Genomic DNA, 230,686 nt, shown 5'->3' on the forward strand with positions numbered 1-230,686 from the left:
CTGGCCGTCCGGCGGGCCGGACGGGGTCAGCGCGGCGGCGACGAGCAGACGGACACCGTAGACCACGACGAGGGCGAGCAGACCGACGGCGGCGGCGGTGCCCACGTCGGTGCTGGCGACGTACCCGGTGGCGAAGCCGACCGCGCCGAGGAGGAACGCGAGGGACATCCCCCACGGGTCGGCCCACTGTCGACGCAGCCGCCGGCCGAAGCCGTCCCGGGCCGCTGCTGTCGGGGTGGCCGGCCGGTCCGTGGCGGCGGACGGGGTGGGAGCCGCCGGGGCGGACCAGGCCGTCGCCGGTGGGGCGGTCGGCGTCGGCGGCGTGGGGTGGGCGGTCGACGTGGTGGGCCACGGCGTCGGCACCGGGTCGTCGGTCGGCTGCGGGGCGGCCGGGATGCCCGGCGGGGCCTGCGCCACCCCGGCGGTCGGCCAGGGGTCCGCCGCCGCCGTCGTCGGCCACGGGTCGGCTGCCGCGACGACCGGTGCGGCCGGCGGGGTGGCGGCCACGGTACGCGGAACGTGCTGGGTGGCCGCGGCGTCGGTGCCGGCCCGCAGCACGCTCTGCAACGGCACCTCGCCGCTCGGGTGGGCGTCGCGCCCGAGCAGCCGCAGCAGCACCTCCTGGGCGGTGGGCCGGACCCGGTGGTCCTTGTCCAGGCACTGCCCGATCAGGGTGGCGAGCGGACCGGTGAGCCCGGTCAGGTCCGGCGGCTCGTGCAGGACCCGGTGCATCACCGCGACGACCGGGCCGGTACCGAACGGCGGCTGACCACCCGCCGCGAAGGCGATCGTCCCGGCCCAGGCGAAAACGTCGCTGGCGGGGCCGACCTCGTCGTCGCGGAACCGTTCGGGGGCCATGTAGGTGGCGGTGCCCATGATCCGGCTGGTCATCGTCTCGGTGACGTCCAGCGCGCGGGCGATGCCGAAGTCGATCACCCGGGGGCCGTCCGCCGCGAGGATCACGTTGTCCGGCTTCAGGTCGCAGTGCACCACGTCGGACTGGTGGATCGCGGCGAGCGCGGTGGCGGTGCCGACGGCCAGCCGGTGCAGTGCGTTGCCGGCGACCGGCCCCTGCTCGCGGACGTGCCGTTGCAGGGTGACGCCCTCGATGAACTCGCTGACCACGTAGGGCAGCTCACCGTCCACGTCGGCGAAGAGGATCTGGGCGGTGCAGAACGGCGCTACCCGGCGGGCGGCGGCGATCTCCTTGACGAACTGGGCCTTCGCCCGGGGATGCTGGTGCAGGTCCACGTTGATGACTTTGACCGCGACCCACTTGCCCTGCTCGTCGCGGCCCAGGTAGACCACACCCTGACCGCCCGCGCCGAGCCGACCGATCAGCTCGTACGGCCCGGCCTGGCGCGGGTCCCGCGGGTTCAGCGGCGTCACGTCCGGCATCGCTGTCGCTGCCCCTATCGGCCTGTGCTCCGGTGCGCTGGTGTCCGCCACCGGCGACCCTGCCGGCGACACGGGTATGGTGCCATGCCCACGCCACCGGGACAGCCCACCCTGGCCGTTCGGTGGAGGGTGGCGGTCCGGCCGGCGGGGCCGGCGACTAACCTTGCGGCCATGCGCCTCTCCGCCCGGGTCGACTACGCACTGCGTGCGGCGGCCGAACTCGCGTCGGTCGCCGATGGCGCGGACTCCGGCCGGTCCCGGCCGGTCACCGCCGAGCAGATCGCCCGGTCGCAGGACATCCCGCCGAAGTTCCTGGAGAGCATCCTGCTCCAGCTGCGCCGGGGTGGCATCGTGCACGCCCAGCGGGGCCCGGAGGGCGGCTACTGGCTGGCCCGGCCGGCGGCGGAGATCTCCCTCGCCGAGGTGATCCGGGTGATCGACGGTCCGCTGGCCCACGTGCGGGGGCAGCGTCCCGAGCAGCTCGGCTACCACGGCGCGGCCCGCGCGTTGCAGGAGGTCTGGATCGCGCTGCGGGCCAGCGAACGGGAGATCCTGGAGCAGGTCACCATCGCCGACGTGGCGGCCGGGGTGCTGCCGGGCCGGATCACCGAGCTGGCTGCCGACCCGCGCGCCTGGAGCTGACGCCCCCGGGCCGTACCCGGCCCGCCGTACCTGCCTGCCGCACCGGGCCCGCCGGACCTGCCCACCGCACCCGGTCTGCCGGCGTCTGACCTGGTCTGCGGGGTTCAGTCCGGGGCGTCCCGCTGCGCCGGGCCCGTCCCACCCACCGATCTGGGGGTTGACCGGGGAGCGTCCCGTGCCGCATTCTCGACCAAGTCGATAGGAGATGCCGAAAAGTTCGGAGGGCTCGTGCGCAAGCTTCTGATCCTCGCTCTGGTCGGGTTGGCCGCGCAGCTCGTCGACGGCGCGCTCGGCATGGCGTACGGGCTGACCTCGTCGACCCTGCTGCTCTTCGTCGGGGTCGCCCCGGCCGCCGCCTCGGCGTCGGTGCACCTCGCCGAGATCGGCACCACGCTCGCCGCCGGTGTCGCCCACTGGCGGTTCGGCAACGTCGACTGGCGGGTGGTGACCCGGATCGCCCTGCCCGGCGCGGTCGGCGCGTTCGTCGGGGCCACCTTCCTCAGCTCCATCTCCACCGAGAACGCCGCCCCGTGGATGGCCGGCATCCTGTTCACCCTCGGCGCGTACCTGCTGGTGCGCTTCTCCCGGCCGCTGCGCCAGCGTTCCGGCGCCGGGCGGCTGCGCGGCCGGTTCCTCGGCCCACTGGGCCTGGTCGCCGGGTTCGTCGACGCCACCGGCGGCGGGGGATGGGGCCCGGTGGCCACCCCGGCACTGCTGGTCTCCGGCCGGATGGAGCCCCGCAAGGTGATCGGTTCGGTGGACACCGCCGAGTTTGTGGTGGCCGGGGCGGCCAGCATCGGCTTCCTGATCGGCCTGGGCAGCGAGGGCTTCCTGCTGCCGACCGTCGCGGCGCTGCTGATCGGCGGCCTGATCGCCGCGCCGGTGGCCGCCTGGCTGGTGCGGATCGTCCCCGCCCAACTGCTGGGCGCGACCATCGGCGGGGTGATCGTGCTGACCAACGCCCGCATCCTGCTCAAGGCCGGTGACGCCGGCTCGACCGTCCGCCCGGTGGTCTACGTGCTGCTCGCCGTGGGCTGGGTGGTCGCCCTGACGTTCGCCGTCCGGGCGCTGCGCCGCACCCGCCGCGCCCGCGCCATCGTCGACGCCGCCACCGCCGCCACCACCACTGCCGTCGCCACCGCCGACACGCCCGCCGTCGGTGCGACGCCGTCGCCGGACACCGCGGCTGCCGTCGTCGGGGCCGCAGCCGTCGCCGGGTCCGCGCCGGCCGGGGCCGACGACGACCGGCTGGCCGTCGTCGAGCGCTGAACCCCGACAGGGGTACGCCGCCCGTCGCGCACCGCCGGTGACCCGGCACGGGGCGGCGACGGTCACCCGGGAAGCGTGCCGCCCGGGGCGGGGCCGGCCGGGGTCGGGTGCCCGGCGAGCAGGTCGGTCGCCGCCGCCGACAGCAGCGCCCAGGCCCGGTCCACGTGCTCCGGCCCGGTCAACGGCGAGCCGACGGCCAGGCGCAGGGTGTACCGCCCGTTGACCCGGGTGTGGGTCAGGTAGACCTGCCCGCTGTCGTTGACCCGGGCCAGCAGCGCCGCGCCGGCCTCGTCACCGGCCCGCAGCCGGAACGTGACCAGGGAGAACGGGTGCGGGGCGGCGAGGGCGAACCGGTCGTCGGCGCGGACCAGGGCGGCGAACCGGTCGGCCAGGGCGATCCCTGCGCGCAGGTGCGCACGCAGCCCCTCGACGCCGTACCAGCGCAGGACGAACCAGAGTTTCAGCGCCCGGAACCGGCGGCCCAGTGGCACCTGCCAGTCCCGGTAGTCGATCACCGCGCCGGATTCGCTCGCCGCGTTGCGCAGGAACTCCGGCATGACGGTCAGCGCCTCGATCAGCTCGCCCCGGTCGGCCACCCAGAAGGCGTCGCAGTCGAATCCGGTGAGCAGCCACTTGTGCGGGTCGAAGCAGTACGAGTCGGCGTGCTCCACCCCGGCGTGCGTCCAGCGCAGCTCGGGGCAGACCGCCGCCGCCCCGGCGTAGGCTGCGTCGACGTGCAGCCACACGCCGTACCGGGCGCAGATCGCGCCGATCTCCGGCAGCGGGTCGACGGCGGTGGTGGAGGTGGTCCCGATGGTCGCCACCACGATGGCGGGCACCACGCCTTCGGTCAGGTCCGCCTCGATCGCCGCGCGTAGCGCCGCCGGCCGCATCGCCTGGGTCGTCGGGTCCACCGCGACGGTCCGGACGCCCGCCTCGCCGAGACCGGCGATGCGGGCCGCCTTCTCGATCGAGGAGTGCCCGTGCGTCGAGGTGTACGCCCGGTAGCGGCGGTCGACGCCGACGTCGCGCCAGCGTCCGCCGCTGGCCCGGTGCAGGGCGGCCAGGGTGGCGACCAGGGTCGCCGAGGAGGCGGAGTCCTGGATGACGCCGCCGCCGGTGCCGGTGGAGCGGAACCTCGCGGGCAGGTCCATCAGGTCGGCCAGCCAGTCCAGCACGACCGTCTCCAGTTCGGTGCCGGCCGGGTTGGTGGCCCAGAGCATGCCCTGGCTGCCCAGGCCCGAGCTGACCAGGTCGGCCAGCACGCTGGGGCCGCTGGTGTTGGCCGGGAAGTAGCCGAAGAAGCCGGGGTGCTGCCAGTGGGTGACCTGGGGCGCGATGATCGCGTCCAGGTCGGCCAGCATCGCCGCGACCGGCTCGCCGTGCGCGGGCGGGCCGGCCGGCAGGGCGGCGGTGACCGTGCCGGGCGGGTCCTGCGGGGTGACCGGGCGTCGGTCCAGCGTCCGCCAGTAGTCGGCGACCCAGTCGACCACCGCGTACCCGGCGCGGCGGAACTCCTCGGGGTCCATGTGCTCAGCCATCCGCCGAGTCGATCAGGTGGGCCGGCCGGGGGCAAGAGCGGGTACGGCTTGTGCGGGCGGAAAGCGTTGTCCTACGATCCGACTGCGCGGAGTCGAACTATGGACGTCGATGCAAAGGCGTCCGTCACCACCGTCAGCGCGGCGTCATCCCGCCGGCCCGGGCAGGCCGGCTTCGCCACCGTGCGCTGACCTCCGCGAAAGGCGTTTTCCGTGCACCTGAGCCCCACCCGTCGTCGCGCCGCGCTGCTCGCCGCCGCCGCGGCCACCACCCTCGCCGCCGGCACCCTCACCGCCGTGACGGCCTCGGCCGCCGCCGCCGGCTGCCGGGTCGACTACAAGATCAGTAGCCAGTGGGGCGGCGGCTTCGGCGCCGACGTCCTCGTCACCAACCTCGGTGACCCGATCAACGGCTGGACGTTGACCTGGTCCTACACCGCAGGCCAGCAGGTCACCCAGGCGTGGAACGCCACGGTCACCCAGTCCGGGGCGCAGGTCAGCGCCAAGGACGCCGGTTACAACGCGGCGCTGGGCACCAACGGCACCGCGAACTTCGGCTTCAACGCGTCGTGGAACAACGCCAGCAACCCGACGCCTGACAGCTTCGCCCTCAACGGCACGACCTGCACCGGCGGCACCGCGCCCGGAACGACCGCGCCGCCGACCACGCCCCCACCCACCACGCCGCCACCGACCACACCACCCCCGACGACACCGCCGCCGACCACGCCCCCGCCGACCGACCCGCCGGCCGGGGCCAAGCAGCTGGAGGATCTCGACCGGGGGCTGATCAGCGTCCGCTCCGGCAACGGGAACCTGGTCTCGTGGCGGCTGCTGGGCACCGAGACCGCCGGGGTGTCGTTCAACCTCTACCGGGGCTCCACCAGGGTCAACGCCGCACCGATCACCGGCGCCACCAACTACCTGGACAGCGGGGCGGCGGCCGGCTCGGCGTACACCGTGCGGGCCGTGGTGGGCGGTGCCGAGCAGGCGGCGTCCGCGCCCGCCCTCCAGTTCGCCAACGGCTACCTGGACGTGCCGATCCAGCCGCCGGCCGGCGGCACCACCCCGGCCGGGGAGGCGTACAGCTACTCGGCCAACGACGCCAGCGTCGGTGACCTCGACGGCGACGGCGACTACGAGATCGTGCTCAAGTGGGACCCGTCCAACGCCAAGGACAACAGCCAGTCCGGCTACACCGGCAACGTCTACGTCGACGCGTACACCCTCACCGGCAGCCGGTTGTGGCGCATCGACCTGGGCCGCAACATCCGTGCCGGGGCCCACTACACCCAGTTCCAGGTGTACGACTACGACGGCGACGGCAAGGCCGAGGTGGCCATGAAGACCGCCGACGGCACCCGCTCCGGCACCGGTCAGCTGATCGGCTCGTCGTCGGCGGACTACCGCAACTCCAGCGGCTACGTGCTGTCCGGCCCCGAGTACCTGACCATGTTCAACGGGCAGACCGGCGCGATCGCCTCCACCGTCAACTACGACCCGCCGCGCGGCACCGTCTCCTCCTGGGGCGACTCGTACGGCAACCGGGTCGACCGGTTCCTCGCCGGCACCGCCTACCTGGACGGTCAGCGGCCGTCCCTGATCATGGCGCGCGGCTACTACACCCGCGCGGTGATCGCCGCCTGGGACTTCCGCAACGGCACGCTGACCAAGCGGTGGACGTTCGACTCCAACGCCTCCGGCAACTCCGCCGCCGCCGGCCAGGGCAACCACCAGCTCTCGGTGGCCGACGTCGACGCCGACGGCCGGCAGGAGATCGTGTACGGCGCGGCCACCATCGACGACAACGGCCGGTTGCTCTACTCGACCGGCAACGGTCACGGCGACGCCCTGCACGTCGGTGACCTGGACCCGAGCCGTTCCGGCCTGGAGGTCTTCAAGGTCGACGAGGACGCCAGCAAGCCCAGCTCCTGGTTCGCCGACGCGCGTACCGGCCAGATCATCTGGAAGACCGCGGCCAACGGCGACAACGGCCGGGGCGTCTCGGCGGACATCTGGGCCGGCAGCCCCGGTGCCGAGTCGTGGTCGTCGGCGGTCGACGGGCTGGCCAACACCCGGGGGCAGAACATCGGCCGCAAGCCGTCGTCGGCGAACTTCCTCGCCTGGTGGGACGGTGACCCGGTACGCGAACTCCTCGACGCCACCAAGATCGACAAGTACGGCACCGGCGGCGAGACCCGGCTGCTCACCGGCAGCGACGTGGCCTCCAACAACGGCACCAAGTCGACCCCGGCGCTGTCCGGCGACATCCTCGGCGACTGGCGCGAGGAGGTGATCTGGCGCACCGGCGACAGCCGGGCGCTGCGGATCTACAGCACGCCCACGCCGACCAGCACCCGGATCTACACGCTGATGCACGACGCCCAGTACCGCGCGGCGATCGCCTGGCAGAACACCGCCTACAACCAGCCGCCGCACCCGGGCTTCTTCATCGGTGACGGCATGTCCACCCCGCCCACGCCCAACATCTACCTGCGTTGACGGTGCGGGCCCGGCGCTGGCCGGGCCCCACAAAGCAGGCACCGGGTCGCCAGCCGCGGAATCCGCTCAGCTGGCGACCCGGTGCACCACACCGCAGCACCCCCGACCCGTCCCGACCGGGAGTGCCGTACCACCACCGGTAATAAAGTTAGAGGTCGTCCGCAACGGTGGGGTGACGTCGCTATGAAGAGCGTGTTTCAGACGCCCCGGGAGAGCCCGCCGACCACCTTCTCGGCCACCAGCTCGAACGAGCGCACCCGGTCGGCCACGTCGTACACCATGGTGGTGAGCATCAGCTCGTTCGCGCCGGTGCGGGCCAGCAGCTCGGTGAGCTGCCGACGGACCGTCTCCGGCGAGCCCATCGCCTGCCCGTCGCGGCGCTGCCGGACGAACTCCCGCTCGATCTCGGTGTACGGATACCCGGCGGCGTCGTCGGGGCTGGCCAGCGGCTCCGGCCGCCCCGAGCGCAGCTTGAGGAACGACAGCCCGGCCGGCCCGGACAGCCACTCGGCCCGCTCGTCGGTGTCGGCGCAGACCACGTTCACCGCCACCATCGCGTACGGCTCGGTCAGCCAGCGCGACGGCCGGAAACTCTGCCGGTAGAGCTGGAGCGCGGGCAGCGTGTGCTGGGAGCTGAAGTGGTGCGCGAACGAGAACGGCAATCCGAGCAGCCCGGCGAGCTGGGCGCTGAACCCGCTGGAGCCGAGCAGCCAGACGGCGGGGGACTGGCCCAGCCCCGGGCTGGCGGTGATCGCGCCCGGGTCGTCGCCGCTGAAGTAGTTCATCAGGTCGGCCAGCTCCCGGGGGAAGCCCTCCGCCGACAGCCCCTCCATGGTCCGCCGCAGCGCCAGCGCGGTGCGCTGGTCGGTGCCCGGGGCCCGGCCGATGCCCAGGTCGATCCGCCCCGGGTGCAGAGCCTCCAGGGTGCCGAACTGTTCGGCGACCACCAGCGGCGCGTGGTTGGGCAGCATCACCCCGCCCGAGCCCAGCCGGATCGTGGTGGTGTGCGCCGCCAGGTGGGCGAGCAGCACCGCCGGCGCGGAGCTGGCGATCGCCGGCATGTTGTGGTGCTCGGCCACCCAGAACCGGCGGTAGCCCAGTTCCTCGGTCCGCCGGGCCAGCTCGGTGGTGTGCCCGAGCGCCTCGGAGGCGGTGGCCCCGGCGGCGACCGGAGCAAGATCAAGAACAGACAACGGTACGTCGATCACGCCTGTTCCCAACCCGCCCCGGCCCGGACTTGTTCCCTGGTCGGGCCCGGTCCGTGGTTCCGCGGGCCTCGCCCGGGTCCGGGCCCGGGTCCGGGGGCCGTGCCCGGCCCGGGGTCGGGGGAGGCGGACACCGCAACATCAGCCATGTCGCGGCATCAGGCGCTGCGGATACCGCAACATCGCTGCCATTGAGTCGATCTCGGCGGGCGGGCGAGCGGGCGGACGAGCGGACGAGCGGCCGGACCGTGGCCGGCCGGCAGGCGGTGGCCGGGGGCCGGGGTCAGCCCCGGCCACGGGCCTGCTCGAAGATCAGGCTGGTCTGGGTGTGCTGCACCGCCGGGTCCACCGCCAACTGGTCCAGGACGAAGTCGCGCAGCGCGTCACCCGACGCCGCCCGGACGTGCAGCACGTAGTCCTCCGCGCCCGCCACGTGGAACACCGACACCACCCCGGGCAGCCGTACCGAACGGGCCCGGAAGGCGTCCACCGCGGCCCGCTCGTGCGCGGTCAGCCGGACCGACACCAGCGCCTGCAACGGCAACCCCACCGCCGCCGGGTCCACCTCGGCGTGGAAGCCCCGGATCGCCCCGCAGTCCCGCAGCGCCCGGGTCCGGGTCAGGCAGGTCGACGGGGCCACCCCCACCCGTTCAGCGAGGGCGTTGTTCGGCAGCCGGCCGTCGGCGGCCAGTTCGGCCAGGATCGCGCGGTCGACGTCGTCCAGGGTGGCGAAGGGTCGTACATCGTTCGGTGCGGAGGGCATCCCCGCATCCTTCCGCGAATCCGTGCACAGGAAAAGTTGCCTCGCCAGAATATCGTTCGAAGGTCTTGCCTGTCGTCATGCTGATGTTCGAGGCTTCCGACATGACGGCGGCTACGGCATGAACCCCACCACCAGCGTCGGAACGACCCTCGACGACACGTCCGTGGACACCCGGGCCGTGCACGCCGGCCGGGAGGAACTCGCCGCCCTCGGGGTGCACGTACCGCCGATCGACCTGTCCACCACCAACCCGCTGCCGTCGGTCGAGGCCGGCGGCGCGGCCTACGAACTGCTCGCCACCGGCGGCACCCTCCCGCCCGGCGACAGCGCCGTCTACCAGCGGCTGTGGAATCCCACCGTGGCCCGCTTCGAGACCGCGCTGGCCGCCCTCGAAGGCACCCCGGCGGCGGTCGCCTTCGCCAGCGGCATGGCCGCGCTCACCGCGGCCCTGCTCGCGGCCACCCGGGACGGTCGCCGGCACGTCGTCGCCGTCCGTCCCCTCTACGGGGGCACCGACCACGTGCTCGCCACCGGCCTGCTCGGCACCGAGGTCAGCTGGGCCCGTCCCGACGAGGTCGCCGACGCCGTACGGGCCGACACCGGCCTGGTCGTCGTGGAGACCCCGGCCAACCCCACCCTCGACCTCGTCGACATCGCCGCCCTGGCCGCAGCCGTGGGCGACGTCCCGCTGCTGGTCGACAACACCGTCGCCACCCCCGTGCTCCAACAGCCGGCCCGGCACGGCGCCGCGCTCGTCCTGCACAGCGCCACCAAGAGCATCGGCGGGCACGGCGACGTACTCGCCGGGGTGGTGGCCTGCGACGCCGGCTGGGCCGCCCGGTTGCGCCAGGTGCGCGCGGTCACCGGCGCGGTGCTGCACCCGCTCGGCGCGTACCTGCTGCACCGGGGCCTGCAGACGTTGCCGTTGCGGGTCCGCGCACAGCAGGCCGGCGCGGAGAAGCTGGCCCTGCGGCTCGCCGGGCATCCCGCCGTCGCGCGGGTCCACCACCCCTCGGTGCACGACCCGGCCGGGCTGGTCGGCCGGCAGCTCGCCGGCACCGGAAGCCTGCTCGCCTTCGAGGTACGCGGTGGCGCGGCGGCCGCCGCCCGGGTCGCCGGGGCCTGCCGGCTGATCACCCACGCGGTGTCGCTGGGCGGGGTGGACACCCTGATCCAGCATCCCGCCTCGCTGACCCACCGGCCGGTGGCCGGGAAGGCGAAGCCGGGCGACGGGCTGCTGCGGATCTCGGTCGGCCTGGAGGACCCCGAGGACCTGTGGACCGACCTGGCCCGAGCGCTCGCGGCGGGGTGAGCGTCCGTTACGGCGGCCGGCCCCGCTGGCGAGTCAGTGCTTGGGGCCGACGTGGCCGTCCAGGGTGGCGACCGCCGTCCGCCGTGCCACCGACAGGCAGTTGCGGCGGTTCATCGTCCAGGCGACACCGAGCAGGTCGAGCGCCCACCGGCAGAGGCCCATGATGTGGGTGGACTCGTTGCTGAAGTGGTAGCGCGGGTAGACGTACGGTCGACCCCGCACGGTCACCCGGTTGTCCACCCGGCAGCCGGCGGAGTGGAACAGACCCCGCAGGAAGTCGCCCGGCCGGCGCTGGACGATCTCGCGTTGCCAGTCGGCCAGGCCGATCCGGCGTTCGTGCTTGCGGCCGGGCCCGTGCTGGGGAAACAGGCACGGCCAGTGCCGGCCGTAGCTCTGCACGCCCACGCAGCCCTGTTTGCGCACCCGCTGCACCGTCGTGGCGAGCACGGCCCGCATGGCCAGGTCGCACGCGTCGACCAGCCCCGGCCAGGCGGCGGCACAGTAGATCCGCAGCACGGGCACCCGGGCCGTCGTCACCAGGTGGCCGTCGCCGAGGTACAGGCCGAGGAGATAGGCGTACGCCGCCGGGTCGGCGGGACCGTCGAGCCCGTCCCGGCACCGGAAGCACCGCAGCTCGGTGCCCTGCTGGCGCGCCTCGGGACGGTCGTTGCACCAGTGCCAGACGGTGCGGTAGGGAAGGCCGACGGCACGTGCCGCGTCGGCGACCGAACCGCCGGCGCGGTGCACCTGCCGGGCGCGGGCCCGGATCTCTGGTGGATGCACCGGGGCATCATCGAACAGGTGTGTGACAAGGTGCCGGGAGCGGGACTCGAACCCGCACGCCTGTTAAGGCAAATGCTTTTGAGGCATTCATGTCTGCCGATTCCATCATCCCGGCGTCACCCCGAGGGGCGCGTGGCTCACTGTACCCGACTAGGCTCATGCGGGAGCATGGGTGGTAGCCGGTGTGGGATCGATGGTGGGGGTAGGGCTGGTGGCCGAGACGCAGACGGATGCCGAGCGCAGGCGGGTGCTGATCGCCGAGGACGAGGCGCTCATCCGACTGGACCTGGCCGAGATGCTGGTCGAGGAGGGTTACGAGGTCGTCGGCGAGGCCGGTGACGGCGAGACCGCCGTCCGGTTGGCCGAGGAGCTCAAGCCTGACCTCGTCATCCTCGACATCAAGATGCCGATCATGGACGGCCTGGCCGCCGCCGAGCGGATCGCCGGCGCCCGGATCGCCCCGGTGATCATCCTGACCGCGTTCAGCCAGCGTGACCTGGTGGAACGGGCGCGGGCCGCCGGCGCGATGGCCTACCTGGTCAAGCCGTTCCAGAAGAGCGACCTGGTGCCGGCGGTGGAGATCGCGCTGTCCCGCTACTCCGAGATCGCCGCCCTGGAGTCCGAGGTGGCCGGCCTCACCGACCGGCTGGAGATCCGCAAGACCGTCGAACGCGCCAAGGGCGCGCTGATGACGACGTACGGGATGACCGAGCCGCAGGCGTTCAAATGGATCCAGCGCACCGCGATGGACCACCGGATGACCATGAAGGAGGTCGCCGAGCGGATCCTCGCCGAGACCGCCGGTGGCGAGATCGCCGAGCAGCCCACCTCCTGACCCGTCGGCGCACCGGTCGCCGATCGGTCCGTCTTTCCTCCCCGCCCGGCGGCCTACCCTGTCCGGTCGACGCGGCGGCCCGCTCCGAACCGGCGGACGAATCCGCCCCGACGGTCGTCCGGTTCCGTCCTGACGTCGACCGGTGAAGGCGCGGTCCGTCACACGCCGGTGACCACCGGGAGCGACAGGGCGCACCACGGCGTACCGGTCGGCCGGTGGCCGCCGCCCCCGATCGCCCGGCTCCCGTCTCCGGACCGGTCGGGCCGGCCGCCGGTCGGGCGGCCCGACCCGCCCCCCACGGCGGGGCTCCGCTGCCTAGCATCGATGCATGTCTGCCCGGCGCGTGCTCGTGGTGTGCGCTCTGTTGGTCCTGCTGGTCGCCGGCTGCGACCGGCCCGGAACCGGAAACGACGAGGCTGGCCCGGGTGGCGGCCGGTCGGCGCCGGTCGAGCCGGCCTGGCGGGAGGCGACCCTGCCGGTGCCGCCCGGTCCGGCCGGCCGGCTGGTGCTGCGCGACGCGGTCTCCTGCGCCGGGGTCTGGTTCCTGGTCGGCGGGGTCGTCGACGCCGCCGGTGGGAGCCGCCCGGCTGCCTGGTCCAGCGCGGACGGTGCCAGCTGGGTGCCGGTGCCGGTCGCGGCCAGCACGTTCTACGGCCGGCAGCACGTGCTCTACGCGGCGGCCTGCGCCGGAGACCGGGTGGCGGCGCTGGGCGCCAAGAACGGTGGGGTGCACGGCAACCCGCGTACCGGGACCTGGGTCCGCGACGGTGCCGACCCGTTGCGGGAGGTGCCGGCGGCGTTCGAGCTGTTCGGCGGCCCCCGCGCGGTCAGCGTGGCCCGGCTGGCGGCCGGTGCCGGGGGCTGGTTGATCGCGGGTGCCCGGGCCGACGGCGCGGCGGTCTGGACGTCGCCGGACGCGGGCGGGTTCACCCTGGCCGAAGGGCTGCCGGAGCTGGCCGGCGACGCCCGGGGGCGGACGGCGGCGTACGACGCGGTGGCGCTGCCGGCGGGTTGGCTGGTGGTCGGCTCGCTGCTGCCGGCGGCTGGGTCGGCGCTGCGGCCGATCGCGTGGACCTCGGTCGACGGGCGCTCCTTTCGGCGGGCGGAGCTGCCGGTGCAGGACGGTCGGGGGCGGGCGGAGCGGGTGGTGCTGCGCGACGGCGTACCGGTGGTGGTGGGGGCGATTTCCGACGGTTTCGCCGTGTGGCGGGCCGACGACGGGGTGCGGTGGCGGCGGGTCGGCGGGTTCGGGGCGACCGGGCCGGGCGTGCTGTCGGTGGTGGGGCTGACCGTGGTGGGTGGCGCGCTAGTGGCGGTCACCGGTGACGGTGCCGGTCGCGCTGCGTGGGTGTCGACCGACGGTGGGGTGTCGTGGCGCTCCGTCCTGGTGCCGCTGACGGTGGTCGATGGCGGTGACACCGCCCTGACGGTGGCCGGCGGCGATGATCGACTGTTGCTGCTGGCCGACGACGGCAGGGGCTCCCATGCCTGGTGGGGGCGGGTTTGAGTGGCTATAGGCGGGGGTGGTTGCCGGCGGCGTCCCGCACCTTCGAATAGAAAGTGAAGATCTCTCGGAACTGACGGTTCTTACAGCGATCGTTTCGAATCCGCCACGGCGTGTAACGGTTCGATCAACCCCGCTTGCTGGGGCTTACGTCGCAGCTTCCTGGTGGGATAACGTCCCGGCCCAGACCGGCGACGACGGTCTGGTTCGTCCGCCCCCGCAAGGGCCAATAGGCAGCGGGTGGTTCGGACCATGCGACGGAGGAGGGTTCCGGCCTTGAGGCAGAAGCTCGCACGCGTGATCGGTGGAGTCGCCATGCTGGCGCTCGTCGCCGGCGGCACCGCTTGCTCCAGCGGCAGCGACGACGAGGCGTCCGGTGGAGACGGCTGCGGCAGCAAGATCGCGTTCTTCGGCGCGCTGACCGGCAGCTCGGCGGCGCTGGGCATCAACGAGAAGAACGGCGTCAAGCTCGCCGTCGAGAAATACAACAAGGAGAACGCCGACTGCAAGGTCGAGCTGTCCGAGCTCGACTCGCAGGGCAGCCCGGACCAGGCCCCCGGTCTGGCCCAGAAGGCCATCGACGACACCAAGCTCCTGGGCATCGTCGGCCCGGCCTACTCGGGTGAGTCCGAGGCCGCCGGCCCGCTGTTCAACGAGGCCGGCCTGGTCACCATCACCCCCTCCGCCACCCGTCCCAGCCTCGCCCAGCAGGGCTGGAAGACCTTCTTCCGCGCGGTCGGCAACGACCTGAGCCAGGGCCCGGCGGCCGGCACCTACATCAAGAACGTGATGAAGGCCGACAAGGTCTACGTCATCGACGACCAGTCCGCCTACGGCGCGGGCCTGGCCGACGAGGTCAAGAAGGTCCTCGGCAGCGCGGTCGTCGGCTCGGACAAGGTCCAGGGCGAGGGCAAGCAGACCGAGTTCTCCGGCGTGGTCACCAAGGTCAAGGCGGCCGGCGTCAAGGCCGTCTTCTTCGGCGGTTACTACCAGGAGGCCGGTCTGATCCGCAAGCAGCTCACCGCTGCCGGCGTCACCGCCCCGCTGGTCGTCGGTGACGGCTCCAACGACCCGGCGTACATCACCACCGCCGGTGCCGCCGCCGCCGAGGGCACCATCCTCACCTGCCCGTGCGCGCCGGCCGCCGAGGCCCGTGGCACGTTCGTCGAGGAGTTCAAGGCGCTCAACGGGGCCGACCCGGGCACCTACAGCGACACCGCCTACGACGCCGCGAACATCCTGCTCGCCGGCATCAAGGCCAAGAAGACCACCCGGGCCGACCTGCTGGAGTTCGTGAAGAGCTACAACGGCGAGGGTGTCGCGTCGAGCTACAAGTTCGTCGAGGGTGGCGAGCTGGACCCGGCGCAGGTCAAGGTGTGGGCATTCAAGGTGCAGGGCGGCAAGGTCGTCCCCGACCAGGAGATCCCGAAGTCCTGACCACGGTCGCCGAGAGCGATTGACGACAGATCGCGGGTGCGGCCGGGAGCTCGCTCCCGGCCGCACCTTCTCTTTCTCCACACCTGACGGAGCGGCCCTCCCGTGAACTTCGACGGACTGTTCTCCAACTTCGGGGAACTCACCACGACCGGCCTGACACAGGGTGCGATCTACGCCCTGGTCGCGCTCGGCTACACGCTGGTCTACGGCGTACTCAGACTCATCAACTTCGCCCACTCCGAGGTCTTCATCGCCGGCGCGTTCGCGGCCATCTGGACCTGGAACGGCTTCGGCCTCAACCAGGACTCCCAGGTCAGCGGGGTCGGCTCGATCCTGTTCTACCTGCTCGTCGCGATGATCGTCGCGGCCATCGCGTCGGCCGGCACGGCGACCGTGATCGAGCGGGTGGCGTACCGGCCGCTGCGCAAGCGCAACGCGCCGCCGTTGGCCTTCCTGATCACCGCGATCGGCGCGTCCATCGCGATCTCGGAGGCGTTCGGCATCTGGACCCGTCGGCGTCCCGAGGGGGCACCGATCCTGATCAGCCAGAAGCCGCTCTTCCACATCTTCGGGGTGCCGATCGACGGGGTGCAGTTGCTCACCCTCGGCGCCGCGCTGGTGATGATGGTCGCGCTGGACCAGTTCATCAACCGCAGCCGGGTCGGCCGGGGCATCCGGGCGGTCGCCCAGGACGCCAACACCGCCGCGCTGATGGGGGTGAACAAGGACCGGATCATCCTGATGGTCTTCATCGCCGGTGGCACCATGGCCGGCGTCGCCGGCCTGCTCTACGACGTGCGGATCCAGAGCCTGACCTACAGCGTCGGCTTCCTGCTCGGTCTCAAGGCGTTCACCGCCGCCGTACTCGGCGGCATCGGCAACCTGCGGGGCGCGCTGGTCGGCGGCCTGCTGCTGGGTGTGGTGGAGAACTACGCATCGGGGCTGTTCGGCAGCGAGTGGAAGGACTTCGCCGCCTTCGCCGTGCTGGTGGTGCTGCTGATGTTCCGGCCGACCGGTCTGCTGGGCGAATCGCTGGGAAGGGCACGGGCATGACGACGACGGTTAATCCGCCGACCCCCGAGCAGCAGCAGGGGATCGGGACACGGCTGCGGCACGGCCGCGAGGCCATCGGGCAGCGGTGGCACGACGCCCCGCGCTGGGTGCGCTGGGCGGCGCTGGTGGCGCTGATCGCGTTCTTCTACGCGCTGCCCAACAAGGAGTTCTACCAGTACCTGGGGCCGATCCCGACCACGGGCTCCAACTTCACCCAGGTGCTGTTCACCGTCTCGATCTACGTGTTGCTGGCGGTCGGGCTGAACATCGTGGTCGGCTTCGCCGGCCTGCTCGACCTCGGCTACTTCGGCTTCTTCGCCGTCGGCGCGTACACCGTGGCGGTGTTGACCTCGCCGAGCAGCAACCTCAAGACGCTCTGGCCGTGGCTGCTGGTGGTGCCGATCGCGATCGCCCTCACCATGGTCTCCGGCGTCATGCTCGGCACCCCGACGCTGCGGCTGCGCGGTGACTACCTGGCGCTGGTGACGCTCGGCTTCGCCGAGATGATCCGGATCGCGGCGGTCAGCTCCGACTTCCTCAAGGGCCAGCGGGGCTTCAACCAGATCCCGCACCCGCCCGGCAAGTACGCCGACGGCAAGCCGTTCTTCGGGGTGCTCGACGCCCGCCCGTACTACTGGCTGGTGCTCACGCTGATCATCCTGGTGGTGATCGGGGTGCGGAACCTGACCCACAGCCGGGTCGGCCGGGCCTGGATCTCGATCCGTGAGGACGAGGACGCCGCGCAGCTGATGGGCGTGCCGACGTTCAAGTTCAAGCTCTGGGCGTTCGCCTCGGGCGCGGCGATCGCCGGCCTGGCCGGTGCGCTCTTCGCCGGCAAGCAGAACTTCGTCAACTCGCAGAACTTCGAGCTGCTCAACTCGATCATCATCCTGGCCGCGGTCATCCTGGGCGGCTCGGGCAACATCGTCGGCGCGATCGTCGGCGGTGGCCTGGTGGCGTACATGATCGAGCGGTTCCGCGGCATCGAGCTGTTCGGCGTGGAGCTGTACGAGTACCGGTTCCTCTTCTTCGGCCTGGTGCTCGTGGTGATGATGATCTTCCGGCCGCAGGGCCTCATCCCGAACCGACGACGGGCGGCGGAGTTCAAGGACCGTCGCAAGGAGGTGATCGTCGGTGAGTGACACCGAACAGACCCCGGCCGTTCCGGCCCAGGCGGGCGCGCCCGCCGTCGAGACCATCCCCGGGCGGGAACCGCTGCTGGAGGTCGACCACGTCACGCTGCGCTTCGGCGGTGTGGTGGCGCTCAACGACGTCGACTTCACCCTCTACAAGGGGGAGATCCTCGGGCTGATCGGCCCGAACGGCGCCGGCAAGACCACCTGCTTCAACGCGATGACCGGTATCTACCAGCCCAGCGAGGGGCAGATCCGGTTCCGTGGCGAGAAGATCAGCGGCAAGAAGCGGCACCAGATCACCAAGATGGGCATGGCGCGGACGTTCCAGAACATCCGCCTCTTCCCGGAGATGACCGCGCTGGAGAACGTGCAGGTCGGTGCCGACGCGCACCACAAGACCAGCGTGGTCTCGGCGCTGCTGCGGCTGCCCCGGCACTGGCGCGAGGAGCGCGAGGGCCGGGAGAAGGCGGAGCGGCTGCTGGAGTTCGTCGGCATCCGGCCCCGGATGCACGAGTTCGCCCGCAACCTGTCCTACGGCGAGCAGCGCCGGCTGGAGATCGCCCGGGCCCTGGCCACCGACCCGGTGCTGCTCTGCCTGGACGAGCCGGCCGCCGGCTTCAACCCGGCGGAGAAGGAGGAGCTGCTCCAGCTCATCCGGCAGATCCGCGACACCGGCGTGACCGTGCTGCTGATCGAGCACGACATGCGCCTGGTCATGGGCGTCACCGACCGGATCGTGGTGCTGGAGTTCGGGAAGAAGATCGCCGAGGGGCTGCCCGCCGAGGTGCGGGACAACCCGAAGGTGGTCGCGGCGTACCTGGGGGTACCGGACGATGCTGCTTGAGATTGACGACGTCAGCCTGCTGTACGGGCGCATCCAGGCGCTGCACGGGATCAGCCTGACCGTGGGGGAGGGCGAGATCGTCGCCCTGATCGGCGCGAACGGCGCCGGTAAGTCCACCACCATGCGGGCGGTCTCCGGCATCCGGCCGATCGCCTCCGGAGCGATCCGCTTCGAGGGCGAGGACATCTCCAAGCTCCGGGCGGACCTGCGGGTCCGGCGGGGGCTGTGCCAGGCCCCCGAGGGTCGCGGCATCTTCCCCGGCATGACCGTGCTGGAGAACCTCGACATGGGCGCGTACACCCGGCGGGACCGGGCCGGCATCGCCCAGGACCTCAACCGGGTGCTGGAGCTGTTCCCCCGGCTGGCCGAGCGGCGCAAGCAGGCCGGCGGCACCCTCTCCGGCGGCGAGCAGCAGATGCTGGCCGTCGGCCGGGCGCTGATGAGCCGACCCAAGCTGCTGCTGCTCGACGAGCCCTCGATGGGTCTGGCCCCGATGCTGATCCAGCAGATCTTCTCCATCATCACCGAGATCAACGAGCAGGGCACCACGATCCTGCTGGTGGAGCAGAACGCGCAGCAGGCGCTCGCCCGGGCCCACCGGGCGTACGTGCTGGAGACCGGCCGCATCGTCAAGAGCGGCACCGGCGCGGAGCTGCTGCACGACCCGTCGGTCAAAGAGGCCTACCTCGGCGTGGCCTGACCGTCGCCCCCCTCGCAAAGGAGTACTGCCATGTTCCACCTCACCCCTGGTCGGCGGGCGGCGTTCGGCGTCGCCGGCGCGACCGCCCTGCTGCTCTCCCTCGCCGCCTGCGGCGAGGAGGAGAGCACCGAGCAGCCCGGCGGCGGCCCGTCGGTCAGCGCGTCGGCCGACACCTCGCTGGCCGACAAGGTCCCCGCGGCCGTCAAGGCCGACGGCAAGATCGTCGTGGGCACCGACTCGACGTACGCCCCGGCGGAGTTCCTCGACGCCGACGGCAAGACGGTGATCGGCTTCGACGTCGAGCTGTTCACCGCCGTGGCGGCCAAGCTCGGCCTCAAGGCGGAGTTCGTCTCCGCGCCGTTCGGCGACATCATCTCCGGCGTCGGCAGCGGCAAGTACGAGGTCGGCGTCTCGTCGTTCACCATCAACGACGAGCGCAAGCAGCAGGCCAACATGGTCAGCTACTTCCAGGTCGGCACCCAGTGGGTGACCAAGAAGGGCAACCCGGCCGGCGTCAAGATCGACGACGCCTGCGGCAAGAAGATCGCCGTGCAGAAGGACACCGTCCAGGTCGAGGACATCCAGAAGCGCTCCAAGACCTGCACCGACGCCGGCAAGCCGGCGATCACCGTCGAGCAGTTCCCCGGTCAGGACGCCGCGACCGCCGCGGTGGTCTCCGGCAAGGACGACGCGATGCTCGCCGACTACCCGGTCGGGGTGTACGCGGTGACCCAGTCCAACGACGCCCTCGAACTGCTCGACAAGCAGTACGAGGCGGCCCCGTACGGCTACGTGGTCGGCAAGGACCAGGCGGCGTTCGCCGAGGCGGTCCGGGACGCGACCAAGGCGCTGATCGCCGACGGGTCGTACAAGGCCGTGCTGGACAAGTGGAAGGTGGCGGACGGCGCGATCACGGACCCCGCGATCAACCCGTAACAGGTCATGGAATCCCACGACACTTCCACCGTACGGGCGCGGCCGGAGCCTCTCCGCGCCGTGCCCGTACGGCACCCGGGGCGCTGGGTCGCGGTCGCCGTGCTGGCCGTGCTGGTCGCCATGTTCGTCCACCTGCTGGTCACCAACGACGCCTTCAACTGGTCGTTCATGGTGGACAAGATGTTCCGTCCGCCGATCATCGAGGGGTTGCTGCGCGGCACGGTGCTGATGACGGTGAGCGCGATGCTCATCGGCGTCACGCTGGGCGTGGTGGTCGCGGTGATGCGGCTGTCGGACAATCCGATCCTGCGCGGGGTCGCCTGGCTCTACACCTGGTTCTTCCGGGCGGTGCCCCGGCTGGTGCTGTTGGCGGTCTTCGGCAACATCGGCATCCTGTGGAGCCGGATCGAGTTCGGGGTGCCGTTCGACACCCAGCTCGGTCAGCTCTTCGGCATCGACAACCTGCAACTGCGGCTGTTCGGTTTCTCCTCCCGGGACATCCTCACCGGCTTCATGGCCGGCCTGCTGGGGTTGGCGCTGTCCGAGGCGGCCTACATGGCCGAGATCGTCCGGGCCGGCATCCAGTCGGTCGACGAGGGGCAGACCGAGGCCGCCCAGGCGTTGGGCATGAGCCGGGGCCAACTGCTGCGCCGGGTGGTGCTGCCGCAGGCGATGCGGGTGATCATCCCGCCGACCGGCAACGAGACCATCGCGATGCTCAAGGACACCTCGCTACTGCTCTACGTGCCGGTGAGCGTGGAGCTGTTCTTCCAGCTCGACGCGGTCGGCAAGCGGACCTTCCAGATCTTCCCGATGTACGTGGCCGCCTGCCTGTGGTACCTCTTCCTGACCAGCATCCTGCTGGTCGGGCAGTACTTCCTGGAGCGGCACTTCGGCAAGGGTTACGGCCCGGCCGGCCGGGCGCGGCTGCGGTTGCGCGCGATGGCGGCGGAGACCGGTGGTGGCGGCAACTCGTCGGGGACGGTGGGTCAGGCATGAGCGAGCTGATTCCCGGCCAGCCGGGCGCGCCGGCCGCCGAGTCGCGGGCCGGTGCCCCGGCCGACGGGTCCGGGCTGATGGTCCGGGCCGAGCAGGTGCACAAGTCGTTCGGGTCGCTGGAGGTGCTCAAGGGCATCGACCTTCAGGTCCGGTCGGGCGAGGTGTGCTGCCTGCTGGGGCCGTCCGGTTCCGGCAAGTCGACCTTCCTGCGCTGCATCAACCACCTGGAGAAGATCAACGCCGGGTCGATCCGGGTGGACGGCGAGCTGATCGGCTACCGGGAACGCGGCGGCCGGCTGCACGAGATGCGGGAGAAGGAGGTGGCCGCGCAGCGCCGTTCGATAGGCATGGTGTTCCAGCGGTTCAACCTCTTCCCGCACATGACGGTGCTGGGCAACGTGACCGAGGCCCCGGTGCTGCTGGGCCGGGAGAAGAAGGCGGCGGCCCGGGAACGGGCCGCGCAGCTGCTGGAGCGGGTGGGGTTGGGCGACAAGCTCGGCGCGTACCCCGGTCAGCTCTCCGGCGGGCAGCAGCAGCGGGTGGCGATCGCCCGCGCGTTGGCGATGCGGCCGAAGCTGATGCTCTTCGACGAGCCGACCAGCGCGCTCGACCCGGAGCTGGTCGGCGAGGTCCTGGACGTGATGAAGGACCTGGCCCGGGACGGGATGACCATGATCGTGGTGACCCACGAGATCGGTTTCGCCCGGGAGGTCGGCGACACGCTGGTCTTCATGGACGGCGGCGTGGTCGTCGAGTCCGGCGACCCGCGCGAGGTGATCGCCAACCCGCGGCACGAGCGGACCAGGACGTTCCTCGCCAAGGTGCTCTGAGACCCGGGCCACCCCCGGCGTCGGCCGTGCCGCCGCCGGGGGTTGTCGGGGGCACGGACTAGAGTCGCTGCCGTGACAGCTACGACGCCGCGCCTGCTCCTCGTCGACGGACATTCCCTGGCATACCGGGCGTTCTTCGCCCTGCCGGTGGAGAACTTCTCCACCACGACCGGGCAGCCGACCAACGCGGTCTACGGCTTCACCTCGATGCTGATCAACGTGCTCCGCGACGAGCAGCCCACCCACATCGTGGTCGCCTTCGACGTCTCCCGCCGCTCCTTCCGCACCGAGAAGTACGCGGAGTACAAGGCCGGCCGCAGCGAGACCCCGGCCGACTTCAAGGGCCAGGTCAGCCTGGTCAAGGAGGTCCTCGACGCGCTGCGCATCCCGGTCGTCGAGCGGGAGGGCTACGAGGCCGACGACGTCATCGCCACCCTCGCCTGCCAGGCCCGCGACCAGGGCATGCAGGTGCTGATCAGCACCGGCGACCGGGACGCCTTCCAGCTCGTCGGCGAGGCCGTGACCGTGCTCTACCCGCGCAAGGGCGTCTCCGACCTGGCCCGGATGGACCCGGCGGCGATCGAGGCGAAGTACGGCGTCGGCCCGCAGCGCTACCGCGACCTGGCCGCCCTCGTCGGCGAGACCAGCGACAACCTGCCCGGCATCCCCGGCGTCGGCCCGAAGACGGCCGCCAAGTGGATCAACACCTACGGCGGGGTCGAGGGCGTGATCGCCCATGCCGACGAGATCAAGGGCAAGGCCGGCGACAGCCTGCGCGAGCGGCTCGCCGACGTGATCCGCAACTACGAGATCAACTGCCTGGTCTCCGACCTGGAGCTGCCGATCCGCCCCGAGGACGCCCGCTGGCAGGGCTGGGACCGGGAGGCCGTGCACCAGGTCTTCGACACCCTCCAGTTCCGGATCCTGCGCGACCGGCTGTACCAGTACCTGGAGGCGGTGGAGCCGGAGGCCGAGGCCGGCTTCGACCTGGCCGGCGAACGGCTCACCGAGTCCGGCGCGCTCGTCGACTGGCTGGCCGCGCACGTCTCCGCCGGCACCCAGGTCGGCGTCGCGGTGAAGACCCCGGCCAAGCCGAAGGACCCCCGCGAGCGCTACGAGCCGCAGCTCGAAGCGCTGGCCCTCGCGCTGGCCAGCGGTCCGGCCGCGTGGCTCGACCCGGCGTCGCTGGCCGAGGCCGACGAACGGGCCCTGGCCGACTGGCTGGCCGACCCCGGGCAGCCCAAGGTGCTGCACGACAGCAAGCACGCCCGGCTGGCGTTCGCCGCGCGGGGCTGGTCCCTGGCCGGCGTCGCCCGGGACACCGAGCTGGCCGCCTACCTGGCCCGTCCCGACCAGCGCTCCTACGACCTGACCGACCTGGCGCTGCGCTACCTGCACCGCGAGCTGCGGGTCGACGCGCCGGAGACCGGTCAGCTCACCTTCGACGGGCTCGGCGACGACGGCGAGGCCGAACAGAACCTGATGCTCCAGGCGCGGGCCACCCTCGACCTGGCCGACGCGATCGACGCCGAGCTGTCCCGCGACGGTGAGCAGTCCGCCCGGCTGATGGCCGAGGTGGAGCTGCCCCTGTCCGAGGTGCTGGCCGGGATGCAGCGTGTCGGCATCGGCGCCGACCTGGACTACCTCCAGGAGTTGGAGGCGCACTTCGCGGGCGAGGTGAAGTCCGCCGCCCAGGGCGCGTACGCCGCCGTGGGGCGGGAGTTCAACCTCGGCTCGCCCAAGCAGCTCCAGGAGCTGCTCTTCGGGGAGCTGGGGCTGCCCAAGACCAAGAAGATCAAGACCGGTTACACCACCGACGCCGACGCGCTCCAGTGGCTCTACGCCCAGAACCCGCACCCGGTGCTGGAGCACCTGCTGCGCCACCGGGACGTGGCGAAGCTCAAGACCACCGTCGACGGCCTGCTCAAGTCGGTCGCCGACGACGGGCGCATCCACACCACGTTCAAGCAGACCGTGGCGGCCACCGGTCGGCTCTCCTCCACCGACCCCAACCTCCAGAACATCCCGATCCGCACCGAGGAGGGCCGGCGCATCCGCCGGGCGTTCGTGGTGGGCGACGGCTACCAGACCCTACTCACCGCCGACTACAGCCAGATCGAGATGCGGATCATGGCGCACCTGTCGTTGGACGAGGCGCTGATCGAGGCGTTCAACTCCGGCCACGACTTCCACGCCGCGACCGCGTCGTCGGTCTTCGCCGTCGGGGTCGGCGAGGTCACCGCCGACCAGCGTCGCAAGATCAAGGCGATGAACTACGGCCTGGCGTACGGCCTGAGCGCCTTCGGCCTGTCCCAGCAGCTCGGCATCACCGCCGACGAGGCCCGGGGGCTGATGGAGAACTACTTCGCCGGCTTCGGCGGGGTGCGCGACTACCTGCACGAGGTGGTGGCCCGCGCCCGCCAGGACGGCTACACCTCCACCGTCCTGGGTCGCCGCCGCTACCTGCCCGACCTGGTCAGCGACAACCGGCAGCGCCGGGACATGGCCGAGCGGATGGCGCTCAACGCCCCCATCCAGGGCTCGGCGGCCGACATCATCAAGGTCGCCATGCTGCGCGTCGACACCGCGCTGCGCGACGCCGGGCTGCGGTCCCGGATGCTGCTCCAGGTGCACGACGAGCTGGTCTTCGAGGTCGCCCCCGACGAGCGGGAGGCGTTGGAGACGCTGGTCCGGCAGGAGATGGGGGCGGCGTACCCGCTGTCAGTGCCGCTGGAGGTCTCCGTCGGCGTCGGCCGGGACTGGAACAGCGCCGACCACTAGCCAGCCTCCGCACTCCACCGCACCGGCCCGACCAGGGGGAGCCATGAGCACACTCGCCGACCGACCGCACCCCGCACTACTCGTCGTCGACGTGCAGAACGGGGTCGTCGCCGGGGCGTACCGGCGTGACGACGTGGTCGCCAACGTGGCCGACCTGGTGCGGCGGGCCCGCCAGGAGGGGGTGCCCGTCGTCTGGGTGCAGCACTCCGACGCCCGCCTCGTCCGGGGCGGGGACGACTGGCGGATCGTCCCCGAGCTGGTCCCGGCCGACGCCGAACCGCTTGTCGAGAAGCTCTACGGCGACTCCTTCGAGGACACCGAGCTGGAGTCGGTGCTGGCCGGGCTGCGCGTCGGGCGGCTCCTGGTGGTCGGTGCGCAGACCGACGCCTGCGTCCGGTCGACCCTGCACGGCGCGTTCGTCCGGGGCTACGACACCACGCTGGTCAGCGACGCCCACACCACCCAGGACCGCACGCGGTGGGGCGCGCCGCCACCCGAGCAGGTCGTCGCGCACACCAACCTCTACTGGACGCACCAGGAGGCCCCGGGGCGCACGGCGGGCACGGTCGCGACGAAGGACGTCGACTTCGCCACCACGGCCTGACCCCACCCCGCACGTCAGCGCAGCGGGTCGTGACCCCAGTTCATCAGCGACCAGCGCCACTTCGTGTCCCGGACGTCGCCGGCCGGTCGCTGCGCCAGGTGCCGGTGCACGTAGCCGATCACCGTGCGCATGTGCCGGTAGTCGGCGGCGGACAACTCGGCCCGCTTACGGCGTAGCAGGTCGACGATCCGGCGGCCCGACGAGTGCCCCACCGACTCGCCGCCACCGGACCGGCCACCCTTGTGCCAGCCGACCTGTTTGGACTCGGGCGTCTGCAACCAGGACGACAGCTCCCCGGGTTTCATGTTCACCGCCTCGGTGAACTCCCGGTAGGTCTGCTGCGGGTCGTCAGCGCGGCTCACGGCGCAACACCTCCGGCCCGGGGAGCGCGACCGCTGTGACTGGCACGGGAGGCGTGGTCACCCTGTCGAAACCGCTGCTCGGCCATGGCCGCCGGGTACCCGGCGACGCTCCCCGGAAACGGGCGCTGCCCGGAAACACCGGCCCGACGGCCACCGGGCCGGGCTACGGGGTGATCTCGGCGATCGGCAGCTTGATGTCGAACGGTTCGGTCAGCTCGATCAGCTCGGCGCTGTCGGCGACCAACTCGTACTGCCGCTCCCCGCCGGGGCCGACCCGATCGCCGATCCGGTACGCGTAGAGGTGCACCGGGTCCTGCTCGACGCGCCAGTAGAACGGGATGCCGGCGGCAGCGTACTCACCGGGTTTGGCGAACCGGTCCACCCGTCGGGTGCCGGGCGAGACGATCTCCACCGCGAGCACGACGTCGGAAGGGCGCAGGCGGAACCGGTCGGCCGGCACCTCGGCCCGGTAGAGCAGCACGTCCGGCTGACGGCTGGTGTTGGGGCTCAACCCGACCCCGACCGCCTGGGCGACCCGCAGACGGTCGGGCACCCGGCTGTGCAGCCACAACCACAGCAGGCTGGAGATGTTCTGATGGCCCAGGGTGGGGGAGGGTGTCACCTGGATCACTCCGTCGACGAGTTCGACGCGGGGGGCGTCGTCCGGCAGGGCGAGCAGATCCTCCAGCGTGTAGTCGGCACGCTGCTGCCGCATCGGGTCCGGACACCAGGGGCCAGGTGATGTCGGGATGGGCTCGGCGCTCATGACGGCAGCTTACCGCCGGGAACGGGGCGTCAGGGCGCACCAGCGGTGCGACGGTGGCCGTTCGGTGCAGTGGAACGCCGGCCGGTCAGGTGCCTGTCTGGTCAGGTGGCGGCCGGTTTCTCGGTGACGAAGATGGCGGTGCCGGGGAAGAGCCGCCCGCGCAGCGGGCTCCACTGCCCCCAGGTCTCCCGGTGGCCGGCCGGCCACTCCGGCTCCACCAGGTCGACCAGGCGGAAGCCGGCACCGACCAGTTCGCGGATCCGGTCGCCGAGGGTCCGGTGCTGCTCCACGTAGCTGGCCACCCCCCGCTCGTCCTGCTCGACGTAGGGGGAGCGGTCGAAGTACGAGTGCACGGCGGTCAGCCCGCCCTCACCGGGGTCGTCGAGGAAGACCCAGCGCATCGGGTGGGTCACCGAGAACACCCAGCGTCCGCCGGGGCGCAGCACCCGGTGCACCTCGGCCATCAGGGCGGCCGAGTCGGCGACGAACGGGATCGCCCCGAACGCCGTGCAGGCGATGTCGAACGACGCCCCGGCGAACGGCAGGGCCAGCGCGTCGGCCTGCACCAGCGGCACGCGTACCCCGCTGGTGCCGGCGGCGCGGGCGGCGTGCCGCAGCATGCCGGCGGAGAGGTCGAAGGCGACCGGCTCGGCCCCCTGGGTGGCCAGCCAGCGGGCGCAGGACGCCGCGCCGCAGCCGACCTCCAGCACCCGCCGCCCGGCCAGCTCGCCGAGCAGCCGCGCCTCGGACTCGCGCAGCCCCTCCGGGCACCAGCGGAAGTCCACCTCGCCCAGGAATGCGCCGTGCTCGGCCTGGTAGTCGTCGGCATCGGCGTCCCACCAGCCGCGGTTGGCCCGTCGTGCCTCGGTGTCGCCCACCCGGCGTCGGATCACCCGCTCGTCGTCGTCCACCCGTTCACGCTAGGCCCTGCGGTGGTGCCGTCCGCCGGACCCCGCCGTGCGCGGCGCGGCGCGCGGCCGTACGCTGTCGGTCCCGTGGGGTGGATGTGACGGATGAGACACCGGAGGTGCTTTCCCACCGAAATCTCCGCTTTCGCAGCAGACGAGGTCGTGAGGACCCGGGAGGGCTTGCACGCTGTGGTAATGCAGCGGGTAGGCTAGACGATGCGCTCGTGGATCGTGTACCTCGGCAGGGAGCAGGTGCGCGGTCACCGGAGCACCGATGATCCTCTTCTGGCGATCGTCAGGTGGGGACGGTGGCGGATCCGCTGGCGCGAACGGGTCACTGCGACACCACGCCTGCTGTGACAACCCATCCGACCGGAGCAACCGCCCACATGACGAGCAGCATCGAGGCCCCCTCGAGCGCCACCCGGGTCACCCACGACGATCTCGGTTCCGAGGAGGCTTTCCTCGCCGCGATCGACGAGACCATCAAGTACTTCAACGACGGCGACATTGTCGAAGGCACCGTCGTCAAGGTCGATCGGGACGAGGTCCTGCTCGACATCGGCTACAAGACCGAGGGTGTCATCCCCTCGCGGGAGTTGTCGATCAAGCACGACGTGGACCCCGCCGAGGTCGTCTCGGTCGGTGACCACATCGAGGCCCTGGTCCTCCAGAAGGAGGACAAGGAGGGTCGGCTGATCCTCTCCAAGAAGCGGGCGCAGTACGAGCGGGCCTGGGGCACGATCGAGAAGATCAAGGACGAGGACGGTGTCGTCCGCGGCTCGGTCATCGAGGTCGTCAAGGGTGGTCTCATCCTCGACATCGGCCTGCGCGGCTTCCTGCCCGCGTCGCTGGTCGAGATGCGGCGGGTGCGTGACCTGCAGCCGTACGTCGGCCGTGAGCTCGAAGCCAAGATCATCGAGCTGGACAAGAACCGCAACAACGTGGTCCTGTCCCGCCGGGCCTGGCTGGAGCAGACGCAGTCCGAGGTGCGCACCGAGTTCCTCAACAAGCTCCAGAAGGGGCAGGTCCGCAAGGGCGTCGTCTCCTCGATCGTCAACTTCGGCGCGTTCGTCGACCTGGGCGGCGTGGACGGCCTGGTGCACGTCTCCGAGCTGTCCTGGAAGCACATCGACCACCCGTCCGAGGTCGTCGAGGTGGGCCAGGAGGTCGAGGTCGAGGTCCTGGACGTCGACCTGGACCGCGAGCGGGTCTCGCTGTCGCTGAAGGCGACCCAGGAGGACCCGTGGCGGCAGTTCGCCCGCACCCACGCGATCCAGCAGATCGTGCCGGGTAAGGTCACCAAGCTGGTCCCGTTCGGCGCGTTCGTCCGGGTCGACGACGGCATCGAGGGCCTGGTCCACATCTCCGAGCTGGCCGAGCGCCACGTGGAGATCCCGGAGCAGGTCGTCCAGGTGGGCTCCGAGGTCATGGTCAAGGTCATCGACATCGACCTGGAGCGTCGCCGGATCTCGCTGTCGCTCAAGCAGGCCAACGAGGGCTTCGTCGAGGGCGAGGAGCACTTCGACCCGACCCTCTACGGCATGGCTGCGACGTACGACAACGAGGGCAACTACATCTACCCGGAGGGCTTCGACCCGGAGACGGGCGAGTGGCTCGAGGGGTACGACAAGCAGCGCGAGACCTGGGAGAACCAGTACGCCGAGGCGCGTCAGCGCTGGGAGGCCCACACCAAGCAGGTGCAGACCTCCCGGGCCGCCGACGCCGAGGCCGCTGCGAACCCGGCCCCGCCGGTCGCCACCGGTGGCACCACCACCTCGACCAGCTCGTCGGCCCCGAGCCGGCAGGCCGAGGAGCCGGCCGGCACCCTGGCCACCGACGAGGCGCTCGCCGCGCTGCGGGAGAAGCTCGCCGGCGGCAAGTGAGCCGGAGGCTGGCTCCCACCGGGTACGACGTCTGACGTCGTACCCGGGCGCGGGTAGCCGCTGACACACCGGAGCCCCGTCCCCGATCCGCCACGCGGACCGGGGACGGGGCTCCGTGCTGTCCGGGTGTCTCCGCTCCCGTCCCGCGACGGGGATGATCGACTCAGGGGTGGCGATATTGCGGTCTCACCGGTGCCGGATACCGCTACCTGGCCGACTGTGCGCGACGACCCGGGCGGGCGAGCCGGGCGGGGCGGCCCCGGGCGGAACGACCCCGGGCGCACCGGGCCGGTTCGGCGTGGTGGTGTCGGGTGGGGCGGTGTGGTGGGGTGGGCGGCGATCCGGTTGACTGGGTCGGTGCTGAGGGTGGGGTTGACCGGTGGCATCGGGTCCGGCAAGAGCGCCGTGGCGGCCCGGCTGGCCGAGCGGGGCGCGGTGATCGTCGACTCCGACCGGATAGCCCGGGAGGTGGTGGCACCGGGCACCGAGGGGCTGGCCGCGATCGTCGCCGCCTTCTCCGACCGGGTGCTGACCGCCGACGGGGCACTGGACCGGGCGGCGCTGGGCGCGCTGGTCTTCGCCGACGTGACCGCCCGTCGCCGGCTTGAGGAGATCACCCACCCCCGGGTACGCGCCCGCTCCGCCGAGCTGTTCGCCGCGGCACCCGCCGACGCGGTGGTGGTCAACGACGTACCGCTGCTGGTGGAGGTGGGGCTCGCGCCGACGTACCACCTGGTGGTGGTGGTGCGGACGGCCGTGGCCACCCGGCTGGAGCGGTTGACGCGGACCCGGGGGATGAGCCGTGCGGAGGCCGAGCGGCGGATCGCCGCGCAGGCCGACGACGCCCGTCGTGGCGCGGCGGCCGACGTGGTGCTCGACAACGACGGCGGCCTCGACGAGCTGCACGCCGCCGTGGACGCCCTCTGGTCGGCACGCCTGGTGCCCTACGAACGCAACGTGCGGGAACAGCGGGTCGCCCCGGGCCGGCCGGCGGTGCCGACCGCGCCTGACCCGACCTGGCCGCAGCAGTACGCCCGGCTCGCCGCCCGGATCCGGCACGCGCTGGCCCCCGACGACCTGCGGATCGACCATGTCGGTCCCACCGCTGTCCCCGGGCTGGCCGGGCCGGACGTCATCGACGTGCAGGTGACCGTGCCGTCGATGGCCGAGGCGGACGGTCCGTTGGCGGGCCGGCTCGCCGACGCCGGCTTCCCGAGGGTGCCCGGCGTACGGGGGGACCGCCCCCGCTGGGTGGGTCGCGACGCCGGGACGGGTGGGGGCGGTGACGAGGGCTGGGAGCAGCGGCTGCACGGCAGCGCCGATCCGGGCCGCCCGGTCGCCGTGCACCTGCGGGTGGCGGGCTCGGCCGGCTGGCGGCACGCCCTGCTGATGCGTGACCACCTGCGTGCCGATCCCGATCGACGGGCGGCGTACCCGGCGGTGCAGCGGGAGCTGGCGGCGTCGGCACCGGACGGCGGAGGGTCCGGCACCGCCCACGACCCGTGGTTCGCCGAGGAACACCTGCGGGCGCAGGACTGGGCGGCGCGGAGCGGCTGGCGGCCCTGACCGTCCTGCCGGGTCAACCGCGCGGCGTGGGCGGGGACGGCTTCCGGTGCGCGGGGACGATCCCCGCCGGCAGGGGGCCGGGGGTCAGCTCCAGTTGTGCCCACACCCCGCCGGTGGTGCGCAGCTCCAACCGGTGCAGGAAGCCGGAACGGTCCAGCCAGTACCGCAGCCGCTGGCCCTGGCGGCGTACCTCGAACACGTCCACCGGGCGGCCGGCCCGTCGGTCGCTGCGGACGTGCACCGTGGTGGCGTCCGGGGCCGGTCCTGCGGCCCGCACCGCCGCGTCGAGCAGTGCGTCCAACTCGTCGACCGGCTGGCCCGCGAGCCGCCAGCCGGCCCCGGTCGGCAGCGGCAGCGGCGGCGTCGCCGACGGGCCGGCGGCCGCGGTGTGCGGTCCGACCGGTACGTCCGCCCGGGCGAAGCCGGCCCGGTCCCGATGTCGCAGCGTCCGGCGGCCGAGGGTGTCCAGTTCGGCGACGGACAGGTAGGCGACGCCGGCCGACCAGCTCAGCCAGCCGCCGCCGCGCAGGTTGGCGGCGCTGCCGAGGGGTGCGGACACGGTGACTGCCGCGCTCCCGGTCCCGGCGCGCAGCCGGGTGGCGAGCCGGCCCAGCCGGGCGGTCTCCTCGTCGGTGGCGGCGCGGGGCAGTCCGGGCCGACCGCCGAGCGCGTCGACGGGCCAGGGTGTCGGCCGGTCGACCCGGTCCAGGTCCACCGTGATCGGGGTGCCGTCGGTGAGCCGACCCGACCAGCGGCGCAGCCGCGCGTCGCGGTCCACCCACCAGCGGGGGTCGGCGTCGTCGGCCGGCCGCCCGTCCGGCGCGGTGGCGGCGGATGTGGTGGTGACGGGTGTGGTGGTGGATGCGGTGGCGGCGGATGCTGGGGGCGGCCACAGCGCCGCCTGGAGGATGTCGACCGGGTCGCCGCCGAGGGTCTCCCGGCCGAGCCACCGGCCGGCACCGGCACGTAGCGGTGCGGCGGGTGCGGGCCGGTCCGCGGCGAGCGCGAAGAGCACGGTGAGCGCCCCGGCGACCCCCCGCCCGGGTGGCGGGTTCCGCAGCCGCCAGCGGTCACCGGGCGGCACCAGGGGTGGCCGGGCCGGGGTCACGATCGCGGCGGGGTCGGGGCGCTGCACCACCGCCGACGGGGTGGCCTGCACCAGGCCCCGGTCCTGGCCGGCTCCCGGGCCGCCGACGTCGAGGTAGGCCAGCGGGCGGGACCAGTCGACCCAGCCGACCAGGTCGGTGCGGCCGGCCCCGGTGCCGACGGCCACCCGTACGCCGGCCCGGACGTCCCGGTAGGTGCCGACCCGGACGGCGGCGAGCCGCTCGGCCTCCTCGTCGGTGAGCGCCCGCGTCGTGGCGGTCGGGGCCTGTGTGCCGGCGAGCAGGCCGGCCACGAGGGTGGCGGCGGCGGTGACGGCGACCACGACCAGGGCGACCAGGGTGATCCGCCGCCGGCCCGCCGGGCCCTGGGCCGCGGCGTGGCGGTGGTGGCCGGCGCGGCGGCGGCCCGGACCGGCTCCCGGTGGGCGTGGTGGCTGGTCGGGCGAGGTGTCCACGTGTGGTTGAACGGGCCGGCCGGGGCGGAGTGACGCCGGCGGGGGTGCCGGGACGCGGCCCGGGGGTGCCGGCGGCCGGGGGAGACAGGTGCAGGGGCGCTCGCGGCGGCCGGTCTGCGCCAGGGGCGCGACCACGCGGGATGCGCACGCCGGTGATGTCCGGGTGCTGCGACCCCAGGTGCCGGGCGGTGGGAGCCTGTCGAGGGCCCGGCCACCGCCGCGGTCGGCCGCCGCGAGCGGCCTACGGTGTCCAGGCTAGCCGGCTGCGATGTGGGCCACAATGGCAATATCGAAGCTGATCACCGGCTGTCCGGCGATCGCGGGGAAGTGTCGGACCTGCGGCGTACCGTGGGGACCATGGCGCTCGACATTCCCCGGCTCGATGGTCGCTTCCAGGTCGTCAGTGAGTTCCAACCGGCCGGCGACCAACCGGCTGCCATCGATGATCTTGAGCGTCGGGTCCGGCGCGGCGATCGTAACACCGTGCTGCTCGGGGCCACCGGCACCGGCAAGAGCGCCACCACGGCGTGGCTGGTCGAGCGGCTGCAACGGCCGACCCTGGTGCTCGCCCCCAACAAGACCCTCGCCGCCCAGCTCGCCAAGGAGTTCAGCGAGCTGCTCCCGCACAACTCGGTCGAGTATTTCGTCTCCTACTACGACTACTACCAGCCCGAGGCGTACATCCCGCAGACCGACACCTACATCGAGAAGGACTCCTCGATCAACGAGGAGGTCGAGCGGCTGCGGCACAAGGCGACCATGTCGCTGCTCACCCGGCGGGACACGATCGTGGTGGCGACCGTCTCGGCCATCTACGGCCTGGGCACCCCGGAGGAGTACCTCGACCGGGCCGTGCGGGTCGTCGTCGGGCAGGAACTCGACCGCGACCAGTTGCTGCGCCGCCTGGTCGACATCCAGTACACCCGCAACGACATGGCCTTCCAGCGGGGCACGTTCCGGGTCCGGGGCGACACGCTGGAGATCATCCCGGCATACGAGGAGCTGGCCGTCCGGATCGAGCTGTTCGGTGACGAGGTGGAGAAGCTCTACTACCTCAACCCGCTCACCGGCGACGTGGTCAAGGAGGTCGACAATCTGTTGATCTTCCCGGCCACCCACTACGCGGCCGGCCCGCAGCGGATGGAGCGGGCCACCCGGGACATCGAGGCCGAGCTGGGGGAGCGGCTGGCCGAGCTGGAACGGCAGGGCAAGCTGCTGGAGGCGCAGCGGCTGCGGATGCGCACCACCTACGACCTGGAGATGATGCGGCAGGTCGGCTTCTGCTCCGGCATCGAGAACTACTCGATGCACATCGACGGCCGGCTGCCCGGCAGTCCGCCGCACTGCCTGCTCGACTACTTCCCCGACGACTTCCTCACCGTGGTCGACGAGTCGCACGTCACCATCCCGCAGATCGGCGGCATGTTCGAGGGCGACGCCTCGCGTAAGCGGATGCTCATCGACCACGGGTTCCGGCTGCCCAGCGCCGCCGACAACCGGCCGCTGCGCTTCGACGAGTTCCTGGAGCGGGTCGGCCAGATGGTCTTCCTCTCCGCCACCCCCGGCCCGTGGGAGCTGGAGCAGGCCCAGGGCGAGTTCGTCGAGCAGGTCATCCGCCCCACCGGTCTGATCGACCCGGAGGTCGTGATCAAACCGACCAAGGGGCAGATCGACGACCTGATGCACGAGATCAAGCTGCGCACCGAGCGCGACGAGCGGGTGCTGGTCACCACGCTGACCAAGAAGATGGCCGAGGACCTGTCCGACTACCTGCTGGAGAACGGCATCCGGGTGCGTTACCTGCACTCCGAGGTCGACACCCTGCGCCGGGTGGAGCTGCTGCGCGAGCTGCGCAAGGGCGACTACGACGTGCTGGTCGGCATCAACCTGCTGCGGGAGGGTCTCGACCTGCCCGAGGTCTCCCTGGTGGCGATCCTCGACGCCGACAAGGAGGGCTTCCTGCGCAGCGGCCGGTCGCTGATCCAGACCATCGGCCGGGCCGCCCGTAACGTCTCGGGTCAGGTCCACATGTACGCCGACAAGATCACCCCCTCGATGGCGTCGGCGATCGACGAGACCAACCGTCGCCGGGCCAAGCAGATCGCGCACAACGAGGCGCACGGGATCAGCCCCGAGCCGCTGCGCAAGAAGATCCACGACATCCTCGACGACATCTACCGGGAGGCGGAGGACACCGAGAGCGCCCGGGTCGGCGGGGCCGCCCGGCAACTGTCCCGGGGCAAGGCCCCGGTCAAGGAGACCCGCAGTCGCGGTCGGGCCACCGCCGGCACGCCGTCGCGGGAGGGGATGGCCCGGGCCGACCTGGCACAGCTCATCCAGGAGCTCAACGACCAGATGCTCGCCGCCGCCCGGGAGTTGCAGTTCGAGCTGGCCGCGCGGATCCGCGACGAGGTTGCCGACCTCAAGAAGGAACTGCGGGGGATGGACGCCGCCGGGGTGAAGTGACGGGCGGGCCGGTGCTGGACGAGGTGTGTGTCGGGGTCCCGGCGGCACGGCTGGGTCCCGTCGTGGGTCGGTACCTGGGCTACCGGGAGGGTGTTCCGGTCGGTGCGGCGTCCGGACGGGGCGCACCGCCGCCACTGGTCCGGCACGAGTCGGCCGGCGCGTTCGTGGTCCTCATCCTCGGCTGGGGCGCCCCGCTCGACGTGCTGAACCCGCGCTCGGCGGCACACAGCGCGTACCGGGTGGACTCGTTCGTGGCCGGGCCGTACGACGGCTACTGCACGACCTCGACGGCCGGGGCCGGTGCGGGGGTGCAGTTGATGCTCACCCCGCTGGCGGCCCGCCGGGTCCTCGGGGTGCCGCTGGGGGAGTTGGCCAACCGGGCGGTGGCGGTCGACGGGCTGCCCGACCCGTGGCTCGACCGGTTGCGGGCCCGGCTGGCCGGGGCACCGGACTGGCCCCACCGGTTCGCCCTGCTCGACGCGGCGCTCGACGCCCGGCTGGCGGACGCCGACCCGGTCGATCCGCACCTCGGCCGGGCCTGGGAGCTGCTCGCCGGCTCGGCCGGCCACATCGGCATCGGCGCGTTGGCCGGCGAACTCGGGTGGAGCCGCCGGCACCTGGCCGCGCGGTTCCGCCGGGAGCTGGGGCTGGGCCCGAAGACGACCGCCCGCCTGCTGCGTTTCCAGCGGGCGTACGCGACGCTGGGCCGGCAGGACGCAGTGTCCGCCCCGCCGGACCCCGCCGGGCCGGCGGACGACCGGACGAGGTCGGCGGACGACTGGACGGGGCCGGCGGACGGCTGGGCCGAGCTGGCGGCGCGTTGGGGGTACTACGACCAGTCGCACCTGATCCGGGAGTTCCGGGAGTTCACCGGGACGACCCCGGCGGCACTGGGTCAGCCGGGTTCCCATTCGTCCAATCCGGGTTGAGCGCCGGCCGGCACACTCGACGCATGACGAGCATCTACCCCACCTTCCGGTACCCCGACGCGCGGGCGGCGATCGACTGGCTCTGCGCCGCGTTCGGGTTCCGGGTCCATGCGGTGCACGACGGTCCGGACCAGACGGTGGCGCACGCCGAACTGGCGCTCGGCGACGGCATCGTCATGCTCGGCACCGGCCGGGGTCGACCGGACCGGCCGGCCGACGACGACTACGCCGTCTACGTGGCGGTCGACGACCTGGACGCCCACCACGACCGTGCGCGGGCGGCCGGGGCGGAGATCATCCGGGAGCCGTTCGACACCGACTACGGTTCCCGGGACTACGCGGCCCGGGACCTCGCCGGCAACGTCTGGTCGTTCGGCACCTACCGGCCCTGACCGGGCTGCCCCGAACGGCCGCCGTGGAGAGGGGGGGGCTGCCGTTCGGGGTCGCCCGGCGGCGGCGTCATCCGAGGGCGACTCAGATAAGCATTGCGGTGTGCAAGCAAACTGTTGCCCTGGGTGATGATCCTGCGTACCCTCCCTCGTGGGGAGGCCGGGATGCCATTGTCATCGAGTCCTGTCATTCGACGCGCGAGGCTCGGCGCCGAACTGCGCCAGTTGCGCAAGCGGGAGGTGCTGACCCTGGAACAGGTCTGCGCCCGGCTGGGCTGGGCCTCCACCTCCAAGCTGTCCCGCATCGAGCTGGGGCAGAGCCGGCCCGACCTCGCCGACGTGCTCGACCTGCTCGACATCTACGAGGTCCCGTCGCCGCAGCGGGAGGCGCTGATCGTCATCGCCCGCGACGCGGCGACCGGGCGCGGCTGGTGGAAGGCGCTCGGCGAGATGAGCGAGCGGCAGCGCACCTACGCCGAGTTGGAGGCGGGCGCGGCGACCATCGTGGAGTACCAGCCGGCGGTGCTGCCCGGCCTGCTCCAGGCACCCGGCTACGCCCGGCTGCGGATCGCGGCCGGCCGGCTGCTGCACCCGGACGTCGACGTCGAGGCCGACCTGCGGGCCCGGCTCACCCGGCAGGGGCTGCTGCGTCGCCCCGACCCGCCGCACTACACGGCCCTGCTCGACGAGCGGGTCTGCGACCCCGCCGGCCTGCCCGCCGACGTCTGGCACGAGCAGTTGGCGCACCTGCTGGCCCTGGCCGAGCTGCCGCACGTGACGATCCGGGTGGTGCCGGGGACGGCGGCCCCGCGCGGTGGGGCGTACCCGTTGACGGCGTTCTCGTGTTATTCGTTCCCCGACCCGGCCGACCCGCGCACGGTGATGCTGGAGGCGTTGACCACCGACGTGCGGCTGGCCTCCGAGGTCGACGTCGGGCGCTACGACCGGATGACCGGCTGGCTGTCCGCCGCCGCGCTCAGCGCGGTGGAGACGGCGGAGCTGCTCCGCCGCCGGGTCGCCGCCCTCACCACCGGTACGGCCGGTCCGGCGGCGGACGACGTGGCCGGGTGGGACGGTCGGGAGACCACCGGTACGCCGTCCCCCGCCCCGGAGGGCGCCGGTCGGGCGGACTCACCGGTAGCGGTTGAAACCACCCTCGGAGTCGATGACCTGGCCGGTGATCCAGTCCGCCTCCCGTGAGCAGAGGAAACGCACGAGCCGGGCGGCCTCCTGCGGGGTGCCCCAGCGGCCGGACGGGAAGAGTGCCGCCACCGCGGCGTGCGCCTCGGGTGGGGCGTAGCCGGTGTCGGTCGGCCCGGGGTTGAGGCAGTTGACGGTGATCCCGCGGGGCATCAGCAGCGGGGCGAGCTGCGCGGCGAGGTTCTCCACCCCGGCCTTGCTGGCCGCGTAGGCCAACTCGTCGGGCATCGGGCCGAGGCGCTGGCCGCTGGAGAAGAGCACCAGCCGGCCGCCCGACCCGGCGGTGAAGGCGGTGGCGAACGCGTCGGCGAAAAGCAGCGTGGCCCGGACGTTCACCACCAGGTGCCTGTCGATCTCGGTGGCGTCCAACCCGCCGAGGCTGGTGCGGGTGGAGTAGGCGTGGGTCGCCACCACACCGTCGAGCCGGCCGTGCCGGCGTACCGCCTCGGTGACCAGCGCGGCCGGGGCGGCCGGGTCGAGCAGGTCGGCGGCGGTGTGGGCGGCGGCCCCGCCCAGTTCGGCCAGCAGCGCCGGTATGCCCTGCGGGTCGCCGCCGTAGGGCTGTGCCTCGTCGTAGCCGGGCAGCCCGGTCAGCAGCAGCCGGTGCCCGTCGGCGGCGAGGGTGCGGGCGACCGCCGCGCCGATGCCGATCCGGCGGCTCACCCCGGTCACCAGGAACACCCGTGCGGTCATCCGGGCAGTCAACCGGACCGCCGTTGCGAACGCCACGGATTAACCCCGCACGACAACCACCGGTGGTGCGCCGACGGGCCGGCGACGGTGCGCCCAGGCCGCCCCGGTGGCGCCGAGGCCGCGGGTGGCGGCGGTGCGCCGAGGCCGCCGGTGGCGGCGGGGCCGGCCGGTCACCGGGGTCGGCCCGGCGGCCGGCGGCCACGACGGTTCACCGCGTGACCACCGGACCCGGCACCCCCGAACGTGTCGGGACCGGTCGCCGCGCGTGCGCCGCACGGTAACCCGGGGGTACGACAAAATCCGATCGACCGGAGTGAATTTTTTCGGGAAGTTGTCGGAGGCCGTCGGGACGCCGGTCGGATCGCGGCCCCGACCCGGCTCAGGCCGGTACGTCGACGAAGTGCTCGACCCGGGGCGGACCGGCGAAGTGCGGGCCGATCAGCGCCCGCCACTTGCCGAACGCCTCGGTGGCCCGGAAGTTCTCCTCGTGGGCCTGCACCGAGTCCCACTCGACCAGCAGCACGAACCGGGAGGGGGACTCGACGCCCCGGGTCATCCGGACCGAGCGGCATCCCTCGGCGGCGACGATGATGGCGTGCGCCTGCGCGTAGGCGGCGGCGAAATCGTCCTCGTGTCCGGGCAGTACGTCGATGAGCGCGACCTCAAGCACCATGCCGACAGCCTGCCACGCCGCGCCCCGCCCGTGGTGCGCCGGGGCGACTCCATCCCCCAACCCCGCAGAACGCCATCAATCACGCGTATACCGCTACACCTAGCCTCCTAGGATGGATAGGCGGGGTGACCGGGAGGACAGCGGACGGCCAGGTCGGTTGAGGTCGGAACGTGATGCTGCCGGCAATGCACGCCGCAGGAGATGCGCCCGCAGCCCTCGATGGTGAACAATGGCGGCCGAGGAGGGGAGTATTCCCCCGCGACGGAGTCGTCAGCACGGTCGAGCGTCACCCGACAGCTCGACCCGGCTCCGCCGGTCAGCGCCCCGCCCGCGGGTCGCTGGCGGAAGAGACCTCCGACAGTCACCAGTGTGTGCGTCGTCGCCCACCTCGCCGTCACGCGGCGTACGGTGTGCCCGACGCCGCGTGTCTGCCGGAGGAATGGATTGAACGTGTCCGGAATGGTGTGGGCGGGAACCCTCGTCGCACTGACGGCGGTGCTCCTCGCCGATCTCTTCATCATCGGCCGCCGGCCGCACGAGCCCAGCGTCCGTGAGTCGAGCCTCTGGGTCAGCTTCTACGTCGGCCTGGCGCTGCTGTTCGGGGCGGGGCTGTGGGTCACCGCCGGTGGCGACGTGGCCGGCCAGTTCTACACCGGGTGGCTCACCGAGTACAGCCTCTCGGTGGACAACCTCTTCGTCTTCGTGATCATCATGGCCCGGTTCCGGGTGCCCCGGAAATACCAGCAGAAGGTGCTGCTCATCGGCATCGTGCTGGCCCTGGTCATGCGCGGTGGTTTCATCGCCGCCGGTGCGGCGCTGATCTCCCAGTTCTCCTGGGTGTTCTACATCTTCGGCGCGTTCCTCATCTACACGGCCGTCAACCTGGCCCGACAGGGCGAGCCGGAGGAGGACGAGTTCAAGGAGAACCTCCTGATCCGGTGGAGCCGCAAGGCGCTGCCGCTGTCGCGGGACTACGACGGCGCGAAGCTCACCACGTACGAGGCGGGCCGGCGGCTGTTCACCCCGATGCTGGTGGTGATGATCGCGATCGGCACCACCGACCTGATCTTCGCGCTGGACTCGATCCCGGCGATCTTCGGGATCACCAAGGAGCCGTACCTGGTCTTCACCGCGAACGTCTTCGCGCTGATGGGCCTGCGACAGCTCTACTTCCTGGTCGGCGGGCTGCTCGACCGGCTGGTCTACCTCAGCTACGGCCTGGCGGTGGTGCTGGGCTTCATCGGCGTCAAGCTGGTGCTGGAGGCGCTGGCCGACAACAACCTGCCGTTCCTCAACGACGGTGAGCCGATCGGCTGGGCCCCGCACATCCCGATCTGGCTGTCGTTGTCGGTCATCATCGGCTGTCTCGCCGTGGCGACGGTGGCCAGCCTGGTCAAGTCGTCCCGGGATCGACGGCGCGAGCTGATCGAGGCGCGCCGCTGACCGTAGTGCCCCCGATGGGCGTCACCGCACTGCGGTGACGCCCATTTCCCGGTCAGACCCGGTGCGCGCCGACCAGGGTGGCGACCCGGTCCGGTGGCAGCGGCTCGGTCAGCACCCGCCGCTGCCGGTAGCAGGCGTGCAGCATCCGTGGCCCCCGGCCGGCGGTCACCAGGCCGACGTGGTGGATGCCCCGCCCCGGCCGGGCGAAGAAGTACAGGTCGCCGGGGCGTTCCTCACCGGCCGGCACGGGCGTGGTGGCCGCCGCCTGGTCGTCGGCGTCGCGGGGCAGCGTCACGCCGAGCCGTCGCCACACCAGGTGGACCAGGCCGGAACAGTCGATCCCGTGCCCGGAGAGCCCACCCCAGACGTACGCGACGTCGCGCAGCCGGGCGGCGACGGCGAGCACGTCGTCGGCCGTCGGCGGGGTGGCCGGTAGTTCGGTGACGTCGGCCTCGGGAACCCACAGTGGGTCGGGCCGTCCGGGCACCCGGACCGGCCGCCACCCGTCGACGGCGGGACCGGCCGGGTGCAGCCGGGTGCCCAGGACGACCCCGGGCAGGGCGACCGGGCCGGCGGGGGTGACCCGCAGCCCGGTGCTGACCGCGTCGACGACGAGCGGGTCGGCCGGGCCGCCGGCGGGGGTGGCCGGGGTGAGTTGGGCGGCGGGCAGCCAGCCGGGGTAGCCGCGCGCATCGAGCCGGGGTGCGGCCTGCTGAACGGCGACGACCCGGGCCCAGCCGTCGGGGTGCAACGCGGTCACCAGCACCCGTTCGCCGAGCAGTAGTTGACTGAGCACACAGTCACCGACCCGCTGGCTGGCGTCCATCCCGGTGATCCAGCCGCCGGTGTCCGAGGGCACCGCCAGGGCGGGCCGGTCGACCGGGCGGGTCGCGCCGGGGTCGGTCCAGAGGGTGGCGACGGCCACCCGGACGAGGGCCTCCCGGCCCGGCTCCAACTCCACGTCGACCTCCGGCTCACGTGTCGGTGCCCCATCCGGACCATAAGAAGAAAAGCTGCGATCATCAACCTCGGTGTTGAATCTTTGTTTCGGTCACGGCGGTGATGCCGAGTCCCGGCGCGTCCGGCAGCACCACGGTGGCGCCCTCGTAACGCAGCCCTCCGTGCACCGGCGACCAGGCCAGCCACCAGGCGGCGTCCAGGTCGGACACGGCGCTGGTCCGGTAGGCGGCGGCCAGGCTGGCCGCCGCGCCGACCCCGACCTGACTTTCCATCATGGACCCGACGAGGGTGCCCATGCCATGTTCCCGGGCCAGCTCCAGCAGGGTGCGCGCCGGGCGCAGACCACCGCACTTGGCGAGCTTGACGTTGACCAGGTCGGCCGCCCGCCGCCGGATCACCGCGACCAGGTCCCGCACCCCGAACACCGCCTCGTCGGCGAGGATCGGCACGTCCACCCGGTCGGCGACCCAGGCCATGCCGTCCAGGTCCCACCGGGCCACCGGCTGTTCGACCAGCTCCACGTAGAGCCCGGCGTCCTCGACACCCCGGATCACCCGGACCGCCTCCCGGGGCGTCCACCCCTGGTTGGCGTCCAGCCGCAGGCGCACCTGCGGGCCGACGGCCGCCCGGACCGCGCGGACCCGTTCCAGGTCGCCCGCCGCGTCGGTGCCGACCTTCAGCTTCAGCACGTCGAAGCCCTCGTCGCACCGCTGCCGGGCGGCCACGGCCAGGTCCGCGCCGGTCCCGGCGGCCAGCGTGACGTCCGTCGGCACCCGCAGCGCCGTCCCACCGAGCAACCGCACCAGGGGTACGCCGAGCCGCCGTGCCGCCAGGTCGTGCAGCGCCACGTCCAGCGCGGCCCGGGCCGCCTCGTTGCCGGCCACCGCCGCCGCGACCTCGGCGCAGCGGGCCAGCACGTCGTCGGCGTCCCGGCCGACCACCGCCGGGGCGAGCACGTCCCGGACGCAGGACTCCGCGCCGGCCACCGACGCCCCGGTGACCTGCCACACCTGCGGGGCCTCGCCGAAGCCGGACCGCCCGTCGGCGTCGGTCACCTCCACCACCAGGGTCTCCACGGTGGTGGTACGCCGCAGTGCGGTGACGAACGGGGTGTGCAGCGGCGCGGACAGCCGGTGGGTGCGTACCACGGCGATCGTCATGTGCGGCACCCTATACGCACGTCGTCCCCGAAGGAGCGCGCCGATGACCGTGGGAAGCTGGACGCTGACGGGTGCCCCGAACGCCCGTGACCTGGGCGGACTGCCCACCCGTGACGGCCGGCGGGTACGCCCCGGCCGGCTGATCCGCACCCCGGCGCTGGGCCGGTTGACCGAGGCCGACCTGACGGTGCTGGGTCGGCTCGCCCCGGCCTGCGTGGTGGACCTGCGGGACGACAGCGAGACGGCGTCCGCCCCGCCGAACCGGCTGGTCGGCGACCCCAGCCTGGTGCGGCTGCCGGTGCTCGACCCGGCGCACCCCGGGTTCGGCTACCTGTCGGCGGTGCTGCTCGGTCACGACCTCACCGGCCACGACGAGGCGGCCCGGCGGGGTGCGGCGGCGGCGATGGCGGAGCTGTACCGGTGGTTCGTCAGTGGTGCGGTGGCCCGGGAGGGGTTCGCCCGTGCGGTGCGGCTGGCGGCCGACCCGGTCAACCTGCCGCTGCTGTTCCACTGTTCGGCGGGCAAGGACCGCACCGGGTGGTTGGCGGTGGTGCTGCTCACCGCCCTCGGCGTCGACGAGGAGACGGTCCGGGCCGACTACCTGCGGCACAACGCGTTGACGGTGGAGCTGCGCGGGGAGGCGTCGGCGGCGATGCTGCGGCGGCGTCCGGAGCTGGACCCGGAGACGGTCCGGGCGGTGCTGGAGGTGCGCCCCGAGTACCTGGACGCCGGCTTCGACGAGGTGCGCCGCCGGCACGGGTCGTTCGACGCCTACCTGGCCGACGGGTTGGGGGTGACCCCGCAGCTCCGCGCCGCGCTGCGGACCCACCTGCTGGACTGATCTGCCGGTCAGCCGGTGAGGTCGTGCCGGGCGGCCCAGGCCGTCGCCGAGACCTCCGCCAGCAGCCGGCAGGCGTCGAGGTCGTCGGGCGCGGTGGCGGGGTCGGTGGTGGTGCAGACGGCGATCACGTACGCCGGGGCGTCGTCGGGCAGGACCACGCCGGCGCTGTGCCGTACGCCGCGTACCCAGCCGTTCTTGTGGGCGATCCGGGTGCCGGCGGGCAGCCCGGCGGCGAGATCGTCGCGGTGGCGCTGGTCCAGCAGCACGTCGATCATGGCGGTGCAGGCCGCCGGGGAGGCCAGCGGGCCGGGCCGGTGTGCGCCGACGGCCAGCCCGCCGAGCAGGGCCGCCAGATCGGCGGCGGTGACCAGGTTGGTGATGCCGGCCTCTCGGGCGGCGGCGTCCTCGATGCCCCGGCCGGTGACGCTGTGCCGGGCCCCGGCGAGCCGCCACGCCTCGGCGACGGCGGGCAGACCGACGCGTTCGATGATCAGGTTGGTGGCGAGGTTGCCGGAACGGGTGATCATCCGGTCGGCGAGCCAGCGCGGGGTGGCCCGCCCGCCGAGCCGCTGCCAGACGGCGTCGTCGTTGTCGTAGGGCCGGGCGCAGGTGAACCGGGGTGCGTCCGGCCGGGCCGAGGTGAAGTCGTTCACCACCGGCACCGGGGTGTCCAGGTCGAGGGTGCCGGCTTCGGCGGCCCGGTGCAGGGCCAGCAGCACCGCGACCTTCATGGTGCTGGCCGCGTAGTGGGTGGCGTCGGGGGTGCGGGTCCAGGTGGGTGGGGCGTCGGGCCGGCCCAGGTACGCCGAGACGGTGCCGGGCCGCCGGTCCAGCCGGGCGTCGAGGTCATCCCAGGTCATGCCCGTGACGCTAGCCGAATCCGGCCCGCCGGGACGGCCCGGCGGCATTCGGGGAGGGCGCCGGGGCGGCCCGGCGGGCACCCGGGGTGGGGTCGGCCGCGCCCGGGGTGGGGCACGGGCGGAGCCCCGGTCCGGGTGAGGCGGACCGGGGCTCCGGGTGAGGCGGGGTGTGGCGACGGGTGCGACCCGGGTGGGTCAGCCGGCGTGCTTGCGGCGGGCGGCCATTCGGCCGCGCTGGGTCTGGTCCAGCACCACCTTGCGGATGCGTACGGCCACCGGGGTCACCTCGACGCACTCGTCCTCGCGGCAGAACTCCAGCGCCTGCTCCAGGGAGAGCTTGCGCGGGGGGATCAGCTTCTCGGTCTCGTCGGAGGTCGAGGCCCGCATGTTGGTGAGCTTCTTCTCCTTGGTGATGTTGACGTCCATGTCGTCGGAGCGGGAGTTCTCCCCGACGATCATGCCCTCGTACACCTCGGTGGTCGGCTCGACGAAGAGCTGGCCGCGCTCCTGGAGGTTGATCATCGCGAACGGGGTGACCACGCCGGAGCGGTCGGCCACCAGCGACCCGTTGTTGCGGGTGCGCAGCTCACCGAACCACGGCTCGTAGGACTCGAAGACGTGGTGCAGGATGCCGGTGCCCCGGGTGTCGGTGAGGAACTCGGTACGGAAGCCGATCAGGCCCCGCGCCGGCACCAGCCACTCCATCCGGATCCAGCCGGTGCCGTGGTTGACCAGCTGCTCCATCCGGCCCTTGCGGGTGGCCAGGAGCTGGGTGATCGCGCCCAGGTACTCCTCGGGGGCGTCGATGGTCAGCCGCTCGACGGGCTCGCAGGTCTTGCCGTCGATCTCCTTGGTGACCACCTGCGGCTTGCCGACGGTCAGCTCGTAGGACTCGCGGCGCATCTGCTCGACCAGGATGGCCAGGGCCAGTTCGCCTCGGCCCTGCACCTCCCAGGCGTCCGGCCGCTCGGTGGGCAGCACCCGCAGCGACACGTTGCCGACCAGCTCCTTGTCGAGCCGGTCCTTGACCATCCGGGCGGTGACCTTGGCGCCCTTGACCCGGCCGACCAGCGGCGAGGTGTTGGTGCCGATGGTCATCGAGATGGCCGGCTCGTCCACGGTGATCAGCGGCAGCGGGACCGGGTTCTCCGCGTCGGCGAGGGTCTCGCCGATCATGATCTCGGGGATGCCGGCGACGGCGATGATGTCGCCCGGCCCGGCCGACTCGGCCGGCTTGCGCTCCAGGCCCTCGGTCATCAGCATCTCGGAGATGCGGACCCGCTGGGTGCTGCCGTCGGTGCGGCACCAGGCCACCGTCTGGCCCTTGCTGATGGTGCCCTGGCGTACCCGGCACAGCGCCAACCGGCCCAGGAACGGCGAGGCGTCCAGGTTGGTGACGTGCGCCTGCAACGGCGCGCCCTCGTCGTAGGAGGGCGGCGGGATGGTGTCGAGCAGGGTCCGGAACAGCGGCTCCAGGCTGGTGCTGTCGTCGGGCACCGAGCCGTCGGCGGGCTGGGTCAGCGAGGCGATGCCGTCGCGGGCACAGGCGTAGACGATCGGGAAGTCGATCTGCTCCTCGTCGGCGTCCAGGTCGAGGAAGAGTTCGTAGGTGTCGTCCACGACCTCCTTGATCCGGGCGTCCGGCCGGTCCACCTTGTTGATCACCAGGATGATCGGCATCCGCGCCTTGAGCGCCTTGCGGAGCACGAACCGGGTCTGCGGCAGCGGGCCCTCGCTGGCGTCGACCAGCAGCACCACCCCGTCGACCATGGTCAGGCCCCGCTCGACCTCGCCACCGAAGTCGGCGTGGCCGGGGGTGTCGATGATGTTGATGGTGACCGGGTCGGAACCGTCGGCCGGGAGGTAGCGCACGCCGGTGTTCTTGGCCAGGATGGTGATGCCCTTTTCCCGTTCGAGATCCATCGAGTCCATGACGCGCTCGGTGTTCTCACCACGGGCCCCGTAGGCGCCGGCCTGCCGCAACATGGCGTCGACCAGGGTCGTCTTGCCGTGGTCGACGTGGGCGATGATGGCGACATTGCGGAGGTCGGTGCGAAGCTGCATACCCTCCATACTCCTGTCTGCGGTTGCCGGGGCAGGTGTCGGGGTCGTCCCGTCACCGCCCGGATCTGTGCCGGAACTGCTGTTCCGGCCGTGCCAGCGGCGGGTCTGCCGAGCCCACCGGCGGGCCGGCCGGCCCACCGGCCGGCCGGGCACCTGGTCGTCGCGACGGTCACCGCGGACGAGGCCGCAGTGATCTTCGGTCTGTCGGTGCCGGGGGAGTCGACCCTGCTGGTCGGTCTCCTAGCGTACGCGGGCCCGTCCGGGCCCGTCCGGGCACTGCTCCCGGTGACCGGAGCGGCCGTGACGGGCGACACATCCACCGGGGTACGCCGACGGCCGGGGGTCCCCACTGGTGCAGGTGGGGACCCCCGACCGGGTCGGAGGGGCGGGTCAGTCCCGGGCGGCGACGGCCGGCGCGGGAGTGGCCGCCTCGGCGTCGTCGTCGGCGTCCCGGTCGATCCGGCCGGGCCACCAGAACCGGTCGCCGAGCAGGAACGCCAGCGCCGGCACCAGCACGGTGCGCACCAGCAGCGTGTCGAGCAGCACGCCGATGCACACGATGATGCCGATCTGGGTGAGCAGGATCAGCGGCAGCACGCCGAGGACGGCGAAGACCGCGGCGAGCAGGATGCCGGCGCTGGTGATCACCCCGCCGGTGACGCGCAGGGCGGAGAGCATGCCGTCGCGGGTGCCGGCGACGCGGGCGTCCTCGCGGGCCCGGGTGACCAGGAAGATGTTGTAGTCCACGCCGAGCGCGACGAGGAACACGAAGGCCAGCAGGAGCACCCCGCTGTCGAGCGCGGGGAAGCCCAGCACGTGGTCGAAGAGCAGCCACGCCGCGCCGAGGCTGGCGAAGAAGGACGCGATCACGGTGAGCACCAGCAGCAGCGGGGCGAGCAGGCCGCGCAGCAGCACCACCAGCACGGCGAAGACGAGCACCAGGATGATCGGCAGGATCAGCCGCAGGTCCCGGGTGTTGGCCTCGTCGGAGTCGTAGGTGGCTGCGACGGTGCCGCCGACCAGCGCCCCCTCGGCCGGTTCGGCACCGCCGACGGTCGGCGGCGCGGAACCGGGCACGGCGGCCACCGCGTCGCGCAGCGCCTCGACGGCGCGGTCGGAGGCGGGGCTGCCCGGTTCGTCGGTGAGCACCACGTCGACCTGGGCGACGGCGGTGCCGGCCACGCCGGGCCGGGCGGAGGCGACCCCGGGCACGGCGGCGGCGGTGCGGGTGACCTCGGCGGCGGCGGCCGGGTTGGTGAGCACCGCCACCGGCTGGGTGGTGCCGGCGGGGAAGGCGCGGGCCAGCGTCTCGGCTCCGGCGACCGCCTCGGGCTTGACCCGGAACTGTTCGGTCTCGGACAGCCCGGTGCGCAGGGTGAGCCCGCCGAGGGCGAGGCCGGCGAGCAGCAGGGTGGACAGCGCGGCGACCGGCAGCGGGCGGCGGACCACGGCGGCACCGAGCCGACCCCACAGCCTGCCCTCCCGGGCCGGGCCGCCGACCTTCGGCACGAACGGCCAGAACAGGCCCCGGCCGAAGATGACCAGCACGGCGGGCAGCACGAACAGCGCGGAGAGCATGGCGAACACGACGCCGGTGGCGCAGGCCACGGCGAGTGCCCGGTTGGTCTCCTGCTCGGACAGCAGCAGGGTGAGCACGCCGAGCACGACGGTGCCGCCGCTGGCGAGGATGGGTTCGGCGGTCCGGCGTACGGCGGCGCGCATGGCGGCGAACCGGTCCTCGTCGCGGCGCAGTTCCTCCCGGTAGCGGGCGATGAGCAGCAGGGCGTAGTCGGTGGCGGCGCCGAAGACCAGCACGCTGGCGATGCCGGTGACCGCGCCCTCCTGGAGGTTGATGCCGACGGCGGGGACGACGGTGTCGACGGCCCGTAGGGTGAGTTGTTCGGTGGCGGCGACGACGATCAGCGGCACGATCCACAGGAACGGGCTGCGGTAGGTCACCAGCAGCAGCAGGGCGACCACGCCGGCGGTGACGGCGAGCAGGGTGAGGTCGGCGCCCTCGAAGACCTTGGTCAGGTCGGCGGTGAACGCGGGTGCGCCGGTGACCGCGGCGGTGAGTCCGTCGGGCAGGCCGGTGAGGCTGTCGCGGACCTTCGCCACCTCGTCGGCGACGGCCTGCTGGCCGCCGGCGGTGTCCAGCGGGACGGCGAGCAGCGCGACGGTGCCGTCGGGGGAGACCTGCGGCGGGCTGACCTGGCCGCCGACGGCGAGCCGGCCCAGCGCGCCTGCGCGGTCGGTGACGGCGGCCCGGTCGGTGTCGGTCAGCGGGCTGCCGTCGTCCCGGCTGACCACGACGATCGCCGGTTGGACGTCGTTGTCGGGTAGCTGGTCCTGGAGGCGTTCCACCTGGGTCGACTGCCACTGCACGGACAGGCCGGTGGCCGAGACGGGGGCGGGGTTGTCGGGCTTGGGGAGCCCGAAGACGACCGCGCCGACGACGATCGCGGCGGCCACGGTGAGCCAGGCGGCGAGCCGGCTGCGGGCGACGCGGGTGAACAGAGACATCGGAGGCCCTCGTGGTCTGTCGGTGGGAACGCGGACGGCAAGATAGCCCGTCCTTCGAGTATCTTGATAGCCGAGATTATCGGCCGCTGTTCTATGCTGCAACCGGACACAGCGATAGGGGGCAACGGCGGGCGTGGCAACGCACGGGATGTATCGGCGGCGGGACGACCCGCGCGGGCGGATGGTGGCCGACATCACCAACGACCTGCGGCGCTACTCGGTCGACGCGCAGCACATCGGGCACGCGTTCGCCAACCTGCACGGGCTCAACCCGACCGACCTGCACGCCCTGATCGCCGTCATGGACGCCGAACTGCTCGGCGACCCGATCACCCCCGGCCGGCTCGGCGAACAGCTCAACCTCTCCTCCGGGTCGGTGACCGCGCTCGTCGACCGGCTGGAACGCGCCGGGCACATCCGCCGCGACCGCGACACCGCCGACCGGCGCAAGGTGTTCCTGCACTACGCCGACCAGGGGGCCGCCCTGGCGATGAGCTTCTTCGGCCCGCTCGGGCGGCGTACCGACGAGGTGATGGCCCGGTTCACCGACGACGAGCTGGCGGTCGTGCACCGGTTCCTGGCCACCATGGTCGACTCGATGCGGGAGCACCGCGACGCGATGCGGGCCGCCCGCGCCGAGCCGTCCCGCCGGCCGACGGACTGAGCGCCGTGCCGGACCTGTCGCTCGCCCGCCTCGCCGCCGCCGTGCTGCGGCTGCCGGCCGCGCCCACCCACCGGGTCGACGTCACCCGGGGCGTCACGGTCCGGGCCCGCGACGGGGCGCGGCTGCGCACCGACCACTACGCCCCCCGGCTGCCCGGCGCGCCGACCGTGCTGATCCGCACGCCGTACGGGCGGGGCGGGCCGATGCGGCTGCTCGGCCGGCTCGTCGCCGGTCGCGGCTTCCACCTGGTGATCCAGTCCTGCCGGGGCACCGACGGGTCCGACGGGCTGTTCGACCCGCTGGTGCACGAGCGTGACGACGGGCTCGACACCGTCGACTGGCTGCGCCGGCAACCCTGGTACACCGGCCGGTTCGGCATGTTCGGGGCCAGCTACCAGGGTTTCGTCCAGTGGGCGCTGGCCGCCGACGCGGGGGAGGAACTGGCCGCGATGGTCGCGGTGGTCACCGCCTCGGCCACCCGCGACTCGACGTACGCGGGGGAGTCCTTCGCCCTGGACACGGTGCTCACCTGGGCCGAGCTGCTCCAGGCGCAGACCGTGCCGTGGCTGGCCCGGCAGTGGGAACTCAAGCGCGGGCAGCCCCGGCTGGCCGCCGCCCTGGCCCACCTGCCGCTGGCCGAGGCCGACCGGGTGGCGACCGGGGTGACCGTGCCGTTCTTCCAGGAGTGGCTGCGCCACCACACCCCGGACGCCGACTACTGGCGGACCCGGGTCTTCGGGGCGAGGATCGCCGAGGTGCGCGCCCCGGTGACGATGGTCAGCGGCTGGCAGGACATCTTCCTCCCCGCCCAGCTCGCCGACCACGCCGCGCTGCGGGCGGCGGGCGTGCCCACCCGGCTCACCGTCGGCCCGTGGACGCACGGCAGCCCCGGCCTGCTGGCCGAGGCGCTGCGGGAGGGGTTGGGCTGGCTCGACGCCCACCTGCACGGCCGGCCGCCGTCGCCGCGCGCCCCGGTGCGGGTGCACGTCGGCGGGGACGGCGGTGGCTGGCGGGACCTGCCCGAGTGGCCGCCGCCGGCCACCGCGATTCCCTGGCACCTGCACGCCGGGGGCCGGCTCGACCCGCAGCCGCCGGCCGCGTCGCCCCCCGACACCATCCGGTACGACCCGGCCGACCCCACCCCGTCGCTGGGCGGCCCGCTGCTGGTGGCCCAGCGCGCCGGCCCGGTCGACAACCGTTCCGTGGAGGCGCGGCCGGACGTGCTGGTCTACACGGGCGCGGTGCTGACCGAGCCGGTCGAGGTGGTCGGCCCGGTGCACGCCGAGATCCACGTCCGCAGCGAACTGTCGTACCTGGACGTGTTCGTGCGGTTGTGCGACGTGGACCGACGCGGCCGGTCCTGGAACGTCTGCGACGGCCTGGTCCGGGTCGCCCCCGGCCGGTTCCCGGCCGACCCGGACGGGGTGACCCGGGTGCCGGTGCCGCTGTGGCCGGTGGCGCACCGGTTCGCCGCCGGTCACCGGCTGCGGGTGCAGGTCTCCGGCGGTGCCCACCCCCGCTACGCGCGCAACCCCGGCACCGGGGAACCGCTCGGCGCGGCGATCACGCTCCGCGCTGGGGTCCGGCAGATCCTGCATGATCCATCGCATCCGTCGCGGCTCGTGCTGCCGGTGGTCCCAGCCGGCTCCCAGCTTCCACCTATCTGAAGACAACCCCTCTGAGCTGGGGTTTTTTTGCAAACGGGACTATCGTCTGTCGCAACGCTCGATGACGTGCACCAGCGGTCGGGCCCCGCTCTCCCCGCAGACGTTACCTACGTGGAGTGACGACGGTTCCCGACCCTGGCCTGATGCCGAAGCAGCCGGCACCCGTTGGGCCGGCCGCGGAGAGGGGACGTCATGACGACGGCTCCGGCCAATCTGCTGGCGGTCCGCCGGCTCCTGCTCGACACCATCAAGGGGCTCGACCCCGCCGCGGTGGGGATCGTCGGTGATCCCGCCCACCGGGGCGGCTACCACTGTGGCTCCGACCGGGTGGTCACCAACGACTACTCCGTCGTGGAGTCGCCCCGGGACTCAGGCGGCCTCACCCTCTACGCCTCCGGGCTGGACGTGGGCACGTTCAGCGTCCGCTCCGGGGGTGCCACCCACAACCTCCAGACGTTCTCCACCTGGTGCGTCGCCCAGTGCCGGGCGAACACGCCGGACAGTCGCGACCTGCGGGAGATCATCTACTCGCCCGACGGCAAGGTCGTCCGGCGGTGGGACCGGCTGGGCAAGCGCAGCTCCGGCGACGACTCGCACCTGTGGCACACCCACTTCAGCTTCTTCCGCGACTCGACCAAGGCCGGACGGGACCAGACCCCGCTGTTCCGGCGCTACCTGACCGGCATCGGACTACTGGAGGACACCGACATGACACCCGAAGAGCACGCCTGGCTGGAGACCGTCCACAAGAACCTGACCGTCCTCGACGGCCGCAACCCGGTGGGTCAGATCTACACCCGGATGGCGATGGGGGAGGACCACACCAACCCGGACTTCGTCGTCCCGCACCCGAGCCTGAAGTCGCTCGGCGCGCAGCTGGCCTCGTTGCAGACCGCGCTGACCGTACTGGCCAACAAGGACTTCACCGACGAGCAGGCGATCGTGGCCGGCGTCCTGGCCGGGCTCACCCCGGAGAAGATCGCCGCTGCCATCCCGCCCACCATCGCCAAGCAGGTCGCCGACGAGTTGGCCAAGCGGCTGGTGGCCTGACCCGGACCCCGTGGCACCCCTTCCGCCCCGCCTCCTGCGGAAGGGGTGCCCACGGCTGCCGGCGGTCATCCCCGGGCGCGGGCCCAGGTGAGGAAGCGGTCGGTCAGCTCCGGGCGTCGCCCGGGGTGGAGCTGGCCGAGCTGATGATCGGCCTCGGTCATCAGGGCGGCGAGATAGACGAGCAGGGCGCTCCGGTCGTCCCGGTACTCGACCAGCAGCCCCAGCCGGGCCGGCTGGCAGGGCCACTCCGCGCCGCAGTTGCGGCAGCGCCACAGGGGACGCATGGCGACGTGCGGGACCACCCGGCGGGCCGACGTCGGGAGCGCGCCGCGACGCCGTGCGGTGTCGTCGTCGACGCCGGTCACCGGTGACCTCCGGTCGGCCGGCGGGTTCGGTGCCATCTGGTCCTGGCGGGCACGGCCTACCTCCTCGGGACTGGAGGGGCCGCCCCCAGGGCAGGGAGCGGCCCGGCGGAGTCGGCCCGAGCCCCTCCGGCGTCGGGCAGGTCCGCCACAGGTGACAGTCTGGTGAGGATGTCGTTACCGTCGGAAGGCATTCGCGCTGCACCGCAGCGGGCGTGCAGCACAGTCGTCCTTCACGTACAGGAGTTGTGCAGATGGAGCCTGCGCCCATGCTGGAGCTGTTCGCCGGGGAGTTGCGTCGGCTGCGGACGCGGGCGGGGCTGTCCCAGGAGGGGCTGGGCGAGCAGGTCAACTACTCGGCCTCGCTGGTCGCCGCCGTCGAGCAGTGCCGCCGGCCGCCGCGCAAGGAGTTCGCCGAGCGCTGCGACACCGTGCTGGCAAGCGACGGCCTGTTGGCCCGGATCAGGGACGCCCAGGTGCGCGAGAGCCTGATGCCCTGGTTCCGCGAGTGGGTCACCATCGAGCAGCAGGCGACCGCGCTGTGCTCGTTCCAGCCATTGGTGGTGCCCGGCCTGTTCCAGACCGAGGACTACGCCCGCGCGCTGCACGAGGGGGCGAGCCAGCTCATCGGTGACGAGATGGAGCAGCAGGTCGCGGCGCGACTTGCCCGGCAGGAGATCCTGCACCGGGCGTCCCCGCCGCTGTTCGTGGCGGTGCTCGACCACACCGTGCTGGAACGCCCGGTCGGCGGGCCGAAGGTGATGCGGGAGCAGTTGCTGCACCTGCGGGAGATCGGCGACCGGCCGCGGGTGCACCTGCACCTGGTGCCGAGGGACACCGGTGCCTACCCCGGGCTCAACGGCGCCTTCGTGATCGCCACGCCACCGGAGGGCGACGACGTCGCCTACCTCGACAACCAGCTCCAGGGAACACTCGTCGAACGGACGGCGGACGTACAATCGCTGCGGCGATGCTGGGAGTCGGTGCGCGCGGAGGCGCTGTCCCACGGGGCCACCGTCAAGCTGATCTCGGAGGCGGCAGACTCATGGACCTGACCGGCGCGATCTGGCACAAGAGCACCCGCAGCAGCGGCAACTCCGGCGACTGCGTGGAAGTGGCCGCCAACCTGCCCGGCGTCGTCGGCGTCCGCGACAGCAAGGACCCGTCGGGCCCGGTGCTCACCTTCGCGCCGGCCGCCTGGCGGTCGTTCCTGCGCCACGCCAAGCGGCCCTGACCGGGGCTTGACGCGCGCCCGTCGGCGACGCGGCACCGACGGGCACACGGTCGGCTGGCCGACGGGGTATAGCCCGGCCCGGGAACACCCGGCCGGGTTTCAGTGGACCCGGCAGCGGAGTCGACGGCTGCCGGAAGCGCTCGGTGGCGGCGGCCCCGGGCCGCCGCCACCGGCACGGAGACTTACAGCGGGCGGACGTTCTCCGCCTGCGGACCCTTCTGCCCCTGGGTCACATCGAACTCGACCTTCTGGGCCTCCTGCAGTTCCCGGTAGCCGCTGGTGGCGATCGCCGAGTAGTGAACGAAGACGTCGGGGCCCCCGCCGTCCTGCTCGATGAAGCCGAAGCCCTTTTCCGAGTTGAACCACTTGACCGTGCCGGTTGCCATGCATCTCTCCCTGTTTACAACGGGTGACCCCGCCGCTGCGGCGGATGATCGCCCTGTACTGCCCCGACAGTAGCCGGCCGAGGCGGTTTTTGCCGGCTGAAAAGCCGCAGGATGCGGACGGAAACTCGCAGGTCGCCGGAATGCCGCCCGGCGGGAGGCCCGTTGCGGCACACTCGACCGGTGAACCGACCGCGCGTCGACGCGTTGACCGAGCTGGAACGCGAGATCGACGCGCCGGGCGACGGGCTGGACCGGCTGCGGCTGGTGCCCACCCCCTTCGTGCCGGAGGTGCGGCTGCACCTCGCCGAGGACGCGATCGTGTGGTGGGCCCGGATGGAGGCCAGCGCCGGGCACACCCTGCCCCCGCCGTTCTGGGCGTCGGCCTGGGCCGGCGGCCAGGCCCTCGCCCGCCACCTGCTCGACCATCCCGACCTCGCCGCCGGCCGCCGGGTGCTCGACCTGGCCGCCGGCTCCGGACTCGTCGCCATCGCCGCCGCCCTGGCCGGTGCCCGTCAGGTCGTCGCCAACGACGTCGACCCCTACGCGGTGGCGGCGGTGACCGTCAACGCGCGGGCCAACCGGGTCCACGTGCAGGCCAGCCACCAGGACCTGCTCGACGACGACGGCACCCAGGCCGACCTGCTGGTCGCCGGGGACGTCCTCTACGACCGGGACCTCGCCGTACGGGTGCTGCCGTACCTGCGGCGGGCCGCCGACGGCGGGGCGCAGGTGCTGGTCGGCGACCCGGACCGGGGACACCTGCCGCCGGACGTGCTGGAGGTGGTGGCCAGCTACCCGGTGCCGACCACCGAACCCTCCGTCGACTCCCCGGTCCGCCGGGTCCAGGTGCTCCGCCCTCGCTGAACCACCCTGCCGGGAGGCCCCCGGGCCACGCCGTCGCGGGGCCCGGGGGAAGCCCGTAGGAAAAGTCGGGGAGTGATCAGGGTCGCGACCCGATGCGCCGGGAGGCCCGGTGGCCGTAGCGTCATCTCGTGCTCGACGAATTGGCCCAGCTCGGAGACCTACCGACCGCCCTGTTGATGGCGGCACTCGGGCTGGTGATGCTCGCCGACGCCGTACCGCTGCTCGGGGTGCTCGTCCCCGGCGACGTGGCGATCCTCGCGGCGGTGGGGGTGGGCCGGCCGGTCGCCGGGGTGGCGACCGTGGTCGCCGTGGTCGCCGGCTGCCTCACCGGCTGGTCGCTGAGCTTCCTCGCCGGGCGGATCTTCGGCGAGCGGCTGCGGCACAGCCGGGTCGGCGACTGGATCGGCGAGGGCCGCTGGTCGGCCGCCGAACAACTGCTGCGCTCCGGCGGCGGGCGGATGGTGCTCGTCGCACCCTTCCTGCCGGTGTTCAACACGCTGCTGCCGCTGGCGGCCGGGAGCCTGCGGATGTCGTACCGCCGGTTCGTCGTCTGCGCCGCGTTCGGCGCGGCGGCGTGGGCCGGCCTCTACCTGGCCCTGGGCGCGGCGTCGCGGGCCCTGGCCGGGCTGCTGCCCGGCAACCCGCTGCTGGTCACCATGGCCGTCGGCCTGCTGCTGGCCGGCCTGGTGCTGCTGGGCACCAGGCGTCGGCTGCGCGCGGTGACCGGCGTCGGCCAGCCGGGCTGACCGACGCCGGGCGGTCACCGCCGGCCCGTCAGCGGCTCACCAGCCGCGCGCCCGCCACTGCGGCAGCGACGCCCGTTCCGCGCCGAGCGTGCTGTCCGCGCCGTGCCCCGGGTAGAACCAGGTCTCGTCGGGCAGCCGGCCGAACAGCTTGTGCTCGACGTCGTCGATGAGCTGGCCGAACCGCTCCGGGTCCCGGTCGGTGTTACCCACCCCACCGGGGAACAGCGAATCGCCGGTGAACAGGTGCGGGGTGCCGGCCGGGTCGCGGTAGAGCAGCGCGATCGACCCCGGGGTGTGCCCCTTGATGTGGATCACCTCCAGCGTCTGGTCACCCACCGCGACGGTGTCGCCCTCGGCCAGGGTCTGTGCCGCGATCGGCAGCCCCTCGGCGTCGTCGGCGTGCACCAGGGCGGACGCGCCGGTCGAGGCCACGACCTCCTCCAGGGCGACCCAGTGGTCCATGTGCCGGTGGGTGGTGACCACCGAGGTCAGCCCGGCGTCGCCGATCAGGTCGAGTAGCCGGGGCGCCTCGTTCGCGGCGTCGACGAGCACCTGCGCGCCCGTGTCACGGCAGCGCAGCAGGTAGGCGTTGTTGTCCATCGGGCCGACCGACACCTTGGTGACGGTGAGCCGGTCCAGTTCCCGCACGGCGGGTGGGCCGCCGTGGGTGACGTCTCCGGTGTAGCTCATACGCGGTCTATATCCATTCCGGTGGGGTCGGCAGGGCACCGTCCGGGGTGACGGTCAGCCCGTCGCCGCTGCTGCGGCCGATCAACCAGGCGGCCAGCGCGGCGCAACTGCCGGCGACCTGCGGGGCGTCCTGCGCGTCACCCAGCACCAGTTCCGGCCGGTTGCCGTCGGTGGGCCGCAGCACCAGCGCGGGCGCGTCGGGCCGCTCGGCGAGCCCACCGGCCACCTCGTGCAGCAGGTGCGGGGCGAACGCGGCCGGCCAGTCCCCCGGCCGGTAGCCGGTGGCCAGGTCGACGTGGTGCACCTCCAACTCGCGCCACCGGCCCCAGAGCACCAGGGCGGCCGGCCACGGGCCGCGTCGGGTCTGCACGGTGGCGCTCCACGCCGACGCCGTCATCGCGGCCACCGCCTCGGCGAACCGGTCGGTGCTGCGGCGCAGGTCGGCCAGCAGTTCGGCGGGCGGCCGGCCGGCACCGGCGGCGATGTCGGCGTCGCGGGCCGCGGCGCTTGCGTACATCGGAATGTCCTGCCCGGTGCGGGCGGCGGTGAGCAGGTTGACGAACCCGTCGGCGTTGCGTGCCAGGTGGGTGAGCACGTGGCCCCGGGTCCAGCCGGGCAACAGGCTGGGGGCCGCGACGGCCGCCGTGTCCAGCACGGTGGCGGTGTCCAGCAGGCGGGCGGCCGAGTCGGCCACCTCACCGGTAAACATCAGTGGATCCGTCGTCACGCCACGACCCTAACGGTCCGGACAGCGTTGCGCCGCCGGGGAATTCGCTTTCGGCGCGTCGGTGCGACGCCTACCGTCGGCTACGACGCGGTACCGGGACGACGGACGGGGGTGGTGATCATGCCAGGTCGCAGGACGCGTGTTCGGCCACGACCAGTTCCGACCCCGGTGAGGATGACATGACCATCGATCTGACCGCCCTCGGCCTGGACGCCGAGCGGGCGGCGTACGCGCGGCGGCGTCCGGACCGCCGGCCCGGCCGGGTGGCCCGGGTCGACCGGGGGGTGTGCACCGTGCTCGCCGCGGACGGACCGGTCCGGGCCAGCCTGGGCCCGGCGGTGCTGGCCGCCGCCGCCCGTGACCTGACCGCCCTGCCGTGCGCCGGTGACTGGGTGCTGCTGGCCCGCTGGCCGGACGGCCCGGTGACCGTCGACGCGGTGCTGCCCCGGCGGACCGCGCTGGTCCGCCGCACCGCCGGCAAGGACGCCAGCGGCCAGGTGCTCGCCGCCAACCTCGACACCGCCGCGGTGATCGAGCCGGTGCACCCGGAGCCGGACGCCGCCCGGATCGAACGGCTGCTCGCGTTGGCCCACGAGTCCGGGGCCACCCCGCTGGTGGTGCTCACCAAGGCCGACCTGGCCGCCGATCCGCAGGCGGTGGCCCGGCAGCTCGCCGCCCTCGCCCCCGGGGTGCCGGTGCTGCCCGTCAGCGCCGAGCGGGGGACCGGCCTGACGCCGTTGCGTCCGCTGGTCGCGGCGGGGCGCACGCTGGCCCTGCTCGGCCCGTCCGGGGCGGGCAAGTCGAGCCTGGTCAACGCCCTGGTGGGGGCGGAGGTCATGCCCACCCAGGCGATCCGGCGGGTCGACGGCAAGGGGCGGCACACCACCACCTGGCGGGCACTGGTGCCGGTGCCCGGCGGCGGCGCGGTGCTGGACACCCCGGGGGTCCGGGCGGTGGGGCTGCTCGACGGGCACGCCGGGCTGGACCGGGCGTTCACCGACATCGCCGAACTGGCCACCGGCTGCCGGTACGCCGACTGCGGGCACACCGCCGAGCCGGCCTGTGCGGTGCGCGAGGCGGTGGAGACCGGGGAGTTGCCGGGCCGGCGCTTCGAGAGCTGGCGTCGGCTCCAGCGGGAGCTGGCGTACGAGAGCGGTCGCCGGCAGAGCCGGCTGGCGGCCGAGCGGCGGGGTGGCTGGCGGGGTGGTCGTCGGCGGCCGGCCCGGCCGGCGACGCCGCCCCTGCCCGGCGGGTTCTGACCGTCCCGGTCCGGCCGGTCGTGGCCGGCCGGACCGGGGCGCGGGACGCGCACACCGGGTCGGCCGGCCCCCGGCAGGCGGGTCGGCCGACCCGGTGTGAGCTGGGGGAATGTTGGCGTGCGGGAAGTTGTCGTACCCCGGGGCTAGAGTTGCGCAGGCGTTCCTTCTGCGCCGCGTAAAACCGCTCGGATCACCCTCGGAGCGGACAGATCCGCCTCATATTCTTCTTCCGGGAGCACCCGCACCGTGTCCGACCGTCTGATCATCCGTGGCGCGCGCGAGCACAACCTGCGTGACGTCAGTCTCGACCTGCCCCGGGACGCCCTCATCGTCTTCACCGGGCTCTCCGGCTCCGGCAAGTCGAGCCTGGCCTTCGACACCATCTTCGCCGAGGGGCAGCGCCGCTACGTCGAGTCGCTGTCGTCGTACGCGCGGCAGTTCCTCGGCCAGATGGACAAGCCCGACGTCGACTTCATCGAGGGCCTGAGCCCGGCCGTCTCCATCGACCAGAAGTCCACCTCGCGCAACCCGCGGTCCACCGTCGGCACCATCACCGAGGTCTACGACTACCTGCGGCTGCTCTTCGCCCGCATCGGTGAGCCGCACTGCCCGGTCTGCGGCGAGCGGATCTCCCGGCAGAGCCCGCAGCAGATCGTCGACCGGGTCCTCGCCATGGCCGAGGGCACCAGGTTCATGGTGCTCGCCCCGGTGGTCCGGGGCCGCAAGGGCGAGTACGTCGACCTCTTCGCCGAACTCCAGGCCAAGGGCTACGCCCGCGCCCGGGTCGACGGGGTGGTGCACCCGCTGACCGAGCCGCCGAAGCTCAAGAAGCAGGAGAAGCACACCATCGAGGTGGTGATCGACCGGCTCAGCGTCAAGCCGGGCGCCAAGCAGCGGCTGACCGACTCGGTCGAGGCCGCGCTCGGTCTCTCCGACGGTCTGGTGCTGCTCGACTTCGTCGACCTGCCCGAGAACGACCCGGCCCGGGAACGCCGCTACTCCGAGCACCTGGCCTGCCCCAACGACCACCCGTTGGCGATCGAGGACCTGGAACCCCGGGTGTTCTCGTTCAACGCGCCCTACGGGGCCTGCCCGGAGTGCACCGGCCTGGGCACCAAGAAGGAGGTCGACCCGGAGCTGGTCGTCCCCGACCCGGAGCGCACCCTGCGCGAGGGCGCGCTGCAACCCTGGGCCACCGGGCACAACCTGGAATACTTCCTGCGCCTGCTGGAGGCGCTGGGCGAGAGCCAGCACTTCGACGTCGACACCCCCTGGCGGGCGCTGCCGGCCCGGGCCCAGAAGATCATCCTGCACGGCTCCGACGACCAGGTGCACGTGCGCTACCGCAACAAGTACGGCCGTGAGCGCTCCTACTACACCGGCTTCGAGGGCGTGGTGCAGTGGATCGAGCGCCGGCACACCGACACCGAGAGCGACTGGTCGCGCGACAAGTACGAGGGCTACATGCGCGACGTGCCCTGCGCGGCCTGCGGCGGCACCCGGCTCAAGCCCGAGGTGCTGGCGGTCACCATCGCCGGCAAGAGCATCGCCGAGGTGTGCAACCTGTCGGTGGGCGAGGCGGCCGAGCTGCTCGCCGGCATCGCGCTGACCGACCGGCAGAAGATGATCGCCGAGCGGGTGCTCAAGGAGATCAACGCCCGGCTGCGGTTCCTGCTCGACGTCGGCCTGGACTACCTCTCCCTGGACCGGCCGGCGGGCACCCTGTCCGGTGGCGAGGCGCAGCGCATCCGGCTGGCCACCCAGATCGGCTCCGGCCTGGTCGGCGTGCTCTACGTGCTCGACGAGCCGTCGATCGGCCTGCACCAGCGGGACAACCACCGGCTGATCGAGACCCTGCTGCGGCTGCGCGGCCTGGGCAACACCCTGATCGTCGTCGAGCACGACGAGGACACCATCCGGGTCGCCGACTGGATCGTCGACATCGGTCCCGGCGCGGGCGAGCACGGCGGCCGGATCGTGCACAGCGGTTCGGTGCCGGCGCTGCTGGACAATCCGGAGTCGGTGACCGGGGCGTACCTGTCGGGCCGGCGGGAGATCCCCACGCCGAAGCAGCGTCGGGCGCAGACGCCGGAGCGGGAACTGGTGGTGCACGGGGCGCGCGAGCACAACCTGCGCAACCTGACCGTGCCGTTCCCGCTGGGTCAGCTCATCGCGGTCACCGGGGTCTCCGGCTCGGGCAAGTCGACGCTGGTCAACGACATCCTGTACGCGGTGCTGGCCAACCAGATCAACGGGGCGCGGCTGGTGCCGGGCCGGCATACCCGGGTCTCCGGGCTGGAGCACGTCGACAAGGTGGTCGGCGTCGACCAGTCGCCGATCGGCCGTACCCCGCGCTCCAACCCGGCCACCTACACCGGGGTCTGGGACCACGTCCGCAAGCTGTTCGCCGAGACCACCGAGGCCAAGGTCCGGGGGTACGGCCCCGGCCGGTTCTCGTTCAACGTCAAGGGCGGCCGCTGCGAGGCGTGCTCCGGCGACGGCACCATTAAGATCGAGATGAACTTCCTGCCGGACGTCTACGTCCCGTGCGAGGTGTGCAAGGGCGCCCGCTACAACCGGGAGACCCTGGAGGTGCACTACAAGGGCAAGACCGTCTCCGACGTGCTGGAGATGCCGATCGAGGAGGCGGCCGAGTTCTTCTCCGCCATCCCGGCCATCCACCGGCACCTGCGCACGCTCAACGACGTCGGCCTGGGTTACGTCCGGCTGGGTCAGCCCGCGCCGACGCTGTCCGGCGGTGAGGCGCAGCGGGTCAAGCTGGCGTCGGAGTTGCAGAAGCGCTCCACCGGCCGCACGGTCTACGTGCTCGACGAGCCCACCACCGGCCTGCACTTCGAGGACATCCGCAAGCTGCTGATGGTGCTGGAGGGCCTGGTCGACAAGGGCAACACGGTGATCACCATCGAGCACAACCTCGACGTGATCAAGTCGGCCGACTGGCTGATCGACATGGGCCCCGAGGGTGGTCACCGGGGCGGCACCGTGCTCGCCACCGGCACCCCGGAAGAGGTCGCCGAGGTCGCCGAGAGCCACACCGGGCAGTTCCTGCGTTCGGTGCTCAAGCTCGACGGCCAGGCCCGGGGCGCGAAGGCGGCGGTGACCCGGGCGGCCCGCGCCAACGGCACGACGCCGAAGGCGCGTACCCGCAAGGTGCCGGCCGGGGCCCGCTGACCCGGCGGGTCGGCCTGCTCCGCCCGGTGTTCCCGGGCGGCCGGGGTGAACCGTCGGGCACAGTGGTGCGTGTGCTCCAGTGAGCCGCGCGGGTCGACGACCGGCGGCAGCAGTCGAGAGAAAGGCCGGAGATGACAGACGACCAGGTGCCGACCGGGCCCGGTACGCAGACCCGACGTGCCCTGCTGGCCGGGGCCGGCGCGGTGGGGGCAGCGGTCCTCCTGACCGCCTGCGGCGACGACTCCGGTGACGAACCGGCCACCCCGGCCACCGGCGGCCCGGCCGCGACCTCCGGCGGGTCCGGCGCCGCCGCGATCGCCAGGACCGGTGACATCCCGGTCGGCGGCGGCCAGGTCTACGCGGCGCAGGGCGTGGTGATCACCCAGCCGACGGCGGGGCAGTTCAAGGGGTTCGACCCGATCTGCACCCACCAGGGTTGCCCGGTGTCGAACGTCGACGGCGGGACGATCAACTGCACCTGCCACAACAGCAAGTTCGCCATCGCCGACGGCGCGGTCAAGGAGGGGCCGGCCACCAAACCGCTGGCCGCCAAGGAACTCAAGATCGACGGTGACCAGATCTCGCTGGCCTGACCGGCACCGGCCGGCCCGGAGGACGTCCTCCGGGCCGGCCGGTCGGATTCACTGCGGGTAGACCGCCATCTCCCAGATCGAGTAGCCGTACGTGGTGGCCCGGGTCACCCCGTGCATCCGGACGTAGCGGGCGGTCGTGGTGGGGAAGGCCGCCACGTCGGTGCCGCCGTCGCCGGCCGTGGTCGACCACACCGTCCGCCACGTCGACCCGTCGGTCGACACCTCGATCCGGTACGACCGGGCGTACGCCGACTCCCAGGCCAGCGTCACCCGGCCCACCTGCCGGGCCGACCCGAGGTCCACGCCGAGCCACTGGTCGTCGGCCCAACTGCTCGCCCAGCGGGTGCCCAGGTCGGAGTCGACAGCCTTGGCCGCCCCGAAGAACAGCTCGCTGCCCGACGCGGTCGCCGTCCGGCCGGCGGCCAGGTTGGTCAGGTCGTCACCCCGTCGGGCCGGGAACGACACCACCTGCTGGAAGGTGGGCCGGTTCTGCCAGGCGATGGTGGCGTGCTTGATCCCGCCCAGCGGCGACTGGATGATCGCGTCCGCGCACCACTGGTCACCGGCGGCGCAGCTCGCGTCGCCGGGGTACACCTGGGCCGCCGGGGTGGCCGCCGCCGCACGCAACGTGTCCAGCAGCACCTGCCGGCAGCCGGCCAGGTTCCCGGCCCCGCAGTAGCCCCGGCCCAGCCCGCCGCGCACCGGGTCGCCGAGCACCGCGCGCAGGTCCTTGTCGACGTAGCCCCACCAGCCGTACTGGAAGGACGAGCCCTTGTGCGACTGGGCCTCGTTGGCCGAGGTCGGCAGGTTGGACTTGTCGCCCTGCTGGTACCCGGAGGGGGACTCGTTGATCTGGATCGCGTTGATCAGCGACTGGTAGAGGTCCGGGCCGAGCTGGTCGCGGAACATCCCCCGGACCAGCAGCGGCCACCAGGCGTCGAAGGTGCGGATCGCGTCGGCGTGCCGGTAGACCTTCGACCCCTTCGCCGTCTCCACCCGCAGCGCGCCGTCCTGCCGCCACGCCTTGAGCCGGCTGACCTCGGTGGCCAGCGTGGCGTCGGCGACGGGCTGGCTCTCCAGCACCCGGATCAGCTCGTCGAGCACCTCGGCCCCGCGCAGGTCGGTCACGCCGGCCTGCTCGACCAGCGCGGTCAGCGAGCCCCGGTCGAACTTCCGGCCGGCCTGAAGGCCCGCCTTGAGCGGGCGGTCCAGCAGGTCGGCCCGGTGCACCGCGCCGAAGCTGTAGTTGCCGTCCGCGCCGCCGAAGTCCTTGGCCTGCTTGTTGTTCCAGCTGACGTAGTAGTCCTGGTTGACCGACCGGGGGTGGGCGGCCAGCGGGGCGTAGTCGGCGGTGTTCGTCGCCGGGTCGAAGCCCTGCCACTCGTAGGCCGGCTCGGCCTTCATCGGCAGGTTCGGGTTGGACCCGGCGGCCCGCACCGGGTTCAGCCCGGAGTTGAAGTACGCCGACTCGGTGGAGTTGACGTAGAACCAGTTGAACGCGTACTCGACGTTGTTGGCCGAGGCGACGAAGGCGTCCGCCGAGCCCATCTGGGCCGGGTCGTTGAACATCTGGAAGCCGATCGCCGAGTCGGCCTCGTGCCGGTAGGTGGAGCGGAGCTGGGTGAACGCGTGCGGCTTGCCGCCCACCGTGGCCCGCCAGGAGACCAGGCCGAGCTTCGTGCGCCAGGCGACCAGCTTGTACGACCCCTTGGCGGTGCCGTCGGCGAGGGTCGGCGTCCACTTGTTGACGTGTGCGAGCTGCTCCATCGCCACGCACTGCCCCCGGTAGAGGTAGTGGTCGGCGGCGAGGGTGGGGGCGCTGCCGTCGGTGGTGCACAGCGGCACCGCGTAGGTGTCGGTGATGTCGTGGATCGACGAGGTGGCGCTCCACGCGTAGTCCTGCCCCCGGCCGAGCAGCACGTAGAGGTTGAGGCCGGCGAACGCCGCGCCCCGGGCGCTGATCCCCGGGCCCTGCAACTCCTGCACCATCAGCAGTTGCGGGGAGAAGTAGCCGGTCTGCGGGCCGAAGACCGCGACCGGGTGCCCGGTGGCCGAGTTCGCGGCCGAGACCACCGCCGCGTTGGACATGCCCCGGTGCGCCGGGCTGATGGTCAGCCCGGACAGCGCGGCGGCCAGCTCACCGGACGCGCTGTTGCCGGCGGTACGGGCCGGGGCGGCGGTGCTGCCGGCGGAGCCGGTCGGGTCGGTGAAGATCGGCTCGACGCGGGCCGAGCCGGCGTCGGGCAGCGCCACGCTCGCCGCGTCCGGGGAGGCGTCGCCGTACGGGAAGCTCTGCCCGTCGTGCAGGGTCAGCACGGTCTCCGGGTCGTTCTGGTTGCGGAACGCCGTCCACACCCGGTCGCCCTCGGTGGCCCCGTACTTGGCGCGGGCGGCGATGCGGACCAGCGCGGACTGCATCTCGGTGCCGCCCCCGCCGCCGAACAGCCCGCCCACCACGCCGGCGATGGCGATCAGGTCGGTGAGCTGGAACGGCTCCGGGCCACCGGCGTTGGTCACCGCGTCCAGGTGGCCGGTGAGCACGTACTCGCCGGGGCAGTTGCGGGCGCCCATGCAGACGCCGATGTAGGCGTTGATGCCGGCGATGTACTCCTGCACGTCGGCGTAGAGCTGCTGGCCGCGCGGACCCTTGGTGCGCAGCGCCTCGACCTGTGCCTGGAGGTCCGCCTCGGTGTACGGCGAGTTGCGCCAGACGCTCTGCTCCAGCGCCCGGTTGCCGGGGGCGCCCCCGGCGAACGAGGTGAGGGTGCCCCGGCCGACGTGCCGCAGCAGGTCCATGGTGAACAGTCGGTCCTCGGCCCCGGCGTACCCCGCGCCGTACATCGTGCCGCCCCGGGTGGTGCCGGTGACGTGCGGGACGCCTGTCGCCCTGTCCCGCAGGATGCGGACGTCGGGACGGGGCGAGTAGTCGCGTTCGACCTGCCCCTGCGGCACCCCGAAGGAGGCGTCGTTGAAGAACGAGCCGATCTGTTCCTCGCGTAGCCCGGCGTAGCCGTAGACCAGGTCGGCGTAGCGGCCGAGCTGGTCGGCGGAGTGCCGGGGCAGGGTGCCGAGGGTCTGGTTGCCCAGCACCTCGACGAGGGTGGCGTTGCCGTTCTGGCCGGGCGGCAGGATGTCGCCGCACTCGCCGAGGCAGTAGTCCTCGGGGGCGTAGGCGGTACGCGGCGCGGCGGCCCCGGCCGGTGTGGCGGGGGTCGCGGTGAGCAGGGCGGCGACGCTGATGCCGGCGGTCAGGCCGGCGAGCAGGCGGCGGACGGTGGGGGGACGGGGCATGCGATCCTCCGATGAGGATGGGGATCTTTACGTGAATAACATTCGGTTACCGGATGGTAATCTCCGTTCGTCGATATCGGAAGACGTCCATCGAGCCGCCGCCGGATCTTTACTCCGGAGTGTCGAGCCGGTCGGGGCGGGTGGATATCTTTCGATCCGGTACCGGGCCGACGCCCGCCGTCGACCCGCCCCCGACCGGTGCCCCCGCCGGTTCCGCCGCTCCAGATTGGATCGTCGATGAAGGTCGTCCGTCTGCTCGCGTCCGCGACGCTGCTCGCGGTCGCGCTCACCCCGCCCGGGGCGGCTGCCGCCTCGGCCGCCCCCGCCCCCGCCGGGACCGCCGCCGCCCCCACCTCGGGGGCGTTCTCCGTGCTCACCTACAACGTCGCCGGGCTGCCCGACATCATCTCCAGCGGCGACCCGGCGACGAACACCCGGCCGATCGGCGAACGGCTCGGCGGGTACGACATCGTGCACGTCCAGGAGGACTTCAACTACCACGCCGACCTGTACGCCACCGACCAGCACCCGTACCGGACGCCGACCAGCGGGGGCGTGCCGTTCGGCAGCGGCCTCAACACGCTGTCGAACTACCCGTACAGCGACTTCGCCCGGGTGAAGTGGAACTCCTGCAACGGCACCGACTGCCTCACCCCGAAGGGCTTCACCGCCAGCCGCATCCGGCTCGCCGAGGGCGTCTACGTCGACTTCTACAACGCCCACCCCAACGCCGGCACCACCGACGCCGACCTGGCCGCCCGCCGGTCCAACCTCAGCCAGCTCTCCGCGTACGTCGCCGCCAACTCGGCCGGCAACGCGGTGGTGCTGATGGGCGACCTGAACGTCCGTTACACCCGTACCGGTGACAACATCCGCGACCTGGTCGCGGCCAACGGGCTCACCGACGTCTGGGTGCAGCAGGAACGGGCCGGCCAGCCGCCGGCCGCCGGTGACCCGGCGCTGGTCTGCGACGAGGCCAACGTGACCGACTCCTGCGAGGTGGTCGACAAGATCCTCTACCGGGGCAACAAGCTGGTCCGGCTCGCCCTGAACCGCTACCACAACGAGCACGCCCGGTTCCTCACCCCGACCGGCGGGCCGCTGTCCGACCACTACCCGCACGCCGCCTGGTTCGACTGGACCCTCGACCCGACGCTGCGGGCCAGCGACACCTGGGGCGGCCCGCACGGCACCCCGTTCACCGACGCCGACCGGGTCGGCCCGGCGGTCACCCGGGTCACCCTGCGCGGCGGCTCCCGGCTCGACGCCGTCGGTGTCGACCTCGCCGACGGCGGCCAGCTGCGCCACGGCGGCACCGGCGGGACGGAGAGCGGCCTCACCCTCGCCCCCGGCGAGCGGATCACCCAGGTCACCCTCACCCAGGGGCAGAAGGACGGCCGGACCAGGATCTTCTCGGCCCGGCTCAGCACCGACCAGGGTCGCGTCCTGGCCGCCGGTACGCCCACCTCGGCGGCGGTCACCTTCACCGCACCCGAGGGGGGTCGGCTGGCCGGCTTCTTCGGCCGCAGCGGCACCGAGGTCGACCAGCTCGGCGTGATCTGGAGTGTCGGGGGCAACGGATAGTCTCGGTGCCGTGGCTGATCCCTCGACCTACCGCCCCGCGACCGGCACGATCCCCGAGTCCCCCGGGGTCTACCGGTTCCGCGACGGCACCGGCCGGGTGATCTACGTCGGCAAGGCCAAGAACCTGCGCGCCCGACTCAACTCCTACTTCGGCGATCTGCTGGGTCTGCACGAGCGGACCCGGCAGATGGTCACCACGGCCGAGTCGGTCGACTGGATGACCGTCGCCACCGAGGTCGACGCGCTCCAGCAGGAGTTCACCTGGATCAAGCAGTACGACCCCCGGTTCAACGTCCGGTACCGCGACGACAAGTCGTACCCGTACCTGGCGGTCACCCTCGACGAGGAATACCCGCGGCTGCAGGTCATGCGGGGCGCGAAGCGTAAGGGCGTGCGGTACTTCGGGCCGTACTCGCACGCCTGGGCGATCCGCGAGACGCTCGACCTGCTGCTGCGGGTCTTCCCCGCCCGCACCTGCTCCGCCGGGGTGTTCAAGCGGGCCGGGCAGGTGGGCCGGCCCTGCCTGCTCGGCTACATCGGCAAGTGCTCCGCGCCCTGCGTGGGCACCGTCTCCGCCGACGCGCACCGGGCCATCGTCGACAACTTCTGCGAGTTCATGGCCGGCCGCACCGACAGCATGGTGCGTCGCCTCGAACGCGAGATGACCGAGGCCAGCGAGCAGTTGGAGTTCGAGCGGGCGGCCCGGCTGCGCGACGACGTGGCCGCCCTGCGCCGGGCCATGGAGAAGCAGACCGTGGTGCTGGGCGACGGCACCGACGCCGACGTGGTCGCCTTCGCCGACGACCCCCTCGAAGCCGCCGTGCAGGTCTTCCACGTCCGCGACGGCCGGGTACGCGGCCAGCGCGGCTGGGTGGTGGAAAAGACCGAGGAGCTGACCACCGGCGACCTGGTGCACCACTTCTGCACCCAGGTCTACGGCGGCGAGCAGGGCGAGGCGGACGTCCCCCGGGAGTTGCTCGTCCCCGAGCTGCCCAGTGACGCCGACGCGCTCGCCGACTGGCTCAGCGCCCGCCGGGGCAGCCGGGTGTCGCTGCGGGTGCCCCAGCGGGGCGACAAGAAGACCCTGCTGGAGACGGTGGGCCGCAACGCGAAGGACGCGCTGGCCCGGCACAAGCTCAAGCGGGCCGGCGACCTGACCACCCGGGGCAAGGCGCTCGACGAGATCAGCGAGGCGCTCGGCATGCGTACCTCGCCGCTGCGCATCGAGTGCTTCGACGTCTCCCAGATCCAGGGCACCGACGTGGTGGCCAGCATGGTCGTCTTCGAGGACGGGTTGCCCCGCAAGAGCGAGTACCGCCGGTTCATCGTCCGGGGCGCCACCGACGACCTGTCGGCGATGTCCGAGGTGCTGCGTCGGCGCTTCGCCCGCTACCTCGACGCCCGCGCCGAGACCGGCGAGCTGGGCGAGGAGACCGCGTCCGACCCCGACCGCCCCGGCATCGACCCGACCACCGGCCGGCCGCGCAAGTTCGCGTACCCGCCGCAGCTCGTGATCGTCGACGGTGGCGCCCCGCAGGTGGCGGCGGCGGCCCAGGCGCTGGCCGAGCTGGGCATCGACGACGTGGCACTGTGCGGGCTGGCCAAGCGGCTGGAGGAGGTCTGGCTGCCCGACGACGACTACCCGGTCATCCTGCCGCGTACCTCCGAGGGGCTCTACCTGCTGCAACGCGCCCGCGACGAGGCGCACCGGTTCGCCATCACCTTCCACCGGCAGCGGCGCTCCAAGCGGATGACCGAATCGGCCCTGGACACCGTCCCCGGGCTGGGCGAGGTACGCCGCAAGGCGCTGCTGCAACACTTCGGCTCGCTCAAACGGCTCTCCGCCGCCACCGTGGAGGAGATCGTCGAGGTGCCCGGGGTGGGCCGCCGCACCGCCGAGGCGATCCTCGCCGCCCTCGACGGCGACTCGAAGACCACCGCCTCCACCCCGACCGACTGACCCCGTCGGGCCCTGGCCCGTCCCGGTCCCGGCGTCCGTCTCGGTGTCCGTCCCGGTCCGGGCGTCCGTCCCGGTCTCGGCGTCCGTCCAGGATCCCGTCCGGCCGAGCCTGACCGGGCCCGTTGAGCTTGGCGTGATCAACTCGACTGGGGCGAAGTTGCGGTTTTCGGGGGCGGGGATAGGGCAACATCGGCCCACGCGAGTGGATCAACGACGGTGGGGCCGCGAGTGGGTCGGTCAGGGGTCGGACGGGGGTGATGTTGCGGTTTTCGGGGGCGGGGATAGTGCAACATCGGCCCAGGTGAGTGGATCAATGGCGGTGGGGCCGCGAGCGGGCCGGTCAGGGGTGGGCCGGGGGCGAAGTTGCGGTATCCGAGGGCGGGGATAGTGCAACATCGGCCCACGCGAGTGGATCAACGGCGGTGGGGCCGCGAGTGGGTCGGTCAGGGGTCGGACGGGGGGGCGATGTTGCGGTATCCGACGGGCGGGATACCGCAACATCGGCCCACGGGGGTGGATCAAGGAGGGCCGGTCAGGGCTGGTCGGCGAGGACGGTGAGGATGGACTCGCCGTACTTGGCCAGCTTGTTCTCGCCGACGCCGCTGATCCTCGACAGCTCGGCCAGCGAGGTGGGGGCGTCGGTGGCGATCTGCCGCAGCGTCGCGTCGTGGAAGATCACGTACGCGGGCACGCCCTGTTCCTTGGCGGTGGCTCCCCGCCAGGCCCGCAGCCGCTCGAACAGCGACCCGGCCGCCGGGGACAGCTCGGCGACCACGGTGGCCGCGCCGCGTGGCTTCGCCGATCGGGCCGAGGCGACCTTCTCCGGCTCCCGGCGCATGGTCACCGTGCGGCGGCGGGCCAGCACCTCCGCGCTGGCCTCGGTGAGCGCCAGCGTGCCGTAGTCGCCCTCGACCGCCAACAGCCCCTCGGCGAGTAGTTGCCGGACCACCCCGCGCCACTCCGCCTCGCGCAGCTCGGTGCCGATGCCGAAGGTGCTCAGCGCGTCGTGGCCGTACTGGCTGATCTTGTCGTTCTGCTTGCCGAGCAGGATGTCGACGCAGTGTCCGGCCCCGAAGCGCTGGTTGCGTTCCCGGTCCAGCCGGTAGACGGTGGACAGCAGCTTCTGCGCGGCCACCGTGCCGTCCCAGGTCTCCGGCGGGGTCAGGCAGGTGTCGCAGTTGCCGCAGTCGGCCGTGCCGGACTGGCCGAAGTATTCGAGCAGCTGCACCCGGCGGCAGCGGACCGTCTCGCAGAGCGCCAGCATGGCGTCGAGGTGGGTGGCGAGGTTACGCCGGTGGGCCAGGTCGCCGTCCGACGTCTCGATCATCTTGCGCTGCTGCACCACGTCCTGGAGGCCGTAGGCGAGCCAGGCGGTCGACGGCAGCCCGTCCCGGCCGGCCCGCCCGGTCTCCTGGTAGTAGCCCTCCACCGACTTGGGCAGGTCGAGGTGGGCCACGAACCGGACGTCCGGCTTGTCGATGCCCATCCCGAAGGCGATCGTGGCGACCATGACCAGGCCGTCCTCACGCAGGAACCGCTGCTGGTTGGCGGCGCGGGTGCCCGCGTCCAGGCCGGCGTGGTAGGGAAGCGCGGCGACCCCGTTGGCGACCAGGAACTCGGCGGTCTTGTCCACCGAGGCCCGGGACAGGCAGTAGACGATGCCGGCGTCGCCCGGGTGCTCGTCGCGCAGCAGGGCCAGCAACTGCTTGCGGGGCTCCTTCTTGGGCACGATCCGGTACTGGATGTTGGGCCGGTCGAAGCTCGCCACGAAGTGCTTCGCCTCGGTGAGCTGGAGCCGGGTGGCGATCTCGGCCCGGGTGGCGCTGGTGGCGGTCGCGGTCAGCGCGATCCGGGGCACCGCCGGCCACCGCTCGTGCAGCATCGACAGGGCCAGGTAGTCGGGGCGGAAGTCGTGCCCCCACTGGGACACGCAGTGCGCCTCGTCGATGGCGAACAGGCCGATCCGGCCCCGGTCGAGCAGTTGCTGCACGCCCCGGGTGCCCAACGCCTCCGGGGCGAGGTAGAGCAGGTCCAGCTCACCGGCGACGAACGCCTGCTCGACCGCGCGCCGGGCCGCGTAGTCCTGGGTGGAGTTGAGGAAGCCGGCGCGGACGCCGACCGCCGTCAGCGCGTCCACCTGGTCCTGCATGAGGGCGATCAGCGGGGAGACGACCACCGCGACGCCGTCGCGGACCAGCGCCGGGACCTGGTAGCACAGCGACTTGCCGCCACCGGTGGGCATCAGCACCAGCGCGTCCCCGCCGGCCACGACGTGGTCGATGACCTCCTGCTGGAAGCCCCGGAAGGCGTCGTAGCCGAAGACCCGGCGGAGCACGTCGAGGGCGTCGGAGGCGCGCAGCTCGGTGGGGGAGACCATCCGGGGAGTCTACGGACCCGCACCGACACCGCCGGCCACGACGCCCCCGCGCTGTGCCCCCCCGCCGGGGCACCGCCCTGACGTCACCGGCGTCGGTCCGTTGCGGTTGGATGGCCCGATGGCGGTACGCATCGACATCGACGCACTCCGGGACGCGGCCGGGGCGGACGTCTGCGCAGCGGCGGACGAGCTGACGGTCGCCGGCCAGCCGGCGGAGATCAACCCGGCCGGCGGCGGGGTGACCGGGGTGATCCGTGCGGCGGGAAAGCCGCCGTACGAGGTCTGGGTGGGGGTCACGGCGGACGGCTTCACCACCGAGTGTGACTGCGCCGCCGACACCGATCTGTGTGCGCACGCGGTGGCCCTCACCGCCGCCGCGCTGGCCGACGGCTTCGCGTGGTCCTCGACGGCCACCCCCTGGTCGGATGCGGCGGTCGATCCCCGGGTCGCGGAGCTGACTGCGCTCGCGCAGGCTCTGCCCGCGCGTCGGCTGGCGACGTTGGTCGGCGAGTGGGCGGCCACGGACCCGGTGTGGGAGAGCGCGCTGCGGGCGCAGGCCGGCCACTCCGCCTCCCGCGCCGCGACCGAACACGACGACAGCTAGGCGACCGGGCCGCCACCGCCGGGGCAGGGAGGGCACACGGCGCTGGTCAGCTGCCGGGCCGGACCCATCGGGCAACCCGCCGTCGGGCGTGCCGGGATCGACGCCGCCCGCCGGGATAGAGTCGTCGACTGACCCTGTGCGGTACGGGGCCCGAGGGCCCGCCGCCACGAAGCGGGAGTGGTGGGATGGTCGAGGCGCGGACAACCGGCGGGTACGCCGAGGGCGGCACGGCGGAGTCGGACACCACGCTGGTGGTGGTCACCGGCCTGTCCGGCGGTGGCCGTAGCACCGTCGCCCGCGCCCTGGAGAACGTCGGCTACTACGTGGTGGACAACCTGCCGCAGGCGCTGATGCTGGACATGGCCGAGTTGGCGATGAAGGCCGGTGGGGCGGCCCGGCGTACCGCGATGGTGCTGGACGTCCGGTCGCGGGCCTTCTCCACCGACCTGGCCGGGGCGATCCGGGAGCTCAAGGAGCGCGGCTTCTCGCCCCGGGTGGTCTTCGTCGACGCCGACGACGAGGTGCTGATCCGACGGTTCGAGAGCGTCCGCCGCTCGCACCCGTTGCAGGGTGAGGGGCGGCTCGCCGACGGCATCGCCGTCGAGCGGGAGCTGCTGGAGGAGGCCCGGGACCAGGCCGATGTGATCATCGACACCAGCCACCTCAACGTCAACCAGCTCCGGCGCCGGGTCGAGGAGCTGTTCGGCGGGGAGGACGCCCGTCGGCTGCGGCTCACCGTGCTCTCCTTCGGCTTCAAGTACGGCTTGCCGCCGGACGCGGATTTCGTGCTCGACGCCCGGTTCCTCCCGAACCCGTACTGGGTGCCCGAGCTGCGGGAGCACACCGGGCGGGAGGCGGCGGTCAGCGCGTACGTGCTCGGCCAGGAGGGCGCGGACGCCTTCGTCGCCTCGTACGCCGAGCTGGTCAACGCCACCACCGCCGGGTTCGAACGCGAGGGCAAGCGGTACCTGACGGTCGCCGTCGGCTGCACCGGCGGCAAGCACCGCAGCGTGGCGATCGCCGAGGAGCTGGCCGAGCGGCTGCGCCAGTCGGGGCTGGCCGCCAACGCGCAGCACCGGGACCTGGGGCGGGAATGACGGCGATGTCGGTGGTCGCCTTCGGCGGGGGACACGGCCTGTCCGCCTCGCTGCGGGCGCTGCGACACTGCGCCGGGGAACTCGAACTGGACATCACCGCCGTGGTCACCGTCGGCGACGACGGCGGCTCCAGCGGTCGGCTGCGCGCCGAGCGTGGCGGCCTGCCCCCGGGTGACCTGCGGCAGGCCCTGGTGGCACTGGCCGGCGACCATCCGGCCACCCGCCGCAGCGCCGGGCTGTTCCAGCACCGGTTCGCCGGCGACCCCCGCGACGGGCTGGCCGGTCACGCGGTGGGCAACCTGGTGCTCTGCGGCCTGATGGAGCAGCTCGGCGACCCGGTGGCCGCGCTCGCGCACGCCGGGGCGATGCTCGGCGCGGTCGGCCGGGTGCTGCCGATGTCCGCCGAGCCGCTGGACATCGAGGCCCGGGTCCGCGGGGTGGACCCGACCCGCCCCGACGAGGTCCGCACGGTGCGCGGCCAGCGCCACGTGGCGGTGACCACCGGCACGGTGGAGGCGCTGCGGATCACCCCGCACGCGCCGGTGGCCTGTGCGGAGGCGGTGGCCGCGGTCGGCGGGGCGGACTGGCTGATCTTCGGGCCGGGGAGCTGGTACACCAGCGTCCTGCCGCACCTGCTGGTGCCGGGGTTGGCCGAGGCGATCGTGACCAGCCCGGCCCGCCGGCTGGTCACCCTCAACCTGGCCGCCGAGCAGGAGACCCTGGGGCTCTCGGTGGCCGACCACCTGGCCGCCCTGCGCTGGTACCTTCCGCAGCTCACCGTGGACTACGTGGTGGCCGACTCCAAGGCGGTGGGTGATCCCGAACCGGTCGGGCGTGCGGCAGAATCGCTTGGTGCCCGGTTGGTCCTCGCCCCGGTCGCCGTCGACGACGGCACACCCCGTCACGATCCGGCCGCCCTGGCTGCGGCACTGGTGCCTGTCCTGGGCGCCGATCGTTAAGCACGTACGTAATCACCGGCGACACGCCGGTACCGGTCCGTGAGGGGGCGCACAATGGCGATGACGGCTGCGGTCAAGGACGAGCTGAGCCGGGTCGACGTGCCCAAGCCCTGCTGCCGGCGGGCGGAGATGGCCGCGCTGCTGCGGTTCGCCGGTGGGCTGCACATCGTCTCCGGTCGGGTGGTGGTGGAGGCCGAGCTGGACACCGGGGCGGTGGCGCGTCGGCTGCGCCGGGAGATCGCCGAGGTCTACGGCTATCCCAGCGAGATCCACGTGCTCGCCTCCGGAGGGCTGCGCAAGGGCAGCCACTTCATCGTCCGGGTGGTCAAGGATGGCGAGGCGCTGGCCCGGCAGACCGGCCTGCTCGACGTCCGGGGCCGGCCGGTACGCGGGCTGCCGCCACACGTGGTGGCGGCGAACGTCTGCTGCGCGGTGTCGGCCTGGCGGGGCGCGTTCATGGCGCACGGCTCGCTGACCGAGCCGGGCCGCTCCAGCGCCCTGGAGATCACCTGCCCGGGTCCGGAGTCGGCGCTGGCCCTGGTCGGCGCGGCCCGCCGGATCGGCATCACCGCCAAGAACCGCGAGGTGCGCGGGGTGGACCGGGTGGTGGTCAAGGACGGTGACGCGATCGCCGCGCTGCTCACCCGGATCGGCGCCCACTCCAGCGTGCTGGCCTGGGAGGAGCGTCGGGTCCGCCGCGAGGTGCGGGCCACCGCCAACCGGCTGGCGAACTTCGACGACGCCAACCTGCGCCGCTCGGCGCGGGCCGCGGTGGCCGCCGCCGCCCGGGTCACCCGGGCGCTGGAGATCCTCGCCGACGACGCCCCGAACCACCTCACCTCGGCCGGTCAGCTCCGGCTGGAGCACCGGCAGGCGTCGCTGGAGGAGTTGGGCGCGTTGGCCGACCCGCCGTTGACCAAGGACGCGATCGCCGGGCGGATCCGCCGGCTGCTGGCGCTGGCCGACAAGCGGGCCCGTGACCTGGGCATCCCGGATACGGAAGCGGCAGTCACGCCGGACATGCTCGTGGTCTGATAGGACGGTGGGCCGCCATCCCGCGGGCGCGTGCGAGGCACGGGCCGGTGGGCGTGACGTGCCCCGGGTCGGGTGGGTGGGGCGTGCCGTGCCGTCGACCCGACGGGGTCACCACCCGCCGCATGGCGGCGGGGCACGCTCGGATAGGGTCGATGGGTACGGCAAGGGGGCCGGCACAGGCACTCCTCGCCGTGCACGCCGCCTCGGGCGGTCAGGTCCTCCCAGACCGTGGCGGGGTGGCCGAGACGAATCGTCAACGGCCGGCTCACCGGCCGGCGCACACACCTCCGCCGGCCCGTTCTGACGTCGGCGGACCAGAACGCGAGGAGATGGGACCTGTGACCATCCGGGTTGGCATCAACGGCTTCGGCCGCATCGGCCGTAACTTCTTCCGGGCCGTGCTGGCGTCCGGCGCCGACATCGAGGTCGTCGCCGTTAACGACCTGACCGACAACGCGACGCTCGCCCACCTGCTCAAGTACGACAGCATCCTCGGTCGCCTGCCGCACGAGGTCAAGGCCACCGCCGACGAGATCACCGTCGGTGGCAAGACCATCAAGGCGTTCGCCGAGAAGGACCCGGCGAAGCTGGCGTGGGGCGACGCCGGCGCGGACGTCGTCATCGAGTCCACCGGCTTCTTCACCGACGGCACCAAGGCCAAGGCGCACATCGACGGTGGGGCCAAGAAGGTCATCATCTCCGCCCCGGCGAAGAACGAGGACGTCACGGTCGTCATGGGCGTGAACCACGACCAGTACGACCCGGCCAAGCACACCATCATCTCCAACGCGTCGTGCACCACGAACTGCCTGGCCCCGATGGCGAAGGTCCTGCAGGACACCTTCGGCATCGAGAAGGGCCTGATGACCACGATCCACGCGTACACCCAGGACCAGAACCTCCAGGACGCGCCGCACAAGGACCTGCGTCGCGCCCGTGCCGCCGCGCTGAACATCGTCCCCACCTCGACCGGCGCCGCCAAGGCGATCGGGCTGGTGCTGCCGGTGCTCAAGGGTAAGCTGGACGGTTACGCGCTGCGGGTGCCGATCCCGACCGGCTCGGCCACCGACCTGACCGTCGAGGTCGGCCGGGAGACCAGCGTGGACGAGGTCAACGCCGCGATCAAGGCCGCCGCGGACGGCCCGCTCAAGGGCATCCTGGTCTACAACGAGGACCCGATCGTCTCCGCCGACATCGTCACCGACCCGGCGTCGTGCATCTTCGACGCGCCGCTGACCAAGGTCATCGGCAACCAGGTCAAGGTCGTCGGCTGGTACGACAACGAGTGGGGCTACTCCAACCGGCTCGTCGACCTGGTCAAGCTGGTGGGTTCCTCGCTGTGAGCATCCGCAACCTCGACGACCTGCTCGCCGAGGGGGTGTCGGGTCGGCGCGTGCTGGTGCGCGCCGACCTGAACGTCCCGCTCGACAAGCAGACCGGGGAGATCACCGACGACGGCCGGATCCGGGCCGTGCTGCCCACCCTGGGCGCGCTCGTGCAGGCCGGGGCGAAGGTCGTGGTCTGCTCGCACCTGGGTCGCCCGAAGGGTGCCCCGGACCCGCAGTACAGCCTCCGCCCGGTCGCCGGGCGGCTCGGTGAGCTGCTCGACGCGCCTGTGCACTTCGCCACCGACACCGTCGGCGAGTCCGCCCGCGCCACCGTGGACGCGCTGACCGACGGCCAGGTGGCCCTGCTGGAGAACCTCCGCTTCAACAAGGGGGAGACCAGCAAGGACGACACCGAGCGGGGGGCCTTCGCCGACCAGCTCGCCGCGTTCGGCGAGGCGTACGTGGACGACGCGTTCGGCGCGGTGCACCGCAAGCACGCCAGTGTCCACGACGTACCGGCCCGGCTGCCGCACGTGGCGGGCCGGCTGGTGCTGCGTGAGGTGGAGGTGCTGTCCCGGCTGACCGGCGAGCCGGAGCGCCCGTACGTGGTGGTGCTCGGCGGTTCCAAGGTCTCCGACAAGCTGGCGGTCATCGAGGCGCTGCTGCCGACCGTCGACCGGCTGCTCATCGGCGGCGGGATGTGCTTCACCTTCCTCAAGGCCCAGGGCCACGAGGTGGGCACCTCGCTGCTGGAGGAGGAGATGGTCGAGACCTGCGGCAACCTCCTGTCCCGCGCCGACGGCAAGATCCTGCTCCCGGTGGACGTGGTGGCGGCCGACGCCTTCGCCCCGGACGCCGCGCACGACACGGTGCCGGCCGACGGCATCCCCAGCCACCGGCTCGGCCTGGACATCGGCCCGGAGACGGTGGCCGGCTTCACCGCCGCGCTGTCCGGCGCGAAGACGGTCTTCTGGAACGGCCCGATGGGCGTGTTCGAGATGCCGGCGTTCGCGGGCGGCACCCGGGGGGTCGCCGAGGCGATCACCAAGACCGACGCGTTCACCGTGGTCGGTGGCGGTGACTCGGCGGCGGCGGTCCGGGCCCTCGGCTTGGACGAGTCGTCGTTCGGGCACATCTCCACGGGTGGCGGCGCCTCCCTGGAGTACCTGGAGGGCAAGACCCTCCCCGGCATCGCGGCCTTGGAGAACTGATGGCGAGCGTCACCCGCCGGCCGCTGATGGCCGGCAACTGGAAGATGAACCTCAACCACCTCGAGGCCAACCTGCTGGTGCAGAAGCTGGCCGCGAGCCTCACCGAGCAGCAGCTCACCGCCGTCGAGACGGTGGTCCTGCCGCCCTTCACCGACCTGCGCACCGTGCAGACCGCGGTGGACGGCGACAAGCTGCTCATCGGCTACGGCGGGCAGGACCTGTCGCCGTACCAGTCCGGCGCGTACACCGGGGACATCTCCGGGGCGATGCTGGCCAAGCTGGGCTGCACCTACGTGGCGGTCGGGCACTCGGAGCGGCGGCAGTACCACTACGAGGACGACGCGATCGTCAACGCGAAGGTGGCCGCCGCGCTGGCCAACGGGCTCACCCCGATCCTCTGCATCGGTGAGGGCCTGGAGATCCGCGAGCAGCTCCGGCACGTCCCGCACTGCTGCGACCAGCTCGACGGTGCCCTCAAGGGGCTCACCGCCGAGCAGGTCACCAAGGTCGTGGTCGCGTACGAGCCGGTCTGGGCGATCGGCACCGGCAAGACGGCCACCCCCGAGGACGCCCAGGAGGTCTGCGGGGAGGTCCGCAAGCGGCTGGTCGAGACCTACGACCAGGGCACCGCCGACCAGGTCCGGATCCTCTACGGCGGCTCGGTGAAGTCGTCCAACGTCGCATCGATCATGTCCCAGCCGGACGTGGACGGGGCGCTGGTGGGCGGGGCCAGCCTCGACGCCGAGGAGTTCGCGAAGATCTGCCGCTTCCCGGAGCACACGGTCGCCTGATCGCTCGCTATTCTTGACTCCGCCCGTCCACCGGTCGGTGCCGCCGTGCCCGATCTGTCCGGGCGAGGATCGTAACGAGAGGACTGACCCCAGCCATGCCGATCTGGTTCGCATACACGTTGATCGTGTTGCTGGTCATCACGAGCGTTCTGCTCACCATGCTCATCCTGCTGCACCGGGGTAAGGGCGGCGGGCTGTCGAGCATGTTCGGCGGCGGGGTCAGCTCCAGCCTGGCCGGCTCGTCGGTGGCCGAGAAGAACCTGGACCGCTACACCGTCCTGGTGAGCATCGTCTGGTTCGCCTGCATCGTCGGGCTCGGCCTCTGGCTCCGGCTCCAGCTCAACAGCGGGTCCTGAGCGACACGATCAGGTCGTACAATCTGCGCGCGGTCCGTCACGGACCGCGCGCAGTTGTTTTCTCCGCCACCGTCGCCCACCGCCAGCCTCAGGCGGTGGTCCCCTCCGACGACAGGAGCGAGTGTGCCCAGTGGCAACGTCATCCGCGGTTCCCGGATCGGTTCGGGGCCGGAACGCCCCACCGAACGGTACGAGCCGGCCCCCCGCCGCGCGGTCACCTACTGGTGCCGCAACGACCACGCCACCGAGATCCGGTTGGCGTTGGACGCCGAGCAGCCGGCCGTCTGGGACTGTCCGCGCTGCGGCCTGCCCGCCGGCCAGGACGCCCAGAACCCGCCCGGACGTACCCGTCCCGAGCCCTACAAGACCCATCTGGCGTACGTGAAGGAACGGCGTACCCCGGAGGAGGGGGAGGCGCTGCTGGCCGAGGCGTTGGCCGCGCTGCGCCGCCGACGCGGCCGGGAGTGACCGCCCCGGCGGCGTGAGCCGACCGGCGGGGGGACCGCCCGTGCTCAGCGCAGGCTGCGCAGCCGGGCCGGCACGTCGGCCGCCGCCGCCCGGTCGAGCAGCCACAGGGTCCGCGAGACCCCCTGCACCCCGGCCGCCGGGAGCTGCTTCGGGCCGGCACCGGCCAGCGCCATCCCCACCGCCCGCGCCTTGTCGGCCCCGCTGGCGACCAGCCAGACCTCCTCGGCGGTGTTGATCGCCGGCAGGGTGAGGGTGGTCCGCACCGGCGGCGGCTTCGGGCTGCCCCGCACCGCGCTGACCGGCCGGGTGTCGTGGTGCACCGGGTGCTCGGGGAAGACCGACGCCACGTGCCCGTCCTCACCGACACCCAGCATCAGCACGTCGAAGTGGGGCAGCGCGGCATGGCCGGGCCGGGCCGCGCGGGCCAGCTCCTCGGCGTACGCGGCGGCGCCGGCCTCCGGGTCGTCGCCGGTCGGGCCGTCGGTGGCCGGCATCGGGTGCACCCGGGCCGGGTCCAGCGGCATCGCGTCCAGCAGCGCGGCGCGGGCCTGCGTCTCGTTGCGCTCCGGGTCGCCCGCCGGCAGGAACCGCTCGTCGCCCCACCAGACGTCCACCCGGGACCAGTCGACCGCGTCGTGGGCGGGCAACGCGCCCACCGCCCGGTAGACCGCCGCGGCGATCCGCCCCCCGGTCAGCACGATCGACGCCGCGCCCCGCTCCGCCTGCGCGTCGAGCAGCTTCACCACCAGCCGGGCCGCCACCGCCTGCGCCAGCAGGTCGGCGTCGGCGTGCACGGCGACACTCGCCTCACTCATGTTGGCCTTTCCTGACCGCGCGACGCGGTCCTGCTCGTCGGGGCGGAACCGGTCGGCCCGCCGGGTGCCGGTGTCACCGGGGATCTCGTCGTGCCGGGTCGCCCGCCCGTGGGCGGGCGGGCACCGTACGCCGGTGGGCGGCCCCGCAGGACCGCCCACCTGCGTACGTCAGGACGCGCTGGTGCCGGCGTGTGTGCTGACGCCCGCCTCCGCCCGGCGCGCGGTGGCCGGGTCCTTCCAGACGTGCACCCGCTGCGCCGGGCGCTGCTCCAGGCCGGACAGGCCGGCCGCCGCGCCCAACGCCTCGGCGTACACCTGGTCGGTGTCGAGCCGGCGCAGCTCCTCGGCCAGCTCGTCGCCGAGCGGCCGGCGCACCAGCGGCAGCACCCGGTCGTCCTGGCCGGTACGCCGGAACGTCGCCAGGCTGTCGTCCCGGGTCAGCGTCAGCTCGTCACCGTTTTCGCAGCGTAGCTGCACCTGACGCATCCTCGGGTGGTCGTCGGTGTGCTGCCACTGCGGGTCGATGCCGAGCCGGGCCGCCAGCCAACCCCGCATCAGCGCCGCCGTCGGGTCGGTACGCGGGGCCACCACCGTCGCCTCGGTGACCCGCGCCTCGGTGGTGTCGAACGCCCCGGCGACCAGGGTGCGCCACGGGGTGATCCGGGTCCACGCCAGGTCGGTGTCCCCGGGGGCGTAGTCCCGCGCCCGCTCCCGCAGCGCCTCGATCGGGTCGACGGCCTGCGCGCAGTCGGTGATCCGCCGGTCGGCGACCACCCCGAGGAAGTCGGTGGCGATCTCCGCCGGTGGTTCGCCGTGCCACCAGGTGACCACCGGCACGTCCGGCACCAGCAGCGGCATCACCACCGACTCGGCGTGTAGGGCGAGCCGGCCGTACATCCGGGTCACCACCGCCTCGCACGGGCCCAGCCGGCCGCCGACGACGATCTCCGCGTCCAACCGGTTGCGTTCCCGCTCCACGTCGGCGCGGACGACGACGAGCAGCCGGCACGGGTGCGCGGCGGCGGCGATGGTGGCCGCCGCCTCCGCGTCCCGGACCCGCTTCTCGTCGACCACGACGATCAGGGTGAGCGCCATCCCGCTGGCCACCCCGCCCGCGCTGCGCCGCTCGGCGGCGAGCGCCTTGACCACCTCGTTGCCGGTGGTGTCCCACAGCCCGATCACTGGTGCCTCCCGGTCCGCCCGCTGTGCCTGCTACCTACCTGCCCGTTCACGCCCGCCGCCAGGCGCGGCCCTCGCGGGCCAGCATCTCGTCGGCGGCCCGGGGACCCCACTCGCCGGAACGGTACGGCTCCGGCTTGGTGCCCTCCCAGGCGTGCTCCAGCGGGTCCACCACCGCCCAGCTCTGCTCCACCTCGGCGGCGTCCGGGAAGAGCGTCCGGTCGCCGATCAGCACGTCCAGCACCAGCCGCTCGTACGCCTCGGGGCTGGACTCGGTGAACGCCTCGCCGTACTGGAAGTCCATCGCGATGTCGCGGACCTCCATCGTGGTGCCGGGCACCTTCGACCCGAACTTCAGCACCACGCCCTCGTCCGGCTGCACCCGGATGACGAGCTGGTTGTTGCCCAGCGACTCCATGTCGGCCGTGTTGAACGGCAGGTGCGGCGCCTTCTTGAACATGATGGCCACCTCGGTGACCCGGCGGGGCAACCGCTTGCCGGCCCGGATGTAGAACGGCACCCCGGCCCAGCGCCGGTTCTGGATGCCCAGCTCGACGGCCACGTACGTCTCGGTGGTCGAGTCGGCGGGGACGCCCTCCTCGTCGAGGTAGCCGACGGCCCGCTGGCCGCCCACCCAACCGGGCAGGTACTGGCCACGTACGGTGTCCCGGGCGACGTCCTTCGGCAGGGTGATCGCCTTGAGTACCTTCAGCTTCTCGGCCCGGATCTCGTCGGCGTCGAAGCTGGTGGGTTCCTCCATGGCGACCAGGGCGAGCAGTTGGAGCAGGTGGTTCTGGAGCACGTCGCGGGCGGTGCCGACCGAGTCGTAGAAGCCGGCCCGGGTGCCGATGCCGACGTCCTCGGCCATGGTGATCTGCACCGAGTCGACGTACTTGGAGTTCCACAGCGGCTCGAACAGGTTGTTGGCGAACCGCAGGGCGAGGATGTTCTGGACCGTCTCCTTGCCGAGGTAGTGGTCGATCCGGAAGACGTCCTGCCTGGTGAACACGTCGTCGACCAGGTCGTTGAGTTCCTTGGCCGAGGGCAGGTCGTTGCCGAACGGCTTCTCCACCACCACCCGCCGCCAGCCGCCGCACTTCTCGTTGTCGGCCATTCCGGTGCGGGCCAGTTGCTTGAGCACCACCGGGAAGGCCGTCGGGGGGATGGAGAAGTAGAACGCGGCGTTGCCGTGGATGCCGTGGCTGTCGCGCAGCTGGTTCAGCGTCGCGGCGAGCTTGTCGAAGGCGGCGTCGTCGTCGAACGAGCCACCGACGAACTTGATGTTGCCGGCCAGCCGGCCCCACACCTCCTCGCGCCACGGTGTCCGGGCGTGCTGCTTGGCCGACTCGTGGGCCAACGCCTCGAAGTCGCCGTCGCCCCAGTCGCGGCGGGCGAAGCCCAGCACCACGAAACCGGGGGGCAGCAGGCCCCGGTTGGCCAGGTCGTAAACCGCCGGCAGCAGCTTCTTGCGCGCCAGGTCACCGGTCACCCCGAAGATCACCAGGGCGCACGGCTCCGGGATCCGGGGGAGTCGTCGGTCCTGCGCGTCGCGCAGCGGATTCACGCCGCCTCCTCGCTCCGTGTGGTCCATGTCGTCCATCGTCACGCCCGCCATCGTCCGATCGCATCCAGCAGCCGGGCCGGCCCGGCCGGCCTGTCGGTCAGGTACGGCGGTGGCACCGGCCCGGGTCGGTCGGCCGGTGCCACCGGGCCGCCCCGCGTGCGCGGGGCGGCCCGTACGGCGGCGGGCGCGGTCGATGCGACCGCGTCCGCCCCGTGCACCGCGAGACCGGCGGCGGCATCGGCCGGGCCGGTCAACAGGTCAATCACCCGCGACACCCCGTCGGGGCGCCGGCGGCGTGGGGCGTCGCGGGGACCGGCCCCGCGACGCGTCCGACGCCGTTGGTCACGCGTTCCCGCCGGCCCGCTCGGCCGCCTCGGCGTTGCCCTTGGCGGCCTCGTTCGGGGCGCCGGCGCCCTGCGCCGCGGCGGCCAGCGACGTGCGGACGCCGTCGAGCAGCTCGCTCCAGCTCGCCTCGAACTTCTCCACGCCCTCCCGTTCCAGGGTGGCGATCACGTCGTCCACGTCGATGCCGACGGCGGCCAGGTCGGCGAAGACCTGCCGGGCCGCGTCGTACGCGCCGGTGATGGTGTCGCCCCGGGTCTCCCCGTGCTCGGCGTACGCCGTCACGACCGACTCCGGCATGGTGTTGACGGTGCCCGGCGCGATCAGCTCCTCCACGTAGATCACGTCGCGGTAGTCCGGGTTCTTGGTCGAGGTCGACGCCCACAGCGGGCGCTGCGGGTGCGCGCCGGCGTCGGCCAGGGCCTGCCACCGGTCGGAGGAGAAGACCTGGGTGTAGCGCTCGTAGGCGAGCTGGGCGTTGGCCACGGCAGCCTTGCCGCGCAGCGCCTTGGCCTCCTCGGAGCCGATCTTGTCCAGTCGCTTGTCGATCTCGGAGTCGACCCGGGAGACGAAGAACGAGGCCACCGAGCCGATGGTGGACAGGTCATGGCCGTTGGCCTTGGCCTGCTCCAGGCCGGCGAGGAACGCCTCCATCACCGCCGAGTAGCGGTCCAGCCCGAAGATCAGCGTCACGTTGACGCTGATCCCCTCGGCCAGGGTCGCGGTGATCGCCGCCAGCCCCTCCTCGGTCGCCGGGATCTTGATGTACAGGTTCGGCCGGTCCACCAGCCACCACAGCGCCTTGGCCTCGGCGACCGTCTTGTCGCTGTCGTGGGCGACCCGGGGGTCGACCTCGATGGAGACCCGGCCGTCGACACCGGCGCTGCCGTCGTACGACGGGCGCATCACGTCGCACGCCCAGCGCACGTCGTAGGTGGTGAGCATCCGGACGGCCTCTTCGACCTCGATGCCCCGGGTGGCGAGGTCCTTGAGCTGCCAGTTGTACTCGTCGGCGTCGCTGAGCGCCTTGGCGAAGATGGTCGGGTTGGTGGTCACCCCGGCCACGTGCTGCTCGCGGCGGAGCTTGTCCAGCCCGCCGGAGCTCAGTCGTACCCGGGAAAGGTCGTCGAGCCAGACCGCCACTCCGGCGGCGGTGAGGTCACCCAGTCTGTCCGTCATGTCGTCCACGCTCCCCTCAGTTGCCGGTCGTGAAACCGGTGATGTCGCCCACCCGGGTCAGCGCCGCGTGCGCGGCGGCGACGATCCGGTCGGGGGTGAAGCCGAACTGCTCGAACAGCACGGTGTGCGGGGCGCTGGCCCCGTAGTGCTCCAGGCTGACGCTCTCGCCCAGGTCACCGACGATGCCCCGCCAGGACATCCCGATCCCGGCCTCGACGCTCACCCGGGCCTGCACCCCGCGCGGCAGTACCGACTCGCGGTACGCCTCGTCCTGCTCGTAGAACCACTCCTGGCAGGGCATCGAGACGACCCGGGTGGGGGTGCCGTCGGCCTCCAGCCGCTCCCGGGCGGTGAGGCAGAGCTGCACCTCGGAACCGGTGCCCACGATGATCACCTGCGGCTTGCCGTTCGACGCCTCGGCCAGCACGTAGCCGCCCTTGGCGGTGCCCTCGGCGCCGGCGTACGTCTCCCGGTCCAGGGTCGGCAGCGGCTGCCGGCTCAGCGCCAGCGCGGTCGGCCGGTCGGTGTGCTCCAGGGCCTGCCGCCACGCCCAGGCGGTCTCGTTGGCGTCGGCGGGCCGGACCACGTCCAGGCCGGGGATGGCGCGCAGCGCGGTCAGGTGCTCCACCGGCTGGTGGGTCGGGCCGTCCTCGCCGAGGCCGATCGAGTCGTGCGTCCAGACGTACGTCACCGGCAGCTTCATCAGGGCGGCGAGCCGCACCGAGGGGCGCATGTAGTCGCTGAACACCAGGAAGGTGCCGCCGTACGGGCGGGTGCCGCCGTGCAGGGCGATGCCGTTGAGGATCGCGCCCATGGCGTGCTCACGGATGCCGAAGTGCAGCGTGCGGCCGTACTCGTGGCCGGGGAAGTCCTTGGTGGCGTGGGCGGCCGGGATGAACGACGGCTCGCCCTTCATGGTGGTGTTGTTGCTCTCGGCCAGGTCGGCCGAGCCGCCCCACAGCTCCGGCAGCACCGGGGCGAGGGCCTCCAGCACCTTGCCGGAGGCGGCCCGGGTGGCCACGCCCTTGGCGTCGGCGGGGAAGGTCGGCAGCGCGTCCGTCCAGCCCTGCGGCAGCACCCGGCCGGCGAGCCGGTCGTAGAGCGCCTTGCGCTCCGGGTTGGCCTGCGCCCAGCCGTCGAACTCGCCGGTCCACGCCTGCTCGTCCTCGCCGCCGCGGGTCAGCACCCCCCGGGCGTGCGCGAGCACCTCCTCGTCGACCTGGAAGCTCTGCTGCGGGTCGAAGCCGAGGATCTCCTTGGTGGCCTTCACCTCGTCGGCGCCGAGCGCCGAACCGTGGATCTTGCCGGTGTTCTTCTTGTTGGGCGCGGGCCAGCCGATGATGGTGCGCAGCGCGATGAACGAGGGGCGGCCGGTCTCGGCCTTCGCCGCCAGCAGCGCCTGGTACAGCGCCTCGACGTCCTCGTGGTAGTCGCCCTGGTCGGCGTCGCCGGCCCGCCAGTCGACGGTCTGCACGTGCCAGCCGTACGCCGCGTAGCGGGCCGCCACGTCCTCGCTCTTGGCGATGCGGGTGTCGTCCTCGATGGAGATCTCGTTGTCGTCGTAGATCAGCGTGAGGTTGCCGAGCTGCTGGTGCCCGGCCAGCGCGCTCGCCTCGTGGCTGATGCCCTCCTCGATGTCGCCGTCGGAGGCGATGCACCAGATCTGGTGGTCGAAGACGGACTGCCCCGGCTCGCTCTCCGGGTCGAACAGGCCACGCTCGCGGCGGGCCGCCATCGCCATCCCGACCGCGTTGCCCAGGCCCTGCCCGAGCGGGCCGGTGGTGGTCTCGACACCGGGGGTGTGGCCGTGCTCCGGGTGACCCGGGGTGAGCGAGCCCCACTGCCGCAGCGACTTCAGGTCGTCCAGGCTCAGCGGGTAGCCGGCGAGGAAGAGCTGGATGTAGAGCGTGAGGCTGGAGTGCCCGGCGGACAGCACGAACCGGTCCCGGCCGGGCCAGTTCGGGTCGGCCGGATTGTGCCGCATCACCCGGTTGAACAGCAGGTACGCCGCGGGCGCGAGGCTCATCGCGGTGCCGGGGTGGCCGTTGCCGGATTTCTCCACGGCATCCATGGCCAGGACGCGGACGGTGTCGACGGCCCGGCGGTCGAGGTCGGTCCAGTTGAGTGCGGGTCGGTTGGCAGCCACTATGGTTGTGCTCCTCGGCAGATGGGCGGAACCCTCACTGGTGACCCTATCGAGCGGGTCTAAACGTCCGCCCGGGGATCTCAGCAGGCAGTTACGTACGGGCGGGCCGGATCGTTCGGTCACCCGTCAGGTGTGACGGCCCGCACCGTTGTCGGGTCGCCCGGGCAGCGAAAACGACGACGCGTAGTGTGTGGTGCGGTGTGTGGACCCCGACGGGGTCCCGCCGAACCGACTTCCCCTGCCGACGCCGGAAGGTGGCAATCCGTGAGCATGATCACCGAGCGCCCCGTCAGCAACTCTGCCGGGCAGCCGCCGGTGCGCACGGTGGGCGGGCGGCCGACGGCCCGTCGGCGGGACGTCCGGGCGGTGGTGTCGGCGTACGTGACGCTCACCAAGCCGCGCATCGTGGAGCTGCTGCTGGTGACCACGGTGCCGGCGATGATGCTCGCCGACGGCGGCCTGCCGTCGCTGTGGCTGATGGCCGTGGTGCTGGTCGGCGGCTCGCTGGCCGCGGGTGCGGCGAGCGTGATCAACTGCTACATCGACCGGGACATCGACCAGTTGATGCGGCGCACCAAGCGGCGTCCGCTGCCGACGCACACCGTGTCGCCGCGCAGCGCACTGGTCTTCGGGCTGGTGCTGGCGGCGGTGTCGCTCGCGCTGATGGCGACGTTCACCAACCTGCTGGCCACCGCGCTGACGCTGGCCGCGATCGTCTACTACGACCTGGTCTACACGCTCTGGCTCAAGCGCACCACGACGGCGAACACCTTCTGGGGTGGGGCCTGCGGGGCGGCGCCGGTGCTGATCGGCTGGGCGGCGGTGACCGGGTCGCTGGCCCCGGCTGCCTGGGTGCTGTTCGCGGTGGTCTTCTTCTGGCAGATGCCGCACTTCTACCCGTTGGCGATGAAATACAAGGACGACTATGCCCGCGCCGGCATCCCGATGCTGCCGGTGGTGGCCTCGCCCCGGCGGGTCAACGCCGAGATCCTGATCTTCGCCTGGCTGACGGTGGTGACCTCGCTGGCGCTGTGGCCGCTGGGCATGAGCGCGGTCTACGGGGTGCCGACCGCCGTGGTGGGCGCCGTCTTCCTGGTCGAGGCGCACAGACTCTGCCGGCGGGTGACCCGGGGTGAGCCGGTCAGGCCGATGCGGCTGTTCCACTGGTCGACGACCTACCTGACCATCGTGTTCGTCGCGGTGGCCCTCGACGCCCTGATCTGACCCGGCGTCCCGGTCGCCGCCCGCCGCGTCGACCGGCGCGGCCCGTCGGGCCGGGTGTGGTCGTCGCGCGGGGAAGCGTCGTGGGCGGTCCGGACGATCCGACCCGCCGGACGGGTCCGGAATCCTGCCCGGATGGTGGGATTTTCGGTGGGTGCGGCAAGCCGCCGCAAGCTGGACACATCGGGGCAATGTCGCTGGCGCTTTTTGCCCGCACTTATCCGACACGGTCGGACAATCCGCCCGCGCTTTCCGATAAACCCTCGGGTAATTGGTATCACAAATAGTTCATGATTCTCGCGCGTCGGGGTGGAAGTCTGCTTAGGCTTCGCGTCATGGCAGAAGGTTCCGATACGACGCTGACGGCCGAGCAGACCGCCGGGGCGGCCCCCACCGGGCTGGTCGCGGGCATCAGGTCCTTCGCCGCCGCCCACGGCGGCGCGAAGGCGGTCATCGAGTACGTCGGCAAGCGTGGTGCCCGGATCGTCCTGGTCGGCACCGACGGTGCGTGGGGCGACCAGTTCGCCGAGGACACCGTCACCGCCCGGGAGGCGTGCTCCCAGGCGGGAGTCGCCGTCGAGAACGCCTGGGAGCGCGAGCTGATGGACCAGATGCGGCCGAGCAACGACCTGTGGCGGTCGATGGCCCGGCGCACCATGTCCCGTTGATCCACGACCCGACCCACCACCAGTCGACCCGGGGGGAACCCCGGGTCGCTCTCGTCACCTGCTCCCGTTTCGCCGACCTCTACTCCGACGACCGGCTCGTGCTCGCCCCGCTTTCGGCCCGGGGCGTCACCGTCGAGGCGGCCGTCTGGGACGACCCCCGGGTCGACTGGGCCGGCTACGACCTGGTGGTGCTCCGCTCGCCCTGGGACTACGCCCCGCGCCGCGACGAGTTCGTCGCCTGGGCCGGCACGGTGCCCACCCTGGTCAACCCCGTCGACGTGGTGCGGTGGAACACCGACAAGCGCTACCTCGGCGAGCTCGCCGCCGCCGGGGTGCCCACCGTGCCGACCTCCTGGGTCGCGCCGGGCGACGACTGGGTCCCGCCGTCGGCCCCCGGCTGGTACGTGGTGAAACCGACGGTCAGCGCCGGCAGCCTCGACACCGGCCGGTACGACCCCACCGACCCGACCCACCGGGACCTGGCCGTGGCGCACGTGCGCCGGCTGACGGCCGCCGGCCGGACCGCCATGGTCCAGCCGTACCTGGACGCGGTGGACACCGCCGGGGAGACCGCCCTGCTCTTCGTGGCCGGCCCGGACGGCCTGACGTTCAGCCACGCCATCCGCAAGGGTGCCATGCTCGACGGCCCCGACCTGGGCGTCGAGGGCCTGTACCGGCCGGAGCGGATCGACCCGCGCACCCCCACCGGGGAGCAGTTGGCCGTCGCCGACCGGGTGCTGGCCGAGGTCCCCGGCGGGTCGCAGCGGCTGCTCTACGCCCGGGTGGACCTGATCCCCGGGCCGGACGGCGCACCCGTGCTGATCGAGCTGGAGCTGACCGAGCCGTCGCTGTTCCTCGGCCACGCCGACGGCGCCGCCGAGCGGCTCGCCGACGCGGTGCTGGTCCACCTCGCCCGCCGCTGACCCGGCCCGGCCGCGCCGCCTCGGGGCCGGCGCGCGGCCGAGTCCGGTGACGCTCAGACGGTCGCCGGCACCCGCTGCTGCTCGGCCGGCGGCGTCGCCGGGTCGGCGACGACCGGCCGGCGCTCCCGGGTCGACCAGAGCACCGCCAGGGTGGCCAGCAGCACCAGGCAGGAGCCGAGCATGTGCGCGGCGACCAGCACGCCCGGCAGGTGGGTGAAGTACTGCACGAAACCGATCAGGCCCTGCCCCAGCTCCACCGCCACCAGCACGAGCGCGGCGCGGGCCGGGCCGGTCGCGCCGACCGCCCGAAACGCCAGGACCAGCGCGACGGAGAGGCCGATCAGCAGGAACACCCCGTCGGCGTGCACCTGGGAGATCGTCTCCGGGTCCAGCCCGTTGCGGGCGGCCCCGTGGTCGCCGGCGTGCGGGCCGCTGCCCGTCACCCAGGTCCCGACCACCAGCACCGAGACGCTGACGGCGGTGGTGAGCCGGGCGAGGGTACGCAGCGGCCCGGGCACCACCGGCACCACCGGCCCGTCCGGGTCGACGATCCGCCGCCAGAGGGCGTACGCGGCGGCGATGACCGCCATCGAGGCGAGGAAGTGCAGCCCGACCACCCACGGGTTCAGGTTGGTCAGCACGGTGATCCCGCCGATCACGGCCTGCGCGGGGATGCCGAGGAACACCGCCACCGAAAGCCCCGTCAGCCCGGCGCGTCGGGGCCGGTGGGCCAGTACGGCCAGCAGGGTGGCCAGCGCGATCGCCCCGACGGCGAAGGTGAGCAGCCGGTTGCCGAACTCGATCACCCCGTGCACGCCCATCTCGGCGGTGGTGGTGTACGACGCGTCGGTGCACCGGGGCCAGGTCGGGCAGCCGAGCCCCGACGCGGTGAGCCGGACCGCCCCGCCGGTCACCACGATGGCCACGTTGGCGACGATCGAGGCGTACGCGAGGCGGCGCAGCAGGGTGGTCGAGACCGGGAACCGGACGGATCGCTTCACGGAGCGAATCCTACGCACCGTAGTTGATCCCGATCGGGTGACTCCGCCGGCCCGGTGGGCCGGATCACCGGGGTCGGGTTTGCGACCCCCCGGCGAATTACGTAACGTTGGCGTTGTGAAAAACGCGGCGGCGCTCTCCGGGCACCCGCCGACGGCCGCCCCGGCCGTCGGCGTCGGCGCGCGGTCCCGCCGTGCCGTACGGCGCGGACCCGACGCACCGCACCGCAGCGCGCCGGACCCGACGCCGGCCGCCGCCGACCTGTCCACCCGTGACCGGGTGACCCGGCTCCTGCTGGAGCAGGGGGCGGCCACCGCCGGCCAGCTCGGCTCGGCACTCGGTCTCAGCCCGGCCGCGATCCGCCGGCACCTCGACGCGATGCTCGCCGACGGCGACGTGGTCGCCCGGGAGCAGACCGTGCGGGGCAGCCGGGGGCGCGGCCGACCGGCGAGGGTCTTCCTGCTCACCGACGCGGCCCGGGGGCGCTGCGGCACCCACCACTACGACAACATGGCCACCGCCGCGCTGCGCTGGATCGCCCGCAACGGCGGCCCGGACGCGGTCGAGGCGTTCGCCGCCGACCAGGTCGCCGCGCTGGAGGCCCGCTGCCGGGCCGCCATGGAGGACGCCGGCGACGATCCGTTGGCCCGGTCCGAGGCACTTGCCGGTGCGCTCACCGCCGAGGGCTACGCTGCCAACGCGTCCACGATCGCCTCGGGCGGGCAGCTCTGCCAGCACCACTGCCCGGTGGCGCACGTGGCCGCCGAGTTCCCCCAGCTGTGCGAGGCCGAGACGGCGGTCATCTCCCGTCTGGTCGGCACCCACGTGCAGCGTCTGGCCACCATCGCGCATGGCGACGGGGTGTGCACCACGCACATTCCGACCCAGCCGCGCGCCCAGTCCGGTAACACCGTCACCACTGTGAGGACAGATAGATGACCGAGCAGATCGTCCAGCCCCTGACCCAGGAAGAGCAGCTCGCCGCCCTCGGTCGCTACGAGTACGGCTGGGCCGACCCCGACGTCGCCGGGGCCGCCGCCCAGCGCGGTCTCAACGAGGCGGTGGTGCGGGACATCTCGGCGAAGAAGAACGAGCCGGCCTGGATGCTCGACCTGCGGCTCAAGGGTCTGCGGCTGTTCGGCCGCAAGCCGATGCCGTCCTGGGGCGCCGACCTCACCGGGATCGACTTCGACAACATCAAGTACTTCGTGCGCTCCACCGAGAAGCAGGCCACCAGCTGGGAGGACCTGCCGGAGGACATCAAGAACACCTACGACCGGCTGGGCATCCCGGAGGCCGAGAAGCAGCGGCTGGTCGCCGGGGTCGCGGCGCAGTACGAGTCCGAGGTGGTCTACCACAAGATCCGCGAGGACCTGGAGGAGCAGGGTGTCCTCTTCCTGGACACCGACACCGCCCTCAAGGAGCACGAGGACGTCTTCAAGGAGTACTTCGGCACGGTGATCCCGGTCGGCGACAACAAGTTCGCCGCGCTGAACACCTCCGTGTGGTCCGGCGGCTCGTTCATCTACGTGCCGAAGGGCGTGCACGTGGAGATCCCGCTCCAGGCGTACTTCCGGATCAACACCGAGAACATGGGCCAGTTCGAGCGGACGCTGATCATCGTCGACGAGGGCGCGTACGTGCACTACGTCGAGGGCTGCACCGCGCCGCTCTACTCCTCCGACTCGCTGCACAGCGCGGTCGTCGAGATCATCGTCAAGAAGAACGCGCGCTGCCGCTACACGACCATCCAGAACTGGTCGAACAACGTCTACAACCTGGTCACCAAGCGGGCCGTCTGCCACGAGGGCGCGACCATGGAGTGGGTCGACGGCAACATCGGCTCCAAGGTGACCATGAAGTACCCGGCGGTCTACATGACCGGCGAGCACGCCAAGGGCGAGGTGCTCTCGGTGGCGATGGCCGGTGAGGGCCAGCACCAGGACGCCGGGGCCAAGATGGTGCACGCCGCGCCGCACACCAGCAGCACCATCGTGTCGAAGTCGATCGCCCGTGGTGGCGGCCGTACCTCGTACCGGGGGCTGGTGCAGGTGCTGGAGGGTTCGCACCACAGCCGCAGCACGGTCAAGTGCGACGCGCTGCTGGTCGACACGATCTCCCGCTCGGACACCTACCCGTACGTCGACATCCGCGAGGACGACGTGTCGATGGGGCACGAGGCGACCGTCTCCAAGATCAGCGACGACCAGCTCTTCTACCTGATGAGCCGGGGGCTGAGCGAGGACGAGGCGATGGCGATGATCGTGCGCGGCTTCATCGAGCCGATCGCCAAGGAACTCCCGATGGAGTACGCCCTGGAGCTCAACCGCCTGATCGAACTCCAGATGGAGGGCGCGGTCGGCTGACGCAGCCCCGCCGCCCCACGACACCGTCGTCCCGGACAGACAGACCAAGGAAGAGATGACTACCCAGGCTTCCGCGCCGCCCAGCACCAAGTCGCAGGCGCTCCGCTCGTACGACGTCGCCGACTTCCCGGCCCTGACCGGCCTGGAGGAGGAGTGGCGCTTCACCCCGCTCAAGCGGCTCCGCGGGCTGACCGACGGGGCGCAGGCCGCCACCGGCACGGTCCGCCACGAGTACGCCGACCTGCCGGCCGGCGTCACCGTCGGGCGGATCGGCCGGGACGACCCCCGGGTGGGCAGCGTGCTCACCCCGGTCGACCGGGTCAGCGCGCTGGCCTACGGCGGCGCCGGTGAGGCGCTGCTGGTCGAGGTCGCGGCCGAGGCCGTGGTCGACGCGCCGGTGAGCCTGCGGGTGGTCGGGGACGACGCCGCCGGGCTGGCCTTCGGGCACACGTTCGTCGACGTGGGCCGGTTCGCCGAGGTGGTGCTGGTGCTGGAGCACGTCGGCGCGGCGACGCTCGCCGACAACGTCGAGGTGGCGGTGGCCGACGGGGCGAAGCTGACCCTGGTCACGGTCGCCGACTGGGCCGCCGACGCGGTGCAGGCCCAGCACCTGAAGGTCCGCCTCGGCCGCGACGCCAAGGTGTCGCACATCCAGGTCAGCCTGGGTGGCGACCTGGTCCGCCAGTACACCACGGTCGAGTACACCGGCCGGGGCGGCGAGGCCGAGCTGTACGGCGTCTACTTCGCCGACGGCGGCCAGCATCTGGAGCACCGCCAGCTCGTCGACCACAACGTGCCCGACTGCCGCAGTCACGTCGGCTACCGGGGCGCGTTGCAGGGCGAGCAGGCGCACACCGTCTGGGTGGGCGACGTGCTGATCCGGGCCGAGGCGACCGGCACCGACACGTACGAGATCAACCGGAACCTGCTGCTCTCCGACGGCGCGCGGGCGGACTCCGTACCCAATCTGGAGATCGAGACCGGCGAGATCGCCGGGGCCGGCCACGCCAGCGCGACCGGCCGGTTCGACGACGAGCAGCTGTTCTACCTGATGGCCCGGGGCATCCCGGCGGACGAGGCCCGTCGCCTGGTGGTGCGGGGCTTCTTCGCCGAGGTGATCAACAAGATCCCGGTCGAGTCGCTGCGTGAGCGGCTGGGGGACGCGATCGAGGCCCGGCTCTCGAAGGCCGGGGCCTGACATGATCCGGATCTGCGCGACGGAGGACGTGCCGAAGGGCACCGTGATCAGCGCCGACGTGGACGGCCTCCAGGTCGCCGTGGTGCACGGCACCGACGGCGAGTTCTACGCCGTGCACGACGAGTGCTCGCACGCCTCGGTGGCCCTGTCCGAGGGCGAGGTCGAGGGCTGCACGCTGGAGTGCTGGCTGCACGGTTCCCGGTTCGACCTGCGCACGGGTGAGCCCACCGGGCTGCCCGCCACCGAACCCGTTCCCGTCTACGCCGTCGAGGTCCGCGACGGCGACATCTACCTTCCCGTGGGCGCCGACGGCCGCCCGACGCCGAGCAATGGAGTGACCCGATAATGAGCACCCTGGAGATCCGCGACCTGAAGGTGTCGGTCAAGCTGCCCGAGGGTGAGCTCAAGCCGATCCTGTCCGGCGTCGACCTGACCGTCCGGTCGGGGGAGACCCACGCGATCATGGGCCCGAACGGCTCCGGCAAGTCGACCCTGGCCTACTCGGTCGCCGGTCACCCCAAGTACGAGATCACCGGCGGCTCGGTGACCCTCGACGGGGTCGACGTGCTGGAGATGACCGTCGACGAGCGGGCCCGCGCCGGCCTCTTCCTGGCCATGCAGTACCCGGTCGAGGTGCCCGGCGTCTCGGTGGCGAACTTCCTGCGTACCGCCAAGACCGCCATCGACGGCGCGGCCCCGAAGCTGCGTACCTGGGGCGGCGAGCTGCGCGGCGCGATGGAGAAGCTCCAGATGGACCCGGCGTTCGCCCAGCGCAACGTCAACGAGGGCTTCTCCGGCGGCGAGAAGAAGCGGCACGAGATCGTGCAGCTCGAACTGCTCAAGCCCAAGATCGCCATCCTCGACGAGACCGACTCCGGCCTCGACGTGGACGCGCTGCGGGTGGTCAGCGAGGGGGTCAACCGGGTCCGCGACACCGGCGACACCGGCCTGCTGCTGATCACCCACTACACCCGCATCCTGCGCTACATCAAGCCCGACTTCGTGCACGTCTTCGTGGCCGGCCGGATCGTCGAGCAGGGCGGCCCGGAGCTGGCCGACAAGCTCGAGGACGAGGGTTACGAGCGGTACGTCGCCGGAGCCGGCGCGGCGCGGGCCTGACACACGGACGGGGACCGCTGAGATGACCACCATCGCCATCCCGGACGGGATGCCGCAGTACGACGACGTGCCGCGCTTCGACGTGGCCGCGGTGCGGGCCGACTTCCCGATCCTCGACCGGGAGGTCAACGGGCACCGGCTGGTCTACCTCGACAGCGCCAACACCTCGCACAAACCCCGCCAGGTGCTCGACGTGCTCGCCGGGCACTACGCGATGCACAACGCCAACGTGTCGCGCTCGGTGCACACCCTGGGCACCGAGGCGACCGAGGCGTACGAGGGGGCGCGGACGAAGATCGCCGCGTTCGTCAACGCGCCGAGCGTCGACGAGGTGGTGTTCACCAAGAACTCCACCGAGGCGATCAACATCGTGGCGTACGCCTTCTCCAACGCCTCGCTGCGCGCCGACGCCGACGAGCGGTTCCGGCTCGGCCCCGGCGACGAGATCGTGATCTCCGAGATGGAGCACCACTCGAACATCGTCCCGTGGCAGTTGCTGGCCGAGCGGACCGGCGCGACGCTGCGCTGGTTCCCGGTCACCGACACCGGCCGGCTGGACGAGTCGGGGCTGGCGGACCTGGTCACCGAGCGGACGAAGATCGTCGCGCTGGTGCACACCTCCAACATCCTCGGCACGGTCAACGCCACCGCCCGGATCACCGAACGGGTCCGCCAGGTGGGCGCGCTGCTGCTGCTCGACTGCTCGCAGTCGGTGCCGCACCAGCCGATCGACGTGGTCGACCTGGACGCCGACTTCATCGTGTTCACCGGGCATAAGATGTGCGGGCCGACCGGCATCGGCGTGCTGTGGGGGCGGGGCGAGCTGCTCGCCGCGATGCCCCCGGTCATGGGCGGCGGCTCGATGATCGAGACGGTGTCGATGGCCCGGTCCACGTTCGCCGCGCCGCCGGCCCGGTTCGAGGCGGGCACCCCGCCGATCGCCGAGGCCGTCGCGCTCGGCGCGGCGGTCGACTACCTCACCGGCGTCGGGATGCGGGCGATCCAGTGGCACGAGAAGGAGCTGACCGCGTACGCGCTGGACGCGCTCGCGACCGTGCCGGGCCTGCGGATCTTCGGCCCGACGGTGCCGGTGGGCCGGGGCGGCACCATCTCGTTCGCGCTCGGCGACGTGCACCCGCACGACGTCGGGCAGGTCCTCGACTCGCTCGGCGTGCAGGTGCGGGTGGGCCACCACTGCGCCAAGCCGGTCTGCACCCGGTTCGGGGTGCCGGCGATGACCCGGGCGTCGTTCTACCTGTACACCACCACGGAGGAGATCGACGCCCTGGTGGCGGGTCTCGAACAGGTGCGGAGGATCTTCGACTGATGCAGCTGGACCAGCTCTACCAGGAGATCATCCTGGACCACTACAAGCGCCCGCAGGGGCGTGGGCTGCGCGACGCCGACCGCCCCGACGCCGAGGTGGGCGAGGCGCACCACGTCAACCCGACCTGCGGCGACGAGGTCACCGTACGGGTGGCCGCCGTCGGCGACATCGTGGTGGACATCTCGTACGACGGTGCGGGCTGTTCGATCAGTCAGGCGTCGGCGAGCGTGCTGTACGACCGGCTCTCCGGCCGGTGCGCGGGGGAGATCGCCGCCGTGCACGCGGGGTTCGTGGCGTTGATGTCCGGCCGTGGCCAGGTCACGCCGGACGAGGAACTACTCGGTGACGGGGTGGCTTTCGCGGGTGTCGCCCGCTACCCGGCCCGGGTCAAGTGCGCGCTGCTGCCGTGGATGGCGTTCAAGGACGCCGCGGCACGCGCGGGGGTGGGCATGAGCCCGACGGAGGTGGAGGCATGAGCGAGAACACCGCTACCGCGGCGACGCCGGAGACCGGTGACGCCAGCACGACGACCGACGCGGTGACGCCGCCGGCCACCAACGGTGCCGCCGGCCCGGCGGACGCCGCCGCGACCCCGGCGACCGACGGTGTCGCCGGCACCACGGCTGCCGACGGCGTCGCCGGGTCCCCGGCCGCCGACGGCCCGGCCGAGGCCGCGTCGAGCGGCAGCCGGGCGGCCCTCGCCGACATCGAGGAGGCGATGAAGGACGTCGTCGACCCCGAACTCGGCATCAACGTGGTCGACCTCGGCCTGGTGTACGGCGTGCACGTGGACGACCAGAACGTCGCCACCCTGGACATGACGCTGACCTCGGCGGCCTGCCCGCTCACCGACGTGATCGAGGACCAGGCCCGGCAGGCGTTGACCACCGGCCCCGGTGGGGGACTGGTCGACGACATCCGGATCAACTGGGTCTGGCTGCCGCCGTGGGGGCCGGACAAGATCACTGACGAGGGGCGGGACCAGCTCCGCTCCCTCGGCTTCAACGTCTGACCTGCGGTCCGACCTCACGGGCGCGGCACCCACACCGGGTGCCGCGCCCGCCGTCGTCCACCCGCCCTGCCCCACCCGCCCTGCCGTGCCCCGGCCCGGGTCCGGGCGGGGTGATCGACTCAACGGGGCCGATGTAGGGGTGTCCGGGCCGGCCGATACCGCTGGTTCGCCCCCGTTGAGTCGATCACTCCCGGTGGACGGCAGACAATCCGGTGGCGGGGCGTCGCTCCCGCGCCCGATGATGGGCCCGTGATCGAGACATGCCCGGTGCAGGAGCCTGTCCGCGCGAGCACCACCGCGCGCCGACAGCAGGCCCGTCCGGGGCGCGGCTCGGCCCGCCACCGCTCGTCGTGACCGCCGCCTTCCTGGCCGGGCTGGTGGCCGGCTACGCGGTCGCCGTCCCGGTCGGTGCGATCGCGGTGCTCATCCTCGGGCTCAGCGCCCGTACCTCGTTGCGGGTCGGTGCGGCTGCCGCGTTCGGCGTCGCCACCGCAGACGGGCTCTACGCCGCCGTGGCGGTACTCGGCGGCGCGGCGGTGGCCGCCGTGGTCGCCCCGGTCGCCGGGCCGCTGCGGGTGGCGGCGGCGGTGGTGCTGCTGGTGCTCGCCGTCCACGGCGGCTGGCGGACCTGGCGCTCCCGACCGCCGTCGGGTGGGTCGGGGTCGGCTGGACCGGAGCCGCGCGGTACGGGATCGGGTGGGTTCAAGCCGGGTGGGCTGGAGTCGGGCGGGTCGCAGCCGGGGCAGTCGGGTCGGGGCGGTCCCGGGCCGGCGCCGGGCGGGTCGGAGCCGGTTCGGGGGATGAACACGCCGGGGCGCGCGTTCGTCGGGGTGTTGGCGCTGACTCTGCTCAACCCGGCCACGGTGGTCTACTTCACGGCGCTGGTCCTCGGCCGTGCCGACGCGGCGCGGGCGGCACCGGCAGCCGCCGCGCTTTTCGTCCTCGGGGTCTTCGTCGCCTCGGCGAGCTGGCAGTTGCTGATCGCCGGGAGCGGCACCCTGGTCGGCCGGGTGCTGGCCGGCCCGCGTGGTCGACTGGTGACCGGCCTGCTGTCCAGCCTGATCATCGCCGCCCTCGCCGTCGCCATGCTGGTCGTGCGGTGAACGGCCCCCACACCGGCCGCGTCGTTTCCGCCCGCCCCGACGGCGTCCGCGTCGTTCCCGCCGGCCCCGACGGCGTCCGCCCGCCGGGCTGCCGTCGCGCGGTGGGTCGCCCGCCGGGCCGCCGTCCGCCGTGCCGTACGGTCGGGTGATGAGCAGCCGACCCGCGGCCGGCGGCGGCCGGTGGATCGAGGTCGATCCGACCCGCGTCGCCCGCTGGGTGGCGGGTTTCGCCGACCGGCACGGCCCGCCCGTCGCCTCCCCGCAGGGGTACGGCCTGCTGCTCACCGCCGGCGACGGGGCGACCGCCGAGCTGCACCTCCCGCCGGGCGGCGGCACCGGGGCGGCGGCCGGGCAGGTCGACGACGTGCCGGGGTTCGTCGACGAGGCTGTCGCGCCCCGCCGGCTCGGGCTGCTGCTGGCCCGCAAGGGCGCGGTGGCGGTCGGCGTGGCGCTCGGCACCGAGCTGCTGGTCTCCAAGGTGGACACCCGGTACGTGCAGGGCCGCACCGCCGCCGGGGGCTGGTCGCAGCAGCGGTTCGCCCGGCGGCGGGACAACCAGGCCAGGGCGGCCCTGGGCGACGCGGCGGAACTGGCCGTACGGCTGCTGCTGCCGGAGGCGGCGACGCTGGCGGCGGTGGTCTGCGGCGGTGACCGGCGGGCCGTCGACACGGTCCTGGCTGACCGGCGGTTGGCCCCGCTCGCCGGGCTGCGGGCCGAACGGCTGCTCGACGTGCCCGAGCCACGGCACGCGGTGCTGGTCGGCGCGATCACCGCTGCCCGCGCGGTTCACATCCTGGTTCGCGACCCCGGCCCCGAACGTCCCTGAGCCCCGTCGCCCACCGTCTGCCCCCGGCTAAGAATCACCCGATCCGTCAGCAGACACGGTTAGGTCCGATAAAATGCGAAATACCTCGCTAGTCTCCAGGATGGAGCGGGACATGACCGACCCGGCGAAAATCGACTGCCCGACGGATCACCAGGATCCCAAGGGGGCGGCCGGCCCGTACGACTGCCAGTCCTTCAAGTGGGATCCGCGCACGGTGGAGCTTCAGGCCGGCAAGATCAACAGTAAGTTGTACGCCTGGGCGCGGGTGACCAACGCGCAGCCGGGTGACAAGTTCTGGATCGAGATGAAGAACAACACCGGTGAGACGGGGCCCTGCTACCCGGTGGAATTCAAGTCCGGCCGGAACTGCACCGATGCGATCCCGTGGGAATCCGGTGCGCATTACCGGGCTGGGTGCACCGTCAAGGGCACGACGAAATACACGGCCTGGAATACCTGCCAGAAGAAGTAGTGGCTCTCGGCGGTGTGCGCGGCGGCCGGGGGCGTGCGCCCCGCCGACCGCCGCGACCTGCCGACCGGTGTCGGTCAGAGGCTGCCGCCGAAGGTGTCGCAGGACTTCGGGTCACCGGTGGTGTAGCCCTTGGTGAACCACTGCTTGCGCTGCTCGGAGGAGCCGTGGGTGAACTCCTCCGGGTTGACCGGGCGGTTGGCCCGCTTGGAGATGGCGTCGTCGCCGATCTTCTCGGCGGTGTCGATCGCCTGCGCGATGTCCTGCTCGGTGATGCTCTTGAAGATCTTCTGGCCCTGCTCGTCGGCGGTGCCGGTGGCGTTCTTGGCCCACGCGCCGGCGTAGCAGTCGGCCTGGAGTTCCAGCTTGACCGAGAGCGCGTTGGCGCTGCCCGGGTCCCGCTGCTGCTGGCGGCGCATCTGCGCCTCGGTGCCGAGCAGGTCCTGCACGTGGTGGCCGTACTCGTGGGCCAGCACGTACGGCTGGGCGAACTCACCCTCCGCGCCGAGCTGGTTGGCGAGGGTCTGGTAGAAGGTCAGGTCGATGTAGACCAGGTCGTCGGCGGGGCAGTAGAACGGCCCGACGCCGGAGTCGGCCTGGCCGCAGCCGGTGTTGACGCCCTGGCTGAAGAAGACCGTCTTGGACGGCTGGTACTGCTGGCCGAACCGCTCGGGCAGGGCGGTGCGCCAGTACGCCTGGATCGAGTTGACGTAGAGGGTGTTGCGGCAGTCCAGTTGCTTGAGCGCGTCGTCGGCGGAGCACTTCTGGGTGAGTTCCGTGTTGTCGCCGGTCTCGGACCCGCCGCCGGTCATGGCGTTCAGCCCGAAACCGCCGCCCACCAGGGCCACCAGCACGGCGATGATCAGCCCGACGATGCCGCCGCGTCCGCCGCCGCCCGGGATCGGGATCGGGATGCCCCCGCCACCCCCACCGGACCCTCGCCGGTCGTCCACCTGGCCGGTGTCGATCCGCGCGTTCTCGTTCAGCTCCATTTTGACCCCGATCACCGATTCGTCACGTCTGAGGGTTGCGGTACCGGACCGGGTCCGGACGGCGTTTCCGGTACCCGATGATCTTGTACGGTAATCCGGGCGGTGCGCGTCGGGCCGCCCGGTACACTTGTCGGGTGCTGCGCTGCGAAGGCTGAACCGCCCCGCGCCGACGGGAACCACTGACCCGCCGGCGCTTTCGCGTGCCCTGAGTCAGCCCTTCCAGACCCCCCCGAGAGCGAGTACCGGAAATGATCAGTGTCACCGGCCTGGAACTGCGCGCCGGCTCCCGGATCCTCCTGTCCGACACCACCCTGCGGGTGCAGCCCGGTGACCGGATCGGACTGGTCGGTCGCAACGGCGCCGGTAAGACCACGACCCTCAAGGTACTGGCCGGCGAGGGGCAGCCGTACGCCGGGCAGATCGACAGGCGTAGCGCCATCGGCTACCTGCCGCAGGACCCGCGTACCGGCGACCTGGAGGTCACCGGCCGGGACCGGGTGCTCTCCGCCCGGGGGCTGGACGTGCTGATGGCCCAGATGAAGGAGATCGAGCAGCAACTCGCCGACGGCGTCGACGACAAGCTCGTCCGCCGCTACGGCGCGCTGGAGGACCAGTTCGCCTCGCTGGGCGGGTACGCCGCCGAGGCCGAGGCCGCCCGGATCTGCGCCAACCTGGGGCTGCCCGACCGGGCCCTCGCGCAGACCATCGGCACCCTTTCCGGCGGTCAGCGACGCCGCATCGAACTGGCCCGCATCCTGTTCCGCGACGCGGGGGAGAACGGCGGCGGCATCCTGCTGCTCGACGAGCCCACCAACCACCTCGACGCCGACTCGATCACCTGGCTGCGCGGCTTCCTCGCCAACCACAAGGGTGGGCTGATCGTGATCTCCCACGACGGTTCGCTGCTGGAGTCGGTGGTCAACAAGGTCTGGTTCCTCGACGCCACCCGCTCCGTGGTCGACGTCTACAACCTGGGCTGGAAGGCGTACCTGGCGGCGCGGGAGACCGACGAGCGGCGGCGACGCCGGGAACGGGCCAACGCCGAGAAGAAGGCCGGCGCGCTGATGGCGCAGGCGGACAAGATGCGGGCCAAGGCCACCAAGACCGTCGCCGCGCAGAACATGGCCCGCCGGGCCGAGAAGCTGATCTCCGGCCTGGAGGAGGTCCGGGTCTCCGACAAGGTGGCGAAGGTCCGGTTCCCCAACCCCGCGCCGTGCGGCAAGACCCCACTGACCGCGACCGGCCTGTCCAAGTCGTACGGCTCGCTGGAGATCTTCACCGACGTGAACGTCGCGGTGGACCGCGGCTCCCGGGTGGCGATCCTCGGGCTCAACGGTGCCGGCAAGACCACGCTGCTGCGGATGCTCGGCGGCCTGCTCCCGCCGGACACCGGCGAGGTGCACGCCGGGCACGGTCTGCGGCTGGGCTACTACGCCCAGGAGCACGAGACGCTGGACGTGGAACGCACGGTGCTGGAGAACATGCGGGCGGCGGCGATCGAGCAGTCCGACACCGACCTCCGCAAGATCCTCGGTGCCTTCCTGTTCTCCGGCGAGGACGTGAACAAGCCCGCCGGGGTGCTCTCCGGTGGCGAGAAGACCCGGCTCGCCCTGTCGACCCTGGTCTGCTCCGGCGCGAACGTGCTGTTGCTGGACGAGCCGACGAACAACCTCGACCCGGTCAGCCGTGAGCAGGTGCTCGACGCCATCGCCAACTACCCCGGCGCGATCGTGCTGGTCACCCACGACCCGGGCGCGGTGCTCGCGCTCAAGCCCGACCGGGCCATCCTGCTCCCCGACGGCGACGAGGACGCCTGGAGCGACGACCTCCTGGAACTGGTCGAGCTGGCCTGATCCGGCCCCGACCCCGCCCGCGACGGCCGGCGGGGTCGGCTGCCCGGCCATCGGCCCGTGGTCGGTCCGGCCGGTGGTCAGCGGGCGAGGTCGGCCAGCCGGCCGAGGACGCCCGAGCCGACCAGGATCACCAGGCCGATGGCGACGAAGACGACCGGGACCAGCCAGTGCCCGGCCCGGCCGACCAGGTGGACCACCCGGGGGTGCCCGCCGAGCAGCGCGGCGGCACCGCACCAGACGGCGACCAGGAGCGCGAAGACCAGCAGGTAGACCAGTCCGGTGGCCGGGTCGAGGGCGCGGAACACCGGGACGTAGACGGCGATGTTGTCGGCGCCGTTGGCGACCGTCACCCCGGCGACCCCGAGCAGTCCGCCGACCACGGCCGGCGGCGAGTCGTCGTCGGTGCGGGCCAGCAGCGCCCGGACCCCGAGTGCGACCGGCAGCAGCCCGAGCAGGCCGGTCCACGGATCGGGCACCACCAGCAGGCCGGCGGCGACCACCAGGGCGGCCGCGACGAGGGTGGCGATGCCCAGGTACTGACCGGTGACGATCTGCCACGGGCGGGGTCGTCCCGTACCGCGGGCGGCCACGAAGAGTACGGTCAGCACCACGATGTCGTCGAGGTTGGTGGCGGCGAAGACGGCCGCCGCGCCGCTCACGTCGCCCAGCAGGTCGGTCACGACCGGCAGGCTACGGGCCGCCGACCAGGGTCGCCAGGGCGCGCTAGCAGCCGTCGGCCGAGTGCAGGGTCACTCTATCGGGTTGACGACACTGCATAGCGTGTCGGTTGGCGAAGAGTTGATATCTGGCGCATGATCGTTCGAGACGGTCTAATAGGTGGGACCGTATCGAACCGCACAGTCTGGGACGTGAGGAATCAGCATGGCAGCCACTGGCACAGCCACCAGCACTGAGAAGGGTCGCCGGATCGTCGGAGCCGAGCGTCAGACGCTCGCCAAGGACCTGGTAAAGCGGTACACCGGCGGGGAGAGCATCCGCGCGCTCGCCGCCTCGACCGGGCGATCCTACGGGTTCATCCACCGTGTGCTCACCGAGTCCGGTGTGCAGCTGCGGCAGCGCGGCGGCGCCCGGCGTCGCAAGAAGGCGTGACCCGCCCACCAGCGTCGTCCGTCAGCACGCCCCGGGCGGTCCGGTGACCGCCGAGACGACCGGGGTGCTACTGCACTGCGACGGGCCGGTCGCGACGGTCACGTTGTGCCGGCCCGACGTGCTCAACGCCCAGACTCCGGCGATGTGGCGCGCGATGAGCGACTTCTCCCGGGACCTGCCGGGCGACGTGCGCGTCGTGGTGGTACGCGGCGAGGGGCGGTCGTTCTCCGCCGGCCTCGACCTGTCGGTGGCCGGTGCCCAGGGGCCGGGTTCCTTCGCCGAGCTGTCCACCTTGCCCGAGCAGGAGTGCGCCGACCGGATCGCCGGTTACCAGCAGGGTTTCACCTGGCTGCACCGCCCCGACGTGATCTCGGTGGCCGCCGTGCAGGGTCATGCCATCGGCGCGGGCTTCCAGCTCGCGCTCGCCTGCGACCTGCGGGTCCTCGCCGAGGACGCCAAGCTGTCGATGGCCGAGGTCACCCTCGGTCTGGTCCCCGACCTGGCCGGCACGAAGCGGCTGGTCGAGCTGGTCGGCTACGCCCGCGCCCTGGAGCTGTGCGCCACCGGCCGGCGGATGGACGCCGCGGAGGCCGACCGGATCGGCCTGGCCAACCTGGTGGTGCCGAACGCCGAGCTGGACGCGGCGGTCGGTGACCTCACCGCCGGCCTGCTCGCCGGCAACCGGGACGCGGTGGTGGAGATCAAGGCGCTGCTCGCCGGCGCCGCCGGCCGCTCCCACACCGAGCAGCAGCGGGCCGAGCGTGAGGCGCAGACCCGCCGGCTGCGTGACCTGGCCGGCCGGGGCGAGTAGCCGGCCGGCGGTCGGTAAGGACTGCCCGGGAAGAGCCGGGTTACCGCCGAGGTTGTCGTAGGCGTGGGGAGAATCGACCCCGACGGTGCGTGCCGCCACGACACGGAGGTGACCGATGTCCAACCCGATGACGGGCGGCAACATGGCCGGCTGGAGCATGCTCCGGTCGATCCGCCACGGCGACGAGGTCTCCGCCCACCGCCTCAAGCGCGGCACCGCCAAGCGGATCATGGCGTTCGCCCACCCCTACCGGCGGGACATCGTCATCTTCCTGGTGACCGTGGTGATCGCCGCCGTGATCGGGGTGGCCACCCCGGTGCTCGCCGGGCACGTGATCAACGCGATCAGCCGCGGCGGGCCGGAGGCCGGTGCCACGGTCGTGCGGTTCGCCCTGGTCATCGGCGGGCTGGCCGTCGCCGACGCGATCTTCTCCCTGGTCCAACGCTGGTACTCGGCCCGTATCGGCGAGGGCATCATCCTCGACCTGCGCACCAGGGTCTACGACCACGTGCAGCGGATGCCGTTGCAGTTCTTCACCCGCACCCAGACCGGGGCCCTGGTCAGCCGGCTCAACAACGACGTGATGGGTGCCCAGCGGGCGTTCACCTCCACCCTGTCCGGGGTGGTGAGCAACGTCATCCAGCTGGTGCTCACCGCCGGGGTGATGTTCACCCTCTCCTGGCAGATCACCACGCTCTCGCTGATCCTGCTGCCGATCTTCGTGATCCCCGCCCGGCGGGTGGGCCGGCGGCTGGCCGAGATCACCCGGGAGTCGTACAACCTCGACGCCAAGATGAACGCCACCATGACCGAGCGGTTCGGGGTGGCCGGGGCGCTGCTGGTCAAGCTGTTCGGTTCGCCCGGCGTGGAGGCGGGTCGGTTCGCCGCGCGGGCCGAGCGGGTCCGCGACATCGGAATCCAGTCGGCGATGTACTCACGCACCTTCTTCGTGGCGATGCTGCTGGTCGCCTCGCTGGCCCAGGCGCTCACCTACGGGCTCGGCGGCTGGCTGGCGGTCACCGGCGCGGTCAGCGCCGGCACCGTGGTCACGCTCGCCCTGCTGCTCACCCGCCTCTACGGTCCGCTGACCGCGCTGTCCAACGTCCGGGTCGACGTGATGAGCGCGCTGGTCTCGTTCGACCGGGTCTTCGAGGTGCTCGACCTGCGCCCCGGCATCGAGGAGAAGCCCGACGCGGTGCCGGTGCCCGCCGGTGCCGGGCGGGTCGAGTTCCGCGACGTCCGGTTCCGCTACCCGGCTGCCGCCGACGTCTCGCTGGCGTCGCTGGAGGAGGTCGCCACCCTCGACCGGACGGCCGGCGAGCCGGTGCTCAAGGGGGTGTCCTTCCGGGTCGAGCCGGGGCAGATGGTGGCCCTGGTCGGGCCGTCGGGGGCGGGCAAGTCGACCCTGTCCATGCTGATCTCCCGGATCTACGACGTCACCGACGGCGAGGTGCGGGTCGGTGGGGTCGACGTCCGGGACGCCACCCTCGCCTCGCTGCGCGACGAGATCGGCGTGGTCACCCAGGACTCCCACCTGTTCCACGAGACGATCGCCGAGAACCTGCGGTACGCCAAGCCGGACGCCACCGACGACGAGATCTGGGCGGCGCTGGCCGGCGCCCAGGTGGCCGATCTGGTGCGCGCCCTGCCCGACGGGTTGGACACGACCGTCGGTGAGCGCGGCTACCGCTTCTCCGGTGGGGAGAAACAACGCATCGCCATCGCCCGACTGCTGCTCAAGGCCCCGTCGATCGTGATCCTCGACGAGGCCACCGCCCACCTCGACTCGGAGAGCGAGGCGGCCGTGCAGCGGGCGCTGGCCGTGGCGCTGACCGGGCGGACGGCGCTGGTGATCGCGCACCGGCTCTCCACGGTCCGCGACGCCGACCAGATCCTCGTCCTCGACGACGGCCGGATCGTCGAGCGGGGCCGGCACGACGAACTGGTCGCGGTCGGTGGGCTCTACGCCGAGCTGTACCGCACCCAGTTCGCGGTCGCCGAGTCGCCCACGCCATACCCGGATGCCGCTGAGCCGGCCGAGCCGATCGTCACCACCGTGCCCATGGGCACCTACGTCGCCCAGGAGGCGCGGCCCCCCGCAGTGGCCAACTGACGACCCGCGCAGGGGCGACCGGCGGTGTCCGCGTGGGCCGCCGGGTGGTGGGTGCACCCGGTCGACAACGTGCGGAGGCCGGTCCGTTCGGGGGCGGGCGGCGCTGTCGACGGCGATCCGAGGCCAGGCCAGGGGGAGCGGGCCCCGACCTGGTCTCCGTTGCGACGGCGATCCCCACGCCGGGCACCGGGTACACGACTCATCGGCCGGTTGAGCCGGCGGTCGTCAATGCGGTGCCTGTTCCGTCATACGGTGCGGTGCGACTCAGAAGTACACCGTGCGGGACTTCGTGTACGTCGTGTACTGGCTGCCCGGGTAGAAGGTGGAACCGGATACCGTGACCTCGATGTTGGTAAATCCGTAGCTGGAGACGAGATCGCCGGTGAAGGTCTCGCAGTTCTGGTAGTAGACGGTGTGGTAAGCGCTGGCGCTGCCGCCCTTGATGGTCACCTGGGAACTCGGGTAGGTGCTCTGTCCGCACAGCGTCACCGAGTAGCTCGCCTGGTTGCTGCCCGTCGTCCCGGAAACGGTTCCGGTGGCGGTGCCGAGGGACAGGGTGTTGTTGTAGCCACCCTTGACCGAGACGGTGAACGATGAGGTGCCCGCCTGGGCGCTGACCGCGGGCAACACGGCCACCGCGGCGGCCCCGGCGGCGCCCGCAGCCAACAGGCGGACGAAGCGGGAAGAACGGACTTGTGGCATAACTGCTCCCGACGTGATGGGAAATGCGTTAACGGCGTGTAGCCGATTGCGGTTCCAATGTTAGACCAACGTGAACTCGAAAGCACGCCCGAAATAAATCTACGTCAATTGCAGTGGGACCCGTCGTTCGCAATTTATTGCCTTGATGTCGGCATTTACACGACACATCGTGAACGCGTGACGCGGCCTACCGTGAGTGCGGGGACGGTGGTGGTCAGCCGGCGGGGGAGGGCGGCTGGCCGGTCACCGCGGCGCGCAGCTCGCCGAAGGCGTTCCCCAGGGCCTGCGGGGTGAAGTGGGCGTTCAGGCCGCTCGGGTTGGGCAGCACCCACAGCCGCGCGCCGGCCAGCGGTTCCGGCTGCGGGCCGAAGCCGGCCCGGGGCCGGGCGAACCCGATCCGGTAGGCGGTCACCCCGACCACGGCCACCCAGGTCGGCCGGTAGCGGGTCACCTTGTCGGTCAGCGTCCGCGCGCCCGCCAGCAGTTCCGCCGGGGTCAGCTCGTCGGCCCGGGCGCTGGCCCGCGCCACCATGTTGGTGATGCCCAGGCCGAACCCGGGCAGCATGTCCTGCTCGCTCGGGTGCAGTTGGCGCGGGGTGAAGCCGCCCCGGTGCAGGGCCGGCCAGAAGCGGTTGCCCGGCCGGGCGAAGTGCCAACCGGTGGCCGCCGACCACAGGCCCGGGTTGATCCCGACGAAGAGCACCGTCAGCCCGGGGCCGATCACGTCCGGGATGGTGCGGTCCGCCGCCGCGGCCAGTTCCGCCCGGTCCGGCCGCCGCACCGGTCCGGAGGTGGCGCGGGCCGGTGCGGGGGTGGCGGCAGGGCCGGCCGAGCGGCGTCGCGGGGTCACAGGCTGCGCAGTGCGCCGCCGTCGACCGGCACGCTGACCCCGGTGACGTAGCCGGCGGCGGGGGAGAGCAGGAACGCGGCGACCCGCCCGAACTCGGCCGGATCGCCGATGCGGCGCAGCGGGATGCCGGCCTCCGCGGCGGCGCGGGCCGTCTCGTCGTCGCCGAGCAGTTCCCGGTTGCGGTCGGTCAGGAAGCGTCCGGGCAGCAGGCCCAGTACCCGTACGCCGCGCGGGCCGTGCTCGTCGGCCAGGTCCTTGGCCACCCCGGCGAGGCCGGGCCGCAGCCCGTTGGAGATGCCGAGGCCGGTGATCGGGGTACGGGCCGAGGTGGACAGCACCAGCCCGATCGCGCCCCCCTCGGTGAGCGCGGCGGCCACCGTCCGGGCCGTCCGCACGGTGCCCAGGAAGACCGTCTCGAAGGACTCCCGCCACTGCGCGTCGCTGACCTGGGCGGCGGTGCCGGCAGGCGGCCCACCCACCGAGACGAGCGCCCCGTCGAGCCGGCCGAAGTGTTCCCGCGCGGCGATCACCAGCCGCTCGGGCAGGCTCGGGTCGGCCAGGTCGGCGACGAGGCCGATGGCGTGCTCGGGCCCACCCAGCAGGTCGACCGCGCCGGCGACCCGCTCCGGCGTCCGGGCCGACAGGACCACCCGCGCCCCGTCGGCGACCAGGCACCGTGCGGTCGCGAAGCCGAGCCCCCGGGACGCGCCGGTCAACACGTACACCCGATCGGTGAGTCCGAGATCCATGCCGCCGATCCTGCCGTATCCGGCGGTGGCCGGCGCGGCGGCCCGGTGGTCAGCGGCGGGTGGAGCGCAGCAGGCGTACCCGGCCGGCGAGCTGGAGGGCGACGGCGTCGCCGCTGCGGACCAGGGCCGGCAACCGGCGGCGGCGGGGCGGATGCCGGCCGTCGTAGCGGTGGGTGGCCTCGCGGGCGGCCAGCTCCTGTGCGCCGAGCGGGGGGAGGGCGCCCTGGTCGCGCAGCGTGCGGGCGAGGTCCCAGCCGTCGCGCAGCGATCCGGCGGTGGGCCGGCCGGCCGCCCAGCCGGCGAAGGTGGCCGGCCAGGTGTCGCCGAGCCCGGCGGCGAGCAGCGGCCAGTGGCGGGCGACCTCCCCGGCCCGCTTGCGCAGCAGTGCCCGCCTGGCGGCGTCGACCCGGTCGGTGGCGAAGCCGGCGGGCAGCGGAGCCCCGGCGACCAGGGCGGCGACCAGCGCGGCCTGTCGGGCGGCCAGCCCTTCCGGTCCGGTGGCGTCGGGCAACGGGGCCGACCCGAGGGGGTGCGTCGGGCTCATGTGACGACCGGGTGGCCGGCGGCGGTGGCGAGGGCGTCCAGCTCGGCCCGCAGCGCGTCGGCGGGTGGGTAGTGGCCGTCGCGTTCCAGCAGCAGGGGCGGCGGCCGGCGGCCGGCGCAGAGCGCGCCGACCAGCTCCAGCACCTCGGTGGGCACCGGATCGGTGTGCGTGTCGTGGTAGAGCCCGCCGTGCTCGGCCCCGCCGGCCACGTGCACGTAGGCGATCCGTTCCAGCGGCAGCCGGTCCAGCAGGGCCTGCGGGTCCTGGCCCCGGTTGCGGGCGTTGGCATAGACGTTGGCCACGTCGAGCAGCAGCTCCGCGTCGGTGGCGTCGAGGATCTCGGTGAGGAAGTCCGCCTCGTCCAGCTCGTCGTCGGGCCAGTCGAACAGCGCCGCGATCGGCTCCAACGCCAGCGGCACCGGCAGCTCCGCCCGGGCCCGCGCGACGTTCGCCGTCACCGCCGCCACCGCCTCCCGGGTCCGGGGCAGCGGCAGCAGGTGCCCGGCCTCCAGCCCGCCGGCCCGGACGAACGCGATGTGCTCGCTGACCAGTGGCGCGCCGACCAGCTCGGCCACCCGGGCCAGGTGCGTCACCCGGGCCGGGTCGACCGGCTCCGCGCCGCCGAGGGAGAGGCGCACCCCGTGCGGTACGACGGTGACGTCGCGCTCCCGCAGCGCGGCCAGCCCCGGTGGGAGGGGGCCGTCGGGGGCGAGCGACTCCGCCACCACCTCGACGAAACGCAGGCCGGGCAGCTCGGCGACGAAACCGGCGATCTCCGGCCGCCAGCCGATGCCCACCCCCTGCGGCCGGGTCATCCGCCGCACCCGCCACCGCCGCCGCATCCTCCGCCGCCGCCGCAGGAGCTGCCGCCACCGCACGACGAGCCGCTGTCGCCCGACGAGGTGCTGCCGCCGCACGTGACACCCGTGGAACCGGTGTAGCCGCTGCCGCTGCCGGCGTTCAACGCCTGCCGCTGGATCTCCGCCTGTGCGGCGAAGCCGGGGTCGAGCGCGTAGAGGGAGACGGTGCCGAACAGGGCCACCCCCATCGCCGCGCCGGCCGGACCGTAGGTCGCGTAGGCCGGGGCCGAGTCGGGGGCGAGGTGGTGGTTGCTGCTGCGCAGGCGGCTCATCATCACGTTCGCCGTCCTGGTCCGCCGGGGCGTGCGGGCCACCAGGGCGAACGCCACCCCGAGCCCGGCCAGGGCGAGCAGCAGCCAGCCGACCGGCCGGCCGTTGACCAGCCCGGAGACCAGCCGCACCACACCCAGGGCCAGCAGCACCAGCAGCAGGTTCCGTCCGCGCCGCAGGGCCCGTACCCCGTCGGCGTCGATCAGCAGGCCGCGCTGCTCCAACCCCTGCCGCAGCTCCTGCAGGGCGCGGGTTACCCCGGCGTCGCGGCGCAGCTCGCGGGCGGCGACCGACCGGCGGGCGGCGTGCCGGATCGCGTGGTCGAGCGGGGTGAGCCCGTGGGGTGCCGACTCGGTGGCGGTCAACCGGCCGTTCGCCTTGACGTCGATCGCGCCGGCGCCGCGCAGCCCACCCAGCGCCGCCCAGATGGCGAGCTGGTCGCCGCCGTTGAGGTAGGCGACCTGCTGCGGACCGAGCTGTTCGGCGCCGACCGCGTCGGGTCCGGCGGCCGTGCGCCGCCGGTGCACCAGCACGCCGATCACGGCGACGACGGCCACCAGGAGGTAGAGCTTCAGGAAGAGCGGGCCGGGGATGCCCCAGGTGTCGCCCGCTGCGGCAAGGGTGTTCATGGGCTGCTCCTGTCGCGCGAGGGGGATCGCGGCCCCATTGTGGGACAGCCCCGCCACGCGGGCACGGCGGCGGTGGGCGAGTTACCGAGCCGAGACCTGCCCGCTTCCACGGCTGCCGCCCGGGGGTGGGGTCAGCGGCGGCGGACGGCCTCCTCGACCAGGTCCAGCACCGGCCCGAGATCGCCGGCGGGCCGGCCCATCGCCAGGTGCAGCACCAGCCCGTCGTACGCCAGTTCCAGGAACTGGGCCAGCACGTCGATGTCGATGTCCTCGCGGAGCACCCCGGCCTCGCGTTGCCGCGCGAGCCGGTCCCGGGTCGCCTCGGCGATGGCGGCCGACCGTTGCGCCCACCGGCTGGCGAACGCCGGGTCGGTACGCAGCCGGCGGGACACCTCCAGCTGGCTGCCCAGCCAGCCGGTGGTGTCCGGGGAGACCGCGCGGGCGAGCAGGTCCCGCATCACCTGGACGAGGCCGTTGCGGGCCACCGTGGCGACCATCGCGGCGGCGTCGTCCTCGGCGACGGCGAGGAAGAGCGAGTCCTTGTCGCGGAAGTGGTGGAAGATGGCGCCCCGGGACAGCCCGGTGGCCTCCTCCAGCCGGCGCACGGTGGCTCCCTCGTAGCCGTGCCGGGCGAAACAGGCCCGGGCCGCGCCGAGGATCTCCTGGCGGCGCGCGTCGAGCTGGTCCTGACTTACTCTGGGCACGGGTCGATCGTCGCAGGTGACCGTGCGCAAGGCAAACCGTACGTACGGCTTGCTATTGGCCGTCACCTCGGCCTGCCGGACGCGCGTCCGGTTAGGATCGGCCGGTGGCGACAGCCCTGGTCACCTCCCCCCACCCGTGCCCCGCACCCGCCCGACCCCGGCCGCCCGACGGTCGACGACGGGTGGTTCGACCCTGTCGGCGGCGGTCCCCTCTCCCGTAAGGTGCCTCAGTGCCGTTGCTCCTGCTCGACCTGGACAACACCCTGCTCGACCGGGCCGGGCCGTTCCGCGCCTGGGCCGAGGGTTTCCTGGCCGAGATCGGCGCGCCGGCCACCGACATCGACTGGCTGCTGTCCATCGACGCCGACGGCCTGACCGACCGGTGGGACATCGCCGACGCCATCCGGGACCGGTACGCGCTGCGCATCCCCTCCATCGACCTGGTCGAGGAACTGCACGACGGGGTGGTCGGCTACACCCGGCTGGATCCGCTGGTGGCCTGCGCGCTGCGGATCGCCGACGACGCGGGGTGGCTACCGGTGGTGGTCACCAACGGATCGGTCCGGCTGGAGGACGCCAAGATCCGGCAGACCGGCCTGGACCGTTACGTCGCCGACTGGGTGATCTCCGAGGAGGCCGGTGTCAGCAAGCCCAACCCCCGGATCTTCGCGCTGGCCGCCCAGCGGGCCCGGCTGCCGCTGCGCGGCGCGTGGGTGGTGGGCGACAGCCCGGAGGCGGACATCGGCGGGGCCGCCGCGGTCGGCCTGCCCAGCGTCTGGCTGCACCGGGGTCGGAGCTGGACCGACACCCGCTTCGCCCCCACCCGTACCGTCGACTCGTTGATCGCGGCCGTCTCGGTGGTGCTCGCCGGCGGGTAAATCGGTTGTGTCCCGCGCGGGGCGTCGGCCAGCATGGGCCGGCGCGCACGCGCAGCCGGGCGGGGCCCGGTCGAGGAAGGGGGGTCGGTCATGGCCGTCTTCGCAGGGTCGTACCACCTGCCTCCATCAGCCTCGATCAAGGGATCACCAGCACCGTGCGCGAACACGACATCCCGGCGCCGCAGCGCCGTGGCCGCGGCAAGAGCCGCTTCGACGACGACGAGACACCCCTTCTGACGTACGGCCGGCAGCCGGCCGGCACCGCACCCGAGGACGAACCCGACCCCGAGCCGGAGGACCACTGGTCCTCCTGGGACCAGGCCGTGCACGGGCCCGAACCGCACCCGCGGTGGCTGGTCACCGAGCTGGCCGCCCGGGACACCGATCTCGGCGTGCTCAAGACCGGCAAGGAGGCGGACGTCCACCTCGTCCGCCGGGCGGTGCCCGACACCGACCGGTCCTGCCTGCTGGCGGTCAAGCGCTACCGCGACGCCCAGCACCGGCTCTTCCACCGTGACGCCGGCTACCTGGAGGGGCGCCGGGTCCGCCGGTCCCGGGAGAACCGGGCGATGGCCGGCCGGACGGCGTTCGGCCGGCAGATGATCGCCGGTCAGTGGGCGGCGGCCGAGTTCGCCGCGCTGTCCCGGCTCTGGGAGGTCGGGGCGGAGTCCGGGCGGATTGCCGTGCCGTACCCGGTGCAACTGCTCGGCACCGAGCTGATGCTGGAGTTCGTCGGCGACCCCGACGAGGGGACCGCCGCACCCCGGCTGGCCCAGGTACGCCCCGACCCGGACGAGCTGCGCTCTCTCTGGGAGCAACTGGTGGACGCCCTGATGGTGCTGGCCCGGGCCGGCTACGCCCACGGCGACCTGTCGCCGTACAACCTGCTGGTGCACGCGGGGCGGCTCGTCATGATCGACCTGCCGCAGGTGGTCGACGTGGTGGCCAACCCGCAGGGGCCGGAGTTCCTGGCCCGCGACGTGCGGGTGGTGGCGACCTGGTTCACCGCCCGGGGCCTGCCCGCCGCCGACACCGATCCGGCCGCCCTCACCGCGCTGCTGCTGCGGGAGGCGGGGATGCGCTGACGCGGCGACGCCCCGGACGGCCGACGGCCGTCCGGGGCGTCGGGGGCGTCACTGGAGGTAACGCTCGACCTCCGACACCGGCCGGGCCCCCTGTGCCTCCGGGTCGCCGTGCGCCTCCCGGGCCGCCCGGCGGCGGCGCAGCAGGTCCCAGCACTGGTCCAGGGACTCCTCCAGCGCGCGCAGTTGTTCCTTGGCCTCGTCGTCGGTGCCGGATTCGTGGGCCTGGGCCGCCGACCGGAGCCGGTGCTCCTCGTCGACCAGTTCCGAGATCCGGTGCAGGATGCTCTTGTCGTCCATGCCCCTGAGCCTGGCACAGCGGGGTCGGCCGCGCCCGCGATCGGGGTCGGTCGTCCCGGCGACGGTCCCGTCCGACCCGCCGCCGGCCCGGCACCGCCGTCGGGCCGCTACCATCCATGGTGGTCACCATCGCCTCCGACCTGCGGCACCGGCCCCGCCTCCATGATCAGCATGGCTTGAGCGATGGTGCTGCCGACTGCTAGCGTGCGCCGGGTTCAGGTGTGTCGTGACGCGTCGGGCGTCCGGCGGCCACGGTCCGGCCCGGGGGCGGTGTGATGGGTTCCGGCAGCACACGTCTGCGTACCAAAATCGTCGCCCTGCTCACCTCGCTCGTCGCGCTCTGGTCCTTCGCGGCCTGGGTGACCGTCCAGGACGGCTTCACCCTGCTGTTCGTGCAGACGCTCAACAGCCGGGTGGCCGACCCGGGCCAGGCGCTGCTCACCGCGTTGCAGGACGAGCGCCGGCTCGCCAACGCCTACCTGGGCGAACGCGGCCAGCCGCAACTCGACGCCCTGACCGCCCAGTGGCAGCGCACCGACCTGGTGTCGGACGACTTCGGCACGTCGGTGGGCAGTTGGCAGGCCGAGCTGGCCACCGGGGAGGACACCCGCCGCCGGGTGGACGAGGTGCTGACCGGGCTCAGTGGTCTCACCGGCGTCCGGGAGTCGGTGCGTGACGCCGGGGTGAACCGGGCCGAGGCGTCGGCCGCGTACACCGCCATCCTGGCCGCGGTGCTGCGGATGTACGGCTCGCTCGGCCAGCTCGACGATCCGCGGATCGCCGCCGAGAGCGAGACCCTGGTCGACCTCTACCAGGTGCGGGAACTGATCTCCCAGCAGGACGCCCTGATCACCGGGGTGCTCGCGGCGGGCCGGATGACCGGCGACGAGTACGCCCGCTTCGCCCAGCTGGTCGGCGCCCAGCGCTACCAGACCGCGGAGGCGGCCGGCGAGCTGTCCCCGGCCGACCGGGTCCGCTACGACCAGCTCGCCGGCTCCGACGCGGTGGCCCGGTTCCGGGTGCTGGAGGACCGGGTGATCCAGCAGGCCCGGTCGGGGGCCACCCTGCCGTTGACCGCGCAGGAGTGGCAGTCGACCGTCGGGCCGGCGATGCAGGCCCAGGTGGACTTCGGGGTGACCATCGGCGACGCGCTGATCGACCGGGCCACCCCGGTCGCGGTGGGCGTCATCGTCCGGCTGGTGCTCGCCGCCGGCCTCGGCCTGATCGCCGTCGTCGCGTCCATCGTGGTGTCGATCAGCACCGCCCGGCACCTGGTCCGCCAGGTGGCCCGGCTGCGGGACGCCGCGCTGCGGCTGGCCCACGAGCGGCTGCCCGGGGTGGTGGACCGGCTCGGCCGGGGCGAGGACGTCGACGTGGCCCGCGAGGCCCCGCCCCTGGACTTCGGCGACGACGAGATCGGCCAGCTCGGGCGGGCGTTCAACGCCGTGCAGGAGACCGCCGTGCGGACGGCGGTGGAGCAGGCCGAGCTGCGTCGCAACGTCCGGGGGGTGTTCCTCAGCCTGGCCCGGCGGACCCAGGCGCTGGTGCACCGCCAGCTCACCCTGCTCGACGCGATGGAACGGCGCGAACACGACGCCGAGGAACTGGAGGACCTGTTCCGGGTGGACCACCTGGCCACCCGGATGCGGCGCAACGCGGAGAACCTGATCGTGCTCTCCGGCGCCACCCCGGGCCGGGCCTGGCGGCGCAACGTGCCCATGGTGGACGTGGTGCGCGGCGCGGTCGCCGAGGTCGAGGACTACACCCGGGTGGACGTGCTGCCGCTCGGGCCGGTCGCGCTCGCCGGCCGGGCGGTCGGTGACGTGATCCACCTGCTCGCCGAGCTGATCGAGAACGGGCTGTCCTTCTCGCCGCCGAACACCACGGTGGAGGTGCGGGGTCGACTGGTGACCGCCGGGTACGCCATCGAGATCGAGGACCGTGGCCTGGGGCTGACCGGGGAGGAACTGGTCGCGGCGAACCGCCGGATCGTCGACCGTTCCGAGTTGAACCTGGCCGACGCCGCCCGCCTCGGCCTGTACGTGGTGAGCCGGCTGACCGAGCGGCACGGGGTGAAGGTGCAGCTCAAGGAGTCCGCCTACGGGGGCACGACCGCCGTGGTGCTGATCCCGTCGGAGCTGGTGGTGCCCGGTGACCCGAGCCCGTCCGGCGCCCAGCCGGTCCTCGCCGCCGGCCCGGCCACCGCCGCCGCGCCGCCGACCCTCGCGGCCCCGCCACCGGCCACCACGCCGCCGGTCCCGGCCACCGCGCCGCCGACCGCCGCGACAGCGCCGCCGGCCACCCCGTCGCCGGCCGGTACGACCACGTCGGCGGCCCCGTGGGCTGTCCCGCCGTCGGGCGCGGTGACCCCGGCCGGGCTGCCCGCCCGCTCCCGCAAGCGGCCCCCGCGCCCGCCGGACCCGGCCGCCGCCCCGCCACCGGTCAGTGACGCGCTGCACGGGCCGACCGTCCCGACCGGCCTGCCGATCACCGGTCTCCGACCGTCCACCCCCGAGCCTGCGGCCACCGACGCACCCCCACCCGGCGGGCGGTGGTCGGCCACGTCGGCCGATCCCGGACCCGCCCCGGCGACCGCCGGCCCGGTGGACGCGGGCCTGGTCGACACGGGTCCGGTGGACGCGGGTCCGGTCGACACCGGCACGGTCGACGACGCCGGACCGGTCGACACCGACCCGGCCACGGGCCGGTCGGGCGGCTCCGACCCGGCCGACCGGGCGACCGGGGACGGGCGGACGGCGGACGACGGTCTCGACCCGCCGTCGCCTACTGTGGAAGGGCCGGTGACCGACGCGGGACTGCCGGTGCGGGTGCGACAGGCGAACCTGGCACCCGGGCTGCGGGCCTCGCCGAGCGCCGGGGAGACCGCGGCCGCAGGCACCCCGCGGCGTGCTCCCGAGCAGATACGCCAACTGATGAGCGCCTACCAGTCGGGCACCCGACGCGGTCGCAGCGACGCGGCCCGGCTGCTGGAGGGCACCCGCGCCGGCGACCGGCCGGACGCCGCGGACAACCCGGCGGGCTGACGGCGTCGCGACGGATGCGACGCCGCCGACGGGACGGCAACGAGCACGGCGTACGCGCCGGGGAAGAGGACGACGAGTGGGGCAGACGACGGCATCCGGTGCCGACCTGACGTGGTTGCTCGACGATCTGGTCAGCCGGGTCAAGCAGGCTGAGCACGCCGTCGCGCTCTCCACGGACGGCCTGCTGATGGCCGCGTCCGGGGGGATGGGACGGGACGACGGCGAACACCTCGCCGCGATGGCCGCCGGCATCCAGAGCCTGGCCCGGGGCGCCGGCAAGCGTTTCGGCGGCGGGCAGGTCCAGCAGACCATCATCGAGATGGAGTCCTCGTTCCTGTTCGTCACCGCGGCCGGGCCGAACGCCTGCCTGGCGGTGCTGGCCGGCACGGACGCCGACGTCGGCCTGATCGCGTACGAGATGGCGATGCTCGTCGCCCGGGTGGGCAAGTACGTGGCGTCCCCGGCCCGGGGCGTCGATCAGCCGTCCGGCGGGAACTGACCGCGATGGCCGGTGACGGCGACCCCGCGGACGAACAGTGGGTCGACGAGCACGCGGGCCCGGTGGTCCGTCCGTACGCGGTCACCCGGGGCCGGGCCCGCCCGGTCACCGGCTCGTTCGACCTGATCTCGCTGGTCACGGCGACCCGGACGAACGCGGTCGAGGAGGCCGGGCTGGGGCCGGAGCACGTGGCGATCGTGGCGCTGACCCAACGCATGCAGTCGGTGGCCGAGATCGCCGCCCGACTGGACCTGCCGGTGGGCACCGTACGGGTGCTCCTCGGTGACCTGGTGGCGCGGGACCTGGTCCGGGTACAGGAACCCCGGGAGCCGGCCGGTGTCAACGACGAGAGCATCTACGAGGCGGTGATCAATGGACTACGGGCACTCTGAACGTCCGGCGGGGGCGCGGGTGCTGCCCACCGCGCTCAAGGTTCTGGTGGCGGGCGGTTTCGGGGCCGGCAAGACGACCCTGGTCGGGGCGGTCAGCGAGAGCCGTCCACTGCGGACCGAGGAGGTGCTGACCGAGACCGGCATCGGCGTCGACGACCTGTCCGGTGTGGAACGCAAGAGCACCACCACGGTGGCGATGGACTTCGGCCGGATCACCATCAGCAACGACCTGGTGCTCTACGTCTTCGGCACCCCCGGGCAGGACCGGTTCTGGTTCCTGTGGGACGAGTTGGCGGTGGGGGCGCTCGGCGCGGTGGTGCTGGCCGACACCCGACGGTTGGCCGACTGCTTTCCCTCGATCGACTACTTCGAGGGGCGGGGCACCCCGTTCGTGGTGGCGGTGAACTGCTTCGAGGGCGCCCGCCGGTTCGGCGTCGACGAGATCCGCGCGGCGCTGGACCTGGACCCGGAGGTGCCGTTGCTGCTCTGCGACGCCCGGCAGCGGGAGTCCGGCCGCAACGTGCTGATCACGCTGCTGGAGCACGCCATGAAGACCCGCGAGGCCCGCCGCCGGGCTGCCGGCGGCTGAGCACGACCGCACCGCGCGCCGACGCGACGGGCCCCCTCCGCCGGCGGAGGGGGCCCGTTCCGTGCGCGGGGTACGTCAGCTCGCGATCATGCGGCGCAGCACGTACTGGAGGATGCCGCCGTGGCGGTAGTAGTCCGCCTCGCCCGGGGTGTCGATCCGGACCACCGCGTCGAACTCCACACCGGTGTCGGTGCTGACCCGCACCGTACGCGGGGTGTCGCCGTCGTTGAGCGCGGTCACCCCGGTGATGGAGAAGGTCTCCGTGCCGGTGAGGCCGAGCGACTCGGCGGTGGTGTCCACCGGGAACTGCAACGGCAGCACACCCATGCCGATCAGGTTGGACCGGTGGATGCGCTCGTAGGACTCGGCGATGACCGCCCGGACGCCGAGCAGCATGGTCCCCTTGGCCGCCCAGTCCCGCGACGAGCCGGAGCCGTACTCCTTGCCGGCCAGGATGACCAGCGGCACGCCGGCCTCCTGGTAGGCGGTGGAGGCGTCGTAGATGGAGGTCTGCTCGCCGGTCAGGTGGTTGACGGTGAAGCCACCCTCCACGCCGGGGACGAGCTGGTTACGCAGCCGGATGTTGGCGAAGGTGCCCCGGATCATCACCTCGTGGTTGCCCCGGCGGGAGCCGTACGAGTTGAACTCGTGGCGCGGCACGCCGTGCTCGGCGAGGTACCGGCCGGCGGGGGAGTCGGCCTTGATCGCGCCGGCCGGGGAGATGTGGTCGGTGGTGACCGAGTCGCCCAGCTTGGCCAGCACCCGGGCGTCGGCGATGTCGACGACCGGGCTCGGCTCCTGCTGCATCCCCTCGAAGTACGGGGGCTTGCGGACGTAGGTGGAGTCGTCGGCCCAGGCGAAGGTGTCGCCGGTCGGGGTGGGCAGCGACTGCCAGCGCTCGTCACCGGCGAACACGTCGGCGTAGGCGGCGCTGAACCCGGTCGCGCCGATCGCGGCGGCGATGACGTCCTGGATCTCGGCGGTGTTGGGCCAGATGTCGCGCAGGAACACCGGGTTGCCCTCGGTGTCCTCGCCGAGCGGCTCGTTGGCCAGGTCGATGTCCATCGTGCCGGCCAGCGCGTACGCCACCACCAGCGGCGGGGAGGCCAGGTAGTTCATCTTGACGTCCGGGTTGATCCGGCCCTCGAAGTTCCGGTTGCCGGACAGCACCGACACGACGGCCAGGTCGCCGGAGTTGACGGCGGCGGAGACCTCCTCCGGCAGCGGGCCGGAGTTGCCGATGCAGGTGGTGCAGCCGTAGCCGACCAGGTTGAAGCCGAGCTTGTCCAGGTAGGGCGTGAGACCGGCCCGCTCGTAGTAGTCCATGACGACCTTGGAGCCGGGCGCCAGCGTGGTCTTGACCCACGGCTTGCGGCTCAGGCCCTTGTCGACGGCGTTGCGGGCCAGCAGCGCGGCACCGATCATCACCTGCGGGTTGGACGTGTTGGTGCAGGAGGTGATCGCGGCGATCACGACCGCGCCGTGGTCCAGCTCGTACTCCACGCCGTCACTGCCGGTGACCCGGACCGGGTTGCTGGCCCGGCCCCCGGCGCCGACGGCGGCGGTCTCCAGGTCGCGCGGCTCGTCGGCGGGGTCGCTGAAGTCGTTGGCGGGCGGGTCGCTGGCCGGGAACGACTCGGCGCTGGCCTCGTCGGCCGGGCCGTTCGCGCCCCGGGGCAGCTGCTCGCGGGCCACGCCGGGCTTGAGGTCGCGCTCACCGGCGGAGTCGTCGGCGACGTAGTCGGTCAGCGCCGAGCGGAACAGCGTCTTGGCGACCCCGAGCGGCACCCGGTCCTGCGGGCGCTTCGGCCCGGCCAGGGACGGCTCGATGGTGCCCAGGTCCAGCTCCAGGCGCTCGGAGTACGCCGGCTCACGCTCCGGGTCGTGCCAGAGCCCCTGCTCCTTGGCGTACGCCTCGACGAGCGCCACCTGGGAGGCGTCCCGGCCGGTCAGCTCCAGGTAGCGAACGGTCTCGGCGTCGATCGGGAAGATCGCGACGGTGGAGCCGTACTCGGGGGACATGTTGCCGATGGTGGCCCGGTTGGCCAGCGGCACGGCGCTGACGCCGGGGCCGTAGAACTCGACGAACTTGCCGACGACGCCGTGCTTGCGCAGCATCTCGGTGATGGTGAGCACCAGGTCGGTGGCGGTGGTGCCGGCCGGCATCTCGCCTGCGAGCTTGAAGCCGACGACCCGGGGGATGAGCATGCTGACCGGCTGGCCGAGCATCGCGGCCTCGGCCTCGATGCCGCCGACGCCCCAGCCCAGCACGCCCAGGCCGTTGACCATGGTGGTGTGCGAGTCGGTGCCGACGACGGTGTCCGGGTACGCCTGGCCGTTCCGCTCCATGATCGTCCGGGCCAGGTACTCGATGTTGACCTGATGCACGATGCCGGTGCCGGGCGGGACGACCTTGAACTCGTTGAACGCGGTCTGGCCCCAGCGCAGGAACTGGTAGCGCTCCCTGTTGCGCTCGTACTCCAGCTCGACGTTGCGGGCGAAGGCGTCCTCGCGGCCGAACAGGTCGGCGATGACCGAGTGGTCGATGACCAGCTCGGCCGGTGCGAGGGGGTTGACCTTGGTGGCGTCGCCGCCGAGGTCGCGGACCGCCTCGCGCATGGTGGCCAGGTCGACCACGCAGGGTACGCCGGTGAAGTCCTGCATCAGCACCCGCGCCGGGGTGAACTGGATCTCCACGCTCGGGTCGGCGGTGGGGTCCCACGCGCCGAGCTGGGAGATGTGGTCGGCGGTGATGTTCGCGCCGTCCTCGGTCCGCAGCAGGTTCTCCAGCAGGATCTTCAAGCTGTAGGGCAGTCTGTCGTGCCCCGGCACCTGGCTGATCCTGAAAATCTCGTAGCTCGCGTCTCCGACGCGTAGCTGGGTCTTCGCACCGAAGGTGTCGAGGCTCGCCACGTCGTACTCCTTCACACCAGCGACCGTGAGTAGTCCTGAGCAGTCTGTCGCACCGGGCGGAACGTCGCCCAGGTTAGGTAACACTTACTGCCGATTCGTCGTCTTCCAACAAAACCGTACGTCCGTCTTGCTATCCACGCAACCTCGTGCCAGGGTTCGGGACGAGGAGGTGCCACCATGATCCACCATGTGCTGCTCGCCTGCCCGCCCGGTGCCGAGGACTCGTCCCGGGCCTTCTACGTGGGCATCCTCGGCCTGACCGAGAAACCCAAACCCCCGGCCCTCGCCGCCCGTGGCGGCTGCTGGTTCACCGGGTACGACGCCGAACTGCACCTCGGCGTCGAGGCCGACTTCCGGCCCGCCCGCAAGGCGCACCCCGCCCTGCTGCGCCCCGACCTCGACGCCCTCGCCGACCGGCTGGCCCGCGCCGGCCACCCGGTCACCTGGGGTGACGACGACGAGCTGCCCGGGATGCGCCGCTTCCACACCGCCGACCCGCACGGCAACCGGCTGGAGTTCGTCGCCCCGCTGCCCGACCGGACGGCACGGCCGCCGGCCCCCGGTCGCTGAGCGCCACCGTGTCTGACCTCGCCGCTACGGTGGGCCGATGACGTCGGTCAAGCAGGTCCAGATCACCTTCGACTGCGCGGAGCCCGAACGGGTCGCCCGCTTCTGGTGTGCGGTGCTCGGTTACGTCGTGCCGCCACCGCCGCCGGGGTTCGCCGACTGGGGCGCGTTCGACAGAGCCCTGCCGCCCGAGCGGCAGGGCTCCGCGTTCGCCTGCGTCGACCCCACCGGCGCGGGCCCGCGACTGTTCTTCCAGCGCGTGCCCGAGGGCAAGGTGGTCAAGAACCGGCTGCACCTCGACGTGCGGATCGGCCCCGGCCTGGTCGGCGAGGAGCGGTTGGCCGCGCTGGAGGCGGAGTGCGCCCGGCTGGTCGCCCTCGGCGCGACCCGGGTACGCCTGCTGACCGCCGACGGGTACGACGAGTCGTGCCTGGTGATGCAGGACGTCGAGGGCAACGAGTTCTGCCTCGACTGAGCCACCGCCGTCGGCCCGCACTATCGTTTCCGCGTGCACATCCGTTTCGACGTCCCCGCCGACCCCGCCTACCCGGGCCGGGTGGCCGCCGCGCTCAGCAGCGTCCGGTTGCGTCGGTTCACCCTGATCGGCGCGGCGCTGGCGGCGGCCGGGGCGGCCGGTCTGCTCGTCTCCTGGGGCGGCCGGCTCTCGTCGCTGTGGCTGGTGCTGCTCGTGGGCGGGCTGCTATCGATGCTCTACGCGCCCTGGGTGCGCTGGCGGGCCCGACGCCGCTCCGACGACTACGCGGTCGAGGGCGGTTACGACATCACCGACGACAACATCATGATGCGCAGCGGCTCGGAGTCCGGCGGCATCGCCTGGGACGGGGTGGCCCAGGTACGGGAGGCCGGCGACTTCTGGATCGTGTACGTCGGTCGGATGCCGGCGACGGTGATCCCCCGCTGGTTGATGTCCCCCGGGGACGCCGAGACGTTGCGTGCCTTCATGGCCGCGCGCGGTCTGCTCCAGCCCCGGTGAACGGCCCCGCCGGACAGGTCGTCGCTCCCCGGCCGACCGGGGAGCCGAGGTGACGGGTAGCCGGCCGCTGCTGCCGACCTTCGTCGAGGGCCTGGCCGCGCACCTGGCCGGGTACGGGTTCACCCGCGAGGGCGGTACCCGGATCTTCCGCCGCTACGCTCCGACCGGGGACGCTCTGATCATGGAGGTGCAGTCCTCGGACCACTCCACCAGGACGACGAAAGCCTTCTACCTCAACGTGGCATTCGTGCTGGCCCCGCAATGGGAGAGCTGGCGTCGCCGGACCGGGCTGCCGGATTCCGCGCTGCCGAGCAGCGTCGACGGGATCTGGCGGCACCGGATCGGGCACCCGGTGCTGTCCGGGGGCGACCAGTGGCGCATCCACAGCACGACGGCCGCGACGGTGGCGCGGGAGGTGCGGCGACGTGTCGACGAAACGGTGCCGCAGCTCCTGCCGATGCTGGAGCGCGACCAGCTCTTCGTCGACGCTGCCCGGATCTTCGCTGCCCGCTCCTGGCAGGTGCGCGCCTGGCTTTTGGCGGTGCACGGGCCCTCGGAGGAACTCGACCGGATGTTGGCCCGGTGTCCACCGAATGCGGCCAGGATGATCCGCGACCACCTGGCCGGCTCCGGAGACGGATCGTCCGGGAAGCCACCGCTTGGCCGGCCATGGCCGACCCCCGGTCGGGACGACCACGCCCGGCCCGCCGCCGATGCGGCACCGGCCGTGCGGGGTTGGACCGCCGAGGAGGACCTCGTCCCCCTGCTGCGACGGATCAGCGGATACATCGCCTACCCGTACGACGACCTTGACGAGGCGGCGCTCACCGGCGCGCTGGACGACCAGCCGGCCGACGGCGGGTTCTGCTACCCGCTCATGGGCATCCCCCCACTGACGGTGCGGTTGGCCCGCCCGCCCGGCGGCACCCGGATCAGCGTCGAGGTGGACGGGCCCCTCGATCCGGTCCTGACCGACCGGCTCGGCACCCTGCTGACGGAGCGGTAGCGCGACCCCACCGCGTGGGGGTGGCCCGCAGCCGGAGTCCGCCCGGAGGCCCGGACGGCCGGGCCCCCGAGTGCCCCACCCGACCGTGCGGCGCGGGTAGGGTTCGAGGTCGGGTCGGAAGGGGTGCCGCAGTGGTCGACGTTCAGCACTGGCTCGTAGCACTTCCCCCGGGGCTGGTCTACCTGATCGTCGCCGGGGTGATCGGCGTCGAGAGCATGGGTGTCCCGTTGCCGGGCGAGATCGTGCTGGTCAGCTCCGCCCTGCTGGCCGCGACCGGGGTGGTCGAGCCGCACTGGGTCGCCACCGCCGCGGCGTTCGGCGCGATCGTCGGCGACTCCGTCGGCTACGCGGTGGGTCGCCGGGGCGGCCGTCCGCTGCTGGCCCGGCTGGGCCGGCGCTTCCCGAAACACCTGGGGCCCGCACAGCTCGCCCGCGCCGAGCAGAGCTTCGCCCGGCACGGCGTCTGGGCGGTGTTCTTCGGCCGGTTCGTCGCCCTGCTGCGCATCCTGGCCGGGCCGCTGGCCGGCGCGCTGCACGTGCCGTACCGGCGGTTCCTGGTGGCCAACGCGGCCGGCGGCCTGGTCTGGGCCTTCGGCACGACCTACCTGCTCTACACCCTGGGCCGGGCGGCCGAGCACTGGCTCAAGGACATCTCCTGGGCCGGCCTGGTCCTGGCCGTGCTCGGCGGGGTGGCCAGCACCTGGTGGCTGCGCCGCCGGGCCCGCCGGCTGGAGTCGACGACGACCACCGACGAGGCCGAGCCGGTGGCGGCCGGCACCGACCGCTGAGCCGCCACCGCTGCGGCCCCCGGGCACGGGAGCGAGCCGGCCGTACCGACGACGATCGGGCCGCCCCCGGGTGGGGGCGGCCCGATCGGTGTCCGGGGTCAGGACGGGCAGCGGGTCAGGACGAGTAGCCGCGGGTGGCGATCCAGTCGGCGAGGTTGTCCACACTCATCCGGTAGGACGCGGTGTTCGGGTTGGCCGAGTCACCGATGGTCACGGTCTTCCCACCGTCGCGGTAGCCGATGACGCTGATGTAGTGGCCACCCTCGAAGGAGTGGGCGTTGCCGTCGGTGTCCACGGCGGTGCCGGCGATGTTGGCCACCACGGCCCGACCGTCGTCGACGGCACGCACGATGTCGGCGCGCAGCTCGTCGGTCTGCTTGTCGTCGGCCTTGGCGCTGCGGATCTCGGTGCTCTCGTACGCCTTGCGGCCGGTCTCCTTGTTCAGCACGGGGGTGATGTCGTTGATGCTGTCGGTGCCGGCCTCGGTGGTGCGCATCTCCTTGGCCATGGCGTCGACGTCGATCTTCTTGCCCTGGACGGACAGGGCGTTGCGGGTCGCGGCGGGGCCGCAGTAGTAGAAGTTCGGCTGCGCCTGGTAGTCCATCGTCAGCTCACGCTCGCCGGCGGGCCGGCGCTCGGCCTGCACGGAGGCGGGTGCGCCGGTGCGGGCCTCGGCGGCGTAGGCGGCGGTCAGCGGGCCGGCGATGGCACCGGTGGTGAAGGCGAGGCCGGCAGCGGTCAGGGCGGTCTTGCGGATCAGATCGGTACGCATGGTCGCGTGCTCCTCTGCATCGGGGGTGTGGCGTACGCCCACAGGGGGGTGGGGCGTGGCCGGAAGTTCGGGGGGATCGCCCGGCGATCGGGGGACCTGCTCGGGCGTCCGGGGATTGTCAACCGACCCGGTGGCGACCGCATTCCGCGATCGGGGTTCCGGGGCCGTCCCCCTCGGGCGGGGGAGTGGCGGTGGTATGCCAGGTACAACGCCCCGCCCCCGGCGGCGATTCCGCCGTGCGGGTGGCCCCGGCCACGGGACGATCGGGCACGAACGGGTCTGTCCGGTGCGGGACCTCGCGCCCCGAACCGGACATCCGGCCCGTCACCGGACCCCGCGCGGTGGGCGGACGACCCGGCTCAGTCGGCCCGGATCAGGTCGACCACCGCGTCCCGGGCCGCCCGGACGGCCTCGCGGGACTGCTCGGTGTGGTCCAGGATGTCGAAGGCGTGCTGACCGTCCGGCACCTCCACCAGACGCACCGGTCGCCCGACCTGGGCGGCGGCGTCGAGGAACGCCGCGATGCCGGCCAGCAGCCCGGGGAGCTTGTCCTGCCCGGCCCGGGTCAGCACCACAGGCGTCGTCGAGCCGGCACCGAGGGCGTCGAGGGGCAGGAACCGTGCCGGCACCTCCCAGCCGGGCAGCGGGACGAGCAGCGGATAGGTCAACGCGATCCCCCGCACCCAGTCCGGTGCGGCGCGCAGCCAGTCGGCCGACAGCAGGCTCCCGCCGGAGAAGAACCAGAGCACCACCCGCTGCGGGTCGACCCGGGGGTCGGCCCGGACGGACTCGACCAGGCCGGCGATCTCGTCGGCGGTGGTGGGCAGCCCGGCCAGGTCGGTCACCCGGTAGCTGATGACGGCGGCGACCAGGCCCTGCTCGGCGAGGAGCGCCCCGTAGCCCCGGTAGAGCAGCCAGTCCCGGGGGTCCGGCGCGCCCGGCGGAAGCGGGGCACCGTGCACCACGACCACCACGGGGTGCGGGCCGGGGCCGGCCGGCAGGTGCAGGTCGACCTGGCCGTGCCGCTCCACCGGCGCGGCGGGCGGCGCCAACACGAAGGGTTGCTGCTCGACCGCATCGTCCATGCCGGGGAGCCTAGCCCTCCACGGCCCGTCGGACCGTCCCGTCGGGACCACCGTGGACACCGCCCGTGGCCGAGCGGCCAGGGGCGGCCGTGGGAACGGTCAGGCCGGATCGTCGCCGGACGTCGCGGCCTGGGCGTGCCGCTCCCGCAGCCGGTCCCGGATCTCCTCCGGGGTGTACGCGCGACGCCGCCGCTCGGCGCGGGCGACGACCACCCCGGTCGCGGCGACCCCCGCGAGACCCGCCAACCCGAGGACCTTCCACCACTGCATCCGTTGCCGCATCGGCCTAGGGTAGACGCCCATGAGCATCAGCCTGGACGAGGCCGTCGACCTGACCCGTACCGGTGACGTCTGGGTGTTCCGGGGGCGCAGCGTGCCGGACCGGGCCATCCAGTTCACCACCAACAGTCCCGTCAACCACGTCGGCATGGCGGTGGTGCTGGACGACATGCCCCCGCTGATGTGGCACGCCGAGCTGGGCCGGTCGCTGCGGGACATGTGGACCGGCACCCACCAGCGGGGTGTGCAGCTGCACGACCTGCGCGACGCGGTCTGCGTCTGGGCCAACCGGTACGGCCAGCGGGCCTGGCTGCGTCAGCTCGAACCGTCGGCCGATCCGACGATGGAGCAGGCGGTGCTGCGGACGGTGGCCCGGCTCGACGGCACCCCGTTCCCGTCCACCGCCCAGTTGGCCTGGCGGTGGGCCCGGGGGCGGGTGCCGCAGCTGCGCCTGCCGCTGCCGGGCCGGCGGGACCGGGACGACGAGCCGGCCGACCGGGCGGCGGGTGACAGCGCCCTGGAGACCGCGTACTGCGCCGAGGTGGTGGCGGTGACCTACGAGGCGATGGGGCTGTTGCCGCCCGGCCGGCGGCCCAACTGGTACGACCCGGGCCGGTTCTGGAGCGGCGACGACCTGGACCTGGCCGGCGGCGCGCGGCTCGGCGCGGAGATCGAGGTGCGTATCCCGCCCCGGTGAGGTTTGCCGGCGGCCGGGGGCGGCAATTGGTGACGCCGTGAGAGCTTCCACCGACCTCGACACGTTGAGCGACTTCTTCGACAGGTACGGGGTGGCGCTCACCACCGGCGACGTGCCCACCATCGCCGGCTGCTACGCCCTGCCGGGGCTGGTGGTCGCCGACACCTACAGCTTCTCGTTCAGCACGATGGCGGCGGTCGCGCTCTCCTTCGTCGGTGCCGCGCCCGACTACCGGGAACGGGAACTGGTCGCGGCGCACGCGCTGATCGAGGAGGTGGAGCCGGTCTCCGCCCTGCTGACCATGGTGTCGGTGCGCTGGGAGTTCCTGGACAGCCAGGGCCGGGCGGTGCCCGGGGAACGCTACCGTTACCTGCTGCGCGGCACCGAGGACGGCCCGGCGATCTGCACCGTCATCCGGACCGGCTGACCGTTCGGTCGCCCCTGCCACGCCCCCGGTGATCATCCCTACCGGACGGTCGCTAATCTCTGCGTACAGGGTCGACCGAGGAGGGCCATGCCGGGCACCCGTGGGACGCGGTGGACGTCCCGACTGCCCCAGGCGGTCGCCGCGACGCCCTGGCTGCTCGCCTCGGTCGGGGTGATCGTGCTGCTCCTGCTGCTGGTCAAGGCGCTGGTGGCGGTGCTGGGTCACGATCGTTACGCCGAGCACGGCGCCGGGTCACGCAGCGAGGCCGTGATGGTGCCCGGGGTGCCGGTGACGACCGCGCCGGCGTCGGCGACGCCGACGCCGGCGCCCACCCGCACCCGACGGACCAACGGCGGCGGGACCGGCGTGGTCCCACCGGCGGCCGGTCGGACGCCTGTCGCGTCCCGGTCGGCCAGTCCGTCGGCGTCGGTGTCGCCGACGACCGTGGCCCTGACGCCGCCGCCGGTCACGCTGCTCAACGACGACGCCCCGGGCATCACCTACCGGGGGCGGTGGGCGGTCTCCCGGAACCGGCCGTACGGCGACCACCGCGACGACGTGCACTACACCATCCACGACGGGGACTCGTTCAGCTTCACCTTCACCGGCACCGGCCTGGACTACATCACCTCGCGGGACCCCGAGTACGGTGACGCCGACGTGTGGGTCGTCGACGCCGGTGGGCGACCGGTGAAGCAGCAACGGGTGAGCGCGCGGGCGCACCGTTACCAGCCGCAGCAGACCGTGTTCAGCGTGCAGGGGCTGCCGGTCGGGCAGTACACCATCTGGGCGGTCAAACGCGGCGGGGTCTACTTCCAGGTGGACGCGCTGCGGGTGCGCGGCTGACGGGACGAATCAAACTGTCCGGTTAGGACAAAGTCCGGACGTTGGGTACTTTCCGACAATCGCCTGAATCGTTACTCTTCTCGGACGGGGCCGACCAGGGAGGGTCATGTCCGGCATGCGTCGCGCGCAACCGCGGGCACACGGAGCGGGTGCGTTGGCGTCGTCGCCATGGGTCGTGGTCGCCACCGGGGTACTGGTGATGGTGGTGCTCCTGATCGTCGCGTTGGCGTCGTACCGCAGCCGGGGGCCGGCGTTCGAGGCCCGGCCGGCCGATCCGCTGCCGACGTACTCGCTGCCGGGCTCGGGGGCGACCAACCCGGCCCGGGTGGCGGCGAACCTCCCCGAACCGGTGGTCCCCGGGTTGACGCCCCGCCGCACCGACACGCCTCCGGTCGAGGTGCCCGTCGTGGTCGTACCGGGCGAGCCGTCGGGCGGGGACGACCTGTCCGACCCGCCGGCCGGTGGGGTCGAGTCACCGCCCGACGACCCGGGCGGTGAGCAGCCCCGGCCGACCACCCCCGCACCACCGCCACCGCCCGCCGCGCCGCCGTCGTCGCCGGTCACCGGCCGGTTCAGCGTGCGGGACAGTTGGAACAACGAGGCGTTCATCGGTGAGGTGCTGCTCTACAACCGCGACCGGGTGTCCCGGCCATGGACGGTCCGGTTGGTGCCGCCACCGGGCAGCCGGCTGGTCACCTCGTGGGTCGAGGGCGCCCCGCAGGGCACTCCCCGGATGTCCGGCGGGGTGTTCACGTACACCAGCGGGGTGAACGTCGGGCCCGGTGCCTCGGTGCCGTTGCGGTTCCACTTCGAGAACACCGGCGGCAGCATCCGGCCGTCGCGGTGCACGGTCGACGGGGTGCCCTGCTCCGGCCTCTGACCCACCGGCTGCCGGTCCGCCGCGCCGACCACGCCGCCGTCCGACCGTGGGCGCTGCCGCCGTCCGACCGTGGGTGCTGCCAACCACGGTCCGGTCGTGGGCGCTGCCGCCGCCGGTGATCCCGGGTTCTGCAAGGTTACTGCCGTATTGCCGCAGTGTTTGCAAGGTATTGCAGATTTTTTCGGCAAGGGCTAGCGTGCGGGCGAATCAGCGACCATAGGAAGGCCGTCGATGACACCCCCGCTGCTGCGCAAGGCGCTGCTCGCTCTGGTCTCCACCCTCACCCTCGCTCTCGTCGGCGTCCCGGTCGCCGTCCGGCAACTCGGTGCCGACGCCACCGACCGGCCGTCCACCATCGACGCCCTCGCCGCGGCCGGCGCCGCCCAGTGGGGCGCCGAACCCTCCACCGACGCGCTGCTCGCCGCCGGCACCGGTAAGGGACGTAACGAACAGTTCTACTTTGTCCTGCCGGACCGCTTCGCCAACGGCGACCGCCGCAACGACACCGGCGGCCTGACCGGGGACCGGCTGCGTACCGGCCTCGACCCGACCGACAAGGGCTTCTACCACGGCGGCGACCTCAAGGGCGTCATCGACAAGCTCGACTACATCCAGGGGCTCGGCACCACCGCCATCTGGCTCGCGCCGGTGTTCAAGAACCGGCCCGTGCAGGGCAGCGGCGCGGACGTCTCCGCCGGCTACCACGGCTACTGGATCACCGACTTCACCCAGGTCGACCCGCACTTCGGCACCAACGAGGAGATGAAGCGGCTGGTGAAGCTGGCCCACCAGCGGGGCATCAGGGTCTACCTCGACGTCATCGTCAACCACACCGCCGACGTCATCAAATATGCCGAGGACAGGTACGCCTACGTCGACAAGAAGACGTCGCCGTACACCGACGCGCAGGGACGCGAGTTCGAGGACCGCAACTACGCCGACGGCACCCGGGCCTTCCCGAAGGTGAACCGGGACTCCGGGGCGTACACGCCGACCTTCGCCAGCCCCGCCGACGCGAAGGTCAAGGTCCCGGCCTGGCTGAACGACCCGACGATGTACCACAACCGGGGCGACTCCACCTTCGCCGGTGAGAACAGCGAGTACGGCGACTTCTACGGCCTCGACGACCTGTGGACCGAGCGGCCCGAGGTGGTCAAAGGCCTGACCAAGGCGTACGGCGACTGGATCGCCAGCACCGACGTCGACGGGTTCCGGCTGGACACCGTCAAGCACGTCAACCTCGACTTCTGGCCGCAGTTCAGCCAGGGCATCAAGCGCGCCGCCGACTCCGCCGGTAAGAAGGACTTCTTCATGTTCGGCGAGGTCTACAGCGCCGACCAGGAGGTCACCTCCACCTACGTGCGGCGTGGCGGGCTGCCGGCCACCCTCGACTTCTCCTTCCAGGAGGCGGCGCGCGGTTACGTCACCGCCGACGGATCGGCGAAGGCGCTGGCCGACGTCTACGCCAAGGACCCGCTGTACGCCGCCCGGGACACCGACGCCGGCCGGCTGACCACCTTCCTCGGCAACCACGACATGGGCCGGATCGGCTCGTTCATCGCCGCCGCCGGCGGTGACGACGCCCGTCAGCTCGGCCGGGACCGCCTCGCCCACCAGCTGATGTTCCTCACCCGGGGGCAGCCGGTCGTCTACTCCGGCGACGAGCAGGGCTTCACCGGGCCGGGCGGGGACAAGGACGCCCGGCAGGACATGTTCGCCACCCGCACGGCGGACTACCTCGACGACGACCTGATCGGCACCACCCGCACCCACGCCAGCGACCAGTTCGACACCACCCACCCGCTGTACCGCACCATCGCCGAGCTGGGCCGGCTGCGGGCCGCGCACCCCGGCCTGCGCGACGGCGTGCAGGTCACCCGGTACGCCGCCGACGGGCCCGGTGTCTTCGCCTTCTCCCGGATCTCCCCGGCCGACCGCACCGAGTACCTCGCCGCGGTGAACAACGCCGGCACCCCGCAGACTGTCACCGTGCAGACCTGGTCACCCGGCACCACCTTCACCGGCATCTACGGCGGCACGGCCACCCCGACCGCCGGCACCGACGGAAAGCTGAACCTGACCGTGCCCGCCGGGGCGGCCGTGGTGCTCCGGGCCGGTCGGCCCGTGCCGCAGGCCACCACGAAGCCGACCGTCACCCTCACCGAGCCGGGCACCGACCCGGTCGCCACCCGGGCCGCCGTCACCGCGCAGGTGACAGGTGACCCGCTGGCCACCGTCACCGTCGCCGCCCGGGTCGCGGGTGGAAAGTGGACGCTGCTGGGCAGCGCGCACACCGCGCCGTACACCGTGCACCACGACCTGACCGGGCTCGCCGGGGGCACCCGGGTCGAATACAAGGCGGTGGTCCGCGACGGGAAGGGGCGGACGACCGCCACCCGGTCGACCGGGGTGGTCGGCACCCCCGCGCAGGGCGCGTCCCGGGACTGGGTGGTGGTGCACTACCAGCGCCCCGCCGGGGACTACGCCGACTGGGGGCTCTACGCCTGGGGTGACCTCGACCCGGCGTACGTCACGCAGTGGCCCGCCGGGCAGCCGTTCGCCGGGGAGGACCCGTACGGCCGGTTCGCCTGGGTGAAGCTCAAGCCCGGCGCGACGTCCGTCGGATTCCTCGTGGTCGACAAGGCCGGCACCAAGGACGTCGCCAACGACCGCACCATCGACGTGACCGCCACCGGCGAGGTCTGGGTCAAGCAGGGCGACCCGGCGCTCTATCCCACCCGGCAGGCCGCCACCGGCGAACCCGACCCACCCGTCGACACGGGCACCGCGATCATCCACTGGCGCAAGGCCGACAACGACTACGCCGGCTGGGGCCTGCACCTGTGGGACGGGGCGGCCAACCCGACCGACTGGGCCAGCCCGCTGCCGCCCGAGAAGGTCGACGCGTTCGGCGCGCTGTTCCGGGTGCCGCTGGCGGCCGGCGCGACCGGGCTCAACTACATCATCCACCGGGGCGACACCAAGGATCAGCCCGACGACCAGCGACTCGACCTGACCGGGGTCGGCCACGAGGTCTGGCTGCTGGGCGGGGTGCCCGGCCGGCTGCTCCCCGCCACCGCCACCGGCACGACGAAGGACCTCGACATCACGAAACAGCAGGCGCAGTGGATCGACAGGTCCACGGTCACCTGGGCCGTCGGCCCGACCGACGGCAGGGCGTACGCCCTGGTGGCGGCACCGGCGGGTGGGCTGGGTGTGGTCGACGGCGAGCTGTCCGGGACGTACACCTCGCTGCCGTTGCGGGCGCAGCGCAACGGGCTCACCGAGGCCCAGCGGGCGGCCTTCCCGCACCTGTGGGCCCACCAGGCGTTCCACCTCGACCGGGCCGACCTGGCGAAGGTGCCGGCGGCGCTGCGCGGGCAGCTCGTGGTGACCGAGCGGGACGCCCGGGGCGCGCTGCTGCGCGCGACCGGGGTGCAGATCCCCGGAGTGCTCGACGACGTCTACCGCGCCGCCACCGACGCGACGCTCGGGGTGACCTTCAGTGGCAAGGTGCCCACCCTCGCGGTCTGGGCGCCCACCGCCCGTACGGTCACCCTCGAACTGTCCGACACGCCGTCGGCGTCGCCCCGCACGGTGGCGATGCGTCGCGACGACCGCACCGGCGTCTGGTCGGTACGCGGCAGCCGCGACTGGACCGGCCGCTACTACCGCTACCGGGTGCAAGCCTGGCAGCCGGCCGCCCAGAAGATCGTCACCGCGTCGGTCACCGACCCCTACTCGGTGGCGCTCGCGGCGGACTCCACGCACAGCCAGATCGTCGACCTGACCGACCCGGCGCTCGCCCCGCCCGGCTGGTCCGGGCTGCGTAAGCCGGCCGCGCCGCCCGCGTCGCAGGCGCAGATCTCCGAGCTGTCGGTACGCGACTTCTCGATCGCCGACACCACCGTGCCGGCCGACCGGCGGGGCACCTACCTGGCCTTCACCGACCCGGGCACGGCCGGCATGAAACACCTGAAGGCGCTCGGCGACGCCGGGGTCAACTACCTGCACCTGCTGCCGGTGTTCGACTTCGCCACCATCCCCGAGAAGCGGGCCGACCAGCGGCAGCCCGACTGCGACCTGGCGGCGCTGCCCCCGGACTCCGACCGGCAGCAGGCGTGCGTCGCGGCGGTCGCCGACACCGACGGCTACAACTGGGGGTACGACCCGCTGCACTACACCGTCCCCGAGGGCGGCTACGCCGTCGACCCGGACGGGGCGCGGCGGACCGCCGAGTTCCGCCGGATGGTCGCCGGGGTCAACGGCGCCGGCCTGCGGGTGGTGCTGGACGTGGTCTACAACCACACCTCCGCCGCCGGCACCGACGAGAAGTCGGTGCTGGACCAGGTGGTGCCCGGCTACTACCACCGGCTGCTCGACGACGGCACCGTCGCCAACTCGACCTGCTGCGCCAACACCGCCCCCGAGCACGCCATGATGGGCAAGCTGGTGGTCGACTCGCTGGTCACCTGGGCGAAGCAGTACAAGGTGGACGGCTTCCGGTTCGACCTGATGGGCCACCACCCGAAGGCGAACATCCTGGCCGTCCGGGCCGCGCTGGACAAGCTGACCCTCGCCCGCGACGGCGTCGACGGGAAGAAGATCCTGCTCTACGGCGAGGGATGGAACTTCGGCGAGGTCGCCGACGACGCCCGGTTCGTGCAGGCCACCCAGGCCAACATGGCCGGCACCGGGATCGGCACCTTCAACGACCGGCTCCGCGACGCGGTCCGCGGTGGCGGCCCGTTCGACGGCAACCCGCGCGTGCAGGGCTTCGCCTCCGGCCTGTACACCGACCCCAACGGCGACGACGTCAACGGCACCGCCGCGGAGCAGAAGGCCCGGCTGCTGCGCCACCAGGACCTGATCAAGGTCGGGTTGACCGGCAACCTGCGCGACTACCGGTTCACCGACTCCGCCGGCCGGCAGGTCACCGGGGCGCAGGTCGACTACAACGGCTCCCCGGCCGGCTACACCGCCGCCCCCGGCGAGGCGGTCACCTACGTCGACGCGCACGACAACGAGATCCTGTACGACGCGCTGGCGTACAAGCTGCCGACCGGCACCTCGGCGACGGACCGGGCCCGGATGCAGGTGCTGGCCCTGGCCACCACCGCGCTCGGGCAGGGCACCGGGTTCGTGGCGGCCGGGTCCGAGCGGCTGCGCTCGAAGTCGCTGGACCGCAACTCCTACAACTCCGGTGACTGGTTCAACCAGATCCGGTGGGACTGCGCCCGGGGCAACGGGTTCGGTGCCGGGCTGCCCCCGGCGGCCGACAACCAGGACAAGTGGCCGTACGCCAAACCGTTGCTGGCCGACCCGGCCCTGGTGCCCGGCTGCGCCGCGATCGACCTGGCCGACGCCCGGTACGCGGAGCTGCTGGAGATCCGGCGGTCGTCGCCGGTGTTCGGGCTGACCACCGCCGCGCAGGTGCAGCAGCGGGTCGCGTTCCCGCTCTCCGGGGCGAAGGAGACCCCGGGGGTGCTCACCATGACGCTTGACGCCCGAGGGCTCGGTGGCCGGTGGAAGACCGTGACCGTGGTCTTCAACGCCACCCCGGCGACGGCGAAGCAGACGGTGGCCGGGCTACGGGGCACCGACACCGCCCTGCACCCGGTGCTGGCCGGCTCGGCCGACCCGGCGCTGCGGACCGCGTCGTTCGACCGGTCGGCGGGCACCTTCACCGTGCCGGCACGCAGCGTGGCGGTCTTCGTCCAACGCTGACGCGGACGACGACCGGCCCCCCTCCGCGTGTCGCGGAGGGGGGCCGGTGCGTGTCCTGCCCGGTGTGCCGCCGTCACCGGCCGCACGTCACCCGAGGGTGGCTCAGCCGAAGCAGTTCGGAATGGTGTCGCCCGGGATGGCCAGGCAGTTGGTCGGACGGTTCGCGACGATCGCGGACTTGTCGTCCACGTTCACCACGCCCTCGAAGGTGAACACACCGCCGGGGGCGAGGGTGGCGAAGTTGTTGGCGACCTTCGTCCGGCTGAGGTTGACCTCGCCGAAGATGTTGAAGATGCCGCCGCCGACGCCGATCGGACCGAGGGCCCGGTTGGCGACGACCTCGGACTCGCGCACCGTGGTGACGCTGTCCGCGTTGAACAGCCCGCCGCCGAAGAAGCCGGCGGTGTTCTCCTTGAGGTGGCTCTTCTCGATGGTGACCGCGCTGTCGAACGCGACGGCCACGCCACCGCCGACACCGGCGGTGCTGTTCTTGGCCACCGTCGAGTGGTCGACGTTGACCTGGGCGTCCGCCACCGCGAGACCGCCACCGGCGAGCACCGCGGTGTTCGACAGCAGTTCGGAGTAGCGCACGGTGGTGTTGCCGCCGATGTCGAGCACGCCACCGCCGAAGCCGAGCGTCTCGTTGTCGGTGACCTTGGACTTCTCGATCAGGACGGTGCCGCCGTCGACGTCCTCGGTGAAGATCTCCGCGGCGCCGTTGGAGACACCGCCACCGCCAATGATGGCGGTGTTGTCGGTGATCGTGGACTCGTCGACCGTGAGCAGGCCGGCGTTGAAGATGCCCCCGCCGAAGAAGAAGGCGGTGTTGTGGGCGACCTCGGTGTGCCGCAGCGACGTGGTGCCGAAGTTGGCCAGCCCGCCGCCGTTGCCGCCGGACTGGTTCAGCACGACCGAGGTGTCGAACAGGTTGGCGGTGCCGCCCGGCTGCACCAGGATCCCGGCGCCGTCGTTGACGCCCGGCTCCTCGATCAGCGTGGTGACCTTCCCCGGCTTGGCCTTCGGCGCGGCCTTCACCGCGGCCTTGCGGGCGGCCTTCGGCGCGGCCTTCAGGCCGGCCTTCGGGTTCGCCTTACGGGCGGCGAGCGCCTGGGCCAGCGGGGTGCCGGCCTTGACCTGGGCGGCGATCGCCTGGGAGTCCGAGTAGGCCCCCCACACCGCTGCCGGGGAGACCGGCTGCAACGCCTCGATGGTCTGCCCACCCTTGATGGTCAGCCCCTTGAGGTTCAGGTGACCGCCCGGACCCACGTTGAGGATCCGGAAGTAGTCGGCGGTGGCGTCCCGGGTGATCGTGGTGTGCTCACCCCGCAGGGTGATGTCCTGGGTGATCACCGGCAGGCCGTTGCCGTCCTGGTTGCGGGTCAGGTTGTAGGTGCAGCCCTTGGCCAGGTCCAGCACACCGCCGTCGCGGCTGTTGGCGAAGACGATCGCCTGGATGAGCCGGTCGGTGTCGCAGGGCACCTCCTTCCCACGTTCGTGGTCCTTGCCGTCGCGGTCGTCCTTGCCGCCACGGTCCGGACCCTCCTCGCCGCGGCCCTCGTCGCCGCGACCCTGGTCGCCGTCCTTGGTGACCTGCTGAGTGGTGTTCCACTTCAGTCCGCTCACCCCGACCGCCCCGGCGCTGCCGGCGACGCCCACCGCGGCGAGACTGACCACACCTGTCAACCCGGCGACGCCACTGGCGAGCCAGAGCTTGCGACGGCTCCTGCTCCCCGTCGCCCGCGCGGAGGCTTCGTTGTTCGTTAGGTAGTTGGACATCGGAGCTCTCTGCCCTCTCCTCGTACCAGACAGGGTCGCCGCGCCTGAGCGGACGTCCCCTGCTACAAATCGGTTGTAGCTCCCGAAACCCACGGTATGAGAAGGTTCCTCGCTATGAGGTCAAACCCGAGGAAAGCCCGCCTTATTTACACGTTCCGGCGGTCGGTGACCCTGGGGACGAGCAGGCCCTCCGTGGTGTGATCCGCGCGGGAGCGCCGGTGCGGTGGGCAGCAACGACGACGGCCCCGCCGCCGGAGGCGTCCGCCCAGCGGCGGGACGCGTCCGACGGCGGGGCCGTCGCGGTGGGTGCGGGGGTCAGCCGGGCAGGCGGGGACCCGCCTCACGCTGCTCGGCCAGCCAGGTCTCCACCTCGTCCGAGCGGCGGGGCAGACCCGCCGACAGGTTCACCGAGCCGGTCGCCGTGACCAGGATGTCGTCCTCGATCCGGACGCCGATGCCGCGCAGCTCCTCGGGGACCAGCTCGTCCTCCGGCTGGAAGTACAGCCCCGGCTCGACGGTGAGCACGTAGCCCTCACCCAGCGCTCCGTCGCGGTACTTCTCCTTGCGGGCGTTCGAGCAGTCGTGCACGTCGATGCCGAGCATGTGGCTGGTGCCGTGCAGGGTCCACCGCCGGTAGACCGTGGAGGCCGGGTCCATCGCCTCGTCGACGCTCACCGGGAGCAGACCGAGATCCTTCAACGCCTCGGCGAGCACCCGCATCGAGGTCAGGTGCACGTCACGGAAGCCGACCCCCGGGCGGATCGCGTCGATGCCGGCCTGCTGTGCCGCGTACACCGCGTCGTAGACCTGGCGTTGCAGCGGGGTGAACCGGCCGTCCACCGGCAGCACCCGGGTCACGTCGGCGGTGTAGAGGTTGCGGTTCTCCACACCCATGTCCATCAGCAGCAGCTCACCCGGGCGGGTCGCGCCGTGGTTGTGCACCCAGTGCAGGATCGTCGCGTGCTCGCCCGCGCCGACGATCGAGCCGTAGCCGACGTCGTTGCCGTCGTGCCGGGCCCGCAGCGCGAAGATCCCCTCCAGCAGCCGCTCGGAGACACCCCGGTCGGCCGGCAGCGCGCGGGCCACGTCCTCGAAGCCGCGTACGGTGGCGTCGACCGCCTCCTGGAGCTGGGCGACCTCCCACTCGTCCTTGACCAGCTTCAGCTCGGCGATCGCGACCGCCAGCTCCCGGTCCCGGCCCGGCTGCCCCTCCTCGCGGGGGCCGTCCCACGGGCGTACCGCCTCGTCGACCCGCCGGTCGAAGCCGCGCAGCACCCGGGTCCGCCCCGGTGCCATCCGGGCCAGCGCCCCGTCCAGCGCGGACAGGTCCTCGGTGGCCAGGCCCAGCTCGGTGGACTTCTCGGCCAGGGTGTGCCGGCGGCCCACCCACAGCTCGCCGTGCCGGCTGCGGAAGAACTCGTCGGTCTCCCGCGATGACCGGGGGCGCATGAACAGCGTCGCGTCGTGCCCCGAGCCGTTGGGTCGCAGCACCAGGACGCTGTCCGGTTCGTGGTCGCCGGTCAGGTAGGCGAAGTCGCTGCCCGGCCGGAACGGGTGGTCGGTGTCGTTGGCGCGTACCTTCTCGGTGCCGGTGGGGATGACCAGCGTCTCGCCCGGGAAGGCCGCGGACAGGGCTTCCCGCCGCTTGGCGTGGTGGGGAACCTCCGGCCGGGGACCGACCGGCAGGCCGGTGTCCCGCCAGCCCTGCCGCATGAAGGACAGGAACGCCTCCGGAAAGTCCGGATCGTGCGATTCGGTGCCGTCCGCCGGCTTGCCGTCCGTCCGTTCCTCGGCCATGTCGGCTCCCTTCGCCTCGTCGCTCGTCCAGACGGTACTCCGGCTGCGCCCGGACGGGGTGCCTGCGGTCCCGCACCCGACGCCCCGCCCGCACCCGACGCCGTCCGGGTGGCCCGACCCCGTCCGGGGCCCGGGGTCGGGGCCCGGCGGATCGTGCCGTGGGGAGGGGGACAGAGCCTGCGGTGCCGCGCGGACGGATTGCGCCGCGTGGAAAGATGTCGGCCATGTGCGGACTCCTGGCCTTCTTCAGCGCGAACGGCAACGCCGCCGCCCACCGCGACAACATCGCGGGGGCGTTGGAATGCCTGCACCACCGCGGACCGGACGAGACAGGGGTCGAGGTGGTCGGCGACGCCACCGGCCACTACGCGGACGGGGTGTTCGCCCACAAGCGGCTGGCCATCATCGACGTGGCGTCCAGCCACGAGCCGCTGCCCTATGCGGGCGGTCGCTACCTGCTGACCTTCAACGGCGAGATCTACAACTACATCGAGCTGCGTGAGGAGCTGGCCCGCAGCTTCGGCGCCCAGTTCGCCACCGCCGGGGACGGCGAGGTGATCGTCGCCGGCTACCACTACTGGGGCGAGCAGGTGCTCACCCGGCTGCGCGGCATGTTCGCGTTCGTCATCTGGGACCGGCAGGAGCGCCGGGCGTTCGGCGCGCGGGACTACTTCGGCATCAAGCCGCTGCACTACCTGGAGACCGCCGACGGGCTCTACCTCGCCTCCGAGAAGAAGGCGCTGCTGCCCTTCGCGCACTCCTACTACCAGGGTGACGCCGGCATCGACACCGCCAACCTCAGCCACTACCTCACCCTCCAGTACGTCCCCGAGCCCGGCACCCTGCACCAGGGGATCAGCCGGATCGGCTCCGGGGAGTACCTGACCTGGTCGCCGGGGGGCCGGCTGGACGTGCGGCGCTGGTACCGGCCGGTGTTCCGGCCCGCCCCGGTCGCCGACGAGCAGCGGCTCTACCACGAGATCCGGGAGACGCTGCGGGAGAGCGTCCGGATGCACATGCGCTCCGACGTGCCGGTCGGCTCGTTCCTGTCCAGCGGCATCGATTCCACCGCCGTGGTGGCCCTGGCCCGCGAGTTCAACCCCAACATCCTCACCTTCACCGTCGGCTACGACGTGCCCGGCTACTCCGAGATCGACGTGGCCCAGGACTCGGCCCGGCACCTCGACGTGACCACCATCGCCACCAAGATCGGCCCGCAGGACATGATCGAGGCGCTGCCGAAGATCGTCTGGCACCTGGACGACCCGGTGGCCGACCCGGCGCTGGTCCCGCTCTACTTCGTGGCCAAGAAGGCCGCCGAGCACGTCACGGTGGTGCTCTCCGGCGAGGGCGCCGACGAGTTCTTCGGCGGCTACACCATCTACCGCGAGCCGCTCTCCCTCGGCACCGTCAACGGCCTGCCCGGCGGGGTGCAGAAGGGCCTGCGGGCGGTCTCCAAGGCGATCCCGCAGGGGGTCAAGGGCAAGAGCTTCCTGGAGCGCGGCACCACCCCGATCGAGCAGCGCTACTACGGCAACGCCCGGATGTTCACCGAGGAGGAGAAGCGGCACCTGCTGCGCCGCTACGACCCGTCGGTGCGCTACACCGACGTCACCGCCCCGATCTACGCCGAGTGCACCGAACTCGACGACGTCACCAAGATGCAGTACGTCGACCTGTACACCTGGCTGCGCGGCGACATCCTGGTCAAGGCGGACCGGATCTCCATGTCGCACTCCCTGGAGGTCCGGGTGCCGTTCCTGGACCGGATGGTCTTCGACGTGGCGTCGACCATCCCGGTCGACCTGAAGCTGCCGCCCCGCTCCGACGCCACCAAGTACGCCATGCGCCAGGCGTTGCAGGGCGTCGTGCCGCCGGCCATCGTCAACCGCAGGAAGCTGGGCTTTCCCACCCCGACCCGGGTCTGGCTGCGCGGCGAGATGTACGAGTGGGCCCGGCACGTGCTGTCCACCTCCGCCGCCGGCGACCTGATCGACCTGTCGTACGCGATGCGGCTGCTGGAGGAGCACAAGCGCGAGGAGGCGGACAACTCCCGCAAGGTGTGGACGGTGCTGATCTTCTGCATCTGGCACGCCATCTTCGTGGCCAAGACCCTCGACCCGGGTATCCAGCGCAACCAGTCGGCGCTGCTCACCAAGCCGGTGGTCGGCAGCATGGTCCGCTGACCCCGCCCCCGGTCCCGTCGGCACCGCCGCGACGGACACCGGGGCCCGGACGGACCGGAGGCCCCCACCCGATCGGGTGGGGGCCTCCGGTGTGCGCGTTCAGCGTCGGGTCACCGGCCGGAGCAGGAGACCGTCGGCAGCCCGTTGGTGCCGGAGCTGCTCGCCGTGAAGCCGAACGTGGTCGTCTTCTCCGGCGCGATCGAGCCGTTGTACGCGGCGTTGGTGACGGTCACCGTCGACCCGCTGGTGCTCAGCGAGCCGTTCCAGACCTGCGAGATCACCTGCCCGTTGGGCCAGGTCCAGCTCGCCGCCCAGCCCCCGTAGGTACGGGTGCTGTGGTTCATGATGGTGACCTCACCCTGGAACCCGCCGGACCAGGCGCTGACCACCTTGTAGACCGCCATGCAGTCGCTGTTGCCCGGCGGCGGGGTGGTGGTCGGCGGCGGGGTCGTGGTCGGCGGCGGCGGGGTGGTGGTCGGCGGCGGGGTGGTCGGCGGGGGCGTGGTCGGCGGCGGGGTGGTGGTCGGCGGCGGCGTGGTCGGGTTGTTGCCGCTGCCGACCCCGGTCACCTGACCGTTGCCACCGTCGAAGGTGACGTCCGAGCAGCCGAAGAAGTTCTCCTGGCTGTCCGAGCGCACCCAGCGGGAGTAGATGATGTGCCGGCCGGACTTGCCCGTCGGCAGGTTCCCGCTGAAGTAGTAGTGCCCCTCGTTGGTGCCCGACGCGCCCCGCTGGGGCGGGTTGGTCACCGTGAGGAAGGGCTCCTCCAGGTCACTCCAGGCCAGCGGCCGGGTCGGGCTCCAGCTGTCCTTCGTCACGTAGAAGTAGAAGGTGCCCGGGTGGTGGGCCCAGTTGCTGTACTTGAAGTCCAGCCGTGCGCCGGACGTCAGGTGGGTCAGCGGCCAGTCGGTGCGGGCCAGGTCGTACCCGGCGAAACCGGTGTTGCCGCCGCTGCACAGCTTGCCGTCGGGGATGAACCCGACGGTGCGGCCACCGGCGTCCGAGCGGAGCACGCTGAACCAGTTGTAGAGGGAGTTGGTGCCGCTCTGGGCGACGGCGGCGGAGCAGGCCGGGTTGTTCGGCCTGATCTCACCGGTCGGGCTCAGGCCGTCCTGCCAGCACAGGTAGGTCCGGCTGCCCGGCACGATCGGCGTGCCGTGGGCGGCAGCCGGTTCGGCCTGCACCGTCAGGGCCACGGCCCCGAAGGCGAGGGTGGCGGCCGCGGTGAACAACGCGGCCGTACGGGAACGGAGCACGAGCTTCTCCTGATCCGCGGGGTGGCGCGAGCGCCCGCCCCGCACAAGGGTGGGGGATGCGTCGGTCGCGGCTCTGGCCGGCGGCCCGACAGGGGCCGACGGACGCGCGCCGTCGGCGGTCCGTGCCCACGGACCGGTGCCTCTCGCGTCAGACCCCAGCTGATCGCCGAGCGGGTGCGGCAGCCCTCCGCGCCGGCCCGGCACCTCAATACCATCACGCCCGGATGAACCACGCAATAGTCGTTGCTCGATGGGTGGGATCTGGTTGCCCGGCCGGCCCCGATCGGCATGGACCGTTGTGCCAGCCTGGTAGCCGGACGACGACGCGCTGGGAGGCGACGTGGGGTACGCGGTGGTGCTCGGTGAGGCGCTGATCGACCTGTTGGACGCCGAGTCCGACGGGCAGCCGGTGTTCCGGCAGGCGATCGGGGGCGGCCCGCTCAACGTCGCCGTCGGGGTGGCCCGGCTCGGCGGCACCGCCGAGTTCGTCGGCTCCCTCGGTGACGACGTGCTCGCCGGCCGCATCCGCGGCTTCCTGGCCGACGCCGGGGTCGGGCTGACCGGCGCGGTCACCGTGCCCGCACCCACCACGCTGGCCGTCACCACCCACACCGGGGCGGAACCGGACTTCCGGTTCTACGGCGAACCGCCGTCGTACGGCCTGCTCACCGCCGACGACCTGGACGTGGCGCTGGTCGAGGGCGCGGACGTGCTCTACTGCGGCTCGATCGTGCTGCTGCGCCCCCCGACGCTCGCCGCCGCCCGGCGGGCCTGGTCGCTCGCGCCCGGCCTGCGGGTCTTCGACCCCAACGTCCGGCCCCGGCTGCTGTCCGGCCCGGCGGAACTGGCCGGCCTGCGCCAGGTGGTGGTGGAGTTCGCCGCCTCGGCGCACCTGGTGAAGCTCAGCGGCGCCGACGCCGCCCTGCTCTGGCCCGACGAGCCGGTCGAGGGGGTCGCCGCGTACCTGCGGGAGCTGGGCGCGGGCACGGTGGTGGTGACCCTCGGCGCGGACGGTGCCCTGGTCGCCGCCGGTCCCGACCCGGTCCGGGTGCCCGCTCCGAAGGTACGCGCGGTGGACGCCACCGGCGCGGGCGACTCGGTGATGGCCGCGCTCGTCGCCGAATTGCTCGCCGACGGGGAACCGACCGCGCCGGCCGACTGGCACCGGCGGGTGGCGTTCGCGCTGCGGGTCGCCGGCCTGGTCTGCGAGTCACCCGGCGGCGCGGTCGCCATGCCCACCCGGGACGCGGTCCGCCGCCGCTTCGCCGAGTGAGCGCGGCCCACCCGGTCACCGCGGCGACCGGGTCGACGGTCGTGCGCGGCGCGGTGGCAGCCTGTCCGGATCGCCCGCTGCTGCCGGCGGCTCAGGGCGTGCCGTCGAGTTCCCGGTAACCCCGGCGGGCGGCGACGAGACCGGGACGCGCGCCGAACGGGGACTCGGCGGCCACCCGCTCCGGCGGGGCCCCGCCCGTGTGCGCGGCCCGGATCAGCCAGGCCAGCTCGACCAGCCGGGCGTGCTGGGCCCGGACGAACTCCACGTCCACCGGCGTGCCGTGGCCCGGCACCACCACCGTGTCGGGGGTGGTCATCCGCAGCAGGTCGGCCACCGCGTCCGGCCACTGCAACGGGTACGACTCCTCGAAGGCCGGCGGCCCGGACTGCTCCACCAGATCCCCGGCGACCAGCACGTCGGCGTCCGGCACGTGCACCACCAGATCCGCGTCGGTGTGCCCGTGCCCCGGGTGCCGCAGCACCACCCGCCGGCCCCCGACGTCCAGCACCGTCTCGGTGTGCACGGTGTGCGTCGGGGCCAGCAGGGTCGTCCCGGCCAGTTCGGCGGCGAGCGTGGGATGTTCCGCCCGCATCTCCTCGTACGCCGCCCGGCGCAGCTGCTCCGGTCGGTCCCGCAGGGCGGCGGCGGCCACCTCGTGGGCGTACACCGGGCGGGGTGGGTCGGCGGCGAGCGTCGCGTTGCCGAAGCAGTGGTCGAAGTGGTGGTGGGTGTTGACAAGCGTCCACGGGTACGGGGTGACCGCCCGCGCGGCGTCCGCCAGCGCGGCGGCCTGCCCGGCGGTGGACAGGGTGTCCACCAGCAGCGCCGCGCCGTCACCGACCACCAGCGTGACGTTGACGTCGAGCAGCGGCTCACGCAGCACGTGGACCCCGTCGGCGACCGCCGTGAACCGGAACGTCACGACGCCCGCACCGCCCGTGCCACGAAACGCTGCCGGTCGACGAGCGCCCGTTCCACCCGGCCCGAGGCCACGGTGGTGTCACCGTCGGTCACCGTCACCGCGAACAGCAACCGCCGGCCGTCGGCCTCGACCAGCCGGGCGTGCGCCACCACCGTCCGCCCGACGGGAGTGGCGGCCAGGTGCGAGAGCTCCACCCGGACCCCGACCGTGGTGCTCCCGGCGGGCATCGCGGCGGCCGTCGCGGCCACCGTGGCCGCCTCGGCGAGGGCGAGCACCCGGGGGGTGGCCAGCACCGGCACGTCACCGGAGCCGACGGCTGCGGCGGTGTCGGCCCCGGTTACGGTCAGTTCGACCCGGGCGGTCAACCCCGGTGGGAACGGGGCGTCCGGTTGTTCCTGCATCCGCTCAGCCTAGTGGGGGGTCACCGGGACCGACCGGACGACGGGCCGGCCCGGACACCCACCCGTCGACGCACCGGTGGTCGGCGGTGGTCGATGCGTCGCCCACCGTTAACCTTGACGGCGATGGCCGTTGTGACTGAGCCCCCGCCCCCCGTCCCGACCGACACCCCCGACCCGTCCGCCGGCGGGCGACGGCGGGTGACAGCGATGTCCGTCTGGGCCGTCGCCTTCGTCGTGACCTGGCTGGCCATCGGCCTGCCGACCGACCCGGCGTACGCCTTCCTGTGGATCTGGGCGGGCACCGTCGCCTGGAACTGGGGCCGGCCGTGGCGCAGTCACCTGCGCTTCGCCCGGGACTGGATCCCGGTGGTGCTGCTGCTGGCCGTCTACAACCTGTCCCGGGGCTTCGCCGACAACGGCCGGACCCCGCACGCCTACGAGCTGATCGTCGCCGACCGGGTGATGTTCGGCTGGGCCACCGGGGGCGAGGTGCCGACGGTCTGGCTCCAGCAGCACCTCTACCGGCCCGACGTGCGCTGGTGGGACGTGCTGGTGAGCTGGGTCTACTTCTCCCACTTCGTGGTGACGCTGGCCGCCGCCGCCGTGCTCTGGCTGCGCAGCCGCGAGCGCTGGGCGGCGTACATGCGGCGCTGGGGTTTCCTGTGCGCGGCGGGCCTGGTCACCTACTTCGCCTACCCGGCCGCGCCGCCGTGGTGGGCGGCGCAGAACGGTCTGCTGAGCGAGGTCGCCCGGATCTCCACCCGGGGGTGGAAGGAGTTCGGCATGCACGGCGCGGGCAACCTGCTCAACGCCGGGCAGATCGCCTCCAACCCGGTCGCCGCGATGCCGTCGCTGCACACCGCCTGGGCGCTGTTCGTGGTGCTGTTCTTCCTGCGTTCGACCCGTCGTCGGTGGTGGCCGCTGCTGCTCGCCTATCCGCTGGCGATGACCTTCACGTTGGTCTACAGCGGCGAGCACTACGTCATCGACGTCCTGGTCGGCTGGGCGTACGTGGGGATGACGTTCCTGGTCGTCGGGCTGGCCGAGCGGGCCTGGCGGGCCCGCCGCGCCCGGCGCGGTGCCCCCGCCGACGACCCGCCGCCCGGCGGATCCGCCCCCACCCCGGTCACCGTCAGCGGGAACGCCGAACGCTGATCAGCGGGCCCGGCGGGCGGCGTGCGCCCGCGCGGTCAGCTCCGCGGCGAGCGCCCACGCCTGCGCCAGGTCACGGTCGTGCGCGGCGGCCCCCGACCCGCCGGCCGTGTCGACGTGCACGGTGGCCAGCCGCAACCAGCGCTGCGCCGGCCCCTGCACCACCCGCACGCTCTGCATCCGGGCGTACGGCACCAGCGTCAACTGCCGGGTGAGCAGGCCGGAGCGGACGGCGAAGACCCGCTCGTGCAGGCCCGCGCCGAGCACCCGGGCGCTGAGCGGGCGCAACCAGCGGGCCCTGCCCGGCGGGGGCGTCAGCGGCAGCGCGGTCAGCGCCACCCCGGGCAGCACCTCGTCGACGATCGCCGCCCCGACGGTCAGGTCACCGACGGGCAGCAGCCGGTCGGGCCGGTTGCGGTCGTCGGCCTCGCCGCCGGAGTAGCCGGCGACCTCCAGCCGCAGCCGCAGCCACCCCTTCATCCGCCAGAGCAGCGGCCAGGTCACCCCGACGGTCTGCACCCGCTCCAGCGGCACCGTCTGCACCCGGGTCTCCAGCAGGCCGTTGTGGATGCGTAGCCGGTCGGCCTCGCGGGCCAGCCGGAAGTTCCAGTCGTCGAGGACCCGGCGGACCGGTTGCAGCAGCACACCGGCCATCGCGGTCAGGGTGCTGGCCACCGCGATGAACGACCAGGAGCCCTCGGAGAGGAACTGCGCCACCACGAAGGCCACCCCGACCGGCAGCAGGAACGCCTGCGGGGTGAGTAGTTGGCTGACCAGCAGGTCGGTGTTGGTCACCGCGTGCAGCGGCCGGCCGGCCGGCTCCCGGTCGACCGGCGCGCCGGCGTCCCCGCCCGGCGGCACGACGGCTGTCGACTGCGGGCCGGGGCCGGTGGTCGCCCCGTCGGGCAGGCCGGCGGCCACGGCGAGCAGCCGTTGCCGTAGCCGGGCCGCGTCGGCGACCGACAGGTACGCCAGCGGCGCCTCGGTCTTGCCGCCGCCGACCACCTCCAGGCGCAGCTCGGCCAGGCCGGTGAGCTGCGCCAGCAGGGGGCGGACCACCTCCACGGCCTGCAACCGCTCCAGCGGGATCGCCCGGGTCCGCCGCCACAGCAGCCCCTCGTACACCCGCAGTTCCCGCCCGACGATGTGGTAGCCGGTGTTGTACCAGCTCACCACCGCCAGCACCGTCGCGCCCAGGGCGAGCACCGCCACCAGCACCGCGAACCAGCCGAAGCCGACCCGGGACAGTGTCGACCAGGAGAGCCCGGCGATCACCACGACCAGGGACTTCGCCCCCTGCAACACCGGGCTCAGCGGGTGCAGCCGCTGCCGTGGCTCGGCACCGGCCGGCCCGCCCGTCCCCACCGGCGGGGCAGCCGGAGCCGCCGGGACGTCGGGTGCCGTCGGGGCGTGCGGGGGCGTCGGGTGGGGTGCGCCGGGGCCGGGGGAACCGTCGGTCACAGTCCCTCCGCCCGGTCCTCACCGAGGGCGGTGAGGCGGTCGCGGAGCCGGGCCGCCTCCGCCGGCCGCAGGCCGGGCACCCGGGCGTCGGTGGCCGCCGCGGCGGTGTGCAGCTGCACGGTGGCGAGGTCGAAGGCGCGTTCCAGCGGGCCCGCGCTGACGTCGACGAACTGCATCCGCGAGTACGGCACGATGGACAACCGGCGGACCAGCAGCCCGTGCCGGACCAGCAGGTCGTCGGCGCGTTCGGCGTACCCCCAGGCGCGCACGGCGCGGACGATCGTCACCACCCGCCAGGCACCGCCGAGCAGCACCACGGCGCAGCCGGCACCGAACAGCCAGTGCCCGGTGAACGCCCAGCCCAGCGCCAGCCCGACCAGCAGCACCGCCAGGCCCATCGCCAGGCGGAGCAGTTCGACCCAGATCAGGTCGGTCGAGATGGGCTGCCAGTGGACCGTGTCCGGCCAGGGTTCCAGGGCGCTCACCGGGGACTGGGGTGGCTCGGCAGCGTTCACGCTTCGAGGGTATGCGATCCGGGGAGCGCGGTGACGTCACGGAGGAAGCCGCGGGCGTCGAGGAAGTCGCCGAGGCTGCCCCGGTGGGCCGGGCAGGCGAGCCAGGTCTTGCGCCGCTCGGGCTCGTGCAACCGGGGATTGTTCCAGCGCAGTGCCCACGCGGCGGGCGCGCGGCAGCCCCGGGACGAACAGACGGGTGGCTCGCCTGCGGGGGTGGGATCGGTCACCAGGGGAGTGTAGGCGCGCGCCGGGGCCGGGGTCGTGCGCCGGGACCGGGGATGTGCGCCGGGCCGGAGAAGCCGGGGCCGGAGAAGAGGTGAGCGCCGGGCGGCCACGGGGGGAGCCGCCCGGCGACGGGGTGAATCGTACACGTGGCAGGCCCCTTCGTGTCCAGCCTCGTTCAGCGATTCGGTGATCCGGACGGCGTACCCGAAATCGGGTTCTCCCCACCTCGGCTCTCAGCCGGGCATGCGAGTCTTGTTACCGCACCACGCCACGACGACCGAACATGCTGTGGAGGACCGGTGGCCCAGCCGACCACGCCCGACGCCCCGACCCCGAACGGGACGGCCCCCGAGACACCCGCGGCGGTGACCACCCCCGCCCAGGACGCCACCCTGCTGGAACGGGCCTTGTTCGAGATCAAACGGGTGATCGTCGGTCAGGACCGGATGGTGGAGCGGATGTTCGTGGCGCTCCTGGCCCGGGGGCACTGCCTGCTGGAGGGGGTGCCCGGGGTGGCCAAGACCCTCGCCGTGGAGACGATGGCCCGGGTGGTGGGCGGGCAGTTCGCCCGGGTGCAGTTCACCCCGGACCTGGTGCCGGCCGACATCATGGGCACCCGGATCTACCGGCAGTCGAGTGAGAAGTTCGACGTCGAGCTGGGCCCGGTCTTCGTGAACTTCCTGCTCGCCGACGAGATCAACCGGGCCCCGGCCAAGGTGCAGTCGGCGCTGCTGGAGGTGATGAGCGAGCGGCAGGTGTCGATCGGCGGTCAGAGCCACCGGGTGCCCGACCCGTTCCTGGTGATGGCGACCCAGAACCCGATCGAGCAGGAGGGCGTCTATCCGCTGCCGGAGGCGCAGCGGGACCGTTTCCTGATGAAGATCGTCGTCGGGTATCCGACCGACGCCGAGGAGCGGGAGATCGTCTACCGGATGGGGGTCGCCGCGCCCGAGCCGGCGCAGGTGTTCGACACCGACGACCTGCTCGCCCTGCAACGCAAGGCCGACCAGGTCTTCGTGCACAACGCCCTGGTCGACTACGCGGTACGGCTGGTGCTGGCCACCCGCAGCCCGGCCGAGCACGGGATGCCCGACGTGGCCCGGCTGATCCAGTACGGGGCCAGCCCGCGTGCCTCGCTCGGCCTGATCCGGGCCACCCGGGCGCTGGCCCTGCTGCGCGGCCGGGACTACGCGCTGCCCCAGGACGTCCAGGACATCGCGCCGGACATCCTGCGGCACCGGCTGGTGCTCAGCTATGACGCGCTCGCCGACGACGTGCCCGCCGACCACGTGGTGCACCGGGTGATGTCGACCATCCCGCCGCCCTCGGTCGCGCCCCGGCAGCAGGCGTCCGGGCCGCCGCCGGTCAGCGGCCCGCCGGCCGCCGGCTGGCCCGGGCAGCACCCGTGACCGCACCGGTACGCCCGGCCGACGCCGGTGGGGAGCGGACCGAGGCGGTGCTGTCCCGCCTGCAACTGCTGGTGACCCGCAAACTCGACGGGCTGCTCCAGGGCGACTACGCGGGCCTGCTGCCCGGTCCGGGCAGCGAGGCGGGGGAGTCCCGCGAGTACCGACCCGGCGACGACGTACGCCGGATGGACTGGCCGGTGACCGCCCGCACCACCACCCCGCACGTGCGGCGTACGGTGGCCGACCGGGAGTTGGAGACCTGGCTGGCGGTGGACCTGTCGGCGAGCCTGGACTTCGGCACCGGCCGGTGGCTCAAGCGGGACGTGGTGGTCGCCGCGACGGCCGCGTTGACCCACCTCACGGTGCGCGGCGGCAACCGGATCGGCGCGGTGATCGGCACCGGGGCCCCGCCGCCGGCCCCGCCCACCCGTCGGTGGCGCTCCGCCCCGCCACCGGAGCCCACCGGGCCCGGGGTGCTGACCCGGGTGCCGGCCCGGTCCGGCCGGCGGGAGGCGCAGGCGCTGCTGCGCGCGGTGGCGTACACCCCGCTGCGCCCCGGACGCGGCGACCTCGGCGCGCTGGTGGACCTGCTCAACCGGCCGCCGCGCCGCCGGGGCCTGGCGGTGGTGATCTCGGACTTCCTCGCGCCGCCCGAGCAGTGGGGCCGGCCGCTGCGTAAGCTGCGGGTCCGGCACGACGTGCTGGCCATCGAGGTGGTCGACCCGCGCGAGCTGGAGTTGCCCGACGTGGGGGTGCTGCCGGTGGTGGACCCGGAGACCGGGGAACTGCACGAGGTGCAGACCGCCGATCCGCGACTGCGCCGCCGCTACGCCGAGGCGGCCGCCGCCCAGCGCGGCGCGATCGCCACCGAGCTGCGGGCCGCCGGGGCCGGGCACCTGATGCTGCGTACCGACCGAGACTGGCTGCTGGACATGGTGCGATTCGTGGCCGCCCAGCGGCACGCCCGCACCCGGGGGACGACGCGATGATCCGTTTCATGCAACCGTGGTGGCTGCTGGCCCTGGTGCCGGTGCTGGTCCTGGCCGCCGCCTACGTCTGGCGGCAGCGCCACCGCCGGGCGTACGCGATGCGGTTCACCAACGTGGACCTGCTGCGTACCCTCGCGCCGAAGGGGTTGGGGTGGCGACGGCACGCGGCGGCGACCGCGCTGCTGCTGGCGATGGTGGCGCTGGCCACCGGGATGGCCCGCCCGGCGATCGACACCGAGGAGCCGCTGGAGCGGGCCACCGTGATGCTCGCCATCGACGTGTCGTTGTCGATGCAGGCCGACGACGTGTCGCCGAACCGGTTGGAGGCGGCGCAGGAGGCGGCCAAGCAGTTCGTCGGCGAGCTGCCGGCCAGCTACAACCTGGGGCTGGTCTCCTTCGCCAAGGCGGCGAACGTGCTGGTGGCGCCCACCAAGGACCGGGCTGCGGTGACGGCGGCGATCGACGGGCTGACCCTGGCCGAGGCGACCGCCACCGGCGAGGCGGTCTTCACCTGCCTGGAGGCGATCCGGTCGGTGCCGGCCGACGGCGCGGCCGGTATCCCGCCGGCCCGGATCGTGCTGCTCTCCGACGGGTTCCGCACCTCGGGCCGGTCGGTGGAGGAGGCCGCGGCGGCGGCGCAGGCGGCGAACGTGCCGGTCTCGACCATCGCGTTCGGCACGGACTCGGGGCAGGTCGACATCGGTGGTCAGTTGCAGCGGGTGCCGGTGGACCGGCTGGCGTTGGCCCAGCTCGCCGAGACCACCGAGGGCTTCTTCTACGAGGCGGCCTCGGTGGCCGAGCTGAAGCAGGTCTACCAGGACATGGGTTCGTCGATCGGGTTCCGCACCGAGCCCCGCGAGATCACCCAGTGGTACGCGGGGGCGGCGCTGCTGCTGGCGCTCTGCGCGGGCGGGCTGAGCCTGCTCTGGACGTCCCGGATGCTCTGAGGTCGGCCGGGACGTCCCGGGGTGCGGTGCCCGCACCCCGGGACGTCCCGGCGGTGATCCGGGTCCGGGGCGTCCCGGCGGTGGTCGCCGGTGCGGGGCGCGCGGGTCGGCGCGGCGGTCTCAGTGACCGCCGCCGGCCAGCACGAACACGACGGCCACCCAGACGGCGGCGAGGGTGAAGCCCAACGGGGCGACGTAGCGGCTCATGAACGGCTCCGGTGGCGACTGGACGGTCCACGGGCGGGCGGGACCGCAGGGGTTGATCAGGGCGCGCACACGAAGTCGTGACCGGGGTGCTCCACGGGGGCGTCCCGGCGCGGGACGGCACCACCTACCGTTCTGTCGGCCGGGGCCGCAGGCGGGCGGTGACGGGGAGCGGGAGCTGGGTCAGCTCGACCGACTGAGTCGTGGCTCAGCGGGGCTGACGGACGGCCCGGCCACGACTGGGAGGATCGCTATCTCGCACAGCGATCACCTCCTGCGGTCGGCGGGGCCAAAACGCGAGTCGCATTCGGCTCGCGGACGCTGATCATCGTACAACGGGGGCACCCGCACCGCGCATTCGGCCGTCCCGCCCCGGACGGTGTCCGGCCGCTCCCGGAGGGTGGTCGCGCCGCGATTCCTCCCGGCCGCCGCGCCAGGCCCGGTGGCGCGCTGTTAGCGGTTACCTGCCGGTAACGCCTAGGCTCCGACCGGAATGATCAGCGGAACCGAAGGGGGACCCGTGGCCCGCACCGTGCTGGTGACCGGCGGCAACCGGGGAATCGGACTGGCCATCGCCCAGGCGTTCGCCAAGCAGGGCGACCGGGTCGCGGTCACGCACCGCAGCGGCGACGCGCCGGAGGGAGTGTTCGGCGTCCGGTGCGACGTCACCGACAGCGCCTCGGTCGACGCCGCGTTCACCGCCGTCGAGGCCGAGCTGGGCCCGGTCGAGGTGCTGGTCGCCAACGCCGGCATCACCGACGACACGCTGCTGATGCGGATGTCCGAGGAGCAGTTCACCGGGGTGCTCGACACCAACCTCACCGGCGCGTTCCGCTGCGCCAAGCGGGCCTCGTCCAAGATGCTCCGGGCCAAGTTCGGCCGGATGATCTTCATCTCGTCGGTGATCGGGCTCTACGGCGGCGCCGGCCAGGTCAACTATGCGGCCAGCAAGGCCGGCCTGGTGGGGGTGGCCCGGTCGATCACCCGGGAGCTGGGCAGCCGCAACATCACCGCGAACGTGGTCGCCCCGGGCTTCATCGACACCGAGATGACCGCCGCCCTGCCCGAGGAGCGCCGTACCGAGTACCGCAAGGTCATCCCGGCCGGGCGGTTCGCCGCGCCGGACGAGGTCGCCGGGGTGGTCACCTGGCTCGCCTCGGACGCCGCCGGCTACATCTCCGGTGCCGTCATCCCGGTCGACGGCGGCCTCGGCATGGGTCACTGAGAACGTACGGAGGAAGCCAACACATGTCAGGACTGCTCGCCGGTAAGCGGCTGCTCGTCACCGGCGTCATCACCGACGCCTCGATCGCCTTCTCGGTGGCGAAGCTCGCCCAGGACAACGGCGCCCAGGTCGTGCTCACCGGCTACGGTCGACTCTCGCTGGTCGAGCGGATCGCCCGGCGGCTGCCCCAGCCGGCGCCGATCATCGAGCTGGACGTGACCAGCCCGGAGCAGCTCGCCGGCCTGGCCGACCAGGTACGCGAGCACGTCGACGGCCTCGACGGGGTGGTCCACTCGATCGGCTTCGCCCCGCAGAGCTGCCTCGGCGGCGGCTTCCTCGACGCCTCCTGGGAGGACGTGGCGACCGCGCTGCACGTCTCCACGTACTCCTACAAGTCGCTGGCCATGGCGGCGCTGCCGCTGATGTCGCCGGGCGGCTCGGTGGTCGGGCTGACCTTCGACGCCACCAAGGCGTGGCCGGTCTACGACTGGATGGGGGTGGCCAAGGCCGGGCTGGAGTCCGCCTCCCGCTACCTCGCGCTGCACCTGGGCAAGAAGGGCATCCGCAGCAACCTGGTCGCCGCCGGGCCGCTGCGCACGATGGCCGCGAAGTCCATCCCCGGCTTCGAGCAGTTCGAGCAGGCGTGGACCGAGCGGGCCCCGCTCGGCTGGAGCCTCACCGACCAGGAGCCGGCCGCCCGCGCCTGCCTGGCCCTGATGTCGGACTGGTTCCCGGCCACCACCGGCGAGATCGTCCACGTCGACGGCGGTTACCACGCCCTGGGCGCCTGAGCCGCACGCGGGGGCCCCGGACCGGGGCCCCGGCGTAACCTGCGGGACCAGGGGCCGTCGTCAGGCCGTCGCCGACCGCGGGGGAGAATGACCCCATGTCGTACGACGCATTGGTGCTGGTCTCCTTCGGTGGCCCGGAGCGGCCCGAGGACGTGCTGCCCTTCCTGGAGAACGTGACCCGGGGGCGGGGGGTGCCGCCCGAGCGGCTGGCCGAGGTCGCCGAGCACTACCTGCACTTCGGCGGGGTCTCCCCGATCAACCAGCAGTGCCGCGAGCTGCTCGCCGCGATCCGGGCCGACCTCGCCGCGCACGACGTCGACCTGCCCGTCTACTGGGGCAACCGGAACTGGGACCCGATGCTCGCCGACACCGTGGCGCGGATGCGCGACGACGGGATCACCCGGGCGCTGGCGTTCGTCACCAGCGCGTACGGCGGCTACTCGTCGTGCCGGCAGTACCAGGAGGACATCGCCGCCGCGCGGGCCGCCGTCGGCCCGGACGCCCCGGTGATCGACAAGCTGCGCCAGTTCTGGGACCACCCGGGCTTCGTCGAGCCGCACGCCGACGCGGTGCGCTCGGCGCTGGCCCAGCTCGACCCGGCCCGGCGGGACACCACCCGGCTGGTCTTCACCGCGCACTCCATCCCCACCTCGGCGGCGGCCACCGCCGGCCCGCACGGCGGCCGGTACACCGCGCAGCTGGCGGAGACCGCCCGCCTGGTGCACGCCGCCGCCGCACCCGACCTGCCCTACGACCTGGTCTGGCAGAGCCGCTCCGGCCCGCCGCAGGTGCCCTGGCTGGAGCCGGACGTCAACGACCACCTGACCGCCCTCGCCGGGCAGGGGGTGACCGGTGTGGTGGTCAGCCCGATCGGGTTCGTCTCGGACCACCTGGAGGTGGTCTGGGACCTCGACACCGAGGCGTCCGAGACGGCCAAGCAGCTCGGCCTGGACTTCGTCCGGGCGGGCACCCCCGGCACCGACCCGAGGTTCGTGGCGATGGTGCGCGAACTGGTGGCCGAACGCACCACGCCCGACGGGCCGGCGACCCGTCGCCGCCTCGGTGAGCTGCCGATGTGGGACACCTGCCCGACCCCGTGCTGCGTGCCGGCCGCCCGCCGCCCCTGATGCCGACGACCCGCCCTCCCCGACACCCCCTTGGGACGACAGATGCTTGACCGCAAGCCGGTGCAGAGCTGGCTCACCGACATGGACGGCGTGCTGGTGCACGAGGGCCAGCCGGTGCCCGGCGCGCCGGAGTTCGTCAACCGGCTCCGGTCCTCCGGCAAGCCCTTCCTGGTGCTCACCAACAACTCCATCTACACCCCGCGCGACCTCCAGGCCCGGCTGACCCGGATGGGGTTCGAGGTGCCCGAGGAGGCGATCTGGACGGCGGCGCTGGCCACCGCCCAGTTCCTCGCCGACCAGCGGCCGGGCGGCACCGCGTACGTGATCGGGGAAGCGGGGCTGACCACCGCGCTGCACGCCGTCGGTTACGTGCTGACCGACTTCGCCCCGGACTACGTGGTGCTGGGGGAGACCCGCACCTACAGCTTCGAGGCGATCACCAAGGCGGTCCGGCTGATCAACGACGGGGCGCGGTTCATCTGCACCAACCCGGACGTCACCGGCCCGTCGGTGGAGGGCGCGCTGCCCGCCGCCGGGTCGGTCGCCGCGATGATCTCGAAGGCGACCGGGGTGGAGCCGTACTTCGTCGGCAAGCCCAACCCGATGATGATGCGCTCGGCGTTGAACACCATCAACGCCCACTCGGAGAGCACCGCGATGATCGGCGACCGGATGGACACCGACATCCTGTGCGGCCTGGAGGCGGGGCTGGAGACGATCCTGGTGCTCACCGGGATCAGCACCCGGGCCGAGACGGAACGCTACCCGTACCGGCCGTCGCGCATCGTCGACTCGGTGCTCGACCTGATCGACGAGATCTGACCCTGTACCGGCCCGACGGAGCCGGTGCGGGCGGGCTCAGGGGCGCAGCGGGGCGTTGCAGGCGGCGACCAGCGCCTGCCGGCAGGCGGTGGTGAGTGGGCGCAGCGCCGCGTCGCGCTGCTGCGCCTCATGGTTGTTGATCGCCCCGCCGGGCGCGCTCTCCCCGGCCAGCGCGAGCACCCGGTCGAGCACGGCGGCGCGGGCGAACAGCCGCCGGGAACGCGGGTCGAACCCGGGGGGCAGGTCGGTCGCGCCGTCCGGGCGACGCAGCGCGGCGAGCGCCCCGGCCAGCTCGGGCCGCCACTGGGCCACGTCGAGCCGGGTCAACGCGGCGGTGGACTCGGCCAGCGCGGTGGCGAGTTCCGCCTCCGCCTCGGCGGCCCCCGGCGCGGTCAGCGACGCCCTCGCCGCGTCGGCCGGCAGCGGGTAGACCCGCCACAGCACCGTCTCCCAGGTCATCCCGGAGCCGGAGGTGTGGCTGCGTACCTCGGGGATCAGCCCGAGCGCACCGGCCACCACGGCCTCCCCGGCCAGCAGCGCCGCCCCGGCGAAGTCACCCGGACCGGGCAGCCCCCGGGGGTCGCCCGGCGCGGGCAGCACCAACCGGATCTCGTCGGGGGAGAGCTTGGCCAGCGCCGGCAGGGCCTCACGTAGCGGCACGTCCCGCCAGGTGCCCGGCGCGTCGGCGACCAGGTGCTCCTCGTCGCCGGCGACCGACTCGGCGACCTCGTCGAAGGGCACGAGGCCGGCCCGCCAGGCGCGTACCCAGGCCACGAAACGGCTCGACCGGCGCGCGGCCATGGTGGCCGCGCCCGTTGCGGGGGAGGACATGCCGAAAAGGGTACGTGCTCCCCGCCGCCCCTGTCTCGACTGCCGGATCGTCGGCTGTCCGGTCCGCCCGCCGCCGCAGGTGGCGGGCCATGCGGGCACGGCCCGCTGCGGCGCGGACACGCGCCCGGCGGGGTGCGCGGCCGGGCGGGACGGTGGCCGGACGGCCGGCGTGTCGGATCGGGCGGGCGCGTCGGGAGGTGCCGGGGCGCGACGGAGACTAGCGTGCTCGACATGGCGGGGCGATACGGCGAGGACGTGCTGGCGGGCGACTGGCGGCGACGGAAGGTCACCCCCGAGGTCGACGCCGAACCGGATCTCGTGGTGGAGGACGCCGACTCGGGGTTCTGCGGCGCGGTGGTCGGGTTCGAGGCGTCGGCGGTGGTGCTGGAGGACCGGCACGGCCGGCGGCGGGTCTTCCCGCTGCTGCCCGCCGCGTTCCTGCTCGACGGGGAACCGGTGACCCTGCGCCGGCCGGCCCGTGCCCCGGTGCCCGCCGCCCGCCGCCGGACCGCCTCCGGGTCGATCGCCGTGGCCGACGTACGGGCACGGGTGGCCAAGGCCAGCCGGATCTGGGTGGAAGGCGTGCACGACGCCGCCCTGGTGGAGCGGATCTGGGGCGACGACCTGCGGATCGAGGGCGTGGTGGTGGAGCCGCTGGACGGCATCGACGCCCTCGACGCCGAGGTACGCGACTTCGCTCCCGGCCCCGGCCGCCGGCTCGGGGTGCTCGTCGACCACCTGGTGCCCGGCTCCAAGGAGAGCCGGATCGTGGCCCGGGTGAACTCCCCGCACGTGCTGGTCACCGGTCACCCGTACGTGGACGTGTGGCAGGCGGTCAAGCCGGCCGCGGTGGGCATCCGGGCCTGGCCGGTGGTGCCGCCGGGCCGGCCGTGGAAGGAGGGCGTCTGCGCGGCCCTCGGGGTGGCCGAGCCGGCCGAGCTGTGGCGGCGCATCCTGTCCCGGGTGGACAGCTTCGCCGACGTGGAGACCCCGCTGATCAACGCGATGGAACGCCTGATCGACTTCGTCACCGAACCCGACTGACACCCACGGCCGGCCCGGCCCCGGCGGGGCGGTCAGGGCTCCTGGTCGGGGGTACGGGTGAAGACGAAGGTGCCGATGTCCAGGCCCACCGCCCGCCCGTCCGGGTCGCGCAGCACGGCGAGGACCTCGCTGTCCTCCTCGCCGGAGCGGCCCCGCCAGCGGTCCGGTCCGGTCCGGGTGAACCGCAGCGTCGGCTCGCCGGGCCGGCCGGCCCACAGGTCGCCGGCCGGGTCGGCCCGGACCTCGTACTCGATGCCCATCCACCACCAGCGGCCGGTCAGCTCGGCCAGTTCCGCCGGGGGCGGGGCGGCGGCCGGACGCCAGGGCACGACCGGGGTCGGTTCGGCGTCCAGGACCAGGGTGAGCAGTTGCCGGGACAGCCCGCCGATGTGCCCGGTGCGGAAACCATATGAGTTGGCGAAGCCGACCACGGCGGTCCGGCTGGGCCGGTGCACGGTCAGCGCGGCGACGTAGCCGGGCATCGAGCCGCCGTGGCCCACGTACACCCGGTCGCCGTCGCGGTACAGCTCCAGTCCCAGCCCGTGCCCGCCGCGCCAGGAGTCCAGGTCGTTGAGCATCACCGGGGTGCACATCTCGGTGAGGGTGTCGGCGGCCAGCACCTCGTCGGTGGGGTCGGCCAGGAACGCCGCCCAGCGGGCGAGGTCGGTGACCGTCGACCAGAGCTGCCCGGCGGGGGCCATCGCCCCGGTGTCGGTACGCGGCTCCTCCCGCAGCGTGTCGTGCCACGGGTGCACCACGTACCCCCGGGCGTACGGCTCGGTGGCGCGGTAGGTGGTGCGGCGCAGCCCCAGCGGGTCGAGGACGCGCTCGGTGAGCAGTCGCGCCCAGGGTGTCCCGGTGACCCGTTCCAGCACCCCGCCGAGCAGGCCGTACGCCAGGTTGGAGTAGTGGTAGCCGCGCCAGGCGGGGTAGCCGACCTTGTCCGTGGTCACGCCGGCGACCAGGGTGGCCAGGTCGGTGCCCCCGGTACGTTCCCACCACGGGCCGTCGGGCTCGCGCTGCAGGCCGCTGGCGTGGCCGAGGAGCTGGCGCAGGGTGAGCCCGCCGACGGCGGTGCCCGGCAGGTGCCGCTCCAGCGGGTCGTCCAGGGTGAGCCGGCCGGCGTCGCGTTCCCGCATGACCAGCGTGGCGGTCATGGTCTTGGTGATCGAGCCGAGCCGGTACTGCAGGTCGGCGTCGGGGCGCGGGTGGTCGCCGGCGGTGGCCAGGTGGACCAGCGCGCCGTCCCGGACGATCCCGAGCGCCAGCGAGGGGGTGCGCCCGGCGGCCTGGGTCTGCGCCACGAGGGTGTCGATCCGGCGGGCGGTCTCGGCGAGCAGGGTCACCAGCAGCTCCTTCGCGGGGGTCGGTTCGGGCCTGAACCGAGCTTACTGATCACCAGAAGTGGGTGGATTCGCGTGGACGTGTCACGATCGAGGGGTGGACGCCGTGGTGTGGATCGTGCTGGGTGTGCTGTTGGCCGTCGCCGAGATCTTCACGACGACGCTGTTTCTGATCATGTTCGCGGTCGGCGCGTTCGCCGCCGCCGGGGCCGCCGCGCTGGGTGCGCCCGTCGCCGTGCAGGCGGTGGTCTTCGCCGTGGTGTCGGCGCTGACGGTGGCGCTCGCCCGGCCGACCATCCGCCGGCACATGCGGCCGTCGATGGACAGTGGCGAGCAGCCGTTCGGGGTGCAGGCGCTGGAGGGCGCCACCGCCCTGGTGATCGAGCAGGTCGATGCCGAACAGGGCATGGTGAAGATCGACGGCGAGTTGTGGACGGCACGTCCGTACGACGCGACGCAGACCTTCGCGCCCGGTGCGCGGGTGCAGGTGATAAAGGTCCAGGGCGCCACCGCCCTGGTGTGGCAGGACGACATTTCCTCCCCCGGCGAGCTGCCGGAAGCGAAAAGGTGACGGTATGGAATTTCTAGCGGTCCTGTTGGTGGCCGTGGCGTTGATCATGGTGGTGACGTTGGCGAAGGCGGTACGCATCGTGCCGCAGCAGCGTCAGGACGTGGTGGAGCGACTCGGCAAGTACAAGCGCACCCTGAACCCGGGCCTGAACCTGCTGGTCCCGTTCGTCGACGCGGTGCGTACCAAGGTCGACATGCGCGAGCAGGTGGTCAGCTTCCCGCCGCAGCCGGTGATCACCTCCGACAACCTGGTGGTGTCGATCGACACCGTTCTCTACTACAAGGTGGTCGACGCGGTCCGGGCCACCTACGAGATCGCGAACTTCATCCAGGCGATCGAACAGTTGACCGTCACCACGTTGCGTAACGTGATCGGTTCGCTGGACCTGGAGCGGGCGCTGACCAGCCGCGAGGAGATCAACCGGCACCTCTCCGGCGTGCTCGACGAGACCACCGGCCGGTGGGGCATCAAGGTCACCCGGGTGGAGATCAAGGCGATCGAGCCGCCGGCGAGCATCCGCGACTCGATGGAGAAGCAGATGCGCGCCGAGCGGGACCGCCGGGCGGCGATCCTGACCGCCGAGGGGCACAAGCAGTCGCAGATCCTCACCGCCGAGGGCGAGAAGCAGTCCGCGGTGTTGCGCGCCGACGGTGACCGGCAGGCCCGGATCCTCCAGGCCGAGGGGCAGGCCAAGGCGATCCGGACGGTCTTCGACGCGATCCACACCGCCAACCCGAGCCAGAAGGTGCTGGCCTACCAGTACCTCCAGGCGCTGCCGCAGATCGCCAACGGCACGGCCAACAAGGTCTGGATCGTCCCGGCCGAGCTGACCAAGGCGCTGGAGGGCATGGGCGGCGCGCTGGGCGGGCTGAGCCGGATGGTCGGCGACGAGCCGGCCCCCGAGGCGAAGCACACCGCCAGCGAGGTCGAGCGGGAGGCCGCCGAGGCGGCCGAGGCGGCGGCGAGCGCCGCCCAGCAGATCCACGACGAGGTACGCGTCGCCGAGGCGCAGGCCACCGGCGGCAACGTGCCGAAGGGGCTGCCGGCCCCCGAGCCGGTCTCCCCGGCCAGCCTGGTCACCGACCCGGCCGACCAGCGCGAACGGGCCTGACCCCGCCGCCGCCCACCCCGGGCGGCAAATGTGAGAAACACTCATCCGACGCCCCGGCGCCTGCCACGATCGGTCCTGAGGGACGGGTGGTGGTCAGGCCCGGGGCGTCGGTGCGTTCCGTGTCACCCGTCGCCGCAGACGGGTCGGCCCCGCGGCCCGCCCGTGCAGGTAGCCGGCGACGCCCGGCGGAGCGGACGAGGTGAGGCATGAAGGACCCGGCGCAGCGGCTGTTCTCCCGTACCCCTGTTCCCGGTGCACACGACCCGGCCGGGCCGCTGGGCACCCGGCGCACCGGCGGCGGCTTCGGGGTGCTGCCCTTCGTCGGCGACCCCGGACCGGCCGCGCCGGCCACCGACGCCAGTTGGGCCTGGTCGCTGCGCCGGCTCGCCCGCGCCGCGGTCTGGCTGCTGCCCGCCTACGCGGTGCTGACCGGCACGGTGGCGATGGCCAGCGACGGCGGGGTCGGCAACGACCCCTACCCGGCCGACGGTCAGCCGCTCTACCTGCTCGGCTGGGTGGCGGCGATCTGGCTGGGTCTGCTCGCCCTGCTCGCGCTCACCGGCCTGCTCGCGGCCACCCGCAGCCGGCGGGGCGCGGTGGCCGGGTTGCTGACCAGCATCGGCGGTACGGTGCTGATGCTGCCCTTCGCCGGCCTGGCCGCGTCGACCCCCGTCTTCGGCACCACCGCCCGGACGCTGGTGCTGCTCGGCGCCACCTGTTACACCGTGGGTTGGCTGCTCATCGGCTGGGCGGTGGCCCGGTCCGGGGCGTTCGCGATCGGCGACGGGGCGATGCTGATGATCGCCGCACCCCTGCTCGGCCTCGGCGGCGCGCTGTTCGGCCCGCTGCAGACCTTCGGAGCGATCCTCGTGCTGGTCGCCGGCATCGGCATCGGCTACCGCTCCGGTCGGCTCGTCCCGGCCACCGTCGCCCGCGACGCCGCCACCGCCAGCGTCACCACCCCCTGACCCTCCCTCCCCACCACCCTCCCGCCCCGGTGATCAAGAGCTTTCGGTCAGGAATCCGGACGGGACGCGGCCAAACCTCTTGATCACCGAGCCGGGGGGAGAGACGGGATGGACCGGACGGACGGGGACGACAGGGCATCCGGACGGGGAAGTCGCTGGCAGGTCACGGTGAGTTACCTGACAATCGGGTGCCGGAGTGGGCTGCTGGTCCGCGCGGTGGCAATGCTTACCCGCATGTCCTCACCCCGGACGCCGCTGACGCGGCTGCTCACCGTGCTGCTCGCCGGCCTGCTGGCCGGCCTGGTCCTCGCGGTCGCCGCGCTGCCGGGCAACCTGCTCGCGGGACTCGCCACCAGGGCGGTGCTCGGGGCGTTCGACGACCTGCCGGCGGCGCTGCGCACCCCGGCCACCCCGCAGCGCTCCTACCTCTACGCCAACGACGGTAGGACGCTGCTCACCACGTTCTACGACGTCAACCGCACCGACGTGCCGCTGGCCGAGATCGCCCCGACGCTGCGGCAGGCGATCGTCGCCGCCGAGGACCGCCGCTTCTACTCCCACGGCGGGGCCGACCTGCGCGGCATGGCGCGGGCCCTGGTCGCCAACGTCACCGGCGGCGGCACCGCCCAGGGCGGCTCCACGCTGACCATGCAGTACGTGCGCAACGTGCTCAAGAGCGACCCCAGCCGGACCGCCGAGGAGCGGGAGGCGGCCACCGAGCAGACCGTGGGGCGCAAGCTCCAGGAGATCCGGTACGCGACCGAGCTGGAGAAGACGCTCAGCAAGGACGAGATCCTCAACCGCTACCTCAACATCGCCTACTTCGGCTCCGGCGCGTACGGGGTCGCCGCCGCCAGCCAGCGCTACTTCGGCAAGGCGCCGGCCGACCTGACGCTCGCCGAGTCGGCGCTGCTCGCCGGCCTGGTCCAGTCGCCCGACGAGTACAGCCCGATCGACGGGGACCGGGACGCGGCCCTGAAGCGGCGCGGGTACGTGCTCGACTCGATGGTCGCCACCGGCGCGATCACCGCCGCCCAGGCCGACGCGGCCCGCGCCGAGAAACTGATCCTGCACCCCACGGCCCAGCCCAACGGCTGCACCGCCACGGTGACCGCCGACGCGGGCTTCTTCTGCGACTACCTGCGCCGCTGGTGGCTGGAGCAGCCCGCCTTCGGGGCGACCGCGCAGGAGCGGGAGCAGGCGCTGCGCCGGGGCGGCTACCGGGTGGTCACCTCCCTCGACCCGGACGTCCAGGCCACCGCCGCCGCCGAGGCCCGCAAGGTCTACCCCGCCGACGACGCCCGCGCGCTGCCGATCGCCGCCGTCGAGCCCGGCACCGGCCGGGTGCTCGCCCTGGCCGTCAACCGGGAGTACGGGGTGGGCGACGGGCAGACCGTCAACCCGCTGGTCTCCGGCGGCGGCAGCATCACCGGCTACCAGGCCGGCTCGACGTTCAAGCTGTTCACCATGCTGGCCGCGCTGGAGAACGGTCGTACCCTGTCCACCGGGTTCGACTCGCCGAGCCGGCTGACCACCCGGTTCCCCGCCGAGGGGGAGGCCTCCTGTGGCGGCAGGTGGTGCCCGGCGAACGCCAACCCGGCGCGGATGGACGGCTACCGGATGATGTGGGACGGCTTCGGCCGCTCGGTGAACACCTACTTCGTCTGGCTGGAGGAGCAGGTCGGCCCGGCCAAGGTGGTGGAGATGGCGCAGCGTCTCGGGATCACCTTCCGGGCCCGGACCGACGCCGACCTCGCCGCGCACGACGCCGACAACTGGGGGGCGTTCACCCTTGGGGTGTCCGCGACCACCCCGCTCGACCTGGCCAACGCCTACGCGACGGTGGCCGCCGAGGGGACGTACTGCGCGCCGACGCCTGTGGTGTCGGTGACCGGCCCGGACGGTTCGACCGTGCCGGTCGGTCAGCCGGCCTGCAGGCAGGTGCTGTCGGCGGACGTGGCGCGGGCGGCCACCGACGCGGCCCGCTGCCCGGTCGGGCAGCAGTCGGCGTACGGGCAGTGCAACGGCAGCACCGCCGGTGGGGTGGACGGGATCGTGGGCCGCCCGGTGGCCGGCAAGACCGGCAGCTCGGAGCAGAACGCCACCGAGACCTTCGTCGGGTTCACCCCGCAGGTGGCGGTCGCGGGCATCGCCGCCAACCCCGACGACCCGAGCGACGCGGTCGGCGCGGCCGTGCAGGGTGAGGTGATCACCGCGGTGGCCCGGACCATCCGTACCGCGGTCGACGGCCTGCCGGTACGGGACTTCACCGCCCCCAGCCGGGAACTCGCCGGCAACCCGCAGCGTCCCGCGCCCCGCCCGACCCCCCGGGCCCCGGAGCGGGAGGACCAGAACCTCCCCCTGGACCTGCTCCGCTGGCTGCAGAACCGCCGGGGCTGACCCACTGTCGCCCGGCCCCGCGTCCGCCTACCGCCGGGTGGTGACGGGGGTGACCGCCCGGTCCAGGGCGGCGGCCACCGTCGTCGGGTCGGCGTCGCCGTCGATCACGGTGAAGTCGGCGAATCCGGCCAGCGCCCGGTAGCCGGCGTCCAGCGCGGTCAGGTGCGCCAACTCCTCGGTGTCGATGCCCCGGGTCAGCACCCGCTGCCGGGCCAGCTCCGGGGTGACCGCCAGGAAGCAGACCAGGTCGGGCTTCGGGAAGACGGCGTATGCGGCGCGGACCAGCCGGACGCCCCGGTCACCCCGGGCCCGCATGATCACGTACTGGCACCAGGTCCAACGGTCCATCACCCCGACCCGCCCGGTCAGCCGGGTGACCGCCACCGCGCGGGCCAGCGCCAGCCAGCGCACCGTCGCCTCCAGTAGCGGATAGCAGCGCCGGCCGAACAGGTGCACGCCGTCGCGGCGGCCCACCGCCTGCGCCAGACGGTTCCACAGTGGCCGGCCGCCGGCGTTCTCCAGGTAGACCGCCGGCACGCCCGCCGAGGTCAGCCGCCGGGCCAGCGCCCTGGCCTGGGTCGACTTGCCGGACCCGTCCACGCCCACCAGCGCCACCATCGTCGATCGTCGCACCCCGGGCACGCTAGCCCTCCCGGGCAACAACTCCGGGCCCACCGGCGGCCGGGCGAGCCATGAATCGACACCGCGTCCCATGATCGCCCGACCCGACCGGGTGCGTGACGATCGACAGGGCGGCGGGCCCGGCCCATGATCGACCCATCATCGCCACACCAGCGGTGTCGGTCCCGCGCCGACCCCGCTGGTGTGGCGACATGGCGAGCGGCCCCGGCCCCGGTGGCGGGTCAGCGGCGGCGGGGACGGTAGGTGGCCAGGGTGGCGGGGATGCCCCGGCGGACGATGCCGGCCCGGTCGGTGTCGCCGCGCAGCAGGGCCGCCGCCGTCTTGCGGGCCTGGTCGAGGGTGAAGTGCGGGGGCAGCATCAGCTCCGCCGGGTCGACCACCGCGTTCACCACCACCGGGCGGTCGGCGGTCAGCACCCGTCGCCACAGGCCGTCGACCTGGTCGGGGGAGTCGACCAGCACGCCGTCGAGGCCCAACACCTCGGCCCACCTGTGGTACGCGACGTCCGGCAGATCCTGGCTGGCCGGATAGCGCGGGGTGCCCTCGGTGGAACGCTGTTCCCAGCTGACGAACGCCAGATCCCGGTTGTTGAGCACCAGCACCACGAAACGCGGGTCGGCCCACTGCCGCCAGTTCTTCGCCACGGTGATCAACTCGTTGACCCCGTTCATCTGCATCGCCCCGTCGCCGATCAACGCCACCACCGGACGGTCCGGGTGGGCGAACTTCGCCGCCAGGGCGTACGGCATGGCCCCGCCCATCGACAGCAGGGTGCCGGAGAGGCTGGCCAGCATGCCGGGGCGGACCTGGAGGTGGCGGGCGTACCAGGCGGTGGCGGTGCCGCAGTCCACCGCGATCATCGCGTCGTCGGGCAGCACGTCGTTGAGGGTGTGGAACAGCAGTTGCGGGTTCACCGGGTGCGCGGGCTGCCCGGCCAGTTCCGCCTGGGCCTGCCGCCATCCCGAGGTGGCGTCGGCGATCGTCGCCCGCCAGGCCGTCGGCGCGGGCCCGTCGCCCAGTTCCCGCAGCAGCGCCCGCAGGGTCGGGCCGGCGTCGCCGGTCAGGTTGACCTCCGTCGGGTAACGCAGCCCCATCCGGGTGCCGTCCAGGTCGATCTGCACCGCACGGGCCTGCCCCTGCGGCGGATAGAACTCCGAGTACGGCATGTTGCTACCGACGATCAGCAGCCGGTCGCACTCCTGCATGAGCTGCCAGCTCGGCCGGGTGCCGAGCAGCCCGATCGCCCCGGTCACCCACGGCTCGCGGTGGTCGACGGCGGTGAAGCCGAGCAGGGCGGTGGCCACCCCGGCACCCAGCCGGTCGGCGATCAGCCGTACCTCCGCCTCGGCGCCGAGCGCGCCCTGCCCGACCAGCATCGCCACCTTCTCGCCGCCGCGCAGCACCTCGGCGGCGCGGCGCAGCTCCGCCTCCGGTGGCACGGTCGGCATGCTGCTGGGGGCCGCGCTGGTGTGGTAGTAGCCGTGCGCGTGCGGGGGGTCCGGCACCGCCGGCTCGTCCTGCACGTCCAGCGGGAGCACCAGCGCGGTCACCGTCCGGCGGGACAGTGCGGTTCGGCAGGCCCGGTCCACCAGGTGCCGCACCTGGGACGGGTCGTCGAGCTGGGCCAGGAAGTCCCCGGCCACGTCCTTGTAGAGGGCGAGCAGGTCGACCTCCTGGTAGTAGCCGCCGCCCTCGGCGGTGAGCGCGGTGTTGCCGACCAGGGCCACCACCGGCTGGTGGTCGAGCTTGGCGTCGTAGAGGCCGTTGAGCAGATGGATCGCGCCGGGGCCGCTGGTCGCCAGGGCGCAGCCGAGCGGGCCGCCGCCGTACTTGACGTGGGCGCTGGCGGCGAAGCCGGCGGTCTCCTCGTGGCGTACCTGGACGAACTCCACCCGGTCGCCGGCCCGTTGCAGGGCGGAGGTCATCCCGTTGATGCCGTCACCCGGGTAGCCGAAGTAGCGGTGCACCCCCCACTCGGCGAGCCGGGCCACGACGTGATCGGCGACCGTGGCGTTTCTCGGCAACCGGCCGTCGGTGGTGCCCGCTGCGCTCATCGTGGTGGTCCCTCCGGTCGCGTCCGCTTCCCGCCCCCCTTCCCGCTTCCTTCCCGCGCTTTCGAACCGCAAACCCGAGCATTCGTGCCACCTGTCCGGGCGGGCGGCGGACCGGCCGTCTAACGGAGCTGATTTCCGCCAATGGTGGTGGCGTCGCCTTTCCGGTCACGGCCCCCCGCCGATCGGTCGTCGCGGTCGGCCGCACCTGGTGAGGCCAACAGTTTTTTCGCATGCCAATATTGGTGACCTCGTCGATGTCGATCACTGATATTTCGGAGTTCCTGCCGTGAATGAATTACCTCCGCTCACCGTGCTGCTCTGCGACAACGACCAGGCGGCGGCGGGTCGGCTCTATCGCGAACTGGCCGCCAGCCCGATGGTGGACCGGGTGCTGGTCGCCGAAGATCTCGACGACGCGGCCCAGCGGATGGCGGGCGGCGGCTACGAGGTGGTGGTCGTGGATCCCCTCAACCTGGGGCTCGGTGCGACAAGCGACTTCGTCGCCCGGATCCGGGGCCGGGATCCGCTGGTGGCCTTCGTGCTGCATGTCGACGTGGCCGAGACGGAACGACCGGCGAGCGTCTTCTACCAGGGCGATCGGGCCCGTTTCCGGGAACTGTTCGTGCTCGACAAACGCGTACCGGACGAGATGCTGCCGGCCGAGACCCGGACGGTGCTGGCCCGGTGCCAGGCGCACCGGTTGCTGGCCGAGGGGCAGCGCAACGCGACCAGGCTGCTCGACGAGGTGTACGGCATCGCCGAGGCCAACCAGGACCCCTCCCTGCGGCAGCTCGCCGAGTCCGTCGACACCGCCCGGATCCTGGACCGGGTGCCGGTCGAGCCGGCGCTGGTGCAGCCGGCGCCGGTGCCCAACACGGTCTTCCTCTCCTACCGTTTCGTCGAGGAACAGGGGTACGTCGAGGGGCTACGGGGTCTCCTCGAGGACAACGGGTTCCAGGTGGTCACCGGCCGGGCGGCCGAGGGTTACGTCGGCAAGGCGGTGCTCAACCGCATCCGCGAGTGCGAGGCGTTCCTGTCGGTGATGACCCGTCACCAGCGGCTGGCGGAACCGGCCGACAACTACACCACCAGCGCCTGGCTGATCGAGGAGAAGGGTGCGGCGCTCGCCTTCAACAAGTACATCGTGTTGTTGGTGGAGACGGGGGTGGGCGACATCGGTGGCCTCCAGGGGGACTGGCAGCGGCACGAGTTCACCCCGCAGACCTTCCTCACCGCGGCCCGCGCCGCGATCCGGCAGTTGAGGGCCCGATTCGACACCCGGGGGTGAGCGCGCCATCGGCCGATGCCGCACCAGTCACTCGTCCGTTCGGCTACATTGGCAGGTACTAATGGGTCTGCTGTCTGGAACTAATTCCTGATATAGCTGGTCCCCGGTATTGATCGAATTGCAGATCGCGCAACGACCTGCCGTGCAGGCATGGAAAGGGATGCGCGACTGTTCTACTCTGAGGCTCGCGATGAAATCTGGCACAGTCGGAGGGTGTTGTGGCAGATGCATTCGACCCGGTCCGGTTCGACGGCGACCTCGCGATGCTCGATTCCTCGCCGCCATTGCACCGGTCCGGTCGATTGTCGGACACCCGACAATCCCCTTTCTTCGAAAACGATCGACACCGTCGGACGGCGATCGAGGCGATCCGGGCGGGTCGGATAGCGTTGAAATACGCCTACGCCGGCAGTGCCGCCTACACCCACGACGCGTACGCCCGGTCCGACGACTACCTGGCGATGCTCGTCTCGGCCCGGCAGGAGGCGGAGGCGTTGCTGGGCTCCGGCATCCTCGACCCGACGGCGACCACGATCGCCGAGATCGGTCCGGGCAACGGCCGCCGCAGCGGTGCCTTCCTCGCCCGGCTGGCCGACGGCGGTCGCCCCTGCCGGCGCTACCTCGCGCTGGACTTCAGCGCCACCCTGCTCTCGCTGGCCTGTGCCCGGCTCACCCACTCCGCCGGAGCGGCGATGACCGTCGACGCGCGGCTGTGGGACATCGAGTGCGGCTCTTCCGACCAGGTCGAGCGCTGGCGTCCCGCTGACGGTCCGGTGGTGAGCTGCCTGCTCGGGCACACCCTCGGCAACGTCGACTCACCGGCCGCCGCGCTGGGCAACATCCATGCCGGGCTGCGCCCGGGTGACGTGCTCCTGGTCAGCGTCCTGCTCCGGTGCGACGAGGGGACGGCCACGACGCTGGCCCCGTACCGCAGCCAGGCGTTCCGGGCGGCGGCGCTGGAGCCGCTACTGGCCGCCGGCATCGCCGAGGCCGACCTGGAGTTCGACCTCTCCTTCCACGATGGCGTGGTGACCGGTGCGGCGGTGCTGGAGCGGGAGGTCGTCGTCGACGGCGCGTGCCTGCCCGCCGGGCACCGGATCCACTGCTTCCAGTCACGTCGATTCAGCTGCTCGGACGTCACAGGTGCCGTCGCCCAGGCGGGTTGGCACGTCCGCGACGTCGTCACGGAACCCGGAGGCGTCCATCTGGTCGTCACCGCGACTCGAGGATAGGGAGTGGGTATGCCGATGGGTGGTCAGGACGAGGGGCCGGGCCGCAGATCGCCGGCCGATCTGATCGAACGGGCACGGCGGGCGAGCCTGTTCTACCGGGCCTCCTACGAGGGCACCGACCCGCATCAGGTGCGGTTGCCGGCCGCAGCCGGCGACGAGCTGATCCAGGGCATCGCGGCGGGAGTCGACACCGAACTCTGCCAGATCGTCCCGTTCGCCGCAGCCGGTCAGTCTTCCCAGGCGCCGTTCTCGCGCGCCGTCTGGCGTCAGCTCGCCGCCCGTTGCGTCGTGCAGCGGCTGTATCTGGTGCCGACCGGCGGGGTGGACACCGACGAGGTCGACCGCCAGATCGTCGAGGACCGGCACCACAAGCTGCAGGCGTTCAGCGTCCCGATCTCCCTCGCCGGTGAGATGGCCACCGTGCCGATGAACGACATGTGGCTGATCGACCGGAGCGTGGTGGTGCGGCAGGAGACCGGCACCGACGGCCTCGCCTCCTGGGTGGTCACCGGGAACTCCGAGGAGGTCGACCGGGCCCGCCGGCTGTGGGAGGAGCTGATGGGGCGACGATGCGCCCCCACCACCGTCGCCCGACAGTATCCGGCCGGTCCGGAACTCACCCGCTGGATCCTCCGGTCGGCCAGCATGCTCTACGCCATGGCGCCGATGTCGTGCACCACCTCGCACTTCGACCGTAAGAGCTGCGTCTGGTACCACAGCGCCTGGCAGTACCTGCGCCTGTTCGACATGGTGAGCAGCCCCAACTGGCACGCCACCTTCTACACCACCCAGCTTGTCGAGGCGGTGCGGGGCGGCGCCCGGCGGATCCTGATCAGTGGCGCGGCCGACTACACCATGCTGGCGTTCGTGCTGGACGCGGCCCGCGCCCTGACCGGCAGGCTGCCCGACGACCTGGACGTGCACGCCCTCGACCTCTGCGAGACCCCGCTGCTCGCCTGCCGCTGGTACGCCGCCCAGGTGGGTGCGGAGGTGACCGTTCACCGCCGGGACATCACCCGCCCCGACCAGGTCGACGAGCTCGCCGACGACGGCTTCGACCTGGTGGTGACGGACGCGTTCCTGACCCGCTTCGACCGGCGGGCGGTGGACACCGTGCTCCAGAGCTGGTCCCGGCTGTTGCGACCGGGCGGACGGGTGATCACCACGGTCCGGTTGCATCCGGAGAACGAGTGGCCGCGCCGGGGTCCGGAGCCGCTCGACGAGGACGGCGAGGCAGCGGAGGAGGAGCCGCAACAGGGCGGCCAGCCGCGGATGACCAACCTGGTCGACGACTTCGAGCTGCGGTTCCGGGAACGGGCGGCCGGCTGGCGCACGCTGCTACCGGTGGAGCTTGAGGAGCTGTCCCGCGCCGCCCGGCGCTACGCCGCCCAGATGACCAGCAACGACCTCGGTGACGCGGCCGAGGTGCAGGAAGCCTTCCGGCGCAGCGGTTTCCGACTGTCCACCTGCGACGTCGGGCGGGTCGGCGGCGAACTGGTCGGCACGGAATACATCAGACTGACTGCCGACTCATCGAGCGACAGGACGGTTACCAGCGGCTAACATCGGAGTCCTGTTGAGGAGACTCGCAGGGTGCGGCGCCGAAAGGGGTGAGGCGTCATTGTCCGATGGTGTGTACGCGCGGTGGGAGGCGGTTGAGGCGCTGGCCCCCGAGGCCGGTGCGTACGACGTGCTGCTGGCGGCACGGTCCGATCTGATCAGGCAGCGCGACGAACTACTTGCCGGCCGGGAGGCGGCACTGAGTTTCCGGAAGCCGTCGATCCAGTTCCGCGACCGGACGGACGAACTCGTGATCGAGGTGCAGGCCGTCGGTGGAGCCGTCTACGTCCGGCTGACCCCGGAGGTGATCCGCGCGGCGGTCGACCACCGGGACACCACCCCGCTGGACCTGCTCGCCGCCGGCCTGCTGGCCAGGGGAACGCTGGAGCGTGGCTGGCGGCCCCAGCGGGTGGGGCAGGCGCACGCACCGGGGCCGGAGACCCGGGCCTACTACGAGCGCATGTACCGCAGCACGCCCGCCTCCGCGAGGGTGGAGGGGCATCTGGACGTGGGCAACGACGTGGTGGTCATCGGCGACCCTGGTTCCGGCAAGTCGGCCCTCGCTGCGATCGTCGCCGATCGTTGGCTCGGTGCCGGAGGCGGGATGGTCTGGCTCAACCTGACCGACCCGGCCGACGGCCCGGAGTCCATCCTCGGCGCGCTGCTGCGGCACCCGGCCAACCAGCGCCGGCACCATCTGCTCGTGCTGGAGAACCTGCACGCCAACCTGCTGATCCTTGACGAGGTCTTCGCCGTCCGCGCCCGGTTGCGCGGGGAGTTCGGTCTCACGGTGCAGGTGTTGGCCACCAGCTGGAAGTCGGCCGGGGCCCTCCTGCGCGGCAGTGACCCGACCCGGGACCTGCACCAGGTGCAGGCTGAGGGGCGTGACCTGGTCCGGCAGCTCCTCGCCGACAGCGGTATCGGCGAGGCCGACCAGCGCGCGATCCGGCTCCTGGCGGAGGAGGACGCGCACATCGCCCTCACCGCGATCGACCTGTACGGGCGGGACGGCCGGGTGCCGACAGAGGCGGACCTGCAGGAGCACTACACCAGGCAGGTCGACGCTCCGGGCGAGCGGCGGATGCTCTACGTGCTCTCCTGCCTCGGTGTGCTCGAACTCCCGCTGTCGACCCGCGAGGCCGCTCAGTTCGGCACCGTGCCACAGCGACTGCGGGGCCTCGATCTCATCCACCAGGTGGACGGTGCCTACCAGGTGGGGCCCCGCCGCCGGGCGAAACTGGTGATGAACCACGCCCGCCACCACTGGGACGCCGACCGGCTGTGGAAGCGGCCGGAGCAGATCGTCTGGTTGCACCTGCAGCGTGGGGGCGAGCGCATGATGAAGGCGATGCTGAGCCGGCTCGACCGGCTGGTCTCACCGGGCGAGGCCCGTCGTGACGAACTCTATCTGCTCACCACCTGGGACCATCTGGGCCAGCTCGGCAAGTGGCTACGACGGCAGACCGCCAACGACCGCACCTGGGGCGGCAATCTCGGTGCGGCCGTCTTCGCCGCCAGCGCCCTGGCCCAGCTCAACCACGTCGACTCGTGGCGACAGATCGCCGAGGTGGTCCGCGACACGTGGCGCTACGACGATCCCGACCAGGACCTTCCGGTGCCGGCTGGCGCCAACACCGAGGACCACCAGGACTTCGTCGAGATCAAGGCGGCGATGGCCGAGGAGGACGCCCTGCTCGGGCCGGCACCGCACCTGGCCGGTCTGACCGCCGAAGACCTGGACACCGACCTGATGTACCGCAACTGGGTGCTCGGGCTGCTGCTCGGTTTCGAGGGCTCGGCACCCCCGGAGGCCCACGACGAACAGCGGATCACCCGGCTCGTGGAGATGGCCGAGCAGGCCGCGGAGGACGACGGGAACTTCTATCCGGCCCGGGTGCCGTGGGTGACCGCCCGGGTGGTGCTCGGGCTCTGCCAGGCCGGTCTGCGACTGGAGACCCCGGTGGTTCACAAGGCGTGCCAGTGGCTGTTGCGCGGAGTCGACGAGGGCGGGCCGTTGGGCGGCTGGTGGCGCAGTGGCACCGGCACCTGGAACCGGGCCGAGGCCACCACGGCGATGTGTCTGTCGGCGCTGACCCGGGCCGGGGTGGCCCGGAATCCGTCGATCGAGACCGCCTACGCCTGGTTGATCGGCCGGGAGGCGGAGTGGACGATTCCCGGCCGGGAGATCGACCTGGCCCAGGTGCTGGAGGCGACCCTGCTCTGCACGGAGAGCACCACCGGCACGCACGAACACCTCAAGACCCTGTTCTCCCGGATGAAGCAGGAACTTCGTGGTACGCGGCGCCTGCCGGGCGGGCCCGAGGAGCGGCTGCGGCTGCCTTTCGTCGCCTCCCAACTCGCCGACACCCTCTGGCAAGTGGTGCAGATGGAGAGCCTGAAACTCTACGGTGACGTGTTCAACGACGGCTGGCCGCAGACGCCGGTCGAGCCGGTACCGGGAGCCGCCCCGGAGCCCGACGGCCACCACCGGGGCAACACCCTGACCACGCGACAACTCGCCGAGTGGCAGCAGGGTGTCGAGCAGATCCGCCAGACCATCCGGGAACAGATCGCCAAGCGGGACGGCACGATCCGCACCCGCGCGGTGGTGCAGGTCATCGAGCGTTACCAGGAGTTCCGGGCCCAGATCGCCGCCCTGCAGCGCCAGCTGCACGCCGACGTCGACCGCGACGTGTTGCGGCAGATCAACAAGCTGGGCCGGGAAGTGTGCGGTGCGGCTTGGTATCCGCCATGGCCGTTCGACACCACCGGCGACGACCCGGACGACGAACCGGACGGTGACCGGTGACCACGGTCCTGCCCGCACCGTCCACGCTGAACTTCCTGGCCGGCCTCTTCGCGGGCGCGGGCATCAACATGCTCACCTCGGTCTCCACCGGCCCGCCGGCCTCCACGGTGTCCACCGGCAAACTGGCCCTGGACAGCACGCTCTGGATGGTCGCCGCCGGCTTCCTGACCTGGGCGGCGCACCTGCTCCAGGCGGCCGAGCGGGAGGCTGACCTCTACATCGACCGCGACTTCAGCGAGGCCGAGAAACAGGAGATCCGTCAGGAGTACCTGCGCCGAGCGTTACGTCGTGCCCGACTGCCGCTCTGCCTGACCCTTCTGGCGTTCCTGGGTGCCGTGCTGCTGCTGCCGGGGTTGATCCGGTGGGAGCACCTCCTCGGGGTGCTCGTGAACTGAGTCCGTGGGGACGGGCAGAATCGGGCGGTGCCCGTACACGAGATCACCGACCCCGACGACGCCCGGATCGCCGACTACCGGGCGTTGACCGACGTCGAGTTGCGTACCCGGTGGGAGCCTCCGCACGGGTTGTTCATCGCGGAGGGGGAGCTGGTGCTGCGCCGGGCGTTGCGGGCCGGCTATCCGGCCCGGTCGTACCTGGTCGACGCCAAGCGGGTCGACCAGCTCGCCGACCTGGACACCGGGGACGCCCCGGTCTACGCGGCCACCCCCGACGTGCTGGAGAAGGCGACCGGCTTCCACGTCCACCGGGGTGTGCTCGCCTCGTTCCACCGCAAACCCCTGCCCGCCGCCGCCGAGGTGCTGGCCGCCGCCCGTCGGGTGGTGATCCTGGAGGACATCAACAACCACACCAACCTCGGGGCGATCTTCCGGGGGGCCGCCGCGCTCGGCATCGACGCGGTGCTGCTCTCGCCGTCCTGCGCCGATCCGCTCTACCGGCGCAGCGTGCGGGTCAGCATGGGGGAGGTGTTCGCGGTGCCGTACGCGAAGCTGGACCGCTGGCCGGTCGGCCTGGACGAGGTACGCGCGGCGGGGTTCACGGTGCTCGCGATGACGCCGGCGGCGGACGCCGTACCGGTGCAGCGGTTGACCCCGGCGCAGCGGGCGCGGGCGGCGCTGCTGCTGGGGGCGGAGGGTCCCGGCCTGACCGGGGCGGCGCAGGCGGCCAGCGACGTGCGGGTGGTGATCCCGATGCGGCGTGGCGTGGACTCGTTGAACGTGGCCGCGGCGGCGGCGGTGGCGTTCTGGGAGTTGGGCCGGGACGACCCGGTCGACGGGTAGCCGCCACGCCCCCGACTCATTTGCATGAGAATGCGGGCAGGTGCATAATCTTCCTTGTGTCCAAGGTTCTCACCTCCCTGCCCATCGGCGAACGTGTCGGCATCGCCTTCTCCGGCGGCCTCGACACCTCGGTCGCGGTCGCGTGGATGCGCGACAAGGGCGCCGTCCCGTGCGCCTACACCGCCGACATCGGCCAGTACGACGAGCCCGACATCGACTCGGTGCCCGGACGTGCGCTCAGCTACGGCGCCGAGGTCGCCCGCCTGGTCGACTGCCGCGCCGCCCTGGTCGAGGAGGGGCTGGCCGCGCTGACCTGCGGCGCCTTCCACATCCGCTCCGGCGGCCGGGCCTACTTCAACACCACCCCGCTGGGCCGGGCGGTGACCGGGACCCTGCTCGTCCGGGCGATGATCTCCGACGACGTGCAGATCTGGGGCGACGGCTCGACCTTCAAGGGCAACGACATCGAGCGGTTCTACCGCTACGGCCTGCTGGCCAACCCGCAGCTGCGGATCTACAAGCCGTGGCTGGACACCGACTTCGTCACCGAACTCGGCGGCCGTAAGGAGATGTCGGAGTGGCTGCTGGAACGCGGCCTGCCCTACCGGGACAGCACCGAGAAGGCGTACTCCACCGACGCCAACATCTGGGGCGCCACCCACGAGGCCAAGACCCTGGAACACCTCGACACCGGCATCGAGACGGTCAGCCCGATCATGGGGGTCCGGTTCTGGGACCCGTCCGTGGAGATCCCCACCGAGGACGTCACCATCGGCTTCGACCAGGGCCGCCCGGTGACGATCAACGGCAAGGAGTTCGGCAGCCCCGTCGACCTGGTGCTTGAGGCCAACGCCATCGGCGGCCGGCACGGCCTCGGCATGTCCGACCAGATCGAGAACCGGATCATCGAGGCCAAGAGCCGGGGCATCTACGAGGCCCCCGGCATGGCGCTGCTGCACGCCGCCTACGAGCGGCTGGTCAACGCCATCCACAACGAGGACACCCTGGCCAACTACCACCACGAGGGCCGCCGCCTCGGCCGGCTGATGTACGAGGGCCGCTGGCTCGACCCGCAGGCGCTGATGCTGCGCGAGTCGCTGCAACGCTGGGTGGGCACCGCCGTCACCGGCGAGGTGACCCTGCGGCTGCGCCGGGGCGAGGACTACTCGATCCTGGACACCACCGGCCCCGCGTTCAGCTACCACCCGGACAAGCTGTCGATGGAGCGTACCGAGGACTCGGCCTTCGGCCCGTCCGACCGGATCGGCCAGCTCACCATGCGTAACCTCGACATCGCCGACTCGCGGGCCAAGCTGGAGCAGTACGCCACCCTCGGCCTGGTCGGCGGGGCGGCCCCGCAGCGTGCGGTCGGCGCGGCGCAGGCCGCCTCCACCGGGCTGATCGGGGCGATGCCGCAGGGCGGCGCGGAGGCCATCGCCTCGCGGGGCGTCGCCACGGCCGACGACGAGGCCCTCGACCGGGCCGCGATGGAGTTCGGCGTCGACTGACCGTCGCGCCACCGGCCGGGACGGTCACCGTCCCGGCCGGTGGGGTCGCCCCCGTCGTCGGGGCGGCGACGCACGGTGGATGGCCGGGCTCGGGGTCACGGAGGGTAGCGTGTCGCCCGTGTTCCCTACCGTCCGTGAGGTGCTCGCGCTGGACCCGGTCCGCCGCGGCGCGCCCCGGCTGGTCGCCGGGGAGGCCGGCCTGGACCGGCCGGTGCGCTGGGTGCACGTGGCGGAGGTGCCCGACATCGCCACCCTGCTCGGCGGGGGTGAACTCGTGCTCACCACCGGCATCGGGCTGCCCGCCGACGACACCGGACTGCGGGCCTTCATCGGCGACCTCGCCGCGGTGGGCGTCTCCGGGCTCGTGGTCGAGCTGGGCCGCCGCTACCCGACCGAGGTGCCCCGGGTGATGGCCGTGGCCGCCGCCCGACGCGGGCTGCCCCTGGTCGAGCTGCGCCGGGCCACCCCGTTCGTGCGGATCACCGAGGCGGTGCACGCCCTGATCGTCGACGCCCAACTGCACGAGCTGCGGGCCGCCGAGGAGATCCACCAACGCTTCACCGAACTGTCCGTCGAGGGCGCCGGGGCCGCCGAGGTGGTCCGGCAGGCCGCCGCGCTGGCCGGCTGCCCGGTGGTGCTGGAGAACCTGTCCCGGCAGGTGCTCGCCTACGACCCGGCCGGGGAGAACGCCGAACTGCTGCTGGACGGCTGGGAGCAGCACTCCCGACGGCTGCGTCCCGCCGGCCGCACGGCGTACGACAGCGACAGCGGCTGGCTGGTCACGACCGTCGGCGCGCGCGGACAGGACTGGGGTCGGCTGCTGCTGCGCTGGCCGGCGCGGGCGGGCCTCGGCGACGGCCGGCCCGTCGGCACGCCGCCAACCCGGCTGACCATCCTGGTGGAGCGGGCCGCCTCGACCCTGGCGCTGGGCCGGCTGATCCGCCGCGACGCCGAAGGACTGGAACGGCAACTGCACCACACCTTGCTCACCGGCCTGCTCGACCACTCCCGGCCGGTGGACGAGATCGCCTTGCGGGCGCGGGCGCTGGGGGTGCCCCTGGAGCGTCGGCACCTGATCGGCGTCATGGTCCGGCTCCGCCGCGACACCCCGGCCGAGCAGGCCGGACCGGGCGAGGGCGGCCCGGCCGACGCCGAGGCCGGCCCGGCCCGGCTACGTGACCTCGCCGAGGCGGTCGGCCAGGCGCTGCGGGAGGCGAAACTGACCGGGCTGACCAGCCCCGTCGACGACCAGGCGGTGGGGATCCTGCTCGCCCTGCCGGACGCCGCCGCCGAGGACCGCGCGCTGGCCGCGTTCGCCGCCGCGCTGCGCCGCCGCCACCCCGACCAGCCGGCGCGCGTGCTCGTCGCCGCCGGGTCCGGGGTGGCGAGCCTGCGGGAGGTACGCCGCTCGCTGGTCGAGGCCCGCCAGGTCGCCGAGGCCGCCCGCCGGGACAGCCGTGACCTGCCGGTCTTCCGGCTGCCGCACGTCGGGCTGGCCGGACTGCTGCACCTGTTACGCGACGAGCCCCGGTTGCAGACCTTCGTCGAACGGGAACTCGGCGCGCTGCTGGCCCACGACGCCCAGCACCCCCGGGAGCAACTGCTCGGCACCCTGCGTGCCTACCTGGAGCAGGGCCGGAACAAGTCGGCCGGCGCGGTCGCCGCGCACCTGTCCCGACCGGCCTTCTACGAACGGCTGGCCCGGATCGGCCGGATCCTCGGCGTCGACCTCGACTCGGTCGAAGCCTGCCTCTCCCTGCACGTCGCCCTGCTGGCCCTCGACGCCATCCGCACCCCCTGACGCACCTCCCCGCCCCGCCGCCCTTCCGCCCTGCCGGCCCGTGCCCGCCCGGTAGGTCTGCGGTGATCAAGAGAAATGCGTCAGATTCCGTGGGCGGGGTGACGCGAACCTCTTGATCACCGCCCGCGCGGCCTGCCCGTCGACCGCGATCAAGAGGTTCGCGTCAGATTTCGCTGGCCGGGTGACGCATTCCTCTTGATCACCGACCGTCCGGCCGTCCGACCGACCCCCCGCCCGGCGGGTTCTCCGTGATCAAGAGGAATGCGTCAGAATTCGCCGCCCCGGTGACGCGAACCTCTTGATCACCGGGGTGATGGGGGCCGGGTGAGGCGGGCGGGGCGGGGTGGGCGGGCGCGGGGGAGTGGGGTCAGGTCAGGGTGTCCAGGGTTTTGGCGTAGGCGGCGGGGACGTGGTGGGGGCCGGCGGGGGTGAAGACGTCGGAGGTGGCCGCCGTCGACCAGGCGGCGGCGGGGACCGCGTCGACCAGGGCTCGGACCACCGGGGCGTCACGCCACTGGTCCTGGGCGGCCAGCAGGCTCAGCGCCACCACCGACTCCTCCACCTCGCCGACGCACTCGAACGGCTTGTGCCCGTCCACGCCGAGCAGTTCCCGGTAGCCGGGGATCTGCGTCTCGTCGGCCAGCAGGTCACCGCCGAAGATGCCGACCACCCGGTCCCGGGGCATGAACGGGGCCATGGCGAGGAAGACGAACCGGCACTTCGGGCAGTCGCGGCACCAGCGAGCGCTGGCGTCGCGCAGCTTGAACGCGGCGTTGCAGCTGGTCACCACCGCGTCGTACCGGTCGATGGTGGCGAACAGCCGGGCGATGTGCAGCTCCGACAACGGGCGCAGCAGCGAGAAGTACGGCTCGGTGAGCCCTGCATGGTCGGCCAGCGCCGCCCGCAGCAGCCCCTCGGCCTCGACCCCCTTGGACCACTGGTGGTTGATCTCGTGACCGTTCCAGATCAGGTTCGGGTCGGACGCGGAGCGCTCGTTGGACATCACCACCGGCCCGAGCCCGTGCAGCACGGCGGTGGCGACCGCGATCAGCGAGTTGATCGCGGTGACCGGGATGTGCCCGTTGCGTGCCCCGGCCGCGTTCAGGTCGAACAGCACCGGGTCGAGCCGCCGGCGGGCGGCCAGCGCCGGCAGCCCGGACGCCTCGTTCACCGCGACGATCACGTGGTTGGGGTTGACCGAGAACGGCACCGGGTCGAAGCCGCCCCGGCGCAGCGCCTCCAGGCTGACGATGGAGTCCTTGCCCCCGCCGACGGCCGACAGCGGACGCCTGTCGGAGTCGTCGTACACCCGGGGTGGCGGGACCTCGCCGGCCGGCACCTCGGGACGCAGCTCCAGCACGTGCGGGAGCTGGTTGCGGTAGGCGTACTCGGCGAGGCCCTTGGTGTAGACGGCGGTGACCAGCGCGGTGGCGGCCCCGCCCAACGGCGTCGGCAGCACCAGGCGCGGCGGGGCGGCGGCCTTGTAGTAGCTGACCCCGGCCACCACGTGCAGCAGTTCCAGGACCCGGCCCAGGGTGGCCAGCGTGTGCGCCGACGGCGGCGTGGCCGGCACCGGCAGCGTGATCACCTCGGTGAACCGCTGCTCGCCGTCGGGGCCGGTCAGGAGGTAGTCGAACGACGCCGCGCCGGTGGCGGGCTCGAACGAGTACGACGGGAAGGTGAAGGCGTCCATCCGCCGGAGCTGCTCGTTGGGCACACGCCATACTAGGCCCTGGTCCGTCCGGCCGGGTCCGCTGTGCCGGACCGGGCCGCCGCACCACCGTCGACACCGAGGGAGAGTTCGTGCGCCTGTCCGATCTGCGCGGCCGTACCGTCGCCGTCTGGGGGGCCGGCCGGGAGGGCCGCGCCGCCGTGACCGCCATCGCCGCGCACGGCCCGGCCGACCTGGTCGCCGTCGACGACAGCGCGAACTTCCTCACCGTGGCCTGGGAAGGCCCGCTCGCCGAGGCTGCGCCGCTGGTCACCGGGGAGGAGGGGTTCGCCCGGCTGGCCGCCGCCGAGATCGTCGTCCGGTCACCGGGGGTGCCCAACACCCACCCGTGGCTGGTCGAGCTGCGGGCGCGGGGGGCGACCGTGACGCAGGGCACCGCCCTGTGGATGGCCGACCACGCCGACCGGACGATCGGGGTCACCGGCAGCAAGGGCAAGTCGACCACCTCCAGCCTGATCAGCCACCTGCTTGCGGCGGTGGACCGGCCCAACGTGCTGGGCGGCAACATCGGCGTGCCCACCCTCGACCTGCCCGAGGCCGAGCTGTACGTGCTGGAGCTGTCCAGCTACCAGTGCAGCGACCTGGCCGACTCGCCCCGGGTGGCGGTGGTCACCGCGCTGTTCCCCGAACACCTGGACGCGCACGGCGGCGAGGCCGAGTACTACCGCGACAAGCTGAACCTGATCGCGTACGGCCCGCGCACCGTGGTGGTCAACGGCAACGACCCGCGCCTCGCCCTGGAACTGGGCGACCGGGCGGCGGTGCGCGCCGGCCTGCCCGACTCCGTGCACGTCGCCACCGGCCCGGACGGCACCGACTGGTTCCACCTCGGCGACCGGCCGCTGTTCGCCAGGGGGGTGCTGCCGTTGGTCGGCCGGCACAACGCGGGCAACCTCTGTGTGGCGCTCGCCGTGCTCGACGCGCTCGGGGTCGACGTCGTCGCCCACAGGGACACCCTGGCGGTGGCGGTCGCCGGGTTCCACGGGCTGGCCCACCGGCTCACCGAGATCGTCGACCCGTCCGGCCTGACCTTCGTCGACGACACGCTCGCCACCAGCCCGTACGCGGCGATGCATGCGATCGATGCGTACGACGGGCGGCCGTTGACGGTGATCGTCGGCGGCACCGACCGGGGGTTGGACTACACCCCGCTGGCCACCCACCTGGCCGAGCGGGAACTGACCGTGATCGGCATCCCGGACAGCGGTCCCCGGATCGTGGCGGCGCTGGCCGGACTGCCGAAGGTGCGTACCGAAGTGGTGGACGACCTGGCGGACGCGGTCCGGTTGTCGCGGGCGGTGACCCCGACCGACGGGGTGGTGCTGTTGTCCCCGGCGGCGCCCAGCTACGGCCGGTTCCGCAACTTCGAGCACCGGTCCGAGGTGTTCGCCGAGGCGATCCGGGCCACCGCCGCCGGCTGAGCCCGCGCCGCGCCGCCGGTGCCGTCCGGCCGCGCCGCCCGCCTGGCTGCCCACGCCGCCCGCCAGACCGTGCCGCCCGTGCCGGTCGGGTGACGTCGTGTCAGGCGGGGGCGGCGGTCGGGCGACACAGTGGCAGTTGTCGACGGCCGGCCGGGGTGGCAGCGTGCGAGGCACGCGAACCCCGCCGCGGAAGGGTGTGCCGATGACCGCCGACGACCTGCTGGCCCGACACCGGGCCGTGCTCCCGTCCTGGATGCCGCTCTACTACGCCGAGCCGATCGAGCTGGTCGCCGGGTCCGGCCGCCGGGTCACCGACGCCCAGGGGCGCAGCTACCTGGACTTCTTCGGCGGCGTGCTGACCAACATGATCGGCTACGACATCCCGGAGATCCGCGAGGCGGTGGAGCGTCAGCTGCGGACCGGCCTGGTGCACACCTCCACCCTCTATCTGATCCGGCAGCAGGTGGAGCTGGCCGAGAAGATCGTCCAGGTCGCCGGTATCCCGGACGCCCGGGTCTTCTTCACCAACTCCGGCACCGAGGCGAACGAGGCGGCGCTGCTGGCCGCCACCAGCTACCGCCGCTCGCACCAGATCCTCGCCGTCCGCAACAGCTACCACGGCCGGTCGTACGCGACGATGGGGATCACCGGCAACCGGGGCTGGACGGCCAGCGCGCACAACCCGCTGCAGGTGGCCTGGCTGCACTCCGGGGAGCGGCTGCGCGGACTGCTCGCCCGGCTGCCCGCCGACGACCGGATCGACGCTGCCGTGGAGGACCTGCGCGAGGTGCTCGCCACCCAGACCAGCGGCGACGTGGCCTGCCTGATCGCCGAGCCGGTCCAGGGGGTCGGCGGTTTCGTCGCCCCGCCCGACGGGCTGTTCGCCGGCTGGCGCAAGGTGCTCGACGAGCACGGCATCCTGCTCATCTCCGACGAGGTGCAGACCGGCTGGGGGCGCACCGGCGCGCACTTCTGGGGCTACCAGGCACACGGGGTCACCCCGGACCTGCTCACCTTCGCCAAGGGCATCGGCAACGGCTTCGCGCTGGCCGGCGTGGTCGGCCGGGCCGAGATCATGGAGTCGGTGCCGGCGATCAGCTTCTCCACCTTCGGTGGCAACCCGCTCTGCACCGCTGCCGGCAACGCCGTCCTGGACTACCTGCGTGACCACGACCTGCAGGCCAACGCCGCCCGGGTGGGCGCGATCCTCGTCGACGGCCTGCGGGCCGCGGTCGCCGACCTCGACGGGGTGGCCGAGATCCGGGGCCGCGGGCTGATGCTCGCCGTGGAGTTCGTTCAGCCGGGTGGCACGGAGCCCGATCCGGCGCTGACCGGCCGGGTCGTCGAGGCGTGCCGGGCCGGCGGCCTGCTGGTCGGCAAGGGCGGCCTGCACGGCAACGTGGTGCGGATGGGTCCACCGTTGACCCTGACCGAGGCCGAGGCCCGGGAGGGGCTGGCCATCCTGGTCGAGGCGATCCGGTCGACGGTGGCGGCGGAGGCGGCGCGGTGAACGGGGCGACCCGGCGGACGTCACGCGGCCAGCAGGCCGCGCCCACCGTGGACGGTGCCCGGATCGGGCACTTCGTCGACGGTGCGCGGATCGACGGGACGTCCGGCCGGCACGGGGACGTGTTCGACCCGGCGACCGGTCGGCGTACCGGAATCGTGGCGCTGGCCGACGCGGCGGACGTCGCGGTGGCGGTCGAGGCCGCCGGGCGGGCCGCCCGGAGCTGGCGGGACGCCTCGCTGGCCCGCCGCACGGCGGTGCTGTTCGCCTTCCGGGAGCTGGTCCACGCCCGCCGGGACCGGCTCGCCGAGGTGATCACCGCCGAGCACGGCAAGGTGCTCGCCGACGCCGCCGGCGAGGTGCAGCGCGGCCTCGAGGTGATCGAGTACGCCTGCGGTATCGCCTCGGCACTGCGCGGACGGTTCAGCGAGAACGTCTCCACCGGGGTCGACTCGTACAGCCTGCGGCAGCCGCTGGGGGTGGTGGCGGTGATCTCGCCGTTCAACTTCCCGGTGATGGTGCCGCTGTGGTTCGTGCCGGTGGCGGTGGCCTGCGGCAACGCGGTGGTGCTCAAGCCGAGCGAGAAGGACCCGGGTGCGGCGCTGCTGCTGGCCGAGTGGTTCGTCGAGGCGGGCCTGCCGGCCGGGGTGCTCAACGTGGTCAACGGCGACGCCGAGGCGGTCGACGTGCTGCTGGACCATCCCGACGTGCGGGCGGTGTCGTTCGTCGGTTCCACCCCGGTCGCCCGGCACGTGCACCGGCGCGCGACGCTCACCGGCAAGCGGGTGCAGGCCCTCGGCGGGGCGAAGAACCACCTGGTGGTGCTCCCGGACGCCGATCTGGACCTGGCCGCCGACGCGGCGGTCAACGCCGGGTTCGGCTCGGCGGGCGAGCGGTGCATGGCGATCTCCGCACTGGTCGCGGTGGAGCCGGTCGCCGACGCCCTGGTGGCGCGGATCGCGGCGCGGATGACCGGGCTGCGTACCGGCGACGGGCGGCGTGGCTGCGACATGGGGCCGCTGGTGACCGCCGCGCACCTGGCACGCGTGCGGGGGTACGTCGAGGCCGGGGTGGCGGCGGGGGCGGTGCCGGTGGTGGACGGTCGGGACGTCGTGCCGGACGGGGACCCGGGCGGGTTCTGGCTCGGCCCGACGCTGTTCGACCGGGTCACCCCGGACATGTCGATCTACACCGACGAGATCTTCGGCCCGGTGCTCGGTGTCGTCCGGGTCGACTCGTACGACGAGGCGGTCGCGCTGGTCAACGCCAACCCGTACGGCAACGGCACGGCGGTCTTCACCAACGACGGTGGGGCGGCCCGGCGCTTCCAGCATGAGGTGGAGGTCGGCATGGTCGGGATCAACGTGCCGATCCCGGTGCCGATGGCCTACTACTCGTTCGGCGGGTGGAAGGCGTCGCTCTTCGGTGACCTGCACGCCCACGGCGAGGATGGGGTGCGGTTCTTCACCCGGGGCAAGGTGGTCACCAGCCGCTGGCCGGACCCGCGCCACGGCGGGGTGAACCTCGGCTTCCCCACCCAGACCTGAGCAGCCACGGCACACCCGGCAGGCACGGGTGACCGTGTCCGGTGACGGGGCCGTGCGGGCGTACGGTCAGAATGGTGCGGGTCCGCGGCCCGCCAGCGACATCAACACCTGCGTGGCGAGTAGTTTGCGTAAGCCGGTGACGGCGACCGTTCCGACGCGATCGTAGGGCAGTTCCAACTGCAGTCCCTCGACGGCGTTGCGAAGGTCCGTCGTGATCTCGTCCGGCCGGAAGGTGCCACCCCAGCCGCCGAGTCCACCGCGATGGTTGGTGCTGAGGGAAGCCATGCCGGTAATGCGTGCGCCGCCGGCCAGGATCAGCCTCGCCGGACCCGAGTAGGTCGTCGTCAAAGTCATCAGCCTTTCAGGGTGAACGCTGCGCACCTCGGCCCCCGGCCGCGGTCATCAGGAGCCGGGGCGTCGGGCTGTGCTCCACCGGGACCAGGGTCGTACGTGCCCCGACCGTCAGGGCGGCGGCGCTGTGGAACGTGGCGCGTAGCGGGAGGGGTCTGCGTCGGCTCACGCCTGGCCGGGGCGGCCCTGGTCGCTCAGCCGCGGTCGCCGTGGTGAGCGGTGGAAACGCCGAACGGCGGCCCGCTGAACCAGTCGGGCCGCCGTGCGTGGGGTGTGGATCAGAGCGGGCGGATGTTCTCCGCCTGCGGGCCCTTCTGGCCCTGGGTGATGTCGAACTCCACCTTCTGGTTCTCGTCGAGGCTGCGGAAGCCGCTCGCCGAGATCGCGGAGAAGTGGGCGAACACGTCGGCACCGCCGTCGTCGGGGCTGATGAAGCCGAAGCCCTTGTCGGCGTTGAACCACTTCACGGTACCTGTGGTCATGTCTGCTCCTCTGCAGGCTGGGGAGAGACCGCACTGCGCGGACCCTTAGCCGCCGAGTTGATAACCCGCATCGAAACGACACGAAAAACGAAAAGCGCCCGGATGGGTTTCAGATAACCCATCAGGCGCCCGGAAACGTCTACGGAAATCAAAACTGCAACCCGTTCACCGTAGCACGCGATCCGTCGCGACTCCGGGGCGGGGGTGGGCCTGGACGTGATGTCGCGTACCCACCGGACCGCCGGTGCGTAGGCGGCAATCGCCAGATCCATCGATGTTCGCCATCGTGCCGACTGCGGCCGGAGGCGTCCCGGCGAAAGACCCGACCGGTCGGCGGCATCGACGGAACTCGCTCACGAGCGACCCTGGGGAGAGTCGAGACCGACACCCTCCCCGTCGACGGGCGGATCCGGCACGAACAGCGGGTGCAGAGCCGCTGGATCGGTGATCACCGGCAGGTCGCGGGCGGCGAGCCAGGCCGCCGCGGCGGCACCGTCGCCGGCCGGACGCAGGGGCGCGACCGGCCACCGCCGGGCCAGTTCCGCGGTGACGGCGACGGCCAGTGGGGTGCCACCGGTGAGCAGGCCGCCGCCGAGGACCACCGGGTCCACCGCGCCGGCCGGTCGGATCCGCGCGACACTGTCGGCCAGCAGCCCGGCGGCCCGCTCGATCAGCGTGACGGCGGCCGGTTCGGTCTCGGCGGCGGCGACCACCAGCGGGGCGAGTCGGGCCAGCTCCACCGCCGGCCGGCGGGTGACCGCCTGCACCACCGCGTCCACGGTCTCCCGGGGCCGGTCGGCGACCTGATCGTCCCCCAGCAGGGTGGCGAGCACCCGGCGGCCCAGTGGCCCCGGCGTCCGGGCCGCGTCCAGGTCGGCGAGCAGACGCCGGACCGCCTCCCGGCCCAGCCAGAACCCGGAACCGGCGTCGCCGAGCAGCCAGCCGTGCCCGTCGGCGACCCGGTCCAGTCGCCACCGGCACACCTGGGCGGCGATCGCCCCGGTGCCGGCGATCAGGATCGTGCCGTCGGCTGCGGCGGTGCCGGAGGCGTACCCGACGAGGGCGTCGCTGTGCACCGTGTACGGGCAGCGCAGGCCGGCGTCCGACCAGGCCCGGTCGAAGGCGGCCCGGCCGGCCGGGTCGGCGCGCAACCGGCCGGCCCCGGCCAGCCCGATCGCTCCGGCGCGGACCCGGGTCGGGTCGACGTCGCGCAGCGCCTCCCGCAGCGCGGTCGACAGTTCGGCGGCGGCCCGTTCGGCACCGTGGCTGGTGGGGTTGCCGCCGCCGGCCCGGCCGGTGCCGAGGCGTTCGCCGGTGAGGGTCAGGGCGGTCGCCCGGGTGGACGTACCCCCGACGTCGAGGCCGACCACGACGGTGCCGGACATCCTCGCGGGCCTCCCGGGGGTGTGCTGGTTCGGGGGTGTCCATGCTGGTCGGTGCGGTGCCGCAGGGCAAGACCGGGGGGTGGGAGCGGGCTGCGCGCCAGGTAACAGTTTGAAAACTTCGCCCATGGTCTTGACAGGAAGGGGCCTTCAGTAAGAACTTTTACCACTAACAGTTAACACTCTTTTCCGAAAGGCGTGTCGATGGCCGAGCTCGAGACGGACACCACCGCGGCGACCGCGGTGGTCGATGCCGAGCCCGTCGACCGGCGCGGCGCGGACGGGGTACTGGCCAGGGTCCGGGCCGGCACGGGAGAGTTGACGGGAGCGTTGCGCCGGGTCGCCGAGCAGGTGCTCAGCGACCCGGAGGCAGCGGCCCGCGCCACCATCGTCGAGCTGGCCGAACGCAGCGGCACCTCACCGGCGACCATCACCCGGTTCTGCCGGGCGATGGGCTTCGACGGCTACGCCGACCTGCGCCTGGGCATCGCCTCCGAGACCGGCCGGGCCCGCTCGGCCGGCTGGACCGTCGACATCGGCCGGGAGATCCAGCCCGGCGACCCGCTGGAACGGGTGCTCGACCAGATCATGGCCGCCGACACCCGGGCCATGCACGACACCGCCACCCTGCTCGACCTCGCCGAGGTCGAACGGGCCGCCGTCGCCATCGCCGGCGCCGCCCGGGTCAACATCTTCGGGGCCAGCGGCAGCGCGCTGGTCGGCGAGGAGATGCAGTTCAGCCTGCACCGCATCGGGGTCGCCGCGTGGGCCTGGAGCGACGTGCACGAGGGGCTGGCCAGCGCCGCGCTGCTCGGCCCCGGCGACGTGGCGCTGGGCATCTCGCACACCGGACAGACCCGGGAGACCATCGAGATGCTGGCCGAGGCGGGCAGCCGGGGGGCCACCACCGTGGCGCTGACCGGGTTCCCGCGCTCGCCGCTCGCCGAACTGGCCGACACCGTCCTGCTCACCGCCAGCCAGGCCACCACCTTCCGGCCGGACGCGCTGTCCGCCCGGCACCCCCAACTCGTCGTGCTCGACCTGCTCTACATCGCCGTGGCGCAGCGCACCCACGACCGCGCCCACGCGGCCTTCCGGCGTACCGCCCAGGCCGTGCAGGGGCACAAGGCCGCGAAGGGGACCACCTCATGATCAGTGCCCAGGGGTACGCGCGGGCCGTCCGGCCCGTCCTCGACCGGCTGCTCGACACCCAGGCCGAGGCGATCGGCCGGGCCGCCGACCTGATCGCCACCAGCCTGCGGGCCGGCGGGGTGCTCCAGGCGTTCGGGGCCGGCCACTCCGAGGCGTTCGCCGCCGAGCTGGTGGCCCGCGCCGGTGGCCTGGTCCCGACCAACCGGATCGGCCTGCACGACCTGGTGCTGCACGGCGACGCCCCGCGCGACGTGCTCACCGACCCCAAGCTGGAACGCGACCCGGCCGTGGCCCACCAGCTCTACCCGCTGGCCCGGCCGCACCCGGCCGACGTCTTCCTGATCGCCTCGCAGTCCGGCATCAACGGCTCGGTGGTCGAGCTGGCGACGCTGGTCACCGGGCACGGCCATCCGCTCATCGCGGTCACCTCGGTCGCGCACACCGCACGGGTCGCACCCCGCCACCCGTCCGGGCGTCGACTCGCCGAACTCGCCGACGTCGTGCTGGACAACGGCGCACCGTACGGCGACGCACTGCTGCCGCTGGAGGGCGGCGGCGCGGTCTGTGCGGTCTCCTCGGTCACCTCCGCGCTGCTGGCGCAACTGGTGACCGCGGAGGTCGTCCGACGGTTCCACCAGGCCGGAGAGGTACCCCCTATCTACCTCTCCGCCAACGTCCCCGGTGGGGACGCGCACAACCTCGCCCTCGAGTCGCGGTACGCCGGGCGTCTCCGGCGAACCGCCTGACCCGGACACCCAAGGAGAGACGACGATGTCGAATACCCCCGAGACCCCCGCCGCGCTGAGCCGGCGCACCCTGCTGGGCCGCACCGCCGCGGCGGGCCTGCTCGCCACCCCGGTGGTCAGCCTGCTGGGCGCCTGCGCCACCAGCGGCTCCGACGAGACCACGACCAAGGCCGAGGAGGGCACCAAGAGCGCCGCCAACCCGCTGGGGGTCGCCGAGGACGCCCCGCTGGAGGTGGTCATCTTCAACGGCGGCTACGGCGAGAAGTACGCCACCGACGTGCACGAGCCGCTGTACAAGAAGGCGTTCCCCAAGGCGGAGATCAAGCACCAGTCCACCCAGGCGGTCTCCACCGTGCTCCAGCCCCGGTTCGCCTCGGGCAACCCGCCGGAGTTCGTGAACAACTCGGGCGAGAAGCTGATCGACTTCGGGTCGCTGGTGGCCGACGGGCAGCTGATGGACCTCACCGAGCTGTGGGACGCCCCGTCGGTCGACGACCCGAACAAGAAGGTCCGCGACACCGTCGTGCCCGGCACGGTCGAGGCGGGCTCGTTCAACGGCAAGCCGTACGTCCTGTACTACGTCTCCACCGTCTTCGGCATCTGGTACTCGGGCAAGCTGTTCAAGGAGAACGGCTGGGCGCCGGCGAAGACCTGGTCGGAGTTCACCGCCCTGCTCGACGGGATCAAGGCCAAGGGCATCACCCCGTACGGCTACGCCGGGGCGAACGCGGCCTACTACCAGTGGAACGTGATCCTGACCCACGCCGCGAAGATCGGCGGCACCGACGTGCTCAAGAACATCGACAACCTGGAGGACGGCGCCTGGCAGCAGGACGCGGTCAAGCAGGCGGCGCAGGCGTGGGAGGAGATCGGCGCGAAGTACGTCGACAAGAGCTTCGAGGGGCTCAAGCACACCGACGTGCAGCTGCGGCAGAACCAGTACAAGCTGGCCCTCTACCCCAGCGGCGACTGGCTGGAGGGCGAGCAGAAGAAGGACACCCCGGCCGGCTTCGACTACCAGCTCATGCCGGTGCCGAGCCTCACCGGCTCGGACAAGCTGCCGGCGACCGCGGTGCGGGCCACCGCCGGTGAGGGCTACTTCGTCTCGGCCAAGAGCAAGAACCCGCGTGGTGGTCTGGAGTACATGCGCCAGATGCTCTCGGTGGCCGGGGCGAAGGGCTTCACCGAGGTGGTCAAGGCCCCGACCGTGGTCACCGCCGGCAGCTCCGGCTTCGCCTTCCCGCCCGGCGTGGCCAGCTCCCAGGCCGCCCTCGCCGCCGCCGGCAAGGACGTGTTCAACCTGTACTTCGACGGTTGGTACAAGGAGCTCGACACGGAGGCGCGCACCGCCACCAACGAGCTGATGTTCGGCCGGATCAAGGCGGACGCCTTCGTGGAGCGGATCCAGAAGCGGGCCGACGCCATCAAGAAGGACAGCTCCGTCGCCAAGTTCACGCGCTGACCGATCGGAGAAGCGGGATCATGCGGCACGGCAAGTATCCGTTCGTGATCGGGTTCCTCTTCGCCCCGGTCACGCTGTACGTGGTCTTCGTCATCGCACCGTACGCGCAGGCGTTCCAGATCTCGATGACCAACTGGCGGGGGTTGTCCGCCCCGCAGTGGGTGGGCTTCGACAACTACCGGCGGCTGCTCGACGACGGGCGCTTCTGGCAGGCGGTCCAGCACCACGGCGTACTGCTGCTTGCCCTGCCGCTGATCACGATCGCCATCGCGTTGTTCTTCGCCTTCCTGCTCAACGTGGGCGGGCGCAGCGTGGGCGGCCAGCGGCAGGGGGTCCGGGGGTCGAAGTTCTACCGGGTGGTGTTCTTCTTCCCCCAGGTCCTGGCGGTGGCCATCATCGCGGTGCTGTTCCAGATGGTCTACCGGCCCAACGAGTCCGGCCTGATCAACGGCGTGCTGATGAAGTTCGGGCTGGACCCGGTGCTGTTCCTGGTCCGGCCGAACCTGGCCCTGTGGTCGATCATCGCGGTGCTGGTCTGGCAGGCCGTCGGCTTCTACGTGGTGCTCTTCTCGGCCGGGATGGCCTCGATCCCGGGTGAGATCTACGAGGCGGCCGAGATGGACGGGGCGAGCAAGGTGATGCTGTTCTTCCGGGTCACCCTGCCGCTGCTCTGGGACACCCTCCAGGTCGCCTGGGTCTATCTCGGCATCGCCGCGTTCGACGCGTTCGCCATCGTCGCGGTGCTCTCGGTGGACAGCGGCGGCCCGGACGGCGCGACGACGGTGCTGGCGGTGGAGATCTACCGCAACGCCTTCGTCTACTCGAAGTACGGCTACGCCTCGGCGATGGGTGTGGCGCTGTTCTTCCTCACCCTCACGTTCGCGGCGCTGACGCTGCGGTTGACCAAGCGGGAAAGCGTGGAGTACTGAGATGGCCGCACAGACGACGCTGCCGCCGGCCGCGGCGGACACCCCGCCCGGCCGGCCCGCCGCCCGCACCCGCAGGGGCCGGGGCGAACACCACGAGGTACGACTGTTCAGCGGGCTCGGTCAGGTGGCGCTCGCCGTCTGGGCGGTGATCGTCATCGTGCCGATCCTCTGGACGTTCCTGGCCGCGTTCAAGAACACCAGCGAGATCTTCAGCAGCCCGTGGACGCTGCCGGCGGAGCTGCGCTGGGAGAACTTCGGCCGGGCCTGGACCAAGGCGCACGTCGGCCGCTACTTCCTCAACAGCGTCTTCGTGGTGTCGTGCAGCACCTTCGGCACCATGCTGTTCGGTTCGATGGCCGCGTACGTGCTGGCCCGGTACAAGTTCCGGGGCAACCGGGCGATCTACTACCTGTTCGTCTCCGGGTTGGCCTTCCCGGTCTTCCTGGCGCTGGTGCCGCTGTTCTTCGTGGTCCGCAACCTGGGCCTGCTGGACACCCACACCGGCGTGATCCTGGTCTACATCGCCTACTCGCTGCCGTTCACCATCTTCTTCCTGGCCGCGTTCTTCCGGACGCTGCCGAACTCGGTGGCCGAGGCCGGCATGATCGACGGCTGCTCGCACACCCGGCTGTTCTTCCAGGTGATGCTGCCGATGGCGAAGCCGGGCCTGATCAGCGTGGCGATCTTCAACATCATCGGGCAGTGGGCGCAGTACCAGTTGCCCCTGGTGCTGCTCTCCAACGCCAAGGACAAGTGGGTGCTCACCCAGGGCATCGCCGACATCTCGGTCAACGCCGGCTACGAGGCCGACTGGTCCGGCCTGTTCGCCGCGCTGACCATCGCCATCCTCCCGATGATCATCGTGTACGCGATCTTCCAGCGGCAGATCCAGTCCGGTCTGACCTCCGGCGCGGTCAAGTGACCGGTCGGGGTGGCGGGGCCGCCTCGCCCCGCCACCCCGCCGGTGACCCGCAGCGCCCCGACGGGTGATCCGGGTCGGGGTGTCACAGGGGCGGGGCACAATCGGGCCGTGGCGGTGCTGGCGGTGGCGGCGGGGGAGCGGGGCGGTGGCACCCTGCAGCCGCTGGACGCCGCCGGTCACCCGGCCGGGCCCGTCGAGCCGGTCGACGACCTGCCCGCCGCCGTGGCCGCCCGCGAGGCGGCCGAGCGCCCCCGCTGGGTCTGGGCGTCCGGTGCGACGCTCTACCCGGCCCTGCTGCGCGCCGGGGCGCGGGTCGAGCGCTGCCACGACATCGAGCTGACCGAGGGGCTGCTGCTGGGGCACGCCGGCCGGTGGGGTGAGCCCCGCTCGCTGGCCGCCGCGTACGCCCGGCTCACCGGGGCCGCCGTCCCACCCGACCCGCCGCCCCGGCCGCCCGCGCCGCCGGGGCACGGGCAGGCCGCGCTCTTCGAGGCCGTCGCCGGCCCGCCGGCCCCCGGCATCGACGCCCTGACCCGGGTGTACGCCGACCAGCTCGCCCGGGTCGCCGCCACCGCCCAGCCCGGCCGGTTCCGGCTGCTGGTGGCCGCCGAGTCGGCCGGTGCGCTGATCGCGGTGGAGATGGCCGCCGTCGGGCTGCCCTGGCGTGCCGACGTGCACGACGAGATCCTCGCCGAGCTGCTGGGTGAGGCGTCGCCGGTGGGTGGGCCGCCGCGGCGGTTGGCCGAGCTGGCCGCCCGGGTCGCCGAGGCGTTCGGCGTCCGGCAGGTGCACGTCGACTCCTCGGCGGAGCTGCTGCGCGCCTTCGCCCGGGTCGGTGTGCAGCTACCCAACACCCGGGCCTGGGTGCTGCGCGGCGTCGACCATCCGGCCGTCCCGCTGGTGCTCGAATACAAGGAGCTGTACCGGATCTGGACGGCGCACGGCTGGGCCTGGCGGGACGCGTGGGTCCGCGACGGCCGGTTCCGCCCGGAGTACGTCCCCGCCGGGGTGGTCTCCGGCCGGTGGGCGACCCGGGGCGGCGGCGCGTTGCAGATCCCGAAGGTGATCCGGCGGGCGGTGGTGGCCGATCCGGGCTGGCGGCTGGTGGTGGCCGACGCCGGTCAGCTGGAGCCCCGGGTGCTCGCCGCGGTCTCCGGTGACGCCCGGCTGGCCACCGCCGGGGCGGCCGGGGACCTCTACGCGGCGCTGGCCCAGGACTCCTTCGGCGGTGACCGGGCCCGCGCCAAGCTCGCCCTGCTCGGCGCGATGTACGGGCAGACCGGGGGTGGGGCGCTGCCGGCCCTGGCGGTGCTCAAGCGCAGCTATCCGACCGCCTTCGGCTACCTGGAGGCGGCGGCGCGTACCGGGGAGGCCGGTGGCCTGGTCCGGTCCTGGCTGGGCCGGACCTGCCCGCCGGGGGCGGTCGGGTCCGGCGACGCCGACGACGCCCCGGTGGACCCGGACGCCGGGGCGGACCCGCGCTCGCCCCGGGCGCGGGCGGCCCGCTCCCGGGGCCGGTTCACCCGCAACTTCGTCATCCAGGCCACCGCCGCCGAGTGGGCCTCGACGCTGCTCGCCTCGCTCCGTGGTGAGCTGGCCGGGCTCGGTGGTGAGCTGGTCTTCTTCCAGCACGACGAGGTGATCGTGCACTGCCCCGCCGAGCTGGCCGACCCGGTGGCCGAGGCGATCCGCCGCGCCGGAGCGCGCGCCTCGGCGCTGCTGTTCGGCCCCACCCCCGTGCGCTTCCCCCTCGACCTCTCCACCGTCACCACCTACGCCCAGGCCTGACTCTCTTTACCCCCACCCCTCGCCCGGCCCCGTTGCGGTGTCAGCGCCCGGTGATCAAGAGGTTCGCGTCAGATTCGCCCGCCCGCGACGACGCAAACCTCTTGATCACCGGGGCGAGCCGGCGGGGGCGAGCCGGCGGGGGCGAGCCGGGCGACGGGCGTGGTTGGGTTCAGGGTATACGCGTGAAATATCCGTTTCGTGCCGACACTCATCCCTCGGGGGCTCGTTGCACCCGGTGTGCGTATCGCAGGAATGATCATCGCGGCGGGTGGGGGGCGTCGGCTCGGCAGCCCCGAGGCGTTGCTGTGTCGGGGGGACCGGCTGCTGGTCAGCTGCATGATCGACACGATGGTCGCGGCCGGCTGTGAGCAACTGGTGGTGGTGCTGGGGGCGGCGGCCGACGAGGTCCGGGCCGCGGCCGACCTGAGCCCCGCCACGGTGGTGGTCAACCGGGCCTCGGGAGCCGGGGTCGGCTCGTCCATCCGGGCCGGCCTGGCCGCGTTGGCCGACGAACGGGTCGAGGCGGTGGTGGTGGTGCCTGTCGACATGCCCGGTCTCACCCCGGAGGCGGTCCGGCGGGTGGCCGCGCTGCCGTACCCGGACGTGCTGGCCTGTGCCACCTACGACGGGCTGCGCGGGTACCCGATGCTGTTCGGCCGTCGGCACTGGGCCGGCATCGCGACCCTGGCCGGCGCCGACATCGGGGCCCGACCGTACCTGCTGGCGCACAAGGACCAGATCGTCGACATCGCCTGCGACTCGGTGGCCGACGGCAGCCGGGTGGACACCCCGGAGCTGATGGCGCTCTACGGCCTCACCGTGCCACCCCAGCGGGTCGGCGTCTGACCGCGCTCAGCCGCCGGGCGGGCGGCAGATGTCGACGGTGTGCCGGGGACGTAGCCGCCCGTCGAACGCGACGGTGACCGCCGGCCGGTCGACCAGCGAGAACCGGACCGTCCGCTCGCCGACGAACTCGGCGTCGATCCGTTCCCGGGGGCGCTCGTGGCGGCAGGTGACCAGCTCCCGGTCGGCGTCGTGGCTGAGCAGCCCGGCGCGGGCGCGTACCCGCAGCTCGGTGTGCGGCAGGTCCTTCCAGTCGCGGGTGTCCAGCCGGACCACCGCGTACCGGCCGTCGGGGGAGACGGCCAACGTGGAGTCCCGCTCGACGGTCGAGGCGAAACCGGTGCGGTACATGCCCCACGCGCCGGTGCCCACGCCGAGCAGCACCGCGCACCCGAGCGCGGCCGACCGTAGCGCCGTCGCGGCGGGCGGTTGCCGGGCGGCCAGCCAGCCGGCGAGCACCAGCGTCAGCGCGGCCAGCGTGGCGAGCCCGAGCAGGGGCAGCGGTCGATGCAGGAAGCGTGCCGCCGGATAGAGCCGGGCGTACCCGGCGTCCCAGAGCACGCCCGCGAAGAGGACCAACGACAGCAGCGTCAGCAAGCCGGCGAGGAGCCGCCCGCGACCGGAGCCGGCGAGGGGGCGGGTCCCGGGGCCGGCCGACATGCTACGCATCGTAGGCGTACGGAGCGCTCCCGGGCCGTCCCACGTTCGGCTGGTCCCCGTGCCACCCGCAGGTGGGCCGCGCCCGGTCAGACCTCGATGTTGAACCGTTGCAGCACCGACGGGGCGACCAGGCCGACGGCCGCGAGCACGGAGAGCACCGTCAACGCGGTCCGCAGCACCACCACCTCGGCCTTGCTGCCGGTACGCAACGCGATGCTGTTCGGTAGCCCGATCATCGTCCACATCCGGCGTTTGATCGGGATCGGCCAGAGGATGGGCACCCCCGCCTTGGTGATCATGTCGCCGAGGATGTGCACGAAACAGCCCACCCCGACGGCCAGCCCGATCATCGGATAGCCACGGTCACCTGGCAGATTGGCGAAGGTGAACCAGGCGGCGGCGGCCGAGACGAGGGTGACGATCACCCAGCCCGCCCGCTCGGCCCACTCGTCGAACAACCCCCGCAACGCCAGCCCGATCATGAAGAACAGGATGCTCACCACCGCCCACTTGCCGTACGCGGTGCACAGCGCGGTGGTGCCCCAGCCGACCAGCACGGTGAACGGGATGGTGTGGGTCAGGGTGCGGTGACCGTTGTTACGGCGCGGGTCACGGCTGAGCTTGGTGGCGTAGTAGACGCCGAGCGAGATCTTCTCCATCACCTCGGCGACGAACAGCGAGAACACCCCGAAGGTGCGGGCCACCGTCGCGCCGCCCTGGTTGCGGGTGACCTTGCCGGAGAGATCGAGGTCGGGAAAGAGCGCCCCACCTGCGCAGACGGCGGTGCCGACGGCCAGGGCGAGCGGTGACTGGTGGTAGTCGGCGAAGTAGTCCAGTGCCCACGACCCGGTCAGCCACACCGCAGCGCCCGACAGCGCGTGGGACGGTCCCATCATGTCGCCTCGCCCCTCCCCGTTTTCTTGATCGACAACGCTACGCCACTGTGTCAGAACCGCCGGTGCCAGGGCAACAACCCGGCCGGTCCACAGGGGAGGGTGTCAGGCGGCAGGACGGAAGCTCTGCCGGATCATCAGGAAGTATGTCGCGTTGACCTGCCAGTCGAACTGGTCTGTCAGCCATGAGACGGTGTAGGCCCGCTGCGGAGCGACCCGGACCAGCAGCCGGGCGGTGTGCAGCCGGGTCCCGGTCGGGCCGGTCCACTCGCACTCCCACAGCGCGCCGCCCCGGAACATGTCCAGCGCGGAGATGTCCACCCGCCGGTAACCGGTGAGCCGACCGTCGTCGGTGAGCCGGCGCTCCTCGGCCCGCCAGTGGGCGACCGGATCGGCCGGGGCGACGCCGGGGGCGACGCTGAGCACCCGGGGGCCACCGGGCTCGCGCAGACAGGTCACCGTGCCGTCGGTGTAGCGCAGCCAACCGGCCGGCGCGGCGATCCGGAAGCCGTCCGGGTCGGCGTACCAGGTCCAGCCCGTGACCAGGCCGAACCGCTCACCCGGCGGCGGTGCGGACCGGACCGGGGTGGCGTCGGCCGGCGCGGGCGCGGCGCACGGGAAGGCCGCCGGTCCGGCCGTCCCGGTGCCGGCGTCACCGCCCGGCGTCGACGACGGGCCGGTGCCGCCGCGCAGCGCGACCACCGCCCCGACCCCGGCCAGCAGCGTGCCCGCGACGGCCACCGCGACCAGGGCGGTCCGCTGCCGCCGCCGACGCGGCGTACCGGCCGGCAGCGGCGGGGTGTCCCCGCCGGCCGGCACCGTGGGGGGTGGTGGGGCCGGGGTGGACGCCTGCGGCACGGGCGGCATGGTGGGCGTCGCCGCGAGCGCCGCGCTCAGCCGGGTCTGCGTCTCGTCGGCGGTGAACCGTCGTTCCGGTTCGCGGCGCAGCAGGCCCTCCAGCACCGGGCGCAGCGCCCCGGCCCGCCGCGTCGGGTCGGGCGGCTCGGTGGCCAGCGCGCTCAGCGTCGCCATCGCGCTGCCCCGGGCGTACGGCGCCCGCCCCTCCACCGCCGCGTAGAGGGTGGCACCCAGCGACCACAGGTCGGTACGCGGGCTGGACACCCCGTCGCGGGCGCGCTCGGGGGCGACGAACTGCGGTGAGCCGAGCACCATCCCCGGCCCGGTCATCGCCCCGTCACCGCCGTCGAAGGTGGCCAGTCCGAAGTCGGTGAGCACCACCCGCCCGTCGTCGGCGACCAGGACGTTGTGCGGCTTGACGTCGCGGTGCAGCACTCCGGCGGCGTGGGCGGCGCGCAGGGCGGCCAGCACCGCCAACCCGATCCGGGCGACCCGGTGCGGGGGCAGCGGTCCCTCCTCGGTGAGCAGTTGTTGCAGCGAGCGGGACGGGACGTACTCCATCACGATCCAGGGGTTGTCACCGTCGTGCACCACGTCGTAGATCCGGACCACGTTGGGGTGGTTGAGCCGGGCCGCGGTGCGGGCCTCGCGCAACGTGCGCAGCCGTAGCTCCGCGCGTTCGTGCGCGGCGAGCCAGTGCGGCGGGACGACCTCCTTGACCGCGACGTCCCGGTGCAGCATCTCGTCACGGGCCAACCAGACCCGGCCCATCCCGCCGGTGCCGACCAGAACGAGTAGCCGGTACCGCCCGGCGACCCGCTGCTCGTGCACGACGTTTCCCCCTCGCTGCCCCGCCACCAGGATATCCGTGGTGGCCGGGGTGTTCGCGGCGACGGATTCGGGGGACGCAGCGCGGGAAGCCGGCCGTCGGCGGGCCGGGGCGGGTCAGGTGGGCGAGGTCACTTCCGTCGACCGGCCCCGGAAGCTCTGCCGGACCACCGTCAGCTCGTCGGTCGCGTCGTCCCAGTCATCGTCCGCCGACGACCAGCTCAGCATGAATCCGGACAGGTCCCGGCCGGGGATCAGCCGGACCCCATGCTCCCGGCCGCCGAACGGGGTGTCCCAACGGCACTCCCACTGGGCGCCGTCGCCGTCGAACGCCGCCAGCTTGATCTTGTCGTACCCGGGCAGGGCGCCGAAGCCGAGCTGGGTGCGTTCCTCGGCTCGGAGCCGTTCCAGCGCCCCGCCGCCGCCACCGGTCAGCGGTTCCACGCTCAGCGTCCGGCGGCTGCCCGGGTCGCGGAAGCAGGCCACCTGCCCCTCCTGGGTACGCAGCCAGCCGATCGGGACGGCGAGCCGGTAGCCGGCGCCGTCGTACCAGGTCCAGCCGGACGGGGGACGGAAACCGTCGTCCACGGTCGCCGGTCGGCCGGTGACCTGCGTGCCGACCGGGTCGGGACGCAGGCACGGCAGCGGCGGCGGGGCGAGGTCCTGTGCGCCGGGTGGCGGACCCGGCCGGCCCGGACCACCGGCCGGCGGACCGTACGGGCGGGTCGAGGGGGTGCTGCTGGCCGGCACGTCGGTGTGCCCCGGTGCGGCCCGGTGCTCGTCGTCGTTGATCGCGGCGGTGGTGCCGATGCCGGCCGCCGCCCCCACCACGATGGTCACCCCGGCGAGGATCCAGCCCCGGGCGCTGCGGGGCAGCCGGGCGAGCATCCCGGCCGGGCCGCCCGTGCCGGCCGCCCGCCGTGACCCCGCGCCCGCGCCGGTGCGTCCCGGCCCGCGCCCGCCCGGGCCAGCTGCGCCCGGGCCGGGGCCGGCCACCTGACCTGCGGCCGGCTTCGCACCGGAGGTGGTCGGGTCGCCGGTCGGTGCGCCGCCGCGACCGTCGGTGTCGCCAGGCCCCGGCGGGTAGCCCCCCGGATCACCCGAGGCGGCCACGACCCGACCGGGCGGGGTCGCCTCGGGCGGCTCCCGGCCGGGGCCGCCGGGCCCGGCGGCCGGGGGAGCGCCCACCACCTGCGGGTGACCGGTCGGCTCGGGGCCGGGGGAACCGGAGGACGTGGGGGAGACGGGCCGGTCGGCCGCGTCGGCGGCGGCCCGGCGGCCCGGTGGTCCCCAGTCCCGCTCGGCGTCGAGGTCCGCGCGGGTACGCGGGGGCGTCGGCGGGTCGCCCGTGCCGGGCGGCGGGGTCGGTCGGGCCACGCCCATCGGCCGGGGGACGGGCAGCACCACCGTGGGCGGCTCGGGCCGGGGCGTCGCCCGGGTCACCTCCTCCAGGCGGCGGGCGGCCTCGTCGTGGCGGATCCGGTGCCGGGGGTCGCGGACCAGCAGCCCGTCGAGCACCGGACGCAGCGGCCCGGCGTGCGGGGCCGGGTCCGGTGGGGAGGTGGCCAGAGCGGCCAGGGTGGCCATCGCGGTGCTGCGGGCGTACGGGGAGCGGCCCTCGACGGCGGCGTGCAGGGTGGCGCCGAGCGACCACAGGTCGGCCTCCACGCTGGACACCCCGTCGGCGGCGCGTTCGGGGGCGACGAACTGCGGGGAACCGAGCACCATCCCGGGGCGGGTCATCAGCCCGTCACCGCCGTCGAAGGTGGCCAGCCCGAAGTCGGTGAGCATCACCCGCCCGTCGTCGGCGACCAGGACGTTCTGCGGTTTCACGTCGCGGTGCAGCACGCCGGCGGAGTGCGCGGCGCGTAACGCGGACAGCAGCGCCAGCCCGACCTCGGCGGCGCGGACCGGGTCGACCGGGCCGGTGGTGTCCAGCACCGTCTGCAACGACCGGGACAGGACGTACTCCATCACGATCCACGGCCGTTCCTCGACCTGCACCACGTCGTAGACCCGGACCACGTTGGGGTGGTTGAGCCGGGCCGCGGTGCGGGCCTCGCGCAGCGTCCGCAGCCGCACCTCGTCGCGTTCGTCGTCGGCCAGCCAGGCGGGGGGCACCACCTCCTTGACCGCCACCTCGCGGTGCAACACCTCGTCGCGCGCCAGCCAGACCCGGCCCATGCCACCCCGGCCCACCAAGTTCAACAGGCGGTACCGGCCGGCGATCACTACCTGCTGCACCGTTCTCCTCACCATCGGCCGAGGTACACCGTAGCCAATGGATCGGGGCGGACCTATCGGTTGTCAGGTCTCGATCCGGTCAGCAGGCCGCGCCGTCCCATTGCAGCAGGTTGCCCTCGGGGATGGTGATCCGTTGCCGACCACCGGCGAGCAGGCCCGCCGCCCGCCGGGCCTGGAAACCGTCGTGGTCGCGGCGGGCGGTGGCGTAGCTGCCCGCGGTACGCGCGGCGATGGCCGCCCAGCCGTACCGCTCGCCGACCATGGTGCGGGCCCGCCGGGCCACCCGACGGGCGAAGACCTCGTCGCCGACGAGCCGGTCGACCGCCCCAGCCAGCGCGCCCGGGTCGCTGTGCGGGAAGGTCACCCCGGTGACCCCGGGTTCGACGATCTCGGCCAGCCCGCCGGTGCTCGCCACGGCCAGCGGCGCGCCGGCCGCCGCCGCCTCCAGGGCGATCATGCCGAACGGCTCGTAGAGGCTCGGTACGACCGTCGCGTCGGTGGCGGCGAGCAACGCCGGGAGCTGCCCGGCGTCGAGGAAGCCGGTGAACCGGACGCTGTCGCCGACGTGCAGCCGGCGTACCTGGTCGACCAGCTCGTCCCTGTACGGGCCGTCCCCGGCGATCACCACCCGCAGCCCCGGGTGCCGGTCGCGCAGGTGGGGCACGGCGTCGACGAGGTGCTGCACGCCCTTCTCGTAGACCAGCCGACCGGCGTAGCCGACCAGCGGGCCGTCCCCGGCGAAACGGGCGCGGGCCGAGGCGACCGCCCGGGGCCGGGCCCGGAACGCCCGGTCGTCGACCCCGTTGGGCACCACGTCGACCCGCCCGGCCGGTACGTCGAACAGCCGGCTGACCTGGGCTCGCATGTAGCCGGAGCAGGCGATCACCCGGGCCGAGGCGTTGCTGAGCCAGTGCTCGACGCCGTGGATGGTGCGGTTGAGTTCCCCGGGCAGCCAGCCCTGGTGCCGGCCGGCCTCGGTGGCGTGCATGGTGGTGACCAGCGGCAGGTCGAGGTGTTCGGCCAGGGTGACGGCGGTGTGCCCGACCAGCCAGTCGTGGGCGTGCACGACGTCGTAGTCGGCGGTGTCGGCGGCCCGCAGCGCGGTCCGGGTCAGGGTGTGGTTGAACGCCATCGTCCAGGCCAGCAGGGAGCCGGTGGCCAGCGGGAAGGCCACCGGGTCCTCGGGGGCGCGCAGGACGCGTACGCCGTCGGCGTACTCCTGAAGCGGCGCCCCCTCGGCGTGCCGGGTGACCACGGTGACCTCGTGCCCGGCGGCGGCCAGGGCGGTGGCCAGCGCGTGCACGTGCCGGCCGAGGCCGCCGACCAGCACCGGCGGGTACTCCCAGGACAGCATGAGCACCCGCTGGTGCCGGGCGGGGTGGATGTCGATCACGTCGGCGTCCGGTGACATGCGGCCCCCTTCGGGTGGTGTCCTGGGCGCGCGCCGGTAGGACACCATGAGGGTGTCCGTGCGCGGCCCGGGGTCGGGGCCCATCCTGCCGACTACTGGATAACCAGCGGAGACGCCACCGTTGCCGGTGTGTAACGGGTACCTATCGGGCCCGTCGGACGCGCAGCAGCTCGGCCACCGACCACGCCTGGAACGGGCATCCGGTGGCGGCGTGCGGGGCGGTGGCGTCCGCCGTCTCGCTCACCGAGCCCAGGCCGAATTCCCCCAGATGTCCGACCAGACCGACCAGCAGGTCGTCGGTGGGCAGCCCGGCCTTCCGGTACGCCTCGACGAACGGCCCGACCAGCCACGGCCAGACCGTGCCCTGGTGGTAGGCGCCGTCCCGCTCCGCCGGCCCGCCCCGGTGCCGGGGCGCGAACTCCGGCGCGTCGGGGGCGAGGCTGCGCGGCCCGAGCGGGGTGAACAGCCCGGCCGCCACCCGACGCAGCGCCACCGGGTCCGGCTCCAACGGCGCGTACGGCAGCGACCAGGCGAGCAGCTGGTTGGGGCGCAGCAGGTCGTCGTCGTGGTGCGCCGCCCCACCCAGCGGGTACGCCGGGGCGGGCGCGTCCACCACGTCGTGCAGCCAGCCCGCCGGGGTGGGGAACCGCTTGCCGAACGACTCCCGGGCCCGGTCGTGCAGCCGCCACAGCTCGTCCGGGTCCTGCCCGGCCAGCTCGGTCAGCTCCGCCAACCCGGCCAACCCGTTGATCCACAACGCGTTCACCTCGACCGGCTTGCCGACCCGGGGGGTCACCGGCACCCCGTACACCCGGGCGTCCATCCAGGTCAGCGCGGTGCCCGGGGTGCCGCCCTGGGTGATCAGCCCGTCGTCCGGGTCGACGGCGATGCCGTACCGGGTGCCGGCCAGGTGCGCCCGCACCACCCCGTGCAGCGCCGGCAGCAGCTCGTCGCCCAGGTCGGTGTCGCCGGTGACGGTGACGTGCCGGCCCACCGCGTGCAGGAACCACAGCGTCGCGTCGACCGTGTTGTACTCCACCCGACCGGTGTCGGCGGTGTTCGCCAGCATCCCCTCCGACAGCGTCGCCGCGTACGCCCGCAGCAGCTCCCGCCCCTCGTCGGCCCGCCCGGTGCACAGGAACAACCCCTCGTACGAGGTCATCGTGTCCCGCGACCAGGCCCCGAACCAGGGGTACCCGGCCACCACGTCCGGCCCGGCGGGGGTACGCACCACGAACGCGTCGGCGGCCAGCGCCAGGGTCGCGTCCACCGCGTCGGCCGGCTTCGCCGCCGCCACCACCGCCCGGTGCCGCTGCCGGGCCGCCGCCACCACCTGCGTCGCCGGGGGCGGCTCCTCGGCCAGGTCACCGGCCCAGGCCAGCACCGACACGGTGTCCCCGGGGCGCTCCAGCGCGCCGGAGAACCGCCCGGCGCACCACAGGTCCTCGTCGGGGTGCAGCCCCCGGGCGGCCTCCTCACGGTGGTGCACGCCCAGCCACCACTGCCCCTCGGGCGTCCAGTCCGGGCCGGCGAGGCGGAACGCGCCCTCGACCACCGCGCCGCCGTCGGCCGGCTCCACCCGGGGCGTGGGGCCGTCGGCCCGCCGCTCCCCGTGCGCGTCACGCCAGGTGCAGGCGGCCGAGAGGTCCAGCCGGACCGGGCCGCCGGCCACCAGCCGGTGCACCACCGCCACCGCGGACCGGCCGTGGGTCATGGCCAGCTCCCGCTCGATCACCACGTCGCCGATCCGCCACCGCCAGCGCGGCAGCCCGTCGACCAGGTCGAACCGTTCCAGGTATTCGTAGCCGCGCGGGTCGACCACCCCGGAGTTCCACTCGTGCGCGCCGAGCCGCACCCGGGCCCCGGACGGCAGGACCACCGCCGGGTCCAGGCTGACCAGTCCCACCCGGCGGGCGGCCGGAGTTTCCCCGGCGACCACCAGCAGAGCGTGGTAGCGGCGGGTCCGCAGCCCGCTCACCGTGCCCATGGCGTACCCGCCGAGACCGTCGGTGACCAGCCATTCCCGGGTCGCCCCGTCGGCCAGTTCACCGCAGACCCCCGGCCCGAAACCGAACTCGATCAACTTCTTTCCTCCTGTGGCGGCGAGGTGTAACACGCCACGACGACAATGGCCGCTGTGGTCAAGTACCCCGGCGGCGTCGAAAATGTGCAGGTGTTCACCGACAGATCGCCCTCCGACGCCCCGTCCCCCGACGCCGAGCGGCTCCGGCTCGCCCAGGCCGATGCCGGGGAGCAGGACTGGCGCGCATGGGGTCCCTATCTGTCCGAGCGGGCGTGGGGGACGGTACGGGAGGACTACAGCGAGCACGGCACGGCGTGGGACTACTTCCCCCACGACCACGCGCGGTCCAGAGCCTACCGGTGGAACGAGGACGGCATGGCGGGCGTCTGCGACGACCGGCAGACGTTCTGCTTCGCGCTGGCGCTGTGGAACGGGGTGGACCCGATCCTCAAGGAGCGGATGTTCGGCCTCGGCGGCGACGGCGGCAACCACGGCGAGGACGCCAAGGAATACTGGTGGTACCTCGACAGCACCCCCACCCACTCGTGGATGCGCTGGCGCTACCACTACCCGCAGGCCGCCTTCCCGTACGACGAGCTGGTCGCCGTCAACGCCCTGCGCGGCCGGGACGAGAACGAGTACGAGCTGGTCGACACCGGCATCTTCGACGACGACAGGTACTGGGCGGTCACCGTCGACTACGCCAAGGCGTCCCCGACCGACATGTGCATCCTGGTCACCGTCGCCAACCGGGCCGACGAGGCGGCCACCCTGCACGTGCTGCCCACGCTGTGGTTCCGCAACACCTGGGCCTGGGGCCCGCCCGGCGCCGACCGGGTGCCCCGGCTGACCGGCGAGGGCGGCCGGCTGGTCGGCGAGCACTGGGTGCTGGGGCAGCTCCTGCTGGAGGGCGACGGCGAGCCGGTCCCGCTGCTCTGCGACAACGACACCAACGCCGAGCGGCTGTGGGGGCTGGCCGGCCGCTCGCCGTACCCGAAGGACGGGATCAACGACCACGTGGTGGCCGGCGCCGCCACCGTCAACCCGGACCGGGAGGGGACCAAGGGCGCCCTGCACTACGTGCTGGAGGTGCCGGCCGGCGGGCAGCGGCAGATCCGGCTGCGGCTGACCCGCACCGCCCCGCCGCCCGGGGCCGCCACGCCGCCCCCGGCGGAGCTGGGCGCGGGGTTCGACGCGGTGGTGTGGGCCCGCCGGGCCGAGGCGAACCGCTTCTTCGCCGGGGTGATCCCGGCGGCGGCCAGCGCCGACGAGGCGCTGGTCGCCCGGCAGGCGATCGCCGGGCTGATGTGGGGCAAGCAGTTCTACCACTTCGACGTCAAACGGTGGCTGGAGGGTGATCCGGGGTCGACGCCGCCGGCCGGCCGCCGGCACGGGCGCAACAGCGCCTGGTGGCACATGACCAGCTTCGACGTGATCTCCATGCCGGACCCGTGGGAATATCCCTGGTACGCCGCCTGGGACCTGGCCTTCCACTGCGTCACCATCGCCCGGGTCGATCCGGGCTTCGCCAAGGCGCAGGTGCTGCTCCTGCTCCGCGAGTGGTACCTGCACCCCAACGGCCAGATCCCGGCGTACGAGTGGGCGTTCGGTGACGTGAACCCGCCGGTGCACGCCTGGGCGGCGTTGAAGGTGTTCGAGATCGACGGCGGGCGCGACCACGAGTTCCTCGCCCGGGTGATGCACAAGCTGCTGCTGAACTTCACCTGGTGGGTCAACCGCAAGGACACCGGCGGCAACAACCTGTTCGAGGGCGGTTTCCTCGGGCTGGACAACGTCGGCCCGTTCGACCGTTCGGCGGCGCTGCCGGTGGCCGGGGTGCTGGAGCAGTCCGACGGCACCGGCTGGATGGCGATGTACGCCCTCAACCTGCTGGACATGGCGATCGTGCTGGCCGAGCACGACCGGGCGTACGTGGACACCGCGACGAAGTTCTTCGAACACTTCGCGTACATCGCCGCCGCCGGCTACTCGCAGGGGCTGTGGGACGCCGAGGACGCGTTCTTCTACGACGTGCTGCGCCTCGCCGACGGCACCCAGGTGCCGTTGAAGGTCCGCTCGGTGGTGGGGCTGCTGCCGTTGGCGGCCACCACCCGGCTGAGCGCGCGGACCCTGCAACGCCTGCCCGAGCTGGGTGCCCGGCTGCGCTGGTTCCTCAGCCAACGTCCCGAGTACGCCGACGTGATCGGGGCGCGTCGGCTCGGTCCGAACGGCCGCCAGCAGCGGCTGCTGTCCATGGTCGGCCCGGAGCAGGTGGTCCGGCTGCTGGCCCGGATGCTCGACCCCGACGAGTTCCTCTCCGACTACGGCCTGCGCACGCTCAGCCGGGCCCACCTGGACAAGCCGTTCGCGGTCGACCTGGGCGGGCAGGAGTTCTGCGTCGGCTACGAGCCGGCCGAGTCGACGAGCGGGCTGTTCGGCGGCAACTCCAACTGGCGCGGCCCGATCTGGATGCCGACGAACTTCCTGCTGATCAGCGCGTTGCGCGACTACGCGGCGTTCTTCGGCGACGACCTCCAGGTGGAGTACCCGACCCGGTCGGGGCGCAAATGCACCCTGGACGAGATCGCCGACGACCTGTCCGCCCGGTTGATCTCGCTGTTCACCCGGGACGGCTGGGGCCGCCGACCGATCTACGGCGCGTGTCAGCTCTTCCAGACCCATCCCGACTGGCGGGACCTGATCGCGTTCCCCGAGTACTTCCACGGAGACAACGGCGCGGGCCTCGGGGCCTGGCACCAGACCGGGTGGACCGCGCTGGTGGCCGACCTGATCCTGACGCTGCGCCGGGACAACCCGGATGTGCCGGGCGGGTCGGGCCGCTAGCGTGTCCGTCGGCCGCCGCCGTCCGGGCGGGGCGATCGGTCGGGAGGGGATCGGATGAGTGCGGGTGCGACCGGAACGGCCCCGGGGGCGGGCGCGACGACGTTGATCTTCGACGCCGACGACACGCTCTGGGAGAACAACGTCCTGTTCGAGCGGGTGATCGACGACTTCCTGGACTGGCTCGACCACCCGACGCTCGACCGGGCCCAGATCCGTACCGTGCTCGACGACATCGAGCGGGCCAACGCGGTGGCCCACGGCTACGGCAGCAAGGTCTTCCTGCGCAGCCTCGGCGAGTGCCTGGAGCGGCTGCGGGAGCGACCGGCCACCGACCGGGAACGCGCGGACATCGACGGGTTGGCCACCGCGCTGGTCAACCACGAGGTCGAGCTGATGCCCGGGGTCGCCGACACCCTCGACGCCCTGGCCACCCGCTACGACCTGCTGCTGCTGACCAAGGGGGACCGGGCGGAGCAGCAGCGCAAGCTGGACGCCTGCGGCCTGCTGCACCACTTCGCGGCAGCGCACATCGTGCCCGAGAAGGACACCGGCACCTACCGGTGGCTGGCCCGGGAGCACGGCTTCGCCCCGGCCGACGCCTGGATGATCGGCAACTCCCCGAAGTCGGACATCCTGCCGGCACGGGCGGCGGGGATGCGGGCGGTGTTCATCCCCAACGAGAACACCTGGGTGCTGGAGGACGACGACCTCGACCCGGCGGACACCGGGGTGATCCGGCTGGCCGCCTTCCCCGATCTGCTCGCCCACTTCTGAGAGCCAACAGCGTCCGGCCGGCTGACGGTGTCACGTCGGGATGCCGCAATTGCGACTCGGCGGCAATCACCTCCGTGACCCCGTCGGCCTGCTTGCCCGGTCATCCGGCGGCTGCCTAACCTGGGCCGGCGTTCACGACCGATCGGGGTGGTCGGGAACGCGCCGAAGTCCGGCACCGGGGCACCGGGGAGCTGAGTGCTGGCGGGCCTGGTCCGCGTGCCGGGCCCGACGGGACCGGCCTGACCCGACCGTCGCGCCCGCACCGGCGTGCACCGCTGCCGGGCCGGACGGCTGGCGGTCAGGGTCGGGGAGTTGCGGACCCGACCCTGACCCAACCACCCGCGCCAGCGGGCAGAGCAGCGGCCCCCGGCGCGGCGGGGCACCACCGCACCGCCGACGGTGCGATCATGGGCGGAATGCGGACCTCATCCGGGACGGACGGGCGCGACACGGACCCGGCGGCGGGCCGGGGGCGGCCGGTCCCGCCACCGAACCGGGCCTCCCGGTTGACCACCCTGCCCGCCGCGAGCCGGCAGGTCGTCATCGTCACCGGCAGCGGCTATTCGACCACCTACGCCACCCTGGAGACGTTCCACCGGGCGGGCGGCCACTGGGTTCCGGTTTCCGCCCCGCTGCCCGCCCGGGTGGGCGCGAAGGGCTTCAGCGACCACCACACCGAGGGGGTGGCGACCACCCCGACCGGCGTGTACGCGTTCGGCCCCACCATGTACGGCATCGCCGCCGACCCGGGCGTCCGGTTCCCGTACCACCGGGTGGTCACGAACGACTGGTGGAACGAGAACCCCGACTCGCCGGCCTACAACACGTTCCAGCACAGCACCACGAACCCGGGCGGCTACAGCGAGGCGCTGTGGCGGGAGGTGCCGGCGTACACCCACTTCGCGGTGATCACCTACAACATGCCGCCGACCGTGCCGAAGCCGGTGCCGGACGCGGGCAGCGGCATCTTCCTGCACGAGTTCAGCACCCCCGCCGGCGGCCCGACCGCCGGCTGCGTCAGCCTGTCCCACGCCGACCTGGTGTCGGTGCTGCGCTGGCTGGACCCGCGGTACGCGCCGCGCATCGTGATCTGCCCGGCGGCCAACCTCGGCCGCTACTGACCGACCGGGCTCCAGTTCCGGCCGGGGTGGACGTCCGGGTGGTGGCGGGGCCGGCGGACGCCGACCCCGCCGGGGTTCAGGAGATCTCGTTGCGGACGATCGCCACCGCGACCCGGCAGAACTCGTCCATGTCGGGGCGGAAGCCGGCGGCGATGTCCGGGTGCAGCCCGGAACGGGTCTCGTCGAGCAGTTGTTGGCAGACCTGCTCGACCGGTTCGCCCGCGTAGCTGGCGCGGACCCGGTCGGTGGCGGCCTGCAGCGCCGAGGTCAGCTGATCCTCCAGCGGGCCGCGCAGCTTCTGCTGCACCGGGTCGAGCCCGCGCGGGTCGAGCGTGACATGTGGCTCCGACATCGGTGCTCCCTTCGTCGGCGTCCGCGGTACCCCACCGCGGACGTCGGTCAAACCACGGTGGGCGCGGCGGCCACCCGGACCTGGTACGAGAGGTTCTCCGCCGGTTCCTCCCGGTACGACAACCGGCGGATCTGCCGGTCGTCGGCGTAGAGCGCGACGTCGACCAGGACCCCGAGGTGGGCCAACCCGATGTTCGCCACCCGCTTCTTGTCCTGGAGCACCGCGCACACCCCGCCCAGCAGGGTGCTGGCGTCGGAGGTGCGGTGCCCGGGTGGGCACCGCAGGATCAGGTCGACCTCGACCGGCCCGGCCAACGGCGTCCAGCCGGTCTGCTGGGCCGCGGCACAGGCCGCCTCGAGCAGGGCGCGTACCCTCGTCGCCTGCCGATGGCCGGCGGCGAAGATGGACAGCGCCTCAGTTTTCACCGGTGGCAGGCCGCTCACCTCGAACGTCAGGGCGAGAGCGCGGGTGTCCTGCACCACGGGGCACCTCCTCGTTGAGGACGATCCTGCCCGGACCGGTGGGCGCGCAGTGGGAGTTCGCGGGAGAACCCTCCGAACGGGCAGGCTGATGTCGGCCGGAGGCGTATCGACTACGACGGCGACGCGCTGGCTTGGTGGAGTGAGTGCGTCAACGCTAGTGCACGCGGCATGCCCCGGGACAGCCCACCGCGCCCGCCATCCGGACAGTCGTCGACAAGCCGACGGGACGCGCGATGCCGGTCGGGACGCGCGATGCCCGGTCGGGACGCGGGATGCCCGGTCGGGACGCGGGCGGCGCGGTTGATCGACTCCTTGGGGGCGATGTTGCGGTGTCCGCCGCACCTCGATACCGCTGTACCGCCCCAACTGAGTCGATCTTGCCGGCCGGGGCGGGCGACCAGGAGCGGGGCGAGCCGGGGCCGACCAGGCTCCCGGCGGTGCGGGGGAGCCCGGTCGGCCGGCCGGGTCAGTGCCGCTTGGCGTAGCCGACGAACGCGGTCCAGGCCGTACGGTCGAAGTGGAGGGTGCCGCCCTCGCGGTCCTTGGTGTCGCGCACCAGCACCCGGTCGGGCAGATTGTCGGCGACCTCGACGCACGATCCGCCGTTGCCGCCGGACCTGGTCGACTTCCGCCACTGCGGGGTCATCATGTCCATGACTTCGCCACTTCCTCGATCAGCTCGATTGACTGCCGGCGGGGGAGCGCCTCGTTCCGCACGATCTCCCACGTTCTGGCCAGCGTAGCGACATCGGTAGGCGTATCGACGATCTGCGCGGTGAGCTGGTTGTCCGCATGGGCGACCCGCTCGCCGTCGGGCATCTCGGCGATGATGAACTGCCCGGCCAGCCCCAGGTACATGCCGGCGTCGGTCGGCACGATGTGCACCTGGATGTGCTCCTCGGCGGTCAACCGGGCCAGGTGCTCGCACTGCTCGATCATCAGCCCCGGCTGGTCGAGCACCGGCCGGCGCAGCACCGTCTCGTCGATCACGCAGATGAGCTGCGGTGGGCGTTCTCGCCGCAGGATCGCCTGCCGTTCGAGCCGGGACGCCACGATCCGGTCGACGTCGTCCGGGGCGAACCGGCCGCCGGCCAGCGTCGCGCGGGCGTACCGCTCGGTCTGCAACAGGCCCGGCACGTACGCCAGCTCGAACCAGCGCAGCGTGGTCGCCTCCCGTTCGAACTCGATCCACTCCCGCAGCCAGGCGGGCTCGGCGTCGAGCCGGCCCAACCGGTCCAGCATCCGCAGGAAACGCCCGCCGGTGTCGTGGTGGCCGTCGACGGCCTTCATGAACTCCTTCGTGGGCGCCCGGCCGCCGGTCTCCACCGAGCTGACGTGCGACCCCGAGTAGCCGATGCCCTTACCGAAATCCTCCTGGCTGAGTGCGAGTGACGCCCGGAACAGGCGCAACTCCTCCAACACGTAGTCGGTAGCCGTCCCCATCACACCCCCGGTTCCTGCCCACCGTGGACCGGCGGGTCGCTCGTGGTCGCTCACCCACCCTGCTGAGCTGCGCAGATGGCGTGAGCGTGTATCGACAGTAGTGGTCCGGTCAGCAGACTGTCACCGGTGGTGGGCCCGCTGGCAGCCGGGGAGGGCGGCAGCGGGCCCTGCCCGGGGCCGCTCCCGACACCCCCCCGTGCGGGAGCGGCCCCTTCCAGTCCCAGGTCGATGCGGTCGGCCCCGGGCCGCGACGGCCGGGGCCGACCGCGCCCACGATTCGAGGAGGTGGCGGTGATGGTGGTCCGACCGCCGGTCCCGCACGTCGCGATGCGCCCGCTGTGGCGGTGCCGCAACTGTGGCCGGGAGTGGCCCTGCCAGCCGGCCAAGCTCGCCCTGCTCACCGAGTACCGCCGGGACCGCACCGGGCTGCTGGTCTACCTCGGCACCCTGATGCACGAGGCGACCAACCAGCTCGCCCAACTGCACCCCGGGCACCCGCCGGCCCGGATGACCGAACGTTTCCTGTCCTGGGCCAGGGTCCGGCGCTGAAACCGCCCGCACGGGCATGACCCGGACGCCGGTGACACGCCTGCGTCGGGCCCGGCCACACCCGGCCCGACTCCGGTTACCGACAGGTTTCACGACTTCGCAGGTCGGGCAGTGTAGGCCCACGGAACGGCCCGGGGCGGCGTGTTTCCGCACTTCACCGGCCCGGTAACGGCTTGCCGTGCACCGGGGCACGGGTGACCTCCCCGGTTTTCGCCGAAGAGAGGGGAGGGGCGATGACGGATCCCGGAACGGCCCGACACCGGCGTCGGCCGGCGCTCCGGGCCGGGGCGGCCGCCGCCGCGCTGGCGCTGGTCGCGCCGCTGGCCGCGTGCGGCGCCGACGACGGTGGCGGTGGTACGCCCACGATCAACCTGTACTACCCGCCCGAGCAGAACCTGCAGAAGGTCGTCGACGACTGCAACACCCGCGCCGAGGGGCGCTACAAGATCGCCTACCGGGTGCTGCCCCGGCAGGCCGACGACCAGCGGGTGCAGCTCGTGCGCCGGCTGGCCGCCGAGGACAGCGGGATGGACGTGCTCGGCCTCGACGTCACCTGGACCCAGGAGTTCGCCAGCGCCAAATGGATCCGCGAGTGGACCGGGCAGGACAAGAGCGAGGTCGAACAGGGCACCCTCGCCGGCCCGCTGGACACCGCCCGCTACGAGGACAAGCTCTACGGCGCGCCGAAGAACACCAACGTGCAACTGCTCTGGTACCGCAGTGACCTGGTTCCCGAAGCCCCGAAGAGCTGGGACGACATGATCACCGTCGCCAAGGACCTCAAGGGGCAGGGCAAGCCGTACCAGGTGCTCACCATGGGTGCGCAGTACGAGGGCCTGGTGGTGCTCTACAACACCCTGGCCGAGAGCGCCGGCGGCAAGATCCTCAGCGACGACGGCAAGAAGGCCGTGATGGACGAGGGCACGGTGAAGGCCCTCGACCAGCTCCAGCGGTTCGCCACGTCGGGCGTGACGTCGCCGTCGTTCAGCAACTCCACCGAGGATCCGGTCCGGCTGGACTTCCAGTCGGGCAACGGCGCGTTCCAGGTCAACTGGCCGTTCGTCTACCCGGCGTTGCAGGAGGCCGACCCGGAGCTGGCCAAGAAGGTCAAGTGGGCCCGGGTGCCCGGCGTCGACGCGAACACCCCCAGCAAGGTCACCATCGGCGGGGTCAACATGGCGGTCAGCGCCTACTCCAAGCACCCGACGGAGTCCTTCGAGGCGGCGAAGTGCCTCCGGGACGCCAAGAACCAGAAGTTCTCCGCGATCAACGACGGGGTGCCCCCGACCATCGAGGCGGTCTACGACGACCCGGAGATGGACGAGGCGTACCCGATGAAGGAGACCATCCTGGAGGAGTTGAAGGAGCCGGCGGTCCGGCCGCTGACCCCCGCGTACCAGAGCATCTCCACGGTGATGTCGGCGATCCTGTCGCCGCCGTCGGCGATCCGGCCGGAACAGACGGCCAAGGAACTGCGTAAGGCGATCTCCGACGCGCTCCAGTCCAAGGGGGTCCTGCCGTGAGTCGGCGTGCCCCGCTGAGCGAGAACAAGAAGGCCGAACGGAAGCTGGGCTGGCTGCTCTGCGCCCCGGCCGCGCTGGTCATGGTGCTGGTCACCGCGTACCCGATCATCTATTCGGTCTGGCTGTCGTTGCAGCGCTTCGACCTGCGCTTTCCCGACCAGCGCGAGTTCATCGGGCTGGAGAACTACGTCACCGTGCTGACCAACGAGTTCTGGTGGACCGCGTTCGGGGTGACCATGCTGATCACGGTGGTCACCGTCGCGGTGGAGTTGGTGCTCGGCATGGGGCTGGCCCTGGTCATGCACCGCACCCTGGTCGGCCGGGGCATCGTGCGGACCGCCGCGCTGATCCCGTACGGCATCGTCACGGTCGTCGCCGCGTTCTCCTGGCGGTACGCCTGGACGCCCGGCACCGGCTACCTGGCCAACCTCTTCGACGGCAGCGCCCCGCTGACCGAGCGGGCCAGCTCGCTGGCGATCATCATGCTGGCCGAGATCTGGAAGACCACCCCGTTCATGGCCCTGCTGCTGATGGCCGGGCTGGCGCTGGTCCCCGAGGACCTGCTCAAGGCGGCCTCCACCGACGGGGCGACGGCCTGGCAGCGGTTCACCAAGGTGATGCTGCCGGTGATGAAGCCGGCCATCCTCGTCGCGCTGCTGTTCCGCACCCTGGACGCGTTCCGGGTCTTCGACAACATCTTCGTGCTCACCAACGGCGGCAACGAGACCTCGTCGGTGTCGATGCTCGCCTACAACAACCTGATCCGGGGGCTCAACCTCGGCATCGGCTCCACGATGTCCGTGCTGATCTTCATCACGGTGGCGATCATCGCGTTCGTCTTCGTGAAGCTGTTCGGCACCGCTGCCCCGGGCAGCGACGACGGGGAGAGGCGCTGACATGGCCGACACCACCACCCGGGCGAAGCTGCGCTGGGGCCTGATCGACGTCATCGTCGTCGTGTTCGCCCTGGTCCCGGTGCTCTGGATCGCCTCCCTGTCGTTCAAGACCCCGGCCACCCTCACCGACGGCAAGTTCTGGCCCCGGGAGTGGACGCTGGACAACTACCGGAGCATCTTCGACACCGACCAGTTCGTCCGCGCCCTGATCAACTCGATCGGCATCGCCCTGATCGCCACGCTCATCGCGGTGGTGCTCGGCGCGATGGCCGCGTACGCGATCAGCCGGCTGGACTTCCCCGGCAAGCGCCTGCTGGTCGGGGTGTCCCTGCTGATCGCGATGTTCCCGCAGGTGTCGCTGGTGTCGCCGCTGTTCGAGATCGAACGGCAGCTCGGCCTCTTCGACACCTGGCCGGGGCTGATCCTGCCGTACATCACCTTCGCGCTGCCGCTGGCGATCTACACGCTGTCGGCGTTCTTCAAGCAGATCCCGTGGGACCTGGAGAAGGCGGCGAAGATGGACGGCGCGACCCAGGCGCAGGCGTTCCGCCGGGTCATCGCCCCGCTTGCCGCGCCGGGGCTGTTCACCACGGCGATCCTGGTCTTCATCTTCTGCTGGAACGACTTCCTGTTCGCCATCACGCTCACCTCCACCGAGCGGGCCCGGACGGTGCCGGTGGCGCTGTCGTTCTTCACCGGCGAGTCGCAGTTCGAGGACCCCACCGGGGCGATCTGCGCCGCCGCCGTGGTGATCACCATTCCGATCATCCTGTTCGTGCTCTTCTTCCAGCGCCGCATCGTCTCCGGTCTGACCTCCGGCGCCGTCAAGGGATAGGTGACAACAATGGCTGACATCGTGCTGGACAAGGTGAGCAAGAGCTTCCCCGACGGCACCGTCGCGGTGCAGGACGTCGACCTGGAGATCGCCGACGGCGAGTTCGTCATCCTGGTCGGCCCGTCCGGCTGCGGGAAGTCCACCACCCTCAACATGATCGCCGGGCTGGAGGACATCAGCTCCGGCGAGCTGCGCATCGGCGGGGAACGGGTCAACGACAAGGCCCCCCGGGACCGGGACATCGCGATGGTGTTCCAGTCGTACGCGCTCTACCCGAACATGACCGTCCGGGAGAACATGGCGTTCCCGCTGCGGCTGGCCAAGCTCGACAAGGAGACCATCACCGCCAAGGTCGAGGAGGCGGCGAAGGTGCTGGAGCTGACCCCGCTGCTCGATCGCAAGCCGGCGAACCTCTCCGGTGGGCAGCGGCAGCGGGTGGCGATGGGCCGGGCGATCGTCCGGCAGCCCAAGGCGTTCCTGATGGACGAGCCGCTGTCCAACCTGGACGCCAAGCTGCGGGTGCAGATGCGCACGGTGGTGTCCCGGTTGCAGAAGAAGCTCGGCACCACCACCGTCTACGTGACCCACGACCAGACCGAGGCGATGACCCTCGGCGACCGCGTGGTCATCATGCGGGGTGGCGCGATCCAGCAGGTCGGCCCGCCCCAGGAGCTGTACGACCACCCCCGCAACCTGTTCGTCGCCGGGTTCATCGGCTCGCCGTCGATGAACTTCCTGCACGCCGCCGTGGAGGAGGGGAAGCTGCGCACCGCCCTGGGTGACGTGCCGATCGGCGAGCGCATCCGCCGGGAACTGGAGGGGGCCGACGCGCCCCGGGAGCTGATCCTGGGCATCCGTCCGGAGCACTTCGAGGACGCCGAGCTGATCGACGACGAGGCGCGGGCCCGGGGCATGGAGTTCACCGCCCCCGCCGAGATCGTCGAGTCGATGGGCTCCGACAAGTACGTCTACTTCACCGTCGAGGGGCAGCGGGCCAGCGCCGCCGAGCTGGAGGAGTTGGCCGCCGACGCGGGGGCCGACTTCAGCGGCGGTGGCGGCAACCTGGTGACCCGGCTGTCGGCCGAGTCGCCGGTGCAGGAGGGCGAGGACCGGCGGGTCTGGTTCAACCTGGAGAAGATCCACCTGTTCGACCCTGCTTCCGGTCGGAACCTGACCCTGCACGAGGGCCGGTCGGCCGGCGCCCTCGGCGACTGACCCACCCCCTTACCCCGGATCGGTGGCCGTACGCCCACCCGCCCCCCGGCGGCGTGCGCCCACCGATCCCCCTGCCCCCTGCCCTGCGGTCCCCGGTATCCGATCCCAGCGGCCCCCGATCCCTGCGGCTCGCGGTCCTGGCACCCGCAGCTCCGCCGCCCTGGCACCCGCGGCTCCGCGTCGCCGCTGCGTCGTGCCTCTCAGGTGTCCGGCGCCCCGCCCGCCCTGCCGGACCGCTCACCCTCCCGTCTCGTCCGCCCCGCCCGTCTGCCCGCTCGTTCGGCCGCCCGTGCCGATCGATACGCACAGTGACATGACACCGAGCGCACCCCATCACCTCCGGACACTTTGCTCTGCTGCCTTCGACGCGACGGCTACCCTCCGCGTCTGTCGCGTCCACGGCAGCAGAGCAAAGTGTCCGTGAGAGGTTGGTGTTGGTCGGCGGAGTGTTGTGGCGAAATTGCAGCTCAATGAGGATTTACCCGCTCCGGCGGGCTGTCGGCCCCAGCGGCGGCAGATGATCTGTGATCACTCTCGGTGATATCGGCCCTGATTGCTCAGGGTGACTGCCTGCCCTCGCCCCGGGCCGCGCGGAGCCGGATGCGGGCCCGCCGCCGTCCTGCGCCAGGCCGGTCGGGTTGTCGGGAGCGGGGGACCAGCGACGCGGCGGGCCGAGGGCGTCAGCGGGGCGGGGGCACCGACGGGGCGGGGGCACCGGCGGGCCGGGATCGTCGGCGGGTCGGGATCGTCGGTTGCCTGAGGGAGTGGGCGGGACCTACCAGGTCAGGTGCAGCGGCAGACCGAGGAAGCGGGCGTAACCCTCCAGCGCCGCCTCGACCCGCTGCCGGGTCGGCCCGTCCAGCGGGACCAGCGGCTGCACCGTCACGGTGACCCTGGTCCGGGCGAGGCGGCGCTTCCAGGTGCCCACCACCCGGCCGCCGCGCACCACGGTGGACTGGAAGACGCCGTTGCCGCCGGGGATCACCGCCCTCAGGTGCGCCGGCTCGACCATCAGGGCGCGGTCCTTGAAACCGAGCAGGTACTCGTCGAAGCCGGGCAGCACGTGCACGTCGTCCACCGGCAGCCGGGGCGCGTCCAGCAGTGCCGGGTCGAGGTGCGACTCCACCCCGTCGACCCGGACGGTGGTCAGCGTGCCGGCGTCGGTGGCGACCGCGACGGCCCGTTTCGTGTCGGCGGCGGTCAGCCCCGTCCACCCGGTGAAGTCGCGCCGGGTCGTCGGCCCGTGGCTGCGGAAGTACCGCCCGGCCAGGATGCCCAGCGCCTCGTCCCGCTCGGGCCGGTGCGGGTCGGGGACCCACTCGTCGAGCAGCGCGAAGGTCTGCTCGGTGCCCACGTGCGGGGCGATGCAGGTGACGCCCCGCTGGCTGGCATACCAGAGCAGGTGGTAGCCGCGTTGGCCGCCGACGTCGACCCCGGCGGCGGCGAGGGTGTCCAGGCACTGCGCGCGGGTCAGCCGGCCGCCGCCGGCCAGCGCCGTGCCGAGCGCGTCGGCGGCCCGGTCGGCCTCGGCCTCGGTCAGCCCGAGCGTGGCCCGCCGGGCCGGTGCCCCGGCCAGCGCCCGGACGCCGGTGAGGTCGAGCATCCAGCGGGCGTCCCGGCTGGGCACCAGGTGCACGGTGCCGCGCATCGGCCAGGTGCGCAGCGCCTCGCGGCGTTCCAGGGCGGCCCGAACGTCGGCCTCGGTGTGGCCGGGCAGCCGCAACCCCAGTGACCACAGGCCGCTCGCCGCGTCCTGGGCCTGCATCGCCCCGAACCACTCCACCACGTCGGCGACCCCCGACGGGCGGCCGGCCGGATGCTCCCGCAGGGCCAGCGCGGTCATCCGCAACGTCAACGCCTCGTCGCCGGTCAGCTCCACCACGCCGGTCAGCATAGGAGCAGGTACCGACACCGGGCGGACACCCCTGACCGCGCTACGCCGGTCGTCGAACCGGCGGAGCGCGATCCCCCGTGCAGGTCCCCCCGGGTCACCGGTGGTGACCCCTCCCCCCGGCATCCGTGCCCACCAGCATCCGCCTCCCGACCCCCGTGGGAGCCTTCTCGGCTGGAACTTGCGCAAATCTTGAGCCGCCGGGATCATCCGCCGGGGCGGGCGGCCAGGCCGAGACGCCCCGTACCGCCGCGGATCAGTCGAGGCGGCGATGCATCACCAGCAGGTCGACCGGGCCGAGATCGGGGTGGCGGAACCCCTCGGGCACCCGGCCGACCACCGTGAACCCCAACGACCGCCACAGCGCCACCGCCCGGGTGTTGCTGGCCACCACCGCATTGAACTGCATCGCCCGGTAGCCGTCCCGCCGGGCCAGCTCCAGCACGTACGCCCCGAGCGCCCGACCGACGCCGCGACCCGCCGCGGCCGGCGCGACCATGAAACTCGCGTTCGCCACGTGGTCGCCCGGACCCTCCTGGTTGGCGACCAGCTTCGCCGTCCCCAGCACCGTCGCGTCGTCGTCCACCGCGACCACCGTGCGACCGGGCGGGGCGACCAGCCAGCGGCGGCGGGCGTCGTCCTCACCCACGTCGCGCGGCCAGGTGTAGGTCTCGCCGGCCGCCACGATCTGCCGCAGGAACGGCCAGATCGCCGGCCAGTCTCCGGGGGTGGCGGCGCGCAGCTGCATGTCCGGATCATGCCACGGGCGGATGTTTGACCCGGCAAGCACCGGGTAGTCGCCGGAGCTGACCCGAACCGAGGAGGACACAGACGATGGACGGCCAGGTCAAGGTAGCGGTCATCTACTACAGCGCGACCGGGATCACCTACCAGATGGCGCAGGCGGCCTGCGAGGCCGCCGGTGAGGCGGGGGCCGAGGTGCGCCTGCGCAAGGTACGGGAGTTGGCGCCCGACGAGGCGATCCGCTCCAACGCGGGCTGGCAGGCGCACCGGCTGGAGACCCAGGACGTGATGGAGGCCGAGATCGACGACCTGGCCTGGGCCGACGTGGTCATCTTCGGTTCCCCCACCCGGTACGGCATGATCGCCGCCCAGCTCAAGCAGTTCATCGACACCACCGGCCCGCTGTGGGCCAACGGTGCGCTGGCCGACAAGGTCTACAGCGGCTTCACCTCCACCGCCACCTCCCACGGCGGTCAGGAGGCGACCCTGCTGTCGCTGTTCACGGTCTTCTACCACTGGGGTGGCGTGGTGGTGACCCCCGGCTACACCGACCCGAGCCAGTTCGTCGCCGGCAACCCGTACGGCGCCTCGCACACCAGCAACAACGGTGAGGTCGCCCCGGACCACGTGGCGCTCGCGGCCACCGCGCTGACCGCCAAGCGGGCGGTCCGCATCGGCACCGCCGTCAAGCGTGGCCTCGCCGGCTGAGTCGCCGGGTGGGCCCGGTGGGCCGGGCGCCGACCCGGCCCACCCGGTGGCCCGCCGCTACCCGCCCACCGGCCCGCCACCCGCCGTCAGTGCCGGTCGGGCCAGCACCTGCCCCAGCAACTCGGCCAGCACGGCCAGACCGTCCCGGCTGAGCACCGACTCCGGGTGGAACTGCACCCCGGCGAAGGTCGCCCCGCGCAGCGCGTGCACCGACCCGTCGGCCGGGTCCCGGGCCAGCTCCACCGGCCCGTACGGCGACCCGATCCGGTCGGAGTCCGCCCGCGCGGTGAACGTCGAGTAGAAACCCACCCGGCGCGGCACCCCGAACAGCGACACCTCCCGTTGCAGGCCCTGGTAGGGCGCGGCGCGGCGGTGCAGTGGCAACCCCAGCAGCCCGCTGAGCAGCTGGTGCCCCAGGCACACCGCCAGGGTGGGTGACCCGGCGTCGAGCCGCGCGGTCAGCAGCGTACGCAGGGCGGCCATCTTCGGGTCGTCGACCGCCCCCGGATCGCCCGGTCCGGGGCCGACCACCACCAGGTCGTACCCGGCGTCGGAGCCGGGGGCGTGCCAGGGCCGCACGTCCACCGTCAGGCCCAGGGCGCGCAGCTGGTGGGCGAGCATCCCGGTGAAGGTGTCCTCCCCGTCGACCACCAGCGCCCGCCGGCCGGACGCCCCGGGTAGCACCGTCGCGCCGGGGGCGCGCTGGTCGAGCCAGAACCGGGCCAGCGGGGTGTTGCGGGCGGCGAGCACCGCCCGTACCTCCGGATCGTCGGCCCACCGGACCGGCGGGTACGGCCCCTCGGTCGACGCCTGCGGGCCGAGCCCCAGCGCGGCGAGCACCCCGGCGGCCTTGGCGTGCGTCTCGGCGACCTCACCGGCGGCGGTGGAGTGCCGCACCAGGGTCGCCCCGACGGGTACCCGCAGCCGCCCGGTGGGGGAGATCTCGGCGGTCCGGATCAGGATGGGCGCGTCCAACGTCTGCCGGCCCTGGGCGTCGCGCCCCAGCAGCGCCAGTACCCCGGAGTAGTAGCGCCGGCCGGTCCGTTCGTGCCGGGCGATCACCCGGCAGGCGTTCTGCATCGGGCTGCCGGTCACCGTGGGGGCGAACATGGTCTCCCGCAGCACCTCCCGGACGTCGCGGGTGCCCCGGCCGGCCAGCAGGTACTCGGTGTGCGCCAGGTGCGCCATCTCCTTGAGGTACGGGCCGACGACCTGCCCGCCGTGCTCGGCGACGCCGGCCATCATCTTCAGCTCCTCGTCGAGGACCATGTACAGCTCCTCGACCTCCTTCGGGTCGTGCAGGAACCGCAGCAGCGCGTCCCGCCCGGCGGTGGCCCCGGTGTGCCGGAAGGTGCCGCTGATCGGGTTCATCATGACCAGCCCGTCGTCGACGCTGACGTGCCGTTCCGGGCTCGCGCCGAAGAGCGTCCGGGTGCCGGTGTGCACCAGGAACGTCCAGTACGCGCCCCGCTCGTCGCGCAGCAACCGGCCCAGCGCCGCCAGCGCGGCGCCCAACGGGCTGCCCTGCACGGTGGCGTGCAGGGTGCGGTGGATGACGAAGTTCGCCCCCGCACCCCGACCGATCTCCTCGGCCAGCACCCGGTCGACGATCCGGGCGTACTCGTCGTCGTCGACGTCGAACGCGGCGTCGGCGCAGACCACCGGCCCGGCCGGCAGGGCGGCGAGCAGGTCGGTCAGGGGCAGCGTGGCGTGCCCGGTGACGGTCAGGTACTCCATCGGGACGCCGTCGTCCACGCAGGCGAAGCCCCGTTCGGCGATCTGCCGGTACGGCACCAGCGCCAGCGTGCGGGGGCCCGCAGCGTCGTCGGGCAGCGGCAGGTCGGCGAGCCGGTCGGCGACGTCGACCGGGCCGGTGAACAGGTCGACGTGGTCGACGCCGTCGCGGCGCAGCAGCGCGAACGGGCCCGGGTCGACGCCGTCGGCGACGGCGGCGAGCAGGTCGTAGAGGTGGTTCATCGGGTTTCTCCTCCGGGTCGGGTCGCCTCGTCGTCGGGCGGCCCCGGGTGCCGGGGGAGGACCGGCGGCCGCCTCGTGGGGCGGCCGCGTGGATAGCTACGCGCGGGGGATGGCCGCCGGGTCGGCGGGCCACCAGCAGGTCAGGTGCGCGGGCATACCGACACCCTAGGCGGCGGACGGGCGGCAGGGAAGGGCGTTCCCGTCCGCGCCGCCGGGTAGCGTGACCCGCGATGAACATTCTCGCTCTCGACCTGGGCACCTCCTCGGTCCGTGGTCTGGTGCTCGACGCCGACGCCGACCCGCTGCCGGGAGCGTTGGCCCGCCGCCGGGTGCACCTGACCGTGGCCGGGGACGGCACCGGCACCCTGGACGCCGCCGGCTACCTCGCCGGCCTCACCGAGTGCCTCGACGAGTTGGCCGCCGCCGGTCACCTGCGCGACGTCGGGCTGGTCGCGGTCTGCGCGCAGTGGCACTCGGTGCTGCCCCTGGACCGCTCCGGTGACCCGCTCGGCCCGGTGCTGACCTGGTTGGACACCCGGGCCGCACCGCCGTCGGGGGCGTCCGGTCCGGCCGACCCACAGGAGTTCCACGCGCGGACCGGGGCGTGGTGGCACCGCTGCTACTGGTCGGTGCGGCTGCCCTGGCTGCGGGACCGTACGGCCGGGGTGACCCGGTTCGCCGGCCTGGTCGAGTACGTCCTCGGTCGACTGCTCGACGACGCGCCCATGTCGGTGTCCATGGCCTCCGGCACCGGCCTGCTCGACCTGAGCCGGCTGGCCTGGGACGACGAGGCCGTCGCGGTGGCCGGGGTCCGGCCGGGTGAGCTGCCGGAGCTGGCCCCGATGGACTGGCAGGGCCGGCTGCGGGCCGAGCACGCCCGCCGGTGGCCGCAGCTCGCCGGGGCCCGCTGGGCCGCCCCGGTCGGCGACGGGGCCGCCTCCAACGTCGGCTCGGGCTGCGTCGACCCCCGCCGGGCGGCGGTCACGGTCGGCACGTCGGCCGCCGTACGCCTGGTCCAGCGGGTTCCGGCCGGGTCGCCGCTGCCAGCCCTGCCGGCCTCGCTGTGGCGTTACCGGGTGGACCACGAGTACGTGGTGACCGGGGCGGCCTACTCCAGCGGCGGGAACCTGTTCGCCTGGGCCGACCGGGAGCTGCGGCTGCCGCAGGGGCCCGATCTCGACGCCGCGCTGGCCCGGATCGCACCGGACGGCGTGCTGCCGGCCAACCCCCGCCTCGGTGGGGACCGGCCCCCCGGCCTGGCCCCGGCCGGCTCGGGTGAGCTGCACGGGCTCAGCTTCTCCAGCACCGGGGTGGACATCCTCGCCGGGCTGATGACCGGGCTGTGCCGGATGGTCGCCGACGACCTCGCCGTGCTGGAGTCCGGTGTCGACGCACCCGTCGAGGTGGTGCTCGGCGGGGGAGCGGTGACCGCCTCCGCGTGGTGGCGTACGGCGTTCGCCGCCGCGCTCGCGCCGCGTCCGGTCCGGCACCGTGCCGAGCGGGAGATCGGGGCCACCGGGGCCGCGCTGGTCGCGCTGGGTCGGGTGCCCGACGCGGACCGGCTCGCCGGCACCGGCCGTACGGAGGAGGACCCCTCGCCGACCTCGGCCGTCGGAGCAGGTACCTCCGCCCGGTCGGATGCGCCGTCGAGGCGTTGACATGGGCGTCTGGCCTGGTTGGATGGACCCGGCCCCCCGTCGTGGGGACGGGGACCGAGGAGGCGAGACGTGGACGCAGGTCCCGACCCGACACCGAGCGCGGAGTCGCCGGGTCGGAACCGGTTCGACGAGCGGGTCGTGCCGCACCGGCGGCGTTCGCCGTTGCGGCTGCGGGACTGGCGGATGCGCACCAAACTCGCCACCGTCCTGGTCATCCCGTCGGTGGCGTTCCTGGTGCTGGCCGGGGTGCAGACCGCGGGGCTGGTGGGACGCACCACGGCGCTCAACGACTTCGCCCGGCAGGTCGGCATCGGGCAGCAGATCACCACGGCGGTGGACCGGCTCCAGCAGGAACGCGACCGTACCGCCGGTGAGCTGGCCGCGCTGAGACGGGCGGGCAGCGCCGCCGACCGGGACGCGGCGCTGGTCGCGCTCCGGCCGCTGCACGCCGCCACCGACACGGCCTTCGGGGCGTTGCGCGAGGCGGCCGGGCCGCTGGCCGACTCCGACGCCGCCTGGCAGGTCGCCTACGCCGAGGCGGTGGAGGCGTACGACCAGGTGGTCTACATCCGTTCGGCGGTGCCGCCGGCGGTGCTGAGCAGCGACACCATCCTGGGCAACTACCACCGGGCGGTGGAGGCGCTGCTCGGCCTGCTCGCCGAGCCGAGCCCGGGGCCGGACCGTCCGGAGTTGACCGACGCGGTGCTGCGCTACGTGCAGTTGGCCCGGGTAAAGGAGCTGTCCGCACGGATCAGGGGCCAGTTGTACGCCGCCTCCCGGGCCGGCCGGTACGGCCTGGAGGACCAGGTCAACCTCGCCGACCTGCGGGCGCAGCAGCTCGCCGCGCTGGGCGCGTTCCGGGTGGCCGCGACGACCGCCCAGATCCAGGCGTACGACCGGATCTCGCGGACGCCGGCGTTCGTGGACGCCACCCGGCTGGAGGAGAGGAGTATCAGCACCAGCGGCACCGCCCTGCCCGCGGTGCTGCCCGCCAACCAGTGGTGGACGGCCAGCGAGCAGCGGCAGGAGCTGCTGCGACGGCTGGAGGAACGGGTGCTCGACGACGCGGTGGCCCGGGCCGAGGAGGTCAGCGGCGCCCAGTTGCGCACCACCCTGCTGGTGCTGGGCGGCATCGTGGTGGTGCTGGCCCTGGCGGTGCTGCTGGCCGTCCTGGTCGGCCGGTCGATCGCGAACTCGATGCAGCGGCTGCGGGACCAGGCGTTGCGGATCGCCCAGGTGGAGTTGCCGCACGCCCTGAAGCGGCTGCGCGCGGTCGACGGCGGGGTGCCGGCGATCGACGTGCCGCCGGCCGTGGTCCGCTCGCTGGACGAGATCGGCGAGCTGGCCGAGGCGTTCGTGGCGGTGCACCGCAGCGCGGTCAGCGTCGCGGTGGAGCAGGCGGAGACCCGCCGGACGGTCAACGCGATGTTCGTCAACCTGGCCCGGCGCAGCCAGGTGCTGGTGGAGCGGCAACTGGAGCTGCTGGACGACCTGGAACGGGAGGAGGCCGACCCGGACCAGTTGGAGAACCTGTTCAAGCTGGACCACCTGGCCGCCCGGATGCGCCGTAACGACGAGAGCCTGCTGGTGCTCGCCGGCACCGAGTCGACCCGCCGGTGGAACCGGCCGGTGCGGTTGGGTGCGGTGCTGCTCGCGGCCAGCGCCGAGATCGAGCAGTACCAGCGGGTCCGCCACGAGTCGGTGGCCGACCTGTACGTGGTGGGGCACGCCGTCGGGGAGCTGGTGCACCTGGTGGCGGAGCTGCTGGAGAACGCGACGGCCTTCTCCCGGCCGGACACCCTGGTCCGGGTGACCGCGTGGGCCGAGGGCGGCGGGGCGGTGGTGGACATCGCCGACGCCGGTCTCGGCATGAGTCCGACGGCGTTGGCACAGGCCAACGCCGTGTTGGCGGAGCCGCCGGTGGCCGACGTGGCGGCGGTCGAGCGGATGGGTCACTTCGTGGTCAGCCACCTGGCCGCCCGGCACGGCGTCGGCGTGCGGCTGGTCGCGCAGGGGCAGGGGTTGGTCGCCCGGTTGACCCTGCCGGCGGCCCTGCTCGCCCCGGCGCCGGAGCTGGACGGGTCACCGCCGAACGCGTCCGCCGGGCCGCGGGCGCTGGCCCCGGTCGCCCCTGCCGTCCTGCCGGCCCGTCCGGCCGTGGGGTCGCCGTCCGGTCCGGTCGGGCCACCCTCGCGTCCGGCGCAGTGGCCCGGCCCCGGCGGGGTGGCCCCGGCGGAGCTGCCGGTGGCGGGCCGTCGCCCGGTTTCGTCGCCGCCGAACCAGCTCCCGGCCCGGGTCGTGGACGTGCGGACACCGGCTCCCCCGGTCGACGGCGGCTGGTGGTCCCGGCAGGGCCCGGCCCCGTCGTCGCCGGCCACCCTGGGCGGGGGCACCCCGGCGCCGCCGCTGGTCCCGGTCACCGGGGGCACCAACGACCGGGGGCTGCCGGTGCGGGTGCCGATGGCCCAGCTGACCGCGGTGACCGAGCCCGCCCGGCCGCCGTCGGCCCGGGTCCGCGAGGACCTGGATCCGGAGGCGGTGGGCGGGATGCTGTCCCGGCTCTACAGCGGCGTGCGCCGTGCCGAGGCCGAGGAGACCACCGAGTTAATCTTGCCGCCGGGTGTGCGCAGCGAAGGGGGACGACAGTGATGACACTGAGCCAGGAGGCGCGTGACCTGAACTGGTTGGTCAACGCGTTCGCCGAGCGGGTGCCCGGGGTGGCGCACGCGGTGGTGGTCTCCTCGGACGGTCTGCTGGTGGCGATCTCGGCGCAGTTGCCCCGCGACCACGCGGACAAGTTGGCCGCCGTGACGTCTGGGCTGATGAGCATCACCGCGGGCGCGGCCCAGATGTTCGACGGGGACGTGGTCAAGCAGACCGTGGTCGAGATGGGCCGGGGCTACTTCCTGGTGATGCAGATCCGGGACGGGTCGATCCTGGCCACCCTGGCCGGCGCGGACGCGGACATCGGCGTGGTGGGCTACGAGATGGCCCGGCTGGCCAAGCAGGCCGGTGAGATGCTGACCCCGGCGTTGCGCGCGGAACTCCAGCAGGCGTTGCCCCGCTGACCGGCCTCAGGTCGGCTGCCGGGCCGGACCGCCCCCACGCGGTCCGGCCGTGCCGGTGCTGCTCCGGTCCCTGCGCCCGACCTACAGGCCGTTGTCCCGGATGACCTGGCGGTACCAGTGGGCGCTGCGCTTGAGGACACGCCGCTGGGTCGGATAGTCCACGTAGACCAGTCCCCAGCGCTGGTCGTAGCCCTCGGCCCACTCGAAGTTGTCGAGCAGCGACCAGACGTGGTAGCTCTCCAGCGGCACGCCGTCGGCGATGGCCCGGTGGGCGGCGGTGAAGTGGTCACGCAGGAAGGCGATCCGGCCGGCGTCGTCGACGGTGCCGTCCGGGCCGAGCGTGTCCGGGCAGGGCAGACCGTTCTCGGTGACGGTGATCGGGACCGGCCCGTAGTCGCGGGTGACCCGGGTCAGGATGTCGTACATGCCCTGCGGGTAGATCTGCTGCCAGTCCGCCTCGCTGGTGGGCCAGCGGGTGACGGTGTTGCCGTTGCCGGTCAGGTAGAGCGGGGTGTAGTACTGCACGGCGAGCAGGTCGATCGGGCTGGCGATGGTCGCCAGGTCGCCGTCGCGGATGCCCTTGGCCATCCGGCTGTCCGGGCCGAGGTCGGCCAGTACGTCGGCCGGGTAGGCGCCGGTGAGGATGGAGTCCAGGTAGAGCCGGTTCTCGTACCCGTCGTGCAGCGTGGCGGCCGCGGCGGCGGCCGGGCTGTCGTCGGCGGGGTAGCACGGGTGCAGGTTCAGCGCCGGGCCGATCCGGGTGTCGAAGCCGGTGGCCCGCAGCGCGCGGACGGCGAGGCCGTGGGCGAGCTGGAGGTGGTGGGCGACGAGGTAGGCGGCGTCGGCGTCCTGCCGGCCGGGGGCGTGGTGTCCCCAGAGGTAGCCGTTCTGCACCACGGTCTTCGGCTCGTTGATGGTCAACCACACCGGCACCTGGTCGCCGATGCCCCTGAAGACCGCGTCGGCGTAGTCGGCGAACCGGTGGGCGGTGTCCCGGTTCTCCCAGCCGCCGTCGTCCTGCAACGCCTGCGGCAGGTCCCAGTGGAACAGGGTGACCATCGGGGCGATGCCGCGTTCGTGCAGGCCGCCGATGATCCGCTTGTAGAAGTCGAGCCCGCGCTGGTTGGGCTTGCCGGTGCCGTCGGCCTGGATCCGGGGCCAGGAGATGGAGAACCGGTAGCTGCGCAGCCCGAGATCGCGCATCAGGTCGAGGTCGTCGGCCCAGCGGTGGTAGTGGTCGGCGGCCACGTCCCCGGTGTCGCCGTTGCGGGTGCGGCCGGGGGTGTGGCTGAAGGTGTCCCAGACCGATTCGCCCCGGCCGTCCTCCTTGGCGGCGCCCTCGATCTGGTACGCCGAGGTGGCGGCGCCCCAGCCGAAGTCGTGGGGGAAACGCACCCGTTCCGCGGTGGGGTCGCCGGTCGGGTCGCCACCCTTCGGCGCGTCGCAGCCGGCGGCCAGCACGCCGGTGGCCGCGGCCAGGCCGGCGCCAGTGGCGGCGGAGAGCCCGGCGCCGGCGGTGGCGGTGGCGGAGAGCGCGGCGTGGCGCAGCAGGCGTCGCCGGGTGAGTATCGACATGGATGTTTCTCCTCAGGGTGCGGGCCACCCCGACGGCCGGGAGCGCTCCCAGCGCGGGCGTACGACGGCCCGGCCGCCTCGGGGCGGACCGCCAGCCTAGAGGGCCGCGCGTGGGCGGCCGGGATGGGGAATGGCGAGTGTGACGGGCGCCGTCGAGGGACGGTCGGCCGATCTGTCGAGGGGCAGATAGCGATCGAGGCCGGCCGGGCGGCGCGCACGCCTGACCCGTCGGCCTCTTTTCCCGTCGAGTACGGGGGTTTAGTGTGGGGACGGGGGAGGGCAACCCCCGTCCCCACCTGTGTTGCACACACGCACGCTCGAATTGGCGTCCGGCCGTGCGTGTCGCGCGGGAGCCGGGCCACGCGAGTGGCTCTGGTTCCACCTCCCTCCGTGATGGTGGGGTGTGGCTGGCGACGGTGTCCGGGCTGGCCCGTCGTCAGCCGTTCGGGCTGAACCCCGTGGTCGGGCGACCACGGTTGTGACCTTCACTTGTTGCATCTCCGTCGATGGAAGCGCTCCCATCGGCGATGCTGCGACTGTAACGCCCGTCACGGCTTTGTGAAAGCCCCTAAACGAGATCGAAACATCGACCTGCGTTTCGACAGAGGTAGTTGTCGTGGGAGCGCTTCCATGGCACACTGTCGAATCAACGCAGCGGAGCCAGACACGCGCGAGTGATGGGTCGCCGAGGGCATCCGGGTCTCCCGGACGGCACCCGAAGGAACGGCACGACGGCCTGAGCCGTACCCCGTCCCTGCCCCGGCCCACCGGCCGGACCGACCACCATTCCGGCACCTCCGTCCCCCCGCGCACCCCTGTAGCAGCGCGTGGAGGTGCCCCCGCCGGGGCCCGCAGCCCCGGCCCGGTCCGAGGAGACACCGCGCACATGAGACTCATGGCAAGACGTCGCCGCACGGCGATGCTCGCCGCCACCGCACTCGCCATCGGCGGGGTGGGCCTGCCGGCCAGCGCGGCCCAGGCCGCGCCGGCCTGCGACGTGGTCTACGCCACCAACGACTGGGGCAGCGGCTTCACCGCGAACGTCACCATCAAGAACCTGGGCGACGCGCTCAGCAGCTGGTCGCTCAAGTGGACCTTCCCGAACAGCAGCCAGCGGGTCACCCAGGGCTGGTCGGCGAAGTGGAGCCAGAGCGGCAGCGAGGTCACCGCGACCAACGAGTCCTACAACGGCAACATCGCGACCGGCGGCTCCACCACCATCGGGTTCAACGGCTCCTACTCGGGCAGCAACCCGAAGCCGACGTCGTTCACCCTCAACGGCACCCCGTGCAACGGCACCCCGGCCAACCAGCCGCCGACGGTCACCCTCGGCGTGCCCACCGGCCCGTTCACCGCGCCGGCCGACGTGCCGCTGACCGCCACCGCCAGCGACCCGGACGGGACGATCAGCAAGGTCGAGTTCTACCGCAACGGCCTGCTGGTCAACACCGACACCTCCGCGCCGTACGCGTACACGCTGACCTCGCTGCCGTCCGGCAACTACACGGTCCAGGCCAAGGCGTACGACAACGCCAACGGCATCGGCGTGTCGGAGAAGTCGTTCACCGTCAGCCCCGCCACCGGCCCGGCGCTGGTCGCCACGCCCTCCGCGGTGAGCGTCAACGAGGGTGGCAGCAGCACCTTCAACCTCAAGCTCAGCGCCGCGCCCTCGGGCAACGTGCCGGTCGCCATCACCCGTGCCGGTGACACCGACATCACGGTCTCGCCGGCCAGCGTCACGCTGACCCCGAGCAACTGGAACACCGGGGTCACCGTCACGGTCGCCGCGGCTGAGGACGCCGACACCGCCGGTGGCACCGCCACCATCACCGCGGCCGGCACCGGGGTCTCCTCGGTGGTGGTCACCGCCACCGAGATCGACAACGACACCCCCGGTGGCGACAACGCCTACGTGGCGAAGTTCCTCGACCAGTACGGCAAGATCAAGAACTCGGGCTACTTCAGCCCCGAGGGTGTGCCGTACCACTCGATCGAGACGCTGATCGTCGAGGCCCCCGACCACGGCCACGAGACCACCTCCGAGGCGTTCAGCTACTGGCTGTGGCTGGAGGCCTACTACGGCCGGGTGACCCAGAACTGGGCGCCGTTCAACAACGCCTGGACGGTGATGGAGAAGTACATCATCCCGTCGCACGCCGACCAGCCCACCGCGGGCGTCGCCGGCACCCCGCAGTACGCCGCCGAGTACAACCTGCCCAGCCAGTACCCGTCGGCGCTGAACGCCAGCGTCCCGGTCGGCCAGGACCCGCTGCGCTCGGAGCTGCAGTCCACCTACGGCACCGGCGACATCTACGGCATGCACTGGCTGATGGACGTCGACAACACCTACGGCTTCGGCCGCTGCGGTGACGGCACCACCAAGCCGGCGTACATCAACACCTTCCAGCGTGGCACGCAGGAGTCGGTGTGGGAGACCATCCCGCAGCCGTCCTGCGACACCTTCAAGCACGGCGGCCAGTACGGCTACCTCGACCTGTTCGTCAAGGACTCGGGTGCCCCGGCCAAGCAGTGGAAGTACACCAACGCCCCGGACGCCGACGCCCGCGCCGTGCAGGCCGCGTACTGGGCGCTGACCTGGGCCAAGGCGCAGGGCAAGCAGGCCGACGTCGCGGCCACCGTGGCCAAGGCCGCCAAGATGGGCGACTACCTGCGGTACGCGATGTACGACAAGTACTTCAAGAAGATCGGCAACTGCGTCGGGGCCAGCACCTGCCCCGCCGGCACCGGCAAGGACTCGGCGCACTACCTGCTGTCCTGGTACTACGCCTGGGGCGGCGCGTACGACGCCAGCGCGGGCTGGTCCTGGCGGATCGGTTCCAGCCACAGCCACTTCGGTTACCAGAACCCGTTCGCGGCCTGGGCGATGACCAACGTGAACGAGCTCAAGCCGAAGTCCCCGACCGCGGTCGGCGACTGGCAGAAGAGCCTCGACCGGCAGCTGGAGTTCTACACCTGGCTCCAGTCCGCCGAGGGCGGCATCGCCGGTGGCGCCACCAACAGCTGGGACGGTAGCTACGCCCAGCCGCCGGCCGGCACCGCCACCTTCTACGGCATGTACTACGACGTCGACCCGGTCTACAACGACCCGCCGTCGAACCAGTGGTTCGGTATGCAGGTCTGGTCGATGCAGCGCATCGCCGAGCTGTACCTGGAGACCGGCAACACCAAGGCCAAGGCGCTGCTCGACAAGTGGGTGCCGTGGGCGATCGCCAACACCAAGCTGGGCACCAACTGGGCGGTTCCGTCCGAGCTGAAGTGGACGGGCCAGCCCGCCAACTGGAACCCGAGCAGCCCGGCGTCCAACACCGGCCTGCACGTCGAGGTCAGCTCCACGGGCCAGGACGTCGGCGTCACCGGCTCCCTCGCCCGGACCCTGATCGCGTACGCGGCGAAGTCCGGCAACACGCAGGCGAAGACCACCGCCAAGGGTCTGCTGGACGCGCTCTCGGCGGCCAGCGACAGCAAGGGTGTGTCGACGACCGAGACCCGCGGCGACTACAAGCGGTTCGACGACGTCTACAACGCCGCCGACGGTCAGGGCCTCTACGTGCCGCCGGGCTGGACCGGGAAGATGCCGAACGGTGACACCATCGCCGCCGGCAAGAGCTTCCTGGACATCCGGTCGTTCTACAAGAACGACCCGGACTGGCCGAAGGTCGACGCGTACCTCAAGGGCGGCCCCGAGCCGACCTTCAACTACCACCGGTTCTGGGCCCAGTCCGACATC

Annotated in this window: 197 protein-coding genes, 1 tRNA gene and 2 pseudogenes (2 of these 200 only partly in view); 125 read left to right on the forward strand and 75 right to left on the reverse strand. The window is 72.8% G+C overall.

The window, feature by feature from the left end; all coding sequences use genetic code 11:
• Positions 1 to 1,398, reverse strand: partial view of a serine/threonine-protein kinase gene (locus tag JQX11_RS17485; protein WP_204926035.1) — the 5' portion only. Its footprint begins 51 nt before the window's first position; 1,398 of the gene's 1,449 nt are visible here — the first part of the coding sequence; its start codon is at positions 1,396 to 1,398; the stop codon falls past the left edge of the window.
• A 171-nt stretch (positions 1,399 to 1,569) separates the two neighbouring features.
• Between JQX11_RS17485 and JQX11_RS17490 the strand changes: the two genes are divergently transcribed.
• A complete protein-coding gene (locus JQX11_RS17490) occupies positions 1,570 to 2,040 on the forward strand; it encodes an RrF2 family transcriptional regulator (RefSeq protein WP_204926036.1) in 471 nt (156 codons plus the stop codon).
• 228 nt (positions 2,041 to 2,268) lie between these two features.
• A complete protein-coding gene (locus JQX11_RS17495) occupies positions 2,269 to 3,309 on the forward strand; it encodes a sulfite exporter TauE/SafE family protein (RefSeq protein ID WP_204926037.1) in 1,041 nt (346 codons plus the stop codon).
• Between the two features lie 62 nt (positions 3,310 to 3,371).
• Here the strand turns inward: JQX11_RS17495 and JQX11_RS17500 are convergent, their stop codons facing one another.
• Positions 3,372 to 4,850, reverse strand: coding sequence for a pyridoxal-dependent decarboxylase (locus JQX11_RS17500; protein WP_232378079.1), 1,479 nt, complete (start codon positions 4,848 to 4,850; stop codon positions 3,372 to 3,374).
• Between the two features lie 210 nt (positions 4,851 to 5,060).
• On the opposite strand from JQX11_RS17500, the gene JQX11_RS17505 reads away from it, so the two are divergent.
• Positions 5,061 to 7,349, forward strand: a complete 2,289-nt coding sequence (locus JQX11_RS17505; RefSeq protein WP_204926038.1) for a rhamnogalacturonan lyase family protein — start codon at positions 5,061 to 5,063, stop codon at positions 7,347 to 7,349.
• 197 nt (positions 7,350 to 7,546) lie between these two features.
• Here JQX11_RS17505 and JQX11_RS17510 read toward each other — a convergent pair whose 3' ends face one another.
• Both JQX11_RS17510 and JQX11_RS17515 read right to left on the reverse strand, forming a co-directional pair.
• The gene (locus tag JQX11_RS17510) at positions 7,547 to 8,557 is read right to left on the reverse strand and encodes an LLM class flavin-dependent oxidoreductase (protein WP_307826226.1); all 1,011 of its coding nucleotides are present in this window, start codon (positions 8,555 to 8,557) and stop codon (positions 7,547 to 7,549) included.
• Positions 8,558 to 8,837: 280 nt separating this feature from the next.
• Positions 8,838 to 9,317: an Lrp/AsnC family transcriptional regulator gene (locus tag JQX11_RS17515; RefSeq protein WP_145920916.1), complete on the reverse strand. Its 480-nt coding sequence runs from the start codon at positions 9,315 to 9,317 to the stop codon at positions 8,838 to 8,840.
• A gap of 118 nt (positions 9,318 to 9,435) precedes the next feature.
• Here JQX11_RS17515 and JQX11_RS17520 point away from each other — a divergent pair, with 118 nt between their 5' ends.
• Positions 9,436 to 10,629 carry a trans-sulfuration enzyme family protein gene (locus tag JQX11_RS17520; protein WP_204926040.1) on the forward strand — a complete coding sequence of 398 codons (1,194 nt, stop codon included), beginning with the start codon at positions 9,436 to 9,438 and terminating at the stop codon, positions 10,627 to 10,629.
• 33 nt (positions 10,630 to 10,662) lie between these two features.
• Here the strand turns inward: JQX11_RS17520 and JQX11_RS17525 are convergent, their stop codons facing one another.
• Positions 10,663 to 11,412, reverse strand: a complete 750-nt coding sequence (locus JQX11_RS17525) for a transcriptional regulator (protein ID WP_204926041.1) — start codon at positions 11,410 to 11,412, stop codon at positions 10,663 to 10,665.
• 31 nt (positions 11,413 to 11,443) lie between these two features.
• Positions 11,444 to 11,527 (reverse strand) — tRNA-Leu (locus tag JQX11_RS17530).
• A 96-nt stretch (positions 11,528 to 11,623) separates the two neighbouring features.
• Here JQX11_RS17530 and JQX11_RS17535 point away from each other — a divergent pair.
• From JQX11_RS17535 to JQX11_RS17590, 12 genes are all read left to right on the forward strand, one after another.
• Positions 11,624 to 12,247, forward strand: coding sequence for an ANTAR domain-containing response regulator (locus tag JQX11_RS17535; RefSeq protein WP_088643111.1), 624 nt, complete (start codon positions 11,624 to 11,626; stop codon positions 12,245 to 12,247).
• Between the two features lie 328 nt (positions 12,248 to 12,575).
• A complete protein-coding gene (locus JQX11_RS17540; RefSeq protein ID WP_204926042.1) occupies positions 12,576 to 13,754 on the forward strand; it encodes a hypothetical protein in 1,179 nt (392 codons plus the stop codon).
• Positions 13,755 to 14,027: 273 nt separating this feature from the next.
• A complete protein-coding gene (locus tag JQX11_RS17545; protein WP_204926043.1) occupies positions 14,028 to 15,188 on the forward strand; it encodes a branched-chain amino acid ABC transporter substrate-binding protein in 1,161 nt (386 codons plus the stop codon).
• 102 nt (positions 15,189 to 15,290) lie between these two features.
• Positions 15,291 to 16,241, forward strand: a complete 951-nt coding sequence (locus JQX11_RS17550; RefSeq protein WP_204926044.1) for a branched-chain amino acid ABC transporter permease — start codon at positions 15,291 to 15,293, stop codon at positions 16,239 to 16,241.
• A complete protein-coding gene (locus tag JQX11_RS17555; RefSeq protein WP_204926045.1) occupies positions 16,238 to 17,383 on the forward strand; it encodes a branched-chain amino acid ABC transporter permease in 1,146 nt (381 codons plus the stop codon). The genes JQX11_RS17550 and JQX11_RS17555 overlap by 4 nt, the downstream gene beginning before the upstream one ends.
• Complete coding sequence (locus JQX11_RS17560) at positions 17,376 to 18,221, forward strand: ABC transporter ATP-binding protein (protein WP_372444604.1); 846 nt, start codon at positions 17,376 to 17,378, stop codon at positions 18,219 to 18,221. The genes JQX11_RS17555 and JQX11_RS17560 overlap by 8 nt, the downstream gene beginning before the upstream one ends.
• Positions 18,211 to 18,921, forward strand: a complete 711-nt coding sequence (locus JQX11_RS17565; protein WP_204926046.1) for an ABC transporter ATP-binding protein — start codon at positions 18,211 to 18,213, stop codon at positions 18,919 to 18,921. Before JQX11_RS17560 ends, JQX11_RS17565 begins: the two co-directional genes overlap by 11 nt.
• Before the next feature lie 30 nt (positions 18,922 to 18,951).
• Positions 18,952 to 19,857 (forward strand): ABC transporter substrate-binding protein, encoded by a 906-nt coding sequence (locus JQX11_RS17570; RefSeq protein WP_204926047.1) that lies wholly within the window; start codon positions 18,952 to 18,954, stop codon positions 19,855 to 19,857.
• Positions 19,858 to 19,863: 6 nt separating this feature from the next.
• The gene (locus JQX11_RS17575; protein WP_204926048.1) at positions 19,864 to 20,856 is read left to right on the forward strand and encodes an amino acid ABC transporter permease; all 993 of its coding nucleotides are present in this window, start codon (positions 19,864 to 19,866) and stop codon (positions 20,854 to 20,856) included.
• On the forward strand, positions 20,853 to 21,686 hold the full coding sequence (locus JQX11_RS17580; protein ID WP_443673943.1) for an amino acid ABC transporter ATP-binding protein: 834 nt from the start codon (positions 20,853 to 20,855) through the stop codon (positions 21,684 to 21,686). The genes JQX11_RS17575 and JQX11_RS17580 overlap by 4 nt, the downstream gene beginning before the upstream one ends.
• A gap of 72 nt (positions 21,687 to 21,758) precedes the next feature.
• Positions 21,759 to 24,467, forward strand: a complete 2,709-nt coding sequence (gene polA, locus JQX11_RS17585; RefSeq protein ID WP_204926049.1) for a DNA polymerase I — start codon at positions 21,759 to 21,761, stop codon at positions 24,465 to 24,467.
• Positions 24,468 to 24,510: 43 nt separating this feature from the next.
• On the forward strand, positions 24,511 to 25,071 hold the full coding sequence (locus tag JQX11_RS17590; RefSeq protein ID WP_204926050.1) for an isochorismatase family protein: 561 nt from the start codon (positions 24,511 to 24,513) through the stop codon (positions 25,069 to 25,071).
• A gap of 17 nt (positions 25,072 to 25,088) precedes the next feature.
• Here the strand turns inward: JQX11_RS17590 and JQX11_RS17595 are convergent.
• From JQX11_RS17595 to JQX11_RS17605, 3 genes and pseudogenes are all read right to left on the reverse strand, one after another.
• Positions 25,089 to 25,433, reverse strand: a pseudogene (locus JQX11_RS17595) (DUF3140 domain-containing protein); the annotation flags it as partial.
• A gap of 163 nt (positions 25,434 to 25,596) precedes the next feature.
• Positions 25,597 to 26,148: a Uma2 family endonuclease gene (locus JQX11_RS17600; protein ID WP_204926052.1), complete on the reverse strand. Its 552-nt coding sequence runs from the start codon at positions 26,146 to 26,148 to the stop codon at positions 25,597 to 25,599.
• A gap of 152 nt (positions 26,149 to 26,300) precedes the next feature.
• The gene (locus tag JQX11_RS17605) at positions 26,301 to 27,110 is read right to left on the reverse strand and encodes a class I SAM-dependent methyltransferase (protein ID WP_204926053.1); all 810 of its coding nucleotides are present in this window, start codon (positions 27,108 to 27,110) and stop codon (positions 26,301 to 26,303) included.
• 386 nt (positions 27,111 to 27,496) lie between these two features.
• Here JQX11_RS17605 and rpsA point away from each other — a divergent pair, with 386 nt between their 5' ends.
• Together rpsA and coaE are read left to right on the forward strand one after the other, a co-directional pair.
• Positions 27,497 to 28,993 carry a 30S ribosomal protein S1 gene (rpsA, locus tag JQX11_RS17610; RefSeq protein WP_088643126.1) on the forward strand — a complete coding sequence of 499 codons (1,497 nt, stop codon included), beginning with the start codon at positions 27,497 to 27,499 and terminating at the stop codon, positions 28,991 to 28,993.
• 357 nt (positions 28,994 to 29,350) lie between these two features.
• Positions 29,351 to 30,559, forward strand: coding sequence for a dephospho-CoA kinase (coaE, locus tag JQX11_RS17615; RefSeq protein WP_204926054.1), 1,209 nt, complete (start codon positions 29,351 to 29,353; stop codon positions 30,557 to 30,559).
• Positions 30,560 to 30,572: 13 nt separating this feature from the next.
• Here the strand turns inward: coaE and JQX11_RS17620 are convergent, their stop codons facing one another.
• Entirely contained in the window at positions 30,573 to 32,120 is a 1,548-nt protein-coding gene (locus tag JQX11_RS17620; protein WP_204926055.1) for an amino acid adenylation domain-containing protein, read from the reverse strand.
• 357 nt (positions 32,121 to 32,477) lie between these two features.
• Here JQX11_RS17620 and uvrB point away from each other — a divergent pair, with 357 nt between their 5' ends.
• The 4 genes and pseudogenes from uvrB to JQX11_RS17640 all read left to right on the forward strand — a co-directional run.
• Positions 32,478 to 34,586 (forward strand): excinuclease ABC subunit UvrB, encoded by a 2,109-nt coding sequence (gene uvrB / locus JQX11_RS17625; protein WP_204926056.1) that lies wholly within the window; start codon positions 32,478 to 32,480, stop codon positions 34,584 to 34,586.
• Between the two features lie 62 nt (positions 34,587 to 34,648).
• The gene (locus tag JQX11_RS17630) at positions 34,649 to 35,515 is read left to right on the forward strand and encodes a helix-turn-helix domain-containing protein (RefSeq protein ID WP_307826227.1); all 867 of its coding nucleotides are present in this window, start codon (positions 34,649 to 34,651) and stop codon (positions 35,513 to 35,515) included.
• Positions 35,516 to 35,538: 23 nt separating this feature from the next.
• Positions 35,539 to 35,907: a VOC family protein gene (locus JQX11_RS17635; RefSeq protein ID WP_204926057.1), complete on the forward strand. Its 369-nt coding sequence runs from the start codon at positions 35,539 to 35,541 to the stop codon at positions 35,905 to 35,907.
• A gap of 162 nt (positions 35,908 to 36,069) precedes the next feature.
• A pseudogene (locus JQX11_RS17640) lies at positions 36,070 to 36,927 on the forward strand (helix-turn-helix domain-containing protein); the annotation flags it as partial.
• A 108-nt stretch (positions 36,928 to 37,035) separates the two neighbouring features.
• On the opposite strand, the gene JQX11_RS17645 reads toward JQX11_RS17640, so the two are convergent.
• Positions 37,036 to 37,797: an SDR family oxidoreductase gene (locus JQX11_RS17645; RefSeq protein WP_204926059.1), complete on the reverse strand. Its 762-nt coding sequence runs from the start codon at positions 37,795 to 37,797 to the stop codon at positions 37,036 to 37,038.
• 379 nt (positions 37,798 to 38,176) lie between these two features.
• A complete protein-coding gene (locus tag JQX11_RS17650) occupies positions 38,177 to 38,470 on the reverse strand; it encodes an antibiotic biosynthesis monooxygenase family protein (RefSeq protein WP_204926060.1) in 294 nt (97 codons plus the stop codon).
• A gap of 444 nt (positions 38,471 to 38,914) precedes the next feature.
• On the opposite strand from JQX11_RS17650, the gene JQX11_RS17655 reads away from it, so the two are divergent.
• Positions 38,915 to 39,913 carry a TerC family protein gene (locus JQX11_RS17655; RefSeq protein ID WP_204926061.1) on the forward strand — a complete coding sequence of 333 codons (999 nt, stop codon included), beginning with the start codon at positions 38,915 to 38,917 and terminating at the stop codon, positions 39,911 to 39,913.
• Positions 39,914 to 39,965: 52 nt separating this feature from the next.
• Here JQX11_RS17655 and JQX11_RS17660 read toward each other — a convergent pair whose 3' ends face one another.
• Complete coding sequence (locus JQX11_RS17660) at positions 39,966 to 40,874, reverse strand: C40 family peptidase (protein WP_204926062.1); 909 nt, start codon at positions 40,872 to 40,874, stop codon at positions 39,966 to 39,968.
• Positions 40,875 to 40,935: 61 nt separating this feature from the next.
• Positions 40,936 to 42,033, reverse strand: a complete 1,098-nt coding sequence (locus tag JQX11_RS17665) for a mandelate racemase/muconate lactonizing enzyme family protein (protein WP_204926063.1) — start codon at positions 42,031 to 42,033, stop codon at positions 40,936 to 40,938.
• Between the two features lie 43 nt (positions 42,034 to 42,076).
• On the opposite strand from JQX11_RS17665, the gene JQX11_RS17670 reads away from it, so the two are divergent.
• Complete coding sequence (locus tag JQX11_RS17670) at positions 42,077 to 42,874, forward strand: tyrosine-protein phosphatase (protein ID WP_204926064.1); 798 nt, start codon at positions 42,077 to 42,079, stop codon at positions 42,872 to 42,874.
• Between the two features lie 8 nt (positions 42,875 to 42,882).
• Here JQX11_RS17670 and JQX11_RS17675 read toward each other — a convergent pair whose 3' ends face one another.
• From JQX11_RS17675 to JQX11_RS17685, 3 genes are all read right to left on the reverse strand, one after another.
• Positions 42,883 to 43,734 (reverse strand): serine hydrolase, encoded by an 852-nt coding sequence (locus JQX11_RS17675; RefSeq protein ID WP_204926065.1) that lies wholly within the window; start codon positions 43,732 to 43,734, stop codon positions 42,883 to 42,885.
• A gap of 195 nt (positions 43,735 to 43,929) precedes the next feature.
• Positions 43,930 to 45,798, reverse strand: coding sequence for a translational GTPase TypA (gene typA / locus JQX11_RS17680; RefSeq protein WP_204926066.1), 1,869 nt, complete (start codon positions 45,796 to 45,798; stop codon positions 43,930 to 43,932).
• A 390-nt stretch (positions 45,799 to 46,188) separates the two neighbouring features.
• Positions 46,189 to 48,321 (reverse strand): MMPL family transporter, encoded by a 2,133-nt coding sequence (locus tag JQX11_RS17685; RefSeq protein WP_204926067.1) that lies wholly within the window; start codon positions 48,319 to 48,321, stop codon positions 46,189 to 46,191.
• Between the two features lie 148 nt (positions 48,322 to 48,469).
• Here JQX11_RS17685 and JQX11_RS17690 point away from each other — a divergent pair, with 148 nt between their 5' ends.
• From JQX11_RS17690 to JQX11_RS17700, 3 genes are all read left to right on the forward strand, one after another.
• A complete protein-coding gene (locus tag JQX11_RS17690) occupies positions 48,470 to 48,985 on the forward strand; it encodes a MarR family winged helix-turn-helix transcriptional regulator (RefSeq protein WP_204926231.1) in 516 nt (171 codons plus the stop codon).
• Between the two features lie 5 nt (positions 48,986 to 48,990).
• Complete coding sequence (locus tag JQX11_RS17695) at positions 48,991 to 50,652, forward strand: CocE/NonD family hydrolase (protein WP_204926068.1); 1,662 nt, start codon at positions 48,991 to 48,993, stop codon at positions 50,650 to 50,652.
• Between the two features lie 192 nt (positions 50,653 to 50,844).
• Positions 50,845 to 51,702 carry a hypothetical protein gene (locus tag JQX11_RS17700; RefSeq protein ID WP_204926069.1) on the forward strand — a complete coding sequence of 286 codons (858 nt, stop codon included), beginning with the start codon at positions 50,845 to 50,847 and terminating at the stop codon, positions 51,700 to 51,702.
• 65 nt (positions 51,703 to 51,767) lie between these two features.
• On the opposite strand, the gene JQX11_RS17705 is transcribed toward JQX11_RS17700, so the two are convergent.
• Positions 51,768 to 52,067 carry a flavin reductase gene (locus JQX11_RS17705; protein WP_307826228.1) on the reverse strand — a complete coding sequence of 100 codons (300 nt, stop codon included), beginning with the start codon at positions 52,065 to 52,067 and terminating at the stop codon, positions 51,768 to 51,770.
• Between the two features lie 251 nt (positions 52,068 to 52,318).
• Between JQX11_RS17705 and JQX11_RS17710 the strand changes: the two genes are divergently transcribed.
• Both JQX11_RS17710 and JQX11_RS17715 read left to right on the forward strand, forming a co-directional pair.
• A complete protein-coding gene (locus tag JQX11_RS17710; RefSeq protein WP_204926070.1) occupies positions 52,319 to 53,119 on the forward strand; it encodes a helix-turn-helix domain-containing protein in 801 nt (266 codons plus the stop codon).
• Entirely contained in the window at positions 53,110 to 53,298 is a 189-nt protein-coding gene (locus tag JQX11_RS17715) for a DUF397 domain-containing protein (RefSeq protein WP_204926071.1), read from the forward strand. Before JQX11_RS17710 ends, JQX11_RS17715 begins: the two co-directional genes overlap by 10 nt.
• A gap of 182 nt (positions 53,299 to 53,480) precedes the next feature.
• On the opposite strand, the gene JQX11_RS17720 is transcribed toward JQX11_RS17715, so the two are convergent.
• Positions 53,481 to 53,684 (reverse strand): cold-shock protein, encoded by a 204-nt coding sequence (locus tag JQX11_RS17720; RefSeq protein ID WP_067314937.1) that lies wholly within the window; start codon positions 53,682 to 53,684, stop codon positions 53,481 to 53,483.
• Between the two features lie 180 nt (positions 53,685 to 53,864).
• Here JQX11_RS17720 and JQX11_RS17725 point away from each other — a divergent pair, with 180 nt between their 5' ends.
• Positions 53,865 to 54,548 (forward strand): class I SAM-dependent methyltransferase, encoded by a 684-nt coding sequence (locus JQX11_RS17725; RefSeq protein ID WP_307826229.1) that lies wholly within the window; start codon positions 53,865 to 53,867, stop codon positions 54,546 to 54,548.
• A 128-nt stretch (positions 54,549 to 54,676) separates the two neighbouring features.
• On the forward strand, positions 54,677 to 55,294 hold the full coding sequence (locus JQX11_RS17730; RefSeq protein WP_204926073.1) for a DedA family protein: 618 nt from the start codon (positions 54,677 to 54,679) through the stop codon (positions 55,292 to 55,294).
• Between the two features lie 36 nt (positions 55,295 to 55,330).
• Here the strand turns inward: JQX11_RS17730 and JQX11_RS17735 are convergent, their stop codons facing one another.
• Positions 55,331 to 55,984 carry an MBL fold metallo-hydrolase gene (locus JQX11_RS17735; protein WP_204926074.1) on the reverse strand — a complete coding sequence of 218 codons (654 nt, stop codon included), beginning with the start codon at positions 55,982 to 55,984 and terminating at the stop codon, positions 55,331 to 55,333.
• A gap of 7 nt (positions 55,985 to 55,991) precedes the next feature.
• Positions 55,992 to 56,711 (reverse strand): maleylpyruvate isomerase family mycothiol-dependent enzyme, encoded by a 720-nt coding sequence (locus tag JQX11_RS17740; protein ID WP_204926075.1) that lies wholly within the window; start codon positions 56,709 to 56,711, stop codon positions 55,992 to 55,994.
• Positions 56,712 to 56,890: 179 nt separating this feature from the next.
• On the opposite strand from JQX11_RS17740, the gene rsgA reads away from it, so the two are divergent.
• The 3 genes from rsgA (at position 56,891) to JQX11_RS17755 (ending at position 61,755) form a co-directional block, all read left to right on the forward strand.
• On the forward strand, positions 56,891 to 57,970 hold the full coding sequence (gene rsgA, locus JQX11_RS17745; RefSeq protein ID WP_204926076.1) for a ribosome small subunit-dependent GTPase A: 1,080 nt from the start codon (positions 56,891 to 56,893) through the stop codon (positions 57,968 to 57,970).
• Between the two features lie 246 nt (positions 57,971 to 58,216).
• Positions 58,217 to 61,162, forward strand: a complete 2,946-nt coding sequence (gene uvrA / locus JQX11_RS17750) for an excinuclease ABC subunit UvrA (RefSeq protein WP_204926077.1) — start codon at positions 58,217 to 58,219, stop codon at positions 61,160 to 61,162.
• A gap of 131 nt (positions 61,163 to 61,293) precedes the next feature.
• On the forward strand, positions 61,294 to 61,755 hold the full coding sequence (locus tag JQX11_RS17755; RefSeq protein WP_204926078.1) for a Rieske (2Fe-2S) protein: 462 nt from the start codon (positions 61,294 to 61,296) through the stop codon (positions 61,753 to 61,755).
• Positions 61,756 to 61,803: 48 nt separating this feature from the next.
• Here the strand turns inward: JQX11_RS17755 and JQX11_RS17760 are convergent, their stop codons facing one another.
• Positions 61,804 to 65,046 (reverse strand): penicillin acylase family protein, encoded by a 3,243-nt coding sequence (locus JQX11_RS17760; RefSeq protein ID WP_204926079.1) that lies wholly within the window; start codon positions 65,044 to 65,046, stop codon positions 61,804 to 61,806.
• Positions 65,047 to 65,283: 237 nt separating this feature from the next.
• Here JQX11_RS17760 and JQX11_RS17765 point away from each other — a divergent pair, with 237 nt between their 5' ends.
• Positions 65,284 to 66,630, forward strand: coding sequence for a jacalin-like lectin (locus JQX11_RS17765; protein WP_204926080.1), 1,347 nt, complete (start codon positions 65,284 to 65,286; stop codon positions 66,628 to 66,630).
• A 10-nt stretch (positions 66,631 to 66,640) separates the two neighbouring features.
• The gene (uvrC, locus tag JQX11_RS17770; protein WP_204926081.1) at positions 66,641 to 68,590 is read left to right on the forward strand and encodes an excinuclease ABC subunit UvrC; all 1,950 of its coding nucleotides are present in this window, start codon (positions 66,641 to 66,643) and stop codon (positions 68,588 to 68,590) included.
• Between the two features lie 532 nt (positions 68,591 to 69,122).
• Here uvrC and recQ read toward each other — a convergent pair.
• Positions 69,123 to 70,967, reverse strand: coding sequence for a DNA helicase RecQ (gene recQ, locus JQX11_RS17775; RefSeq protein ID WP_204926082.1), 1,845 nt, complete (start codon positions 70,965 to 70,967; stop codon positions 69,123 to 69,125).
• Between the two features lie 118 nt (positions 70,968 to 71,085).
• Between recQ and JQX11_RS17780 the strand changes: the two genes are divergently transcribed.
• The 9 genes from JQX11_RS17780 to JQX11_RS17820 all read left to right on the forward strand — a co-directional run bounded on the left by JQX11_RS17780 (position 71,086) and on the right by JQX11_RS17820 (position 78,816).
• Positions 71,086 to 71,571, forward strand: coding sequence for a hypothetical protein (locus JQX11_RS17780; RefSeq protein ID WP_204926083.1), 486 nt, complete (start codon positions 71,086 to 71,088; stop codon positions 71,569 to 71,571).
• Between the two features lie 185 nt (positions 71,572 to 71,756).
• Entirely contained in the window at positions 71,757 to 72,668 is a 912-nt protein-coding gene (rapZ, locus tag JQX11_RS17785) for an RNase adapter RapZ (RefSeq protein ID WP_204926084.1), read from the forward strand.
• Positions 72,665 to 73,627 (forward strand): gluconeogenesis factor YvcK family protein, encoded by a 963-nt coding sequence (locus JQX11_RS17790; RefSeq protein WP_204926085.1) that lies wholly within the window; start codon positions 72,665 to 72,667, stop codon positions 73,625 to 73,627. The genes rapZ and JQX11_RS17790 overlap by 4 nt, the downstream gene beginning before the upstream one ends.
• A gap of 54 nt (positions 73,628 to 73,681) precedes the next feature.
• Positions 73,682 to 74,662, forward strand: a complete 981-nt coding sequence (gene whiA, locus JQX11_RS17795; RefSeq protein ID WP_067304387.1) for a DNA-binding protein WhiA — start codon at positions 73,682 to 73,684, stop codon at positions 74,660 to 74,662.
• Between the two features lie 338 nt (positions 74,663 to 75,000).
• Positions 75,001 to 76,005: a type I glyceraldehyde-3-phosphate dehydrogenase gene (gene gap, locus JQX11_RS17800; RefSeq protein WP_088645054.1), complete on the forward strand. Its 1,005-nt coding sequence runs from the start codon at positions 75,001 to 75,003 to the stop codon at positions 76,003 to 76,005.
• Positions 76,002 to 77,201 carry a phosphoglycerate kinase gene (locus JQX11_RS17805; RefSeq protein ID WP_204926086.1) on the forward strand — a complete coding sequence of 400 codons (1,200 nt, stop codon included), beginning with the start codon at positions 76,002 to 76,004 and terminating at the stop codon, positions 77,199 to 77,201. The genes gap and JQX11_RS17805 overlap by 4 nt, the downstream gene beginning before the upstream one ends.
• The gene (gene tpiA, locus JQX11_RS17810) at positions 77,201 to 77,992 is read left to right on the forward strand and encodes a triose-phosphate isomerase (protein ID WP_088645053.1); all 792 of its coding nucleotides are present in this window, start codon (positions 77,201 to 77,203) and stop codon (positions 77,990 to 77,992) included. Before JQX11_RS17805 ends, tpiA begins: the two co-directional genes overlap by 1 nt.
• A gap of 95 nt (positions 77,993 to 78,087) precedes the next feature.
• Positions 78,088 to 78,348 carry a preprotein translocase subunit SecG gene (gene secG / locus JQX11_RS17815; RefSeq protein WP_088645052.1) on the forward strand — a complete coding sequence of 87 codons (261 nt, stop codon included), beginning with the start codon at positions 78,088 to 78,090 and terminating at the stop codon, positions 78,346 to 78,348.
• 123 nt (positions 78,349 to 78,471) lie between these two features.
• Complete coding sequence (locus tag JQX11_RS17820; RefSeq protein WP_204926087.1) at positions 78,472 to 78,816, forward strand: RNA polymerase-binding protein RbpA; 345 nt, start codon at positions 78,472 to 78,474, stop codon at positions 78,814 to 78,816.
• A gap of 44 nt (positions 78,817 to 78,860) precedes the next feature.
• Here JQX11_RS17820 and pgl read toward each other — a convergent pair whose 3' ends face one another.
• The 6 genes from pgl to tkt form a co-directional block, all read right to left on the reverse strand.
• Positions 78,861 to 79,631: a 6-phosphogluconolactonase gene (gene pgl / locus JQX11_RS17825; protein ID WP_088645094.1), complete on the reverse strand. Its 771-nt coding sequence runs from the start codon at positions 79,629 to 79,631 to the stop codon at positions 78,861 to 78,863.
• A 168-nt stretch (positions 79,632 to 79,799) separates the two neighbouring features.
• Positions 79,800 to 80,813, reverse strand: a complete 1,014-nt coding sequence (locus tag JQX11_RS17830) for a glucose-6-phosphate dehydrogenase assembly protein OpcA (protein WP_204926088.1) — start codon at positions 80,811 to 80,813, stop codon at positions 79,800 to 79,802.
• 46 nt (positions 80,814 to 80,859) lie between these two features.
• Positions 80,860 to 82,401, reverse strand: a complete 1,542-nt coding sequence (zwf, locus tag JQX11_RS17835) for a glucose-6-phosphate dehydrogenase (protein WP_204926233.1) — start codon at positions 82,399 to 82,401, stop codon at positions 80,860 to 80,862.
• Positions 82,402 to 82,412: 11 nt separating this feature from the next.
• The gene (locus tag JQX11_RS17840) at positions 82,413 to 82,640 is read right to left on the reverse strand and encodes a hypothetical protein (protein WP_204926089.1); all 228 of its coding nucleotides are present in this window, start codon (positions 82,638 to 82,640) and stop codon (positions 82,413 to 82,415) included.
• 76 nt (positions 82,641 to 82,716) lie between these two features.
• Entirely contained in the window at positions 82,717 to 83,895 is a 1,179-nt protein-coding gene (gene tal, locus JQX11_RS17845; protein WP_204926090.1) for a transaldolase, read from the reverse strand.
• Between the two features lie 16 nt (positions 83,896 to 83,911).
• Positions 83,912 to 86,041 (reverse strand): transketolase, encoded by a 2,130-nt coding sequence (gene tkt / locus JQX11_RS17850; RefSeq protein WP_204926091.1) that lies wholly within the window; start codon positions 86,039 to 86,041, stop codon positions 83,912 to 83,914.
• A gap of 264 nt (positions 86,042 to 86,305) precedes the next feature.
• Between tkt and JQX11_RS17855 the strand changes: the two genes are divergently transcribed.
• The 3 genes from JQX11_RS17855 (at position 86,306) to JQX11_RS17865 (ending at position 88,853) form a co-directional block, all read left to right on the forward strand.
• Complete coding sequence (locus JQX11_RS17855) at positions 86,306 to 87,265, forward strand: heme o synthase (protein ID WP_204926092.1); 960 nt, start codon at positions 86,306 to 86,308, stop codon at positions 87,263 to 87,265.
• A gap of 332 nt (positions 87,266 to 87,597) precedes the next feature.
• Complete coding sequence (locus tag JQX11_RS17860; protein ID WP_204926093.1) at positions 87,598 to 87,930, forward strand: hypothetical protein; 333 nt, start codon at positions 87,598 to 87,600, stop codon at positions 87,928 to 87,930.
• Complete coding sequence (locus JQX11_RS17865) at positions 87,930 to 88,853, forward strand: ATP-grasp domain-containing protein (RefSeq protein ID WP_372444610.1); 924 nt, start codon at positions 87,930 to 87,932, stop codon at positions 88,851 to 88,853. Before JQX11_RS17860 ends, JQX11_RS17865 begins: the two co-directional genes overlap by 1 nt.
• A 53-nt stretch (positions 88,854 to 88,906) precedes the next feature.
• On the opposite strand, the gene JQX11_RS17870 is transcribed toward JQX11_RS17865, so the two are convergent.
• Positions 88,907 to 89,854 (reverse strand): COX15/CtaA family protein, encoded by a 948-nt coding sequence (locus tag JQX11_RS17870; protein WP_204926095.1) that lies wholly within the window; start codon positions 89,852 to 89,854, stop codon positions 88,907 to 88,909.
• Between the two features lie 259 nt (positions 89,855 to 90,113).
• Here JQX11_RS17870 and JQX11_RS17875 point away from each other — a divergent pair, with 259 nt between their 5' ends.
• The 11 genes from JQX11_RS17875 to JQX11_RS17925 all read left to right on the forward strand — a co-directional run bounded on the left by JQX11_RS17875 (position 90,114) and on the right by JQX11_RS17925 (position 99,275).
• Positions 90,114 to 90,791, forward strand: coding sequence for a helix-turn-helix transcriptional regulator (locus tag JQX11_RS17875; RefSeq protein WP_232378125.1), 678 nt, complete (start codon positions 90,114 to 90,116; stop codon positions 90,789 to 90,791).
• Positions 90,788 to 92,218, forward strand: a complete 1,431-nt coding sequence (gene sufB, locus JQX11_RS17880; protein WP_204926097.1) for a Fe-S cluster assembly protein SufB — start codon at positions 90,788 to 90,790, stop codon at positions 92,216 to 92,218. Before JQX11_RS17875 ends, sufB begins: the two co-directional genes overlap by 4 nt.
• A gap of 55 nt (positions 92,219 to 92,273) precedes the next feature.
• The gene (sufD, locus tag JQX11_RS17885) at positions 92,274 to 93,416 is read left to right on the forward strand and encodes a Fe-S cluster assembly protein SufD (RefSeq protein ID WP_204926098.1); all 1,143 of its coding nucleotides are present in this window, start codon (positions 92,274 to 92,276) and stop codon (positions 93,414 to 93,416) included.
• Between the two features lies 1 nt (position 93,417).
• On the forward strand, positions 93,418 to 93,762 hold the full coding sequence (locus tag JQX11_RS17890; protein WP_204926099.1) for a non-heme iron oxygenase ferredoxin subunit: 345 nt from the start codon (positions 93,418 to 93,420) through the stop codon (positions 93,760 to 93,762).
• Complete coding sequence (sufC, locus tag JQX11_RS17895; protein WP_204926100.1) at positions 93,762 to 94,535, forward strand: Fe-S cluster assembly ATPase SufC; 774 nt, start codon at positions 93,762 to 93,764, stop codon at positions 94,533 to 94,535. Before JQX11_RS17890 ends, sufC begins: the two co-directional genes overlap by 1 nt.
• Positions 94,536 to 94,557: 22 nt before the next feature.
• Positions 94,558 to 95,862: a cysteine desulfurase gene (locus tag JQX11_RS17900; RefSeq protein WP_204926101.1), complete on the forward strand. Its 1,305-nt coding sequence runs from the start codon at positions 94,558 to 94,560 to the stop codon at positions 95,860 to 95,862.
• Positions 95,862 to 96,338, forward strand: a complete 477-nt coding sequence (gene sufU, locus JQX11_RS17905) for a Fe-S cluster assembly sulfur transfer protein SufU (RefSeq protein WP_204926102.1) — start codon at positions 95,862 to 95,864, stop codon at positions 96,336 to 96,338. The genes JQX11_RS17900 and sufU overlap by 1 nt, the downstream gene beginning before the upstream one ends.
• Complete coding sequence (locus JQX11_RS17910; protein WP_232378083.1) at positions 96,335 to 96,874, forward strand: metal-sulfur cluster assembly factor; 540 nt, start codon at positions 96,335 to 96,337, stop codon at positions 96,872 to 96,874. Before sufU ends, JQX11_RS17910 begins: the two co-directional genes overlap by 4 nt.
• 350 nt (positions 96,875 to 97,224) lie before the next feature.
• Positions 97,225 to 97,977 (forward strand): LysE family transporter, encoded by a 753-nt coding sequence (locus tag JQX11_RS17915; RefSeq protein WP_307826241.1) that lies wholly within the window; start codon positions 97,225 to 97,227, stop codon positions 97,975 to 97,977.
• Between the two features lie 148 nt (positions 97,978 to 98,125).
• Complete coding sequence (locus tag JQX11_RS17920) at positions 98,126 to 98,803, forward strand: acVLRF1 family peptidyl-tRNA hydrolase (RefSeq protein WP_204926104.1); 678 nt, start codon at positions 98,126 to 98,128, stop codon at positions 98,801 to 98,803.
• A gap of 112 nt (positions 98,804 to 98,915) precedes the next feature.
• Positions 98,916 to 99,275, forward strand: coding sequence for a hypothetical protein (locus JQX11_RS17925; RefSeq protein WP_204926105.1), 360 nt, complete (start codon positions 98,916 to 98,918; stop codon positions 99,273 to 99,275).
• A gap of 74 nt (positions 99,276 to 99,349) precedes the next feature.
• Here the strand turns inward: JQX11_RS17925 and ypfJ are convergent, their stop codons facing one another.
• Positions 99,350 to 100,264, reverse strand: coding sequence for a KPN_02809 family neutral zinc metallopeptidase (ypfJ, locus tag JQX11_RS17930; protein ID WP_204926106.1), 915 nt, complete (start codon positions 100,262 to 100,264; stop codon positions 99,350 to 99,352).
• 248 nt (positions 100,265 to 100,512) lie between these two features.
• Between ypfJ and JQX11_RS17935 the strand changes: the two genes are divergently transcribed.
• Positions 100,513 to 102,117: an ABC-F family ATP-binding cassette domain-containing protein gene (locus tag JQX11_RS17935; RefSeq protein ID WP_204926107.1), complete on the forward strand. Its 1,605-nt coding sequence runs from the start codon at positions 100,513 to 100,515 to the stop codon at positions 102,115 to 102,117.
• 77 nt (positions 102,118 to 102,194) lie between these two features.
• On the opposite strand, the gene JQX11_RS17940 is transcribed toward JQX11_RS17935, so the two are convergent.
• Positions 102,195 to 102,797 carry a cadmium resistance transporter gene (locus tag JQX11_RS17940; protein ID WP_307826230.1) on the reverse strand — a complete coding sequence of 201 codons (603 nt, stop codon included), beginning with the start codon at positions 102,795 to 102,797 and terminating at the stop codon, positions 102,195 to 102,197.
• A gap of 202 nt (positions 102,798 to 102,999) precedes the next feature.
• On the opposite strand from JQX11_RS17940, the gene JQX11_RS17945 reads away from it, so the two are divergent.
• From JQX11_RS17945 to JQX11_RS17955, 3 genes are all read left to right on the forward strand, one after another.
• A complete protein-coding gene (locus JQX11_RS17945; RefSeq protein ID WP_007072022.1) occupies positions 103,000 to 103,227 on the forward strand; it encodes a helix-turn-helix domain-containing protein in 228 nt (75 codons plus the stop codon).
• Between the two features lie 43 nt (positions 103,228 to 103,270).
• Complete coding sequence (locus JQX11_RS17950; RefSeq protein ID WP_204926108.1) at positions 103,271 to 104,038, forward strand: enoyl-CoA hydratase/isomerase family protein; 768 nt, start codon at positions 103,271 to 103,273, stop codon at positions 104,036 to 104,038.
• 127 nt (positions 104,039 to 104,165) lie between these two features.
• The gene (locus JQX11_RS17955) at positions 104,166 to 106,151 is read left to right on the forward strand and encodes an ABC transporter ATP-binding protein (RefSeq protein WP_204926236.1); all 1,986 of its coding nucleotides are present in this window, start codon (positions 104,166 to 104,168) and stop codon (positions 106,149 to 106,151) included.
• Between the two features lie 264 nt (positions 106,152 to 106,415).
• Here the strand turns inward: JQX11_RS17955 and JQX11_RS17960 are convergent, their stop codons facing one another.
• From JQX11_RS17960 to JQX11_RS17990, 7 genes are all read right to left on the reverse strand, one after another.
• On the reverse strand, positions 106,416 to 106,853 hold the full coding sequence (locus tag JQX11_RS17960) for a hypothetical protein (RefSeq protein ID WP_204926109.1): 438 nt from the start codon (positions 106,851 to 106,853) through the stop codon (positions 106,416 to 106,418).
• A gap of 214 nt (positions 106,854 to 107,067) precedes the next feature.
• Positions 107,068 to 107,703 (reverse strand): G/U mismatch-specific DNA glycosylase, encoded by a 636-nt coding sequence (gene mug / locus JQX11_RS17965; protein WP_204926110.1) that lies wholly within the window; start codon positions 107,701 to 107,703, stop codon positions 107,068 to 107,070.
• Positions 107,700 to 108,452 (reverse strand): SDR family oxidoreductase, encoded by a 753-nt coding sequence (locus JQX11_RS17970; RefSeq protein ID WP_204926111.1) that lies wholly within the window; start codon positions 108,450 to 108,452, stop codon positions 107,700 to 107,702. The genes mug and JQX11_RS17970 overlap by 4 nt, the downstream gene beginning before the upstream one ends.
• 49 nt (positions 108,453 to 108,501) lie before the next feature.
• Complete coding sequence (locus JQX11_RS17975; protein WP_204926112.1) at positions 108,502 to 108,996, reverse strand: SCO6045 C-terminal-like domain-containing protein; 495 nt, start codon at positions 108,994 to 108,996, stop codon at positions 108,502 to 108,504.
• Complete coding sequence (locus tag JQX11_RS17980; protein ID WP_204926113.1) at positions 108,993 to 109,811, reverse strand: MbnB/TglH/ChrH family RiPP precursor modification enzyme; 819 nt, start codon at positions 109,809 to 109,811, stop codon at positions 108,993 to 108,995. Before JQX11_RS17980 ends, JQX11_RS17975 begins: the two co-directional genes overlap by 4 nt.
• Positions 109,808 to 110,755, reverse strand: a complete 948-nt coding sequence (locus JQX11_RS17985; protein ID WP_204926114.1) for a TIGR04222 domain-containing membrane protein — start codon at positions 110,753 to 110,755, stop codon at positions 109,808 to 109,810. The genes JQX11_RS17980 and JQX11_RS17985 overlap by 4 nt, the downstream gene beginning before the upstream one ends.
• Positions 110,756 to 110,886: 131 nt before the next feature.
• The gene (locus JQX11_RS17990) at positions 110,887 to 111,459 is read right to left on the reverse strand and encodes a TetR/AcrR family transcriptional regulator (protein WP_204926115.1); all 573 of its coding nucleotides are present in this window, start codon (positions 111,457 to 111,459) and stop codon (positions 110,887 to 110,889) included.
• A 230-nt stretch (positions 111,460 to 111,689) separates the two neighbouring features.
• Between JQX11_RS17990 and JQX11_RS17995 the strand changes: the two genes are divergently transcribed.
• Positions 111,690 to 112,337: an HAD family hydrolase gene (locus JQX11_RS17995; RefSeq protein WP_204926116.1), complete on the forward strand. Its 648-nt coding sequence runs from the start codon at positions 111,690 to 111,692 to the stop codon at positions 112,335 to 112,337.
• 155 nt (positions 112,338 to 112,492) lie between these two features.
• Positions 112,493 to 113,422: a serine protein kinase RIO gene (locus JQX11_RS18000; RefSeq protein WP_204926117.1), complete on the forward strand. Its 930-nt coding sequence runs from the start codon at positions 112,493 to 112,495 to the stop codon at positions 113,420 to 113,422.
• A 48-nt stretch (positions 113,423 to 113,470) separates the two neighbouring features.
• On the opposite strand, the gene JQX11_RS18005 is transcribed toward JQX11_RS18000, so the two are convergent.
• A complete protein-coding gene (locus tag JQX11_RS18005; RefSeq protein WP_088645025.1) occupies positions 113,471 to 113,719 on the reverse strand; it encodes a DUF2630 family protein in 249 nt (82 codons plus the stop codon).
• Positions 113,720 to 113,994: 275 nt separating this feature from the next.
• Here JQX11_RS18005 and JQX11_RS18010 point away from each other — a divergent pair, with 275 nt between their 5' ends.
• The 4 genes from JQX11_RS18010 (at position 113,995) to JQX11_RS18025 (ending at position 118,243) form a co-directional block, all read left to right on the forward strand.
• Positions 113,995 to 116,763, forward strand: coding sequence for a nitrate- and nitrite sensing domain-containing protein (locus JQX11_RS18010; RefSeq protein WP_204926118.1), 2,769 nt, complete (start codon positions 113,995 to 113,997; stop codon positions 116,761 to 116,763).
• A gap of 76 nt (positions 116,764 to 116,839) precedes the next feature.
• Entirely contained in the window at positions 116,840 to 117,262 is a 423-nt protein-coding gene (locus tag JQX11_RS18015; RefSeq protein ID WP_204926119.1) for a roadblock/LC7 domain-containing protein, read from the forward strand.
• Positions 117,263 to 117,267: 5 nt separating this feature from the next.
• On the forward strand, positions 117,268 to 117,654 hold the full coding sequence (locus JQX11_RS18020; protein WP_088645633.1) for a DUF742 domain-containing protein: 387 nt from the start codon (positions 117,268 to 117,270) through the stop codon (positions 117,652 to 117,654).
• Complete coding sequence (locus JQX11_RS18025) at positions 117,635 to 118,243, forward strand: GTP-binding protein (protein ID WP_204926120.1); 609 nt, start codon at positions 117,635 to 117,637, stop codon at positions 118,241 to 118,243. Before JQX11_RS18020 ends, JQX11_RS18025 begins: the two co-directional genes overlap by 20 nt.
• 75 nt (positions 118,244 to 118,318) lie before the next feature.
• On the opposite strand, the gene JQX11_RS18030 is transcribed toward JQX11_RS18025, so the two are convergent.
• A complete protein-coding gene (locus JQX11_RS18030; protein ID WP_204926121.1) occupies positions 118,319 to 121,171 on the reverse strand; it encodes an aconitate hydratase in 2,853 nt (950 codons plus the stop codon).
• A gap of 162 nt (positions 121,172 to 121,333) precedes the next feature.
• Between JQX11_RS18030 and JQX11_RS18035 the strand changes: the two genes are divergently transcribed.
• From JQX11_RS18035 to JQX11_RS18055, 5 genes are all read left to right on the forward strand, one after another.
• Positions 121,334 to 121,726 (forward strand): VOC family protein, encoded by a 393-nt coding sequence (locus tag JQX11_RS18035; protein ID WP_204926122.1) that lies wholly within the window; start codon positions 121,334 to 121,336, stop codon positions 121,724 to 121,726.
• A 37-nt stretch (positions 121,727 to 121,763) separates the two neighbouring features.
• Positions 121,764 to 122,198, forward strand: coding sequence for a VOC family protein (locus tag JQX11_RS18040; RefSeq protein ID WP_204926123.1), 435 nt, complete (start codon positions 121,764 to 121,766; stop codon positions 122,196 to 122,198).
• A gap of 33 nt (positions 122,199 to 122,231) precedes the next feature.
• Positions 122,232 to 122,717 (forward strand): YcxB family protein, encoded by a 486-nt coding sequence (locus JQX11_RS18045; protein WP_204926124.1) that lies wholly within the window; start codon positions 122,232 to 122,234, stop codon positions 122,715 to 122,717.
• 49 nt (positions 122,718 to 122,766) lie between these two features.
• Positions 122,767 to 123,723, forward strand: a complete 957-nt coding sequence (locus JQX11_RS18050; protein WP_204926125.1) for a DUF4304 domain-containing protein — start codon at positions 122,767 to 122,769, stop codon at positions 123,721 to 123,723.
• Positions 123,724 to 123,854: 131 nt separating this feature from the next.
• On the forward strand, positions 123,855 to 124,511 hold the full coding sequence (locus tag JQX11_RS18055) for a DedA family protein (RefSeq protein ID WP_204926126.1): 657 nt from the start codon (positions 123,855 to 123,857) through the stop codon (positions 124,509 to 124,511).
• Between the two features lie 115 nt (positions 124,512 to 124,626).
• Here the strand turns inward: JQX11_RS18055 and JQX11_RS18060 are convergent, their stop codons facing one another.
• The 3 genes from JQX11_RS18060 to JQX11_RS18070 all read right to left on the reverse strand — a co-directional run bounded on the left by JQX11_RS18060 (position 124,627) and on the right by JQX11_RS18070 (position 126,650).
• Positions 124,627 to 125,283 carry a C39 family peptidase gene (locus tag JQX11_RS18060; protein WP_204926127.1) on the reverse strand — a complete coding sequence of 219 codons (657 nt, stop codon included), beginning with the start codon at positions 125,281 to 125,283 and terminating at the stop codon, positions 124,627 to 124,629.
• 359 nt (positions 125,284 to 125,642) lie between these two features.
• Positions 125,643 to 126,368: an alpha/beta hydrolase gene (locus JQX11_RS18065; protein ID WP_204926128.1), complete on the reverse strand. Its 726-nt coding sequence runs from the start codon at positions 126,366 to 126,368 to the stop codon at positions 125,643 to 125,645.
• A 99-nt stretch (positions 126,369 to 126,467) separates the two neighbouring features.
• Entirely contained in the window at positions 126,468 to 126,650 is a 183-nt protein-coding gene (locus JQX11_RS18070; RefSeq protein WP_204926255.1) for a hypothetical protein, read from the reverse strand.
• Positions 126,651 to 126,669: 19 nt separating this feature from the next.
• Here JQX11_RS18070 and JQX11_RS18075 point away from each other — a divergent pair, with 19 nt between their 5' ends.
• From JQX11_RS18075 to pulA, 5 genes are all read left to right on the forward strand, one after another.
• Complete coding sequence (locus JQX11_RS18075) at positions 126,670 to 127,344, forward strand: hypothetical protein (RefSeq protein WP_204926129.1); 675 nt, start codon at positions 126,670 to 126,672, stop codon at positions 127,342 to 127,344.
• 37 nt (positions 127,345 to 127,381) lie between these two features.
• Positions 127,382 to 127,771, forward strand: coding sequence for a DUF6841 family protein (locus JQX11_RS18080; protein WP_204926130.1), 390 nt, complete (start codon positions 127,382 to 127,384; stop codon positions 127,769 to 127,771).
• An 87-nt stretch (positions 127,772 to 127,858) separates the two neighbouring features.
• Positions 127,859 to 128,617: a hypothetical protein gene (locus tag JQX11_RS18085; protein ID WP_204926131.1), complete on the forward strand. Its 759-nt coding sequence runs from the start codon at positions 127,859 to 127,861 to the stop codon at positions 128,615 to 128,617.
• A 154-nt stretch (positions 128,618 to 128,771) separates the two neighbouring features.
• Positions 128,772 to 129,497: a cellulose-binding domain-containing protein gene (locus JQX11_RS18090; RefSeq protein WP_232378084.1), complete on the forward strand. Its 726-nt coding sequence runs from the start codon at positions 128,772 to 128,774 to the stop codon at positions 129,495 to 129,497.
• 231 nt (positions 129,498 to 129,728) lie between these two features.
• Positions 129,729 to 135,224 carry a pullulanase-type alpha-1,6-glucosidase gene (gene pulA, locus JQX11_RS18095; RefSeq protein ID WP_204926133.1) on the forward strand — a complete coding sequence of 1,832 codons (5,496 nt, stop codon included), beginning with the start codon at positions 129,729 to 129,731 and terminating at the stop codon, positions 135,222 to 135,224.
• 102 nt (positions 135,225 to 135,326) lie between these two features.
• On the opposite strand, the gene JQX11_RS18100 is transcribed toward pulA, so the two are convergent.
• Positions 135,327 to 137,000, reverse strand: coding sequence for a right-handed parallel beta-helix repeat-containing protein (locus JQX11_RS18100; protein WP_204926134.1), 1,674 nt, complete (start codon positions 136,998 to 137,000; stop codon positions 135,327 to 135,329).
• 315 nt (positions 137,001 to 137,315) lie between these two features.
• Positions 137,316 to 138,797: an aminopeptidase P family protein gene (locus JQX11_RS18105; RefSeq protein ID WP_204926135.1), complete on the reverse strand. Its 1,482-nt coding sequence runs from the start codon at positions 138,795 to 138,797 to the stop codon at positions 137,316 to 137,318.
• A gap of 224 nt (positions 138,798 to 139,021) precedes the next feature.
• Here JQX11_RS18105 and asnB point away from each other — a divergent pair, with 224 nt between their 5' ends.
• A complete protein-coding gene (asnB, locus tag JQX11_RS18110; RefSeq protein ID WP_204926136.1) occupies positions 139,022 to 140,983 on the forward strand; it encodes an asparagine synthase (glutamine-hydrolyzing) in 1,962 nt (653 codons plus the stop codon).
• Positions 140,984 to 141,093: 110 nt separating this feature from the next.
• Here asnB and JQX11_RS18115 read toward each other — a convergent pair whose 3' ends face one another.
• Complete coding sequence (locus tag JQX11_RS18115; RefSeq protein WP_204926137.1) at positions 141,094 to 142,239, reverse strand: lytic polysaccharide monooxygenase; 1,146 nt, start codon at positions 142,237 to 142,239, stop codon at positions 141,094 to 141,096.
• A gap of 340 nt (positions 142,240 to 142,579) precedes the next feature.
• On the opposite strand from JQX11_RS18115, the gene JQX11_RS18120 reads away from it, so the two are divergent.
• Positions 142,580 to 143,512, forward strand: coding sequence for a carbohydrate kinase family protein (locus JQX11_RS18120; RefSeq protein ID WP_204926138.1), 933 nt, complete (start codon positions 142,580 to 142,582; stop codon positions 143,510 to 143,512).
• 91 nt (positions 143,513 to 143,603) lie between these two features.
• Here JQX11_RS18120 and JQX11_RS18125 read toward each other — a convergent pair whose 3' ends face one another.
• A complete protein-coding gene (locus tag JQX11_RS18125; RefSeq protein ID WP_204926139.1) occupies positions 143,604 to 144,434 on the reverse strand; it encodes an MBL fold metallo-hydrolase in 831 nt (276 codons plus the stop codon).
• Positions 144,431 to 144,835, reverse strand: coding sequence for a thioesterase family protein (locus tag JQX11_RS18130; RefSeq protein WP_204926140.1), 405 nt, complete (start codon positions 144,833 to 144,835; stop codon positions 144,431 to 144,433). The genes JQX11_RS18125 and JQX11_RS18130 overlap by 4 nt, the downstream gene beginning before the upstream one ends.
• A 123-nt stretch (positions 144,836 to 144,958) precedes the next feature.
• Here JQX11_RS18130 and JQX11_RS18135 point away from each other — a divergent pair, with 123 nt between their 5' ends.
• A complete protein-coding gene (locus JQX11_RS18135; RefSeq protein WP_204926141.1) occupies positions 144,959 to 145,990 on the forward strand; it encodes a phosphatase PAP2 family protein in 1,032 nt (343 codons plus the stop codon).
• Here the strand turns inward: JQX11_RS18135 and JQX11_RS18140 are convergent, their stop codons facing one another.
• The 3 genes from JQX11_RS18140 to JQX11_RS18150 are packed head-to-tail and all read right to left on the reverse strand — an operon-like array spanning position 145,991 to position 148,190.
• Positions 145,991 to 147,448: a PH domain-containing protein gene (locus JQX11_RS18140; RefSeq protein WP_204926142.1), complete on the reverse strand. Its 1,458-nt coding sequence runs from the start codon at positions 147,446 to 147,448 to the stop codon at positions 145,991 to 145,993.
• Positions 147,445 to 147,963, reverse strand: a complete 519-nt coding sequence (locus JQX11_RS18145) for a PH domain-containing protein (RefSeq protein WP_307826231.1) — start codon at positions 147,961 to 147,963, stop codon at positions 147,445 to 147,447. Before JQX11_RS18145 ends, JQX11_RS18140 begins: the two co-directional genes overlap by 4 nt.
• Positions 147,960 to 148,190 carry a hypothetical protein gene (locus JQX11_RS18150; RefSeq protein WP_204926143.1) on the reverse strand — a complete coding sequence of 77 codons (231 nt, stop codon included), beginning with the start codon at positions 148,188 to 148,190 and terminating at the stop codon, positions 147,960 to 147,962. Before JQX11_RS18150 ends, JQX11_RS18145 begins: the two co-directional genes overlap by 4 nt.
• A 297-nt stretch (positions 148,191 to 148,487) precedes the next feature.
• On the opposite strand from JQX11_RS18150, the gene JQX11_RS18155 reads away from it, so the two are divergent.
• Genes JQX11_RS18155 through JQX11_RS18165 form a run of 3 tightly spaced genes read left to right on the forward strand, consistent with a single transcriptional unit; the run spans position 148,488 to position 151,533 of the window.
• A complete protein-coding gene (locus JQX11_RS18155; RefSeq protein WP_204926144.1) occupies positions 148,488 to 149,597 on the forward strand; it encodes an AAA family ATPase in 1,110 nt (369 codons plus the stop codon).
• On the forward strand, positions 149,576 to 150,586 hold the full coding sequence (locus JQX11_RS18160) for a DUF58 domain-containing protein (RefSeq protein WP_204926238.1): 1,011 nt from the start codon (positions 149,576 to 149,578) through the stop codon (positions 150,584 to 150,586). The genes JQX11_RS18155 and JQX11_RS18160 overlap by 22 nt, the downstream gene beginning before the upstream one ends.
• A complete protein-coding gene (locus tag JQX11_RS18165) occupies positions 150,583 to 151,533 on the forward strand; it encodes a VWA domain-containing protein (RefSeq protein ID WP_204926145.1) in 951 nt (316 codons plus the stop codon). Before JQX11_RS18160 ends, JQX11_RS18165 begins: the two co-directional genes overlap by 4 nt.
• A 120-nt stretch (positions 151,534 to 151,653) precedes the next feature.
• Here JQX11_RS18165 and JQX11_RS18170 read toward each other — a convergent pair whose 3' ends face one another.
• Positions 151,654 to 151,809 (reverse strand): hypothetical protein, encoded by a 156-nt coding sequence (locus tag JQX11_RS18170; RefSeq protein ID WP_204926256.1) that lies wholly within the window; start codon positions 151,807 to 151,809, stop codon positions 151,654 to 151,656.
• Positions 151,810 to 152,257: 448 nt separating this feature from the next.
• Between JQX11_RS18170 and fabG the strand changes: the two genes are divergently transcribed.
• The 4 genes from fabG (at position 152,258) to JQX11_RS18190 (ending at position 155,702) form a co-directional block, all read left to right on the forward strand.
• Complete coding sequence (gene fabG, locus JQX11_RS18175) at positions 152,258 to 152,962, forward strand: beta-ketoacyl-ACP reductase (protein WP_204926146.1); 705 nt, start codon at positions 152,258 to 152,260, stop codon at positions 152,960 to 152,962.
• Positions 152,963 to 152,985: 23 nt separating this feature from the next.
• Positions 152,986 to 153,753, forward strand: coding sequence for an enoyl-ACP reductase FabI (gene fabI, locus JQX11_RS18180; RefSeq protein ID WP_204926147.1), 768 nt, complete (start codon positions 152,986 to 152,988; stop codon positions 153,751 to 153,753).
• Between the two features lie 95 nt (positions 153,754 to 153,848).
• Positions 153,849 to 154,880: a ferrochelatase gene (locus tag JQX11_RS18185; RefSeq protein ID WP_204926148.1), complete on the forward strand. Its 1,032-nt coding sequence runs from the start codon at positions 153,849 to 153,851 to the stop codon at positions 154,878 to 154,880.
• Between the two features lie 42 nt (positions 154,881 to 154,922).
• A complete protein-coding gene (locus JQX11_RS18190) occupies positions 154,923 to 155,702 on the forward strand; it encodes an HAD-IIA family hydrolase (RefSeq protein WP_088645665.1) in 780 nt (259 codons plus the stop codon).
• 36 nt (positions 155,703 to 155,738) lie between these two features.
• On the opposite strand, the gene JQX11_RS18195 is transcribed toward JQX11_RS18190, so the two are convergent.
• Positions 155,739 to 156,533, reverse strand: coding sequence for an Rv1486c family protein (locus tag JQX11_RS18195; RefSeq protein ID WP_204926149.1), 795 nt, complete (start codon positions 156,531 to 156,533; stop codon positions 155,739 to 155,741).
• Between the two features lie 231 nt (positions 156,534 to 156,764).
• Here JQX11_RS18195 and JQX11_RS18200 point away from each other — a divergent pair, with 231 nt between their 5' ends.
• On the forward strand, positions 156,765 to 157,577 hold the full coding sequence (locus tag JQX11_RS18200; RefSeq protein WP_204926150.1) for a DUF3097 domain-containing protein: 813 nt from the start codon (positions 156,765 to 156,767) through the stop codon (positions 157,575 to 157,577).
• Between the two features lie 32 nt (positions 157,578 to 157,609).
• On the opposite strand, the gene JQX11_RS18205 is transcribed toward JQX11_RS18200, so the two are convergent.
• Complete coding sequence (locus tag JQX11_RS18205) at positions 157,610 to 158,923, reverse strand: serine hydrolase domain-containing protein (RefSeq protein ID WP_204926151.1); 1,314 nt, start codon at positions 158,921 to 158,923, stop codon at positions 157,610 to 157,612.
• Between the two features lie 94 nt (positions 158,924 to 159,017).
• On the opposite strand from JQX11_RS18205, the gene JQX11_RS18210 reads away from it, so the two are divergent.
• From JQX11_RS18210 to JQX11_RS18225, 4 genes are all read left to right on the forward strand, one after another.
• Positions 159,018 to 159,491: an NfeD family protein gene (locus JQX11_RS18210; RefSeq protein WP_204926152.1), complete on the forward strand. Its 474-nt coding sequence runs from the start codon at positions 159,018 to 159,020 to the stop codon at positions 159,489 to 159,491.
• Between the two features lie 4 nt (positions 159,492 to 159,495).
• Positions 159,496 to 160,602 carry an SPFH domain-containing protein gene (locus JQX11_RS18215; RefSeq protein ID WP_204926153.1) on the forward strand — a complete coding sequence of 369 codons (1,107 nt, stop codon included), beginning with the start codon at positions 159,496 to 159,498 and terminating at the stop codon, positions 160,600 to 160,602.
• A 206-nt stretch (positions 160,603 to 160,808) separates the two neighbouring features.
• Positions 160,809 to 161,570: a hypothetical protein gene (locus JQX11_RS18220; protein WP_204926154.1), complete on the forward strand. Its 762-nt coding sequence runs from the start codon at positions 160,809 to 160,811 to the stop codon at positions 161,568 to 161,570.
• A 234-nt stretch (positions 161,571 to 161,804) separates the two neighbouring features.
• Positions 161,805 to 163,970, forward strand: coding sequence for a transglycosylase domain-containing protein (locus tag JQX11_RS18225; protein WP_443673945.1), 2,166 nt, complete (start codon positions 161,805 to 161,807; stop codon positions 163,968 to 163,970).
• Between the two features lie 27 nt (positions 163,971 to 163,997).
• Here the strand turns inward: JQX11_RS18225 and JQX11_RS18230 are convergent, their stop codons facing one another.
• Both JQX11_RS18230 and JQX11_RS18235 read right to left on the reverse strand, forming a co-directional pair.
• Positions 163,998 to 164,603, reverse strand: a complete 606-nt coding sequence (locus JQX11_RS18230; RefSeq protein ID WP_204926156.1) for a dTMP kinase — start codon at positions 164,601 to 164,603, stop codon at positions 163,998 to 164,000.
• A gap of 230 nt (positions 164,604 to 164,833) precedes the next feature.
• Positions 164,834 to 166,666, reverse strand: a complete 1,833-nt coding sequence (locus JQX11_RS18235) for a thiamine pyrophosphate-requiring protein (protein WP_204926157.1) — start codon at positions 166,664 to 166,666, stop codon at positions 164,834 to 164,836.
• A gap of 286 nt (positions 166,667 to 166,952) precedes the next feature.
• Between JQX11_RS18235 and JQX11_RS18240 the strand changes: the two genes are divergently transcribed.
• The 8 genes from JQX11_RS18240 (at position 166,953) to JQX11_RS18275 (ending at position 178,102) form a co-directional block, all read left to right on the forward strand.
• Positions 166,953 to 167,954 carry a toll/interleukin-1 receptor domain-containing protein gene (locus JQX11_RS18240; RefSeq protein WP_204926158.1) on the forward strand — a complete coding sequence of 334 codons (1,002 nt, stop codon included), beginning with the start codon at positions 166,953 to 166,955 and terminating at the stop codon, positions 167,952 to 167,954.
• A 389-nt stretch (positions 167,955 to 168,343) separates the two neighbouring features.
• Complete coding sequence (locus JQX11_RS18245) at positions 168,344 to 169,186, forward strand: L-histidine N(alpha)-methyltransferase (protein WP_204926159.1); 843 nt, start codon at positions 168,344 to 168,346, stop codon at positions 169,184 to 169,186.
• Positions 169,187 to 169,195: 9 nt separating this feature from the next.
• Positions 169,196 to 170,749 (forward strand): class I SAM-dependent methyltransferase, encoded by a 1,554-nt coding sequence (locus tag JQX11_RS18250; RefSeq protein WP_204926160.1) that lies wholly within the window; start codon positions 169,196 to 169,198, stop codon positions 170,747 to 170,749.
• A 58-nt stretch (positions 170,750 to 170,807) separates the two neighbouring features.
• The gene (locus tag JQX11_RS18255; protein WP_204926161.1) at positions 170,808 to 173,555 is read left to right on the forward strand and encodes a hypothetical protein; all 2,748 of its coding nucleotides are present in this window, start codon (positions 170,808 to 170,810) and stop codon (positions 173,553 to 173,555) included.
• Positions 173,552 to 173,950 (forward strand): hypothetical protein, encoded by a 399-nt coding sequence (locus tag JQX11_RS18260; protein ID WP_204926162.1) that lies wholly within the window; start codon positions 173,552 to 173,554, stop codon positions 173,948 to 173,950. Before JQX11_RS18255 ends, JQX11_RS18260 begins: the two co-directional genes overlap by 4 nt.
• A gap of 27 nt (positions 173,951 to 173,977) precedes the next feature.
• Positions 173,978 to 174,793: a TrmH family RNA methyltransferase gene (locus tag JQX11_RS18265; RefSeq protein ID WP_204926163.1), complete on the forward strand. Its 816-nt coding sequence runs from the start codon at positions 173,978 to 173,980 to the stop codon at positions 174,791 to 174,793.
• A gap of 56 nt (positions 174,794 to 174,849) precedes the next feature.
• Positions 174,850 to 176,301, forward strand: coding sequence for an argininosuccinate synthase (gene argG, locus JQX11_RS18270; RefSeq protein ID WP_204926164.1), 1,452 nt, complete (start codon positions 174,850 to 174,852; stop codon positions 176,299 to 176,301).
• A 118-nt stretch (positions 176,302 to 176,419) separates the two neighbouring features.
• Positions 176,420 to 178,102 (forward strand): PucR family transcriptional regulator, encoded by a 1,683-nt coding sequence (locus JQX11_RS18275; RefSeq protein WP_307826232.1) that lies wholly within the window; start codon positions 176,420 to 176,422, stop codon positions 178,100 to 178,102.
• Positions 178,103 to 178,469: 367 nt separating this feature from the next.
• On the opposite strand, the gene JQX11_RS18280 is transcribed toward JQX11_RS18275, so the two are convergent.
• Positions 178,470 to 179,819, reverse strand: coding sequence for a MurL-like N-terminal domain-containing (locus tag JQX11_RS18280; RefSeq protein WP_204926166.1), 1,350 nt, complete (start codon positions 179,817 to 179,819; stop codon positions 178,470 to 178,472).
• 86 nt (positions 179,820 to 179,905) lie between these two features.
• On the opposite strand from JQX11_RS18280, the gene murD reads away from it, so the two are divergent.
• From murD to JQX11_RS18295, 3 genes are all read left to right on the forward strand, one after another.
• The gene (gene murD / locus JQX11_RS18285) at positions 179,906 to 181,255 is read left to right on the forward strand and encodes a UDP-N-acetylmuramoyl-L-alanine--D-glutamate ligase (protein ID WP_204926167.1); all 1,350 of its coding nucleotides are present in this window, start codon (positions 179,906 to 179,908) and stop codon (positions 181,253 to 181,255) included.
• A gap of 202 nt (positions 181,256 to 181,457) precedes the next feature.
• Positions 181,458 to 182,765, forward strand: coding sequence for an aspartate aminotransferase family protein (locus JQX11_RS18290; RefSeq protein ID WP_204926168.1), 1,308 nt, complete (start codon positions 181,458 to 181,460; stop codon positions 182,763 to 182,765).
• A gap of 62 nt (positions 182,766 to 182,827) precedes the next feature.
• Positions 182,828 to 184,309 (forward strand): CoA-acylating methylmalonate-semialdehyde dehydrogenase, encoded by a 1,482-nt coding sequence (locus JQX11_RS18295; protein ID WP_443673946.1) that lies wholly within the window; start codon positions 182,828 to 182,830, stop codon positions 184,307 to 184,309.
• A 66-nt stretch (positions 184,310 to 184,375) separates the two neighbouring features.
• Here the strand turns inward: JQX11_RS18295 and JQX11_RS18300 are convergent, their stop codons facing one another.
• The 3 genes from JQX11_RS18300 to JQX11_RS18310 all read right to left on the reverse strand — a co-directional run bounded on the left by JQX11_RS18300 (position 184,376) and on the right by JQX11_RS18310 (position 186,527).
• On the reverse strand, positions 184,376 to 184,663 hold the full coding sequence (locus tag JQX11_RS18300) for a hypothetical protein (protein ID WP_204926169.1): 288 nt from the start codon (positions 184,661 to 184,663) through the stop codon (positions 184,376 to 184,378).
• Between the two features lie 275 nt (positions 184,664 to 184,938).
• Positions 184,939 to 185,142 carry a transcription antiterminator/RNA stability regulator CspE gene (cspE, locus tag JQX11_RS18305; RefSeq protein WP_013283833.1) on the reverse strand — a complete coding sequence of 68 codons (204 nt, stop codon included), beginning with the start codon at positions 185,140 to 185,142 and terminating at the stop codon, positions 184,939 to 184,941.
• Positions 185,143 to 185,495: 353 nt separating this feature from the next.
• Positions 185,496 to 186,527, reverse strand: coding sequence for an N-acetylglucosamine kinase (locus JQX11_RS18310; RefSeq protein WP_204926170.1), 1,032 nt, complete (start codon positions 186,525 to 186,527; stop codon positions 185,496 to 185,498).
• 201 nt (positions 186,528 to 186,728) lie between these two features.
• Between JQX11_RS18310 and JQX11_RS18315 the strand changes: the two genes are divergently transcribed.
• The 7 genes from JQX11_RS18315 to JQX11_RS18345 all read left to right on the forward strand — a co-directional run bounded on the left by JQX11_RS18315 (position 186,729) and on the right by JQX11_RS18345 (position 194,369).
• Positions 186,729 to 187,676, forward strand: coding sequence for a MurR/RpiR family transcriptional regulator (locus JQX11_RS18315; RefSeq protein ID WP_204926171.1), 948 nt, complete (start codon positions 186,729 to 186,731; stop codon positions 187,674 to 187,676).
• Positions 187,673 to 188,422 (forward strand): sugar isomerase domain-containing protein, encoded by a 750-nt coding sequence (locus JQX11_RS18320; RefSeq protein WP_204926172.1) that lies wholly within the window; start codon positions 187,673 to 187,675, stop codon positions 188,420 to 188,422. Before JQX11_RS18315 ends, JQX11_RS18320 begins: the two co-directional genes overlap by 4 nt.
• A 25-nt stretch (positions 188,423 to 188,447) precedes the next feature.
• Positions 188,448 to 189,884, forward strand: coding sequence for an N-acetylglucosamine/diacetylchitobiose ABC transporter substrate-binding protein (ngcE, locus tag JQX11_RS18325; RefSeq protein ID WP_204926173.1), 1,437 nt, complete (start codon positions 188,448 to 188,450; stop codon positions 189,882 to 189,884).
• Between the two features lie 20 nt (positions 189,885 to 189,904).
• Complete coding sequence (locus tag JQX11_RS18330) at positions 189,905 to 190,813, forward strand: carbohydrate ABC transporter permease (RefSeq protein ID WP_204926174.1); 909 nt, start codon at positions 189,905 to 189,907, stop codon at positions 190,811 to 190,813.
• A gap of 1 nt (position 190,814) precedes the next feature.
• On the forward strand, positions 190,815 to 191,735 hold the full coding sequence (locus JQX11_RS18335) for a carbohydrate ABC transporter permease (RefSeq protein ID WP_204926175.1): 921 nt from the start codon (positions 190,815 to 190,817) through the stop codon (positions 191,733 to 191,735).
• 108 nt (positions 191,736 to 191,843) lie between these two features.
• Entirely contained in the window at positions 191,844 to 193,523 is a 1,680-nt protein-coding gene (locus JQX11_RS18340; RefSeq protein ID WP_307826233.1) for a bifunctional 3'-5' exonuclease/DNA polymerase, read from the forward strand.
• A 252-nt stretch (positions 193,524 to 193,775) separates the two neighbouring features.
• Positions 193,776 to 194,369, forward strand: coding sequence for a nucleotidyltransferase family protein (locus JQX11_RS18345; RefSeq protein WP_204926241.1), 594 nt, complete (start codon positions 193,776 to 193,778; stop codon positions 194,367 to 194,369).
• A 6-nt stretch (positions 194,370 to 194,375) separates the two neighbouring features.
• On the opposite strand, the gene JQX11_RS18350 is transcribed toward JQX11_RS18345, so the two are convergent.
• The 6 genes from JQX11_RS18350 to JQX11_RS18375 all read right to left on the reverse strand — a co-directional run bounded on the left by JQX11_RS18350 (position 194,376) and on the right by JQX11_RS18375 (position 203,343).
• Positions 194,376 to 195,026: a hypothetical protein gene (locus JQX11_RS18350; protein WP_204926176.1), complete on the reverse strand. Its 651-nt coding sequence runs from the start codon at positions 195,024 to 195,026 to the stop codon at positions 194,376 to 194,378.
• An 86-nt stretch (positions 195,027 to 195,112) separates the two neighbouring features.
• Positions 195,113 to 195,922, reverse strand: a complete 810-nt coding sequence (locus JQX11_RS18355) for a metal-dependent hydrolase (protein ID WP_204926177.1) — start codon at positions 195,920 to 195,922, stop codon at positions 195,113 to 195,115.
• A gap of 102 nt (positions 195,923 to 196,024) precedes the next feature.
• On the reverse strand, positions 196,025 to 197,608 hold the full coding sequence (locus JQX11_RS18360; protein WP_307826234.1) for a serine/threonine-protein kinase: 1,584 nt from the start codon (positions 197,606 to 197,608) through the stop codon (positions 196,025 to 196,027).
• 114 nt (positions 197,609 to 197,722) lie between these two features.
• Positions 197,723 to 199,849, reverse strand: a complete 2,127-nt coding sequence (locus JQX11_RS33115; RefSeq protein ID WP_307826235.1) for a serine/threonine-protein kinase — start codon at positions 199,847 to 199,849, stop codon at positions 197,723 to 197,725.
• A gap of 79 nt (positions 199,850 to 199,928) precedes the next feature.
• A complete protein-coding gene (locus tag JQX11_RS18370) occupies positions 199,929 to 201,260 on the reverse strand; it encodes a glycosyltransferase family 4 protein (RefSeq protein ID WP_204926179.1) in 1,332 nt (443 codons plus the stop codon).
• 142 nt (positions 201,261 to 201,402) lie between these two features.
• Positions 201,403 to 203,343, reverse strand: coding sequence for an amylo-alpha-1,6-glucosidase (locus tag JQX11_RS18375; RefSeq protein ID WP_204926180.1), 1,941 nt, complete (start codon positions 203,341 to 203,343; stop codon positions 201,403 to 201,405).
• Between the two features lie 45 nt (positions 203,344 to 203,388).
• Here JQX11_RS18375 and JQX11_RS18380 point away from each other — a divergent pair, with 45 nt between their 5' ends.
• From JQX11_RS18380 to JQX11_RS18390, 3 genes are all read left to right on the forward strand, one after another.
• Complete coding sequence (locus JQX11_RS18380) at positions 203,389 to 206,127, forward strand: MGH1-like glycoside hydrolase domain-containing protein (RefSeq protein ID WP_204926181.1); 2,739 nt, start codon at positions 203,389 to 203,391, stop codon at positions 206,125 to 206,127.
• Positions 206,128 to 206,181: 54 nt separating this feature from the next.
• Complete coding sequence (locus tag JQX11_RS18385) at positions 206,182 to 206,901, forward strand: HAD family hydrolase (protein WP_204926182.1); 720 nt, start codon at positions 206,182 to 206,184, stop codon at positions 206,899 to 206,901.
• Positions 206,902 to 207,317: 416 nt separating this feature from the next.
• Positions 207,318 to 208,022: a L,D-transpeptidase family protein gene (locus tag JQX11_RS18390; protein WP_204926183.1), complete on the forward strand. Its 705-nt coding sequence runs from the start codon at positions 207,318 to 207,320 to the stop codon at positions 208,020 to 208,022.
• A gap of 76 nt (positions 208,023 to 208,098) precedes the next feature.
• Here JQX11_RS18390 and JQX11_RS18395 read toward each other — a convergent pair whose 3' ends face one another.
• From JQX11_RS18395 to JQX11_RS18410, 4 genes are all read right to left on the reverse strand, one after another.
• Positions 208,099 to 208,374 carry a hypothetical protein gene (locus JQX11_RS18395; RefSeq protein ID WP_204926184.1) on the reverse strand — a complete coding sequence of 92 codons (276 nt, stop codon included), beginning with the start codon at positions 208,372 to 208,374 and terminating at the stop codon, positions 208,099 to 208,101.
• A gap of 47 nt (positions 208,375 to 208,421) precedes the next feature.
• Entirely contained in the window at positions 208,422 to 208,853 is a 432-nt protein-coding gene (locus JQX11_RS18400) for a RusA family crossover junction endodeoxyribonuclease (RefSeq protein WP_204926243.1), read from the reverse strand.
• A gap of 469 nt (positions 208,854 to 209,322) precedes the next feature.
• Positions 209,323 to 209,505, reverse strand: coding sequence for a DUF397 domain-containing protein (locus tag JQX11_RS18405; protein WP_204926244.1), 183 nt, complete (start codon positions 209,503 to 209,505; stop codon positions 209,323 to 209,325).
• Positions 209,502 to 210,299 (reverse strand): helix-turn-helix domain-containing protein, encoded by a 798-nt coding sequence (locus tag JQX11_RS18410; protein ID WP_204926185.1) that lies wholly within the window; start codon positions 210,297 to 210,299, stop codon positions 209,502 to 209,504. The genes JQX11_RS18405 and JQX11_RS18410 overlap by 4 nt, the downstream gene beginning before the upstream one ends.
• 294 nt (positions 210,300 to 210,593) lie before the next feature.
• On the opposite strand from JQX11_RS18410, the gene JQX11_RS18415 reads away from it, so the two are divergent.
• The 5 genes from JQX11_RS18415 (at position 210,594) to JQX11_RS18435 (ending at position 215,317) form a co-directional block, all read left to right on the forward strand.
• Positions 210,594 to 210,848: a flavin reductase gene (locus JQX11_RS18415; protein WP_204926186.1), complete on the forward strand. Its 255-nt coding sequence runs from the start codon at positions 210,594 to 210,596 to the stop codon at positions 210,846 to 210,848.
• Between the two features lie 233 nt (positions 210,849 to 211,081).
• A complete protein-coding gene (locus JQX11_RS18420) occupies positions 211,082 to 212,371 on the forward strand; it encodes an ABC transporter substrate-binding protein (RefSeq protein ID WP_204926187.1) in 1,290 nt (429 codons plus the stop codon).
• Complete coding sequence (locus tag JQX11_RS18425; protein ID WP_088647563.1) at positions 212,368 to 213,267, forward strand: carbohydrate ABC transporter permease; 900 nt, start codon at positions 212,368 to 212,370, stop codon at positions 213,265 to 213,267. Before JQX11_RS18420 ends, JQX11_RS18425 begins: the two co-directional genes overlap by 4 nt.
• 1 nt (position 213,268) lies before the next feature.
• A complete protein-coding gene (locus JQX11_RS18430; RefSeq protein ID WP_204926188.1) occupies positions 213,269 to 214,102 on the forward strand; it encodes a carbohydrate ABC transporter permease in 834 nt (277 codons plus the stop codon).
• A gap of 9 nt (positions 214,103 to 214,111) precedes the next feature.
• A complete protein-coding gene (locus tag JQX11_RS18435) occupies positions 214,112 to 215,317 on the forward strand; it encodes an ABC transporter ATP-binding protein (RefSeq protein ID WP_204926189.1) in 1,206 nt (401 codons plus the stop codon).
• A 775-nt stretch (positions 215,318 to 216,092) separates the two neighbouring features.
• On the opposite strand, the gene JQX11_RS18440 is transcribed toward JQX11_RS18435, so the two are convergent.
• Positions 216,093 to 217,211 carry a winged helix DNA-binding domain-containing protein gene (locus JQX11_RS18440; protein WP_372444606.1) on the reverse strand — a complete coding sequence of 373 codons (1,119 nt, stop codon included), beginning with the start codon at positions 217,209 to 217,211 and terminating at the stop codon, positions 216,093 to 216,095.
• A 253-nt stretch (positions 217,212 to 217,464) separates the two neighbouring features.
• On the reverse strand, positions 217,465 to 217,956 hold the full coding sequence (locus JQX11_RS18445) for a GNAT family N-acetyltransferase (protein ID WP_204926190.1): 492 nt from the start codon (positions 217,954 to 217,956) through the stop codon (positions 217,465 to 217,467).
• 86 nt (positions 217,957 to 218,042) lie between these two features.
• Between JQX11_RS18445 and wrbA the strand changes: the two genes are divergently transcribed.
• Positions 218,043 to 218,660: an NAD(P)H:quinone oxidoreductase gene (gene wrbA / locus JQX11_RS18450; protein ID WP_204926191.1), complete on the forward strand. Its 618-nt coding sequence runs from the start codon at positions 218,043 to 218,045 to the stop codon at positions 218,658 to 218,660.
• 57 nt (positions 218,661 to 218,717) lie between these two features.
• Here the strand turns inward: wrbA and JQX11_RS18455 are convergent, their stop codons facing one another.
• Positions 218,718 to 220,637, reverse strand: coding sequence for an anthranilate synthase family protein (locus JQX11_RS18455; protein WP_204926192.1), 1,920 nt, complete (start codon positions 220,635 to 220,637; stop codon positions 218,718 to 218,720).
• 230 nt (positions 220,638 to 220,867) lie between these two features.
• Here JQX11_RS18455 and JQX11_RS18460 point away from each other — a divergent pair, with 230 nt between their 5' ends.
• The 3 genes from JQX11_RS18460 to JQX11_RS18470 all read left to right on the forward strand — a co-directional run bounded on the left by JQX11_RS18460 (position 220,868) and on the right by JQX11_RS18470 (position 225,363).
• A complete protein-coding gene (locus tag JQX11_RS18460; protein WP_204926193.1) occupies positions 220,868 to 222,295 on the forward strand; it encodes an FGGY family carbohydrate kinase in 1,428 nt (475 codons plus the stop codon).
• Between the two features lie 69 nt (positions 222,296 to 222,364).
• Positions 222,365 to 224,944, forward strand: coding sequence for a sensor histidine kinase (locus JQX11_RS18465; protein WP_307826236.1), 2,580 nt, complete (start codon positions 222,365 to 222,367; stop codon positions 224,942 to 224,944).
• Positions 224,944 to 225,363: a roadblock/LC7 domain-containing protein gene (locus tag JQX11_RS18470; RefSeq protein ID WP_240762273.1), complete on the forward strand. Its 420-nt coding sequence runs from the start codon at positions 224,944 to 224,946 to the stop codon at positions 225,361 to 225,363. Before JQX11_RS18465 ends, JQX11_RS18470 begins: the two co-directional genes overlap by 1 nt.
• An 81-nt stretch (positions 225,364 to 225,444) precedes the next feature.
• On the opposite strand, the gene JQX11_RS18475 is transcribed toward JQX11_RS18470, so the two are convergent.
• Positions 225,445 to 226,938 carry a GH1 family beta-glucosidase gene (locus tag JQX11_RS18475; protein ID WP_204926194.1) on the reverse strand — a complete coding sequence of 498 codons (1,494 nt, stop codon included), beginning with the start codon at positions 226,936 to 226,938 and terminating at the stop codon, positions 225,445 to 225,447.
• A gap of 895 nt (positions 226,939 to 227,833) precedes the next feature.
• On the opposite strand from JQX11_RS18475, the gene JQX11_RS18480 reads away from it, so the two are divergent.
• Positions 227,834 to 230,686, forward strand: the 5' portion of a protein-coding gene (locus JQX11_RS18480; RefSeq protein WP_204926248.1) for a glycoside hydrolase family 48 protein. 45 nt of this gene lie beyond the right edge of the window; the window shows 2,853 of its 2,898 coding nt (coding positions 1-2,853); the start codon lies at positions 227,834 to 227,836; its stop codon lies beyond the right edge, outside the window.

Origin of the sequence: Micromonospora humida, from assembly GCF_016901255.1 — a bacterium.
Lineage (GTDB): Bacteria > Actinomycetota > Actinomycetes > Mycobacteriales > Micromonosporaceae > Micromonospora > Micromonospora wenchangensis.

What these genes read in the sequence shown, in the direction of transcription:
- JQX11_RS17490 (WP_204926036.1), top strand. Translation starts at nt 1,570, where the DNA reads ATGCGCCTCTCCGCCCGGGTCGACTACGCACTGCGTGCGGCGGCCGAA.
- JQX11_RS17500 (WP_232378079.1), bottom strand. Translation starts at nt 4,850, where the DNA reads ATGGCTGAGCACATGGACCCCGAGGAGTTCCGCCGCGCCGGGTACGCG.
- JQX11_RS17515 (WP_145920916.1), bottom strand. Translation starts at nt 9,317, where the DNA reads ATGCCCTCCGCACCGAACGATGTACGACCCTTCGCCACCCTGGACGAC.
- JQX11_RS17520 (WP_204926040.1), top strand. Translation starts at nt 9,436, where the DNA reads ATGAACCCCACCACCAGCGTCGGAACGACCCTCGACGACACGTCCGTG.
- JQX11_RS17540 (WP_204926042.1), top strand. Translation starts at nt 12,576, where the DNA reads ATGTCTGCCCGGCGCGTGCTCGTGGTGTGCGCTCTGTTGGTCCTGCTG.
- JQX11_RS17555 (WP_204926045.1), top strand. Translation starts at nt 16,238, where the DNA reads ATGACGACGACGGTTAATCCGCCGACCCCCGAGCAGCAGCAGGGGATC.
- JQX11_RS17565 (WP_204926046.1), top strand. Translation starts at nt 18,211, where the DNA reads ATGCTGCTTGAGATTGACGACGTCAGCCTGCTGTACGGGCGCATCCAG.
- JQX11_RS17570 (WP_204926047.1), top strand. Translation starts at nt 18,952, where the DNA reads ATGTTCCACCTCACCCCTGGTCGGCGGGCGGCGTTCGGCGTCGCCGGC.
- JQX11_RS17575 (WP_204926048.1), top strand. Translation starts at nt 19,864, where the DNA reads ATGGAATCCCACGACACTTCCACCGTACGGGCGCGGCCGGAGCCTCTC.
- JQX11_RS17580 (WP_443673943.1), top strand. Translation starts at nt 20,853, where the DNA reads ATGAGCGAGCTGATTCCCGGCCAGCCGGGCGCGCCGGCCGCCGAGTCG.
- JQX11_RS17590 (WP_204926050.1), top strand. Translation starts at nt 24,511, where the DNA reads ATGAGCACACTCGCCGACCGACCGCACCCCGCACTACTCGTCGTCGAC.
- JQX11_RS17600 (WP_204926052.1), bottom strand. Translation starts at nt 26,148, where the DNA reads ATGCGGCAGCAGCGTGCCGACTACACGCTGGAGGATCTGCTCGCCCTG.
- rpsA (WP_088643126.1), top strand. Translation starts at nt 27,497, where the DNA reads ATGACGAGCAGCATCGAGGCCCCCTCGAGCGCCACCCGGGTCACCCAC.
- uvrB (WP_204926056.1), top strand. Translation starts at nt 32,478, where the DNA reads ATGGCGCTCGACATTCCCCGGCTCGATGGTCGCTTCCAGGTCGTCAGT.
- JQX11_RS17635 (WP_204926057.1), top strand. Translation starts at nt 35,539, where the DNA reads ATGACGAGCATCTACCCCACCTTCCGGTACCCCGACGCGCGGGCGGCG.
- JQX11_RS17645 (WP_204926059.1), bottom strand. Translation starts at nt 37,797, where the DNA reads ATGACCGCACGGGTGTTCCTGGTGACCGGGGTGAGCCGCCGGATCGGC.
- JQX11_RS17650 (WP_204926060.1), bottom strand. Translation starts at nt 38,470, where the DNA reads ATGGTGCTTGAGGTCGCGCTCATCGACGTACTGCCCGGACACGAGGAC.
- JQX11_RS17665 (WP_204926063.1), bottom strand. Translation starts at nt 42,033, where the DNA reads ATGACGATCGCCGTGGTACGCACCCACCGGCTGTCCGCGCCGCTGCAC.
- JQX11_RS17670 (WP_204926064.1), top strand. Translation starts at nt 42,077, where the DNA reads ATGACCGTGGGAAGCTGGACGCTGACGGGTGCCCCGAACGCCCGTGAC.
- JQX11_RS17675 (WP_204926065.1), bottom strand. Translation starts at nt 43,734, where the DNA reads ATGACCTGGGATGACCTCGACGCCCGGCTGGACCGGCGGCCCGGCACC.
- typA (WP_204926066.1), bottom strand. Translation starts at nt 45,798, where the DNA reads ATGCAGCTTCGCACCGACCTCCGCAATGTCGCCATCATCGCCCACGTC.
- JQX11_RS17685 (WP_204926067.1), bottom strand. Translation starts at nt 48,321, where the DNA reads ATGTCTCTGTTCACCCGCGTCGCCCGCAGCCGGCTCGCCGCCTGGCTC.
- JQX11_RS17690 (WP_204926231.1), top strand. Translation starts at nt 48,470, where the DNA reads ATGTATCGGCGGCGGGACGACCCGCGCGGGCGGATGGTGGCCGACATC.
- JQX11_RS17700 (WP_204926069.1), top strand. Translation starts at nt 50,845, where the DNA reads ATGACGACGGCTCCGGCCAATCTGCTGGCGGTCCGCCGGCTCCTGCTC.
- JQX11_RS17710 (WP_204926070.1), top strand. Translation starts at nt 52,319, where the DNA reads ATGGAGCCTGCGCCCATGCTGGAGCTGTTCGCCGGGGAGTTGCGTCGG.
- JQX11_RS17715 (WP_204926071.1), top strand. Translation starts at nt 53,110, where the DNA reads ATGGACCTGACCGGCGCGATCTGGCACAAGAGCACCCGCAGCAGCGGC.
- JQX11_RS17720 (WP_067314937.1), bottom strand. Translation starts at nt 53,684, where the DNA reads ATGGCAACCGGCACGGTCAAGTGGTTCAACTCGGAAAAGGGCTTCGGC.
- JQX11_RS17735 (WP_204926074.1), bottom strand. Translation starts at nt 55,984, where the DNA reads ATGAGCTACACCGGAGACGTCACCCACGGCGGCCCACCCGCCGTGCGG.
- rsgA (WP_204926076.1), top strand. Translation starts at nt 56,891, where the DNA reads ATGACCATCGATCTGACCGCCCTCGGCCTGGACGCCGAGCGGGCGGCG.
- JQX11_RS17755 (WP_204926078.1), top strand. Translation starts at nt 61,294, where the DNA reads ATGACAGACGACCAGGTGCCGACCGGGCCCGGTACGCAGACCCGACGT.
- JQX11_RS17760 (WP_204926079.1), bottom strand. Translation starts at nt 65,046, where the DNA reads ATGCCCCGTCCCCCCACCGTCCGCCGCCTGCTCGCCGGCCTGACCGCC.
- JQX11_RS17765 (WP_204926080.1), top strand. Translation starts at nt 65,284, where the DNA reads ATGAAGGTCGTCCGTCTGCTCGCGTCCGCGACGCTGCTCGCGGTCGCG.
- recQ (WP_204926082.1), bottom strand. Translation starts at nt 70,967, where the DNA reads ATGGTCTCCCCCACCGAGCTGCGCGCCTCCGACGCCCTCGACGTGCTC.
- JQX11_RS17780 (WP_204926083.1), top strand. Translation starts at nt 71,086, where the DNA reads ATGGCGGTACGCATCGACATCGACGCACTCCGGGACGCGGCCGGGGCG.
- rapZ (WP_204926084.1), top strand. Translation starts at nt 71,757, where the DNA reads ATGGTCGAGGCGCGGACAACCGGCGGGTACGCCGAGGGCGGCACGGCG.
- JQX11_RS17790 (WP_204926085.1), top strand. Translation starts at nt 72,665, where the DNA reads ATGACGGCGATGTCGGTGGTCGCCTTCGGCGGGGGACACGGCCTGTCC.
- whiA (WP_067304387.1), top strand. Translation starts at nt 73,682, where the DNA reads ATGGCGATGACGGCTGCGGTCAAGGACGAGCTGAGCCGGGTCGACGTG.
- tpiA (WP_088645053.1), top strand. Translation starts at nt 77,201, where the DNA reads ATGGCGAGCGTCACCCGCCGGCCGCTGATGGCCGGCAACTGGAAGATG.
- secG (WP_088645052.1), top strand. Translation starts at nt 78,088, where the DNA reads ATGCCGATCTGGTTCGCATACACGTTGATCGTGTTGCTGGTCATCACG.
- pgl (WP_088645094.1), bottom strand. Translation starts at nt 79,631, where the DNA reads ATGAGTGAGGCGAGTGTCGCCGTGCACGCCGACGCCGACCTGCTGGCG.
- zwf (WP_204926233.1), bottom strand. Translation starts at nt 82,401, where the DNA reads ATGGACCACACGGAGCGAGGAGGCGGCGTGAATCCGCTGCGCGACGCG.
- tal (WP_204926090.1), bottom strand. Translation starts at nt 83,895, where the DNA reads ATGACGGACAGACTGGGTGACCTCACCGCCGCCGGAGTGGCGGTCTGG.
- JQX11_RS17860 (WP_204926093.1), top strand. Translation starts at nt 87,598, where the DNA reads ATGGCAGAAGGTTCCGATACGACGCTGACGGCCGAGCAGACCGCCGGG.
- sufB (WP_204926097.1), top strand. Translation starts at nt 90,788, where the DNA reads ATGACCGAGCAGATCGTCCAGCCCCTGACCCAGGAAGAGCAGCTCGCC.
- sufD (WP_204926098.1), top strand. Translation starts at nt 92,274, where the DNA reads ATGACTACCCAGGCTTCCGCGCCGCCCAGCACCAAGTCGCAGGCGCTC.
- JQX11_RS17890 (WP_204926099.1), top strand. Translation starts at nt 93,418, where the DNA reads ATGATCCGGATCTGCGCGACGGAGGACGTGCCGAAGGGCACCGTGATC.
- sufC (WP_204926100.1), top strand. Translation starts at nt 93,762, where the DNA reads ATGAGCACCCTGGAGATCCGCGACCTGAAGGTGTCGGTCAAGCTGCCC.
- JQX11_RS17900 (WP_204926101.1), top strand. Translation starts at nt 94,558, where the DNA reads ATGACCACCATCGCCATCCCGGACGGGATGCCGCAGTACGACGACGTG.
- sufU (WP_204926102.1), top strand. Translation starts at nt 95,862, where the DNA reads ATGCAGCTGGACCAGCTCTACCAGGAGATCATCCTGGACCACTACAAG.
- JQX11_RS17910 (WP_232378083.1), top strand. Translation starts at nt 96,335, where the DNA reads ATGAGCGAGAACACCGCTACCGCGGCGACGCCGGAGACCGGTGACGCC.
- JQX11_RS17920 (WP_204926104.1), top strand. Translation starts at nt 98,126, where the DNA reads ATGAGCAGCCGACCCGCGGCCGGCGGCGGCCGGTGGATCGAGGTCGAT.
- JQX11_RS17925 (WP_204926105.1), top strand. Translation starts at nt 98,916, where the DNA reads ATGACCGACCCGGCGAAAATCGACTGCCCGACGGATCACCAGGATCCC.
- ypfJ (WP_204926106.1), bottom strand. Translation starts at nt 100,264, where the DNA reads ATGGAGCTGAACGAGAACGCGCGGATCGACACCGGCCAGGTGGACGAC.
- JQX11_RS17935 (WP_204926107.1), top strand. Translation starts at nt 100,513, where the DNA reads ATGATCAGTGTCACCGGCCTGGAACTGCGCGCCGGCTCCCGGATCCTC.
- JQX11_RS17945 (WP_007072022.1), top strand. Translation starts at nt 103,000, where the DNA reads ATGGCAGCCACTGGCACAGCCACCAGCACTGAGAAGGGTCGCCGGATC.
- JQX11_RS17955 (WP_204926236.1), top strand. Translation starts at nt 104,166, where the DNA reads ATGACGGGCGGCAACATGGCCGGCTGGAGCATGCTCCGGTCGATCCGC.
- JQX11_RS17960 (WP_204926109.1), bottom strand. Translation starts at nt 106,853, where the DNA reads ATGCCACAAGTCCGTTCTTCCCGCTTCGTCCGCCTGTTGGCTGCGGGC.
- JQX11_RS17970 (WP_204926111.1), bottom strand. Translation starts at nt 108,452, where the DNA reads ATGGATCTCGGACTCACCGATCGGGTGTACGTGTTGACCGGCGCGTCC.
- JQX11_RS17975 (WP_204926112.1), bottom strand. Translation starts at nt 108,996, where the DNA reads ATGAGCCCGACGCACCCCCTCGGGTCGGCCCCGTTGCCCGACGCCACC.
- JQX11_RS17980 (WP_204926113.1), bottom strand. Translation starts at nt 109,811, where the DNA reads ATGACCCGGCCGCAGGGGGTGGGCATCGGCTGGCGGCCGGAGATCGCC.
- JQX11_RS17985 (WP_204926114.1), bottom strand. Translation starts at nt 110,755, where the DNA reads ATGAACACCCTTGCCGCAGCGGGCGACACCTGGGGCATCCCCGGCCCG.
- JQX11_RS18005 (WP_088645025.1), bottom strand. Translation starts at nt 113,719, where the DNA reads ATGGACGACAAGAGCATCCTGCACCGGATCTCGGAACTGGTCGACGAG.
- JQX11_RS18010 (WP_204926118.1), top strand. Translation starts at nt 113,995, where the DNA reads ATGGGTTCCGGCAGCACACGTCTGCGTACCAAAATCGTCGCCCTGCTC.
- JQX11_RS18020 (WP_088645633.1), top strand. Translation starts at nt 117,268, where the DNA reads ATGGCCGGTGACGGCGACCCCGCGGACGAACAGTGGGTCGACGAGCAC.
- JQX11_RS18025 (WP_204926120.1), top strand. Translation starts at nt 117,635, where the DNA reads ATGGACTACGGGCACTCTGAACGTCCGGCGGGGGCGCGGGTGCTGCCC.
- JQX11_RS18035 (WP_204926122.1), top strand. Translation starts at nt 121,334, where the DNA reads ATGATCCACCATGTGCTGCTCGCCTGCCCGCCCGGTGCCGAGGACTCG.
- JQX11_RS18040 (WP_204926123.1), top strand. Translation starts at nt 121,764, where the DNA reads ATGACGTCGGTCAAGCAGGTCCAGATCACCTTCGACTGCGCGGAGCCC.
- JQX11_RS18060 (WP_204926127.1), bottom strand. Translation starts at nt 125,283, where the DNA reads ATGCGTACCGATCTGATCCGCAAGACCGCCCTGACCGCTGCCGGCCTC.
- JQX11_RS18065 (WP_204926128.1), bottom strand. Translation starts at nt 126,368, where the DNA reads ATGGACGATGCGGTCGAGCAGCAACCCTTCGTGTTGGCGCCGCCCGCC.
- JQX11_RS18070 (WP_204926255.1), bottom strand. Translation starts at nt 126,650, where the DNA reads ATGCGGCAACGGATGCAGTGGTGGAAGGTCCTCGGGTTGGCGGGTCTC.
- JQX11_RS18075 (WP_204926129.1), top strand. Translation starts at nt 126,670, where the DNA reads ATGAGCATCAGCCTGGACGAGGCCGTCGACCTGACCCGTACCGGTGAC.
- JQX11_RS18085 (WP_204926131.1), top strand. Translation starts at nt 127,859, where the DNA reads ATGCCGGGCACCCGTGGGACGCGGTGGACGTCCCGACTGCCCCAGGCG.
- pulA (WP_204926133.1), top strand. Translation starts at nt 129,729, where the DNA reads ATGACACCCCCGCTGCTGCGCAAGGCGCTGCTCGCTCTGGTCTCCACC.
- JQX11_RS18100 (WP_204926134.1), bottom strand. Translation starts at nt 137,000, where the DNA reads ATGTCCAACTACCTAACGAACAACGAAGCCTCCGCGCGGGCGACGGGG.
- JQX11_RS18105 (WP_204926135.1), bottom strand. Translation starts at nt 138,797, where the DNA reads ATGGCCGAGGAACGGACGGACGGCAAGCCGGCGGACGGCACCGAATCG.
- asnB (WP_204926136.1), top strand. Translation starts at nt 139,022, where the DNA reads ATGTGCGGACTCCTGGCCTTCTTCAGCGCGAACGGCAACGCCGCCGCC.
- JQX11_RS18130 (WP_204926140.1), bottom strand. Translation starts at nt 144,835, where the DNA reads ATGCAGGAACAACCGGACGCCCCGTTCCCACCGGGGTTGACCGCCCGG.
- JQX11_RS18135 (WP_204926141.1), top strand. Translation starts at nt 144,959, where the DNA reads ATGGCCGTTGTGACTGAGCCCCCGCCCCCCGTCCCGACCGACACCCCC.
- JQX11_RS18165 (WP_204926145.1), top strand. Translation starts at nt 150,583, where the DNA reads ATGATCCGTTTCATGCAACCGTGGTGGCTGCTGGCCCTGGTGCCGGTG.
- fabI (WP_204926147.1), top strand. Translation starts at nt 152,986, where the DNA reads ATGTCAGGACTGCTCGCCGGTAAGCGGCTGCTCGTCACCGGCGTCATC.
- JQX11_RS18185 (WP_204926148.1), top strand. Translation starts at nt 153,849, where the DNA reads ATGTCGTACGACGCATTGGTGCTGGTCTCCTTCGGTGGCCCGGAGCGG.
- JQX11_RS18190 (WP_088645665.1), top strand. Translation starts at nt 154,923, where the DNA reads ATGCTTGACCGCAAGCCGGTGCAGAGCTGGCTCACCGACATGGACGGC.
- JQX11_RS18195 (WP_204926149.1), bottom strand. Translation starts at nt 156,533, where the DNA reads ATGTCCTCCCCCGCAACGGGCGCGGCCACCATGGCCGCGCGCCGGTCG.
- JQX11_RS18200 (WP_204926150.1), top strand. Translation starts at nt 156,765, where the DNA reads ATGGCGGGGCGATACGGCGAGGACGTGCTGGCGGGCGACTGGCGGCGA.
- JQX11_RS18215 (WP_204926153.1), top strand. Translation starts at nt 159,496, where the DNA reads ATGGAATTTCTAGCGGTCCTGTTGGTGGCCGTGGCGTTGATCATGGTG.
- JQX11_RS18220 (WP_204926154.1), top strand. Translation starts at nt 160,809, where the DNA reads ATGAAGGACCCGGCGCAGCGGCTGTTCTCCCGTACCCCTGTTCCCGGT.
- JQX11_RS18225 (WP_443673945.1), top strand. Translation starts at nt 161,805, where the DNA reads ATGTCCTCACCCCGGACGCCGCTGACGCGGCTGCTCACCGTGCTGCTC.
- JQX11_RS18235 (WP_204926157.1), bottom strand. Translation starts at nt 166,666, where the DNA reads ATGAGCGCAGCGGGCACCACCGACGGCCGGTTGCCGAGAAACGCCACG.
- JQX11_RS18250 (WP_204926160.1), top strand. Translation starts at nt 169,196, where the DNA reads ATGCCGATGGGTGGTCAGGACGAGGGGCCGGGCCGCAGATCGCCGGCC.
- JQX11_RS18290 (WP_204926168.1), top strand. Translation starts at nt 181,458, where the DNA reads ATGACCGCCGACGACCTGCTGGCCCGACACCGGGCCGTGCTCCCGTCC.
- JQX11_RS18300 (WP_204926169.1), bottom strand. Translation starts at nt 184,663, where the DNA reads ATGACTTTGACGACGACCTACTCGGGTCCGGCGAGGCTGATCCTGGCC.
- cspE (WP_013283833.1), bottom strand. Translation starts at nt 185,142, where the DNA reads ATGACCACAGGTACCGTGAAGTGGTTCAACGCCGACAAGGGCTTCGGC.
- JQX11_RS18310 (WP_204926170.1), bottom strand. Translation starts at nt 186,527, where the DNA reads ATGTCCGGCACCGTCGTGGTCGGCCTCGACGTCGGGGGTACGTCCACC.
- JQX11_RS18315 (WP_204926171.1), top strand. Translation starts at nt 186,729, where the DNA reads ATGGCCGAGCTCGAGACGGACACCACCGCGGCGACCGCGGTGGTCGAT.
- JQX11_RS18320 (WP_204926172.1), top strand. Translation starts at nt 187,673, where the DNA reads ATGATCAGTGCCCAGGGGTACGCGCGGGCCGTCCGGCCCGTCCTCGAC.
- ngcE (WP_204926173.1), top strand. Translation starts at nt 188,448, where the DNA reads ATGTCGAATACCCCCGAGACCCCCGCCGCGCTGAGCCGGCGCACCCTG.
- JQX11_RS18330 (WP_204926174.1), top strand. Translation starts at nt 189,905, where the DNA reads ATGCGGCACGGCAAGTATCCGTTCGTGATCGGGTTCCTCTTCGCCCCG.
- JQX11_RS18335 (WP_204926175.1), top strand. Translation starts at nt 190,815, where the DNA reads ATGGCCGCACAGACGACGCTGCCGCCGGCCGCGGCGGACACCCCGCCC.
- JQX11_RS18345 (WP_204926241.1), top strand. Translation starts at nt 193,776, where the DNA reads ATGATCATCGCGGCGGGTGGGGGGCGTCGGCTCGGCAGCCCCGAGGCG.
- JQX11_RS18350 (WP_204926176.1), bottom strand. Translation starts at nt 195,026, where the DNA reads ATGTCGGCCGGCCCCGGGACCCGCCCCCTCGCCGGCTCCGGTCGCGGG.
- JQX11_RS18355 (WP_204926177.1), bottom strand. Translation starts at nt 195,922, where the DNA reads ATGATGGGACCGTCCCACGCGCTGTCGGGCGCTGCGGTGTGGCTGACC.
- JQX11_RS18370 (WP_204926179.1), bottom strand. Translation starts at nt 201,260, where the DNA reads ATGTCACCGGACGCCGACGTGATCGACATCCACCCCGCCCGGCACCAG.
- JQX11_RS18380 (WP_204926181.1), top strand. Translation starts at nt 203,389, where the DNA reads ATGGCCGCTGTGGTCAAGTACCCCGGCGGCGTCGAAAATGTGCAGGTG.
- JQX11_RS18385 (WP_204926182.1), top strand. Translation starts at nt 206,182, where the DNA reads ATGAGTGCGGGTGCGACCGGAACGGCCCCGGGGGCGGGCGCGACGACG.
- JQX11_RS18390 (WP_204926183.1), top strand. Translation starts at nt 207,318, where the DNA reads ATGCGGACCTCATCCGGGACGGACGGGCGCGACACGGACCCGGCGGCG.
- JQX11_RS18395 (WP_204926184.1), bottom strand. Translation starts at nt 208,374, where the DNA reads ATGTCGGAGCCACATGTCACGCTCGACCCGCGCGGGCTCGACCCGGTG.
- JQX11_RS18405 (WP_204926244.1), bottom strand. Translation starts at nt 209,505, where the DNA reads ATGATGACCCCGCAGTGGCGGAAGTCGACCAGGTCCGGCGGCAACGGC.
- JQX11_RS18410 (WP_204926185.1), bottom strand. Translation starts at nt 210,299, where the DNA reads ATGGGGACGGCTACCGACTACGTGTTGGAGGAGTTGCGCCTGTTCCGG.
- JQX11_RS18415 (WP_204926186.1), top strand. Translation starts at nt 210,594, where the DNA reads ATGGTGGTCCGACCGCCGGTCCCGCACGTCGCGATGCGCCCGCTGTGG.
- JQX11_RS18420 (WP_204926187.1), top strand. Translation starts at nt 211,082, where the DNA reads ATGACGGATCCCGGAACGGCCCGACACCGGCGTCGGCCGGCGCTCCGG.
- JQX11_RS18430 (WP_204926188.1), top strand. Translation starts at nt 213,269, where the DNA reads ATGGCCGACACCACCACCCGGGCGAAGCTGCGCTGGGGCCTGATCGAC.
- JQX11_RS18435 (WP_204926189.1), top strand. Translation starts at nt 214,112, where the DNA reads ATGGCTGACATCGTGCTGGACAAGGTGAGCAAGAGCTTCCCCGACGGC.
- JQX11_RS18440 (WP_372444606.1), bottom strand. Translation starts at nt 217,211, where the DNA reads ATGCTGACCGGCGTGGTGGAGCTGACCGGCGACGAGGCGTTGACGTTG.
- JQX11_RS18445 (WP_204926190.1), bottom strand. Translation starts at nt 217,956, where the DNA reads ATGCAGCTGCGCGCCGCCACCCCCGGAGACTGGCCGGCGATCTGGCCG.
- wrbA (WP_204926191.1), top strand. Translation starts at nt 218,043, where the DNA reads ATGGACGGCCAGGTCAAGGTAGCGGTCATCTACTACAGCGCGACCGGG.
- JQX11_RS18455 (WP_204926192.1), bottom strand. Translation starts at nt 220,637, where the DNA reads ATGAACCACCTCTACGACCTGCTCGCCGCCGTCGCCGACGGCGTCGAC.
- JQX11_RS18460 (WP_204926193.1), top strand. Translation starts at nt 220,868, where the DNA reads ATGAACATTCTCGCTCTCGACCTGGGCACCTCCTCGGTCCGTGGTCTG.
- JQX11_RS18470 (WP_240762273.1), top strand. Translation starts at nt 224,944, where the DNA reads ATGACACTGAGCCAGGAGGCGCGTGACCTGAACTGGTTGGTCAACGCG.
- JQX11_RS18475 (WP_204926194.1), bottom strand. Translation starts at nt 226,938, where the DNA reads ATGTCGATACTCACCCGGCGACGCCTGCTGCGCCACGCCGCGCTCTCC.